This is a genomic window from Arcicella sp. GW821-FHT09D11, assembly GCF_059416265.1.
In genome coordinates this window covers 532,239-762,924 of the sequence record NZ_JBWKOV010000002.1, presented here as the reverse complement: position 1 = coordinate 762,924, position 230,686 = coordinate 532,239, and the positions used below count along the sequence as shown (strand labels likewise).

Sequence of the window (230,686 nt, the reverse complement as noted above, 5' to 3'; positions counted from 1 at the left end):
TATCAAAAAAAATTACATAGTTCTGCCCATACTGTTCTACACTACCTAAAACAAAAGGGCTCGGATATTTCCGAGCCCTTGCATTATGATTATTCTCTTCTAGTTGCTTTGTTAAATGAGTTTAATGTTTGTGCTATATTGCACAATTACAACTATCAAATTCCCATGTTTACCTTTACAAACGCTCCTTTTATCTATTCTTAGCCATTCTACTAAGTATAATGATTCTTTTTTAGATTGTTTAATGCTAATTTTGATTGATAACTTATCATCAAGGAGATTTATTTTACTAAATTCACTAAATTCGTACAGTAAATCTATTCACTTCAATCTAAAAATCAACATGAGAGGTAGCTTAAAGCTCATTACAGGTTTGTTAGTTGCTGCTTGTTCCCAAATGGCAACAGCACAGCAAGCACCCACCACCAATCCTTACAATGGTAACAAACGTTTTGAACAGTTAGAAACGATTTTACCTACGCCCAACACTTATCGTACTGCTTCGGGTAGTCCGGGAAAAGAATATTGGCAACAACGTGCTGACTATGACATCAAAGCGGAATTGGATGATGTAGAACGCAAAATAACAGGTACTGAAACCATTACTTATTTCAATAATTCTCCTGACGAATTGCCTTATTTATGGTTACAACTCGACCAAAACTTATTCCAGAAAGATGCTATCGGGGCTACTAGTAAAACTGGTAGTATTGGAGGACAAGCCTCTTTTGCACAATTCAAGGATTTGACCGACCCTAAAAAGTATGGATACAATATCTTATCAGTAAAAGATGCTAAGGGAAACCCATTGAAGCATACGATTAACCATACGATGATGAGAATCGATTTACCAGTTGCTCTTAAATCTGGTGCTTCGGTTTCTTTCTCTATCGACTGGAATTATTTAATTACTGAATATTACGGTCGTTCGGGTTATGAATATTTTGCCAAAGATGGCAACGTCAATTATTTTATTGCTCACTGGTTTCCACGTATGGCAGTTTATAATGATGTGTATGGCTGGCAACATAAACAGTTTTTAGGACAAGGTGAATTTACCCTTACTTTCGGAAACTATAAAGTAGCTTTAACAGTACCAAACGACCACGTAGTGGGTGCTTCTGGTGAATTACAAAACCCTACACAAGTACTTTCTTCGGAGCAATTAAAACGTTGGGAAAAAGCAAAAACTGCTACTCGCCCCGTATTAATCGTTTCTCAAGAAGAAGCTGAAAAGGCTGAAAAAGGAAAGCCTACAGGTAAAAAAACTTGGATTTACAAAGCTGATAATGTACGTGACTTTGCTTTTGCGAGTTCTCGTAAATTTATCTGGGATGCAATGCAAGTTGACGTAGAAGGCAAAAAAGTATGGGCAATGTCATTATATCCAAAAGAGGGAAATCCACTTTGGGGGCAATACTCTACGATGGTTGTAGCACATACACTTCGTTCGTATTCAAAACATACGGTGGCATATCCTTACCCAGTAGCTTATTCTTGTCACTCTACATCAGGTGGTGGTATGGAATACCCAATGATTTCATTCAATGGCGGTCGTCCAGAAGCTGATGGTACTTATTCTGAACAAGTAAAAGCAGGTATGATTGGTGTAATCATTCACGAAGTAGGTCATAACTTCTTCCCAATGATTATCAACTCAGACGAACGTCAGTGGTCATGGATGGATGAAGGATTGAATACTTTCTGCCAATATTTAGCAGAGCAAGAATGGGATAGAGATTTCCCTTCTCGTCGTGGCGAACCTCAGTACATTGTTCCTTACATGAAAACTGACCCAACGCAACAAGTGCCGATTATGACTAATTCAGAGAACATCATGGCATTCGGGCCTAATGCTTATGCAAAACCAGCTACAGCATTGAATATTCTTCGTGAAACAGTGATGGGACGTGAGTTATTTGACCATGCTTTCAAAGAGTATGCTCGTCGTTGGGCATTCAAACAGCCGTATCCTGCTGATTTCTTCCGTACGATGGAAGATGCATCAGGCGTTGATTTGGATTGGTTCTGGAAAGGTTGGTTCTATGGTGTTGAGCCAGTAAACCAGTCACTTGAAAACGTAGAATGGTTCGGTATTGATAATATAGACCCATTAGCAAAAAATGCAACTGCTAAAAAAGAAGCTGATGCTAAACGCCAAACAATGAGTAACATCCGCAATAAAACGGATATTCCTAAAACAGTAGTAGAAGAAAACCCAGACATGAGAGACTTCTATAATACTTATGACCGTTTTGCTACGACTGAGGCAGACAAAAAGAAATTTGAGCAAACAATGGCTTCGTTAGCAGAAGATGAAAAGAAATTGGTCAACTCAAACAAAAACTTCTATGTATTAAATGTTAAAAACAAAGGAGGTTTGCCAATGCCAGTGATTGTGAAAGCAAACTATGAAGATGGTACAGAGGAAGTATTTAGATACCCTGCTGAAATATGGCGTTTGAATGATAAAGAAATTAAGAAAGTAATTCCTACAGATAAAAAAGTAGCAAAATGGACGTTAGACCCATACATGGAAATTGCTGATATCGAAACAGAAGATAATGCTTTTCCAAGAGAGCCTGAACAGCCAAACCGCTTTCAAGTATTCAAAGCACAACGCCCAGTTCAGCCAAACCCAATGCAACAACAACAAAAAGCTGGGGCTGTTCAAGGAGCTAAAAATTAATACTGATTTTTTTATCCACGTTTCAGAAATGTAAAAAACATAAAAGTCTACTATAGGCTTATAATTAAAAAAGCATGGCAATGAAAATTGTCATGCTTTTTTTTAGTTATTCTTTATTTTTCAAAAGGCTATAAAAAGAAAGTTGCCCAGACGGAAACCATCTGGGCAAACTTAGTAAATAGTTCTACACCTATTAAGTGCGAAGTTAGATAAAAAAATGGTATGATGTCAAGCATTTTTTAAAAAAATCTTAAAAAAATTCAATCTTGTGTCAAATATCAAAACAATAAGGGCTTAAAACTTTTGTAACTATCTTTGCAGAAATAAACAATAAACATTAGTGATTTCTTTAAAAAAACGTCTGGATACCATACTTGAACAACGAAAAGAGCAATCACTCTTTCGTACACTTCGTATTACCGAAAATTTAATCGATTTTTGTTCTAATGATTATCTTGGCTTTGCTCGTTCCGAAAAGTTGCAAAATGCAATTCACCAGCAAAGCAATAATGGACATTTATGGTCTGGTGCGACAGGTTCAAGGCTATTAGCAGGTAATACCTCCTTCGTCGAAAATTTAGAAAAACGCATTGCTCATTTTCATCAAGCCGAAGCAGGTTTAATTTTTAATTCTGGCTATGATGCCAATGTTGGTCTACTTTCATCAATCCCGCAGAAAAACGATTTCCTTATCACCGACGAACTCATTCATGCCAGTATGATTGATGGAGCAAGATTAAGCTATGCTACGCGTTATAAATTCAGACATAACGACGTAGAAGATTTAACTAAAAAGCTTGCTAAAATTGAAGAAGATAAAGCAACAAATCCTAGTTTAAAAGACGCTCAAGTATTTGTAGCCATCGAATCCGTTTATTCGATGGATGGCGACTTGGCTCCATTGTTAGAAATCGCTCATACTTGTACTCAGTTTGGTGCAAATCTTATCGTCGATGAAGCTCATGCAACAGGTGTTTTTGGAAAGCATGGCGAAGGTTTGGTCAACGAATTACAGATACAAGACAAAGTCTTTGCCCGCATTATTACTTTTGGCAAAGCATTGGGCTGTCACGGAGCCATTATTGTAGGAAGTAATACGCTAAGAGACTATTTAGTCAATTTTGCTCGTTCATTTATTTATACAACGTCTGCTCCAATACATAGTCATATTAGTGTACAATGTGCTTATGATTTGCTTCAATCAGATACATTTTCGAATAAAAACTTACATCATTTGATTGATTTTTTCAAAAGCCAAGCAGGTTTAAATCCTAGAATCGATTTGATTGAAAGTACTTCGGCGATTCAATGTATTATTATTTCGGGTAATGAAAACTGTAGGGCTGTGGCTCATACGTTACAAAGTAAAGGCTTAGATATTCGCCCTATTGTGTCGCCAACGGTACCAAAAGGTAAAGAGAGATTAAGAATTTGCTTACATGACTTTAATACAAAAGAAGAGATTTTGCAGATTTTTGAAGTATTAAACAAGCTTTAAAATTTATTATGAAACAACAATATATCATTGCTGGCATTGGTACAGAAATCGGGAAAACATTTATTGCCAGTATTCTTACTGAAAGCTTGGAAGCTGATTACTGGAAACCAATCCAATCAGGAGCATTAGACTTTACAGATACGCATGCCGTTCAAAGCTTAATAAGTAATCATAAAACCATCTTTCATCCAGAAGCCTATCGATTGACTGAACCTCTTTCCCCTCATGCAGCCGCAGCTATTGATGGTGTAGAGATTCAATTATCAAATTTTGAATTGCCAATTACTGACAACAATTTAATTGTTGAATTAGCGGGTGGATTAATGGTCCCGTTGAATAAAGACACAACCAATCTTGATTTAATTAAGCAATTAAATCTCCCCATTATTTTAGTTTCTAAAAATTATTTAGGGAGCATCAATCATACTTTGCTTTCGATTGAAGTACTAAAAAGTAGCAATATCGACATCAAAGGAATTATTTTTAATGGCGAAAGTAACCCTTCATCTGAAGAGTATATCTTGGATTACACACAAATAACATTGATTGGCAGGGTAAATCAAGAACAAAACATCTCTCAGGAAACCGTAAAAAAATATGCAGAACGCTTCAGAAAAACACTTTGTCATTGATGAACACCTGGAATATCCAGTAGAAAATATACAGCATCCAGTAATTACCAATTTGAGTGAAAGAGATGCTAAAGTATTGTGGCATCCTTTTACACAGCACCAAACGGCGCCTTTTTCCATCCCGATTGTTCGGGCAGAAGGAGTTTATCTTTTTGATGAAAATGGTAAAAGATATATAGATGCTATCGCATCATGGTGGGTGAATTTACATGGGCATTCGCATCCATACATTGCCCAGAAAGTAGCAGAGCAATTTCTAAAATTAGAACAGGTAATTTTTGCGGGATTCACCCATGAGCCTGCTGTAAGATTAGCAGAAAGATTATTAGAAGTATTACCACCAAACCAACAAAAAATATTCTATTCTGATAATGGTTCTACGTCAGTAGAAGTGGCGATGAAAATGGCATTTCAGTATTTTCATAACCAAGGAATTAGGAATAAAACCAAAATCATAGCCCTTGAAAATGGCTATCATGGCGATACTTTTGGTACAATGGCGGTAGGGGCAAAAAGTGCATTCACCGCTCCTTTCGACCCTTTTCTTTTTGAGGTAATTTATCTACCGATTCCAGTAAAAGGTGAAGAGCAATTGGCACTAGCTACCATGAAAAGCCTGATGAGTCAAGCAGATGAAATTGCGGCTTTTATTTTTGAACCCCTCATTCAAGGAGCAGGCGGTATGGTAATGTATGAACCTGAAATTTTGGAAAGCTTAATAAAACTAGCCAAAGAGAATGGGATATTGACCATTGCTGACGAAATCATGACGGGCTTTTATCGTACAGGTAAAATGTTTGCGACGGATTATTTAATAGAAAAACCAGATATTTTTTGTCTCTCAAAAGGATTAACAGGTGGTGCTATGGCTTTAGGGGTTACATCATGTACCCAAGAAATTTATGACGCTTTTCTTTCGGATGATAGAAGAAAAACGCTTTTTCATAGTCATTCTTTCACGGCAAATCCTTTGGCTTGTACCGCAGGACTTGCTAGTTTAGATTTGTTATTGAATGATGAAACACAAGACAATATCAAAAAAATAAATACCTTACATCAAGGCTTTATTCAGCAAGTTACTCAGACATTCCACCACAAAATCGCAGACATTAGGCTTAAAGGAACAATTTTAGCGATTGAAATCAAGGTAAAAGAAGGCACTTCATATTTTAGTAATATGCGAGATATTGCCTACAATTTCTTTTTAGAAAAAGGTATTTTGATGCGTCCTTTAGGCAATGTAATTTACCTATTAACACCTTATTGTATCGCTGAGGAGGATTTGGTGTATGTTTATGGATGTATTGAGGAGTTTTTGGGGGAGATTTAAGGAGTTGATATTATTTTTATCATTAGCAAGTGACTTGAGTCCTACTGATTACCCACATCTTTTAAAAAGTTGAAATGGAAATGTAATTATTGATCAAATTAGCTTAAATGTACATAAATAGTCTTTAAAACAAAGCGTTGAAGCCCTCATCTCTAGCGAGGGGCTTAAGCCCCTCGCTAGAGATAATTACCTGATTATTAATAATTTAAAAACTTATGGGTAATCAGTAGGACTTAAGTCAGCCCCTAATGATAAAAATAACAAAACTATAAATTTACCCGTCCCTATTCTCTAATAATCGTCTTATCTGACAACGCCATTTGAGCAATTTCTTTCTTTTGTTTAAACACTACGCCTTTATGTTGTTGCATATAGTGGATTAGTTCGCTAGTAGCTTTTACCATTTGAGGTGTCCCTCCTATCCTATCATGAAAACTGATAGACATTTGCCTTCTTTTAAAAGCTGACTCTTCATACAATTGGTCAAACTCTAATTTTACTTGATTAATAAACTGATCGACTGAAAAGTTTTTTCCTTCAATTAGTACAATATCATTATTCCTAAGTGTATAAGGGACTACTACAAAATCCTTTTTGCTTACCTGTATAATAAAAGGTTCATCCCTGCTTAAATCATCAATATGATAAATAAAGCCAAGCTCTTGTAGGATATTAAGGGTATTTTCGCCTCTCCTTAACCAATTGGCATTATAACCTACGGGAGTAAAACCTGTAATATTCTTGATAGCATCAACACCATCTTTTATAAACTTTTTCTCCTCCTCATAACTCATATTATATTGAGAAGACCAGTTCATTCCATGAGCAGCGGCTTCATGTCCTCTATCTACAATTTCTTTAGCCAATGCTGGATTCTTGATTACCGCTGTGCCTACCATGTGCGAAGTTACCTTAACGCCTAGCTTATCCCAATTGTCTAACATTCTAGGAATACCTTCTTTATAACCATATTCATACCAAGTATTGGCGGGTAAATCGCGATAGCCTTTTGGTAAATTTTGTGGAAACGGACTTTCTGCATTTTCTGGTTGTCCACCTGCTTCAAATTGCATGGATATTGATACTACTAGCCTTGAACCATCTGCCCATGTCGTTTTTTCTTTTAGTGGGTCAGGATGACTTAGTTCCGATGAAGTAGCAAATGATGTATTATTTTGTAGAAAACCTGCTAGTCCTAACAGGCTTCCTTGTTTGATAAAGTTTCTTCTAGGATTCATGATTATTTTTTAAAGAATAAGTTATCTAATGCCCAAACATTGCTATTGTTTAAAAATTGTAATAACACGCCAAAGAATGCCACATGAATTAATTGACTTGGTAAAGCTTCCCAGTTTTCTATCAAGCAAGTACCCAAAATCAACACTATCATCACAATTCCTCCACCAATTAATGCAGGTTTAGTAAACACCCCTATTATTAACAAAAGTCCCACCATAAATTCTGCAATAGGCAATGCATAACTAAAAGGAGTTACTAGAAAAGATGGAATCATGGCATTTTCAAAACTTTTTACCATCCAAGCACTAAAGCCCGCTAATTTAGGCAAACGAACAAGTCCATGTCCAAACATGCTTGCTCCGATGGCAAGTCTTAATAAAAGAAAGGTTATTGTATTCATTTTTTTATTGTTGAGTTTATGATACAAAGCTCTTATAATTCATCCTCTTTCTTCTGTACAATCATGGGTTTTGTTTGTACATTTACGGGTATGGAAATCAAGAATTTACTCTCTCCTTTTGAAATCAACTTTTTGGAAGCAAGTGAATATGTTGCGAAAGAACATAAAAATAGTTTTTTTGAAATGGTTTTTATCTTGGAAGGCCAAGGAATACAGATGATTAATGACCATAAATTGCCTTATAGTCACAATAAACTATTTCTGATTTTTCCGCAGGATAAACATGGATTTGAAGTACATCAACCTACCAAGTTTTTCTTTATTAGGTTTAATGATAGCTACTTAAAAACCCAAAGTAAAGAGTGGATTAAAAAAGTGGAATACATTTTTAACAATCATAATCATCTTCCTGGTTGTATTCTGAAAAACGTTGCAGATAAACCCTTGATTAGGGCATTAGTCGAAGCTTTAATAAAGGAACAAAACAACTCTTTTCCACAACAGAATGAAGTAATTACGCAATTAATCAATACTATTATTACCATTGCTTCCAGAAATATTACATTGATGGATAAGGTATCACTAAAAAATGCCAGTGCAGATACCACTATTACATTGGTCAATTATATTCATCAGCATATTTATAGTCCCGAAGACTTAAGGGCTGAGAGAATAGCCAGCCATTTTAATATTTCGCTTACTTATATTAGCGAGTATTTTAAAAAATATACGGGTGTAAGCTTACAAGAATATATTACAGATTATAAAATCAAGTTAATTGAAACACGTTTGAGATTTACTGATATGCGAATAAATGAAATTGTTTTTGAGTTTGGCTTTACCGACGAAAGTCATCTAAACCGAATTTTCAAAAAATATAAAGGTAAAAGTCCGACGGAGTATCGGAAAGGGTTAGGGGAATAAGATAAATCCTCTAAATCCCACCTTCTAAAAAGGAATTTTACTTTATCATCGTATGTTCATTCTGATAAAGTAGGTAAAGATTTATTGAAGAGATATTTAAAATTGATAGCGTATAGCAACGAATTTTGTAAATTCGGGAAAGATTTAAATCTATGATTGAGATAAAAGACATTAGAAAAGCCTTTAATGGGCGCGATATTCTACTCGGAATCGATGGCGAATTCAAGCCTGGCGATACTTCATTAATTATTGGTGGTAGCGGTACAGGAAAAAGTGTATTGCTAAAGTGTATGATTGGTATTGTAAAACCAGAACACGGGCAAATACTGTATGATGGGCGAGATTTTCATAATTCTGATGAGGAAACTAGGAAAACTATCCGTCGCGAAATGGGCGTTTTATTCCAAGGTGGTGCATTGTTTGACTCTAAAACGGTATTAGATAATGTTAAATTCCCCTTAGATATGCTGACAGACATGAGCGAGGAGGAGAAAATAGAAAGAGCTCAGTTTTGTTTAAAGCGTGTAGAATTGGAAAATGCTGGCTCAAGAATGCCTTCTGAGGTTTCGGGGGGGATGAAAAAAAGGGTTGGTATTGCCAGAGCTATTGTGATGAATCCGAAATATTTATTTTGTGACGAACCCAATTCGGGCTTAGATCCATTGACATCTGTAAAAATTGATGATTTAATCAAGGAAATCACGGATGAATTTAACATTACTACGATTGTAATTACGCATGATATGAATTCGGTCATTGGTATTGGCGAAAAAATCATGTTTTTATATAAGGGCAAAAAATTCTGGGAAGGTGATAGTAAAAACATTCGTACATCATCAGTGCCTGAGTTGAATGAGTTTATTTTTGCTAATAAACTTTTGCAGGAGGGGAGATAGTTTTTTTAGACTTTAGGACTTGATGAGATAGGACTGTAGGACTTGAAGACTAAAAGATGCTAGATGGAAGACACTAGATACAAGACTTTAGGATTAAAGGAGCTAGGACTTGAAAACAATGAGATTTTTGAAATAAAAATCAAAAAAGATATCAGTATTTGTAGCGGCAACCCTTCCGGTTGCCGTTTTGATTTGATGGATTTACGAAACAAAAAAACGGCAACCGCAAGGGTTGCCGCTACTTGGCTAATATATAATATTGGGAATATCTAAAGGTTAATTCCCTTTCTCTCCTATACAATTAATTATCTTTCCATATCTTTTATTTATTTCAAAAAGTCTTAACTCTAGTGTCTTTCATCTAGTGTCCTTAGTCCTCAAGTCTTAAATCCACAAGTCCTAAAGTCTCCAGAAAAAATCAATCCAAAATAGCATCCGCCTCTGCTAAAGTTGCTTTATATTCTGCTAATTTAGAAGCCTTTTTAGCATATTCTTTCATTTTAGTTGGTTGTCCCGAACGTTTAGCAATACGTGCCAAAGCCACATAAGCTAGCGCATGATAATCCTTTGTAAAACGTTCATCATAGGGCATTTTTACGCCTTTTAGCAAATAAGCCTCCGCAAGTTTATCGTCCTTTTTATCTTTTTCAGCAATCAATCCTTTGAAAATTGTTCCCGCACATTGGAACATTACGCCCTTTTGTTTTAAAATTTTATCGGAAATTGCATCAGCATCATCGTACTTTCCAAGGGCGGTCAGGAAGTCCATTCTTTGCATTTGAAAAAGTAAATTATCGGGATATTTTTCTGACAGCATACTGTTGTAATACAACGCTTTGGCAGGATTAGCCTCATATTTCATATAAACATAGCCTGCATAAAAAGCGGCTTCTGTTTTTACAAAGATTGTCTTCCTAGTAGCCAAATCTAATTGCTGTAAGCCTAGTTTTTTATTACCATCTTTAAACATCCAAATAACCGATTTAATAACAGGATGCGTTTCTGGGTATTCAATACGGTAGTAATTATAAATGCCTGAGGAATAAAGAAACTCAGGTTGTTTATCGGTCAGATCTAATCCTTTCTTTAAATGAGAATATGCTTTTTTAGCCACGCCTACGGCCTTCATAAACTCTTGATTATCGGCATCGTAAGCTGCTAAATAGCCTAGTGTGGCTAATTCAAAGAAATTAGCTTCTACGTCCTCATCGTTTTTATCCAACATTACTTCCGCCAAAGCCCTACTTTGATTAAGGTAGGTCAAATATATTTTTTGCTGATTGGGGAAATCCTTTAAAGGGAAATACTGTAATTCAGTTTGAATAGCCATTAGGGTATAAAACACTGGATGCTGTGGATACTTGGCTTTTATCTTTTGGAAAATATCAGCTGATTCTTTGAAATCGTACGAATACATTTTATCCAACCCTTGAGAAATTAATTGGCGAGTACTAGCATCGTTTAATATTTGAGCATTACTTTTAAAAAAAATGCAAAACGAAAATGTTACAAAAATGAATACTTTTTTCATATTGGAAGTTTAAATAAATAAAGCGGACCGAGTTTTTTGCTGATTGTCACACATTGCAAGTGGTAAATACTTACTTTTGTCGTGATATTTTTTAAATATTTGTTAATATAGACGTTTATTTGTTACATAACATCCATACATGATTTCATACGATTATTTTATACTTGACAACGGACTCAAAGTCTATGTTCACCAAGATTATTCCACCCCTATTGCTGCTGTTAACATTATTTACAATGTTGGCTCTCGTGATGAAGAAGAACACAAAACAGGTTTTGCTCATTTGTTTGAACATTTGATGTTTGGTGGTTCAAAAAACATTCCTTCTTATGATACTCCTCTTCAGAAAGTAGGCGGTGAAAACAATGCTTTTACGTCACCCGATATTACTAATTATTATATTACGCTACCAGCAGTCAACATTGAGACGGCTTTTTGGTTGGAATCCGATAGAATGCTGTCTTTGTCTTTTGACCAAAAGGTTTTGGACGTACAACAAAAAGTAGTGATTGAAGAGTTCAAGCAAAGATACTTAAATCAACCTTACGGTGATGTTTGGTTGAAACTTCGTCCTTTAGCCTACCAAGTGCATCCTTATAAATGGGCTACTATTGGGAAAGAAATTGCTCATATCGAGGATGCAGTAATGGATGATGTCCGTAATTTTTTCTACAAACATTATTTACCCAACAATGCTATTTTAGTAGTAGCTGGGCCAATCAGTGTGGAAGAGGTAAAACAATTAGCCAAAAAATGGTTTGAACCTATCCCTTCTGGCAACGTTACTCCTAGAAATTTACCCAAAGAGCCTATCCAGACTAGTGCAAGATTTTTGGAAGTAGAAGCAAAAGTACCACTTGATGCTATCTATAAAATTTACCATACTCAAGGGCGACATGATGTTGGTTATAATGCCGTGGATTTGACTAGTGATATTCTAGGAAGAAGTAAATCATCGAGATTATATGATAAATTAGTAAAGGAGCAATCTATCTTTAATTCTATCAATGCTTATGTTTCTTCGTCACTAGACCCTGGCTTGATGGTTTTACAAGGAAACCTCAACAAAGGCATTAGTATTGAAGAAGGCGATGCAGCCATTCAGGATGTATTAGATGATTTCGTTAAAAATCCTGTTTCAGAGGAAGAATTAACCAAAGTGAAAAATCAAGCGGAATCTACATTAGTTTTCTCGGAAGTAGAATTATTAAACCGTGCGATGAATTTAGCTTTTGCTGCTAATGCTGGAAATGTAGAATACGCTAATGAGGAATCAAGTAAAATCCAAGCCGTGACGGTTGATGATATTAGCGACCAAGCAAAAAGCATTTTGACGAAAGAAAACTGCTCGACGATGTATTATCGTGCTAGCTAAGGTTGTGTGCTATCGCTTTCATTCATCAGAATTCAGCTTTCGGATTTTTATTTACTTTGCAGATTTTTATCCTCTGTGGAATTGAGCAAAAAATAATTTAAATCATACAGATAACGGTTACATAGATAACAAATAACGGTTAAACCGATAACAGCTATAAAAACGATGAAACGTATCATCTTCTTCTTATTTTGTATTTCTTTATTTTCTTGCAAAAAAGATTTGCGTTTGTACGAACAAGACCCAAAAACTTTTTTGACACAATACGGTAAAGAAAACCTAGAAGATAAAGTAAAAATACATACTGTTGGTGGAGATTTTATCATAAAACTTCATGCTGAAACGCCTTTACATCGTGCTAATTTTATTAGAAATGTAAAGGCGGGTTATTATGTTGATAGGATGTTCTATAGAAATATTTATCGAATGGGCATACAAGGCGGAGGCGAATATATGGATCAATTAGATTTTTTAGTCCCTCCCGAATATCACCCAGAATTTACCCATAAGCGTGGTGCTGTAGCAATGGCCCGTTATGACGAAGGCAATCCCGACAGGGCCTCCTCTCCTACTGAATTTTATATCATTACTAATGAAAAAGAAGCTCGACAGCTTAACGGTAATTATGTAGTTTTCGGAGAGGTAATTCAAGGCATGGATGTAGTTGATGCGATTCAAGCTGGGAAAGAATACTACGAACGTCCAGCCATTCCTGTGTTTTTTAGCATTGATATTTTGGAATAGGTTGTGTTGGCTTTCGGTCTTCGGATATCGGATGTCGGATTTCAGCTTTCGGTTTCAGGAGCTAGTTTCCCGATAAGAATTATAGCTTAAAATCCGAAGACCGAAAGCCGATACCCGACGACCATTATAGCTTAAAGCTTTTCTCTACCATTCTCATAATCGAATCACTATCGTTTAGGTCAGCTACTTCCGAAAGCTGAATCCATTTCAAAGCAGTGGATTCTGATGACACGATTAATTGTTGATTCATGTCAGCCTCCAATAGAAACCTCACATCAAAATGTAAATGTACCGGTACTCCCTTTCGTTCGGGGATTACGTGAATATCAATATCAAAAATATTATTAGTCAATACTCCAATATTATTCAATCCTGTTTCCTCTTCTGCTTCCTTTAAAGCAACATTCAATACATCTGAGTCACCATCACAATGCCCTCCCGTTTGAAACCACTGATTAAGCTTTTTATGATGGGTTAGCAAAGTATATTGACGAGACTTATCCAGAATCCAAGCAGAGCCTGTTACATGCCCAATCATTAAAGAACGCTCGAAACAAGTAGGGTACGCTTGTACAAAAGATGTAATTTCTTGATGAAATTTTGTCTCAGTTGCATTAAATGGTCGATGCTTTTCAAGCAATTGGAGCAATTGATTTCTGTGCATAGTATTGTATGATTATGGTAATGTTTCAGAGGTCAAAGGTCTAAAAAATATCTTTTAAAAAAAGCCATTGAGCGAAAAATTAAATTGTTGGTTTATTCCTTCGTTACTTTTATATGAAAATCTCAATTCAGCATTAATCAAAAAAATCACCATGAAAAAACTATTTTTAGGCCTTATCCTAGGACTTTCCCTTGCTGCCAATGCACAAATACGTTTACCTCAACCTAGTCCTGCGGCATCAGTTGCTCAAACCGTCGGAACAACTGATATTAGCATTAAATATTCTCGCCCAAGTATCAAAGGACGTGAGATTTTTGGCGGAGTAGTAGCCTACGATAAAGTTTGGCGTACAGGAGCTAATGCTGCAACCCAAATTACGTTATCCAATGAAATTAGTCTTGGTGGAAAAAAAGTGGTTGCAGGTTCTTATGCTATTTTTTCTATTCCTACTAAAGGAGATTGGACGTTGATTTTAAACAAAGACATCACTGCTACAGAGCAAACTTATTCGCCCGAAAAGGATGCTTTGCGTACTACTGTAAAAGCAGCTGCGAATGCAAAAACGGAATCTTTCACGATTGATTTCAGTGATGTTACTGATAGCACTGCTAGTTTGAATATCTATTGGGCAGATAAAAAAATCTCTGCTCCTATCACTATCGAAACTTCTAAAATGGCTGAACTAGCTATTAGCAAAGCAATTGCTGATAATGCCAATGCTATGCGTACTGCGGCTGAGTTCTTTTTAGGAAAAGGGAAATTGAGCCAAGCTTTAACAGCAGTAAATGCATCGATTGCGGGTGGCGAAACTTTCCGTAATGTATGGGTAAAAGCACAGATTTTAAGCAAATCTGAAAACTATGCCGAGGCTTTTCCATTAGCTCAAAAAGCTTTGGCATTGGGTAATGCAGATACTTCTGGTTCTTTCAGCTTCTTTAAAGATGCTATCGAAAAAGGCATTGTAGATTATAGGGCTAAATTACCAGTAGCAGCACCTGTGACTACTAAGAAGAAGAAAGCGTTGTAGTATATCATTAGTAGCACGATTTTTAGTAGCACGACTTTCCAAGTCGTGAGGGAGAACAATCTTTAGTCCTTTTACCTCACACGACTTGAAAAGTCGTGCTACTGATAATATTACTTCTTCAAATACGTAATCAGTACTTTTCTAATATCATTACGGATGTCGTTTACATCTTTTTCATCTGACTCTACAATCCCTTTTACTTCAGGGTTTTGGGCAGTCAAGTAGCCAAAATTAGTTTCTTTACCTTCTATTAAAAACTTCGGCATCATTACATGGTAATCTTGGTTAATGTCTAATAATTTTCCATTAATCAGCCATTGTTTTTTGTTCTCATCATAGCTGATTTTATCCCATTGCAAAAATCCTCCATTCCCTTTGTTCTGTAAACCAGTTGCTAATATTTTGGCGAGTAGACTTCCTGTTAGACTCACTTCTACGATTTTGCCCCCAAAAGGTAATATCCTCATAATATCAAGCTGTGTAATTTTTCCAACCAATTGGTCATCTATTCTGACAGAACCACTATTGAAAACCGTACAATCCACAGGTTTTGTTGCTGCCGCCGACATCGCTTTGGCAATTAAATCACCTAAATTAGTATGTCCATTTCGCATGGTACTTTCTCTGCCGTCTAAGGGTATTGAGATTTCTGTTACCACATCATTTTTATCTAACCCTGCTTTTTTCATGGCAACATCCATGATTTCCTCCCATTTTTTGACAACCAATACTACTTCTGCATCATCTTTTATTTGCTCGTTTATTTTACGAAGCTCGCTATTAATCTCTAAAGATTTGGTTTGGGTATCAAAAGACAGGTTGTGGACATACGCCGTTTTGGCATTGGCATCCGCTTTAGCAATAAAGACCTTACCTTCTTTAAACAACATATTATCGTGGTCGTGCCCACCCATCAGAAGTTTTACATCGGGTAAAAGCTTTGCCAATTTTGCATCATCTACTTTGTTGATATGCGTAATCCCAACTACAAAATCACATTGAGGTTTCAATACTTCATAAGCCTGTTTAGCCGATTCAAAGAAATCATCATAATGCACATAATCCTTTTGGTTTGATGGCAATACAACCGAAAACATACCCATTTTTACTTCTTTTCCAACAGTATTGTTGAAAGTAAGAATAGTAGTCTTCGGAAAAGGAGTTTTTGTACCATTTACATTTTTTGCAAATGGAGTTAGCGTACCTTTATTATTTTGGAAAGCATTTGACGCCAACCAATTAAATTGTGATTCATCTATCCTCCTCTGCAAATCTGCTTCATCAATATCAAATTCATGATTGCCCAGACCAACCCAATCAAAGCCTACAACATTCATAGCCTCTACCATTTGGCGACCTTTTATGCTTTTCCCTTCGTATTTAAAAGTGGCAATTAAAGAAGGGTTCAGGAAATCTCCAGCAAGAATGGTAACAGTATTAGGATTTTTCTGGATTAATTCTTTTTTCAATGTTCCTAAACGAGCCATGCCTCCTACTTTCCCTCCTTCTAAGGGCGAAATTTCATACACATCATTCAGATGCAAGAATGTAATATTAACTACATTGTCAGATGACTTACTAGATGAACTTTGAGAGGTTTTACAGGAAGTGAAAATACTGGTAGCCAGTAAAAACAGTAGTAATATTCTTTTCATGGTTTGATAGATTATGGAAATAAAGACAATATTCACACAAGATAACAAACATATACTTTACGGCTCTAAAAAGCAATGATTCCTATTAGCCAGCGATTAAAATCCTACTGATTACCTACATCTTTTTAAAAGTTGAAATGTAGATGTGATTATTGAAAGATTGACTTAAATAGACATAAATCGTCTTAAAAACCAAGCGTTGAAGACCTTATCACTAGCGAGGGACTTAAGTCCCTCGCTAGTGATAATCGTTTGATTATTAATAACTTATAAACTTATGAGTAATCAATAGGATTAAAATCACCTGTTAATGAAAACTTATACTCTCAATTGATTCTTTTGATATTCACAACTCACTAACTCACAACTCTTCTACTAAACTGGCTTATTATCCAAGCAAAGCCAACTACCAATACACAGCCAATCACATTGAGCCAAAGGAAAGCTGTTAAGTCTATCCACCAAGCATAAATAACGAAGACTTCTGCCAATAAAGCCGCCCAGAAGACAGCATCACCTTTGATAGATTTGATATAGAAAGCTACTAAAAATACGCCTAAAATAGTTCCATAAAACCATGACCCTAAGATATTTACAGCCTCTATTAAACTCCCGATATTAGCCGTAAATTGTGCAACAATGATACAGACAATCCCCCAACCTAAAGTAACTAGTTTTGAAGCATTTACATAATGTTTTTCAGTATCCTGTGGATGAATCATTCTTTGATAAATATCGACAATAGTACAAGAAGTAAGCGAACTAAAAGCCGAAGCCATAGCTCCCATAGATGCCAGTAAAATAACCGCTATTAATAAGCCCACCATTCCTTGAGGCATATACTTGGTTACAAAAGATAGGAATATATAATTGGTATCGTTGACATTAGCGTCTGGATTGGTTTTCAACATCAAATCTTTTACTTCTTTCCTTAGGTCGTTGGCTTTTTTGTCGGCTGCCAAAGCTTTTGATTTTAAGGTTTCAAGCTTTTGGGCATTTAGTACTTGTATTTTTAAAGTACTTATATTTTCATCTGCTTTGATGACGGCATAAAGCTCTTCTACGACTTTCTTCTTCTCGGTAAAAACCTCAGAATTTTTCTTCATTAAAGCCTTATACGCTACCGTTTGTTCTACTTTGCCTAATTCTGTTTTATTAAAAAATAACGGTGCTTCATGAAACTGATAAAATACAAAAACCAATGAGCCAATCAATAGTATCAAGAATTGCATCGGAATTTTAAAGATACCATTCATTAATAATCCCAAACGACTTTCGCCAATGGATTCTCCTGATAAATAACGACTTACTTGTGACTGGTCTGTACCAAAATAGGATAATTGTAGGAAAAACCCACCTATCAATCCCGACCAAACGTTATACCGATTATTCAAGTCGAACTTCCAATCAATGGCATCAAGTTTATCCATTTTACCTGCTACTTTCAGCGTATCCACAAACCCCATTTCAGTAGGCAATAAATGTACTACCATATAGCCAGCCAAAAACATCCCTATCATCACTACCAACATTTGTTGCATTTGCGTATAGGAAATCGTTTTTGAACCTCCATACATACAATATATTGTTACGACGATACCTGTAATGATGTTTGTCCAGTACAAATTCCAGCCTAAAATGGTTGATAAAATAATGGATGGTGCCGCAATGGTCACGCCTGTTGATAAAGCTCTAGGAATGAGAAAAAGAAAAGAAGCCATTACTCTTGTCTTAAGGTCGAAGCGACCTTCTAGAAATTCATACGCTGTAAATACGTTTAGTTTTTTGAAGATGGGAATAAAAGTGATTGAGAGTACAATCATCGCTAAAGGCAAGCCGAAATAAAACTGTACAAAGCGCATTCCGTCTATATAAGCTTGGCCAGGGGCAGATAAAAAAGTAATGGCACTGGCTTGCGTCGCCATGACCGAAAGTGTAACATGATACCAAGGCATCTGTCTGTCGGCTAATAAATAGCCTTCAATATTCTTTTCTTGAATTCTTCCTTTCCATAGTCCAAAGCCAATAATTGTTCCTAATGTTAAAAGTAATACCAGCCAGTCGATATTTTCCATGTTAAATTTTATAATTAGCAGTTTAAAAGAGGATGCGAAACCGTTTTATCTTAAAAACAATTCGTACGAATGCTAAAACGACAAATTAAGCCGACAATTTCGACTTAATTAAAGTATTCGCTAAAGAGATAAAATAGGATAATCATCAGCACCAAATTACCGACAACTATCCAGTAAAGTTGTTTCCATGATTTGATAAAAGGCGGTAGTGATTTATCTTTTTCTTGCATGATTATATAATTGTATGGGTTTTGGTTGCCTGACTTCTTTATGAAAGAACATTTACAAAGGTCGTAATAATTTCATGAATGCTTGAGAATTAAAATTAAAGACAAACAAAGGATATTGCAATTGATGATTGAAGGATTGTATTATTGTGAATTAAAAATTTTATACCATTGTTTCCTAAACTCAGCAGATCCAATCAAGTAAAACTGAATATCTCTTGATATATAAAGACAAAATGATTTTCATAAACCAGCTAAACATATTTGAAAGTTTATTTATTTGGTTTGCATCGAAAAAGACAGCTTTCCTTTCTTCACGTCTTACTTTTCTTGCCTTGACGCAAGAAAAGTAACAAAAGAAAGTCAAGAAATTCCAAACTCGCTATCGCTCAAACAGTGGAATTTCACTAAATGCTTACACCTAAATAGCATAAAACTTTAAGTAATAAATCTCATCGAAATTTAAACATAGTCTAAAAAGATACTTCTCACAAAATTGCTGAAAACTATCTGAAAATAATTATCTACATCCCAAAACAATAAACAACTGATATTCAAATACTTAAATTTTCAAGAAAAAATATTTTACTTTTTTTGCGTTTTTTTTTCGGAAAAGCTTGCAAAAAGAAAAACGGCTTCCTAATTTTGCACCTCCAAAACGCAAGCGGGCGTGGTGGAATTGGTAGACATACCAGACTTAGGATCTGGCGCCGCGAGGCATGGGGGTTCGAGTCCCTCCGCCCGTACTCATTCAAAGCCCTCTTAACCGTTACGGTTTTGAGGGCTTTTTTGATTTCGGATTGTTGATTTCGGAATGCGGATTTACGAAAGTCAGACAAACTGAGATTTAGCAAAATAAAAATTCCGAAATCCGCATTCCAAAATCCGAATTCATAAAGATGAACATTTCTCTCGAAAAAAGTACCCCAGTGAACGCCCGTTTGGTCGTATCTATTTCTGAAGCTGACTATAAGCCACAAGTCGATAAAAATCTTAAAGACTACCGTAAGCGTGCTAACATCAAAGGATTCCGTCCGGGAATGGTACCTATGCAAATGGTACAAAAGATGTTCGGTAAATCAGTTTTAATCGACGAAATCAATTCTGTTTTAGGCAAAGCCGTTCCTAACTATATCAAAGAAAATAATTTAAGCTTAGTGGGTGATCCTATGCCATTAAACGAATTGGAAAATCCAATCGATTGGGATACTCAAAAAGAATTTAGCTTTACTTATGACATTGGTCTAGCTGGAGAATTCACCCTTGATTTTGCTAAACTTCCTGCTATCAATACTTACGAAATTGAAGCTACTGAAAAAGAAGTAGAAGAAACTATCGAAAATTTGAAACAAAATTCTGGAGAGCAAATTCACGCTGATACAGTAGAAGAAGGCGATATGCTTTTCGGTGTTTTCACACAAGGAGAATGGACTGAAAAATCTGCTATTCCTTTCAAAGCTATCAAAGAAGAAGCTAAAGCTACTTTTATTGGTGCTACCAAAGGAGATACATTGACATTTGACCTTCAAGCTACTTTTGTTGATGAAAAATCAATCGAATTGGCTACTGGTAACAAAACTGGCTTAGTAGGTGAAGTTACTTTCACGATTGAAGATATCACTCGTAATGGTGTTGCTGAATTGAATCAAGCATTTTTTGATAAAGTATTAGGCGAAGGCAAAGTAAGTTCTGAAGAGGAATTCCGTAAAGAGATTCTTGAAATCATCAAAACTAACTATAAGCGTGAAGCTGAATATTTATTGAGAATTGATGCTGAAAAAGCTTTATTAGAAAACATTGCTATCGAATTGCCAGAGGATTTCTTGCGTAGTTGGTTAATCCAAGTAAACGAAGGAAAATTCACTCCTGAGCAAATTGACCAAGATTTCGAAAATGTTAAGAAAGACATTCGTTTGAACTTAATCAAAAACGAAGTAGCTACTCAAAACGAAATCAAAGTAGAATATCCAGAAGTGCTTGAAAGAACGAAAGAAATGATTCGTGGTCAATTCGGAATGTATGCATCTGCTGATAATAGCATGGACGAAATGATTGAGCGTATTGCTAATGGATATTTAACTGATAAAAATAAGCAAGATAACTTCATGAAAATGTTCAATGAAGTATATGCAGCCAAAGTTTCTGACGTGATTTTAGCAAACGTTAAGACTGAAAGCAAAAATATTAGTGTAGATGAGTTCAAACAAGTTGTAGGAGCGTAATCTATTGTAGAATTAGTGAATTGTGATTGAGTGATTTTAGTCTCTCAAATATCAATTCAACAAAAAATCCCGTAAGGTCAACCTCTGCGGGATTTTTTGTTTTTATAATGTATGCATTAAACTCATAAACTTTAAGCTCATAAACTCTTAAAAGCCTATTTTTTCTCGCTGTTGCTGATTTTGAATAAGTCTATAAGCTTCTACCAAAACACGTTCCTCAAACTTACCTCTCCAGTAGTCTGATTCTCTTTTTAGTCTTTCTATTTCAACTTGCAATTTTTCCATTTCATTTTCTGAATTAAGCATTATTTTGGGTGTAATTATCTCCTCTCCAAAAAGCTCTAATACATTAATGTCTAGCAAACTGGCTATTTTTTGAGCCCTGCTAATGGTCAATTCAGTTTTACTGCGTTCGATGTCACCAAAGGCAGTTGTTGAGATTTGTAAAAGTTCTGCCATGTTCTCTTGTGAGTATCCTTTTAGCAGACGAGCTTGTCGTATTTTTTCTCCAATTTTCATAATTATCACCTTTTCTGATAAATTCTCTGTAAAACTGATTAGGATTATTTCATAGTTTTTGCATCTTTGCTGTCGAAGATTTTTTGAATAACACCAAAAATACTTCGATTAGTTTCAAAATTATAGAGAGAACTATTTGAAGGTTTTAAAAGTTATTAAAGGGCAATCTCATTAAATTCCTTGGCATGCAATTGCTAAAATGGTTTATTTGATTTAATTTACCAATCGACATATTTTCAATTTTATAAATTACCGTTATGTTTCCAAAAGAATTAAGTTCAGAAGAATTCAGAAAATACGCCGTACACCATAGAGGTTTGAACGGTTTGGCAGTAGACCAGTACATGAATCAGGCAAATAATATTGGTGGTACTAGTCGTCCATTCATTGAAGATATGACACAGTACATCATTGAAGAACGTCCGATGCGTTTTGCTCAAATTGATGTTTTTTCACGCTTAATCATGGATAGAATTATCTTCATGGGTGTACCTGTGGATGATTATATGGCTAATATCATTGTTGCTCAGATGTTATTTATGGAATCTACGGATGCCAAAAAAGACATTATGATGTACATCAACTCGCCAGGTGGCTCTGTATATGCAGGTTTAGGTATCTATGACACGATGCACTATATCCGTCCAGACGTTTCTACCATTTGTACTTCATTAGCAGCCTCGATGGGCGCAGTATTGTTGGCTGGTGGTACGGCAGGTAAGCGTTCGGCTTTACCACATGCACGTATCATGATTCACCAACCTTCAGGTGGTGCTCAGGGACAATCACGTGATATTGAAATCACAGCGCGCGAAATCGTTAAAATCCGTAAAGAATTATACGAAATCTTAGCACAACACTCAGGAAAATCATTTGAAGAAATCGAAAGAGATTCAGACCGAGACTACTGGATGCGTGCAGAAGAAGCAAAAGAATACGGTTTAATTGACGAAGTATTGACAAGAGTATAAAATTTTCTTGATACAATCAGTAAATTAAATAAGCGTATAACTAAAAATGCTTATTACTTCGATAGAAGTAGTAAGCATTTTTTATTTTTAAATCTGTAATTTTACGAAGGAAATAATGAAGGCACAATTTTGTGTGTAAAGATATGAGACAACAGCAAGCCCATTGCGTTCTTTGCGGACGTAAGCAAAACGAAGTACCATTATTGATGGAGGGTATGGATGGTCACGTTTGTAACGAATGTGTAACCCAAGCCTACCAAGTAGTTCAGCAAGAATTAAGTACTGAAAAGAATAAAAAAGGTAAAAATAATAAAGCTGTATCTCCAAAATTCAATCTGGTAAAGCCAATTGAAATGAAGAAATATATTGACCAGTATGTAATTGGTCAGTACGAAGCGAAGAAACACCTGTGCGTAGCCGTTTACAATCACTATAAGCGTTTGATGCAACATGATGTAAAAACAAACTTTGATGATATTCAGATTGAAAAATCAAACATCATCATGGTGGGCGAAACAGGGACAGGTAAAACATATATGGCAAAAACCATTGCTAGAATGTTGGAAGTACCTTTTTGTATTGCTGATGCTACGGTAATTACTGAGGCAGGATATGTGGGCGAAGACGTAGAAAGTATCTTAACACGTTTATTACAAGCTGCTGACTACGACGTAGAGAAAGCAGAAATGGGCATTGTGTTTATCGATGAAATTGATAAAATCGCTCGTAAATCTGATAATCCTTCTATTACACGTGACGTATCGGGCGAAGGTGTACAACAAGCCTTATTGAAGTTATTAGAAGGGGCTGTAGTAAACTGTCCGCCACAAGGAGGTAGAAAGCACCCAGACCAAAAGATGATAGCCGTAAATACTGAGAATATTCTTTTTATTTGTGGAGGTGCTTTCGATGGTATCAAACGTCATATTTCAAAACGTTTGAATACTCGTCCAATTGGTTTTAGTTCAGACGATACGTTCTTGGATATGTTTGAAGAAGAGAATGTAATGAAATTTGTTACTTCGCAAGATTTAAAATCATTCGGTTTGATTCCAGAACTGTTAGGACGTTTGCCAGTGGTGACTTATTTAGACCCATTAGACCACCAGACGCTGTTATCTATTTTGACAGAGCCTAAAAATGCCATTACTAAACAATACCATAAATTATTCGAAATGGAAGGTATTGATTTACAATTCGAACCACCAGCGTTAGAATATATCGTTAGTCAGGCAATGGAATATAAATTAGGAGCAAGAGGGTTACGTTCAATCTGCGAATCAATCATTACAGATGCCATGTTTGAACTACCTTCACAAGAAGAAATCAAAGAATTTAAAGTTTCGCTGGCTTATGCCCGTGAAAAATTTGAGCGAACCGTTTTTCATCAAATGAAAAAAGCCGCTTAACTCATATTTAGTACTCAAAGAAAAAGCCCAAATGATGATTTTGGGCTTTTTCTTTGGCAATTAATTTAAGTATTCAACGTTTCTTTACAAAACTAAAACCTAATAATATGCAAACAATTAAACTAACTTTCATAAGCATTTTTGCTTTAATGGTAGGAGTATCTTGTACTTCTCAGAAAACAATTATTTCTCAAAATCAGCATGAGACACAAAAGGCTGTCGAAGTGGCGAAAGTAGAAGAAAAGCCAAGTTCAACATTGATGATTGAAGCAGCCCATGAAAAAACAGCCCCTGTACTATATGCATCAGCATCAGAGGTTATCCATATTGATGAGGCAAACAATGAAACAGCCGTTGAATTAAAAAAAGAAAAAATCAACGCCATGTTAGACAAAGTAGTTTTACAAAAAAATGAAAGTAAGACTATCTCTACTACTCGCAAGGCTAATTTTGTAGAGAAACTTATTATTAAAAAGTTAGAGAAAAAGATGAAAAAAAGTGGAGTACAATCTGCTGATTTTCATAGTTGGAATCCAAACTTAAAAATTGGTGCCGTTCTTTTAGGCGTTGGTATCGTATTAGCCATCTTTGGATTAGGTGTCGTGGGTGGTATTTCAGCCTTCATTGGGCTGCTATTTGTCATTTTAGGCTTACTTCAAGAGGTATAATCGGTGTAAATCTGCCATTCTTCATAATTTCTTTGTCGAATAAAATATTTTTTTACAATTTCGGTTTTTATTGAAACCAATTATTCACGACGCTTATGTCTTTTTTCGACAAGTTGAAAAATGTTTTCCGTGGCAATAATCCTACCATTGAAAATACAAATATAGAAATACCTATCACAGAGGAGGTATTATCAAACGACGATGCGTTGGTGCAAGTAAATAATATTGCACCAACGTTTTCTAGTCCTGTCAATGACCAACCCGACTGGCTTATCAATGAAGATATTCTAAGAGATGAAGGCGTTATCTTTGGGCTGTCGGGTTCTAATCCAGACGAAAAAATCTCTATCATCCGTCACTACTTTTCTCAGCAAACAGCCGAAACGGAAAAAGTAATGGCCCAACACCAAGAAGAAATTGGTGAGTTGAATTATTGGATTAATGAAAAGGAAAGTTTGGTTAAAGATATTGAACAGCAAATTCAGGCTCTTAAAAATCAAGAATTTACCGAACAACATCATCTATTAAGAACAGTAGTTGGATTAGCACTAGCTATAGGTATTGCGGTAGGCAATTATTTCTTAATCAAAGAATCACTACAAGGACAATTCCAAGAAACTACCTTTATTGCTTTAGGTGTATTTGGAGCAGGGATGTTTAACCTTTTCGGGCGCATTTCATTCCTCCACGACGAAAGTAAAGTAAGCACTTGGAAAAGACTATTAGAAGAAATAGGCATGCCTTTGGCGGCATCTTTCTTTGTATTTGCCCAAATTTATTCTTCAAAACCTCCCCTTCAAGCATGGGCTTTGTTCGCTTTCATATTCTTTTTATTCATGTTTTCAGGCAAATTGTTCTTAGGAAATCTAACCATTTTCAAGGATGATTTTACCATCTTCCAAAAGCGAAATCAACTCTATAAAGATAAAATCAAGAAAGTAGCAGAATGGGAAACAGACATTGAAAAACATAAAGCCGAAATCGAAAAATATCGACAAAGAAAACAAGATATTTTACCTGAACTCACGAAACTAAGCACTATCAATTTGAAATTAAATGCCCAAAGAGATATGCTGATTAAAGTATTTGAAAGTGAGTATCATTTGGCTCAGAATTATAAAAATAGGTTGAACAACAATCAAGTGACAACAATTTTAGGAGAAGAAGAATAACATGGAAAATACAGAACAAAATAACAATCGTATGCCCGTAAATACTACGCCTTCGCATACTGAAATGTACGATTTTCAACATGGCTATCATGGAGGACTAGAATCTGTTGATAGAAATACTTATGAAGGCTTTTTGTCATCTCAAGTAAATTTCGAATGGTTAAGCCGTCAGCTTAGTGAGAAAAAACAGGAATTTACTGAATTAGAAAAAGTTACGGAACACATCAAAACTCGCTATAAAGAAGCCTATGACGCTCTTCAAGAAAGAATGTTAAAGGTAAATCTTGCAGGAAAAAATCGTGACCGTCTTGAAAATCAATTAGCTGAAAATCAAGAAATTTCCTCTACCCTTCTTGAAAAAAGAAAAATCAATTCGCATCAATACTCATTGTTTGCAGGTATTATTTACTTTCTGGCGGGTGTGTCGTTTGTGGCTGGTGATTTAATTATTTCACACGAAATCGTGGCTTATGCCCTTAATATTCGTAATAATGTTGAAGCATGGTCATTTGCTGTTGGTTTAGCCATGTTGTCCATCCTTTTGAAACCTGCCTATGAAAGATTGGTTGAGTCTCCTTATACGTCTGCCTCTTCTTTAAATTCTAAAAAAGTATACGTTTGGTTCAAAAGTATTACGGTAGTTTTTGCAGTAGTTACTTTGTTTATTTTGGGTTGGTTCAGGTATGAGGCCTATAAAACCGACAAAATGAAAGAAGGTGTTAACAAATCTATTAAACAGCTACAAAATCAAAGTTTTGATCCTCTTAATCCAACGGCTCCACTACCCGTAGCGGTTACCCGACAAATTGATGAAAAATTACGGATTTTTGACCAACTAAATGAAAAACTAGTAAATAGTCCTTGGGCTTTAGCTTCTTTTGTACTTTCGGGTGTATTATTTGCTTTAGCTGGAGCAATTTGTTTAGGTATTGCATTCCCTGTGTTACAATGCTACTGGACTAAATGGTTACAAATTGACCCTAAGCTAAAACAACTTAAGAAAGAGAAGACACAATTAGTTACTACTTTAGAAGGCGTTGAAAAAGACTTAGCAGACAATATCACTCAAAAAAATATTTTTGAGAACGATTTACAATTGCTCCCTTCTTTTGAATCGTTAGAATTACAAAAGAAAAGTCTTTTAGAAGAAATTAAGGATATTGAAAGAGAAACTCGTTTAGCCGAAACAGATTCAAGAATTGGTGCTTATAATGATGGCTTTGGTAAAGGATCGATGGTAAGAGCAGTAATCAATGAAGATGAAGTAAACCAGTTTGTAAGAGGTAATTACTTTGATACGGCTACTTTGGCAAGTAAAGCAAAGGCTTCATCTGGCGATAAAGCGATGTTCTCTAAACGTCCAAACCTCCGCCCTCATCAGCAATTACGTAAATTAATTTCTGAAGACTTTCAGGAGGAATAGTTTTGTTGATTTGAAAATGTAAAGGAATTGGAAATTTGAAGGTTTGAGAATTTAAGATTTAAAAATGAAAGGATTTGAGCATTTGAAGATTTGAAAATGTAAAGGCTAATTAACTTAATGATTTTAAAAAAATCTGTTTAAGAACCAAGCCATGATTCACTAATTCACAACTCACTCAATCACAATTCACTCAATCACTCAATAAATATGATCATAAAGACAGCAAACACTGAAGCAGAGGTTCGAAAATGTTGGTATGTAATTAGTTTACTTCGTCCACATCTTACCGAAGACGTATTTGTAGAAACAGTAATTGAAATGTTGAGTGAAGGTTATCAATTAGCTTATATCGAAAAAGATGATGAAGTAGTTTCTGCCATTGGTTTCAGGTATTTACAAATGCTTTACAATGGCAAACAAATCTATATCGACGACCTCACTACTTCAGACAAAGTTCGTGGTGAAGGTTATGGTACAGCGTTATTGGACTATGTAATCGAACTTGCCAAAGACAGAAATTATGATTGCGTCACGTTAGATTCTGGTCCCACACGCCATACTGCACATCGTTTGTACTTGAATAAAGGTTTTCAGATTAGTAGCTATCATTTTGTGAAGAAGTTGTAGAAGCAATAAACATATAATAACATTTACACATTTCAATAGATGAAGAAACTAAACCTAATTATACTCGTAACAATTTGTTTTAATACATTAAACCTCTTCGCACAAAAAAGTGAAATCAAACAACCTTCTTCATTTTTCCCAAAAGAAAAAGCACAAGTTTTAGTAGTTGGTACTTTCCATTTTGATTATCCCAATTTAGACATCAATAAAGTTAATGATAGCGACAAAATTGACGTATTGAAGGAACCCAAGAAATCTGAAATTACAGCATTGGTGAATTATATTAAAAAATTTAAGCCTACAAAGATTGCTATTGAAGCCGCTCCAAAATGGAATGCTACAGAAAAACTCAGACAATACAAGGCAGGAAATTTAAGAAATGAAAGAGACGAACGCTATCAAATAGCGTTGAGGATTGCTAGTGAAATGAAAATGGATACTATTTATGGTATTGATGCTGGTTCTTTTGATGAAGATTTAGTAAAATTAGATTCAGTATATTTTCAAAAGTTATTCAAGGATTTTGATTTTCAAAATGACGACAAGTTCAATGCAATGTATATGAAATGGTTTGATTATGAAGAAAAATTACCAGTCACGACAAACCTATTGAAATATATCAAACGCATTAATACCAGCGAATCTCATAAATTAGGTTATGGAGCATATCTGGTAGGAGATTTTAAATTAGATAATCAAAGAGGTGCCGATATCTTATCAATATGGTGGTACAATAGAAACTTGAGAATATTCAGAAAACTGCAAGAGATAACCGAAAGTAGTAAAGATAGAATATTAGTAATCTTTGGGAACGGACATGCCGCTGTATTAAGGCAGTTATTAGAATCTTCGCCAGAATACAAGTTTATTGAATTTGATAGTTTGAAGTAAAGCCGTTTGTTTATAAAGATAATTAAGCCTTAATTTATGAAAAACAACTATGAAAAGAAGGAGAAGTTTTCTATCTATATTAATCTTCCATTCATCGCTATTTCATTAATTATTATTGCTTTCATTGCTTTTTTGACGATAGTTATTCAAAAAGTTTTCAATAACCCACAACAGCTTTTTCATTTATATATACTCCCATTATTTTTCGGACTCATTTTTGAATATTATCGTATTATTCAAAAATGGAATGTTGTTTTAGGAACAGCATTAGCTTCTTTTATTCTAAGCTTTGCAGCATTCTTTCCTTTCAAAAATCAAAGTCAATATTTTTTAGAGTTACATATTGAAGTTTGGCCATTCTATCTCTTAGGTAGTTTCTTATTGATAGCAGTTTGTATAGGCGAAGTTAAGAAACCGTTAACTGAAGGTATTACTTTAATACAATCACTGGCAGTTATTTACTGGTTTTTTGACTTTGGCTTGGTGCAAAATGATAGTATATTCTCAAAAATACTCATTGGTTTAGGTTCAATATTCTGCATACTTTCTTTTTTGAATGCTTTCACTTACTTAATCTTATCAGATTTTAATAGGCTACTTTTAAGTGCTTGGAGCTCTACTATTATGCTCATATTTGCTATTGATAATATCATTAGAGTTTATAGGAATGAATCAATTGAGAATATCTCAATCTTGTCTCAACAGGCTTATGTTATCGTACAATATTTTGTTTTAGGTATTTCAAGTATTCATATTGTTACGAACTTTATTGGATTAGTAGCTTTTATTCCTCTTCCTTTAAAAGAAAGGTTCTTTAATAGCCAGTATTTTTATGATCTAAAAAATTTACATATTGAAAGGTATTCTGAAAGACAAGTTAGTATTCTGGAATCTTTCATTTGCTTAATATTACTTTCGTGTATTTTCTACCTCAATTATCAATTTCACTTTTTGCCAAGAAATTTTATTACATGGATTTCATTTATCATTATTCCGATGATTCTATCTATTGTTCGTAACATTAGGAAACAAAATAGAAAGCGATAAAATTATGTTAGCAACCATCACTACTTGTTACTTTCTTCTTATAAATATCTTTCCCGTTATAACTACTAAAAGTAAAGAGCACATTACTCCTTGTTACTTCAATGGTAAAACAATTCACCCCTCTGGACTAGATGTTAAGGCTAAAAAGCTGTTTTCCATTTACAAAAACCGTAGAGATAGTGTAGACTTTAGCTTTATCTCAGGAAATCAAAGTATCCATATTTGGACTAAGGATTTCAAAAGCATTAAAGGAAGATTGACAAATTTCACTTCTAAAACTAGTAAAGAAGATATTTACCCTAAACATTATAAAAAATATAAGAAAACACTTAAAATTGACCCCGAGGTAGCCAAAAAAGTTTATGCTATATTTAATGATTCTGACATCTTATGCCTGATGGAAAAAATATAAAAGATTGGTGTATTGGTGCGGATGGTATTACTTATTCTATAATATATTCTACCCCTAGCGAAAAATCAATCAAAAAATACTGGATACCTCAAGTGTATGTTGGAAAAATCAAAGAAGCGGATAAGCTAGTGTATTTACTTAATCAGCTTGAAGCAACGTTGAATATGCGAGATTCATATAGAAAGTTCTTTGATACCCTACCTAATGGATGTTATAATGTAAGTAGTATAATTATTTGGTGTAAAGAGAAGAGTAAAAAGAAATAGCATTTTGTATTTACTGACTATGTAAAAGTATATTTGATTTATATCAATGGAATAATCTTTTGCTTTTAATTACTACACTAACAGATTAGATAAATACGTTAGGAAATATTATCATAAAGATATTTTACAAGATAAATATCTATTTACTGTTCAACCTTAATTAAATTAGTGTGTAATTTCTTTTAACCCAATAAATAAACCTAAACATGGGAATTTTAAATGCATTGATGGGCAATTCATCAGAGGTTTCTGCTGATAAAATCGCTCACGAATTTGAGCCAATTTTGATTGAAGGAGAAGTGATTGTAAAATCATTTAAACTGATTAGAGATATGTTTGTTTTTACTAACAAGCGTTTGATTCTAGTTGACAAACAAGGGCTTACTGGTACTAAGACAGACTTTATGACGATTCCATACCATTCTATTAATTACTTTTCAAAACGAAGTGCTAGCTTACTAGACCTTGATGCCGAGATTTTGATTTGGATAAAAGGTTCGGCACAGCCTATCCAAAGAGAGTTTAGAAAAGGTGAAAACATTAACGATGTTTATAAGGCACTTAGCACTTATGTATTAAAATAAGGTGTATATTTCATGATGATAATCCCGCAAAGTTGTAAAGAACTTTGCGGGATTATTTTTGTAAATTACCATTTACCATCTAAAAGCAATAATTTTGTAAGATTAGCACAAATTTAAACCATACAATGAATCAAACTGAAACTCAATACAGAGAGATTATTGCTATTTGCAAAACATTATTTCAACAAAAAAATAAAGATTATGGTACTTCATGGCGAATTTTAAGATTGCCTAGCTTGACCGACCAGATTTTTATCAAGGCCCAAAGAATACGTTCAATCCAAGAAAAAGGAACACAAAAAATTGAGGACGGCATCGAAGGCGAATTTATCGGAATCATCAACTATTGTATCATTGCTTTGATTCAAAAAGAATTGGGTGATGCTACTAAAATGGAGTTTACAGAACAAGAACTTAGCGATTTATACGATATTCAAGTAGAGAAAACATTGGCATTACAAAAAGATAAAAACCATGATTATGGCGAAGCGTGGAGAAGTATGCGTGTAAGCTCTATGACTGACTTGATATTAACTAAAATCTTTAGGACAAAACAAATAGAAGATAATCAAGGCGTTACATTGGTATCAGAAGGTGTTGAAGCCAATTATCAAGACATGATGAACTATGCTATTTTTTGTATGATTCATCTAAAATTTGAGGCGTAATAAGAGCAGCTTTGGGATAATTTAGTTTATCAATCACTAATTCACCATTCACTCAATCACAACTATATCCATGAAGTTAATTGCACATTTCTCTAGACTTTTTGTCGGAATAATATTTATTTTTTCTGGTCTAATTAAACTCAATGACCCTGTTGGTACAGAGATTAAATTAGAAGAATATTTTGATGTATTTGCTACAGACTTTCCTTTTATGGCAGGCTTTTGGGAATTCTGGATTCCTTATGCACTATACATCTCTGTTTTTCTATGTGCATTAGAATTAGTATTGGGTGTATGTTTGTTAGTACAATACAAACTCAAAACTGCTTCTTGGATACTGCTAGCTACGGTTATTTTCTTTGGCTTCCTTACTTTTTATTCAGCCTATTTCAATAAGGTCACAGATTGTGGTTGTTTTGGCGAAACTATCAAGTTGAAACCGTGGACGTCTTTTATCAAGGACATGGTTTTGTTCTTCTTTATCTTGATAATCCTGTGGCAACGCAAAATATTTGCAGATAAGAAAACGGGACTTATTGTGGCTATTTCGGCAGTATTCTCATTATTTCTAGGGATTTATGCTGTTAAATATTTACCTCCTTATGACGGACTTCCTTATGCTGTTGGGCAGGATATTCCTAAAAATATGAAGCCTTCTGCTCCTTTGCAATTCAAATATATTTATGAAAAAGGCGGAGAAACCTTGGAATTAGACCAAATGCCGACCGATACTACCTATCATTTTAAGGAAATGATTACGCTGAATCAAGATGAGGCAAAAGCTAAAATAACCGACTATAATATTTGGAAAGATGGCGACTCTACTGATTATAAAGCTGAAAGTTTTGTCGGTAATAAATTGATGGTGGTGATTCCTGTTATTAAGAAAGCAAATACTACTCACGTTAACGAAATTCGTGAATTAGCTAAAAGCTTGGAAGGGTCTGGCATACAAGTTTGGTTAATTAGTGCATCTAATGAAGAAGAAGTAAATAATTTCAGACACGAATTTCAGTTAGCCATTCCAAACTATAGTGCTGATACCAAGGTTCTAAAAACCATCGCTAGGGCTAATCCTACGCTTTGGTTATTGAAAGACGGTATCGTTAAAGGGAAGTGGTCGCATAATGCACTGCCCGATAAAAATGAAGTAATAAAATCTTTACAGTAAAATTTGCAAGCACCTTCAGGGAAGAAGGATTTTAAGCATGAAAAATATTTTTTTAATAGGAATGCCCTCTTCAGGAAAGAGTACTCTAGGAAGACATCTTGCTAAAAGACTCGATTTTCAGTTCGTAGATATGGATGAATTAATCGAAAAGCAAGAATTAATGACTATTCCAGAAATATTCAAATACAAAGGAGAAGATTATTTCAGACAGGTTGAAAGCAAGGTACTAAAGACTATCCAGGCAGCACAAAAACTAGTCATTGCTACAGGCGGAGGTGTTCCGTGCTTTTTTGATAATATGGATTTTATCAAAGCCAACGGCACCAGTATTTTCTTGAATGTTCAGCCAGAAGATTTATTGAAGAGGATACAGAAGTCGGATGTTAATCATCGACCATTAATTAATAGAAATACTACAGAGGATACCCTCTTAAAAAGCCTTCAAGAACGCTGTGCTGCTCGTTTACCTTACTACCAACGTGCAGACATACAAATAGACGGGAACATTGATGTAGATCAGCTTCTATGGATTTTGGATGAAATGACAGAAAAATAAATAGAGATACAAAATAAAAGCGATTGAAGACAAACTGTCCTCAATCGCTTTTTATTTAAACACTATCCCAATTTATATTAATACACTTTTAATATGTAAAAGACGAAGGCAAAGACGGATGAATTACATCATAGTCTTGGTCAGGTCTTGGTTTTTTAAACAAAGCTCTGAAGGTGTTAGCCATATAAAAAATATCTTCCACTTTACTCTTAGCTATTCTCATCATGTATTGGTTTACGCCATTACTAATAATGCTATTAAATACATTACGTAATAATACCAATTCCTCTTCGTGCTCACAGAAGTTTTTAACTACATACATTGTAAAGCCCCGATCACTTTCGCTAGAGTTGTAGAGTATTAAATTAAAGTCCATTTCTTTGATAAACGAAACCACCTTATTCTTAGAAAAATCATAAAACATATTTTTTGAATCAACCAAAGAATCTAGGATTTCTACTTCATTATTGGTAATATATAGGTTTTCAGTAACCTGCTGAGTTTGCTCTTCTAACATCATGTTTTTAAGTATTTACGCTGTTTATTTATATACTTATTCTTAATTAATAGTTGAATTTTACTATTTACTACAACATTTACAAGTATTTCTACTTATTTTTTTTCAAAGACAAGCTGGCTACAAAAAAGCATAAAATTGACATTTGAGCAAAAAAGATGATTCCCCCGAAATGAGGTTTAAAACAAAAATCAATCAAAAAAGTACAATTTTAAAAAAGTGATTATTAGGAATGGTATTTTATAAAAAGGAGGTTCTTTTTTTGAAAAAGATGATTATAGAAATGTCTTTTTTGCAGAAAAACACTTTTTATGGTTAAAAAGCGTCTTTTTTTAAGCTAAAGAGCTCAGGTTTAATATTTTAAGGTTTTATCAGAAAAAATGTGCGTTTTACAAAAACTAGCTATAAAAATTGACAATTAAGATTTTCGTCTTTTTTTTTTACCCTTTCGTCTCATTATCAAAATTTTGTCGTGAAAGGGACATAATTTTAACCCAGAACAACAGAAATATTATTCCTTAGCGATAACAAAAATCATTGTTAAGAATCATTGCAATGATTAATAGAAAAGGGGTTGTTTTTAATTGTCAGTATTCAGCTATTAAAAGTATAAAAACAGATACAGCCTTTTAATATCTTGAAAATATTCAATTCGACAAGACGCTCAGCACATGAGCATTTTATATATCTTAATTGAGAAGTTTAAAGAGGTTTCATAGCAAAGCCACTCCGATATTCGGGGTGGCTTTCTTTTTGTGGACATTTAAAGAAGAGGGGTTGTCTAATTATCCTGCAAAACTTTCAATTTTCCTCATCACTAGGGAGGGATTTAAGTCCCTCCCTAGTGATAAGGAAAATATTACTAAGCACTTATGATGATGTGGATAATCGGTAGAATTTATGTCATCATCTTATAAAATAACAATATCGTCGGCATTAGCCACTTCAAAATTCTGCGTTTTCAGATTAGCAATGATTACTTCCGAAGATTCTCTCGCACGGCCAATAGCAATTACATTTTTCTTTTCGTCTATAATTTCAAATACCTCTCCTTTTTCAAAAACACCAATTACTTTTTTGATACCTACCGCCAACAGGCTTTTCCTGTTTTCAAGGGCCAAGCTTGCTCCTGAATCTACCTGTACTTTCCCTGCAATGAGACTTCCAGAAGCCAGCCATTTCTGACGAGCATTTAAACTTACTTTTTGTGATGCAAAGTTGGTTCCGTTTTTATTAACCAAAGCTTTTAAAATTCCATCTTCTGGCTTCATACCAAAAATGACAACTTTAGTACCCATGCTAGTTGCCAAACGAGTATAAGTTAGTTTTGAAATCATACCTCCTAAACCCAAAGAAGATTTATCATCATTGGCTAATCCTAAGACCGAAGCATCTACTTTGGCGATGTATGGAATAATATTTTTTTCGGCATCTAGCAATCCTCCAACAGAGGTGCAAAGCAATAAAGTATCAGCCCCAAAACCCGTAGCGATTAAAGTGGCCAATTCATCGTTATCAGAAAACTTTAATTCTAAATTGCTGACAACATCATTTTCGTTGGCAATCGGGATTATACCATTTTTCCAAAGTTCCTGATAGGTCTCTTTTAATTGAAGAAATTGATTCCTATGAGCAAAGTGATGTCTTTCGCACAAACTTTGTGCGACTGTAATACCATATTTTGAAAAATACTGAGTGTATTTGGCTAACAATAGCGGATTACCGATTGCAGCAGCAGCCTTACGCTCGGCAATGGTTCCTTTATAATTTCCTATAAAACTTTTGCCTGCTCCTACTGCTCCAGAAGAGACCATAACAATCTGATATTCATGATGTAAGATAGAAACTTGGCGAGCTATTTCTTGCAAAATTTCCTCGTTCAATTCTCCAGACTTATGTGTAATTGAAGCCGTTCCGAATTTGATAACAATAATTGGTTTGGACATTTTAAATGTAAGCGGAAATCGCTTATGCTAAATGAGTAATTTATAAACTGAGGTAATACAGTGACAAAATTACAACATTCTGAATCTTTAACAATTTAGGTAAGAAATTATAGCCAAAAAATATCTTTGCTTTTATGACTTGAATAAATGTTTCAAATCAACATCAGCAAAATCGCAATGCTTCTCTAACGCTTTTTTTAGCGACTTCACATAGTCAGCTCTTGAAATTTCAATTGCTCCGAAGCGTCTAACATTATCATTAATAAATTGGGTATCTAGCAAAGTAAATCCTTGCGTTTTTAGGATTTCAATTAAATAATGAAACGCTATTTTCGAGCCCTCAGGCTCTTTATAAAACATTGATTCGCCAAAGAAAACTCCTCCGATTGAAACCCCATACAACCCTCCAACGACACGGTTATCAATATACGTTTCTACAGAATGTGCCAAACCCATTTTATTTAAATCGCTGTATGCTTCAATAATTTCTTCCGAAATCCACGTCTCATCATCCCCTTTTCTAGGCAAAGCACAATTGCGCATTACTCCCTCGAAATCAGCATTGATTCTAATTTCAAAATGCTTTTTATTCAGAATAGGCTTGAGTGATTTTGGTGGTTTATAAGTATCAATAGGAATAACTGCTCGGGGGTCTGGTGAATACCAATATAAAGTACCATCGGTATCTGCCATTGGGAAAATCCCGTTCATATACCCATAAATCAAATCATCGGCAGTTAATTTACTTGTATTTATTTTGGGAGAAATAGACATGTTGCTTATTCTTTCTCTTTGTTAACGTTTTCGAATTATTTTTGTTTAGTAAAACTTTAACTCAAAAGTTAGTGTTATATTACTATCAAACTAATAACGCAATTTGCTATATGATATTTTTTGTTAAGTGATATCACTATTGGTAATCAATTTTAATTAAATAAACTCAATAATCCAAATATAGATGATTATTTACACTCATAGTGATTAGTAAAATGAAGGTAGATATCATCAGTAAAAATGTGAGCATCACCCCTTATAAAAAGGGCTAAAAAGCGATATTTTGGGTTTTTTCTGTTAAGTTTATATAAAATTGAAAAAATATATTGCATCTTAAATTTAGTTTTGGTAAACTTTGCACGATTATTCGTTTTTACTCACTTTCAACTCGGATAATTCATCAACCAAAAATGGTTTACGAAGTAAAATTCATATCATATTCGTATTCTCCTATGCCTATCTTTAGGCGTACGTTCTTCCGTAGGGTCTGATCCCTAACGTATTTCTATTTACCCATGTGGTAGAGTTTTTCGACATCCCATTTGTTTTTTTTAATCGATAATTCTTAGGCTTTCATTTCTGAGCCAAGGTTTATTATCACCTTGTTTTTCTAACTAAAAACAATTTCCAAGCTAAGTCTTAAAGTGGAAAAATTATCAGCTTCTGAGGTTTTAACTAACAATTATACTGTTCAGGTTGCTACAACTGAACACTTGCATCTTGCTGAGGCAATTTGCCATGAAATGGAAGAGTCTGCAAAAGCGCGTGGTACGGGCATTGCAAAACGTTCGCCAGAATACCTTCGTGACAAAATCAAAGAAGGCAAAGCCATCGTTGCCACCGATTCGGAAGGCGATTTTATTGGTTTCTGTTACGTTGAAACGTGGGAACACGGAAAATTTGTAGCCAATTCTGGATTAATCGTAAAACCAGAATGGAGAAAATACGGCATAGCAAAAGCCGTAAAAGCAAGAGCTTTTGAGCTTTCGAGAACACGTTATCCTGATGCTAAGATTATAGGTATTACTACTTCGTTGGCAGTAATGAAAATTAACTCTGAACTGGGTTATGAGCCAACTACGTTTAGTGAGTTGCCAGTAAACGATGCTTTCTGGAAAGGCTGTCAGTCGTGTGTAAATTACGACGTACTTAGCCGTACAGACCGTAAGCATTGCTTGTGTACAGGAATGATTTTCGACCCTGAATGGGAGCGTAAAAAAGCCTTGAAAGAACAAGAAGAAAACGAAACTGATACACAAGTGGCTGAAGAGAATACACATGAAAAATGGAATTTTCTGAAAGACGTAAAAGTATTAGAACGCCTAAAAAACATTAAAGAAAAAATGTTTTTGAAAATGGCTGAGAGAAGAGCATCAAGACAGGTAATGTAGTCAACTACATTACTTGTTATAAAATAACCGTGTATTTGTATAAGGCTTAGCCTTTTTCCCATTATAAATTTAACTATTTAGCATATCGCCTAAAGCGCATTGCTTAAAGCAAAAAATGAGTAAACCAAAAGTAATTCTAGCATTTAGTGGAGGGCTTGATACCTCTTTTTGTGTAAAATATTTAGCAGACGATTGTGGTTATGAAGTACATTCAGCCCTTGTTGATACAGGAGGTTTTACCGCTGAGGAGCTAAAAGATATTGAAGCAAAAGCTTATGGATTGGGCGTAACAAGCCACGTAACATTAGATGTAGTTGAGAAATATTACAATGATTGTATCCGCTACATGGTATATGGAAACGTATTGAAAAACAATACTTATCCGCTTTCAGTATCCGCAGAAAGAGTATTCCAAGCAACTGCTGTAGCGGAATATGCGAATAAAATCGGCGCAAAAGCGATTGCTCATGGAAGTACTGGGGCAGGAAACGACCAAGTTCGTTTTGATGTGGTTTTCCAAATCATGGTGCCGGACTGTAAAGTAATTACGCCAATCCGTGATATGAAATTATCTCGTGAAGCGGAAATTGAATATTTGAAAGAAAAAGGCGTTGTTCGCGACTGGACAAAGTCTGCTTATTCTATCAACAAAGGACTTTGGGGAACGTCAGTAGGCGGTAAAGAAACTCTTACTTCTTATGGATATTTACCAGAATCTGCTTGGCCAACACAGGTAACTGCAACGGGTGAAGAAACAGTAAAGTTACATTTCGAAAAAGGACAGTTAGTAGGTATTAATGATGAGACATTAACCCCTGTTCAGTCTATTCGTAAATTAACAGATATTGCTGCTCCTTATGGGGTTGGTCGCGATATACACGTGGGTGATACGATTATTGGTATTAAAGGAAGAGTTGGCTTTGAAGCTGCTGCTCCTTTATTAATCATCAAAGCACACCACTTGTTAGAAAAACATACGCTAACGAAACAACAATTGTACTGGAAACAAACTTTAGGAGAGACTTACGGAACGATGCTTCACGAAGGGCAATTCCTTGAGCCTGTAATGCGTAATTTCGAGACTTTCTTAGCAGATACTCAATCTAATGTTTCTGGAACAGTACAGATTCATCTGGCTCCATATCGTTATCAATTATTAGGTATTGAATCTAAGTTCGATTTAATGTCTTCTATTTTCGGTTCTTATGGCGAAATGAACAATACTTGGACAGGTGATGATGTTAGAGGGTTCTCTAAAATTGTTTCTAACCAAACAATGATTCATAGAAAAGTTACGGAGGCGGGATTGTAGGAAGTTTTCAGCACTGAGCTATCAGTTATGAGCCTTTTTGTGAGAAAATAAAGCATTTGCGTAGTAAACATTACTTTTTTTAGTATTTTAAAGAGGTCTAATCATTTCATTAAACCTAAATCAAGGAATAATATGCTCACAACCATCAAAGGAACTTATGAAAATGGGCAAATCACTTTAGCTGAAAAGCCCATTTCAAACCAGAAAGTGAACGTAATCGTCACATTTTTGGAGGAGGATATCAGTACTCCTCCTTTAAATCCAAGAGTCCCTGGAAGTCTTAAAGGTAAAATTCACATCTCCGACGATTTTAACGAACCATTAGAGGATCTAGAAGATTATATGTAATGGAATATTTAATTGATACACAAATACTTATTTGGTATCTTGAAGATGACAGAAGACTATCTCCCAAGATTCATGAGATTTTGAGTAAACGAGAAAATATAATTTGGGTTAGTCAGGTTTCATTTTTTGAAATCGCTATCAAAAAAACGCTCGGGAAGTTTGAAACATTTACTGTTTCGATTGAATACTTACTAAATCAAGTAAAGATGGATGGTTTTCAGATACTCAATCTCAAGAATGCTCATATAATTTCTTACAAAGATATCCCTTTACTTGCTAATCATAAAGACCCTTTTGATAGACTTCTATTAGCTACATCTTTGAGTGAGAAAATTACTATCATCTCTGCAGATGAAAAATTTAAAAATTACACCTCGATAATTAATCTTATCGAAGCATAGATAGCAAATAAAATAGCGCTGAAAATAAAATATTATAATGACTAGCCATCTACTTAAGCACCTTTTTTTTATTATTCTACTAATTATTACTAAAACTGCTTTCTCTCAAGAAGTTAGCCTTGATTCATTAGCGAAGCAACATAAAAAAATAGCAGTATTACCGATAAAAGTTTATTACAAATATAATACGCTACCTGATGGTTTAAAAGTTGGTGATATTAGGAATAAAGAATATGAGGATGGCTTTTTATTACAGAAAAAATTAAATGACTATTTAAAATTAAAAAAAGAGTTCGTTTCTGTTGAGATACAATCGTTTGATGAAACGAATAGTCTTCTGGCTGACAACGAAATTAAACTAGAAGATATAAAAGACTTACCTGCTAATTTTATTTGTGAAGCACTAAAAGTTGATGGAATACTTGAGGCTGAAGTAAGACTTAATTCATTTTTAAGTAATGAAGAGGTAATAGGAAGAGAGATGTTGTCTATTGCAACTATAGCATTAATGCCAGCAGGTGTTGGACTCAGAAATAAAAATAGGGTTGAGAACTCTATACTTTCTAAAATGAAAATTTCTGATGGAAATACGGGAGAAATAATTGGAGAGTTTCCACTAGTTTTAATACCAGGGGTATTTATATCTGCTGAAAAAGTAATTGAAAAAATGTTGTGGCTAAACTTTAAAAATACTCCTTACTATAAAAAATAACATGATAAAAGTAGGTATAATAGGTGGTGCAGGATATACAGGAGGAGAATTGTTAAGAATCCTGATTCATCACCCAGCAGTAGAAATCGTTTTTGTTAATTCAAAATCACAAGCAGGTAAGCCTGTTTATAGTACGCATACTGATTTATTAGGAGATACTGATTTACTCTTTTCAGACGACCTTCATACAGATATTGATGTGGCTTTTCTTTGTTCAGGACACGGAGAATCCAAAAAGTTCTTGGAAGCAAACCCTTCTTTTAAGAATATTAACATTGTTGATTTAAGTACTGATTACCGTGACCAGTCTGAAGGCTTTGTATATGGATTAGCGGAGTTACAAAGAGAAAAAATCAAGACGGCTAAACATATCGCCAATCCTGGTTGTTTCGCTACTTCTATCGAATTGGCTTTGTTACCTTTAGCATCTGCTGGCATTTTGACGGATGATATTCATATTTCTGCTGTAACGGGTTCAACAGGTGCAGGACAAAGTCTTTCTACTACTAGTCATTTTTCTTGGAGAAGCAATAACATTTCTATTTACAAAGCTTTTACCCATCAACATTTACAAGAAATCGGGATGGTAGTAAACACTTTGCAAAATGGCTTTGACCAAAATTTCAACTTTATTCCTTACCGTGGAAACTTTACGCGTGGTATTATGGCAAATGTTTACACAAGCTTTGATGGAACGTTGGAAGATGCTAAGAAACTATACAAAAAGTATTACGAAACACATTCTTTTACACACATTAGTGATAAACCTGTGGACGTAAAACAAGTGGTAAATACGAACAAATGCCTTATTTCATTAGAAGTACACAATGGTAATTTATTGATTTCAAGTATTATCGATAACTTAACAAAAGGAGCTTCTGGACAGGCTGTTCAAAATATGAATTTGATGTTTGGCTTAGATGAAAAAACTGGATTAGGCTTAAAATCTGTTGGGTTTTAATGGTTTAAATAAAACATTACGTCCTGATTTATAAGCCTCTACACCTTGAACTTAATTACGATGCTTCTCGTTAATCATGCTAGTCAATCTATAATTGGTTAATGATATTATTATCCAAAATCGTTACTTTATTGATAAAACATTTTAAAATGTATAAATTCCTTACTGTTTTTTTAACCACTATATCATTTATATTCTCAAGTTCAGCGCAAGACAAAAAACCATATAGCCGTAAGGGCGAGTATTTTTTCTTCTGGGGGTATAATCGTTCGGAGTATGCTAATTCCGACATACGATTCAAAGGAATTGGCTATGACTTTACTTTGTACAATGCTACAGCAAAAGATTTACCGATTGCATTTAGCCCAGCTGCTTACTTTGATATTACTAAGTTATCCATTCCTCAGTATAATATCCGCTATGGTTACTTTTTTAGTGACCACTGGAGTATTTCAATTGGTTCAGACCACATGAAGTATGTAATGGATGATAACCAAACCTTGGAAGTATCAGGGCATATTTCAGCACAAGTATCAGACCCTGCCATTATTGTAAACCCTGAATATGTCGGAGATTTCAATCATACTTCAAAGTTGGTTCGACCAGAAGATTTTTTACATTATGAACATACGGACGGTTTTAATTATTTACACGTAGAACTTGACCGCTACGACCGAATCTGGAAAGCAAAAAATAATGTTCAGGGTGTAGATTGGTTAGTGGGTATTGGTGCTGGAACCCTTATTCCAAGAACAGATTCACATTTGTTTAGTATTGGTCGAAACAACCACTTTAATTTTGCTGGTTATGGTGTTTCATTGAAAACTGGATTACGCTTTGATTTATCACGAAGGTTTTTCCTCCAGACGGATGTCAAAGGAGGCTTTACAAGACTTAATCACGTTCATACCACTGGAAGAGATTCTGATTCAGCCCAACAAAGCATTTGGTTTGGTGAATTTTATGGTGCTTTAGGCTATAAATTTGGTAAGAATAGGGTGAAATAATAAAAGCTAATAGCTTTAAGCTTCGAGCAAAAGTATTAGCAAAACAAGATATTTTATTTTTAAACAATAAAAGGCTTTTACTGACGGCTCAAAGCTGACAGCTCAAAGCCTATCGCTAACAATGAACTTATTCAATGTTTATCCACTTTACGACATCACGCCTGTAAAAGCAAAAGGTAGCTACCTTTGGGACAAAAATGGTGTTGAATACCTTGACCTTTACGGAGGGCATGCTGTTATTTCTATTGGTCATGCACATCCATATTATGTTGAAAAACTGACAGAACAATTACAAAACATTGGTTTTTATTCAAACTCTGTCAACATCCCTATTCAAAGTGAATTAGCGGAGAAATTAGGAAAACTTTCGGGTTGCGAAGAATACGATTTATTCCTGTGTAATTCTGGTGCAGAAGCCAACGAAAATGCGTTGAAAGTAGCTTCTTTCTTTAATGGCAGAAAAAAAGTAATTGCTTTTTCAAAGGCTTTTCATGGTAGAACGGCAGGTGCTGTTGCCGTGACAGATAATAAAGCCATTGTAGCCCCTATAAACTATGATGATCACGTTACTTTCCTACCTTTCAATGATGCGGCAACGCTTACAGCAAACGTAACGGAAGAAACCTGTGCTGTAATTATTGAAGGTATCCAAGGTGTAGGGGGTATTAATGTTGCTTCTGATGAATTTTTAAAAGCCGCTCGTGAGGCTTGTGATAAAACAGGAGCGATTTTAATCTTAGATTCTGTACAATGTGGTTACGGACGTTCGGGTAAATTCTTTTCACATCAGTTTTCAGGCATCAAACCAGATTTAATCACTACTGCCAAAGGGATGGGCAATGGTTTCCCGATTGGTGGTGTATTTATTGCGCCAAAATTCAAAGCTAAACATGGAATGCTAGGTACAACGTTTGGCGGAAATCACTTGGCTTGTGCGGCGGCTGTGGCAGTCTTGGATGTGATGAAGGAAGAAGCTTTGATAGAAAATGCTGCTAAAATGGGCGAATATCTATTTGAAAAACTTAGCAAACTGGAAGGTATCAAAGAATTACGGGGTCGTGGATTAATGATTGGTATTGAGTTTGAACAACCTGTTGATAAAATCAGAGATTCATTATTATTTGACCACCATATTTTCTGTGGATACGCTGGCAAACATACTTTGCGTTTGTTACCAAGTCTAGCGATTACACAAAAAGAATGCGATACGTTTTTACAAGCCCTTGAAGAAGTTATTTCTGTAGTGGCATAATTTAATAGGAGCACAAATAAAAAGCTGAAATAAGGTATAGTTTCTTATTTCAGCTTTTTTGATTATAGGGCTATAGCTAAATTATTTTTCACATAAAATTTGGCATTTCTTATCTCTCCTGCTCCTTTAAAAGATGCCCGCAGACCAACAAGCATACCTAAATTTTGTTTAAAATCACCCTCAAAAGCCAGCTTTTGGTTAATAAATATCTTAGCTTCACTATTTTTCACTTCCATCTTAACATGTACCCAATCAGAAAAATCTACTCCAAACCCAGATAAATCTAACGTTTTTCCCTCGTGTAATTCATTGTCTAAAACAACATTCAATTCACCAACACATCCTTTAATTGAAAGCGGAATGACGTGTGCTCCGTTCATACACATTAAAATTATTTTAGTTTTGTGACAAATACCATCTCCACGATTAAATGTATTTTTAATATCAGTTTCAAAAACAAAATTATCACTAGGTATTTGTAAATCTTTTTGCACTTTAAAAATACTTACCCAAGGAATGTTCTTTTCCAAATCAAATTTTTGATCTGTTAAATCTTCTTCACTAATGGCTATTACATTTTCTTTGGTAGCTTGTTTTTTTGGCTAGAATACAGGCATTGATTCTTTATCTATTGTCCTTAGCCAACCATCAGTTTCAATATACAAATCATGTTCTTTGACAATCGAATCATTGAGCACCAGTTTAGCTTTATAATAACCTGGCAAATAATAGGTATTGGCAAATTGATGCTTGTTTTTATCGACTTTAACACGAAGTCTACTATCCCAACTTTGTTGTATCAATACACTATCAGCATTAGAATCTGTGGCATCATAATAAAACAATACAGTATTAGGCACACCTAAAGTGATTGGCATACTACTAAATAATACTTTACCATAAGTAAGAGGTCTAGCTTTATTTTGAAATGCCCAAATACCTAATAATAGCCCCATCATAAAAAAGCCTATCACCCAAAAATATCCTTTTGAAATACTTCTTTGAGGAGTATTCGTAACAACTTCTATTTTGTGAGGAATTTTTTCGCGGACGTCTATTTTAGGTTGAAACCCATTTGAGGTAAAAGCGCGCCAATTTTCATAATGAATAAATTGAGCTAAAGCATTCAGCGTCGTCAGATTGGGGGTACTATCATAACGGACTTTTCCCCACAACCTTTTTAAGGTACTATTACTCAGCGATACTTTAGTTGCTTCAAATATTCTTTCGCTTAATACATCAAAATCTTGATTTTGCCAGTGTTCGCTATCACCCCACTCTAATTGTTTTTCAATTAGCTCTTTACATTTATCAATATAAAATTTTTCGTTAGTCATTACTAATCAGCGTGATACATTTTGAATAAACTTGAACAACTGATGAACAAGTAGCTTCAACAAGTTATCGTCAAATTTGAGGCGATAAATTTACTTATTCACTCAAAAGTACAAAAAAAATGAAAAAGACTATTTTGTTATTGACCTTACTCTTGTTGAGTATCCAATTTTTTGCACAAGATAAAGCTACACGCCCTAGCCCTCCTGCACAATTAACCGCAAGCATCAACGGCAAATCCATCGTTATTGATTACAGTCAACCTGCTGTAAATGGAAGAGAAATATGGGGAAAACTAGTTCCGTATGGCCAAGTATGGCGTGCTGGTGCTAACGAAACAACGGCTTTTACTACTTCTAGTGACATAGAAGTAGAAGGCAAAGCATTATCAGCTGGGAAATATGCCTTCTTTGTTATTCCCAATGAAAAAGAATGGATTATCATTTTTAACAAAACGATAAAGTGGGGAGCTTTCAGTTACAAACAAGATGAGGATGTTTTGCGTGTTACTGTACCTGTGAGGAAGGCTAAAAAGTTTTATGAAAGACTTACTTATGAAGTTTCCTCAAAAAATGAAATATCATTGCTTTGGGAAAATGTTAAAGTAAGCTTTAAAGTAAAATAATTTTTTTGTCTACATAGTAAAACGACTTCAATATTGAAGTCATTTTACTATGTAGAGCTATAATCTTTATTCTGACAAGACTTTGCCAATAATCTTATTCCAGACAAACGTTTCGTATTTTGAATCGATATTGTTTGATGATTTCTTGTTAATATCATAAAGAGCAGATAATCGCTTATACGTTCGCTTGTTAGTATTAGAACTGTCTCTCCATCTAAAAACCTCACAATTTTCAGCATCAGTTGCTTCGCCACTGAAATGTCTCGATAAGGATATGTAATCAATCTTTTTCATAAAATGGATGAAAACGAAAAATAACAAACTGTTATTAAACTATTGTAAGTTAATTAGATGCTATCTATATCAATAGACTTAGTATTAATTAATAAGTAACAAAATTTGAACAAAAATTATTAAAAGTATTATAAATACAATAAGTAAAAAAAAACAATACCGTTACACAAAATTGTGTAACAGAATAGCAACAAACATAATGATTATCAAACACTTACATCAATAATCATCAAATTGTATCTACAAAGCTCACCCCTTATTTAAGAGAATATTAAGACACAATACTACCATTTATGAATTGATAGAGCTTATCCAACATAATTCAGATTTTGATATTAGCCAATAAAGTAATTATTTTGCGTTTCTTTTGGGTTCTATAGAGTCTATCAGAAGATTAGTATCACATTATTATTTCATTATCAAAAACCTTGTCTTTGATGCTTTGGAGCTGATAGATAGCGAAAATCAATAACTTAATATTTAAAAATGGCATTAATTACCAAAATCAGAGAAAAGTCGGGGATTGCGGCGGCGGCAATCGCCATCAGTTTAATTCTCTTCCTTGTCGGTGGAGACATTTTTCAAGGTCGTTCGAGTTTTTTCGGCACTCCAAAAGATGTAGTTGGTGAAATCGGAGGAGAAAAAATCAAAAATCAAGATTTTCAAAAGAAAGTTGACGAAATTACGCAACAATACACACAGCAATCTGGTCGTGGTCCTGGAGAACAGGAATTAGCGATGATTCGTGACCAAGTTTGGAATCAGTACATCATGGATTTGGCCTATGGCAAAGAATATGAGGCATTAGGTTTAGCGGTTTCTCCTGCTGAATTGGTTGACATGGTACAAGGAACAAACATTCACCCATCAGTTCGTCAGCAATTCACTAATCCACAGACTGGTCAATTCGATAAGAATTACGTTATTCAATTCTTGAAAAACTTCAAAACTTTGCCTCCTGCTCAACAACAAGCTTGGGTAAATTTTGAGAAATCATTGAGCCAAGACCGTTTAAGAACGAAGTATGAAAACCTTTTAAGAATGTCAACATACACTACCAATGTTGAAGCTCAAAAAGACTATACTGCTCAAACTTCTAAAGTAGATGCTCGTTATTTATATGTTCCTTTTTATTCAGTAGCAGATTCTACGATTAAAGTAACAGAATCTCAGTTAGAAGACTATCTGTCGTCTCACAAAGAGTTGTTTAAAGGACAAACTACTCGTTCTATTGAATATGTTACTTTCCCAATTATTCCTTCGAAATTAGACACAGCTTCTTTCTACAACGATATCAAACGTTTGGCAAAAGAATTAGCAATTGCTAAAAACGATTCAGCTTTTGCAATGATGAATTCGGACATTAAAACTCCTTATTATTCTACTTTAGCTGAAATTCCAGAAGCAGTAAAAGGACAATTAGCTAACATGACCCCTGGAGGTATTTATGGTCCATTCAAAAATGGCTTAACATATTCTATTTACAAATACGGTGGTATCCAAAAAGATTCATTATTCACAATTCGTGCTAGCCATATCTTAATCAATGCACCAAAAGATGCTTCTGATTCTGTAAAAGCGGCTGCTCGTAAGCGTGCTGAAGGTATCTTAGCTCAAATTAAAGGTGGTGCAAGCTTTGAAGCAATGGCACAACAATTTGGTACTGATGGAACGGCTCAACAAGGTGGAGATTTAGGTTACTTCAAAAACAATGGTGGAATGATAAAACCTTTCGAGAACGCAGTTTTTGGTTTCTCTGGAACAGGTTTATTACCAAATATTGTTGAAACTGATTTCGGTTACCATATCGTAAAAGTAACAGAAGCTAAAACGAACACTCGTTATAAATTAGCGGCAATCAATCGTACGATTTCTCCAAGTCAATCTACGATGGACGAAGTTTTGCGTAAAGCAGATGCTTTTGCTGTAGCTAATACCACAAAAGAAGCTTTTCAAGCAAGCTTGAAAAAAGATAAATCTTTATTGATGCTTCGTGGAGACAGAATCCCTGAAGGAGCTAATAGTTTCAACAACTTACAGAACGCACGTGACATTGTTCGTTGGGCATTCAACGACGATACTAAAGTAGGTGATGTGTCAGAAGTATTCCAAAATGATAATCAATATATCGTTGCTTTAGTAACAGGAAGTACTGATAAGGATGAAGTAAAAGTGGATGATTTCAGAGAGGAATTAACTGCAAGAGTAAAAAGCGAATTGAAAGCAGAACAAATTGAGAAAAAATTAGCTGGTATTACAGGTACTTTAGAACAAATTGCTCAAAAATACGGTGCAGGAGCTTTAGTTGAAACTGCTACAGATATTACGTTAGCACAAGGTGTATTAAGTAGTGCAGGTGCAGACCCAACTGCGATTGGTAAAGCATTTGGTTTAAAAGTTGGAAAAAGATCTAAGCCTTTCAAAGGTGAAGGTGGTGTTTTCATTATGGAAACTATCAAGTCTACTCCAGCACCAGCTATTGCAGACTTAACACTTTATAAGAATTCAGCAAAAATGATGGCTGCTCAAAGAACATCATTCTATATCAACGAAGCAATCAAAGAAAATGCTAAAGTTGTTGATAACAGAGCTAAATTCTTCTAGTAATTATTAAAATATTCTTTTTAAAAAAGCACTTCTTCGGAAGTGCTTTTTTTGTATCTAAACCTTAAAGAAAAACATCATCAAGCCTCAGTAAAAGATACCCTACAACACCTTATTAAATTTAAGTATTTCAAGATTATATTTACTTATACTTTTAACAACGAAAGTAAAGTTATGGTAATCACAACGTTTAAAAAATCAGCAATATTTTTATCCTGCATGCTTCTATTAGCATGTGGTAGCACAGAAACACCTGCTGAGTTAGCCACTCTTGAAAGTAAACTCCCCGATAAAATTGATTATAATATTCATATCAAACCTATTCTATCAGATAGGTGCTTTAAATGTCATGGTCCTGATAAAAGTAAAGTAGAGGCAGGTTTACAATTAACAAATTTTGAAGGGGCTACTGAAAAACTAAAAAGTGGGAATAGGGCTATTGTTGAAGGCAATATTGATAAAAGTGAACTCATTAAAAGAATCCTTTCGCATGACCCTGATATGGTGATGCCTACTCCAAAATCCAATTTAACACTAACAAATGAAGAAAAAGCCTTATTGATAAAATGGGTAAAACAAGGGGCTGAGTATAAAGAACATTGGGCTTTTACGGAGATTAAAAAACCCGAAGTACCAACTGTAAATCAGCATGAATGGGTTAAAAATACTATCGATAATTTTATTCTACAAAAGCTAGAAGAACAACACATTAAGCCCTCACAACAAGCTGAAAAAGCTACCTTGCTTCGCAGGGTTTCTATGGATATTACAGGACTACCTCCTACTGTTAAAGAATTAGATGCCTTTTTAAAAGATACTTCTCCGAATGCTTATGAAAAAGTAGTAGATAGATTATTAAAGTCGCCACATTATGGCGAAAAAATGGGTGTTGAATGGCTAGACATTGCCCGTTATGCTGATTCGCACGGTTACCAGGACGATGGTATGAGAAATGCTTTCCCTTGGCGTGACTGGGTAATTAATTCATTTAATAAAAACCTGTCTTATGACAAATTTGTTACTTGGCAACTAGCAGGTGATTTACTACCAAACCCTACACAAGAACAATTGATGGCTACGTGTTTTTTGAGGAATCATCCACAGACACAAGAAGGCGGTGTGGTAGATGAAGAATATCGTACTGAATATGTGATTGACCGAGTAAGTACTTTCGGTAAAGCATTTTTAGGCTTAACGGTAGAATGTGCCAGATGTCATGACCATAAATATGACCCAATTGCTCAAAAGGAATTTTACCAGTTATCAGCATTTTTCAATAACAACAACGAATCAGGCATTATTCCTTACAATGGCGAAGCTTCGCCAACTGTAATGCTTCCTACTGCTGATATTCAGACTAAAATCGATTTTATCAAAAAGAAAATAGCTCCTTTTGAGGAGGCTATTAAACCTACCTACCCAATCTATCGCAAAAATTTTGACCAATGGGTTTTAGCTGCCCAAAAAGATCCTTCAAAATTTGCCACAAGCAGTAAAGACCTTGTCGCTAATTTCTCTTTTGAACGCATCATTCCTAAAACAAATAAACGCTTTGATAACACCCTTCAAAAGGAAGTAATTGAAGTAAAAAACATTGCTTATCAAAACACAGCAGTGGATTCTATTGGTGGATGGATTGCTGGTGATATGGACAGAAGACCCAAGTTTATCAAAGGGAAAGTGGGAAATGGCATTTTATTTAGAGGTGATTGTGGTATTGATTTCCACAGGGCTTTGGATTTTGAAAGAGTACAGCCATTTTCTATAAGTCTCTGGATAAATCCTCTGAAAAGAGGTGAACATGGTCCTATTTACAATTCTTCTAATGGCGAGTTTGAAGGACAGAGAGGCTATAAGTGTTGGCTATTGTCAGATGGCTCTTTGCAGGTTAGCCTTAGCTATGTTTGGCCTGCCAATTGTATAGATATCATTACGACTGATAAAGTGCTTTACAAACAATGGCAAAATATTACGCTTACGTATGACGGAAGCAGTAAAGCATCGGGAGTGAAAATTTATCAGAACGGTCAAGAAATGAAGACCAATGTATTAGTCGATAATTTAAATAAGTCAATGAAATTTGGCGAACATCATACCAATTGGTCGAGTTTACCCTTCATGATGGGGAAAGAATTTCATGAAACAATGCAAAATTTTGCGGTAGATGAATTAAAAATTTATACACGTCAGTTATCTCCTATAGAAGTACTAGGTCTCGCTAAAAATAAAGAACAGGTTTCTGACATTTTGAAAACGCCTCGTAATGAATGGACTGCGATACAAAAGCAACAGCTCTTTGATTATTACAGACTGAATTTTGACCCTTATTTTTCTGCCTATTCCAGAAACCTCCTCCAACTGAGAGAAAAAGAAAATATCTTGGCGACTGATATCAAGGAGGTAATGATAATGAGCGAACGAAAGATTCCTAGAAAAACTTTCATCCTAAGTCGTGGTGCGTATGATGCCCCCTCTACAGAAGTAACTCATGGCGTTATTAATAAATTGCTACCTTTTGATGATGATTTGCCAAAAAATAGATTAGGCTTAGCTCAATGGCTATTAGATGAGCGCCATCCGCTTTTTGCTAGGGTTGCTGTAAATCGTTTTTGGCAAAACTACTTTGGCTTTGGTCTTTGCAAAACTTCTGATGATTTTGGAAATCAAGGCGAGATGCCCTCACATCCAGCTTTGTTAGATTGGCTCGCTGTTACTTTCCGCGAGTCTGGTTGGAATATCAAAGCCATGCAAAAGTTGATTGTAATGTCTGCTACTTATCAGCAATCTTCAAAAAAACGTAAAGATTTAATGGATGTAGATTCAGAAAATCGGTTGCTCGCCAGAGGACCAAGTTATCGCTATGCGCATGAGCAAATCAGAGATGCCGTTTTAGAAGGCAGTGGTTTGTTGGTGCATAAAATTGGCGGTCCAAGCGTATATCCTTATCAACCAAGTGGCATCTGGGAGGCATTGGCTACTAGAAATGCTACTTCGTATCGCCAGCAACATGGAGATTCATTATATCGCAGGGGGCTTTATACTATTTGGAAACGCTCCTCTCCTCCTCCATCTTCAATTACATTTGATGCCCCAGAAAGATATTTCTGTGTAGTAAAACGACAAAAGACATCAACGCCTTTGCAGTCGTTGATAATGATGAATGACCCGCAATATAATGAAGCTGCTAGAAAACTAGCCGAAAGAATGATGCGTGAAGGCGGACAAAGCCCAGAAACCAGAATTACTTTCGCTTATAAAGCCATGATTTCGAGGTATCCTCGTCCTACAGAAATAAATGTGTTAAAAGCACTCTATCAAGAAGAATTGGCAGATTTAAATAAAAAACCTACCAGAATAAAGGAACTTTTAAGCGTTGGTGAATCGCCCATTGATCAATCCCTTAATCAAAAAGAATTAGCGGCTAATACTATATTAGCCATGACGCTAATCAATTTTGATGGTACGCTCATTAAACGATAAGGTATTAACCCAATTGCCATTGGTTAGAATGGATAACCAATGGCAATGTTTAATACTAAATTCTCTTTTCTCCAGTCAGGACTACCTAAATTAAAATCTTTCAAGACCCAACGCTCGTTCTCTGGCAAATATGGTTTACGTACTGGTGTTGCTAAATCGAAACGAAGCACCAAATAGTTAAAATCTAATCGTAAACCTATCCCAGTACCTATCGCTACTTGTTTATAAAAGTCTTTGCCAAATACAGCATCAGGACCATAAATATCTGCATCATTTTGCATCCAAACATTTCCTGCATCAATAAAGATGGCTCCGTGGATGTATTGGTTAAATTTGGCTCTAAGCTCAGTGTTAAATTCTAATTTAATATCACCCGACTGCCCACCGATGGTTTGTTCTAGTAGCGACCCTGTTCTTAAATAACTTCCTGGCCCAATAGTTCTTGCAGGGAAAGCACGAATACTGTTATTTCCACCTGCTACATATTGTTTTACGGTTGGCAAAAAGTACGAATTGCCGTAAGGTAAACCATAGCCTACTAAGAAACGATTGGCTACACGAAGTGATTGGTTGATACGATAACTATATCTAAAATCAGCATCAAATTTTGCATATTGTGGATAGGTTACTCCAAACAGCGTTGTTGATGACCCATCACTTGATGTTAGTTTAGATAATAAACTTGCCAAATTACCTGCTACTTCTACGCCACCTGTAAATGAAAAGTTGTGCGTAGCATTAGCTTTATTTTGAGGCATATACGAAAACGTATAAGCCGTACTAATGATGATTTTATTATCTAAAATCTCTTCGTACAAAATTGGATTTCTAAAATACTCTAAAGCAAAGTCTTCACTGAAATTAGAAGCCTTTACTAAGTTAACTAAAATAGGCGTAACAGAATGTTCTATCGCAGTACTTTGTTTCCATGCATAAGTAAGCGATGTCCTGAGCGACGTAAGGTCATACAGTCCTCCTCTTTTTAGTTGCTCATAACCAACATTGATACTTGTTTTAGGTAAAGACTGATTTTTAGTTGGGTTGATAGTAACGAAAGGAATCGTAAACCTTGGTAAGGTCAAATTACTTTCTATCGAAAATCTGGTCGTATTCAATGCTCCGAGTGTACTGCTTGCTCCTCCCACTTGAAACTCAATCCCAGCATTGGCAGTAACTTTTAATAATTCCGCCCCTTTAAAAGCATTTTTATTCACCCACGAGATACTTATATTAGAACCAGTATAGTTGTTGGATTTAGTCGTTCCATTCAAATCAACTACCACTGATTTTGCTTTTAGCGGTGTTAAGTAATAAAATACGTCTAAAAGTGCTGAGTCTGACCGAGGGACTAATTCAAATGTGTTTTTTACAAATTTAAAGTTTCCATTCAAGTTGATTAATCTCGACAAGGACACATCTTGAACATTACTACTGTATTTTACTCCACGGCGAAACCCAATCGCATCAGCAAAGATTTTTGGTTTGAATGACTCCGTTCTATCAAATACTTTTATACCATCAAAGTTGATTTCTTGGTTTTTTAGGGTATCTGTTGCTGTAGATTCGCCATAATCTGATAATACGTGTACTTCTCTAATCGAATAAAGCTTTCTGGCTACTTGTGATGTAGAAGGCTTTATCTCAAAAGTTAAATTTACTTTATGAGTAGCAAACGAAGAATCGGCTTTGATAATAATAAAGTCTGGTCTGAAATAATAAAAACCTCGTCTTTTCAATACTCTATCAATACGTTCGCGTTCAGCCGTTATCACATCAAACTGATAAGGCATTCCTTTTTTAACTAGTGACCTTGGCTGAGAAGCCACAAAGGCTTTACTGAAAGCACTGGTATCTTTTACTGAAAATACAACAGTATCAACGATGTATCTTTCGTGTAAACTAACAGTATATTCGGCAGTAGCTTTTCTATCTTTTTCAGTTAATACCCCAAATGCAGACGACCTAAAGTACCCTTGGTTATTTAATAATAGTCCTATTTGTTTAGAATTAGCCCCTACTACACTTTTGCTTGCCAACACTGGAGGTTCGCCAAATTTTTTCCTAAAGAAACTCTTAAATCCTTTTTCGCTTTTGGGTTCACCAAATAAATAGTAAAGCCAAACCTTGTATGGAAAACCAAAAATTGTGGCATTTGGCTTAGGCTTAACAAACGCTTCAAGCTGTGTTTGAACCGTCTTAGCTTCTTTCTTATTAATAACAGAATCCTTCTGAATCTTAATTTTTGCTCCTACATACAGACTTTCGCCAGCTGGCAATTTTTTAGTAACCGAACAGCTTGTAATGAATAATATTAAGCATGCAAATGTGACAAATAACATCCCTTTAAAGAAGGATATTTTCCGAGGTTTTGAGGAATATATAAATGTGTTATCGTTCATGTTGATTTCCTTATAGAGATAAGCTATTTACTTTTTGGACTTATTAAAAATTTCTTTAAAAGTGCCGTATTCTATCGTTAATGTAAAACCAATACCTGTTTCAACTACAAAGCCATCTAAAACAGACTGGAATTGGTTTTTACGAAAAGCCTTAAAGAGATAACGTCCATCATTTGTCAATTTATAGTTGACTAGAAGGTTATCAAATACTTCTGAAGAGCCTCTACTGATATTCGTTTGATTTTCTAATTCAAAATTTCGCCCAACTTTAATCTGAATCTTATCATTGAAAAATGCTTTAGAAAGTCCAAGACTTAAATCTGTCCTAGCACTTGATTTCCCACCATAAAAATCTTGGGTTGACGATAAATTTACGTCTAAATCAACACCTTTGATTAGGTCAGAAGCCAGCTGATCCAGTTGGTCTGATAGTAACTTACTTACACTTTGACGTGCTAAAGCTTCTGTACCACTACCACCACCACTACTTGAGAAAAAGTCGGATGATTTTTCAGAGAAAAATCTATTCAGAATCAATAAAGCAAATACTTGCTTGTTTACTTCATTGGCATCTAATTTATTCAAACGAGCTTGAATATCGCTGATAACTGTAGTGCTCACTAATTTCTGTGTTTCAGAAGGACGAATCTTGAAAGTAATATCAGGCTTGGTCAAACGTCCAGCCATCGTTAATAATACATCAAACTGAACTTTTTGCCTGAAACGGGCAACATCTTCCGTTTCATTCGACATCAAGTCTAACGGTGCTGTTTCTGTAGTATATATCGCAGTAATATTTACATCTGCATTCATAGGGTCACCAGACCAAATAATGCTACTACCCTTTTGGATTGTAAACTGACGTTTAAGTACCTCAAACGTTAAGCCATAACTTCCTTCTGTAAGGTCGTAAGAACCTAAAATAAATGGTTGTCCGTCTGGGCCTATACCCACATTCAATCGTGCATTTCCTTTTACTTTTAAATTATCTCCATTCAGTTCATCTACTACAATCGTGAATTCAGATTTATCATCTGCTTCTATATTGAGTGACATCTCTGAGAAAAAATCATTTACCGCTGATAACTGGGCAGTATCTTCTTTAGCCAGTGCTTCGTTGTTATGGTCTACAAAAATAACCACCCCTTCGCTTTCACTCTGTTCATCTAAACTGGTTGGTACAATCACAGAAATATTACTGTTTTCCCTAACCTTAATATCTCCTTCAATTTTAGCGGCTGACGAAATTCCTTGGATTGCCAAACGAGCATCTATAAAGCCTGTTCCATAAAAGAAGTCATTATCTTTTCTATTAGAGTTTAATACCATAAAGTTTTTGGTATCAATCGTCAAATCATATTTTACGTTAGGGATATCCGCTAACGAGACAGTACCATCAATTTTCAAAGGTTGATTCAAGGTGTCGCTCATCGTAAACTGCTTAAGGCGAATAGTAGTCCCTTCAAAAAACAATTGCTGTTTATCTACCAAAAATCTACTACCTAGTTGCGAAACATTGAAACCAACATTGTTAAAGCCTAAGTCGCCTACAATCTGTGGATTTGTCGTTGAGCCTTTTATCGTAGCTTGCCCTTGCAACCATCCCTTAGCCTGTTTTAACTGTCCAAAACTAAAGGCTTGTACTGTTTCTGCCCCTAGCTTTCTGATTTCTAACCTCAAATCAAAAGGATTTTCATTGTTGAGGTAGTAATTCCCTGTTATTTGTAAGTCATTATTGGCATTAATTAAGGTAGCTTTGGCAGTTATCTTGTCAGCCGTTTCGTTGAAGACATTGATGTCTAAATTACCAATAGAAGTCTTTTGGAAAAAGAAATCAGTCACTTTCACATCTCCCGTAAATGATGGCGAAACCATATAATTACTTAACAGCACTTTCCCATCAATTTTCCCACTTGCCATTGTAGAATCGGGCACAAAAAGCGTGACAAAATTCTCAATCCTAAAGTTTTCAGCCGTCACATTGATTGGACCGTTCGGCTCGCTAGTTGTACTATTGACTAATAAGCGTTGTTTTTCTTGTTCTATCTGAAAATTATTAATCAACAAGCCCGCTTTGCCATATTGTATAAAACCTGTAGAGTCAACTGACCAATCTTTATAATTTAATTTTAGTCCACCTTTCACTAAGCGAATTTTGTATTGATTATCAGCATTCTGAACCAATCCAGCCACTTCGTTTCTATTCTGGTCGATAGAATCTTTGAAAATAGCTTTAAACGTTGCTGTATTGTTAGCAACAGTTCCATTCAAAAAAGTTTTTCTGAGCCTGAAAGCACTCATTTCTACTCCCGAAAGACCAGCCTGATAAGTCAACGTTTGAACGTTGGCATATACGTTAGCCCTAAAATTTGACACTTTAATGGTGTCATATTCCAGATTAGGTGAAACTAAACTTATCTTCATTACCGTATCAGCCTTGTTATTAAGCATTGCCGATAGACGAACAGTATCTAGTCTAGTTAAGCCTGGCACAAAAGCCTTGAAAAGAGGGTGTTTTACCACTTTTGCCTCAATTGATACATTATAAGGCTCAGTAATGGGCTTATAAGCAATATCAGGAATCGTGAAGTAACGATTGATATTCGTAAGCAAAATATCAGACAACTGTAAATAATTGAAGTTTCCTTTTACGGTAGCCTTTAAAAAAGGTGCTTGAATATCAAAACTTTTTCCTGCTGCGGTATTCTGTGCCGTTACGATGGTATTTTCAATCTTGATTGGCTTTCCATCTTGAAAAAGCGTTGCTTCATGAATCGTGATTTTTCCATTAGGATTATTCGGGTCGGTAGATGGCATATCAACATCTATATTCCCATGAATGCCAATGTTATCAGCATAAAAACCCAATGGTTTTAAATTCAATTCTGCAATTACTATGTTTCCTTGTATGCCCGGAAATTCTTTCGATAAATCAACCTTTGAATCTATTCTTAGCGTAATATTTGGATCAGTTATATGAGCTTTTAACTGAGCAATTTGCTGTGCGATGGTACTTTCGAAAACTAAATTTTTATAATTATATCCTTTTATTTGAGCCTCCTGAATAGTCCCTTGAATAGCAGTATTCATTGTTTTTAGGTCTAATCCTCGGCCTTTTACTTTCGCATTCAGCGTTAGTTTTCCTACGTTTTCTGTTTGCTTGATAAACTTGCCTACGTCAAAAGCTGTCAAGCTCATAGTCCCCTCGTATTGCTGATTTTTATCGGCTGTAATGTTAACCAATCTACCATTAAAGGCAGCGGCTCCCATATCGGTTTTTACTTTGGCATTAATTGCCAAATTCTGGATTTTGCCATTAATAGTCCCTACTAAATTTACCTTGTTAGGCAGTTCAATACTGTTGGGAATGGTATTAGCAGGCGCTAATTTTAGTATATCGCTCTTAGTAAGCGAAACCTCTTTAATATTCAATTTTAACGCAACTTTGTTTACATCTGGTAACCCCGTAATAGTTCCCTGTAAGTTGGCTCTGGCCTGACCAAACCCTGTCAATGAAAACTTACTAATGTTTAAATTATTGACATATCCTGTAGCTAGTCCATCCACTTTCACTAAAGCTTTTTCATTGCCTTTAAAAGGAGGCATTTTGGCAAATTCAGGCATTAATAATAGAATATCCTGAAAAGCAACTTGGCTATTTTTAAGGCTCAATTTTATTTTTGAAGCACCAATATTTTTACTAAATTGGTCAAAAGAAGCATAACTCAACGACACTTCGTCTCTGATAAGCGTATTAGGCGTTTTGATATAGAGTTTTTTCAAAAATGCCTGACGATTGGTATAGGCAAAATCTGTCTGGAATCGTTGGAGTTCAAAACCAGATTTTTCTTTGAATGAACTTGAGTATAACCACCCTGAAATATTATCAGGAGAGAAATAGAAACGCTCTGTGTTCATTTTCAAGTTATTGATTTTTAAATTATTGGGGTCAAGTCCTTTCTTTAAAGCAACTTGATTTTGGTCTTGATATTCAATATTATTCTTATCGAAGATAATTTTATCTACCAATACTTTCCAGTTACTAGGTGCTGTAGTGTCAGCCTTTACAGGGACTTTGGCTTTGTCCTTCTTAGCTTTTTTCAGGAAACTCACTTTAGCGTCTGTATTATATAAATTGACAGATTTTAAATGAACTTGCTCGCCTGCTAAATATACTTTATCTCCCTTCACATTCAAGGAGCCTAATTTTACTGTATTAATTAAGCCTGCACTTTCTTCAACGATTTTCCATTGAAAGTTTTTGGCATCAAATTCTCCAAAAGCTAAATCTAGCGTATCAGATGGTGATGTTGGTTCTGGAATTGATTTTTTAGGTAAAGCCTGATATAATCGTAGCGATAAGTTTCCACCATTTAAAGCTAATTTATCTAAATGATATTGAGAAGTAGTAGGATTTATGTCTTTGAAGGATGTCTCGACATTGTCTAATCTAACCTTAGCATCTATCCCTGTAACATCATCCAGATAGGTTACTCTTACTTTATTAAGTAAAATATTGGTTAAATAATAATCTAAAGGAGTGCTTTTCTTAGCTGTAGTATCTACAGTAATACTGTTGTCAGTGCTTGCAAATGCTTTTAGAACGTAGTTAAAATTAAAGGCTGTATCAGGTAGGGTACGCTTTATGTTTATGTTGATGTTTTCTAATTCAAGCTTATTAATGCTTACTTTATTACGTAATAAGGCAAGCATATCAATATCTATATGAATTTTGTTGCCATAAATTAAGGTATCGTTCTTATCATCAGGCAGGTAGACTCCCTCAAGGGCAATCCAATCTGGAAGACTGTAGCTAATTCTTTTGATAGTAAATGGCTTCTTGAGTTTTTTCTGTAGGTAATAAACTACTTTTTCAGTTAAAAATAGTTCACCGGCGGGTGTTCTGAAATACAAGAATAGACTTATAATAACAAGTACTAAGCTTAGTAAAATAATGCCCGCTATTTTTAAAAATTGTTTCATTATTATTATTTCATATGGTTTAAAGCTAATGCAAATAGGTAATTATTTATCCATGGTATGTGTGTTACAAAAAAATATCAATCCAATCTGTTCAATTGGATTGATATTTACTGTTTAATTGTTTAGCGTTTAAAAGTATTGGCTTCAAAAACTGGGTTAAAAATGAAGACATTCGTCAACTTAACCACTTTTTTATCAATACTACTGTAATAAGTACCTGCTGATGGATATTTTAATCCAAAATCAGATGTTGTATAAACGTTATAATCTTGTGTAATTTCTTCACCAGTAGGCAATTTATATTTAGCCTTAGTAAGAAAATTTGTGATATTATCAAAATACAAATCGTGCTTGATTTCTTTGCCCTTCAACTCAATATGGTGTAATCTTTGGGCTCCGATTACTTCTAAACCTACATACGTAGCGATATATCCTTTTTCTTCATAATTCAAGAATGGTAATAAGAAATCGCCTACTTCTCTCTTCATATTAGACTGTTCTTTTGCACTCAAGTCTTTTACATCATAAATAATGGCCTTATCACGACTTCCTGTCGGGATTTTCAAAAAAGCATCTGATGTACCTGTACCATAAATAAAACTACGTTTCATAATAGTTTTTGTTTTTAGCATAGAATTATCTGGTAATGATGCCTTCACTTCCATGTCATAATCAGTTGCTGCATTGGCAACAAACGATTGTTTTAATGTATAAGTCTTTACTTTCTTCCAAAGTGGCAAACCACCGGTACTTTCATAAAATTTATTGAAGATAGAATCGGGTGATTGTGCAAAAGAATTGATAACAAGAAAACTCATTATCAATGTAATAATGCTTATTTTTTTCATGAGATACGTTTGAAATTAATGTTTTTAACTACTTTTTGTCTATGGAACTCTAAAATACTCAGGTATATTGTTTATATAAACAGTGTTGTCAATTATAAATGAATTTTTTTTCGAGATAAGCAAAATATTAATGTTTTTTTACGGAAAAATATCATTCTTTTTTAAAACAACACAAGGAATGCCGTGACATTCCTTGTGAATATATACCCTCTGCCCACCGCTAGTAATTCATCTTATCCTGAGAAAAAATCAATGCTGTGTATGGTGCAATAGAAATAGATGCATGATGTTGCATTCCGTCATATTCACCTTGCTCTGTACTAATACTGCTAGAATCAAAGTTATCAAAACCTTTATCATAGCCCTCCCAATCGCTGTTAAACCTCAATTTCCATATTCCTTGCTGTGGAAAGCCTATTGAAAAATCTTCATAAGACTTATTAGAAAAATTAAGTACAACAACGGTATTATCACCAGGTCCACCCTTGCTCCAACGCTGAAATACAATAATTTTATGGGTTTCATCAGTTTTAATAATCTGAGTATTCTGCCCTGTTAAGCCTTCTGTATTATCTTCATAATTAAGGCGTAGTTTAATTAAATCACGGTGTAAACTGGTGTAAGCTTTAAACTTCTCGGCTCTACTCCAATCAATAGGGTCAGTGTCCGAAAACCACTTATCTTCTAATAGTTCTTGTCCTTGAAACACCATTGGGATTCCTCCTGCTGTCATTACCAACGCAATGCCTAATGAGGCTCTTTTCTTTGAATACCAATTATTAACATTATCAAAGGCTATTTCTTCCGCTACTCTTGCCTGACCATTAGCTACCTCGTCATGTGATTCTGTATAGACTACTCTTTTAAAAGTATCTCCTGAATATTTATTTAACAGCGCGATACAGACACTTTCTATACTACGGTGTTCGTCTTCTTGCGTAATTAAAATTTTCCTGATTGGATGTACAAAATTGGCATCCCATTGGCTTCCAAAGCCTAAACCACATTCGTTGCCTAAATGGTCGGTGATGGAATCTAATCCGTGTAAATCTTCTGCAATGACAATTTTCCAAGGGAATTTTTCTGCAACTTCTGCATTAATTCTCCTGATTAAACTTAAGCCTTCTTGAATAGTAGTACCTAAATCTTCATTAGCTTTTACACTTCTGATATAAGGCGTCATATCCATTCTGAGTCCATCTACCCTGAATTCTTCAAGCCACATAATGGCATTGTCACGAATATATTGGCGTACTTCTGGTCTGCCATAATCTGGACGAGTATCTCCCCAAGGAGTAGCCGAACGCCAGTCATTGTAGAAATAAATGCCACCTAGTCCATTTTCTTGCCAGCCATCAAACTGCCACATATCCATATCTGTTGGCCCGAAATGATTATAGACTACATCTAAAATTACAGCTATACCACGTTCGTGAGCAGCTTTAACAAATGCCTTGAAGGCATCTGGCCCACCATAGCTTGATTCGATAGCAAATGGATAAGAAGGGTTATAACCCCATGAAAAATCTCCAGGAAATTCAAAAGGAGGCATTACTTCTATCGCATTGATTCCTAGCTGTTGTAGGTAGTCAAGTTTTTCAATTAAGCTATAGAAATCACCAACTTTACCTTTGGCTTTTACATGGTAAGTACCCACATGCAGTTCATAGATAACCAGCTTATTCCAAGTTGGCATTTGAAAATCATCTTCTTCCCAGTCAAAATTATTTTGGTCATATATTATTGAATTCCCTATGGAATTAGTTAGTTTACGAGCATAAGGGTCGTTTCTTTGTAAATCTCCAGAAGGAGTTTTCAAAAAGAATTTATATTCATCTCCGGCTTTCGCACCAAAGACATTACCGCCCCAATAGCCATTTCCTTCATGTTCAAGTGGGAATTCCGATGAATCCCAGTCATTAAATGAGCCAAAAACACTTACTTCTTGAGCATTCGGTGCCCATACTCTAAAAAACACTCCATTTTCGTGAATGATTGCGCCCATTCCGTCAACAAGAATTTTTTCATTCTCTACAATATTATTCTGGCTTCCCATGTTGGTTAATAGTTGAACAAGTTTTGGATATTATTAGTGATATAGTCTTCATATATAAATTTATATGCCAGTTAAATATTTATAAAGTGCGTGAATTTCTTATACAAATTCTACACAAATCCTTAGAACTGTGAATTTTTTTCTACAATTCTATCAAGGATTTCTTTACTTATCTGAAAAATTAATGATAGTTCTGTAATTTTGTCAACTTGGGGAAAATACCCTTTTACAGACTCATAACAACGTAGTTTATGAGCATAATTCTTGAACAATGAGTGATTTAGCTTGGCTTGGCAGAACCAAATTATTAATAGGCGACGAAGGTATTCAGAAGCTACAGAATGCCCATGTATTAGTTGTTGGACTTGGTGGCGTTGGTTCTTTTGCGGCGGAATTTATAGCCCGTTCGGGCGTAGGAACGATGACAATCGTGGATGGTGATGTGGTAGACCCGTCTAATAGAAACAGGCAATTGCCTGCTCTTTCAACAACGCATGGACAGCCCAAAGCTGACTTAATGGAAGAACGCTTATTGGCAATTAACCCCGAATTGAAGTTGACAAGTATTCGTGAGTTTCTTTCACCAGAAGCCGTTGAAGAAATACTAACCAATAATCACTTTGATTACGTGATGGACTGTATCGATTCTATCACTCCGAAATTAACTTTATTAACAACGGCTCATCACAAAAATTTACGCATCGTAAGTTCTATGGGAGCTGGCGGTAAAGTTGACCCTACAAAAATTCGGACAGCCGATTTATTTGATACCCGTGAATGTTATCTGGCTTCCCTTATCCGTAAGCGTTTGCGTAAACTTGGCATTCGGTCGGGAATAAAGGCAGTTTATTCTACAGAAAAAATGATGGAAGAATCATTGATGTTGACTGATGGCTCAAACTTTAAAAAATCTGCCTATGGTACTATTTCTTATATGCCCGCTGCCTTCGGAGGGGTGTGTGCTTCTGTTGTTTTAAGAGACTTACTAGGATTTCCTATCGAGATGGAAAAGAAGTTAAAAGCTTTGGCTAGCAGAGAAAAGAAACAACAAGAATTAGAAAAAAAGAGGAATACGAATAAATAACAAAAAGGCCATTGTCACGATGACAATGGCCTTTTTCTTTATCCAAAATTCTTTTCATGTTCTAAAAACAAATCTTGAAGTTTCTTCGTGATTTTCCCCACTTTGCCTTCACTAAATACTTTGTTATCGGTTTGGGTAATGGCTACAATTCTTTTTGTACTACCAGTCGTAAAAACTTCGTCCGCATCCCAATATTCTTGGGTAGTGAGGTCTCTTTCCTCTACAACAAAATATCTTTTAGCAAAATTAAGAATATGCTTTCTGGTCACACCAAACAATGCTCCGTCTACGGGAGTAATGATTTTTTCGTTTTTAATGATAAAAATATTACTTCTGGATGATTCTGAAATCAACCCGTTTTGATGATACAACACATCGTCGGCACCGTTCTCTTTCATTTTTGATAATGCCCTAATCGGTACAATATAATTCAGCGTTTTTATTTCAGGAATTTCTCTTCTGTATTCAACACTCATCAGTTTCATCCCCACATCAGCGGGCTTAAACTCGAAGGGTTTGCCCATTACGATTAAGTTTGATTGCTCAGCAGGCATATATCCATCAAGAGAATAACCGCCAGTCATCACCATCTTTACGCCTAACAATGCTTGCGGATGTAGGTTAATAATCTCTAAAATGATTTTTTTGAGTTCTTCACGAGAAGCTGGAATAGTTAACCCCATCATTCTTGCAGAGTTTTCGAACCTATCCAGATGGTCTTCAATAAAAATAGGTTTTCCATCAATTGCCCGAAAAAAATCAAAAATACCATACCCTCTTAGCAATCCAAGATCAGTTACATGAATATTTGCCTTTTCTGCGGGAACAATTTGTCCGTTTAAATTAATATACTCTTGCATTTTGTTGTTAATGAAAAGAATTGAAATTTATAACTCATCATCCTTACAGTATGTCGAGTTTTAGTAATATTTAGTTAAAAATATACTCATATTCGAAAATTAATGAAAGATGGATTTAAAAAAAACCGATGGATTAGGAATAACCCAAGGTTATAAGGGAAGGAGAATACATGAAGATTAGCTTGGAAGTTGGATAAATTACAAGGCTTGATATTGCTGAATAATACCAAGCCTCGAATTATCTATTAAACTTCACAGCTTTTTTCTAAAATATTTTGTAGCCATTCATTAGGCAAATTATCAACAGATTCTTTCAACAATGCATTCCATTTTTTGGTCACATCGCTCATATCATCTTTCGTTAGTCTATGTTCAATTACATTGAAACTATCTTTTTGATAAACGATTACATCAATTGGGTAATCAACATCACTGGCACTTACTTGGGTAGCATCAAATGATAAGAAACCTAGTTTAAGGGCATCCTCCAAGGATGTTTCATAAGATAAAGTACGGTTTAACAATGGTTTTCCGTAATTTGAATTACCAATGATTTGGTATTTCAATCCTTCGTTAATTTCTATCCAATTGCCTTCTGGAAAAATCAAAAACAATTTATGTTCGTCATCATGAGGCATTTGTCCCCCCACGATTGAATGTAAATTGAAATTATACCCTTCTGATTTCAACATTGCTTTATCTTCTTCAGCAACTTTCCTAATCATATCTCCAAAAGCATTTACAGCTTCAAACATATAATCAAACTTACAGCCTTTTTCTTCGGTGAGTCTATTAAAATAAATCACAGATTTATCACGGATTGATCTTAATCCAGCTGTCATTATAAAAAGAGAATGGTTACCTACTTCGTGGATAGATACCTTTTTGTTGGAGTAAACCTCCGTTCCAGCAGTAATTCTAGTATCTGCAATAGCTACTAAACCGCCACGCACTTTAATCCCTAAACAATATGTCATTTGCACAGTCGATAATTTATTCGAATCACTGGCTCAATCAAGTGTTTTTATACTAAAACAGGCAATTGTTAAATTGCGGGTTTAATCGTACAAAATCAGTTATATATGAAACCAATCATTCCAGCCTTTTTGTAAAAAGTGGTTATATAGTTATAAGTAAAAATAACTAACATACAAAAGTAAAAAAACTACTTATTGTTGTACCATATTTAGGGTAATTTCTTCGTTGATTACTGGTTTTAAATCAAAATAGGTTTGAAAGATTGCTTTACCTACTGCATTATTTTTTTGTTGAAATTCATCAAGATACTGATGTAAACCTGTGTCAAAAATATCTTTGATTTCGGTGAACTCTACTTCCGAACGTAACTTACTCAAGGCTTTCTCGGCTTGGTTTGAATAAGACGCCGTAATGGCTGTTCCAGATATTTCATATAATGATAATTCAGCCTGACGAATACAGTGCATTACTGAACGTGGGAATTTTTTATCAAGCAATAAGAAATCAACAATAGCCGAGGGGTTCATTACCTGATATTGCTGACGAAACATATTGTAGGCACTTACAGATTTTAATACCGACGACCAAAGCATTAAATCGAGCGGAGAACCTACGGCTCCAATTTCTGGTAAAAGTGTAAAGTATTTTACATCCAAAAATCTTGTTGTTTTATCAGCACGCTCAATCAGTCTGCCTAAACGCCCAAAGTGCCAAGCCTCGCCTCTGGTAATAGTAGAATCGACAATTCCATAAAACAACTGGCTACCAGTTTTGATATTTTCCAAGAATCCTTGATACCTTGCTAACTCCCACGACTTACTTTCGGCAGCGGCATCTTTTACCGTCCAATAAATTTGATTGACATACTCCCACATTTCACGAGAAATACTTTCGCGAATAGTTCTTGCATTCTCACGGGCTTCAAGCAAACAGGATAGAATCGAGTTTGGATTTTTTACATCAAAAGCCATGAAATACAAAACATTTTCACGAGTTGGGGCATCATAGTGTTTCTGGAAGATAAAATTATCTGCCGTAGCAACAATCAGCGGCTCCCACTGTTCAGGTACGTCAGGAGGTAAGTCAAGTGCTAAATTGAAGTTTACCGAAATAAAACGGGCATAATTATCGGCACGTTCGATGTACCGATTCATCCAATAGATAGAATTTGCTACTCTGCTAAGCATACATTTGGGTTTAATACGTTAATGGGAAATTCTAAAAACAATTTCGCTTCTCAACAAATGAATATGTGATAATTTAGAAAGAAAAATTAACGTTTTCTTGACGTTTACCTATTCATAAAATTAGAATAAAAATCTATTTAATCAACACCTTATCGGTGATTTTAGCAAGTTAAAATTGATTAAAATCATTCACTCTTTTTTTAGTCATATTTTTCCTTGAAAAATAATTATTCTGCATTTTAGACGTAAATAAATTAAAAATAAGTGATACACAATAATATTTTTTTTATGCTATATTGCAAATAGTTATTTAACTTTTTGTTAAAATAACCAAATTAATATTAATCTTTTCTAAAAAACACATGAAAAAAATTTTTCTGCTTGTAATCCTTGCGGTGCTTGGATTTAAGGGGCAAATCTATGCCCAAGACAAAACGATTACTGGTAAAGTAACAGACGCTAAAGATGGTATAGCCCTAGCTGGAGCTTCTATCGTAGTAAAGGGTACTAAACTTGGAACGGTTGCAACTAGTACAGGAGAATTTACATTAAAAGTACCTACTTCTGTAACTACGCTAACGGTTTCATTTATTGGTTACATAACTCAGGAAGTACCCGTGGGTACAGGTGTTTTAAAGGTGGCTCTTGTCGCTTCTACTAATCAGTTAGATGAAATTGTCATCTCTACTGGTAGTAGAAACTCTAAAAGAACGATGACTGATACGCCCCTACCCCTTGATATCCTCTCTGCTGCTGATTTGAAGTCTACGGGCCAAACATCATTCGACAAAGCCCTTCAGTATCGTGTGCCATCTTTCAACACAGTCAACACTCCTGTAAACGATGCTACGTCATTGCTTGACCCTTACGAAATCCGTAACATGGGCCCTAGCCGTACCTTAATCTTGATTAATGGTAAACGTAAAAACACAAGTGCTTTGATGTACATTCAGACTTCGCCTGGTCGTGGTGAATCTGGTGCCGACATTTCTGCTATTCCTCAACAGGCGATTAAACGTGTGGAGATTTTACGTGATGGGGCTTCTGCACAATATGGTTCAGATGCCATTGCAGGTGTAATGAACATTATCTTAAAAGATAAATTTGATTATGGCTCGGCTACGTTAACGATGGGAGTTACTGGTAAAGGAGATGGAAAACACATCGGCTTTGCGGTGAACAATGGTTCTAATTTTGAAAAAGGATATATCAACTATACCATTGATTTTAGCCGTACTACTTTGGCTAATCGTCCGGGTGTAGTGAGTGCTGATGCTGAAGCTGATGCAAGTCTTGGTTTTGATGCCCCTTTGGCACAAGTTAAGAGCTTCTTAGCCATTAAACCAGATGCAGGTAACATCAACGGTCAGCCAGAAAATACTGCAGCTAAATTCTTGGTAAATGGTGGATATTCAGTAGGTGAAAAAGCTGAGTTTTATTATACCGCTGCTTATGTTTATAAAAGAGTAAACAGCTTTGCCAACTATCGTACGCCTTATTGGAGACCTACTGATAACGGACTATTAACACCTGCTGGTCAAGCATATCTTGGTTATGTACCTACTTTCCAAGGAGATTTGAATGACTATACTGCTACGATAGGTGTTAAAAGTGAAACTAATGGCTGGAAAACAGATTTAAGCTTTACAACGGGTGGTAACAAACAATTGTACACTGTTTCGAATACAGTAAACCGTAGTTTAGGCAAGAATTCTCCAACTTATTTCAAGCCAGGTGGATATGAGTTTAGCCATAACGTTGGAAACATTGATATTTCAAAACAAGTAAGTGATAAACTAAGTCTTTCTTTTGGTTCAGAATTCCGTGCTGAAACCTTTACTGTTTTTGTAGGTGATACTTCTTCTTATGTAGGTACGGGTGCTGATTCATTCCCTGGAACAACGCCTAACAATGCTGGTTCAAACAGCCGTTTTAACTTTGGTGGATATATTGACGTAGCTTATGATTTCACTGATAAATTCTTGGTAAATGGAACGTTACGTTCTGAACACTATAGTGATTTTGGTGATGCTACTGTTTACAAAATCAGTTCACGTTATAAAATAAGCGATCAAATTACATTGCGTGGTTCGTATTCTACGGGCTTCCGTGCACCATTATTGCACCAAATCTATCAACAACAAGCTCAGGCTAGTTTTGTACCAGGACAAGGTATTCAAACAAAAGGAGTTGTTAATAACGTAAGCCCACAAGCTTTTGCATTGGGTGTACCAAAATTAACGCCTGAAAAATCGACTAACTTTACGCTTGGTTTAGGCTTAAATCCTACTAAAAACCTAAGTGTTACTTTTGACTATTACAACATTAAAGTTAAAGATCGTATCGTATTAGGTTCTGAAATTTCAGGTACTTCGGCTGGGAATACGGCTTTAGATAATATCTTGACATCTAATGGTATCGTTGCGGTAAGTTTCTTTGCTAACGCATTGAATACTACTACTTCTGGTCTTGATTTCGTGGTTTCTCAGAAAAACCTTGAATTAGGAATGGGTAAATTGGGTATCAATTTAGCAGGTAACTATACATTCGTAAACGAATACACTTCTATCAACAACCCTAAGGTAATTGCTGATGCAGGTAAATCTATTTTTGATAGAACGCAAGATGCTTTGTTATTCTCATCTCGTCCAAAATATAAAGTGATTCTTGGCTTCGATTATTTAATCAAAGGAATAAGCTTCAACTTAAACAATACGTTGTTCGGAAAAACACATTTCCACCAAAATGGTTTGGATGCTGATACAGATACTGAATTTACGCCAGCAGTAGTGTCAGATTTATCAGTTAGTGTTCCTTTCTCTTCAAAAGTTACTTTTACATTTAATGTAAACAACATTTTGAACATAATGCCTGAATGGGATTTTGTAGATGTTAAAACAGGTGCTAAAACACGTTATGATGTAAATAACAATGTACCATCTGCTAAATACTATGAACAATATAATTTGATTACTTTCAACGGTCGTTATTCAAATGTTACTTATGATGGTTCGCAATTCAGCCAATTAGGTACCATTTTTAATGCAAGTTTGAATGTTAAATTTTAAGAATGCTTAGTTACACAAAAAGCCAGTTGCTCATTGAGCGACTGGCTTTTTTTATGACAAACCTCAAAAGTATGCTTGTAACGTGGATAGCCTAGAAGAAAATACCAAAGCTAACTACGCCCTTCACATAACTATTACTAATAATGGCAGAGCTATAATCTGCTGTATTATTTAATACGTATGGACTATAAGCTTGTTGCGTTTTTGCATAAAGTCCCGTCAAATCGACATAAAAATCACCTGTTCTAATCCCAATACCTGATGAGTAAATTAGCGTAGAACGATTGACTGCATTAGAGCCTTGGTCATAATTAAATGAGTATGGGTTAGGTTGGTAATTTACCCCTGCTCTCAAACTTAACAACCCTAATCTGTATTCTCCACCTACTTTTACATTAAACACATTCTTTAAATCACCTTGTACCTTTTGAGTATAGTAATTCAAATCATCAGCAAGGTATTGGTCATTGGCAGTAGTACTCATTTTTGTACCGCCATAAGCTAGGTATTCTACATCAGCAGAAATGAAACCTTTTTTAGCAAAGAAAATCGCCGCTCCTATATTTAATTTTAGGGGAGTTCTGAGTTGGTAATTATCACTAAACGGAGTAGTATTCAACGTAGGCACTCCTGTTAAATACCGAGAACCATTTTTTTCAAGAATTCCATATCCTAATTGTTTCAAACGATTAACAGTACTCACCGTAGCATTATCAGTTCCGTTGGGCAATTCGATACCAACATTAGGTTGACCTGCATTCGCACTGTTTACATTTGCTTGTAAGCTAGAGCTCAATGTCTCATCGATGTCATACCATGTAGGCGTTGTAATTGATGCTCCAAAACGAATCATTTCGTTCGGTTTTACGATTGCCCCAAATGTCAAATTAATTCCACTTCCGCTTGTTGAATAGAATTTAGATTGAGTCATTCCATTAAAAGCAGTATTATCAATATACTGTTCGTTGTATTGCGAGCGTGTTTCGTATCTAAAGCTTGGAATGCCTAAAGAAAATCCAATATAGGTTTTTTCATTAGGAGTACCTCCATAAGCAATTGTCCATTGGCTTGAACGCCCTGTCGACTCAAAAGAATATTTTTGGTTCGATTGTAGAGAACGTTCTGTAACCTGATAGCTTGTATTACCCTGAGCATCTGTAACTGGGCCAATTAAGAACGACCAGTTATAAAGGTGTCTGGTTAAATCAAAATTGGGCGCTTGAGACAAAGCATTCACAAAGTCGCTCGAGCCTAAATTATAATCACTCACTTCTCTGTTTACCTGATTAGCAAAAGCATCTGCAATAGAGCTTACATTGTTTCTTCCAGCAAACTGAATATTATTATAAAAAGTATTTTGTCGAGAGTAATTAATTGACCACGACCCTCGCCATCCCTCTTTATACTGAGGCTGACTACCCCCAAATACTACACCGATATTGGCAATATTGAAATTGGTTTCGTTCGCTTTGGTATTTACATTAATATAATTTGAAGTGTTTGAAGTGCTTTGGTAAGCTGGCGTAAAATTGAACTCTGAACGCGTATAAAAGCCTAAGCCCGCTGGATTACCTATGGCCGAACTAATGTCTGCTCCTAGGGCTGCATGAGTGCCTCCTAAGGCCTGAAAACGTGCTGATCCTGTGGGAGCTGTTTGGCTAAATAATTTTGCTAAAGCGTCGAAGTTATTGTCTTGGGCATTTGCAGATACAATTGATAATATCGAAAATGCAGAAATTAGACGAATAGGGATTTTCATATCTAATAAATTTTAAATAATGTTATGGGTTTATTGAATAAACACAACATTGTTAGCCTGTGAGCAAAGCAATTTGTAATTTAGACTAAGACATTCAAAACACCAAATGCCCTCATTTGTTTTTAAAGAATCTTTACAAGAAAACGTTAAAAAGCCTCACAAAGTACTTCTCTGTGAGGCTTATTGTTTATATTAAAATTTTGAATATTTTTAACGTGGACCACGTGAGCCGCTTGAGCTAGATCCTCCGCCACCACCGCCACTACTTGAGCCACCGCTAGATGAACCACCCCACGATGAACTTGTAGTTGTTCTGCTGCTATTGTTGGTCGATGAATTGTTGTTAGACCAATTCCAAGCGTTATTATTAGTAGTGCTGCTACGATTAGTAGTAGTATTAGTGCCATTAGTACTATAAGCAGAAGTTGTTCTTTGTGGGCGAGAATAATATCCATCGCTACCATTCGAGTAGCTAGAATTTGTTCTTGCACCTCTTTGGCTACCAGTAGCTGTACTTCCGTTATTGAAGTTACCATTATAAGCCGACTGTGAATAATTATCACGAGTACGTTTTACAGGAGCTGTATATCCGCCGTTTGAGTAACCACCATTCGCACCAGTAACCACCGAACCATAGCCATAATTATTATATACATAAGTATTACCATAGTAACCTCTACCACCGTAATAATTGTACCCCCAAGGGTCGTAATAGCTGCTGTAACCAAATGGACTGTAGGCGTATGAATTGTAACCCCAAGGACTGTAACCAAAAGGACTATAGCCAAAAGCAAAGCTAGAATAAGAACCATATCCCCAACGGCTACTACCCCACGAATCGTAGGCATAAGGAGAATAATATGGACTATAACCGTATGGGCTCCAAGTATTATATCCATAACCAAGACCAAACGAAATACCTGGGTTTGTATACCAGTTATTTACACCATAACTGTTGTAGTTATTGTAATTGCTATATGGTGTTTGGTTTTGATAATAGCTACGAGAATTCATCCAGTTCTGTGAATAGTATTCATCAGTACTTTGCGAAGTATTGTCGTTTCCTCTATATTCTGGGTTACGTGTAGCATATTCTTCTTCATTTTGAGAAGCATAGAGACTTTCTCGGCTAAGTAATGAAGCAGGACGAGCGTCACTAGCAGAAGCGTAGAGATCATCATAGACCCCAGAAGAAGACGATTTGGCGACTTGCTTTGGAGAGCTACATCCCCAAACGGCACTTACCAGCACTATGGCTGAGAAGAGTTTGATGGATTTTAGAGTGTTCATGTTCTTGTATCGTTTAAGATTCTTGTTAATGATTTGGTAGATGATTTAATTGCTAAATACTGGAAAACCAGACCAGAAATTAAAATCAAGAAACAATCGGCTTAATTTTTGTGTCAAACTTACAACAAAAACTTATCTTTGCAACAAGTTATTCACGTCATTAACAAAATTATTTCTTGGAAAGTTGCAATATAAAATATTGATACTGAGATTATAATTTATAAAGTCTGCTATTTATAGGTATGACAATTTATAAAACCATTACCCCTATCTAAAGAACGTAAATAATGATTATTAATTATTTTATTTTTTAATTACCAATTTATACGAAATGAGCAAAAGCCTACCAAAACGTAGCGAAAATTATTCTGAGTGGTATAACGAACTCGTGAAAAGGGCTGATTTAGCCGAAAACTCTGCCGTCCGTGGTTGCATGGTAATAAAACCTTATGGCTATTCTATCTGGGAAAAAATGCAACGTGCTTTAGACGATATGTTTAAAGAGACTGGTCATACAAATGCTTATTTCCCCTTGTTTGTTCCAAAAAGTTTGTTTGAAGCTGAAGAGAAAAATGCAGAAGGATTTGCCAAAGAATGTGCCGTTGTAACGCATTATCGTTTAAAAAATAATCCTGATAAGCCAGGAAAATTAATGGTTGACCCTGAAGCTAAACTTGAGGAAGAACTCATCGTTCGTCCTACTAGTGAGGCGATTATCTGGAGTACTTATAAAAACTGGATTCAGTCATACCGCGATTTACCTTTACTAATTAACCAATGGGCAAACGTAGTTCGTTGGGAAATGCGTACACGCTTGTTTCTACGTACGGCTGAGTTCCTGTGGCAAGAAGGGCATACTGCTCATGCTACGAAGGAAGAAGCAATAGCCGAAACAGAGCAAATGCTACACGTTTATGCCACTTTTGCCGAAGAATTTATGGCTGTGCCAGTAATTCGTGGTAAAAAGTCTGCTAACGAGCGTTTTGCAGGGGCAGAAGACACGTATTGCATAGAAGCCATGATGCAAGACGGCAAGGCTTTACAGGCAGGTACATCACACTTTTTAGGACAAAACTTTGCCAAAGCTTTTGATGTAAAGTTTGTGTCTAAAGAAAACAAACAAGATTATGTTTGGGGTACCTCTTGGGGCGTTTCAACTCGTTTGATGGGTGCTTTGATTATGGCTCATTCAGATGACGAAGGGTTGATACTTCCTCCAAAATTAGCGCCTATTCAAGTAGTGATTGTGCCTATTTTTAAAGGCGAAGAACAATTGAATTTAATTTCTGAAACGATTTTGCCAATTGTAGCTGAATTGAAGAAAAAAGGCATTTCTGTTAAGTTTGACCATTCTGATAAACAGTCGCCTGGCTTTAAATTTGCAGAATATGAACTAAAAGGAGTTCCTGTAAGGCTAGCGATTGGTGCAAGAGATTTAGCGAACGGAACAGTAGAAGTAGCTCGTAGAGATACCAAAGAGAAAAAGACCTACGCTATTGCTGACATTGTAGAAACGGTAAGTAATTTGCTAGAAGATATTCAAGTAAACATTTATCAAAGAGCATTAACTTTCAGGGCTGAAAATACCCATAAGGTTGATACGTGGGATGAATTCACTAAAATTTTAGAAGAAAACCCTGGGTTTATTGCAGCACACTGGGATGGTACTTCTGAGACAGAGGAGAAAATTAAAGAACTAACCAAAGCCACTATTCGCTGTATTCCTTTGGATGCCGTGGAAGAGGAAGGTAAATGTATTCTGACGGGTAATCCTTCTACTAAAAGAGTGATTTTTGCTAAATCGTACTAGAATCATTTAGTCTTAAAATAACAAGCCCTCTGTTTTAAAAAACGGAGGGCTTTTTTTCTTAGACGGACTGTTTTTGTTTCGTATAGTAGTTGTATGAACAAATGTTTAATGTGGCGTAAAACTAGGTGTTCTTAGGTGTTTTTTAAGCTTTTGCTGATTCATTGTAAGCCTTTGATGTGAAATTGTTCTCAACATTCTTACCTTAATTCTTACTTTTAAAGCCATAGTTTCAGACTTGAGAGTATTTCTTCCTCTCAAAAGTTCCTCAGTAATATTAACCGCAAGGATTTCAACTGCTTCGATATCTAAAGTGGTTATAGTGCTTAACATAGACAGTAAATCATTATTAAGGAAAGATGTATCTGTTCAAAATATTAATCAAAAGGCATCGAAAAAAATTATGGGTTGGGTATGTTAGTAATATGTTAGGTCAATTTTATTAATGGTTAGCTAAATTCTCTTTAAGTTCGGGTAAAGCAAGGAAGCAAAGGAAGTAGTAGTTAACATTGGGTAAATATACCGTTACAAATATTGAGAGAACTAGCGTCAATATGTCAACGTTTGGGTTCTATTTTAGTAGTATTTTAGAAAAAAGAACCAATTTTTGGCTTTTTGGAGAAGATTTGAGGTTTTTTAAGCACTTTTTAATGCTTTTTTGAGCTAATAAAGACAAATAATACTACTACCGAAAAAATATATTTTATCTTCCGAGGGTAGTATAATTATTATCTTTCTCATAAAATGCTCGAGATTGAAGATTAGTTTTTAATTTCTTCCATATATTCAATAGGCGTTTTTCCTGTGTGTAACCTAAACACTCTATAAAAATTACTCTTCGTAGAAAAGCCCGCTTCGTGGTATAATTGATCAATTGTATACTTTTTAAGAATACCATTTTTTAATAATTGGATGGCATAGTTTACCCTCCACTCATTTTTATAATCTGAGAATTTTTTTAAAAGATGATAATTAAAGTAATAACTAAGATGGTGTATGGGAATGTTTAAAGTTTCTGATAATTCGATGATAGTAAAGTTATCGTTTAGGTAAGGTTTATCTTGTAAAAAGTAGGTTTCAATAATCGTATTAATTTCAGCTAACCGAGCGTCATCTAGTTTAAAGTTAGGTTTGTTAGGTTTCTCTATTTTAACCTCCGCCAATTTGTCTTCAATAAAAAACTCTTCGCCCTCATCTGAAATTCCGTACAAAATTTTGGGGAAAAAGAATATTGACACATTTAATAAAAAATAGATGAAAATTGCGTAGTCCATTAAGTCATTCATGAACAACCCAGCGTTTAATGAAATGTCAAAATTATGGGTAACTAAAAGTGATAATGTTACTAATGTAATTGTTAAAACAATGCTGAGTATTGAAAACACCCATAGCCACCTAAGTGTGGTAGGGAAAATAGTTTTTTGACGCGAGTGCCCTTTAAAATACTTATAGAGCAGATGTATTTGTGCAATGCATATCGTAAAATTAAAAATGGGTCTTAAAACAAAATAAAATTGGAAGTTGAAGAAATAAGTTGGTGCGTATACGAATATATTATTGATATCTTGGGTAATAAGCTTTGCTATTTTAAGCTTTTCATCCATAGGAGCAATAATGGATGGGAAAGTATCTATTAAACTTACAAGTGCGGGTAAGATTATCAGAAAATCCCACTTAGTAAAACTTATTTTTTTTAAAAGCATAAATTTTACATACCAATAAGCAAACGGACGAACAAGCAATGACAATGGAATAATAATGCCATATAACAAAGCAACAAAAAAATCATTCTTATTCTTTAAAGTACTTAAATAATACAAAGCAAAAATACCCATTGAAAGGAAATGAAGGGATAAAAAGATATTTGCTTTGTTTTTATTTTTTAAATAGGGAAAGCTGAATACTCCCACAATTATGCCGATAACGTACACAATTCTGATAACTTCAGATTTAAAATATTCTAGCATAACACATTTGTTAACTTAATATCGAATATATCTCTTAATCAAGAAAGAAGAAATAGGTCTTAAGTATATTAAAATATTGCAATTTAACACAATTTAATTTCAATAAATAACTTGTCTTGAAGGGTACGTCAGCAGTTGGGACTGTAAAATAAATACTTTTGGACGAATATTTATAATTACTTTGTAGGAATGAAGGAAATTCAGGCATTAATTTCTTCCAGAAATTCAATAGGAGTTTTACCAGTATGTAACCGAAATACACGATAGAAGTTGCTTTTTGTAGAAAAGCCTGCTTCATGGTATAGTTGCTCGATAGTATACTTTTTCAAAATACCCTCTTTCAATAACTGAATGGCATAATTTATTCTACATTCGTTCTTGAAGTCTGAGAATTTTTTTAACAGATGATAATTAAAGTAATAGCTAAGGTGGTGTATCGGAATATCTAAAGATTCCGAAAGCTTGTTAATCGTAAAGCTATCATCCAGATAAGGTTTTTCTTGAATAAAATACTCTTGAATCATTATCTCTATTTCTGATACCCTAGCTTCTTCTAATTTAAACGATGGTTTTATTTGCTCTTCTACTTTGTTATTTACAATGATTTCTGGTCTAAATGTAAAAGAAGTATTGGTTTCTGGTTCTGCCGATAAGCCATATAGCATTCTTGGGAATAAGAATACTGAAATATTTAAACACAAGAAAAGGGAATTAGAAATATTCATAAATACGAGCGTTCCATCATAAGTTAGCTTACTGTGATGGTCAAGGGTATTGATAGATAGAGAAACTACAGATAATGCTAGCGTTAAGGTAGCACCAATTAACGAAAAAGTCCAAAGCCAATTATAGGTGGTAGGATAATCGATTTTTTGCTGTGGGTTATTTTTAAAATATTTATAAAGCATCGCTAATTCTGCAAAAGAAATAGCCAAGCTAAACAAAGGTCTAAAATTAAAATGAAATTTAGGCGTGCTAAAATACGTGACGGGGTATCTAAATATATTATTTTGATCCTCCATAAGCAGATAAGCTAATCTGATTTTATTATCGAAGGATGTCAATAAATAAGGCATTACATCAAACACATAAAGTACTGCGGGTAGTATTAAAAGATAATCCCATTTCTTAAATTCGATTTTCTTAGTAAGCATAGACCTGACATATATATAAGAAACAGGTCTGAACAAATATACTAACGGAGCTGTAGTGGCATATAATAATGCAACAATTTTAGGATTTCCATTATTCAAAAGATTATAATGCAATAGCGCATAAATACCTGAAATAAGGAAATATAACGACAGGAAGATATTAGATTTATTTTTACTTTTTAGATAAGGAAAGGTTATTAATGCAATGATAATACCAATCGCAGACAGGTTTTTGCATATTTCATTTATTAAGTAATCGAGATTATGCATGTTAAATTATCAGAAATCCTGTCAGATTAAAAAGAATTCTTGTGCTGAAAACTAAAAATAACAGAAATAAATTATCGCTTTTCTTAAGTAATATGCTAAATTATTGTAATTGGTACTATATTACAACAAAATTTGTATTATTTCAACTTAAATACAAATACTTGAGTAAAAAGCACTAGTATAGATGACATATATTACCCTTTTATAAAGTATTTTACTTCTTTAATTCATTTTTATAAGTAATTCCATCCTTCATCACAAATTTCACTTTTTCCAGAATTGTTACATTTTCCAAAGGGTTGCCTTCTACGGCAATGATATCTGCAAATTTTCCTTTTGTAATAGATCCAATTTTATCTTTCCAGTCTAGCAAATCTGCCGCATTGATAGTGGCTGCTTGAATAGCTTGAAGGGGACTTAGTCCAAATTTGACCATATAAAAAAATTGTTTGGCATTCCACCCATGAGGGTACACGCCAGCATCCGACCCAAAAGCAATTTTTACGCCTGCCTTAGCGGCTTTCTCAAAATTTTCACGTTGAAGTCTGCCTACCAATCTTTCTTTCTCAATAATTTTTTGAGGATACCCCAATTTACCATATTCGCTCAAGATATAGTCGTCATTGTAAATATCAGCCACTAAATACGTACCATGTTGTTTCATAAGTTCAATTCCTTCTTCGTCAATAAAACTACCATGTTCGACAGATGCTACGCCAGCTTTAATAGCCATTTTGATGGCTTGCGTGCCATGAGCATGCGCACAAGTCTTACGTCCCCAAATTTTTGCTTCATCTACAATAGCATTCATTTCCTCTTGCGTAAATTGAGGTGCTCCCACACTTTCTTCTTCTGATAAAACACCCGCACTAGCACCGAATTTTATGACATCTGCTCCGTATTTAACATTATATCGTACTTGCTTTCTTAATTCATCCACTCCATCGGCTACGCCACTCATTTGTTTGGGAAATTGCCATGCTAGAAAGGGAGAAAAACCATTCAAATCTCCATGACTGCCCGTTGAGCCAATAAATAATGTGGCTACTTTCAAGCGTGGTCCGACTATCTCCCCATTATTGATAGCATTTCTGACCGCGACATCAACAAAGGCGGCAGCACCAACATCTCTACAAGCCGTAAAACCAGCTTCAAGTGTTCTTTTGGTAAAAATATGAGCCGTCACGGCATAATCCATCGGTGTTTTTCTAAAAATATCTGCATAATAATCACCACTTGGTTGAGTAGTAATATGCGTATGACAGTCTATCAATCCTGGTAGAACAGTAGCATTGCTCAAATCAATGATTTCAGCATTTTTAGGAATGGTTAGGTTTGCGCCAATATTTACAATAATATTACTATCAATCAGAATAATCTGATTTTTTAGCACTTCTCCAGATACTACGTCAATTAGCCTACCCGCTTTTATTGCTTTAACTTTCGTTTGAGCAAGAGTAACATTAAGCATTCCAAGAAAAAGAGCCGTAAATATTTTTAGTTTCATGATGGTAAGATTTCTTAAGGATAGCAAGATAAAATATATTTTTTGAATTACTATTCTCTCCAAATTTAGTATTTGATAAATTTTATCTGGAGTACTTTCCCAATGCTAGACAAAATGACTTTACTATTTTATTTATCTTTGGTGACTTATATCCTTAAATAGTTTAATAAAAATGTATGAATATCAATTGCAAGGGTAAACTTATCGACTTATCTATTCCCAGAATCATGGGTATATTAAATATTACACCTGATTCATTTTATGCTAATAGTCGCTATGATGACTTATCTAAAGTACTGATACAAGTTGAAAAGATGCTTTCAGCAGGTGCTACCTTTTTAGATATTGGTGGACATTCTACCCGTCCGGGGTCTAGACCTGTTGATGAAGAAGAGGAATTATCAAGAGTACTGCCTGTAGTGGAAATTATTATCAAGCATTTTCCAGAAGCATTGATTTCTATTGATACTTTTAGATCTGAGGTAGCACTAAAATGTGTGGAAGCTGGCGCTATTATGGTAAATGACGTCGCTGGAGGCTTGTTAGATGACAAAATGTTTGAAACTGTCGCCAGTTTAAACGTACCCTACGTCTTGATGCATAGCAGAGGTACTCCAGAAACGATGCAACAAATGACTGATTATGATGATTTGGTGATTGATGTGCTGGATGATTTACAACAAAAAGTGTTTCACCTACGCCAATTAGGGCAAAAGGATATTATTATAGACTTAGGCTTTGGTTTTGCAAAAACCATCAATCAAAACTATATTTTGTTGAATCATCTGAGAGACTTTGAAGTGATGGAATGTCCGATACTTGTGGGAGTTTCCAGAAAATCAATGATTTGGCGCAAACTGGATATATCACCCAATGATGCATTGAATGCTACTACAGTACTGAATACCATTGCTTTGATGAAAGGAGCTAATATCCTCCGAGTGCATGATGTTAAAGAAGCAATAGAAGCCGTAAAATTGGTAGATATGCTATCAGTAGAAGAGAATTAACTACCGACGTCCTAACGAATTATTATTAAGCAACTCGTTAGGACGTGGAGGGATAAACTAAGCTGTAACAAGTAATTGAGCCAATAAGTAATCTGCAATCAATACAGCGATACAACTGTTGGTAACGGCTGCTGTACTGGCTTGACCAACTTCTAATGCTCCTCCACTTGTGAAATATCCTTTAAAAGCGGAAATCGAAACAATCAGGAAGGCGAAAACAACTGATTTAATCAAGGCAAAAGGGACATTGAATGCATTAAATTCAAATTGAATACCTTGAATATATTCCTGAGGTGAGATTGCACCTGTTAACCAGCCAGCCAAATAACCGCCATATATAGAAAGGAAAGCGGCAAGTGTAACCAACATCGGGAAAACAATGATAGAAGCTACTACTTTGGGTAGTACCAAATAAGAGGTAGAATTAATACCCATTACTTCTAAAGCATCAATCTGTTCCGTAATACGCATCGTTCCTAATTCACCAGCGATGTTGGAGCCTACTTTCCCTGCCAATACAATACCTGTGATGGTCGGGGCAAATTCAAGAATGGTTGAATCGCGAACAATTAAACTAATAATATAATGTGGAACAAAAGGATTATCTAAATTGGCAGCGGTTTGTACACAAGTAACAGCTCCTAAAAAGAAAGAAACAATTGATACAATTAATAATGAGCCAATTCCAATCTGTACGGCTTCATCTACGGTTAGCCTTGTATATACTTTGAACTTTTCGCGGTTCGAGAACAGTTTTCCTAAGAAAATAAAATATTTACCTATTATTGACATTCTTTCTGAGATTATTGAAGCATGAATACTTCTAGGATTAGAAAAGAATTTAAACCTTTTACAGATTAAACGACTTTAAGTTAAGATATAATAGACAAAGATAATGAACAAAACGATAGTAGTAACAGGTGGCACAAAAGGTATTGGTAGAGCCATCGTTGAAAAATTTGCAAATGAAGGCTTTTTAGTAATCACTTGTGCCAGAAGTACTGATGATGATTTACCTGATAATGTACTTTTCTTCCAAGCTGATCTATCAAAAAAAGCAGAAGTATTGGCTTTTGCTGATTTTGTAAAATCTTCCACCCCACGCGTTGATGTATTGGTAAATAATACTGGCTATTTTTTACCGGGACAAATTCATAATGAAGAGGAAGGCACTTTAGAAACCATGATTGAGACTAATCTCTACAGTGCTTATAACCTCACAAGGGCTTTGGTAGGTGATATGATTACCCAAAAAGCTGGTTATATTTTCAATATTTGTTCGGTAGCCAGTATAGTTGCCTACACTAATGGGGGTTCATACTGTATTTCAAAATTTGCCATGTTGGGTATGAGTAAGGTTTTGAGAGAAGAGTTAAAACCTTATGCCATCAGGGTCACGAGCATTCTTCCAGGGGCAACTTTTACCAATTCTTGGGCTGGTGTTGAATTGCCCACCGAAAGATTTATCGCCTCTGATGATATTGCAACAGTTATCTGGACTGCCTATAGTTTACCTTCAACAACTGTTTTAGAAGAAATTGTAATGCGTCCGCAATTAGGCGATTTATAAATTATGGTGCTGGCGTCATTTTTACAGTGGCGTCAACATTTGAAATACCCAATTGTGGAAAAGATGCTTTACTACTAAAGTCGAAGTTTTTATCAGTAAGCTGAATGACGGTTAAAGTGCCAGAACTGATTCCTGCAATGCTAACATCTGTAACTTCGATGGCAGTTTCGTTATTAGTGAATTTCCAAGTACCATTGCTTGAGGTATTCCCATTAGTATCAATGGCTGTAACTTTACCGTCAGTTTTGAAACTTAATCTTACTTTAGATAAGTCATAGCCATTATTAGCTTGGTCTCTTGTATAAACAACCACTAAACCGCCAGAAGCGGAGGCTGATTGTACTTGCCAGATTGTGCTTGTGATATATTCTGTTTTGGTTTTGACAACTAAAGGGTCATCTTTTTTACAAGAAAAGGTTGTACAGAAAACCATTAGAGCTAATAAAGTAATTTTTAGATAAGACATTTGATATTTTTTTTTGAATGCGTTTTTGATAAGTAACGCTGAAATGCTTCAAAAGATTTTAAATATAAATAGAGACAAACGATTTTAGGCTACTTTAGCACATAAGCTTACAATTTTATCTAGAAAATAGGATACTTCTAAACCAAAATTGATTTAACAACTTTTCCTGCAACATCTGTTAAACGGTAACGCCTTCCTTGGTGCTTAAAGACCATTTTCTCATGGTCTATCCCCATTAAATGTAGTAGGGTAGCTTGAAAATCGTGTACATGTACGGGGTCTCGAACTATATTATATCCAAACTCGTCAGTTTCGCCATAAGTCATTCCTTTTTTAATCCCTGCTCCTGCCATCCAAATGGTAAAACATCTAGGATGGTGGTCTCTTCCATAATTATCTACTGTCAGTTTTCCTTGTGAATAATTCGTTCTACCAAATTCCCCTCCCCACACTACCAAGGTATCTTCTAACATTCCCCGTTGTTTTAAATCTTTAATCAAGGCTGCCGAAGCTTGGTCTACATCTTTAGTAATTTTCTTAATATTTTCAGGCAAGCCTCCATGATGGTCCCACCCTTGATGGTACAATTGAATGAATTTTACATCTTTTTCTGCCAGCTTTCTAGCTAACAAACAGTTAGCAGCAAACGTACCAGGCTTGCGTGCATCCTCACCATACATTTGATAGATATAGTCGGGCTCTTTTGAAATATCCAAGGTTTCGGGTACAGACGTTTGCATCCTATAAGCCATTTCATACTGACTAATCCTTGAATTAATTTCAGCATCTTGTTCTTGCTTAAACTGCTCTTGATGCAATTTCCCTAGATAATCCAACATTCTTCTTCTTGAAGTTCTGTCCATACCGTCAGGGTCGTTTAAATATAAAACAGGGTCTTTACCTGCTCGAAACATTACTCCTTGGTGTTCAGAAGGTAAAAAGCCATTTCCCCATAATTTAGCATACAGCGGTTGGTCGTAATTATTAGAACGCGAAAGCAACACACAGAAAGTGGGTAAATTTTTATTATCAGAACCTAACCCATAACTTACCCAAGAACCCATTGACGGACGCCCAGCTTGTTGATTACCAGTCTGGAAGAAGGTTACGGCAGGGTCATGATTAATGGCCTCAGTATGCATCGATTTTATAAAAGTAAGCTCGTCTGCTATCTGATGATGATGAGGCAATAAATCGCTCATCCAAGCACGCGAATTGCCATATTGAGCAAACTGGAATTTGCCCATGGCTAAAGGAAAAGATTTCTGACTTGATGACATGCCTGTCAATCGTTGTCCTCCACGTACTGACGCGGGCAATTCTTGCCCAAACATTTGTTTAAGTTTGGGTTTATAATCAAAAAGTTCTAGTTGCGAAGGGGCACCCGATTGGAATAAATAAATAACTCGTTTGGCTTTTGGGGCAAAATGGGGTGTGTCATTGCCTGCCAAAGCCTCTAAAGGATTGATGATAGAACCCAAAGCGGTAGCACCCAAGGCTAAACCAGATTTGAATAGAAACTCTCGACGACTCAATTGGCGTTCAACGTCTTGAATATGTTCTTTAACATTCATCTTTTTATTGAATGAGTTATAAATTAGTCAACTATTATCACAGAATATGTTCTAGAGGTTAATGTTTGCTCAGATACTTTCAAGCAAGTAAATATATTAACTATAAATATAAAGTTTATCCTTGTTATAAGGGAAACAAGCTCAAAAAAGAAAGGCTTGCACTGATTTCAATGTGTAAATACACAATGAAATCAGTGCAAGCCTTAGTTCAATAAAAAAAGCGTGTTAATGTATTTTATAAGAAAGACCAAAAGATAAATTTGTTCCTCGCTTCCCAACAATACCAACATTTAAGTTGGCAAACACGCCTAGACTTTTGAAGAGGAACAATCTTCCTCCTGCTTGTGCATAAAAGGCAGTTCCAGAAGCTTCCAGAATTTTCCCGTAGAGACCACCTACATAAGGGTCAAATTTACTTGGCTGCTTGCTATCTTCTCCTGAAAAGTGGTAATTTAAACCTACTCCCAAAAAACCATCTTCATAAATGCCATTTTTACCATACCATGTTCTGGCTTCTAAACCAAAGTTTCTGGCTAAGCCGAATTCTCCTGCCAACAATACAGGCAATAAATTATCCTTATATACAATACCGCCTTCTACGACCAATAATCCTCTATAGAATACTGGTGGTTGAATTTCTTCTTGTGTAACAACATTCGGTTTTGTTCCTTTTAAAACGGTATCGACCTCTACTACTACCGTTCGTTTAACAGTATCAGTCTTTTGTGCATGAATTGAGAACGATATTGATATTAATGAAATAATCAATAAATGAGCTTTAAAGGCGAGTAAATTTTTCATAAGTTTTAGCGTTTATAAATTTCCTATTTAAACATTACATAAACTATACCAAGGTAAAATCATGTGATTTAGGGTAATTTTATTCCTAATATGAGGTAAGATAAATATTAATAATGAATTGTTGTTAGCTATTTCAAAAAACTTTTTACCCATAAAACAAAAAAGGAATAGCTCATAAAAGCTGTTCCTTTAACCAAAAACCCTAACTGCTTAATTAGTATTGTTATCTAATCATAGATTTCTCTTTAAAATAGTCGAACCAACTTCACATCTCAATCCTATCGACAAACTTATTGATTAAGTAAAAAGGCAAAGGGAGGATTCTCCCTATCCTTTATCGAATACCTAACCATTACTAAATTAATAATCTTTGAAAGTAGTTAATGCTAAGTTTTCAAGAAACAGGGAAATCCATACAATCTCCCTGTTTAACTATGCTATAACCACTTTTAACTTATTCATACTGGTTTGTAATTTGATATAAATATGGGAGTAGAGTTCCACTCCCCATTTATCACAATCTAACCACTATGAAAAAGACAAAATATCTTTGATGACTAGTCTGAAAGACTTATTGAATTTTCTCTTGAACTTTATCAATTTGCTTATTCAAATCTTTCTTAAATTCTTTCCAGTCACGTTTCTTTTCACTTTTTAACTCTTCTAATGATCTATCTAACTCATCAAGTGAATTTTTCAAGTCATTTTTCTTTTTTTCAATACGAGCTTTTTCTTGTGCTGAAGCATGTTTTATGTCTTCGTCAGCTTGTTTAAGCTTGATATTGATTTGCTCTTTGCTATAGTCAATCTTTGAAACCAAAGCATCTTTTTCAGATTCAATATTCTTACTCACGTCTTTAGCTTCTTCTTTCAACCCCTCAACAGTACTATCTGTTTTTTCTTTGACTGACTCTTGAGCATCTTGAGCTTTATCGGCTATATCTTGTTTCTCGCTTCTAGAACAAGAAAAAAATACCGAAATAATCATTAAAGCAATTACTGAATTTCTCATTGTATCTTGATTTTTTTTTGAACAAAAAAAATATACCAATCTAAAAAAAATTGAGCCTTCAAATAAACTGTGTATTAAAAGCCACAAATTAAGGTATTTTTGGGGAATTATGTAGAGAATTCTACACAATATTAATTTTTTTTGCGAACTTTTAGGTTCTATTGGTAAAACATCAGAAGATTTTAACATTTAATCTTTGTGTTGTACTAAAAAATATAAAAATTATATACCATCCCTTTTTATCATAAATCTGAGGTTAATTTTTTATACAGGTGAGGTTAAATTGCTACAATGTGGGAGAATTTTGTCTCTTTGCATACCCGTTTTACAAAAAAAAACGAATATCATAATGATACTCGTTTCTATTATATTGCTAAAAGCTTCACGCTAATTTTCTTTATCTACCTTCTTTTTTTTACCCTTCACCAACGATTTTACATCTTCAGTGGTTTCATTAATTGTTTCCACTAATTCAGGCACAAATTCTCTCATCTTCTTTTTCTTTTCTTCCATAATCCGATTATGGTCTGGCTCTCCTAATAAAAACCCAAATGGCTTCAAGTCTGTGATGGAATCAAATAATACTTTTAAGATTGCCACAGTAGGCAAAGAAAGAGCCATCCCTGCAATGCCCCAGAGAGCCGACCCAAGTAATAAAGCAACAATGGCTACTAAGCCGTTGATACTTATTTTAGACCCTACTACTTGTGGCGTAATAAAATTGCCTTCCAGAAACTGAACAAATATAAAAACTCCCGCTACTCCTACTGCGTACATGGGCGAGTCTTTGGTGATTAATGCGATGATAATTGGTAGAATAGAACCTATTAGAATACCGATAAAGGGAATAATCAATAAAGCTGCTGCCAAAAAGCCAAAAAATATGGCATAGTCTATCCCCAAAGCCAACAACCCAACCGTATTTAAACTTCCTACAATGAAGGTAACCGTAATAAGGCCTTTTAGATAACTATGCACTACTTCATAAATCTTTGTCAGAACAGTATCTATCGCATACTTACTTGCATTTTTAAATACTTTATAGAAAAACAGTTTGAAGAAATCTCGATAATACAATAAGAAGAACATATAAATCGGAATCAAAGACAGATTACCAAGCATATTTCCTGTCATTGAAAGTGCCGAGGTAAATACAACTCCTCCACTTGATAACATCCCCGTTGCATACTGACGAAGTTTGTCATTCTGGATTTTCCGTCCTACATGGAAGTGTTGTTCTGTCCATCTTTGACATTGCAAGAATAAATCCGTAAATCGTTTTTCTAATTGTGGAAACATTTCTGTAAAACTAGCAATTTGTGTAGAGGCCAACCAGATAACGCCAGCAGAAATTACTAGAAAAAGAAGCAAGGCTATGGTTACGCCTGCGACTCTACCTAAGCCAATTTTTTCTAACCAGTTAGATATTGGGAACAAAGCCATTGCCAGAATAACTGCCACATAGAAAGGCACTAAAATATCTTGTAGAACCACTAGCCAATACACCAGTATGGTTACAGATATCAGAGAAAAAGCAAATTTTATAATGAAAGGAAATCGTTGAGCCATCGGAATAGGTTTTATTTAATACAGCCAATCTAGCTGATTTTTGAATTTAATGTCTTAAGTTAAATCATTTTATTACTCGCAAAAAAAAAGGATTGTAAGATAATACAATCCTTATATGTTTTTAACATATAACTGTTTAGCTAGCGAAATTCTTAACATTTATAACTTATTAACATGTAAACTCTTTAAAATACAGCAATGTTTAGCATTTTGACATTAGTATCACTATTTACGTATTTATATTTTCAATAGAAGCACTCAATTTCCTAGCAAAGAAGAAATAAAAGAGAAATTTTAATTCTAAAGAACATTACAATAATCACATCTCTTCGCGAATAATTGATATCAGCACTGTAATTAAAGCAAATACTAAAAAAACGTGAATTAATCCATTTATGCTAAACATAAAAACGCTGATTGCCCAACTCATTAATAGTAAAAAGGCAATCATGGAAAAAACATTTTTCGCTAAGGGGGCTATAATTAAATTATACATACAGACAATTACATATTGGGTTTCAATTACTTAATACGTAATTAATCGTTAAAAGGTAACATTTGTTAAGCATTTTCATTAATTAAATTTTAATGCCACAAATAAAAGGCAAAATCCCCTTTTAAAAGGCTAAAAATGTGGAAAAATATCTACATTTTTATACAACATATAATGGCATTATAATATTAGCAGATTAGTAACATCAAAATAACACAACTATGAAATATACCTTAAAAGATAAATTCAAAGAATATACTAGTTTTGCGGGAGAAGTTTTTGGTGAGTTCTCCAATGATAATGCTACCAAGCTGAGTGCCTCTTTATCTTATTATACTATTTTTTCGCTTGCTCCCATGCTTATCATTGTTATTTCAGTGGCAGGCATTTTTTTTGGCAAAGATGCCATAAGAGGAGAACTTTTTGGACAAATAAACCAACTGATTGGAAACTCAGCAGCTAAGCAAGTACAAGAATTGTTGAAAAATGCAGAAAAGTCGAATCAATCGGGTTTTGCTGCCATTATTGGTTTTGTCACACTACTACTAGGAGCAACAGGGGTTTTTGCAGAAATTCAAGATTCTATCAATTATATCTGGTCGTTGAAAGCCAAACCTAAAAATAGTTGGGTAAAATATCTTGTCAATCGTTTTTTATCTTTTTCACTCATCATCACACTAGGTTTCCTTTTATTGATTTCCTTAACAATCAATGCCCTATTAGGTTTGTTTGACACACAATTACAGCGGTATTTTGAGAGTAGCTTTACCGTATTTCTTTTCAGCTTAATCAATGTTATAGTCATTTGGGGAATCATTACCCTCCTCTTCGGCGTAATCATTAAAGTATTGCCCGACGGTAAAATTTCTTGGAAAGATACCCTGATTGGAGCTGGTCTTACTTCCTTATTATTCATGGGAGGCAAGTTTTTGATTGGTGTTTATCTAGGGCAATCGGCAGTTAGTTCTACTTTTGGCGCTGCTGGCTCAATTGTTTTAATTCTATTATGGGTGTACTACTCTTCTATCATTCTATATTTTGGGGCAGAATTCACCAAAGTATATACCCGCCGTTATGGCACGCCAATAGAACCTAATAGCAATGCTGTATTTATCGTAAAAAAAGAGCTTGAAGTAAAACACCCACCAGTAGTTAACTAATAAATCTTAAAAGTTATGGAAGCTGTATCATTAAATCCTATAAAAATAAAATCATTACAAGTACTGAATTTTATCTTCTTTATTGTAATGGTAATCATGAATGGTTTAGCCAATGCTCTACCACTCAATGGTAAAGCAACTAAGGAATTGTCAGATCAATACCCTAATTTGTTTGTGCCTGCTAGTATTACTTTTTCTATCTGGGGAGTAATTTATTTTCTCTTATTGCTTTTTTGCATTGTGCAGTCAAAAAGCCTTTTCCAGAAAAAGCCTGATGCTACCATAGGTTTTGTAGTAGACGAAATTGGCTTTTGGTTTATCATCAATGCTCTTCTTAATTCGCTATGGATTTTAGCTTGGCATTACGAGTATTTGATAGTATCGATGGTTATTATGCTTGGTATTCTGGTTTCATTAATCAAAATCAATTACCATATAAAAGCCACTCAGTCGTATCTTAGAGGTGCTACAAGATTTATCATAAAAGCATCGTTTGGCATATACTTAGGCTGGATTTGCATTGCTACAATCGCCAACGCCACGGCTTGCTTCGTAGGTTTTGGTTGGACAGATGGCTATATCTTAGGACAATCATGGGCAAGTATCATGATTTTGGCAGGGAGCTTTATTACTTTCTTGTTGGTAATTGATTTGAGAAATAGTTATGTAGGATTCGCCGGCATTTGGGCGTTGTGTGGTATCATACTAGCTCGTTATGATGATACCATCTTCTATCAATACATTGTTTTTAGCGCTGTTTTAGGGATTGTAATCATCATTGTGAGCATCATAATGGCTTCAACGATTCTATTGTTTTCTTCTAGGAAGAAACTCCCAGAACCACACAATCACAATACTCACAACACTACGATACCTGAGTAAAGGTAACCGTAAATTTTGTACCTTTTTCTAATTCAGATTCCACCTCTACCCTCGCTTTATGAGATTGAATAATGTTGAGGGTAGCGGCCAAACCTAAGCCAATACCATTGTTTTTTGAAGTAAAATAAGGCTCAAAAAGGCGGTCTATGTGTTCTTGACTAATGCCCACTCCGTTATCTTCAATCGTAACGATGGCAAATTTACTCCTTTGGGTAGCCTTAATTTTCAAAACGCCCTCTCCTTCTTTCATAGCCTCTACCGCATTAATAATAATGTTGAGTAGGGCTATTTGAATTTTGGCTTTGTCAACATCAATCCAAATATCTGAAGAGTAATCGGTGATTAATTGAATGTTTTTTAAGTTGATTCTATCTATGGCTTGTTCAATAGTGCTATCTAAAATTTCCTGTAAAGTATATCTACTAAAGGTTACTTCTGATGGCTTAGACGTATTCAATAATTCAGAAATTAAATCATTTATTCGCTGACTATTTCTTCGGATAATATCAATAAAGAATTTGGCATCTTCGGCATCTTCATCAAAATCAACTTCCATTTGTTCAATCGAAAGGTTGATGTTTGTTAAAGGATTACGTACTTCGTGGGCCAAAGTACGTACTAAACGCCCTGTAGCTGCCATTTTTTGATAGAGTAAAGAATCGCGTTCATCTTTCTTTCTAGACGTAATATCATGAATGATTCCGAGGTAATAAGGATTACCATCGCTATCTAATTGACGATTACAGTGAATAGAACATTGCTTTTTCTCCCCAAATTTAGTTTCTAATAGTACTTCAAAGTCGCTGATTTCCCCTTGAGATTCCAACTTATTAATAAATTGGCGGCGGTCTGTTGCATGAACAAAAACAGAATAGCTTTTTAAGCGATAAAGTTCCTCTTCTGTATAGCCGAAAAGCTCGGCAGTTGAAGGGGTAAAATAATTGAAAGTGCCATCTAACCGAGCGGTAAAAATGGCTTCCTTGGTTTGGTCAAAGATATTTCTATACTTACGCTCACTTTCACGCAGGGTCGAAAGTGTATTAGCTCTTTCCAGGGCATAACGGATGCATCGTTCTAGCTTGTCAGCATCTAAATCACTTTTTACTAAGTAATCAAATGCACCAAGTGACATTGCTTCTACATCAATGCGTTTATCGCCTTTCCCTGTCAATAAGATAACAGGAGCTTTTAAGCCATGATCAGTACCAGCTTTTAGTAAATCAAGACCTGTTTTAGACCCCAACAAAAAGTCGAAAAAGCATAAATCGTATTGCTTATTTTTGATTTTTTCTACGGCATTCTCAAATGAAAAAGCCCAATCAATTTCAAATTTTTGAGTTTCAATATCTCTTAGATAATCTCTTGTAAGCACAAAATCATCTTCGTCATCATCAACTAGCAATAATTTAATCGTAGTATTCTCTCTCATATTTTATTTTATCAACTTGGCAACTGAATAATTTCAAACCAATACTTTCCAATGGCACGAATAACCTCTATAAAACGCGTAAAAGTTACGGGTTTAGATATGAAGCTATTCACACCTAAATCATAACTTTCGATGACGTCTATGTCTGACCTAGAAGTAGTTAATATAATGATGGGTATTCTACATAAATCAGGGTCAGATTTTATAATTTTAAGGGCATCTCTCCCATCTATTTTGGGCATATTCAAATCTAAAAGGATAAGGTCGGGGCGTGGATTTTCAATTGGATCTTTAAATTTACCATTCCCCCTTAGATAGTCCAGTAGTTCAATACCATCTTCTACAGACTTTACTTGATTTATTACATTATAATCATTTAAAGCTTCTTGAGTCATTATTCTATCATCTGGATCATCATCTGCGATTAGAATAACTATACTTTTTTTGTGATTCATAATTTTTTTGTTAAACTATCGGGGTGCGTAGGTAAAAATATTGTAAAAGTAGCCCCTTCGTTTGGCTTACCTTCAGCCATAATTATTCCTTGATGGTTTTCTACAATCTTCCTACAAATGGCCAACCCTAATCCTGTTCCATCAAATTCTGCTCTACCATGTAATCGCTGAAAAATCACGAAAATTCTTTCAGCATATTCCTGCTCAAAACCAATCCCGTTATCTTTTACCGTAATTTTATAATAGTCCTTATTCTTGTAGTCTAAACCCAACTTGCTTAATTCTCCTTTGTTTGCTTCTTTTGCTTCAATGCGTATTTCTGGAGTATGGTTCGGCTTAACAAATTTCAATGCATTACTGATTAAATTTTGAAACAATTGGTGCATTTTCGGCACAGAGGCCTCCAAAATCGGCATCTTGCTTACAGATACATTTGCATTGGTTTCATTAATTTTTATTTCTAAATCACTCAACACATTTTCAAACGTTTTGTTGAGGTCTAAACGCTCAAAAGTTACCATCTTTCTTGATAAACGAGAATATGAAAGAAGGTTCTCCATCAATGCCTCCATTCTATGGGCAGAATCAATCATTCTTGAAAGATAAAAACGTCCATCATCATCAAGCTGATGACCGTATTTTTGTTTGAGTCTATCGCCAAAAGCTGTTATTTTTCTAAGAGGCTCTTTTAAATCATGTGATGCTACATAAGCGAATTGTTCTAATTCTTGATTGGTCTGATTAAGCTCGTCTAATTTCTTTTCAAGCTCTTTCTCATACGCTTTCAACTCAGTTACTTCAACCGTATTTCCGATTAATTTTAGGGCATTTCCTTCTTCATCAACCGTTACCCACCCTTTGGTATGTACATCTTTCGATACTCCATCTAAATCAACGATTTTATGTTCAAAAGAATAAGGTTCTTTATGAGCTATGGCATTGTGAAGAACATTTTTAACATTTACTAAATCTTCACTTGGCATTCTGGTGTAACAAAATTCCACATTAAGCCTAGCAGGAAGTTTAGTAATGTCACTTCCAGCATATAGTTTTTTCAATCCATCAGAAAATTGTACTTCATCTTTTTGTACATTCCATTCATAACTTCCGTAACTCATCATAGCTTCAGCCTCTTTGAATAAGTCTTTGCTTTTTCTAAGTTCATCATAAGCGTTAGACAACTCGTCTACCTTTGATTCTAGCTCTTGCTTAATTTTTGTTATTTCTGTGATGTCATGCGAAGTACCCAGAACACGAATTATTTCTCCTTTTTCATCTAAAAAGCATTTACCTCGCACTGCCATTTGCTTGATATTGCCTTTATTATCTGTCATTTCATGCTCGTACTCATAAATTTCTTTTCTCTCATCTAAGGCATCCATAGATACCTTAATCACCCTAGTGATATCTTTTGGTGAAATATGTTTTTGATAAAACCCATAAGGCATTAATGAGTCTTTAAAATCATTTTTGTCATACCCAAACATTTCGTAAAGGCCATCAGACCAAATCACAAAATTATCACCTACCCACCATTCCCAACTGCCATAGTTGAATAACTTTTCGGCGTCATTTAATTGATTTTGTACTTGTATTGTTTTTTCAACCAGTTCGTTCTGAACAGTAATATCATCTGCCAAAATCATTAATACACTTGGTATATTTTTATCATCCTTTTTGGTTAAGGTAATTTTATTGCTAACTGTAATTTTTTGTCCATCTTGTGTTTTTATTTTCAACACAAGCGTTTGGCTATCATTAACGGAAGCTTCGTTAAAAGAGTCTTTCAAAAATTGAAACAAATGCTCGACAGAGGTGAAATTTATGATTGGGAATACCTTCGCATCGTTAGAGAATAATTCTTCAGCAGAATAGCCTGAAACAACGTTATTTCGGGTATTTAAGTAAATAGCCTTTTTGTCTGTTAAATCTAACAGATATACAAAACTAGGAATGGCTTGTAAAAAGCCATTAAAGATATCTGATTGGCTATCAGTATCAGTTTTAAATACTTCTAACAAATATTTGGGTACATCCATTAATTTATTCGTATTTAGGGCATTGTTAAAATAGATATAATAAGAAGTACTTATAATTCAAACACCTTCATTTTGTTATAAAGGGTTTTTCTATCAATCCCTAGAATCCTGGCAGCTTTACTTTTGTTAAAGTTTACTTCTTTCAACACCTTCAATATCATATCATATTCAGCTTCAATAGCCGCTGATTTTAACGAAGGTTTTGAAAATATTTCTGCTGGTGATGTAGTTTCTTGAATCTCATGAACAGGCTCAACAGGTTGTACTGGTGTTGCAATGGGTGTTGGGGTTGAGGTTTCAGTAAATAATAATTTAGCGTAATTTGAGATTTCAAAAGGAAGCGTTTTTGATTCAATCCATTCTCCATCAGTTAGCAAAGTGGCTCTTTTTATTACATTCCTCATTTCACGAAGATTGCCATACCATGCATAATTCATAAAATTATCAATTACATCAGGACTGAATCCTTTTACCTTTTTTCCTAGTTCTGCATTGGTTTGATCTAAGAAAAACTTGGCGAAAACCATAATATCCGCCTTACGGTCACGTAATGGCGGTACATCAATGCTGAACTCGTTAAAACGATGGTATAAATCTTCTCTGAATTTTCCTTTTTTTGATGCCTCAATCAGTTTTTCGTTTGAAGCCACTAAAATTCTGACATCTAAAGGAATCTCTTTGGTTCCTCCAATTCGTTTCATTTTTCTCTCTTGCACAACCCTTAATAAAAGTACTTGGACTTCATAAGGTAAATTAGCAACTTCATCTAAAAAAATTGTTCCACCATTAGCCATTTCAAAGTGACCAATCTTCTGATTCAAGGCTCCTGTGAAGGCTCCTTTTTCATGTCCGAACAGTTCAGACCCTGCTAAATCCTTAGAAATAGCCCCACAGTCCATTGCTACAAATGGCTGGTTAGCTCTTTTACTATGCAAATGTATTTCCTGAGCAATCGCTTCTTTTCCTGAACCACTTTCTCCGTAAATCAACACACTATAATTAGTGGGTGCTACCAATTCAATCTGACGAATCAAGAATTTTGATTCAGCGCCATCTCCAAAAATATAGTTGGCTGGTTTAGAAGTTTTCTTTTTCGTAGATGTGCTTGCTGCTCCTTCGGTTTCTTCTCCTAAATCTTGCATGCTACCTTTTTCAGTTTCTACACTTTCTAAGGCTTTCTTGATTGTCAGCAAGATTTCATCAGGGAATAGTGGCTTTGTGATATAATCATAAGCCCCCATTTTCATCACATTTACGGCAACCTTTATATCCGAATAACCCGTGATAATCAATACAGGTACAAAGGGAAATTTCTCTTTGATTTTCACGAGTATCGTACTACCATCAGTATCGCCCAATCTAAAGTCAGTCATGATTAAATCTGGTCTGAACTCCTGTAATAAATTCAACCCAGTATTACCATCATGCGCAATGGCTACTTCATAATTGTTTTTTGTCAAAAAACGACGAAGTAGTAAGCATATATCAATATCATCGTCAATTACTAAAATCCGTTGCATAGTTCTATTGTTAAGTAAAGAGATAAAAAGTAATATTAAGATAGATAGTGTGTGTACTTCTTAATTATTAGAATCTCTAGTTTATTATAGTTGTCTTCTTAGTTGTGCCGAAGAAATATTCAAGTTTTCACGATATTTAGCTACAGTTCTTCTTGCAATATTGTATCCCTGTTGTGCTAATAATTCCATTAATTGAAAATCATTAAATGGGTTTTTCTTATTTTCATTCGATATTAAATTAGCAATAGCCTGCTGAATCTCACGGTTTGAAACTTCCCCTCCAGAATCCATACGAATTCCTTCCGAAAAAAGATCTTTTAAATTAATAATTCCAAAAGGTGTCTGAGCATACTTACCACTTGTTACCCTTGAAATAGTTGAAATATCCATGCTAATTTGAGTAGCAACGTCTTTCAAAATCATTGGGCGTAAACTGCTAACATCTCCGTTTTTAAAGAAATCTTTTTGAAGATAAACAATCGACTGCATCGTTTTGAGCATCGTCATTTCTCTTTGTTGAATTGCTTCAATAAGCCAGTTAGCCGAGCTTATTTTATTGCTTATGTACTGATTTGCCGCTTTATCTTTATTTGAAGTGATAGCATTGGCAAAATCCTGATTAATTTTCAAGGACGGAATTCTACTATTATTTAAGGCGATATCTATCTGAGTATCTCCATACATATTGGTTTCATAAGTAATAATATAGTCTGGAATGATATTGTCTTTTACAGCAATAGAAGATGTTTCTCCATCAATCACAGGCTTAGCATTTAAGGCAGTAATTTGTGCGAGGGCAGCTTTCAATTCATCAGAACTTACTTCTCTTAAACGCATAATTTTTTCATAATTACGCACCGCCAATTCGTCCATATTAAACGCTACAATATCAATCGCTAAAGATACGTCTTGTCCTCTTTCTTTTTTATATTGAAGCTGTCTCATCAAGCACTCCTGCAAATCTGCCGAAGCAATGCCTACAGGCTCCATCATTCTCAATACCTTTAGTAATTGTTCTACATCGCTGGTATCTACAAAAAGCCCATTAGCAAAAGAAAAATCATCTGCTATTTCCTCTGATGAGTAAGTCAAAAATCCCTCATCTGTTAAAGAATCAATGATATAATCTATTAAAACAGATTGCTTTTCATTTAATGGTAAAAAATGAACTTGACTTTTTAATTCATCTCGCCAGTCGGTATTTTGTGCGATGGGCAAGCTATATAGTTCGTCGTCCTCACTATGATTATTTACCTTTGTTTTATAATCAGGAATATCGTCATGGGCATACTCATCCCAGTCGGCATAGTCATTGTCGGGTTTAACAATACTTTGAAAATCATCTACTTCGCCATCTTTATCAAAATCCTCTGAAGAGTCCTCATTAGCTACAGCTCCTTCTTCTAACAAGGGGTTTTCTTCCAACTCATTTTTGATACGTTCTTCCAACTCAAGTGTTGATAATTGCAAAAAATTAAGCATTTGTATTTGCAAAGGCGTAATTTTGAAAGTCTGTCTCTGGCTCTGAGATAAATTCATCATGGTGATATGGTTTTTAGGAGTGACGACTACCTATTTTCAATTAATGAGCCGTAAATTTGTTTTTATTTATTTTTTTTAGAAAAGTTATAAATAAAACAACCAATTAATTGATTATCAGCGAGTTAAATAAGTATAAATATTAAATATAAATATTCTAAAAAAGTATAAAACTATTTTGGGACTTATTGGCTCGAGATACTTTTGCACAAGTTGTGAAAAATATTCCACAGTTTGTAGAAACGCTTTTAATTTATTAAAAAAATTATTGAAGTTATTTTTCAGTTTTCATAACTCTTTATTTAAAAATTTGTTATAAGTTATAACAGGTTGTTAACTATGCAAAAATCTCAGACCCTACAATTCATCATAGCTTCATTTATAGGATTTGCCTTTATGTTAGGTGGTCTATCTTGGATTTCTTTTGAACAAATTTCTTTAAATAAAGAGTATGCACAACTAGTGGAACATACCCAATCTGTACTATGGTTGAGCGAAGAACTTATCTCTTCTATGAAAGATATTGAGACGGGTCAGCGAGGGTATATTATCAGTGGAAATGCCACTCATCTGGAGACGTATAGAGAGGGTAAATCAAAGGTTTTTGCAAGGATAGATACCCTTAAATTACTAGTAGCTGATAATCCAGTGCAACTAAGAAGTTTGTATAAAATAGAGGGGATGGTTAAAGAGAAAATAAAGTATGTAGATTATAGCATTAATACCGTAAGCAACAATCAACCTATAGAGATGAGCGTGTTTGAAAAAGGTAGAGAAGCCATGGATAATCTGAGGATATGGATTACTACTTTTCAAAGCAATGAAAAATCTCTGCTTGACACTAGGGTACGTTCAAAGACTCATGGGCAGTCGCTATTACCCATTTATCAAATCATGCTTGCGGTTGCCTCTTTTACATTGCTATTTATTTCATTTTACTTAATCTATTCAGAACTTAAAAATCGATTTAAGTTTCAACGTGCCTTGGAAAATAAAATTGAAGAGCTCAATCGTTCCAATAGTGAATTAGAACAATTTGCTTATGTGGCATCCCATGATTTGCAAGAGCCCCTCAGAAAAATCAGGGCTTTTTGTGATAAACTATTGGTACGACAAAAAATGTTCTTAAACGAAGATGGCCAGGAAACACTTGATAAGATTTCGGCATCGGCTACCCGTATGCAAATATTGATAGATGACTTATTGAATTTTTCAAGATTGGTAAGCCCTAAAAGACAGGAACTGGGGAATGTTAATTTAAATAAAATTATTGAGGATGTTTTGAGTGATTTTTCAGAAGTAATTAATCAAAAAAATGCAACTTTCTCAATTGCTAAATTGCCAGAAATAAAAGTTTATAGTTTTCAAATGAGACAGCTTTTTTTAAATATTATCAGCAACTCATTAAAATATACTAAAGAAGGGGTTCGTCCTCAAATAAATATTGAATATTCTACTGTCCAAGGAACTAGCATTGCACAACTCTCAAGCGTGCATGAAGACCGTTTTTTCCATAAAATTACAGTACAGGATAACGGAATTGGTTTTGAAGAGGAATATTGTGAGAAAATTTTCGTAATTTTCCAGCGATTACATAACCGCAATGCCTATCAGGGTACTGGAGTTGGCTTAGCGATTTGCAGAAGAGTGATGAATAATCACAACGGTTTTATTTTTGCCGAGGGCAAATCGTATGATGGAGCAACTTTTAGTATTTATTTCCCAATTACTGCTTAATAATTTATAAAATGAAAAAAAGATACGAAATCTTAATTGCTGACGACGATGACGATGATAAGTTTTTAGTAAAATCTGCTTTTGATGACTGTGCATCACACATCCCTATTCAATTTGTTGAAAATGGTATAGAGGTATTGGAGTATTTAAAAAATGAAGGTCAATTTTCTGATAAGCATGAATTTCCAAGGCCTTCAGTCCTTATTTTGGACTTGAATATGCCCAAAAAAGATGGTCGTGAAACGCTTAAAGAAATAAAAGCAAATCCATTATTAAAAAATATACCAGTAATAATATTGACAACATCAAAGGCCCAAGAAGATATCAACTTATGCTATTCTTATGGAGCCAATGCATACATCGTTAAACCAAACTCGTTTACTGAGCTTACTGATATTATTACAGTCCTCACAAAGTTTTGGCTAGAAATCGCGACACTTCCTTCTGTCAATAGCTAAACAGTTTTCCTTACGTGGTGATTATTCTTTTTTATTGGTACGTTATCTATTGATATTGTTCTTAACACAGGTTCAGGCTTTTCACTAGTAACATCCTTTACCCACATCAATGCTTTTTCTAACAAACCTCTTCGAGGCCTTGATGGAATTTCTATGGCTTTATGTGCTGGAGCTACTTTTTCCTTAATCCATGTAACAGACTCCTCCACCAAATTGCCTTTGTGGTTGGCCACGTAATTACTTAACAGATTCTTAGCAAAAAAAGGAACGACCAAACGAGTAATCCATGATGCTTTGCGCAACACTAAATTCCTCAATATGGCATCTACGCCTATATTAAGCCCAAAACTGACTAGTGCATTATTTTTATTACTCTGAGCAAATAGTTGTTGAGAAGCACCTGCAATCTGACGAACTGGGTTTATTTCAGCTTTAAGATTTTCAAAACTCTGGCTTAGTTGAGCTTTAGAAACAACTATTTGGTTTTCAAGACGTAGCTTTTCAGCTCTATATTGTTCAATGTTTTGTATTTTCATCTCCGCTAGAAAATTTCTTTAAAAAAGAATTTATTAAAGGCACTTTTATATACTTATCTTTCAAAAGCCACAATAAAATAGCTACCACAACATATAAAATTCCGACGTATAAAAAACCAAGAGCGAAACTATTGAAGTGTTGCCCAATAAAAAACGCCAGAGAAAAACTCATAAACAATAATACAATCATACCTATTACGATAAAAATCAAAGCTGTAGCAGCACTAGTAATGCCATCTGCCGCTTTATAAGACGCGTTCAATACACCTAACTTCCACTGAGCCTCAATATATTCTTTAGCGTGTTCAAAGATGTCTTCAGAAGTATCTTTAACTTGTTCGAAAACTGTCATAATTTTATTGAGTAAAACTTGATTAGAGATAATAATTGACAAGTAATGCGATGGCATTACATCTCCTAAATAAGTTCGAGCTGACCAAAAGGAATTACCAAAGGTATTTTTTTGGTCAGCTCACATCCTACTAAGCTCCTGCTACATCTCTTTGTGCCGTCTTAACAGTGTTAACAGTATTATCTGCTATTTGCTCAAATTCGTCTTTAGCTTTGTTCTTCCAACTTTTAGCTCTGCTTTCAGCATCTTCAACTAAGGCTTTAGCTTGATTTCCTCTTGTCTGAATCATGCTTAATAATTCATCAGCCCAAGTGTTAGCATTTTTCTTTACAATTTTTCTTAAATCAGAACCTTTTTCAGGAGCGAATACTAACCCAATTGCTGCACCAACCGCTGCGGCCGCTGCAATTCCAACAATAATTTTTGCGTTGTTTGACATGATAAAAATTGTTTTAGTGTGAATCTTTAATATCTTCGTCTTATAGACTATAGTAAAAGCTATAAAGACGTTATTCTTCTTTCTCATCTTAAAATTTTCATACCTCAATCAAATGCTTATTTTTTTGGATAGTTTTGAGGTACACAATCCTCAAATTGTGGAATTTATCTTTTGGCTTTAATAATCTCTATTTTACACTGGCATGATTTTTTATTAATGTTTCAACATATATGTAAAACTTAAAAAGTTCAACATAAATCTTATGCTGTTTCCTATAACCATTAGTGTTTTAAAGGCTGACAAGACTAAAATTTGGACTGCCAAATGCCATGAAAAATGTAGCTTTAATTATCGATGATGAAAAAGACACCTGCCTTTTATTAAAACACTTTCTTAAAAGAAAAGGTATTTCCTCATTTTATGCTTTGACACTCCAAGAAGGGATTGGAAAAGCTTTGGAAGTAAAACCCAACTGGTTGTTCTTAGATAACAATTTGCCAGATGGGTACGGAATTGACCGTGTAAAAGAGATAAAATCTATTTCACCCGAGTCTAAAATTATTATGATTAGTGCGATGGGGAATTTATTTGAAATTGCTACGAGTGTAGGTGCAGATTCATTTATAGAAAAGCCTTTGGATTTCACTAAAATCGAGAAATCTCTTTCTTTGTAAGAATATATTTTACTATGATTGGCATAGGATATTCCCTTATTGCCAATTATTTTCTACCTCTGTTTAATCTCTAAACCTTAATATTCTCTAAACCTCAATATATTTTATTACCGTTTAATCTCTAAACCTGAATAACCCTACTTCCACAAACCCAAAGGATAAGCAATTTTACTTTTGGCCGTAATTAAACTTACAGTTTGTGAAGATAAATCCCCAATCAATAATAAATCGTTTTCTGTCTGATAGCCATCCGAAGTTGCCAATTGTAATTGTATTTTATCAATCAAAATATTGGGCAACTCACTTTGACTATCTATACATTGGCATGGTTTATCTTGCTTTAGTTTATTCAGTTCCTGCAATAGTTCCTTCGTATCCCCTGCTTTTTCTTCTTTGCCCCAGCCTATCATTTTGTTCATCCATGTGTTGTACATTGGTCTGAAAGGCTCAAATTCAAATACTAAATCAGGATATTTTCTTAGTAATTCCGCTCCGTTTTTATACAACTGTATATGCCCTGAATCGATAAAACCCACAAAATTACCTCCCCAAGTAAGACCAAATGCTTCTGTTAGGCTATCTAAAGGACGATAAAAAACTAAGTTATTCGACATCCGTCCTTTGCGATTATAAATCGCAAAATCAGCGGCTAGACCGAAATTGTGCATTGAAACTGGCGTAGCCGTTTTGTTTTTCCCTAAATAATGTAATTGACGGCTTGTAGAACGCAAATCAGAAACTACTTTGATAGAGCGATACTTCCGTTTCATGATAGACAATACAGAATCTCTTTTTTCAAGAAAAGTTTTACGTTCGTCGCCAAGCATATTTTCCCATCGGTTATATAAATAACTAGGCTGTTTTACTAATGCCCACAGATAAGCTTGTTCTTGCCAAGTAATATTCAAGTCAGGGAAACCCGTCATATTGATAATTTCCGAATCTTCATCATCATCTCCTGCCTTTAGCGCAGTAGCCTGAATATTGCCCAATGTGTCGACAAAGGCGACATAAATATTCCTTGCTTTCAGATTTTGTTTCAGCAAAGTATCTGCTAAATAGAATGGTTGGGTAAGTGTATACACCCTCAACTGATCTACATACTGAGTTGTATCACAAGTTAAATCTTGCCAAGAGTCATTTTTAAACAGATTTGATGTATTATCAATCAAATTACAAGCAAATAAGGAAACCGAGGCAAAAAGTATTTTTAGAAGATTTCTTAAGAGTAAGGCAGATATGATCATAAAGTATTAAGGAATATTTATACCAAAATACAAGAAAATAGCTAATTAGGCAATTAATTCAAGCATTTAGTTTATCACGCTGGGCTAAATATAACCCAACAATCACTAACGACGTTCCGATATAAGTATAACTGGTAATAGGTTCATCTAAAATCAATGATGCATAAATAAAACCAAAAATTGGATTGAGGAAAAGCCAAAGTGAGGCTTTTATGGGGTCTATTTTGAGGAGATATAACCACAATTGTACTGCACCGATGGATACAGGAATAGCCAACCAAAGTACAGACATCGTAAATTTAAAGTCATATACATTCTGCGACCAGTCAATAAAGAAATAAGTAATTGGCAATAGGAAAAACCCTCCTATTAATACTTGCCAAGCATTAATGGTAGATAAGGATAAATGCCATGTTTGAGCGGAATAATAAACCGTCCCTACTGAATAGGCTATCATACTGACTGAAAGAATGAGTAATCCCTCAACATCGGCAAAACTCTGTTGCAAAAGTGGGTAAGTAGCAATGGCTACCCCTGAAATACCCAGTATTAAACCAAAAACTTCTGTTCTTTTTACAGACCGCCCAAGCCAAAAGGCAGATAAAACACTAATAATAAGTGGATTTGTGGCCACAGCCAAGCTTCCGATGCCTGCTGACACATGTTTGAGTGCTACAACAAAACATCCTAAATATACCGTGACATTCAAAAAACCATAAATGGCGATTTTTTTCCACTCTTGGGTATTTGGTAGGGGATTTTTCTTGACAATGTGACTATAACCTAACATTAAAATGCCTGCCAAGAAAAATCTACAACTACCGATTACGAAAGGTTGGGCTGATAAAAGCCCTATTTTGGTGGCTGCTGATGCTGATGCCCAAAGCATTGCAAAAATCAACCCTATAATAATATTTTTCATTCAATACGATTCTTATACTTTAATAAGCCATACTAGGCTAAATCAGTTTCAAAGTTGAATCTTTTTAGCGTAAAAGTGTACCTTATTGATGCTAAAATCGTATATATAGGGAAATTAATCCTGATTATTATTTATTTTTTTCCCTCAATTACGTCTTTATAACTTACCAATTGTATTCCTTTTTTTAGTATCACTGTCTTTACTTTTTCACTTGTAAAAATAGTGGTTACATCTTGGCGACCTTTGGCTACATCCTCATAACCGATATGGTATATAGCACGAAGTTCGTCATTATCAAGCCCAGGATGTTCCACAAACACATAGGTTTTGCCGTCTTCTAGTTTATCCAGCATGGCAATAAAGGCTTCAATCCTATCCTCAGTGCTTTTATTATTAAAGTCAAAACCAGTATAAGCCACATTAATATCCTTCATCGAGTCTACATCTACCATCGTCAGCTTATACTCTTTGGCTATACGTCTTGCCATGTTTTTTACTTCCTGAGTAAAGCCTGTGCTACCCATGTGACCAGAAACGTGACTCAATCGTGGAATATATTTCAATGCCATTTCAATTTGAGCTCTTAGTTCCTTTTCAATGTCTTCAAGCTTCCAATCGTTGTCCAATACCGCTTGTTTAGGGTAATTATTATTATGAGAAAGCATTGGGTAAAAATATCCATCCTCATTTCGTAAGCTTTTTGCCTCAGTGAGGGGTCTCCATTTTACATTATCCCACTCGCTGGTAATGGCAAAATGCAATCCTACGTCCACAGTTTTATTTTCAGCCAATAATTTCACAGCTTCTGGAAACCACGGCGACGCTACAATCACTTCAATGGATGTTTCGATACCTTCTCTATAAGATTTTATCAATGCTTCATTGCCTGAATGTGAATAACCCATATCATCACCTCTGATGATTAACTTAGGTGCATTCGCTTTACTATTAAATAAAATGCCTTTAGAGATACTTCTTTTTCGGTTAATGGTAAATATGCTTTGAAAATCAACTGATACACTTTCGCCATCAAAACTACAAACGATGGTTTCAGTATGCGGACTTTCGATATAGCGTAGCGTCAATATCAAGGTATTTTCATCTTTCCATGTATAGCTTCCTGCTACTTTGAAGGCTGGCAATCCTACCCTATTGGCTTTTGCTCCTGCTACTAAATAGGGTCCAAATTTGGTCGTTTCAGACAATTCCCATTTTCCAGCACCAAAAGGAATTAGATGAGTAGCAGAATCAGTCTTAAAAGTTACCTTACAAATACCGTCACTGAAATTAAATTGTATATTTTCAAAGCTTCTATCACCCGTAATCATCCCAAATGTTTTGCCCGAAACCTTCGCTTCTATACCAGAACTATTACTTTTATTAGGGATGGCCAATGCCAAAGACCCTGCTTTTTCTTTCAGTTTAGCTAACATCGTAGGATTAGCTGGCAATTTTTTGGCTTTGAAAGCAGGTAAAAGATATTTCCAAATAAGATTAAATTCGCCTTGCATATCGGGTGCTTCGGCTGTAACAATGATTACGGCATCTTGTTCTGGTAAAACAATGATAAACTGTCCATTGGCTCCATCACCCCTAAAACCATTGTTTCTACAACGCCACATTTGATAGCAGTATCCTTGTAACCAATCACTAGAGTCTTTTTTAGCTTGTGTGGCATTAGGGTCTTGCATTATTTTCATGGTCGACGCCTCCTCAACCCATGATGCTGGCAAGACCTGCTTTCCTTTCCACATTCCTTTTTGTAGAAATAATTGACCGAATTTAGCCATATCCTCTGTTTTGAGGCGCAATCCCCAACCACCCGTATTGATGCCTTTAGGGTCCACTTCCCAATCTATTCCACTAATGCCTAAAGGTTCAAAAAGTCTTGGCTTTAAGTAATCAATGACTTTCTGCCCTGTTACTTTCTGTACAATAGCTGATAGCATATACGTAGCCGTTGAATTATACAAAAATTTAGACCCCGGTTTATTGGCAATAGGTGTACGTAGGAAAGCTTTTACCCAGTTTTCATTTTTGCCAGCAATTTCGCCTGTAGGGTCAGTTGCGTGTCCGACGCTCATGGTCAGTAAATCTTTTATTTTTAGCTCTGCTAGATATGGACTAATTTGTGTTGGTAAATCTTCTGGGAAAAAAGAGATTACTTTATCATCCACACTCAATTTTTTTTCTGTTACCGCAAAGCCTACAGCGGTAGCCGTAAAACTTTTACTGACCGAATACATCGTATGTTTTAAATCATTGGCATAAGGATTCCACCAAGATTCGGCCACTACTTTACCATGACGAAGCATCATAAAACTATGAAATTCGTGTTTGCTCTTTGAAGCAGCATCCAGAAAATTAATAATGGCTTCAGATGAAACGCCTTCTGCTTCGGGCGTACTTCTTGGAAGAACAACTGGCTTTTGAGCCAACAATTGAAAACTGACGAAGAGGAGAATAAATATTTTTCTCATTACAGGATGATTAAGGATGAAAAGCTGATTGTTTTTAACAAATTAACAAAAACTAATCAATAAATAATCCTGTTCTGTATTAGGAAAGCCCATTTTTTGAAATGATACAGGCAACTATTATAAATAAAAAACATGAGTCATCCCGAATTTTCTAACTAAATAGTGAGTTTCATAAGATTTCAAAGACTTTTGGATTTATACTCGTCCTTACTTTTTGCCTTGATGCAAAAAGTAACAAAAAAAATCAAGAATTCCTAAACTCGCTCCGCTCAAACAGTAGGAATTCGGGGAACATCAATCACAAAAAAGCGGTCTAAAAACTAATTTAGACCGCTTTTTTTGTGATTTTAAAATTCGGGATGACTAATGTTTGTTAATTTAAGTAATCTATATAAAATAAACACTGAATAGAGGCAATGACAGCTTGTTATTCACAACTCACAATTCTTAACTCACTACTTGATTACTTAGGAAACTTCATCTTATAATCCACTTTCACATTACCCTTTGTAATATTAGCAAGTTTATTTTTCAACATTCTCTTCTTTACAGGGCTTAAATGGTCTGTAAAAAGTACGCCATCAATATGGTCGTATTCATGTTGAATAATACGGGCAGCTAAGCCTTCAAATTCTTCGATATGCTCCTTAAAATCAACATCTAGGTATTTAATTTTAACAAATTCTGGACGATATACGTCTTCTCTGATATTTGGAATAGACAGACATCCTTCTTCAAAAGCCCATTCGTCTCCATCCTCATCCAAGATTTCGGCATTGATAAATACTTTTTTGAAATCCACCAATGATGGATCTTTATCTCTTTCGTCTAAATCTTCTCCTTCATTAAAAGGACGACCATCTACTACAAACATTCTGATAGCTAGACCAATCTGCGGAGCAGCCAAGCCTACACCAGAAGCATTGTACATGGTTTCAAACATATCTTCTGATAACTTCTTTACATCAATCGAGCCTTTTTCTATATCAACGGCAACTTTTCTAAGCACGGAATCACCGTAAGCAACTATAGGATAAATCATTTTCTGAGTTTTCTGAATGCGACGAAATACGTCGTTTGGTTATGTATGTGATTTGCATTTCCAAATCTTCCTGCAAAGTTACGGAAAAGGTTTATTTTTTCTTTCTTCGTTGTTAAATGAAAAATTGGGAATGCTTACCCTTCTTTGAAATAGAATGTATTGATTACATGTAAAAAATGGGTATTCTCTTGTATTTATATAGTATTTTTACCAAAAAACAGGCTTGGGAAGCATTGGGTTTTTATGTATTCTCTTGTATTTATATAGTATTTTTACCCACAGATTCACGCTGATTGTTTTCGCAGATTTACAGAGATTATTTTTTACTTTCTGCATAATTAATCCTTCTCAATTTTTCAAATGCCAACCTGTATTAATATCCATACTCACCATTTTTCCGAAGAAAAGGATACGCTATCTGTTGTAAATGCTCAAACAGACTCGGGTTGGCTAGATTTATCTAAGGGAAAGTTTTCGGTAGGTTTACATCCGTGGTACATAAAAAAAGAAAATATAGACAAGGATTTTGAGGAATTAGCACAATTAGCAAAGCACCCCAATGTATTAGCCATTGGCGAATGTGGGCTAGATAGATTGATTGAACTGAATATCAATATCCAAGAGGAGGTTTTTATTCGGCAAATACATTTGGCTGAAACTTTACAGAAACCCGTCATTATCCATTGTGTCAAGGCATTTTCGGAATTAATCGCTTTGAAAAAGAGATTAAAGCCCCAAGTTCCACTCATTGTTCATGGGTTTAATAATAATCCCCAGATTTGTACTCAACTGGTTCAGCATCAATTTTATATTTCCTTAGGAAGTGCCTTACTGAATTCTCAATCGAACGCTAGTAAAAACATTTCATCTATTCCAATTGAACAGTTATTTTTAGAAACAGACGACAAATTTTGTTTTATTTCGACTATATTTGCCCATGCTTCAACCTATTTAACGCAACCTGTTGAAGTTTTACAAGAACAAATATTACAAAATTTCAAAAAAGTAGTAAGTGCCGATTCGAGCGTGGTATGAAAAAAAAACCAAGAGTTAAAAAGCCGGTTGAGAAAGTGATTAAAACAGGTATTCCTCACACACCACCATCCATCCACTACCAACCCATTAGTATGCAAAGAAACTTTTATAAAGCCCATCCGTGGCATGGTATCCAGATTGGAGACGGCATGCCGAAAGTAGTGACTGCTTTCATCGAAATTGTATCGACTGATACTGTAAAGTATGAAATCGACAAAGAGACTGGTTATTTGAAAATTGACCGTCCTCAAAAATTCTCTAACATCGTTCCTGCCTTGTATGGGTTCCTTCCTCAGACTTATTGTGGAGAACACACAGCAGAGTTTGCTCGTGAGCAATCAGGAAAAGTGATTGAATCTGGCGATGGTGACCCATTAGATATTTTGGTGCTTTCTGAACGTACTATTACGCATGGAGATATCATCTGTCAGGCTATTCCAATCGGTGGAATCAGAATGATTGATAAAGGAGAAGCTGATGATAAAATTATTGCGGTATTGAAAGGCGATTCATTGTATGGAAGCTGGACAGACATTTCTCAATGCCCAAAACCAATTATTGATCGTTTGGTTCACTATTTCTTGACGTATAAAAATATTCCAGGTGAAGAGCAAGTAGCGGTTGATATTGATGAGGTATATGGTGCAGATGTTGCTCACCAAATCATCATCAAATCTCGTGAAGACTATCGTAACTTGGTAGGATAAAGAATTGATTTGAAAATTTGAGGATTTGAAAATTTGAAAATTGTAAATGCGAGGAAAGATGATAAAAATCAAACATCCATACTTTATAATATTTTCAAATCTTCAAATCTCCAAATTTTCAAATTATAAAACCACTTCCCCGTACAAATCAAATTCTTCTGCACGATTTACTTTTACATTAGCAAAATCGCCCAAACGTACATATTGGCTTGCGGGAACTAATACTTCATTATCTACCTCTGGCGAATCAAATTGTGTTCTTCCGATAAAGTATCCTCCCTCTTTTCTATCAAACAATACTTTATAAGTATTCCCGATTCTCTGCTGATTCAATTCCATCGAAATATCCTGTTGCAAAGCCATTATCTCATCAGCACGTTCTTGTTTTACTTCGGCAGGTACATCATCTTCAAAAGAATGTGAGTGTGTATCGTCTTCATGCGAATAAGTAAATACACCCAAACGGTCGAAACGCATTTTCTCGACAAACTGATATGTTTCTTCAAAATCAGCTTCTGTTTCACCTGGGTGTCCTGAAATCAAAGTCGTCCTTAAAGCAATTCCAGGCACTTTATCACGAATAATATTGATTAAATCTTCGGTTTTTTCACGGGTAATTCCTCTACGCATTCGCTTCAATACTTCTGTTGAGCCACTTTGCAAAGGCATATCCAAGTATTTACAGATGTTTGGATATTTCGCCATCGTATCCAATACATCCATTGGGAAGCCTGCTGGATAAGCATATTGTAAACGAATCCAATCAAGCCCTTCAATATCAGCAAATTGTTCTAATAATTCAGAAAGATTACGCTTTTTGTAAATATCTAATCCGTAGTAGGTTAAATCTTGGGCAATTAAAATCAATTCTTTTGTACCACGTTTTACCAATGATCTAGCTTCAATTACTAAGTCTTCGATAGAACGAGAAACGTGTCCACCACGCATTAAAGGAATAGCACAGAAAGAACATGGGCGGTCGCAACCTTCGGCAATTTTCAAATAAGCATAGTGTGTTGGCGTAGTCAATAAACGTTCGCCAATTAATTCATGCTTATAATCTGCCTTTAATGTTTTTAGTAAACGTGGCAATTCATTTGTACCAAAGAAAGCATCAACCATAGGAATTTCAGCTTCTAATTCATCTTTATAACGGTGTGACAAACAACCAGTTACATATAATTTATCGATAATGCCTGACTCTTTGGCATCAACATATCTTAAAATAGTATCAATAGATTCTTGTTTGGCATTATCAATAAATCCACAAGTATTTACAATTACAACGTTGGCATCGTCCTTTTTAGACTCATGCGTAACATTCATACCATTGCCTTTTAATTGCGTATAAATTACTTCTGAATCCACTAGGTTTTTACTACAACCCAGTGTTACTATATTTACTTTATTCTTACGTAATGTTTTAGTTTTCATTTCAACGAACCCAAATTCAGTGGGAAATTATGTGTGCTTTAGCACGGATTGTCGGTTAATAGCAAGCTGTTATCTAAATAAGCGTCAGCCCTTTATTCAAAAGATGATACAAGATATATTTTTAGCCATTTTCTGAATTAGCCTGCAATTTACAACAAAATTTATCAGCATTAAGCTTTAAAGAGAGAGGTTCTAGCTTTTCTTTTGGTTTAGGAGCAATAAGAGGAGTATTTAGGCTTCATATTTGGGGTAAGGAATACCTCTGTTTCGAAATCATCGTTCAATATTCTCCTTTATTTACAGTGAATATTCTAACTTTGTAGTTCGAAAAAATTAAGCTAATTCGTTTCAGAATTGTTGGTTTTGACTATTTCAAATCAACAATTCTCAAATTCTCAAATTAATATTCATGGATTTTAATTTCAAACAATATCACATGCGTTCAATTAATGCTGCTTCAGCAGAGGAACGTGCCGCTATCAATCAAGAATTAAAAGATTTTTATGCTTCTTTGAACGAGGAAGACAAAAAGACATTTAATACACAATTGCAAACATTTATTGCTAGAGAAATGGGTCGCTTGAAAACTGATTATGAGGCGATTAAGCAGGGAACGCAGAACTAGCTATGAGCTATGAGCTATGAGCTATGAGCTATGAGCTATGAGCGTTTAGACTCATGGGTAAACGCTATTTTAATATCTTATTATTTTTAATAAAAAAGCTCATTGCTGATAGCTTAAAGCTAAAACAGCTAGAAATCATAACTAACCGAAACGCCAGACACATTGGCTTTTGAAGCAGGTGCAGCAAAACCTCTTAAAGAATCTGACGAACCAAAATTGATTCGTTCATAACGAAGCTTAATCGTTAGCTTTTTGATTTTTGCCCCAATTTCTACGGATGGAGATAATTGTCTTTTTAAGTCTAATTCTGCATTGGGCAAGTTAAGATTCTTTTCATCCAATTTCAATTTTGAGATAAGTGGATAGCTACCTGATATTCTTAAAGTAAGTTTCACTTTAGATTTAGTAGCATAATTCAACTTAGCTCCGAAAGAGGGAGAGAGAAATTTGTATTTTTCTTCAACTAGCAAAGGACTGGTCTCTGTACCATAATCGGTAGAACGTCCCCATATTTTAGCTTCAAGTCCTAAGAAAGGCTCAATAGAAACATGAGAGCTATCACTTAGTTTAAAAGGAACTCCTACGTCTACATTGATAAAACCTCCACTATAGGCTGTTTTAGGAGAAGAAGAAAGAAAGCTACCACTTCCAGGTTTATCAAAAACAGAAGTAAAAGCAAGCGGTGGTGAGGGGTTGATGATGCTCTGGCCTATTGTTTTAAAAATAGCTGTGCCAAAACTAACGTTTAATTTTTTAGTTGGTTTAAGCTTTAATTCAACGCCTATTTCGCCTATTGTATTTTTTTCTAACCAATTTACATTTCTTATTGCACCAGTCGGCGTAATTGTAATAAACTTCAGGCTATCAACAGTTTGGGCAGTAACACCCAAAGATGAACCGCATATTATGGTGGTTAAAAGTATAAATCGTTTCATATAACAATGGCAATAATGAGATATAATTTTCTCAATTAAATACAAACGCAAAATTAATTCTTAAATTGTTAAAATCACGACAATTTAAAAGACTTTTCCCCTTAATTTTTCTTAAAAAAACTTAAATTATTTTATTTATTCAGAGGGACTTATAAAACAGATTTTAATATTCGTCTTTATTCAACACTAATTTCCACAAATCTGTTTCAGCGTATTCTTTAATAACTTTATTTCTATCTTCCAGTAATTTAGTAAGGTACTTTGTAAGGATTATCTTATTAACAATTTCGCCCAATATTCCACAAGGAGATTCAAAGGTGAAAACATCTTTCATCATAACGTTTTCCTCTTTTACCTCAAAAAAGTGATCATGAACAAATGATTTAAAAATCCCTTTAAGTTGTTCGTCTCTAAAATGATTCGGATAACTAAATGCTGTTATGATTGATGTCAATTTTTGTTTAATACCAAAATGTTTTGCCTCCCACGTCACGGACTCCCCTATATTAATAAGACCTGTAGTTGTGCCATCAATCGCATTTTCATTCGTATGAGCAGTAGAAATTTTGTGTAAATCTATGCTCCTAGATAAATCAAAACAGATTTCAATATCTGATTGTATGATGGTTTCTAATGTGATTTTTGGCATTTTATTACTGTAATAGAATAATGCTTATTATTTATCAACTCCTGCTTCAATGACTGCCTGAACACTCGTTGGAACATTAGACAGAAAATCATAGCCCGTCAAGCGTTCTAATTCATCGACAGAGGTTCTATATTTTTTCCAGTCGTCTGCCCCTATCGCATTCTGATTGGGCATATTTACAGCAATTATCCTAGTTTTAGCATTGATACGAGCCACATCTTTATCCCCAACAGGCAATACCACAATTATTTTCCAGATAGATGCTGGCACCAATATGTTATTATTTTTACCAATTGCTTTAGCACTTCCGTTTGTCCCTGTTCCGCCTTCACCTAAAGTACCTGCTAAAATGTATAATTCGTTGCCTTGGTCCATTAAAGTCCGCGTGTATTCTTCTAAATTTTTCCAGATACCACGGTTATTCTCAGGCGCTTGCGGAACCATGTTTGTCATGAAAAAGGTTTCTTGGTTTTCTTCTGGACTTCCATCACGATCATCCGAAGGACATAAATGACCTCTATCAAATCCTGCATCCGAGTAGTCTCTTGGAGTAACTTGATACCAACCTGTTGGTAAAGTATTATCTGGTCGAAAATTATTTTGGCGAGCAGCATCTCCTTTCCAAGCTTTGCTTAAATGCCAAGAAACCCAATTGGCAATGTTTTTACTTTTATTGTACGAAAGTGTGTAGGCATTTTTTGACAATAAATAATTATTAGGGGATGACGTATTAGTCACCGCTTTTGAAGGATTACCTAACGCTAAATTATCATCACGAGTAGGCTTAGAAACTACATTAACTGTAACTGGTTCTTGAACTGTAGTCGTGGCAACAGGCGCAACATTAGTTGGTTTAGCAGTAGTTGAATAAGTAACAATGCTAATATCATCAATATTTAATCGATTGTCCGTGCCATCTGTTTTTCTAATTTCAATCCTACTTGGCTTGGTGAAATTTACTTCAAAAGATACTGATTTTAACTTCTTATCCTTGGTTTTTATGGCCTTACCCATTTTCATCCAAGTTTTGCCAGCATTGGTTGAAATCCAAAGCTCAAAACTTGCCTCCTCGTCTGCTCCATAAACGCCATACTTGAATTTCACTAGCTGAATACCTGTTATAATATCAAAATTCATCGTCAATTTGGCATTCTCTTTCATTCTAACAGACTTTTCCCCATTTTTCAAGTCGTTTTCGGCACTACCAATCATGGCATTATCCAAATTCCATTCACCCGCAGCAGTACTTATTACATCAGCTTCATAACGACCTTTTGAGGCAGTTTCAAACTTCTCTGGAAAGTCCTTCGCCGTTTTGGTGGTTGGCTCTTGTAGATGGTTATCAAAAGCATAAGATGTTGCTGTTGTGTAGGCTGTACACAAAGAAAGAACAATACTAATAGAAGTTAGTAAAAAGGATTTTCCGAACATTGTTTTTGAAGAATAAGCGTTGAAAAACAAAATAACTTGAATGAATTGAATATACCTAATCTAAAAAGAGCAAGAGTAATCCATACTCGTTGCTCTTCTTATGATTCTACTTATATACCTTAGATAAAAATAATCAAACAATCCCTAATTTAATAATTAAGGGTCAATGTAAAATAAACATTGTTATAATGTTAATATAAATCACAACATATCAACACTTTAATACACTAGCTCATCACTCAAAACTCACAACTCATCACTTAAATCACTGCTTGACGTACTCTCACCAATTTTTCTAATAATTCTTCTAATTTATCCAAAGGCAACATATTTGCCCCATCAGATTTTGCGATAGCAGGATTCGGGTGCGTTTCGATAAAAATACCATCTGCCCCTACAGCAATAGCCGCCTTCGCAATAGTTTCAATCATTTTTGGCTGTCCACCCGTTACACCCGTTGTTTGATTAGGTCTTTGTAATGAATGTGTACAATCCATCACTACAGGTACACCATGTGCTTGCATTTCTGGGATATTACGGTAGTCTACGACTAAATCGCCATAACCAAAAGAATTACCACGGTCTGTTAAAAATACCTGTGCTGAAGGGTTTTCATGAAGGATTTTTTCAACCGCAAATTTCATAGAAATACCTGCCATAAATTGTCCTTTTTTGATATTTACTGCTTTGCCCGTACGTGCAGCAGCAGCCAATAAATCTGTCTGGCGACATAAAAAAGCAGGTATCTGCAATACATCTACATACTTTGCAGCCATTTCAGCTTCTTGCGACTCATGAATATCTGTCACCGTTGGTAAGTCGTAATGATTACCAATTTCCTGTAAAATCTCTAAAGCAGCAATATCACCAATCCCTGTAAAAGAATCTAATTTAGTACGATTGGCCTTACGGTACGACCCTTTAAAAATATAGGGAATACCAAACTGGTCTGTCAGTCCTTTAATTTTTTCTGCAATTTCATAGGCTAAATCACGACTTTCGATAGCACAACTTCCTGCCATTAAGAAAAAATTATTGGTTTCGGTATGTTTTAATTTTGGGATATTCATGTTTTGAGATATTGTTATATATAATTTACTTCTGGACTCAATTTGATACCAAATTTATCCACAATTGATTGTTGTACTTTTTCGGCAAGGGCTTTAATATCATTTCCATTCCCGCCCCCATAGTTTACTAAAACCAAAGCCTGACGAACATGAACGCCAATTTGCCCATCTCTAAAGCCCTTCCAACCTGCCTGTTCTATCAACCAACCTGCTGGTACTTTTACCGTGGTTTGGTTAATTGGATAGCTTGGCAATGTCGGAAAATCTATCAATAATTTTTGATATTGCGTTAGCGGAATTTCTGGGTTTTTAAAGAAACTTCCAGAATTACCAATTTCAGCAGGGTCTGGCAGTTTGCTTTTACGAATAGCTATTACAGCATCGCTGATAGCTTTGATAGACAGTTCAGTGACATTCATTTCCGCTAAAGTTTTCTGAATATCGCCATAGGCTATTTTAAAAGTTGGTACTTTGTTTAGCTTGAAAGTAACAGCTGTAATAACATATTTACCCTTTAAAGTATGTTTAAAAACACTTTCGCGGTAACCAAACTGGCAATCGGTTAAGTTAAATGTTTCAATTTCTAGTGTCTCTAAATTAAGAGCTTGCAATTCTTGAAAAACATCTTTTATTTCCACCCCATAAGCACCAATATTTTGCATAGGAGCTGCTCCTACCGTACCGGGAATCAAAGAAAGATTTTCAATGCCTGCATAATTATTTTCAACACAATACATCACAAATTGATGCCAAATTTCTCCAGCACCAGCTTGGATATGAATGCGGTTTTCATCTTCAAAAACTTTTTCTATACCCTTCAAGGCAATTTTTACTACTAATCCTTCGTAATCTTTAGTCAGTAAAAGGTTGCTTCCTCCGCCTAAGAATAATTTATCAAGTTTCTTGAAATCAGGATTTTGAAGTATATTTTTTAAATCCTGTACTGTACTTACTTCAACGAAATATTGTGCAGAAGCTTCCAGACCAAAAGTATTGAAGGGTTTTAAAGAAATATTTTGTTGAATATTCATGGGTTTTTATAAATCAAAAAATCAGGATTAACTCAGTACAATACAGCAAACAAAGTTACAATGAGTAAAGGGTATTTCAAGTTTTTGTCAAAAATTGTATCTTTGATGAATTCTTCTTTTCTAATGCCACCAAAAGTCTATTTGAAAAACTCAATTTTATATGCAACGTTTCCTTTCAATTTGTTTATACATATTTTTAGTCATTCTAAGTGCTTGTTCTTCGAAGGTAGTTTCTAGCAAAGGGTCGTCCTCGGGTGCTTCTAATTCAAAAACATCTCATAAAAAATTAGACAAAATTTATGAGGAGGATTTGTCGGAATATTTACCCAATTATAAAAAACTAAACGAAGCTGGGGATACCTTAAGTGATGATAAAAATAAGTCAAAAAAGGGTTATTTAACAGAACAACCCATGCACATCAATAAGAAACTGGATGCTATTTTAGATACAATTTCAGTCAGAAACAAAGGAGTACGCTATGCTAATGGTTTCCGCATTCAAATTTATGTGGGTAACGATAGAAAAGCGGCTGATGATGCTAAAATTTATACCTACCAAACTTACCCAGAGATATTCCCTTACCTTAGTTATCAACAACCCATTTATAAAGTAAAAATTGGCGATTTCCTCAATAGAATGGATGCCGAAAGATACTTTGTAAACATCAAAGAAAGTTATCCTTCAGCCATGATTTTGCCTGACAGAGTAGAAATAAAAAGAGGAATATTGGTGAAATAAAGTAATAGCTAGGCGTTTTGGTTGAAGTATGCTAGGCTAGCTTTATTAAGGAAGAAAAGTCATTTTATCGTTTTGATACATTAATATACCCTGCTAATTCTAAAAAATATTAGCAGGGTATTATTTATTCTGTAAATTTGAAAATTATTCATAAAACTGAACAGACAAAACAACATAATTTTATTTAAAGTCTTTTCTATTTTTGTGTGAACGCAATCTGAAATTGAAGAAAATCTATCTCTATTTAAGATGAAATATTGCTTAATTTTTACGCTTACAGTTGTATGTTTTACAAAATCATTGGCTCAGCTTGCTGATTATCAAGTGTTTTTTGGGAAATACTCAGAAGGTTTGATTGTGCGGAAATGGGTGCAAAATGGTAATGTGGTGTATCTGGGCATTAACCCTAATACATTAAAAACTAGTATTGTTAAAAATGTAGCTGTACAACCCCTCCAATGGGATGAAGTATTGCAAAGCTATCAAAAAAGTAAATATATTCAAGCGTGGAATTTTGAAAAGGGAAAGGATTATAGACTGCAAGATGCTGGCATCGAAAAAAGTGATTCAACCCTCAATGGGTTTAGTTTGACTGTAGATTTATGTCCTTCTACCAAGCCTCTGGCAAGAAACTTTTTCACGAGTGTCATCAAAGGTTTTGAAGTGTCCGAACGTCCTGTACCTATTACGATTACCGTAACGGGATTATGGATGAAAAGCCATCAGGATGATTTAAAATGGTTGATTGGTCAGGAAACTGCTGGGAATTTAGAGATTACTTGGGTTAATCATAGCTTCAATCATCATTATGACCCCAAATTACCTTTGATAGATAATTTCTTACTTGAAAAAGGAACAGTCATTGCCAACGAAGTATTTTTAAACGAACAAGCCATGCTAATAAACGGTCTTGTTCCCTCAATATATTTTAGATTTCCGGGTTTGGTTTCTAGTAAGCCTATCTTTGACCAGATTCTTTCTTATGGACTATTGCCCCTCGGCAGTGACGCATGGCTTGCTAAAGGTCAGTTGATAAAGCAGGGAAGTTTAGTATTGGTGCATGCAAATGGTAATGAGCCTCTGGGTTTATCTCTTTTTCTATCACTTCTGAAAAAAAATGAAGGTAATATCAAAAAGAAAAAGTGGCAACTTTGGGATGTTTCCAATTTAATTTCTAAAGAATAAAAGTACTTTTTGTGGATATATTCACGAGAAACACACATATAAAACAATCAAAATAAATTTATTATCCCCAAATCCAAATATTTAACTCATGTCAAAAATTAAAGTTGGTGTAGTCGGTACCGGTTTTATTGGACCCGCGCACATCGAAGCTCTTAGAAGACTTCCTAATGTGGAAGTAACTGCTCTTTGTGAAGTAAATATCGAATTAGCTACTGCCAAGGCTACACAATTAGGCATCGAACGTCCTTGTACATTTGAACAACTATTAGCAATGGAAGACATTGTTTGTGTTCACATCTGTACGCCAAACTTCTTACATTATTCGCAATCGAAAGCTGCTTTATTAGCAGGGAAACACGTTGTTTGCGAAAAGCCATTAGCCAAAGATTTACACGAAGCAGAAGAATTGGTAGCATTAGCTGCTGAAACTGGCTTGGTAAATGCGGTTCACTTTAACTTGCGTTATTATCCTTTGGTTCGCCAAATGAAAACGATGCGTGAAAAAGGTGATTTAGGTGAAGTATATTCAGTAATCGGCTCTTATTTACAAGACTGGTTATTTTACGAAACAGATTATAACTGGCGTTTAGAACCAGATAAATCTGGTGATTCGCGTGCTATTGCTGATATTGGTTCGCACTTAATGGATATTATCGAGTATATTACTGGCTTAAAAACAGTTGAAGTAATGGCTGATTTTAATACTATCCACAAAACTCGTAAGAAACCATTGAAGCCAGTAGAAACCTATTCAGGTAAAATGCTTCAACCAGAAGATTATGCTGATGTACCTATTACTACTGAAGACCATGCCAACGTATTATTGCGTTTTGACAACGGAAATCGTGGTTCGGTAACGGTATCACAAGTTTCAGCGGGACGCAAAAACCAATTGAAATTAGAAATTTCTGGTGGCAAGAAAACATTTGCTTTCAACTCAGAAGCACCAAACGAACTTTGGATTGGTAACCGTGACGGCTACAACCAATCATTAATGCGTGACCCTTCTTTAGCTTATCCAGAAGCAAGTGCTTTGATGACTTTCCCGGGCGGACACAACGAGGGTTTCCCTGATACTTCTAAGCAATTATTCAAGGAAGTATATGCGGCCATTGCCGAGGGCAAACAACCAGAAAAACCAAACTATCCTACTTTTGCAGACGGTTACAGAGAACTATTAATCTGCGAAAGAATCCTTGATAGCCACAGAAGCCAAAGCTGGGTGAAGGTTTAGTATTTAGTGAGTGATACAGTTGTGAGTTAGTGAATGGTGAATAAAAATTCATTAAGACGCTAATTCACAACTATAAAAGTTATTGTTTCTACACAATCAGACAATAGATAAGTGCAAAGTAGTTTTACAAATAGAGAATTCGCAGAAACAATGTTCCAAAGAATAAAAAGCTTTGGACTTAGATGTATTCCTGTTTGTGATGAATTATTTTTAAAATCGTTATCTGCCAAAAATATCGCACGACAATTAGCTCGCTCCTCTGCTTCGACTGTTGCTAATTATCGGGCTGTAAGAAGAGCAAGAAGTAACAGGGAGTTTTTTGCCAAATTAAGTATTGTTATTGAAGAACTGGATGAAAGTATTTTTTGGATAGAATATTCGATTGACGCTAATTTCTTTCAAGAAATAAAGTTGAAAAATTTAATAGAAGAAGGAAATGAAATATTAAAAATTCTATCAAAATCCAGAAAAACAACAGGAGAACTATTGAGAAAAAAGAGTTCAGACTCATAACTCACTCATTCACAACTCACAATTAATTCCATGAAAACAATCAAAGGACCAGCTATATTTTTAGCTCAATTTTTAGATAATACAGAACCTTTTAATACCCTTGATTCAATTACTTCTTGGGTAGCTGATTTGGGATACAAAGGTGTACAAATTCCTACTTGGGATACTCGTGCGATTGATTTACAATTAGCGGCAGAATCAAAAACGTATTGTGATGAGCTGAAAGGTAAATTGGCTGATAAGGGTATCCAAATCACTGAACTTTCAACACACTTACAAGGACAGCTTGTGGCAGTAAATCCTGCTTATGATGTGATGTTCGATGGGTTTGCTCCAGATTTAGTAAAGGGTAACCCTAAAGCACGTACAGAGTGGGCAGTTCAGCAATTGAAGTGGGCTGCAAAAGCTTCTCAAAACTTAGGTTTGAATGCTCATGCTACCTTCTCTGGCGCTTTGATGTGGCACACAGTATATCCTTGGCCCCAACGTCCTGCGGGTTTAGTTGATCAAGGTTTTACGGAATTAGGAAACCGTTGGTTACCAATTTTGAATGCCTTTGAGGAAGCAGGTGTTGACCTTTGCTACGAAATCCACCCAGGTGAAGATTTGCATGATGGCGTTACGTTCGAAATGTTCTTAGAAAAAGTAGGCAATCACAAACGTGCTAACTTACTTTACGACCCATCTCACTTTGTATTGCAATGCTTGGATTATTTACAATACATCGATTTCTATCACGAACGAATCAAGATGTTCCACGTAAAAGATGCTGAGTTTAATCCAACAGGAAAACAAGGTGTTTACGGTGGTTATCAGTCATGGGTAAATCGTGCTGGTCGTTTCCGTTCTTTAGGCGATGGTCAGGTTGATTTTGGCTCTATCTTTTCTAAATTAACACAATATGGTTATGATGGATGGGCGGTGTTAGAATGGGAATGTGCTATTAAAGACCCTGTTCAAGGTGCTACTGAAGGTGCTCCATTTATTGATTCACATATTATTCAGGCAACATCGAAAGTATTTGATGATTTTGCTGGTGGTGGTGCTGATGTGGAATTGAATAAGAAAATTTTAGGTATTTAATTCCTCTTTTCTATTAGCGGGCGACTTAAGTCGCCCGCTAATAGAAATTTATTTTGCCAGTAAAAGATACACCTCAAAAACATTATCCTATGACAGGAAATTTAATCTACATCTATGTCCATACTGTCTGGACAACAAAACACCGAGAACCCTGTTTACACAAATCTTTTCGGTACAAACTATTTGAGCATATCAGAAACCATGCTCATAATAAAAACATCCAACTTGAAATAATCAATGGAGTGGAAGACCATTTACACTGTCTTTTCAAGATGAAATCGACTCAAACAGTAGCTGAAATAATCAAAGTTTTAAAAGGAGAATCTTCTAAATGGATAAATGAATCTGGATTTGTGAATAATCATTTTCAATGGCAAGATGGCTATGGAGTATTTTCGGTAAGTCCACAAAATGTAGGAAAAGTAAAAAGATATATTTTTAATCAAGAAAATCATCATAAGGTTAAAAATATAGACGATGAACTCCTTGAAATGATTAATTTGCTAGCTGAATAAATATATTTCATTTCTATTAGCTGGCGACTTCAGTCACCAGTAAAAAGTTTAAATCCTATGAAACTTTTCCAATCCGAATCCGACATAGAAATCCTAATCGAAAAATTCAACACCTGTACCTTACCAGCAGATGCTTGGACGCATGAAGCCCATCTAGCAATGGGCGTGTGGTATTTGCGTCAATATAATCTTACACAGGCAATGTTATTAGTCCGTCAAAGGATTATTCTATTCAATAGTTCAGTGGGAGGGCCTATCGGCTTTGAAAGAGGTTATCACGAAACCCTTACATGGTTTTGGCTCAAGACGGTAGAGGCATTTTTAGATAGATTTGGTAGAGACAAGTCACTTATAGAAACCTGCAATGCCTTTTTAAGCAGTAAATATGCCTTACGTGATAGAGCTTTGTTATTTTATCAAAAAGAAGAAATATTATCCTTAGAAGCCAGAACTTTTTTGGTAATGCCTACCAATACTTCCCTCCCTTTTTAAGGATTAGCTTTACACCACGGATAGTAATCAATACATGAGCCCAAACGGCACCAAATTGCCCGAAATGTTTTTTGAGTACATCGTAGCGGTCTAACAAAGAACGTTTTAATTGCTTGTTAGAAATCCCTCCTACCAAGTATTTGGCTACAACAGTATCCAAGTATTGTACCTTTCTAGCTCTTTTTAAACATTCTATTTCCCAGTCAACATCAGCACTGAGGTTATTTTCTAAATAAAATGGGGCTATGCTTCTACGGGCTATAAAAGCTTGATGACATACCAACATACCCAAATTCATATCTTGCCATTTGAGGTTTTTAGGCAAACAATGAGGGGTTATCTCTGAGCGTAGACCTTGAATATTTCCATCCTCTTCTACAAAATAAGTATCTCCGTAAAATACATCTGCCTTAGTATCTTCCAAAGACTGCATAAAAATTGAAACTACTTTGCTATCATTAATTTCATCCCCCGCATTCATAAACCATACGAAATCTCCTGTAGCTAGTCGCAAACCTTTATTCATGGCATCGTACAAACCTTTATCAGGCTCAGACACCAAAAGATTTACTCTTACGCCATAAGATTTTGCAATAGCCAAAGTATTATCCTTAGATTTTCCGTCTATGATGATATACTCAAAATCTTGATTGGTTTGTGCTAAAATGCTTTCAATTGTCCTCGTCAGAAATTTTTCAGCATTATAAGTTATCGTAATAATACTTAGTTTCATTGTAATGATTCGTATAAGGCTCTATATTGTTTGGCAACTACTTCTTCGGCATAATGCTTTACTACTTTTTGCCTTGCCTTTTCACAAACAGTAGCATAATCAGCTTGAAATAATGTCCAATAAATTCCTTGAGCAAGTTCTTCCGCAGATTTGAATGTTGCTAAATAGCCATTTTCTTGATGATTAATCATTTCTGGAATACCTCCTGTGGCAAAACCAACTACGGGCGTAGCACAAGCCATAGATTCCATAATGGTATTAGGTAAGTTATCTTCTAAGGAAGAAACTACAAAGACCGATGCTGCTGAATATGCTAAGGCAATCGTAGATAAGTCTGACAGTTTTCCCAACACATTTACTTTAAATGGAAGGTTATCAAAATCGGATGTTTGGGCTTGTCCAAAAATAATTAATTCAATGGTATTTTTATCAACTAAATAATTCTCTTGTAGAATCTCTAAGGCTTCTTTAAAATATACAAATCCTTTTCGAACATCACTGATTTTTGCAGCAGCAAAAAGGATATATCGCTTATTGCTATCCAATTCAAAATGCGATTGTGCTACAGCTTTAGGTGTAGGCTTAAACAAAACGGTATCAATCGGATTGGGAATGGATATAATCTTTTTTCCTTGTAATAAAGTACTTGTACGTGCTATGTCTGCTAGCCAATCACTACAAGCAACGATGGTAATATTGGCATCTTGAAAAATCTTTTGTTTGGCAAGCCAAACCTGATGTGATAAGTCGGTTGGAGATGAGTTTTTGAGAAATTGAAAACAATTACCACAACTATTTTCATAATTGTGACAGTCTCTTGAATAATGACAGCCTCCCGTAAAAACCCACATATCATGCAAAGTCCAGACAATAGGCTTTTGTGATTCAATAAGTTTTTGGATAGAGCTCAGCGAAAGAAAACCAAAATTTATCCAATGCAAATGGATAATATCTGTTTCTTTAATCAATGTGTGTTGACTAATATCAACGCCAATCTTTGCCTGAGAAAAGATAAACCTTACTGCTTTTGATTTTTCGTACCAAGCAAACTGGTAGCGGTCTAAAGCAAATCTGGCTAAGGCAACTTTCTTTAAAAACCAATTGGGAGCTATTGTTTCAACATTAGATGCATTTCCTTTTTTGTCCTGTACAAGCATTTTTGATAATAAGCCATTGCCATTTAAGGCTTTGTTCAGGCGAGAGGCAGCGATAGATGCTCCGCCAAAAGTATCAAATGTGCTTAAAATCGTGATTTTCATATTATGGACGATACCCAAAAATGTTTAATTGCAAATCCATTAAATCATTGCCTTTATAACGATGGTTGATGAGGGGTTTTGTACGGTCTTGGGCAGAGTTAATAAAATATCTGAAACCATTGTTAGCCATGATATTCAATATTTCTCCTAATTCCTGAGCTTGTTCTGGAAACGCGTGATATTCAATAAAGATGTTTTTCACATGCTTTAGCGAGTCGGCACAATCTTTCATAACGGCTGTTTCTGCCCCTTCAATATCCATTTTTAGCATATCGATACTTGGTGTGGCATTAAGCACATCTTTCAGACGAAAAGATGCTACTTTTACTTTAGTACCTTCGCCATAAATAGACGCACCATCCGAACCTTCAGAAGCAAATTCAATGCCTTTATCGTCAATCCAAACTGCTTTGTTAACTACATCTATATCTGAGAAACCATTTTTGCTAAGGTTAGTTTGTAAGATTTGTGCAATTTTCGCATCTGCTTCAAAGGCTGTAATCTTAGCATTGGGGTATTCTCTTTTGAAAAATGCACAGCTAGAACCAATATTCGCTCCGCAATCTAATATCACTGGCTGTGCAGAAGTAGTATTAAATTTATAAAACTGTTCAACAAAAATTTCTTGGAATTGGAAAAGGAAAGACATACAGTCTGGCACTTGGAATGTCATTCCTTGAAAGGTTATTTCACGTGCTTCGTAACGCTTTACATCACCATATTTCCTAAAAAGTTTAAGTAATTCACGACTTTCAGGTGTTCTGAAAGCATGATATGGTCCTTTTAATATGTATTTTAAAACAAACATTTTAATATGGTCATCAGCAGTCGGCTTTGGGCTTTCAGCTTTTTTTTATGTATAGTTTTTTACGCGCTGATTTTTAGAGATTTAATTCGCTGATTTACGGTGATTCGTTAAAACAGCTTATCAACTCTATGTCTTTAATATAGGACTAACTATTTACCCGCTGATTTTCAGAGATTTAAAAACCGCTGATTTACGCAGATTTGTCAATTCAATTAATTCAGTAGCATAAAATTAAAAACGACTTAAATCCGATTGCTGACAGCCGATGGCCGACAGCTCTCAAACGCTCTTTGGTAATTTTTAATTACTACATGAATGTTGACTTCATCCCTAATAATTTGTCCAGAATTCAGCCCCATTTGACGAGTTTTTACAGGGTCTGACAAAAGTACGGCTAATTTTTCAAATAAATCATCTGCATTCCCATCGTCAAAAATATAACCATTGTAGCCATCTCGTACTAATTTCTTTTCTGTTCCATCTGCTACGGCACAGACGATTGGTTTATCAAAACACATGGCATCGTTGATTGACAAACCGCCCATCCCAGCCAACACATACACTAAAGATGCATTAAAGTATTGTCCGAGCTCAGTCATTTTATACACCCCTCCCGTAAAAACTACTTGTTGTTCAATGCCTAAAGCGATGGCTTGTTGTTTGAGATTTTCTTCTTCAGGACCAGTTCCCACAATAACTAACTCAGCAGTAGGAAACTGTACTAGCAACCTTTTAAAAACATCAATGAGCATATCTACTCTTTTCCACTTGACCAATCTACCCACATGTAGCAATCGTAAAGGATTTTCTGGCAAAACAGTATTAACTCCTTCAATTTTAGCCTTGTCTGCTAAAATCAAATCGGTATCTGGGGAATTATAAATAACAAAAATTTTCTCTTTAGGCACGCCATAGCTACCAAATATTTCATAAGCCTCCTCGGTATAATCTACATGAGCATCTACTAGATTAAAGGCTCTTTTGTAAGAATATTTTAGCAAGGTATATTTTAATTTAAAAGCCAAACTATCTGGCTTTAAATTAGTCTGCATCGTTTCAGAGGCTACTCCACCATTGGCATAATAGTCTAATGCTTCTTTAAACTTGGGGATATTAAATGGAATCTCTTTCAAAATCAATTTGATTCCCATGCTTCTTATCTTCCAAAGCAAGAATGGATTATACACAAAAGCCAAGATATATGGCCAAATCGTAACGATTACGTCGGGACGTTCAGCCTCTATCGTTTCGATAAAGTTTTTAAAGAATGGTTTTCCCCAAAGTGTTTTGTATTCTTCTAAGAAATGTACTTTGAATTCTATGCCATCTAAGGTTTGATGTACGCCAGAGCCAACGGTTTTTCCACCACTTTTTGGAGCAATCACAACGATTTCTTGTCCTTCAATACGATTCAAACGATTGAGCACCAAGTTATAATAATGTGGCAAGCCACCGAAAGTAAATAATATTTTCATTTTTTAAGACGTGATTAGTGATTGGTAAATAGTGATTAGACATACTAGCAATAAGTCAATATTTAGTTTACCTATTTTAGGCAAGCACAAAGCACATCTAATCACTAATTACCAATCACTTTACGAAACAAAGATTCTACTGTTCTACTTAAATCTTCTGAAATTCTAAAAAATAAAACTCCTCCGCCAAAAACAATCGTGATACAAATTGATTTGATAGCAATGTTTACAAAGCTCATCCAAATGTCCCCTTCAAAACTCGGAATTAATAAAGTAATGCCATACGTAAGTAATCCTAACAACATAGTTTTTACGGTATTCAAGCTAAAAGGTTGTAGTTGAAGCTTGTGCTTGATAAAGAAAAACTTTACCAAATTATATACTACTACGGAAACTAACATTGCCAATGCAGCACCATTGTAACTGTAAATGGGGATAAAAATAAGGTTGACTAACAAGAGTACTACAAAGCGAATGATATAAAACCCAAAGTCGTATTTATAATAAGGGGAGTTCTTTAAAATTTCAGAATTGAGTCCCGTTGCCATATCGAAAACGCTGTATAAACCCACCATTAACACGACAAATTTCCCCTGACTATACGTTGCAGCATTAGGAATAATTTGAAAAACTGCATCGATGTTCGTCCAAATACCAAGAAACAAAAAGCTTCCAACTATCAATAAATTCAAGGCAGATTTTTGGTAAATTTCTTCAATATGTGCTAGATTATTATTCTTCCAAGATTCCGCTAACAGAGGCTCGCTTATAGAAGCAATGGCATTGCGGGGAATGGCTATTACCATCCCGATACTTGAGGCTATAAAGAAAATGGCTGTGCTATCTAACCCCCCTTTGTAGGCAGGAAGCATTAACTTTTCAATGTTGGGTAAAATAGTTGCTGTTGCTCCACCCAAAATTGTCCATAAGCCATACATATACATTTCTTTGAAAATTGGTTTCTTCAAGAAACTAAAGTCGAAACGAAGATAGAGCTTACCTAATATTTTGATATAAATTAATAAGAAACAGATATTCAAGAAATAGACTAAAATGATTCCATTAATCAATTGGTCGAAAGTAATAAATTTAAAGCCAAATAGTAATGCTAATATTGAGTTGGAAGACTTTAGAAAAATTTCTCTGAGTATTGTCGGTACTACAATCCGCAAATGTACTTTGCTGTACGTCTCTAAGGTAGAAGTATATAAAAGGAAAAAAGTAATAAAGGGCAAATACCAATAATATTGAATCAGCAGAGGCGAGTTATCCATATAAACAGACTGAAAGACACTCTTTACGCCTATATAAGCCATTAAAAATAAAACAAAGCCTACTAATGGAGCGAGCAACAGATAGCCCAAAAAGCCATTATGCTGTTTGTCTGGGTCAGAGAATCTACTAAAAAACCTTACTCCTACATGGGGCGTTCCTAAATTTGAAAAAGCAGCAAATACCTGTGGAAAACCAATTAAAGCAGTATATAGCCCTAATTGCTGAGGTGATAAAAACTTATTATAAAGAAACAAAACATTGACCGTTCCAATTATTACTCCTACGTAAGTAACGATTGAACTTTTGATGCTTTGACGTATGACGATGCCCATATAAAAAAATTAAACAACAAAACTACTTCGAGAACCCTCGTTTATACTTTTGTCTTGATGAATAGAGTTGAATAAACTTAATCTTCAAACCCAATCCGATAATTAGTATTTGCCAACCTCTTTTCCAAGAATGCTGAGCAATTTGTTCAATAATGTTAGTTAACCATAGTACTTGAAATTTCAACATGGCTCTAAAGAATCCCCAACGCACATTCTTGATTAAAGCCAAATACTGCCCATAAAACTGCATTTTTTCGGAATAACTAAGCCCTGCTTTATTAATGCTTTTTGGACGATTTTCACGAGCATGAACAATACCAGCCTTGGGAACAAATCCGATTTTATATTGATGAAAAAGCGTGCGATTGACTAGGTCAACATCTTCACCATACATAAAAAAATCAGGGTCGAATAATCCTATTTTCTTAAAGGCATCTACATTCAACAACCAAGCTGCTGCATTGACAAAGGGAATCTCATAGATTTCCTGTTGTTTCTCAAAAAAAGTATCAGAAGCCCATCGCCAGTTTTTAGAGGTTGCCAAGTACATTCCAAAACCTTCATCCAAAGCAGTTTTAGAAGAATTATAATGTACAGGGCTAATAATTCCATAGTCAGGATGTTGTTCTGCTACTTGTAACAAACGTTCAATACAGTCATTTTCAATTAGCCAAGCATCTTGATTAAGCAAAAAAACAAATTCAGTATTTTGTGTGATGGCATACTCAATGCCCAGATTATTTGCTCTACCAAAACCAATATTTTCAGTTAATTCTATCAGTTTTACATCAGGAAATTGTTTTTTGATTAACTCTTTTCCTTCTTGCTCAGGTGAATTGTTATCAACAACTATAATTTGTTGTTTGAAGGCACTGTCATCAAAACTACTTAAACAGCGTTCAATCCATTCTATTCCATTGTAATGAACGATAATGACCCACGTATTTTTATGAATGATAGCTCCCATCTTCCTAAACTACGCCTTTAACAAGCCTAAGTTCTTAGCAATCTCTGGGCGACAAATCAAATAGTTCGATTCGTCTGTAGCAATAATATCTTTTTGTAAAGTAGTTGTACCATCTTCATCGATGCTATAGAACAAATAGTCACAACCCTTTAATATTTCTTGAACCTGTTTGCCCAACGCATCCGTAAAGATTTCGATTAACAATGTAGGCTGAAACTTTTGTAAATACTCGCCCATCCCTCTCAAGGCTTCTGGTTCGTGCATTTCAACATCCACTTTCATTAAATCAATATTACTGATATTGTTTGCTTCGATATAATCCTTTAAGGTAGTTGCCTTTACTTTTGCCTCAAAACGGGTATCTTTATGAGCAGAGTGACGTACATCTGAAAAATCTTTGTTCAGTGTTGCACTATAGTTATTTGCTTCTGGAATATCATATAATGTAAGCTCGCCAGTAAAATCAGAAACTGCCATCCATTCAGCCTTTACATCATAGTTATTCAGCTTGCAATTGGCCGCATACTTTTCATGTGTTCTTTTCACAGGTTCAAAACCGAATACTTCTGCCTTTGGATTTACACTTTTTGTTAATAAAGAGTACATTCCCGTATTAGCACCCACATCAAAAACAACTTTAGAGGTTTTTGATAGCTGTGTCCATAGTCTTAAAGAATATCCTTCCCGTCCAACGCCCAAGCCTACCCAAAACAAGCCATCTTCAATAATAAAGCCATGCGTATTGTAATGATTGATGTAGAAAAATTTATCATTTTCTACTTTCACTTTAAATTTTCCATCAAAAAAAAGATGACGATATACAGATTTTGAAGGAATATAGACTGTTCTGATAAGCTCAAATAGTTGTCTTTTAAAAGGGATATGCTGATAAATTGTTTTCAGTACACTATTTTTGTTAATTTGTGTCATCTTTTACGTTTGGTTATTGTATCTAAGGCAAAGTTACAATTTTTAAGATAGCCCCAAAAATTTGATTTTACTTGACCCTAAATATTGTATTAATTCGCAAATTTAACGAATGAAAAATTCTAATATTAAACTCCCTTTCTTAGGAAAGAATATTTCATCTTCATCAACCTCATTTATAACTTTTTTATTCTTTTGTTCATTCGTTTTTATCGCTTATTACTGTTTGATTACCTGCTGGAATTACACACAAATCTCAGATTTTAAAAACTATTATGACGAAGCGCTTTTGTATTTAACAATGGGCAAGATGTCTAAACAATATCTTTTCTTTCAAGCTCCGGGGCACCCATTTCTAGTAAGTAAAGTTTTTAGTGTATTTCATTCATCCAATCCTTCTCTGATACAGTTCCTTAATCTTTGCCAATACCTTATTGCCATTGTTCTTACACACCTAAGCTTTAAAACGCAGGTGTCATGGATAAAATACCTCGGAACCATCAGTCTCTCCATCTGTGTATCCTACCTAAGCTTAATGGGCTTTTTAGCAGCAGAGTTTAATTTTTTATTCTTTTTTGTACTGGGTAATTTTCTATTAATTAAGTATTTGCAAAAAGGAAATTCTTTTGGTATTTTACCAATAACTTTTTTACTTTTATCAATTGCTTGTGTTTTTGGAATAGCACAGTTTGTTCGTCCACTGAGTTTCTATTATTTACTCTTTTTTGGAATAGGGTTAGCTTACTTAAAGTGGTTTAGTCCAAAAATGAAACTTTCTGTCTTACAAGCAACACTTTGGCAATATGTACTTGTCTTTATAGTATTCTTGATTGTTTCGATAGGCTTATATCACAATATATCGAAAAAATGGGCTTATCAACCCCCACAAAATGGTCTTTGGAGCATTTATGTTGGGTTTAATGCCAAAGCCAAAGGAAGCTATAATGCTGAAGACATTACTCAATTTAAGAAAATTGCGGAACCATTTGACTGGAATGGTGAAACTTTACGAACAATATTAAAACCAAAAGCTATTGAAAGAGTAAAGGCTAACTGGCTAGAAAACATTCGTCAATCTCCACAGCGAGCAATGCGTTTATTAGTGCCTTATTTTACATCTTACTGGTTTTTTGCTAAAAGTATTCCACCTAATACGAATTCCATTTGGAATTTATTACTCAAAGCCATTTTTATGCTATCAACGCTTACGGTGTTGGTCAGTTATCTCAGTAATGGTATTTATCTTGTTAAACTATTGAGAAAAAAGCATTTAAATACAGTAGAAGTATTTGCATTTTGTGCTTTATTCAGTGCTTTTTTATATATTTTAATCCATGTTTTTTGTTTAGAAATCCAGCCCCGATATGCCGCACATTTGGTATTTTTAAATCTTTGGATTTTGCCCTTAAGCCTAGAAAGTTTCATACAACCAAACCAAAAATTTCAATGAATCGTCTTAACTCATTACTATTTTCTATGATGTTGTTACTGTGCAATATCTCTATGAATTTTGCCCAAGTACGTCGCTCATTAGGCCCTCCTGTAAACCATCCAACCTTTAATGAATATGCCCCTTCTATCAGCGCCAACAACAAAACGATGATTTTTGAAACCGACCGTGCTGGTGAGGGAAAATGGGAATTGTATTATACCACAAAAAATGAAAAAAATAGATGGACTCCCCCAAAGCCTATTGTCAATATTAATAAAATAGGGAAAGACAATGATTTGATTGGTGGACCTTCTATTACTTATGATGGTAAGACTTTATATTTCTTTGCCTCTTTTGAAGGTGGTCAAGGCGATATGGACATCTATTCTTCTTCTTGGAATGGCACAGATTGGTCTGAACCAAAACCTGCCAGTACGAATATCAATACTAAAGCTTATGAAGGTTTTCCTTCTGTTTCGTCTGATGGGAAATCAATGTATTTTATCCGTGATAATTTCTCTAAAAGAAAAGATAAAGCATTGTGTTATACCATCTGGGTATCTAAAAAACAAGATGATGATACATGGGGCGTAGCCGAGAAACTCCCTGCACCTATCAATATTGATTGTGAGAAAGCCCCTAGAATAATGGCTGATAATCGTACGTTGATTTTTAGTTCTGTTCGTAAAGAGGGTGTAGGCGGCTTTGATTTGTACCAATCTTTTCAAGAAGATGATGGTTCTTGGAGTACGCCTATCAACTTGGAATACATCAATACCGAGGAGGATGACCAATTTGCCTCAGTTTCTGCGGCTGGAGATTTAATGTATTATCATACTGCTGGTGATATTTATACCGTAACGATTCCTGATAAATACAGAAAATATAAATTAGTAACAGTTGATGGGAAAGTAATAGATGCAATTACAAAACAGCCAATCGCTACAAAGTTGACTTCAAAGAGTTCTAATGTAAAAGAAAGAGCTATTAATACAGTGGTGGATGCCAACGGTCTATTCTCTATTATTTATCGTGTAGGAAGCAAATATGATATTACTACATCGCCATTGGCTGATTATTTGCCTTATCGTGGTAAAATGGATATGACTACTGCTAAAGAAACCGATAACATCGAGAAGAATATTGAGCTAATTCCGAAGAAACTGGTTTTCCAATTCCAATTATTAGACAAAGACACGAAGGCTATTCTGAAAGAGCCGAAAGTAAAAGTAATGGATGCCGAAACGAAGCAACTATTAGAGGTAAAAGTAGATAAGGATATTGCTAGTGTGACGCTTGAAATTGGAAAGCCTTATAAATTTGCTGCAAATGCCTTAGGATATGCCTTCTTCTCTCGTGCGTTCAAGCCTGATACAGTAGATGCTTTCCGTGATCGTTTAAAGAAGGTGCCTTTAGCAGTATTGAAGAAAGATGTAGTAGTTCAATTGCAAGATATTACTTTCGAGACTGGCAAGGCTGACTTAAAGCCTGAATCTGGTGAAGAATTAGATCGCTTGGTAACGTTATTGGATGGCAACAAAACTATCAAAGTAGAAATTTCGGCTCATACCGATGATGTTGGAAATGATGATACTAATTTAAAGCTTTCAGAAAAAAGAGCAAAGGCTGTCGTGGATTATCTAACAGCAAAAGGTATCAAGGCTGACCGCATGACTGCCAAAGGCTATGGCGAAACCCAACCACTCGTGCCAAATGATACTGATGAAAACAAAGCAAAAAATAGAAGGGTACAATTTAAAATCAATTAATTGTTATCGCTATTTATAAATAAAGTCCTTAGCATATTTGATAATGCTAGGGACTTTGTTTATACAATTCTGTTGACCTTAAAATTATTTATTGCCTCCTCCGAAATGATATCCTACTCCTAACCATGCCCTAAAAGTACCCGCCGTTCCGTCATAATTCACATAAGGGCTTAATTCAAAGTTAATGCTTACTTTAGGCACTTTTTCAAAAGGATACGAACGCATACCGACACTTCCAAAATAGCCTTTTACGACATCCTGTTTGTCGACAATGGCTGCTACAATTCCTAAATTCACTCCGCCACCAGCATAAATATTGGTGTTTTTAGTATAGCCAAGATTAACCATCAAAGCAGGTTCTGTATTCAAAGATGAAATAAAAGAATTCATCTGAAAACGGAAATCCATCCAAATGACTTTTGTAGGATTGGTAGCCACAGAAAGTTGATTACTGAATGGATAATAGCTGATAGCTTGTGCACTAACTTTTTGAGTAAAAAATTGTAAAATAAAGATTATTAAAAATAGCTTTAATAGTTTCATGAATTTGATTGTTAGGTTTTGATTATTTATTCTGTTAGTATATTTTATTTTCCTATTTATTTTCCCGCAGATATTGCAGATTTTTCCGCTAATTTTCGCTGATACGCCTTATCAGCGAAAATCAGCGTAGAAATCTCTGTAAATCAGCGGGTATAATTTTTCGCATTCCCAACTCTCCCCTCCTCAATACCCTAATTCATTCAAAGCAGCTTTTGCTTTGTTATCTATAGAATTTTTATACTCGTGTTTTTTATAAGAAATAGCTTTTTCAAAATAGCTTTTTGCCTTTATCTTCTCTCCTTTTGCCTGATAAATATAGCCCAATTGCAAGGCTGAACTAGCGCCAAAAGATACGTTCTGTTGTTCAGATAACACAATAGTACGTTCATACAAAGGAATTGCTTGCTGAATATTGTTTGATAACTGCAAAATTCTTCCTTTTCGGTAGTTAAATTCCATTCGGTCTTGAATTAGTTCAAAATTGCCCTCAGAATATTTTTCTAAAATTACCAAAGCTTTGTCGTAAAAACCACCATCACAAGCCAAACGAGCTTTCATCAGGATTTTCTGACTAATAGGTTTTTTAGGATTATCTGTTAAAAAATTCTCAGCAAATTTAGTAGCGGCTTTGTCTGCTTCCACAATATTTTCTCCAGAACCCTTTACACGCTCTAAAAAAGCTCGTCCTTTCGCATCTTCGTTATTCAGCCAATAACAAAGAAATATTTTATAATAAGTATCTTTTACAAAGTTAAAGCCTTTGTATCGAGGCAAAAAATTTTGAAAGCCTTTTGATGCTAATTGGTATTGCCCCTTTTGCAGTAAAATATCTGCTTTGAGGTATTCCAGAAATGGAAATGCTACATATTCGTTTCCTTCAGGGCAGTTTTCGATGACATTATAAGCTACCTCGCTTTTACCTTCTTTCATTAAAGTAGTAGCTCCTAAAAACTGAAATAATAAATTATCTTGATGGTGATGGATAAACTGCTGAAACTCATTGAGTTTTTTGGAATTGAATTTTAAAATATAGGCATGTACAATATAATCAACCAACTGTGCTTCTGCACTAAAAATACTATCTTTCTGAACAACATGCTGGATTTCACTTAACCCTAATTTTACATTCCCTTTTAGTCCAATTAGTTTAATAACCCACTGGTAATTTTCAGGGGTCGAGCCAATTAAAATATGAAGTAGCCCTAATGATTTTTGATTGGGCAAGAAATCTGGAAATTCTTTAGCATTGGCTTCCAAAAGCTTGTAAGCTTTGATTATTTCCCAACTGCCTTTGGTTTCATGCCCGAATTTTAATTTCACAAAAGCGCTATGTAGATGTATCTCTGCTTTTAGAAATCGTTGATAGGGAGATTTTTTATCTAGATTTTCGATAAAGTCTAATCGTTGGTCTTGGTTATCAATGAATTTTTCATAGAGCGATTTGTCTTCCGTAATCATTAACTCTATCAAATCTGCATAACTCTTCAAATAAGGATTCACGCCATTGACAGTCTTATCATTGGCCAAAATACTTCTACCACTGGCAAGCTTCAATTTCAAAATTTCTGAATACGCCTTTTGCATAGATGCATTCATATTGAAATCAGAGGATTTAACTTGAAAAGAAAACAACAAAGTATATATTCCAAAACATAGGTAAATGATTTTGGAAATAAGTTTAGCAAACCTATTGGCAATAATATTAGGGAGGTTCAAAGAGGCTTGTATCATTGTAATAAATAAGTTTATTATCGTACAAACGAAATTTATGCAATAATATTTAATGGCTTTGTCTGCTATTATACTCAATAATCATTGGTTGATGAATATGAAAAAAGCCCATAACTACTATGTTACGGGCTTTTTTGATAGCAAACCTAAGGGCTTATTTTTTAGAAATGAAAACGATGTCTTCAACATCCGCTAAAATACGTCCGCAGTGTTCACAAACAATAATTCTTTTCTTGTCTTTAATATCAGCCTGACGTTGTGGTGGTACTGCACTAAAACAACCTCCACAAGCACCACGTTTTACTAAAACAACGGCTAAACCATTTGGATAATTTCCACGTAGTTTATCATAAGGGCGTAATAAACGTTCTTCAACGAATTTTACAGCCTTTTCACGATTGCTCATCAATTTTTGCTCGTCTTCTTCGCTTTCTGCAATCAAAACACTTAGTTCTTTTCTTTTTGCATCAAGGTCTTTTTTACGAGTATTCAAACGAGTTTCTGTTTCAGAAACGTCATCTTTTTTATTCAAAATCTTGAATTCAAATTCACGCGTACGCTTATCTGCTAATTCCATTTCAAGTTGTTGCAATTCAATTTCTTTAGAGATTGCATCATACTCACGGTTATTACGCACATTCATTTGTTGGTCTTTGTATTTATTTACCAACTTTTCAGCTTCTTTCTTTGCATTACGGTTTTTTGTAATGTCTTCTTCCAAAATAGCGATTTCTTTGTTGAATTTGCTAATACGGGTTTCAATACCAGCAACTTCATCTTCCAAATCACGTACTTCTTCGGGTAAATCGCCACGCATCTTTTTGATGCCATCCAAGGCTGAATCTATGTTTTGAAGCTTCAAAAGAGCTTCTAATTTCTGAGCAATGGTTGTTTCGGTTGCTACTGCTGCCATTGGTTATATTCGGTTTTATCTGTGTAACCGCTATCGGTATTAAGTTATTGTTGCAAAGAGACTAAATATCGTCGATTTTACGGAAAGATAATTAATCTATTCGGCCAAATAACAAATCACTGATAACTAAATTCAAAAATACTGTACAGGGTTTGTATTGACCTGACTTTTGAGAACCGCAAAATTACTAAATTTTTCAGACAAATACCTAACAATTAACTCCTTTGTATAAACTTCTGATTCATAATGTCCTATATCGCAGATAATAATTTGATTTTCGGCATCAAAAAACTCATGATATTTGTAATCTGCTGTAATAAACACGTCTGCACCTTGTCGGATAGCATCTTTTAGCAAGAATCCGCCCGCTCCTCCGCAAAGCGCAATTTTCTTAATTTCTTTGCCTAATAACGGCGTATGGCGAACCACTTTCAAATCCATTTTAGTTTTTAACACCTTCAGAAAATCAATTTCTGATAAACTTTCTGACAACGTTGCGATAACGCCTGAGCCTACCTCTTGATTTTCATTTTCTAAAATGCTTACATAATAAGCTACTTCTTCATACGGATGTGCTTTTTTTAACGCTCTCAATATTTGAAACTCCTGATGTGCATCAAAAATTACTTCTATCCTATTTTCTGATACTTCCTCCGCTTCGTTCAAGGTTCCAATAAATGGGTCGGCACTGCCCGAAGGGGTAAATCTTCCAGTTCCTTCAGTCGAAAAGCTACAGTTTTTATATTCCCCTATTTGCCCTGCACCTGCGGCATGAATTGCCTCTAGTACTGCTTTGGTATTTTCGATGGGAACGAAGGTGACTAACTTTTTTAAGATTTGCTTTTTAGGCGAAAGGATTCTTACATTTTCTAAGCCCAACTTTTCAGCAATCATATAATTTACGCCACCTTTTACACTATCTAAATTAGTATGGGTCGCATAAATAGCAATATCATTTTTAATAGCCAACATTACAGCACGTTCCACATAATTCTTCCCATTAAAACGTTTCAATCCTTTAAAAACAATAGGATGATGTGCTACGATAAGGTTACAGTCACGCTTAATCGCTTCATGGATGATATCTTCGGTACAATCGAGCGTAGCGAGTATTCCTGTCACAGTGGTTTCGGGCGACCCAACAATTAAACCTGCATTATCATAGCTTTCTTGGTAGGCTAGCGGTGCGAGTTGCTCTAAATAATTAGTAATATCTTTGATGCTTGGCATGAGTCTGTGTTATTGAAATTGGATACAGCCTCAAAAATAGAAAAGGAGCAACAATATATTGCCCCTTTTTACAATTTAGGTTTAGAAATTAATCTCTTTCAATTGAACTACCCCCAGAAATACTTCTTTCAAGGGTGGGTGTTCCTCGGTATCTTACATTACTTGCCCCTGAGGCTGTTACCCTCAAAAATCGTATTGCATTTAATTTTACTCTACTTGCGCCCGAAACATCAAGGATTTGTTCATCTGTAATAAAATTGAAGTTACTTACCTGAGAAGCTCCTGAGACAGAACCTATTACTTTTTCTCCATTTCCCTTCATTACCAATTGTGATGCTCCCGAAATGTCAAAATTTAAGTTCTGAGCATCCAAGTCTGTTTCCAATTTGGAAGCGCCAGAAAGATAAACAGTTAGGTTTTTGACAGAAAATCCTTCAACATAAGAATTGGAAGCACCATAAAAATCTACACTTCTCAACGTTGGCATCGTAATATTGATATCCATATTGTATCGGCGACTTCTATAATTTATGTACTCAACATACAAAACGCCGTTTCGTACATATACATCTAAATCATTAAGGTCTTCTTCATCACCAATGGCTTGTATCCCATAGTTATTCCCTTGGGAAACATTTACGTGAAAGGCACTTCCCATCTTTAATTGATCAAAGTTTTTTAAATAAAAAAACTCTTGTTGTTCTCTGTAGGCAGGCAGTGGGTCTTCTATATGAATAAAACAGGACGAAAGCGAAGTAAGGATAAATAGCGATAAAGCCATTATTAAAGTTTTTTGCGAGGTTTTCATATAAATAAAGCGTTTAAGTTTTATGTTTGTTGAAGTATAGACAATAAGATATTCTTTCACCCCTATCTATTTGCGATTTAGTGATTGTGTGAATTAATTTTCTTTTTTGTTTTTTATCCTTACTATTTATTATATTCAGCTAGACTATATACCCTATGAAAGTACGCCCAAGTGTTGCGATTGTTAAAAATGAAAGAGTATTATTAATGCGTTATCGTTATGGTGATACAGATGTGTTTAATTTACCAGGTGGGAATGTAGACCCTGGAGAAACCCTCACAGATACACTTATTAGGGAATTACAAGAAGAATTAGGCATACAAATAGCGGTAGCAGAGATGTTGGTAGCGGGCGAAGTAATATTACCTCAGCAAAAAACGGATGTGCTTCATTGTGTCTTCAAGGCTACTATTATTGATGGTACGCCTATTTTAAATCCTAAGGAAACCTCTGCCTTAGAAGTTGTTTGGCAACCGATTGCTACCTTAAAAAGCTTAGCGATGTATCCCAACATAGCGGAGGATTTACAGACTATTTTAGAAGGGAATAAAGTGGTACAGTATCTTGGTAGAATAGACCAAGAATGGTATTGAGAAAGTGTATAAGTCAAGATTTGAATGGAGTTTTAGCTATAATCGCCCTATTAGGTCTTGATTTTACTTTCCCAAGTCACGGAAATGTCTCAACATTTGTCCATAATCCATACCCATTGCTAAGCTCTGGACTGTCATTGCAATCCGTTTTGTTTTAGTTTCTATCGTTTTAGCCGATTCTATCCATTTACTATAATAAAACTGATGACTCTTGGGCATGGCATGAAAAGCTTTTGAGGCTTTTTCATCATCTTCTAGGCAAAGTAATAGCTCCGCATTAATTGTCAGTTCACTTTTATCTTCTTCTAAACTTACTTGAACTGTCGCTCCCTCAACTTTTCGGATGCCTTTTCTAATGGTTGCATTAATTGGTAAAATAAAGTCACCCTCTCCCATTGGAATAAGAGCTGTCAATTTTATTGAAAAATTATCGATTTTCCCTTTTACTCTAAAACTCACACGTGTATCAGCCTTGATTTGTTGAGCAATATCCGCAGGGATTTCAAAGTACGTCCAGCCTGTTTTCTCTCCTTTTTTGTCAAATTTTTGAAGCAATGCTGAGAAAGTAATCATTTTGTTAGTAATTGGTAATTAGTGATTGGTGATTAGACCTAAGTAAAAGTTGTGAATTGTGAGTGATGAATTGTGAATTATCATTTGTCATTGCCTAACATACGATGCCTTGTTTAAGTATGTGCTTGCCTAAAATGGGTTGACGGTTTTATACTCATGTTTAATGTACTTAAAATTCTAATCACCAATCACTAATTACCAGTCACTTACACAGTATCTTTTTTTGCTGGCTTTATTTTGTTGAAAAGTCCATTTAATACACTTTTCTTTTGTTCCTCCAATAGCTTTTTAGCCCTATCAGCAGCTACTTTTTTAATACTATCAGCCGTAGCCTTGGCTTTGGCTTCCATGGCATCTTTGTCTAGAATTACTTGCGATGGCAAACCATCTTTTTTAACATTTAGTTTTTCTAAGAGTTTATCTTTCTGTTCATTAATTTGTGCCTGTAAAGTAGCTTTTGCTACATCCTTTAATGAGTTAGCGGTGCTACTTCCATTGAAACCAAAAACTGGATTTTTAAGATTTCCACCCAATTGTAAATCGAATTTTACTCTGTCAGCACCTTGTAGACTTTTGCCAGTCCATTTTTGAAATACATTCCCAAAAGCCTCTCCAATTTTACCAGAAGGTACGTCCATCTGTAAATTATAATCCATTGAACCCGTCAGACCATGACGACCACTAGCTGTTATTTTATAATCGTCAAACTTAATATCAAAAGGCTTTACAGCAAATGTTCCATCTTTTATTTCAAACTGCATCAACAAATTGCTCAGCTTACTATTTTTTAAATTAGCAATTTTGGTAGTTTCAATCAATTTCTGAATCAATGGATTGCTCTCAGAAATTGTTGCTTGTAACACTTTCATCAAACCGTCTCCACTCAAGGTATTCAATTTGGGCATCATATCTTGTCCTAATTCTCCTCCAATTTGCATTTTAGAGGTTACATTCCCGATTAAGTATTGAGCCACAGGCATCAAATATTTTACAATATTCAAATGTTGATAAGCCTGTGCAATCTCTACGTTTTCAAGGTTCAACGCAAAGTCAAATAATGGGTGAGCCAAATTTGAGGTATTATAAGTACCATTAGTAGTAAATTTTCCACCCAATGATTGAAAAGCCACATTTTGCATTTTTACAACACCATTCCCAACCACTAAAGCACCTTTGATATTTTGCAATTTCATCATACTATATTGAGCTTCGCCAATATCAGAATCCAGTACTAATTCAATATTTTTAGGAATTTCAACTACTTGTAAAGGGGCAGAGGTTCCTGCAGTACCTGCCGCTGGTTTAGGACTATCAGTCATCCATTCGTTTACATTGAACTTCTGCGATTTTACATTCATCTTACCTTTTACAGTACCATTATTTAGGGCATAGTCCATATAATTAGTAAATGTACCATCAGCGACAAAATCACTTGTCCCCAAAAAGCCTTTTGCATTAGTCACTTTGATAGCCGTTGGGGTAAAAGTCATATCAGCAGAATTCACTTTTACACCTTGTGGATATTCTTTTGACACAAATTCAAACCCTTGCATAGTAGCCTTTCCAGAAGTTGGCAAACTAGCATAACGTTTGGCTTTAACATCCGACATTTTTCCTTTGGTTTCGATATCAGCATCGATTTTCCCCTTCAAAGTCATATCAGCCAAGGGATATATTTTCGTAATCTTCGTTAAATCTATTTTGCCTTTGGCTTTAATATCCCAATTATAATTCTCGAAGTTTTCTATCACACCATTAGCCGTAAAAGGTTCTCCATCTAATACCATCTTCAATTCAGTGATTGCCAAACGCGTAGAGGCTAAAGCGGCGTTTGTATTAACTAAATTAGCTTTTACGTTCAAGTCTTGAATAGGTTCTGGTAATTTATCAGACTTTATATAGCCATTTACCAAACTCATTACTGCATTTACCTGCGGAAAAGCTTTGGTAAGGGTATCATAAGTACCTTTGGCCTTTAAATCCATGCTATATAAACCACGCATGGTCAATCCTTTCATTGGGAATATCTGCCCTATTTGTTGTAAATCTATTTTGGCCACTACGTCAGCATCTATTTTAGACCTTGCTAAACCTTCTATCAAAGCACGAGCATTGATTGGATTTTTACCCAAATTCAGGTTAAACTTTTTAATATTTAATACCGAATTATTAAGGTCGTTGGTGGTATTACTTGCCTTAAAATCGAGATTGATTCCTGTAACCGCAGTAGGTAAATCGGGATACTGAAACATGGCATTTTCCACCAGTAAATTGAAGGCATAGGTAGGAAACGAAGTAGCATTCATCGTTCCTTTTACAAAACCATCAAATTTCATGTTACCATCAGCATCAACATCTTTAAACTTGTCAGTATAGATATTAGGCACTAATGAAAGTAAATTTTTAAAGGTGTTTTCTGGTGAGCCATAGGTGATATCTAATACAATATTTGAGGTATCAGGCATGGCTACTGAGCCATCAAAATTGAGGGTAAAATCATTGATTTTCCAAGTGTTTTTAGTGAACGTATACTTATTTTTAGCTTGGTCAATATTAATCTTCATATCGGCCGACAACTTTTTTTCATGCAAATACTCCGTTCCTCCGTAGTTAATTGAGGCTTTTCCTATTTGTGTATTAGTCGTCAAATCATAGATTTCTGAACCGATATTTCCTGAACCTTCGTGGCTAATATTTTGAAGCAATACAAAAGTATTTTTCAACCTATCATCATACGTAATTTGTCCGTCTGTCAATTTCCAAGAGTCAATTCCTACATTAAAATTACTTTTAGTTTTTGTTTCTTCTTGTTGAACCTGTAGTGAGTCTGTTCTATAAATATCATAATTGGCAGAGCCGTCAGGTAATACTTTAATCAGAATTTTGGGACTTTCAATAGCGATATAATTAATCGCTACTTTATCGCCAGAAATAATTGATTTTAAATCTGCTGCCAATGAAAACTCTTTTGCTTGAATCAAAGTATCACTTGAAAATGGCGAGTAGCCCACTACCCCAAAGTCTTTTAGAGAAATTGTTAAAGCAGGGAAATGTTTAAAAAAAGACAAGTCGAAATCGTTATAATAAACTTTTGCCTTTACTTTTTTCTGAATTTCTTGATTTACTTTCGCTTGGATAGTATCCTTAAAAAAGAAAGGAACAGCAAAAAGAATTACTGAAAATAAAGTAATAATTGATAGGAGAATAATTAAGACTTTTTTCATAGTGAAAGATTTTTAGACACAAGACAGAAGATTCAAGACATTTTAACTATAAGCAAGAATTCAACAGAAAAGACAATTTAGGAAGATTTATAATCTATATAAAACTTATCACGCAATAATATTAAAACTCTTTTTGCAAAGAATTTATGATTTAAGTTTTACTAAGGTTTTTTTCTTGTATCTAGTCTAGCGTCTAGTTTCTTGCTTCTAGTATTCTAAACAATCACCAACTTTTCAATCAATAAAATCAAAATATGAATTACTTTGATGTGTACTTCTTGGATGCGGTCGGCGTAGCCGAAATGTGGTACTCTGATTTCAACATCAGCTTTACCTGCTAATTTCCCACCATCTTTCCCCGATAGCAATACAATTTTCATGCCTTTGGCTTTTGCAACTTCTACGGCTTTGATAATGTTCGCAGAATTCCCACTTGTAGAAATTCCCAATAATACATCTCCCTTATTTCCTAAGCCTTCAATAAATCGAGAAAAGATATGGTCGAATCCATAATCGTTACTTACGCAAGAAATATGGGAAACATCTGAAATAGCAATCGCTGCTAATGAACGGCGGTCGTCACGATAACGCCCCGACAATTCTTCGGCAAAGTGCATGGCATCACAATGTGAGCCACCGTTTCCGCAAGAAATCACTTTATTTCCTGAACGAATGGCCTCTGCCATTATTTCGGCAGCCTCCTGAATATCAGCAAGATTCTTTGGATTTGCAATAAAATTTTGAAGTACTATTTGTGCTTCATTAAGTTCTTGGGCAATAATATCAATCACGAATTTTCTGTTTTTATTTTACTAATCTTTCAAAATTACAAAACATTACTTGAAACTTCTTGTACTAGCCTACTAAATAGAAAAGGCCTCGTCGAAACGAAGCCTTTTGAATACATATTTATTTTTTCTTAATAGTCTCCGCCAGCACCACCACCGCCAAAGTCGCCACCACCAAAGCCACCAAAGTCGAAACCACCTCCGCCTCCACTATTTCCAGAGTGTCCTCCGCCAAAACCACCTCCAGTAAAGATGATTGGGCCACCCCAGCCACCACTATTGAAGCCACCACCGCCTCCACCTCGTCTATTACGAGCAACGATGATAAGTACTACGATTACCAATACAAAAACTATCGCTAAAAAACCAAAAGGACTTCCACCATCATCTTTGGGGTCGGCTTTGTATTCACCAGAAGCCCTTTTCATCATTTCGGTAGTAGCCTCATCCAATCCTTGATACCATAATCCAGCCTTGAAATTTGGAGATAATATCTTGTTGATAATTCTTTTGGCAATGGCATCTGTAATAGTCGCTTCCATGCCACGCCCCGTCACAATTCTGATTTTACGCGTATCAGTAGCCCATAACAGCACCAGACCATTGTTTTTATCTTTCTGTCCTACGCCCCAATCTTTGGCAATTTTCATGGCAAAATCATAAGGGTCAGATTCGCCTGTATTTTTTACAATGACAATGGTTAGCTGTGTAGACGTGGAATCGGCATACCCTCTAAGTTTTTGTTCTAATGATTCGCGTTCGGTACTACTTAAAATACTTGCGTAGTCATTAACCAATCTTTGTGGACTCGGTTTGGCAGGTATATCCTGAGCGTGCAAGGCAAAATGTACAGACAATAGTGATAAACTAAAGAAAGTACAAAGTATATAAATTGAAAGTTTCTTAAACATCTTCATAAAAAAATCCCTTCCCTTTACAGAAAAGGTTTGGGCTTATTTATCCAAACGAAATTTCGTCTGGTAATTCATTCGTGTCATCTTTCTGATAAGGAAAATAATGTTTTAATTGCTCGCCAGCCAAGTGGATAGCCTTGATAAAACCTTCGGTAAAAAGTCCTTGTGAAAAATGGCTTCTTAACAATTCTTTTGTTGTTTCCCAGAAGTCGTCAGGCACAACCTTATCAATTCCTTTATCCCCTATTACGGCAAATTTTCGGTCGTCAACGGCCAAATAAAAAAGCACTCCATTTTGTTGTGCAGTGTTGGTCATACCAATATTTTGGAATACTTCGGCGGCTCTGTCTAACACATTAGGATGAGGGCAATTCTGTTCGATATGTAATCGAATTTCGCCAGAACTATTCAATTCTGCCGCCTGTATGGCCTTTACAATCTGTACTTTTTGCTCTTCATTAAAAAAGTTCTGAGGCATAACATTGAGTGATTGAGTGAGTTGTGAATTAGTGATTGTTTTTTTAGTTGTGAGTTAGTGAATTGTGATTTTTTCAATAAGCGAATTATGATTTAGTGATTTTATGAATATTAAATTCACAATTCACTAACTGACAATTCACAACTAAAACAATCACTAATTCGCTCAATCATTAACTCACTAAATAGCACAAGGCGAAAAGCGAAGATAGATATTGCTTCCTGCTTTTCGCCTTGTATTATTTCATCGAAAAACTATTTACTAAAATCAACCGTTGGCATCTTTGATGCACCTGCGTCGGCTTCAAAATAGCCTTTCGTTGTAAATCCAGAGAAGCTTGCAATTAAGCTATTCGGAAAAGTAACAATTTTGTTGTTATACCCTTTTACAGTATCATTAAAACGATCACGCTCTTCCTTGATACGGTTTTCTGTACCTTCTAATTGTGACTGTAATTCAGAGAAATTTTCAGTGGCTTTCAATTCAGGGTATTTCTCTGCTACGACCATTAAACGAGATAACGAGCCTGACAATTGGCTTTGAGCCTCTTGATATTTCTTCATATTTTCAGGTGTTAAATCCTTGGCATCTAATTTAATTTGTGTAGCACTTGCCCGTGCGTTGATGACAGCGGTAAGTGTCTCTTTTTCAAAGTTTGCTACCCCTTTTACTGTATTTACCAAAGTTGGAATCAAATCTGCACGACGTTGATAAGCAGTTTGTACCTTCGCCCAAGCCGCTTCAACCTCCTGATTTTCTGTCGCCATGCCGTTTCTGACACCAATACCCCAGAATAACAATAATGCAGCAACGCCTAATCCAATAAGAAGTCCTTTTGACATAGTTTTAATTAATTAATGTGAATATGTGATGTAATACAGTGGTAAAATAATTATGCCATTGCGTATTACTGTTTCAAATGTAGATATTTTTTTAACGCTTAAACTACTTCTATGCTGAATATTTGATTTTTGAATGTGAACGGTTGAAATATCATTTCATTTATTATTGTCCTCACAAAACAAAACCACTTCCCAACGAAAAGCCCATTTCCACTTGATAGAATAATTCGTAAAGCCTGCTTGCTGTATGATGGTTTCTAAGTCTGATTTTCGGAAGGCTCGCCAAACGGATAGCTTGGCGTCGTTTTTTACCAAGTATGATTTTAAGAATAGTTTGGTAATCCAAGCGATGGAATGATAAGCAAACCAATGGCGATGAATATCATTAATAACAATAGCTAGGCGACTTTGTTGTTTGAGTTGCTTAAATAGTTGTATCAAACTTTCATTATCAAAATGATGACAAAACAATGTCATTGTTACAATATCAAAAGAATGTTGCTGAAATTCTTCTGAAAAAATATTCTGATATAAATACTGGATTTCAGGAAATTGAACCGTCCTTTTTGTAGCAAATTTTATCATAAAATCATTGGCATCAATTCCTATCAATGCAGCTTTTATCTGTTTCTTCTTTGCCCACGTTGCTATTACCATCAGCATATCGCCTCCGCCACAGCCCAAATCAGCTATTTTGTAGGTAGCTTGTTGAGTAGTCAAATTGTTGAAGACTGTTTCAAGTCCACTAATCGTTACTTGATTACCTCCTAAATATTTATTGATGATAGCCAGTTCTTCCAAATTTTGTCTGAGGGCATTATTATCTAAATCTAAGTCGTCAATCAGTTCTTTTTCTGTACTTCTAAATGATAAATCTGGCATATCTTTGTTGTGAATACTCATCGTTCTACTCATGCCATGACTTTGAGTCATGGCATGAGTATTCGCCACATGGGCAAAGTGAAAAGTAAAAATAGTTTAATATATTTAATTTCCTCAAATCATGAATTTAGATTTAACCCATAAAAATGCCATTGTTTGTGGCAGTACCCAAGGACTTGGTCGTGCTTCTGCCATCGAACTTGCACTGTTAGGTGCTAATGTAACTTTAGTAGCCCGTAACGAGAATACACTCAAGGAAACTCTTCAAAGCCTAGATAGTTCAAAAGGACAACAACATTCTTATTTCGTAGCTGATTTTTCTAAACCTGATGAAGTAAAAGCGGGTATCGAAAAACACCTTGAAGCCAATCCCCTAGTTCATATATTGGTGAACAATACAGGAGGTCCTGCAGGTGGCGCTATTATAGATGCCAAGATTGAGGAGTTTACACAAGCTTTTTCCAACCATTTAATCTGTAATCATATTTTGGTGCAAGCCTGTGTTCTAAGTATGAAATCAGCAGGTTTTGGCAGAATTATCAATGTCATTTCTACTTCGGTAAAACAGCCCATTAATGGTTTAGGAGTATCTAATACTACTCGTGGAGCAGTAGCTTCATGGTCAAAAACCTTGGCAAATGAATTGGGACAATTTGGTATTACCGTGAATAATGTATTGCCAGGTTATACTAAAACAGCACGCTTAGATTTTGTGGTAAATTCTCGAGCCAATTCAGCAGGAGTGGAAAAAGATGCGATGGAAAAAGTTTTTCAAGCGGATATTCCAGCAGGGAGATTCGGCGAAGCAGAAGAATTTGGAGCAGCTGTGGCATTTTTGTGTAGCCCAGCAGCAGCTTATATTAATGGCGTTAACTTGCCTGTAGATGGCGGGCGATTGAGCTGCATGTAAAGAGGAAAATGTCTCAAATAGAGAATTAGTATTCAATCCTTATCACTAGGGAGGGACTTAAGTCCCTCCCTAGTGATAAGGATTGAATATCAGAGACTTACAAACATATAAATAATCATTTATGACTTAAATTACCCATTAATAGTAAGAATTAGAATTTAACAATCTTATCTCTACTCCTTACTCCCCTGTACCTTCGCCCCTGTTTTCTTCTCTAATCCTGGTTGAAAAATCTCAAAGTTTTCTTTCTTTTTAGCATCAGCTACAATCTTACGTACATCTTCCAACAATTTTTTAGCATCATAAATTACACCATCTTTAATAGTATATTTTACACCTCCCACTCGAATTACCTCATTTTTATCAGTTAATCTAATAGCCCCTGTTCCGTAAAGATTCTTTAGGTTTTTCAGTGGATTTTCTTCTAAAATTACCATATCTGCCAATTTTCCTACTTCAATACTCCCTATTTTATCAGCCATCCCCAATGCTTCAGCGCCTTTTAAAGTTGCTGCACGAATTACTTCTAAGGGGTGAAAACCTGCTTCACGCAAAAGCTCTAACTCACGGATGTAGGCAAAGCCATATAGTTGAAATATATAACCAGAATCAGACCCAGCCGTTACTCTCCCTCCTCTGTTTTTATATTCATTGATAAATGCCATCCAAAGTTTATAGTTTTCTTTCCACTGCACTTCTTGCTCTGTACCCCATTCTTGCCAGTATGAACCATGCGAAATACGTGAAGGCTGATAGAAACGCCATAATTGAGGCATCGTATATTCTTCGTGCCATTCGGCTCTGCGTGCTAACATCAATTCACGATTGGCTTCATAGATATTAAAAGTAGGGTCGATGGTAAAATCTAGTTTGAGCAACTCGTCCATTACTTCATTCCAACGCTTCGAACCCGGCTTGGCTGCTTGTTTCCATAGTTTACCTGCTTCTTCAAAACGATTTTGTTCGTTACTATAATTATAGTCTGCTGGATAATCTTGGATAGTCTGGCTTTCAAAAAGTGCCTCAGGCAAACCATACCAGTGTTCCATAGAAGTCAGCCCTGCTCTGGCTGAATTCAAAACATTCCAACGTGCTACGTCTACTTGTGCATGGTGATACGCCGAACGTAAGCCTAATTCTTTATTTCTTTTTATCGCTACTTCTATTACTTCTGGTCTTGCTCCGAAAAACTTTATACCGTCAGCACCTTTTTTAGCATTTTCTTCTACCCAAGTTTTGGCTTGTTCTGCGGTTGAAATCGTTTCCTTAGCTCCCATTCCAAAAGCTGTATATGCCAAAATTCTAGGTGCAGTAATTTCATTTTTTAAAGATTTTGCTTTTTGGTCTAAAACCCAGTCTAAACCATTCCCAGCCGAAGGGTCGCGGATGGTAGTAATACCGTGTCCCAACCATAATTTATATACATATTCAGCAGGTGTCCCTTGCGATTTCCCACCTATATGCCCGTGCATATCTACAAAACCAGGCAACATATACATGCCCGTACAATCTAATTCTTTATCGCCCTCTTTTAACTGTGGGCGACTTTTGGGGTCTATCGGAACACCCGGATAACCTACTACTCTGATTTCAACAATTTTATTTTTTTCGACGACTATATCACAAGGGCCTTGCATCGGAGAACCGGTACCATTGATAAGGTTTACACCACGGATAATCATCCGATTGTATTGACCTTCGCCTTCTGCCCTCGGTGGTGCTTTTTCTATTTGGGAATAAGCTTGAAAAGCAGTTAATATTAAAACCAAGGAGGCAATAAAGTACTGTAAATATTTTTTCATTTTAATTAATAATTGAAGAATGTTGAATGAAATAGTAAGAAGTAATTATTCATTTTCCAAGATACGGAATTTATCTAAAATGTGTAAATTGAAGCTCATTCCAATCATCGAAATTCCTATTTTATGAATCACTTCATCAGAAATAACTTTTTAGCCATCTGTGTTACCTTAGCAGTCGTATATGCTTTTGCCAAAGGTGCTACTATTTACCAACAAGAGCCTAAAAAACCCGACGTTACTTCCCTTTCAATGCCTACGGCTTCTGATAAATTTTTTGCAGACTATTGGTATAAAAACAAAGCTGAAATTAATAGTTATGCTTTGCAAAAAGATAATAATGGCCAAAGCTCTCTGGGAGAAGCCATGATGATTTTTGTAACAGAAAATTTTAGAACTGATAAACAAGTAAAACTAGAGGCGGATAGTAAATCAGAGGCGACCAGTGTGCTGAAAGTAAATATTACAGAAAAACTCCTGACTGGCATTACTGATTATAGTGTGATGACTTCTGTTTTTTCAGGCGTTGATACAAAAGCTTTTCCCCATGCCTTGAAAGTAGCGACTTCAATACAAGATTGGAATGGAATGGCTTATATGCAATTGAACCATAAAAACAGGGCTTATCAAATAGAAGGGAAAAGTTATGCTGAAAAAGAGGTTCAAGAAGATTTTGAATTAAAAAGAGCTTGGCTGGAAGATGAAATTTGGAATACAATCCGCCTTTCGCCTGAAACTTTACCTGATGGTGATATTGAGATGATTCCAAGTTTAAGTTGTTCACAATTAACCCATCAATTACCAACAGTATTGTCGGCCAAAGCTACATTGAAAGATTATGCAGGAACAGATTTTACCGAGAAAAAGCTAAAGGTTTTCTCTATCAATTACCCAGAAAAAAATCGTTCTATAGAAATTATTTTTCAAGAAGTATTTCCACATAAAATTATGGGCTGGGTAGAAAGTAATAGCAATCAAGGAAAAACTTGGACAACTAAAGCCGTTTTGAAGAAAACACTTCTAAGCGATTATTGGACAAAGTATAGTCCAAAAGATGTAGCATTAAGAGATAGTTTATCTTTGAAATATGGGTTAAGTAAATGAGTAATAGTGTTCAAGTATAAAAACGATTACTCCAATTCTTTCTATTAGCTGGCGACTTAAGTCGCCAGCTAATAGAAAAATGATATAGTACGATGAACTTATCGTATTATTTACAGCTTCTTCAACTATTATATATTATACCCCAAAATACTCTCTGGCGAATCATAGAATATCAAATCTCCTGATTTTTTTCCTACTTCTGCCCAAGTCAAATTTTCTATTTTCATCCCTACAACTGCACAAGTGGGCATCGAGCCAATATCAGCATGGGTAAGGTATTCTGCGAAATAACTGATACTTGGGTTATGTCCAACTAATATTACAGCGTTTATATTTTCAGGAATAGCATTTACTGCATCTAAATAGTGTTTAGGCGAGCTTTCATACAAATCACTCAACACATGTATCTTTTCGTCAGCAATACCCAATTGTTCCGAAAGTACTTTAGCCGTCATTTGTGTACGTTCGGCATTAGAAGTAATGATTAAATCAATAGGATTGATTTTAGGCAATAAATTTCTGCCCATTCTAGCGGCATCAATCATACCACTTGAGGTCAGTGGACGGATTAAATCAGGGCTAACCGAATCTGAGGCTTTGGCATGGCGAACCAAATATAATGTCTTTGTCATTGTCTTTGTTTTGTTTCTATCTTCCAACTACGGTTCCTAATTCTTTTGATATTTGCTTTTCAATTTCTTTGGCTTTCATAAATAAACCCAATAAATGAGTCTGCTCATCGGCATCAGAAGTTTTGGCAAGCTGTTGCATCAAGTCTTTCATTTGTTGGTCATTGAAAGCCTTTTTTAATCGTAAAATATTCTGATAAGCCAAATCTGCTAGCTTATCGTCTTCAGTAGGAACAATAATTTCATATTTCAACCAAGCCTCAGAAGCTGAATAACGTTCAGTAACAAGGTTAATAGCTTCTTGTTGAATAGTTGGGTTGCTGTGACTAATAAAAAACTTAGTATCCAATACGACTCCCTGCATAAATCTTTCTCGGCACATTGTCAGAATATCGTGGTAGATAGGCGTACCAAAATTCATTCCATCAATCTCTGATAAAATATACTGCATCAATGTAACGCCTGGCGCAACCCCTGGGTCTACTTCCTTAATGCCATGACTAATCAACAAGCGTACACATTCTTTTTCTTGCAAAGCGATACCAGTAAGCACCTTTGGGGGACTAACGGGAATATTAGGCTGTATATTTTGTACATTTGTTGTACGATTATTCGGCGTAAAATCTGTTGGAAAACCCGAAAACTCATCTTCTTCTGAAAAGCTTGGTAAATCATCAAAATTTACATTTGGTTCAGGTTTGCTAAGCGTTACTCCCGATGGTAAATCGTTTTGTAATCGCTGACGATTGGCATCTCTTTGGTTATCCTTTTCTCTTTGCTTGCTTCTTTCTAAAGATATCTTATTGCTTTCAGCAATCAAAATCCCTTCATCAATCTGCATTAAACTGGCTGTTTTCTGAAAAAATACCATCCTTTTGATGTTATCAGGAATTTTAGAAATACTCGCCACCATATCTTTTATCAACTCTGCTCTTTTGAAAGGGTCACTTCCAGCTTCTTTGAGTGATAATTCTGCTTTAAAAGTAATAAAATCGCTAGCTGTTTTTTGGATATAATCAACAAAAGCATCTGAACCTATTTTCTGAACATAGCTATCGGGGTCTTCGCCTTCTGGAAAAACGACCAACTTTACGTTAAGTCCTTCTTCCAAAATCATGTCCATTCCTCGCAATGATGCCTTAATACCAGCGGGGTCACCGTCGTACAAAACAGTAATGTTCTGCGAAAAACGAGCAATCAAACGAATCTGATCTATCGTCAAAGACGTTCCAGACGATGCCACTACGTTTTCAATACCTGCTTGATGCAGGGAAATTACATCAGTATAACCTTCTACCAAATAACAAACGTCTTTGGTACGGATAGCATTTTTGGCTTGGTAAATTCCGTAAAGTACATTCGATTTATGATAAACCTCTGTCTCAGGCGAATTTAAATACTTTGCTTGTGTTTTATCGTTTTTCAGGATTCTTGCACCAAAAGCAATTACTTTTCCCGAAACATTATGGATTGGAAAGGTTACTCTATTTCTAAAACGATCAAAGGTTTTCTGATTTTGCTGAACATTTTCATGCTCATTGCTCTTCAAAATCGTCAAGCCAGCCTTTACTAAAATATCTACATTATAGCCATTCTTTAAGGCTTCTTTCGTAAAAGCATCCCAATTATCAAGGCTATAACCCAATTCAAACGTACGAATGGTTTTATCAGAAAACCCTCTTTCTTTAAAATATGGATAGGCTATATTTTTCCCTTCTTCATGCTGAAAAAGATTCTCTTGATAATAGTTTTTAGCATAATTCAGGGCAATGAGTAAACTTTCACGTTCATTTTGTGCTAGTTGTTGTTCGTCTGTAAGGTGCGTTTCTTGGATTTCAATGCCATACTTTTTGGCTAAATGCCGCAAAGCTTCTCCATAGCCCAGTCCTTCAATATCCATGATAAAACGGATAGCATCCCCAGCTTTTCCACAACCAAAACACTTATAAATACCCTTAGCAGGCGATACTGAAAACGACGGTGATTTTTCGCCATGAAATGGACAACAAGCCCAAAGGTTTGCTCCTTTCTTCTTCAAAGAAACATAATCGCCTATTACATCGGCAATATCAGCACTTTGTCGGATTCGTTCTATGGTTGATTCATCTATACGCATACTCAAAATTACACCTTTTTGTGTTGTACAAATCATTTATAGCTTAAAATCGTCAAGAATATGTATTTTTGAAAACCTTTCAATATAACATCAACAAAATGAGTTTATCCTGTCAAAAACATCTTTTTAGCCTTGAAGAAGGTATTCATTATATCAATTGTGCCACAATGGCACCCAATCTTAAATCAGTAGAAGAAGCTGGCATTCAAGGAATTTTGCGAAAAACGCAACCTCAAAATATTACTTCACAAAGTTTTTTTGAAACGACTGAACCCGTTAAAAATGCTTATGCTAAATTAATTAATTGTCCAGACCCTGAACGCATTGTATTATTACCTTCATCGTCCTACGGTATGGCAATCGTAGCTAAAAACTTGTATAGAAAGCCCAATATAAAAGCAGGGCAAGAAATTGTGATGGTCAGCGAAGAATTCCCTTCCGACGTATATGCGTGGGAAGAGGTTTATATCAATTTGGGTTTAAAAATGAGGGTAGTTCATCCGCCAACATCCTTAGAAAATAGGGGTAAAATATGGAATGAAAAATTGCTGGAAGCCATCACTAGCAACACTTGTTTAGTAGTAGTATCGCCTACTCATTGGGCTGATGGCACTTCTTTTAACACCGAAATAATTGGTCAACATTGCCGTTTGGTAGGTGCATTATTGGTATTGGATGGCACACAGTCTGTCGGAGCGATGCCTTTTGATGTACAAAAAGTACAGCCTGATGCCATCATCAATCCCGGATATAAATGGCTTCTGGGGCCTTATACAGCAGGAGTAGCCTATTTCGGAGCTTTTTTCGATGAAGGAAATCCCTTAGAACGTAATTGGATAAATCGGGTAGGTTCTGAAGATTTTAAAAATTTGATTAATTACCAAACTCAGTATAGAGCCAAAGCGGATAGATACAACATGGGCGAAAGAAGCAATTTTATTTTAAACCCTATGCTTACTGCGGCGATAGAACAAATCAATGCTTGGGGTGTAAATGGTATCAATAACTATTGTGATGAATTGCTGAAAGAACCTTTAGAAATTTTACAAGCACATGGCTATTGGGTAGAAGAAAAACCTTACAGAAGTAGCCATTTAGTAGGTGTCAGGATTCCTGAGCATGTCGATTACCAAAAAATTCAAACTGCCTTGCAAGAACGCAAAGTTTTTGTTTCGTTCAGAGGGCAATCTATCAGGCTTGCCCCACATCTTTATAATGACATGAATGATGTAGATGCATTAATGGATGGTTTGTTGAAAGGTATTCAGTAATGTTAAGTTATTATTTTTGACCTTTAAGTAAGATAATTTTACCAACATCCATTTCTATTAGCGGTTGACTTAAGTCAACCGCTAATAGAAATCATTTGAACTTAACAGGTTAACCTATTTTTTTTCCTCCAAAAGAAGATTCTTTAGGGAGAATGTCCAAAAAATTTGCTTTTTCAAGCTTTCACGATTTACTTTGCATCATCAAGTCAATTTTCCTCTGAGGTTTCGACCTCCACAGGTAATTGATTTATAAAGAAGAAGGGAGAGAATAGGCTCTATGAACTTCTGGCAACCTACCGCTCGTAAAGGCAAGGTGCTAATTCCTACCTAGAAATTGTATAGTCGTTTGACTATTTTTTAGGAAATATAAACCAATTACGAAGTACTCTCCCAGTCATTTTTCCATGCTGTAAAGTATTCGTCAGGTTTACGATTTATTTTCGTTTATCGTCATGATTTTGTCGTGACCAAATTTGTCAGCTATTATGTCAAAATTTATTAAAATCACAACGGGCAATTACCTCATTGTTCATGGCTTCGACGCCAACAATAAGGAAATCATAGAAGAAGTAACCGTGACTCAGAAAATGGTAAAGGTGGTAGCCATCAACCGTATACAGTCTATTTCTGAAAAATATATTTTGGTGACGGGCTCGCATGGACGATTGATGTACTGGGAATATGAAGAAAGTTTCGAGGATTTACAAAAGCAATTATCTTATCATTCGCTTTTGATTGCGTAAATAAAGGTTTCACTCAAATGAGTATTGGTGCTCAAGTCTTTTATACATTGAATAATCTTTTTGAATATAATCAAGCCTTTAAACTAGAGGCAGGAGGTATTTTACCAGAAGTAACATTAGCTTATCAATCATTAGGTAAGATAAACGCTGATTGCTCTAATGTAATTTGGGTTTGTCATGCCTTTACGGGTAGTCATGATGTAGAAGATTGGTGGCAAGGGTTAGTAGGCAGAGGTAAGCTATTCGACCCTGATAAACATTTTATCATTTGTGTAAATGTATTAGGGTCACATTATGGCAGTACTGGTCCTCTTTCTATCAATCCAGCTACTGGCGAACCCTATTTCCATACCTTTCCTTTTATTACTATCCGCGATATTGTCAATTCTTTTGATTTACTTCGCGAGCATCTTGGAATTACTCGAATCAAAACGTGTATTGGCGGTTCTTTGGGTGGTCAACAATGTGTAGAATGGGCTATTTCTCAGCCTAATTTGATTGAAAACCTGATTTTGATTGCTACCAATGCGCAACATTCACCGTGGGGAATTGCCTTTAACGAATCGCAAAGGATGTCGATTGAAGTAGACCCGACTTGGAAAGAAAGTCACCCACAAGCAGGTATCGAAGGCATGAAAGCAGCCAGAGCTACCGCCTTGATTTCGTATAGAAATTATGAAACCTATGGCGTAACACAAGCCCGTAAAGATGAGTCTTTGGGCAAAGTGCATCGTGCGATGAGCTACCAACGTTATCAAGGAGAAAAACTAGCTCAGCGGTTTAATGCTTTTTCATATTATGTACTTTCACAGGTGATGGATTCGCAGGATGTGGGTCGTGGTAGAGGGGGAGCTATTCAGGCATTATCGCAGATTAAGGCTAAAACATTGGTAATGGGTATCAAATCTGACGCCCTTTTCCCAATTAATGAACAAGCCTTTTTGGCAAAACATATCCCTGGAGCTACTTTCCAAGCCTTAGATTCGCTTTATGGTCACGATGGTTTTTTGATAGAAAGTCAATTAATTACTAAAGCTATTAAACTATGGCAGAAGTTTGTTAAACTAGATGTCAACCCGATGTATGACTTCTTTAAGAAATTGGAAAGGAAGAATTTGATAGAACAATAGCTAGTAGCTGTAAGCTTTGAGCAATGAGTTTTGAGCTGTCTTTTACTATAATTTAAATGGTTCAATCACTAAATCACTCATTCATTAAATCGCTCAATTCCTCAAAAGAAGTTAGGGTTTCTTTTGAGGAATCAGTCTTCTTCTATGCCAGTCTTTGGGATTATTCTCAAGCATTTTATTAACCAATATATACACTACCATACTACTAACTGTTCCTACGACAGAGCCCGCCAAAACATCTTCAGGAAAATGTTGGAAAAGATAACATCTTGAATAACCTGCCAAACAAGCCAGTAATAAAAAGAAAACAGACCATTTTTTGTTAACCAGAAAAATAGTCAGTAAGGTAAAAACTGCAAAGGCAGTGGTGGTATGCCCAGAAGGAAAACTTAGGTGAATATTAATTTTTACGCCATCAACAAAATACCATTTTATCTGCTTATCCGCAAAAAAAGCCATGGGACGGAGGTTATCAAAACTAAGTTTTAATAAAAACGAAACTAGAGAGCTTAAACCCAAAGAAGCCGTTAGCATCAGTGCTTTATCATAACTAACAAATAAATAACCTAGAATGATAGCCACAAAAAACCATCCTTCACCCAATTGTGTAGCCATTACAAAAAAGGAGTCTGCCCACAAAGCATTATATCGGTTAATCAACACCATTTGGTCAAATTTGTTGGTATTAAGCACCCATACAAGCCCTATAAGCCATACAACGATATACAAGCCAAAATATAAAGGATTGTTTTTTATAATCTGTTTCATAGAGCAAAGGTCGTTATCCAAAAGATATTTGGCAATAAGTACTTGTAATATTTTGTTCAATACTTGTCATTGTAAAAAATAGTCCCTAATTTTGCAGTCTTTTCGATGAAACCAAGTGAATAAGAGCGTATTAAATACATTTAAGATTGACATCTTCCGCCTTGAAAACAAGCATTATGTGCATGAATTTGAGGGAGGTGATGACTTTTTTGTGGCATTAGAGCAAGATTTAATCGAAAAAGGGAATTTTAAAGCTACCGTTACTTTAGATAAATCGGAAGTAATGATTCAATTATTGTATCATATTGTAGGTTCTGTAGAACTCACTTGTGACCGTAGCTTGGATACTTTTGATTTCCCTATTGATATTACTCAGAAAATGATTTTAAAGTTTTCTGACCACACCGAAGAGATTACCGATGAGTTGATGTTGATTGATAGAAATACACAGTATATCAACGTAGCTCAAGATATTTATGAATTCATTGGCTTGCAGATTCCAATGAAAAAGCTTCATCCCCGTTTTCAAGTTGAAGAACAAACATTTTTATCAAGTTTAGATGATGATGATTTAGACGAAGACTTTGAAGATTCAATTTGGGAAGATGATGACGAGGGAGAAATTGTTTATTCTACTTCAACAGGAGATTCAGATGATGATGACGACGATGAAGAAAAAACAAACGAAGATGAACCCGAAATAGACCCACGCTGGGCTATTTTAAAGAAATTGAATAATAATTAATAATTTAGCCACCATACTGGCAAATTACGTTTTTAGATAAATAAAGAATAACATAATAAAGAAATAAGCAAATGGCACATCCTAAACGCAGACACTCGACAACTCGTAGAGATAAAAGACGTTCACACGATTTTGGAACTCCAAAAACAATCACTACAGATCCAACAACTGGAGAAATTCACTTACGTCACCGTGCTCACGTATTTGAAGGAAATTTATTTTACAAAGGTAAAATGGTTGTAGAAGGTTATGCTGTTCAAGCATAATTAATTGATTTTGGCAATTGTCTATCTCTTAATGTGCTGAATATCAACATTCAAGCGAAGAATTGACAAAAAACTATCAGTTTTCAAAACTATTTTCAAACAAAAACGCTGTTTCACACTTCATAAAATGTTATTTTTGTCATTCCGTTAGTGAATAACCAAATAATAATTGAATGAAGATAGGGATTGATGCAATGGGTGGAGATTTCGCCCCAAAAGCTATCGTTGAAGGAATAGTATTGGCAGCTCAAGAATTACCTGCTGGTGTAACCATCGTTTTGATTGGTCAGACGGCAGCAATTCAGCAGATAATTGATAACCAAAATTTTACGGGTTCTAACATTGAAATTGTGGAAGCAAATGAAACAATAGAAATGGGTGAACATCCTGTAAGAGCATTACAGTCTAAACCCAATTCCAGTATCGGAGTTGGGTTTAAACTTTTAAAGACAGGAGCAATTGATGTCTTTGCTTCTGCGGGCAACACAGGGGCAATGATGGTAGGTTCGTTGTTTTCTATCAAAACAATAGAAGGTATTCAACGCCCTCCTATTGCTGGTTTTGCACCACAGATAGACGGCAATTTGGCCGTAATTCTTGATATTGGTGCCAATGCTGATGTTAAACCTGAGATGTTAGCACAGTTTGGTCTTTTAGGTTCTATTTATGCTAAAGCAACGATGGGGATTGAATCGCCCAGAGTAGCTTTGATGAACATCGGTGAGGAACCAGAAAAAGGTTCGGTTATCGTTCAGCAAGCCTATAAGTTACTCCAAGAAGAAAGAAAAATAAACTTCATTGGTAACATTGAAGGCAAAGACTTTTTCAAGGCAAAAGCCGATGTTATTGTAACAGATGGTTTTACAGGTAATATTCTCTTGAAAATGGGAGAATCTCTATACGGAATTTTGTCTGAAAGAGGAATTAAAGACGACTTCATAGACCAAACAAATTATGAAGCCGTTGGGGGTAGCCCGATTATTGGCGTAAACGGAAACGTTGTTATAGCACATGGTTCTTCGTCGGCACTTGCCACCAAAAACATGGTTCATCTTTGTCATCGCATCGTTGAATCTAAGCTAACTGAAAAAATAAAAAAAGCGTTTGCTTAAAGTAATAAGAATGAGCGAATAAAGATTTTGGATAATCTAAGTTGATTTTCAAATATTTTATTATTCGAGCATTTCCCATATAACCATGACCAAAATCACTGCAGCAATTACCGGAGTACAAGGTTATGTACCCGAAGATATATTGACCAACGCTGACCTTGCAAAATTTGTTGATACCACTGATGAATGGATAGTAAGCCGAACGGGCATTAAAACACGTCATATTCTACGTGGAGAAGGAAAAGGTACATCTGTAATGGCAATAGAGGCAGTTAAGGGTTTATTAGCCAAAACAAACACTAAGCCAGAGGAAATTGATTTATTAATTTGTGCTACTATCTCTCCTGATCATTTTTTCCCAGCTACTGCTAATATTATTTGTGAGGCAGTAGGCATACCTCATGTTGGTTCTTATGACCTAGCAGCTGCTTGTTCTGGCTTTTTAAATGCCCTTGTTACGGGTGCTATGTTTATTGAAGCGGGCAGATACAAAAAAGTAGTAGTAGTGGGTGCAGATAAGATGTCTTCCATTGTTGATTATACTGACAGAACTACTTGTGTACTATTTGGCGATGGCGCTGGTGCTGTTTTATTAGAAGCTAATACAGAGGGCTTGGGTATTCAAGATTTTATATTGAAGTCTGATGGGTCAGGAGCTAACCACTTAATCCAAAAGGCTGGTGGAAGTGCTTACCCTCCTACTCACGAAACAATTGACCAACGTCAACATTATATTCATCAAGAAGGTCCAGCTGTATTTAAATTTGCCGTCACTAGAATGGCCGATGTTTCAGCTGAAATTATGGAACGTAATCAGCTTACTGGTGAAGATGTCGCTTTCTTAGTGCCTCATCAAGCTAATAAAAGGATTATTGATGCTACGGCAAACCGTATGGGGATAGGACCAGACAAAGTAATGTTGACTATCCAAAAATATGGTAATACCACAGCCGCTACAATTCCTTTATGTTTGTGGGATTATGAATCTCAATTAAAAAAAGGAGATAATTTAGTATTAGCAGCATTCGGTGGAGGATTTACTTGGGGAAGTATCTATCTGAAATGGGCATATTAAGCCTAAATTGACCACTATGTACCTCGCAAAATTTCTAGTATTTATTTATTTTACTATTTATCAATAAAAGATTAATTTTGCAGATACTTTATTCATAGTAACAAAATTTATTTAAAATAATAATAGCGATATTGCTGAGATGATTACCTGTACTGATAATCATTGTTTTAATATCAATAATAAAAATGGCAAATACTGCAGACATCAAAAACGGTTTAGTAATTAAATTCAATAATGATTTATTTTCAATTATTGAATTCTTGCACGTGAAACCAGGTAAAGGACCTGCTTTTGTAAGAACAAAATTGAAATCATTGACTTCTGGAAAAGTTATTGATAATACCTTCAACTCAGGCGTAAATATCTACCCTGTTCGTGTTGAACGTAGAGTATTCCAATATCTTTATGCTGAAGAGTTTGGTTTTACTTTCATGGATAACATCACTTTCGAACAAATCACCCTTAATAAAGAAATGGTTGAAGCTGCCGACTTGATGAAAGAAGGCCAAGAAGTTGAGATTTTAATTAACGCCGAAACTGAATTGCCTATCTCTTGCGAAATGCCTCCATTTGTTGAGTTAACAGTAACTTATACTGAACCAGGTATCAAAGGAGACACAGCTAACTCGCCGAAAAAACCAGCTACAGTAGAAACTGGAGCAACTATTATCGTACCATTATTCATCCAAACAGACGAAAAAATTAAAGTTGATACTCGTACATACGAGTACGCTGAAAGAGTAAAGTAATCCCTATAACAGTCCTAACATGGAAAATAAAGAAATTCAGAAACTCCTTGATTTTATTGCACAATCAACCCTTGATGAAGTAAATATCGAAACTTCGGAGTTAAAATTATCTGTTAAACGTTATGGTGCAGCACCAGTAATTCAGCAAGTAGCAGCTCCACAAGTTGCGGCTGCTCCAGTGGCGGCTCCTGCAACATCAGCGGCGGCAGCTCCTGCGGCACCAGCTACTCCTGCGGCAGCTCCAGTAGTTCATGCCAATAGAGTTACTATCAAATCACCAATGATTGGAACGTTCTATCGTTCTTCTGGCCCAGATTCACCAGTTTTTGTTGAAATCGGCAAAGAAATCACAAAAGGTAAAACCGTTTGTATCATTGAAGCAATGAAATTATTCAACGAAATTGAATCTGAGATTTCAGGTAAAGTTGTTGAAATCTTGGTTGAAAATGCAACGCCAGTTGAATTTGACCAACCATTATTTGTTGTAGAACTGGCTTAATTTGAAGATAGAATAATTTGCTAAACCTTTAGTTATCAAATTATAAATTCTCAAGTTTTCAAATGCTCAAATTGAATCATGTTTAAAAAAATATTAATTGCCAACCGAGGTGAGATTGCTCTTCGCATCATCAGGACTTGTAAAGAAATGGGCATTAAAACGGTAGCTGTTTATTCAACTGCCGATCGTGAAAGCCTTCACGTAAAATTTGCTGATGAAGCCGTTTGTATAGGCCCACCACCAAGTCGTCAATCTTATTTAAATATTCCTGCTATTATTTCTGCTGCCGAAGTTACTGGTGCAGATGCGATACATCCAGGATATGGGTTTTTATCTGAAAATGCTGAATTTTCAAGAATTTGTGCTGAATATGGTATCAAATTTATTGGAGCTACCGCCGATCAAATCAATTCGATGGGTGATAAAGCAACAGCTAAAGACACTATGAAAAAATCAGGCGTTCCTGTAATTCCTGGTTCAGATGGATTGATTGATACGGTAGAAGAAGCAAAAGCTTTAGCGAAAGACATCAAATACCCTGTTATCATCAAAGCAACTGCTGGTGGTGGTGGCCGTGGTATGAGAATCATCCGCAAAGAAGAAGAATTTGATAAATTATGGACAGATGCAAAAACTGAATCAGCGGCAGCATTTGGGAACGATGGGCTTTACATGGAAAAATATGTAGAGGAACCACGCCATATTGAAATTCAAATTGTTGGAGACCAATTCGGTACAGTTTGTCACTTATCAGAACGTGACTGCTCTATCCAACGTCGTCACCAAAAATTGTGTGAAGAAACGCCTTCACCTGCCCTTTCGCCTGAGCTAAGAGCTAAAATGGGTGAAGCTGCCATCAAAGGTGCTTCGGCTATTGGTTACGAAGGAGCTGGTACAATCGAATTTTTACTTGACAAACACGGAGATTTTTATTTCATGGAAATGAATACACGTATCCAAGTAGAACACCCGATTACTGAAGAAGTTACTGATTTTGACTTAATCAAAGAACAAATAAAAGTAGCAGCGGGCGAACCTATTTCAGGGCAAAACTATTTCCCTAAATTGTTTGCTTTAGAATGCCGTATTAATGCTGAAGACCCGAAAAACGGCTTCCGTCCGTCTCCAGGGAAAATCACTAACCTTCACCTTCCAGGTGGTCGTGGTGTGAGAATCGACAGCCACGTGTATTCTGGCTATACTATTCCACCAAACTACGATTCAATGATTGCGAAAGTAATCGTATCGGGACAAACCCGTGAAGAAGTTTTGCTTCGTATGAAACGTGCTTTGCAAGAATTTGTGATTGAAGGAATTAAAACTACTATTCCATTCCATATTAAATTAATGGATGACGAACGTTTTAAATCTGGAAATTTCACCACTGCCTTCATGGACGGTTTCGACCTTACAACGTTGTAGTGTTAAAGCAATATAAAAAAGATGACCTCAGTTTTAATTAATTGGGGTCATCTTTTTTTTATACGTCATTAAACCCCACCTATCACAAAATAATTGTGTTTGTAAAGACCAACTAAGATATTTGAATCGTTTAAAAGGTATTACAACAAAACCCACCTAAACGCATGAATCGCAAGCTATTTACTTTTCTATCTATCACACTCTTTATCACCTCTGCCTTTACTTTTATGGAAGATGGAGACGACTTTATTCAAAAATTAGTCGCCAAATTCGAGAAATTCCATCATGAAAACCCACAAGAAAAAGTTTATTTGCACCTTGACAAGCCTTATTACTTAGCAGGTGAAACCATTTGGTTCAAGGGCTACTTGTTTGATGCTACTTATCATAGAATAGATTCTGTCAGCAGAGTGTTGTATGTTGACTTAATAGATGAGTCAAAAGGCAAAATTATTGCACAGCGTACTTTAAAATCTGATGGTTCAACCTTTGGTGATATTCTTATTCCTGATTCTTTAGCAGAAGGAAGTTATCAAATCAGGGCTTATACCAATTATATGAGAAATTTCTCAGAAGAGTTTTTTTTCAGGCAAGAAATAAAAATTTGGGAAGGTGCTTCAAAAAACAAACTGACCGAAACCACAGGAAACAAATTACAGGAAGTTGCTGATTTACAATTTTTTCCAGAAGGCGGAAATTTAGTGGTGGGTCTTCAAACGCGAGTAGGTTTCAAGGCTGTAAATATTGCAGGAAAAGGAGTAGAACACGAAGGGTTTGTACTAAGCAGTACTAAAGACACCGCTGCTGCCTTCAATTCTGAACATTTAGGAATGGGATATTTTAACTTTACGCCTGAAAATTTAGAAACCTATACGGCATACGTCAAACAAAAAGATGGTACATTAAAGTCTTTTGTTTTACCTACAGCCTATCAACAAGGCTACACGATGGCGATAGATAATGTTTCTAACAAAGAAAAGATAAAAGTTTTTATCTCTAATAGTACTCCCACCCCTGTCGATAAAGCCAAGGATATTGTCATTATAGCACAACAAAGAGGACAAATTTGTTTTGTGGCGAAGGGTTCTGAAAAACTAAAATCTTTTGGCGTAAGCATTCCTAAAGAAAAAATTCCAGATGATGGTATTATACAAATTACAATGTTCGATGCAAAAGGCGAACCAAGATGTGAACGCCTTGTTTTTGTACAGCAAGACAAACAGATAAATTTAAAAGTTAGTACAGATAAGGCAATTTATAAAAACAGAGAAAAAGTAACGCTGAATCTGGAAGCTACTGATAAAACAGGGAAGCCAGTAAAAGGTGATTTTTCAGTGGCCGTAACTGATGCTAGCCAAGTAATTCCTGATGCATTTCAAGGTAATTTATTAACATATTTATTGTTGAGTTCAGATGTTGCTGAGAAAAAAACAGGCGAATATTATTCAAGTATAAAAGGTAATATAGAACAGCCTGCCTACTATTTTGAATCTAACAATGAGAATGCCGCTAGACATTTAGATATATTGATGTTAACACAAGGCTGGAGGCGATTTATATGGAAGGATATTCTTGAAAATAAAAGACCTAATTTTCAGCATATCTTAGAAACGGGATTGAGTGTAACAGGAAAAGCATTACGTCCAAATGGCAAGCCTGCTAATAATGTAAGCTTGACATTGATGTTGAAAACGCAAAAAGAAAATCCTCAGATTTTAATGGGAAGTGCAGATTCTTTAGGAAACTATGCTTTTTATGGCATTGATTTTAATGATAGCACGCAAGTTTTTGTACAAGGCATGAAAGATAAAGGAAGTAAGAACCTTCAGGTATCTATAGACCCACAACAAAGTCCGCCTAAAGTACAGATTATAAGAACGCCTTTTAATCCTATTGAATTTGATGCCAAAGAACTTGCTGATTTCTTGAAAAAAGCGAAGGATGCTATTGAACTAGAGAAGAAATTTAAACTTGATAAAGTTCAGATGTTAGACGAAGTGGTAGTGAAAGCTAAAAAAGAAACGCCACAGGATTCTCGTAAAATTTATGGTAGGGCTAGTAATACCATCAAGGTTGATAATATTTTATGTGCTGGTGCTACCAACGTGTTACAAATGCTACAAGGGAGAGTAGCAGGCGTACAAATTTCGCCTGATGGTAATGGAGGATATAGTGTAGTAATCAGAGGCATGGGCTCTATAAACGCAAGTAACGACCCACTTGTTGTTTTAGATGGGATGGCGACAACTATAGATGCTTTAACAGGTATTAATCCTTGTGATGTAGATGAAATTGATATTTTAAAAGGGGCAGATGCTGCTATTTTTGGATCACGAGCTGGCAATGGCGTAATATCCGTTTTAACAAAAAGAGGTGGAGCAAACTATGATTATTCAAAAGACCCTGCATTAGGAGTTGCTCTTCAAAAGCGTTTTGGCTATCATGTAGCTCGCGAATTCTATGCGCCTAAATATGATGTGGATAAACCAGAAAATGTTCGTCCAGATTTTCGCTCTACACTCCATTGGGCTCCTAATGTTCAAACGGATTCAACAGGGAAAGCTACCTTAACTTACTGGAACACAGATGCAAAGACAAGTATCAACATTGTGGTAGAAGGAACAGCATTTAGTGGAGGCATTGGTATCGCTAAAAATACTTATCAAGTAAAATAAAGATTAGCTTAAAAAATAAAAAAGCTACTTAACGTATTTCGTTGAGTAGCTTTTTTTATGATTCTCCTTTTCTGAAAGTTAGTCTTTGCCTACCTTTGCAAAAATTATTGATTATGCTTAGAATCATTATCCTAACGATTGTCTTGGGTTTGGTATTTTATTTTTCGCCACAAATAGGACTTTCCCAATATCTTCATTCTTATAAATGGATAATATTGGCTTTCTTTTTTGCGGTTTCTTACCTGAATCATCTGCTGGCTCAAATGGGGTTTGCTAACAATCGCGAGCACTTTGTGCAATTCTATTTAGGTGGTATTGTAACAAGGTTAATTCTAAGTCTGATTTTCGTTGGCGTAATTGCTTATATGGGTACAAAAGACATCTATATCTTTATTACCAATTTTTTTGTACTCTATTTATGTTACACAGGGTTTGAAATTTACGGATTGTATCGTAACTTGCGACACTTTTAGAGGTGAATCAATTAGTTTTATTTATAAAGTATTGATTATCACCAACCAAGAGTAAAGATTATTATTAAGAATATTCAAAAAACAACCATATACTTCCAAGAAGCCGTGATGAAGAAAGTGTATTTTTCAAATATTTTAGCTTTTTTATTTTTGTTCTCTTCAGTAACTTTTGCTCAGCATGAGCATAGTGCTGATACAACAGCTACGCCTACTACTGAAACTAGCACAGAAGCCGTAGAAGGCAAGCATGAAGAAAGCCATGGCGAAGCGAAATTCGAGCCAGGTAAACTTATCCTTGAACACATTGGTGACGAACACGAATGGCACTTTGCTACTATTGGACATTCACATGTTTCAATCCCTTTACCTTGTATCGTTTTTAATAAAGGTGGAGTAAAGGTATTCTCTTCAAGTAAGTTCAAAAATGAACACCATGAGCTTGTTTCTTACGAAGGACTAAAATTAGAACATCACCATATTGTTGCCGAAGATGGTTCTCCAGTTTTTGATTTTTCAATCACTAAAAACGTAGCATCATTATTATTAAGCGCTGTGCTTTTATTGACTATTTTCTTCTCAGTAGCCAAAGGTTATAAAGAACGTGAAGGAAAAGCGCCGAAAGGTTTACAGTCGTTATTAGAACCAATCATTATTTTTGTTCGTGACGAAATCGCAAAAAATAACATTGGTGAAAAACATTACAGACGCTTTACGCCATACTTATTAACATTGTTTTTCTTTATCTGGATTAACAACCTTTTAGGATTATTACCAGGTGGTGCCAACTTAACTGGTAACATCGCAGTAACATTAGTTTTAGCAGTAATTGCTTTCTTTGTAACTAACCTTAACGGAAGAAGTACTTATTGGGGACACATCTTTGCTATGCCGGGCGTACCGAAATGGTTATTAATTTTATTAACACCCGTAGAAGTTATCGGTTTGTTCATGAAACCTTTCTCTTTAATGGTTCGTCTTTTTGCTAACATCAGTGCAGGACACATCATTTTATTGAGCTTAATTTCATTAATTTTTATCTTTGAAAGTATCGCAATTAGCCCAATCATCGTTGGTTTCTCTATTTTCATGAACCTTATCGAATTATTGGTAGCTTTATTACAAGCATATATCTTCACCATGTTGACATCAACTTACATTGGTTCAGCCGTTGAAGAGCACCATCATTAATATTTTTTCAAACGTTTTTCAAATTAATTTAACAAATAAACAATTACAATTATGTCACTTTTGTCAATCTTAGGAGAAGTTTCTTTAGGTTTAGGTCTTGCTGGTTTAGGTGCTGGTGTTGCAGCTATCGGTGCTGGTTTAGGTATTGGTCGTATCGGTGGTTCTGCAATGGAAGCTATCGCTCGTCAACCTGAAGCTTCTGGAAAAATCCAAGGTGCTATGTTGATCGTTGCAGCATTCGTAGAAGCCGTAGCTCTTTTCGCAGCGGTAATCTGTTTGTTGGTAACATTGAAGTAATTCAAGACCAACTGATTAGTATTCATGTCTGAAAAAATTAGTTTTTTGGTAGCTGAATCTTAATCAAAAGCAAAATTTGAAAATCAGCAAGTAAAGCATTAGGCTATTGCTGATTTTCATCTTAAAAAATATCAAATGTGCACTATACATTCTCTAAGTCAGAAAGTTAGTTTACGTTTTTAGAAAGCATTCATAGAAATTTTCACATACAAAATCACAGACAACGATGGATTTAATTACCCCTGGTCTTGGTCTAATAGTTTGGCAATTAGTAATTTTTGGTCTTTTATTTTTCTTGTTATCAAAATTTGCTTGGAAACCAATCATGGCATCTTTACAAGAAAGAGAACAATCAATTGAAGATGCTCTTTCTTTAGCAGCAAAAACTCGCCAAGAAATGGCGGAATTGAAAGCTGGTAATGAAAAACTAATCGCAGAAGCACGTGCTGAGCGTGACAGAGTTTTAAAAGAAGCTAAAGAAGCTAGCGAAGCAATGATTGTACAAGCTAGAGCTGAAGCTCAGAAAGCTGGTGCAGAAGAAATCGAGAAAGCTCGTGCTGCCTTCAACCAAGAGAAAGTAAGTGCTGTGGCTTCATTAAGAAAAGAGGCTGCTACTTTATCACTTGAAATTGCAGAAAAAGTATTACGTACTCAGTTAGCTGACCGTGCTGCTCAAGAAGCTTTGGTAAATACTTTGTTAGCTGATGCTAAATTAAACTAATATCGATTAGTTGATATTACGATTTGAATAAAGAAGGAGGATACTTATTATCTAAATTCAACATCAAAAATCCAAAATTAAAATGTCCCAGCAAACCGTTGCATTCAGATATGCCAAATCTTTGCTTGATTTGGCGATAGAAAAAAACGTTGAAGCTCAGGTATATGAAGACATGAAACTCTTCAACCAAGTCTGCGACGAAAACCATCAGTTTTACTTACTGTTGAAAAATCCTATCGTATCTCATTATCATAAATTGACGATACTTAGAAAAATTTTCAAAGGTAAAGTACATGATTCAACGATGTCTATTTTTGAAATCATTACTCAAAAAAATCGTGAGTCAGTATTAAAACTAATTGCTGAAGATTACCTTATTCAATATGAATTATACAAAGGTATTCAGAAAGCTTATGTTACTACAGCTACTCCACTGACAGAAGCACAAAAAGCTGAATTCCAGCAGATTGTTGCTAATACAACTGGAAAAGATGTAGAAATCATTGAGAAAATTGAAGAAGATTTGATTGGTGGATATATCCTTCAAGTAAACGATCGTCAGATTGATACTTCTGTAAAATCAAAACTTAATGAATTGAAAATGAGATTTAGTAATAACTAATTATCATTGATAAATATATTAACTAAGAGCCCGTTAGAACTTATTCTTACGGGTTTTTTGTTTTAAAAAAGAATCATATTTCTCATGAACATTTTAGACGAGCTTAACCAAATATCTATTTTGCAAATAGCAGAAGATTTAGGACTTGACGTTAAGCGACAGCGGATGATTTGTCCATTTCATGATGATGATACGCCATCGTTGGTGCTATATCCACATACCAATAGTTTTTATTGTTTTGGTTGTGCCAAAACTGGCAATAGCATTAGTTTGTATTCAGAAATCAAGAAAATGGATATAAAATCTACCATTCAAGAAATGGCAGTAGAATATATTCCAGGTTTTGAAAAGCATTCAACATACACCAAGAAAAAACTACCTACTAGCAATTTGTTTGATGTTGCCGCCATCAGACGAGTACAAGAAAAAGAAAAGCCAACCGAAGAAATACATTCTCAGATTTATGAAGCTTTTCGTAATTTTTGTTTGCAACAAAAATCAAATGAATTGTCTCAATCAGCTCTTGCATATTTAAAACATCGTGGGTTTACTGATAAAACCATTAAAGATTTTAATCTGTTTGTCATTAAAGATTATACCGAAGTAACTTGGTATTTAAAACAACATTTCGCAACCCTCGACCTACAAGAATCAGGGCTATATAATACAAAAAACAACCTTATTTTTTACGCCCATTCATTAATCATTCCTTATTATCGCGAAGGTCGAATTGTTTATTTACAAGGTCGTGTGGTTGATAAACCTATTGAAGGTACGAATCGATATTGTTTTTTGAATAATAAGCCTTTAACGCTCTTTAATGCCGATACATTAAAGAAAACTAGAACAGGCGAAACGGTATATATTACAGAAGGAGCTTTCGACTGTATGCGATTGGTGCAGGAAGGCAAAACAGCAGTTAGTTTAGGAACAGCTAATATCTTCAAAAAAGAATGGGCAAAATTATTTAAAAGAGTGAACGTAGTTTTTTATTTAGATAACGACAAAGCAGGTCATAAGGCAGCAGAGGAATTAGAGAAGATTTTTACACATTTTAATATCTCTTGTACTAGAAAAAATCTTCCAGATGAATATAAAGATGTAAATGATTATTATACTGGAAAATTGGGGAGTAATGAGCAGTTGGGAATGTTTTAAATCGAATTTTCTATTATAAAACAAAAACCGAGATTCTCTTCAAAAGGAATCTCGGTTTTATATTTTCTAACAAAGAATAACTATACGTCAATCTTAGCATATTTAGCATTTTTCTCAATAAACTCACGACGTGGTGGTACTTCGTCACCCATCAACATTGAGAATAAATGATCAGCTTCAACAGCAGACTCAATCGTTACTTGTTTCAAAGTACGTGTATCTGGATTCATTGTAGTTTCCCACAATTGTTCCGCATTCATCTCTCCAAGACCTTTGTAACGTTGTACTCCTACTGAATCTTCTTTCCCATTACCTGCAATGCGTTTGATAGCCTGCTCCCGTTGTGTTTCTGTCCAGCAATATTCCATTTGCTGTCCTTTCTTCACTTGGTACAATGGTGGTTGTGCGATATAGATATAACCTTTATCAAGTAAATCTTTCATGTAACGGAAAAAGAAAGTCAAAATCAAGGTTCTGATGTGAGAACCATCGACATCGGCATCCGTCATGATGATTACTTTATGGTAACGTAACTTTTCAGTATTCAAGGCTCTTTCGTCGCCATCTCTACCAAAACTTACACCCAAAGCCGTAATCATATTCTTGATTTCTTCACTTTCGTAAATTTTATATTCTTGGGCTTTTTCAACGTTTAATATTTTACCTCTTAGTGGTAAAATTGCTTGAAATGCACGGTTACGACCTTGTTTGGCAGTACCCCCTGCTGAGTCCCCTTCTACTAAATATAATTCACAGATATGTGGGTCATTATCAGAACAGTCAGCTAGTTTACCAGGCAAAGAGTTTCCACCTAATACTGTTTTACGCTGAACCATCTCACGAGCCTTACGAGCTGCATGACGAGCCTGCGCTGCCAATACTACTTTTGCCACAATCTGACGAGCTTCTTTTGGATGTTCTTCTAACCAAGATTCTAGCATATCAGACATAGCTGCCGAAACTGCTCCTGATACTTCACCATTCCCTAATTTGGTTTTGGTTTGTCCTTCAAATTGAGGTTCGGCTACTTTTACAGAGATAACAGCAGTTAACCCCTCACGGAAGTCATCACCAACAATATCAATTTTTAGTTTATCTAAAGCACCCGATTTGTCAGCATAGTTTTTCAAAGTACGTGTTAAAGCACCACGGAAACCCGCTACGTGTGTACCACCTTCAATGGTATTGATGTTGTTTACATACGACACCACGTTTTCAGTATATGAAGTATTGTACATCATCGCTACCTGTACAGGAACGCCATTTTTGTCACCCTCCATATAGATAGGCGCTTCAATGATTTTATCACGGCTTGCATCCAAATACAATACAAATTCACTTAAACCTCCTTCTGAGAAGAATAAATCGCCTTTAGGAGTACCATTTTCATCTAAATCACGAAGATCGGTTAAACTAATTTGAATACCTGCGTTCAAGAACGACAATTCACGCAAACGACCAGCTACTGTTTCGTATTTATATTCAGTTACCGTGAATATAGTAGCATCAGGCTTGAATGTAACGGTTGTACCTGTACGGTCTGTTTCACCTATTTCTTTTACAGGGTATTGTGGAACACCAATTTTATATTCTTGTTGGAAGATTTTTCCATCGCGATTTACGGTTACTTTTAAGTCAGTTGAAAGAGCATTCACACAAGAAACCCCCACACCGTGTAAACCACCTGATACTTTATAAGTATCTTTATCAAATTTACCTCCTGCGTGAAGAACCGTCATTACAACCTCTAAAGCAGACTTTTTCTCTTTAGTGTGCATTCCTGTAGGAATACCACGACCGTTATCTTCAACGGTGATTGAATTATCAGTATTGATAGTTACTTTAATCGAATCGCAATGACCTGCTAAGGCTTCATCTATTGAGTTATCAACAACTTCCCAAATTAAGTGGTGGAGACCTTTAAATCCAGTGTCCCCAATGTACATGGATGGACGTTTTCTTACTGCCTCAAGGCCTTCAAGTACCTGAATGTTATCGGCATCATAATTAGCTCTACTATTTTCTTCTAGTTCCTGATATTCTGACATATTTTATTTGATTTTGGAAGGTTAATTTTGGATGTCTTCAATATTTTATATACTAAACGACAAAACCCTCACTTCCATTTTCATTTATATTTTTTGAAGATTTTTGTAACGTGTTGTTTAATCCGCCCAATTTGCTTTATTTCCAATTAAAAAGTAAAAATACAAAAAACCTATCAAATCATCTAACGTTTGTTGATTTTTGCGTAGAATTTGGGCTAAAAAACAGGCTTTTTTACAGAATTGATGAAATGAAATTTTAGTATAGATTTTATAAACTAAAATAATGTAAAAAACCTCGCTCAAAACATGAACGAGGTCTTATAAAAATTATATTAAAAGGCTGATTCTTAGTGCTTGAAGTGCCTAACACCTGTCATCACCATTGCCAAGTCGTTAGCGTCGCAATAAGCTACTGAATCTTTGTCTTTAATCGACCCTCCTGGCTGAACAACCGCAGTAATACCAGCTTTATGAGCAATCTCCACACAGTCTGGGAATGGGAAGAAAGCATCAGAAGCCATTACAGAACCTTGCAAATCAAAACCAAACTCAGCAGCTTTATCAATGGCTTGTTTTAAAGCATCTACTCTTGAAGTTTGTCCAACCCCAGAAGCCAATAACTGACCTTCTTTTGCTAAAATAATAGTGTTAGATTTAGTATGCTTACAGATTTTCAACGCAAATTCCAACGCACGTAATTCTGAATCAGTAGGTGCTTTGGTCGTTACGGTTTTAAAATCAGCAACGGTTTCGGTAGCTAAATCTTTATCTTGTTCCAATACACCATTCAATAATGTTTTGAACATCATTGTTGAATTTTGTACAGGTTTGCGTTTTAATAAAATACGGTTTTTCTTAGACTTCAATATTACCAAAGCTTCTTCAGTAAAATCTGGAGCAATCAAAATCTCGAAAAATAATGAATTCATTTCTTCAGCTGATGCTTTATCTACTGTTCCATTAGTAGCCAATACTCCACCAAATGCAGAAATAGTATCACAAGAAAAAGCATTCAAATATGCTTGATGAACCGTTTCAGCAGACGCTACGCCACAAGCATTGGTATGTTTGATGATAACGAAAGATGTTTCTTTGAACTCATCTAACAAAGTAATGCAAGCATCTACGTCGACAAGGTTATTATACGATAATTCTTTACCGTGCAATTTATCAAACAACGCTGCCAAGTCACCATAGAAAGTAGCCGATTGGTGTGGGTTTTCACCATAACGAAGCGAACTTTGTGGTAAAGATTTGAAATCGTAAATATCATTAGTATTACCATTAAAATAAGCATGAATGGCAGTATCGTAATGAGAAGACGTCCCGAAAGCCAACATCGCAAAACGTTTACGATCTAATAAATCTGTGCTACAATTTTTAGCTTCTAAAATAGAAAGTACTTCTGCGTATTGAGTACGAGACGAAACAATCAACACATCATTGAAGTTTTTAGCAGCACCACGGATTAGTGAAATACCACCGATATCAATCTTTTCGATGATATCATCTTCAGATGCGCCACTTGCAACTGTTTCTTCAAAAGGATATAAATCAACAATCACTAAATCGATTGAAGGAATTTCGTATTGTGCCGCTGTAGCTACGTCACCTTCATGGTCACGACGATAAAGAATACCACCGAAAACTTTTGGGTGAAGGGTTTTTACTCTTCCTCCAAAAATAGAAGGATAACTTGTCAGGTCTTCTACTGCTGTCACAGGAATACCTAATTCTTCAATAAAAGTTTGCGTACCACCTGTCGAGTATAATTTTACTCCATTTTGATGAAGTAATTCGACAATCGGAGCGAGTCCGTCTTTGTAATAAACCGAAATAAGAGCTGATTGTATTTTTTTGGAAGACATGATTTTGGGATTCTGAGCAACAGGAACTTACCCATTAACTCAAAGATTGTTCAAACGAAGGTACAAAATTAATATATTTTGTATTTTTCATAGTATTTTCCTTCAATTTTATCAGAATACAATGATTATTTTTAGATTATTTTCTTGCTAAACATGAATCACTCAGAATTTTTCTTTAGAATAATGAGTTTTAGTGTTTTATATGTATATCGCCTTGTCCTTACTTTTCTTTCCTTGATGAAAGAAAAGTAACCGCGCGGCGGACCGCAAAAGAAAATCAAGAAATTCTAAACTCGCTCCGCTCAAACAGTAGGAATTCGTTGCCCATCAATCATAAAAAGCAGGCTAAATTATTTTTTAGACCGCTTTTTATGGTTGATCGAGGTGGATTATAGTTCCGTTAGGAACACTATATCGGTAGAAATTCCTCATTTTAAGGAAATTCGGGATGACTCATGTTAAATATTTTTACAAATACACAGGTAAATCAATGGCAATATCTGTTGTACAAATAGATGTTAAATCAACTAGCTCATGCAATTTCTCTCTACTAATTGCTTCTACTGTTCCTACTAATTTTCCTGTATAATGCAATGTGATTTTTTCGGCACTTTTTCTAGTGTCTACAATCAATGGGTGAATTGAGCCATCTAACGCTTTATTAATATCTTCAGCAAACTCTTTAAACATCAAATTGGTTGGTAACAAATATAGTTCTTCGTTAAGGTGGTTTTCACCTGTTACAAAAACTGGCACTGGATAATATTCCGTTGAAGCCGACAATGTAGCATATACTTTTCTGGCTTTTACAAAACTTTCTTCTTGCTCTTCTGCCGAGAACCCTCCGAAAATAATCGCTACTTTCTGTCTATCTTCCATCTCTTCAAGACGCTTAGCAATAGCAGTATCGAGTTTAGTTAATAACTGCTGAAATTTAAAGGTATTTTTCCCTGTACGCATTCTTTCGCGAATTGACTGGCGAATGAAATATGTAATAGAATCGGTTACGTTCAAACCAATTTCGGCCATTTGCTTAAAGATAATAGACGTTGGCGACATCCCTGGAATGGTGTTTGGGTCGTGCAAAAGCACTTTACCTTCTGGCGTAACAAAACCATCTATACGCGTGCAAACGCCAAACTTTAGTGAATCAAATGCTTTTTTTACATCCGCTTGTACTTGTTGATTATTTTCTAAAGATGTTCTAATCGGGATTTTCTTGCGAGTAGCCGACGATTGATATTTGGCTTTAAAGTCAAATACCTCCACATTAGCTACAATTTCAGTCGGTGGTAAAGCCACAGACTCACAGTCTGGATTTTGAATAACGCCACAACTAAACTCTTGCCCTTTTACAAAACCTTCAATCAAAACGGCATCTTCCGAATTCATCGAAATTAAGGCTACATTTTCCTGTGAGTTTTCAAAATGTGCAGTAATTTTTGCTAATAGTTCAACTGGATGATACACCACTTCCCCATTCATCGAAACGGGCAAACCGATACCTTCATCTAAATTCGCCATCGTCTGTACGAAGGCTGTATGCTCAGTACAATTCCATTCCTCTAAAGAAACTTCTCTGATAAACAAGCATTGTTTAACGGCTTTTACAAAGTCATCCACTGAATCTTTTTTCACAAAAGCTACTCCGATTGATGAACCCTGATGTGGGGCTTTAACTACAAACGGTAAACCTACTGATGCCTTTACTTCTTCAAACAGTGCTGTAGCATCTTTGCTTTCAAAATATTCACGGCTAATACTTGTCGTTTTTTTATCTAATCCGACAGACAAACGAATTAAATCGTTCTGTGCAATTTTATCAATTCCTATCGACGAGCCCATCAAACTTGGCCCTGAATAAGGAACACCATACCATTCTAATAATCCTTGGATACTTCCGTCTTCGCAAGCTGGACCGTGCATCGCGATAAAAACAAAATCAAATTTCTTTGAAAACTGCTCTGGGCTAATTCGCTCACCAACTTTCGAAATTATTTCATTCAATGCTTCATCCGATAATTGCCCTAAAGATTCAACATAAATACTGTAATCTCCTTGATATGACTTTGGTGGATAGAAATCCCGAATCGAAGCAGAATAGACTAAATCAGGATTTAGTAAAATAAAATTTCCTAACCCATCCACAAATACAGGAATTGGTTCAAACAACGTTTTATCAATATTTTCCATTGCGGTTTTACCTCCAGCAAAACTGATTTCACGCTCACGGGCAGGACCGCCAAAGAAGATGCCTATTTTCATAAAAGGGAATTAATTTTTGATGTTGATATGGATGAAAACGATATAGTAGTTAGTCAAGCGGTTTCTTGTAAAAAACTAAAAGCTGATAACTGTATTCCGCTACCTTCTACTACAAGCAAAGGTAAGAAAAAACCCTTGTAGCATTACATGCTACAAGGGTTTTTGATTTATTGAGAATTCATATTGAATTACATATTTACGGCTTCTACCTTGATAATTTCGGGTATTTCACGCAAAATTGTTTCTTCAATACCTCCGCGAAATGTCATGGCAGACATCGAACATGAACTACATGCACCTATTAATTCAAGACGAAGCGTATTGCCATTAACTATTTCAAGGACACGTACATTTCCTCCATCTGCTTCGAGATACGGACGGATTTTATCTAAGGCTTTTTCTATTTTTTCCTGTAAAGGATGTTCGAATGTTGTTTCCATAAAATATATCACACAAATTAAGAATACTTCATTTGCGTTTTAATGGTAATAATTATCTCAAATATACAAGAAAAACTACACTTTTACTTGTACTGGAGTAGTCTTTTCTTTTGTCGCATTTCTGATAGCCACTTGCTGAGCCAACAATTCTGCCGATTGCTTAAAAGCAGTGGCAATAATGCTGTCACTCATGACAGCTGGTCTACCTTCATCGCCTGCTTCTCTGATACTTTGTACCAAAGGAATTTCGCCTAATAATGCTGTTTCGTATTTAATCGCTAGGTTCTTGCCGCCATCTTTTCCGAAAATATAATATTTATTATCTGGCAATTCTTCAGGCGTAAAGTAGGCCATATTTTCTATAACGCCCAACACGGGTACATTAATTTGTGGCTGACGGAAAAACATCAATCCTTTCGTAGCATCAGCCAATGCTACCTTCTGTGGTGTTGTTACAATTACCGCACCTGTTACTGGTACAAGTTGCACCAATGAAAGGTGAATATCAGAAGTTCCCGGAGGAAGGTCAATCAATAAATAATCTAATTCGCCCCAATGGGTATCACTAAAAAACTGACGCAACGCTTGCGTAGCCATTGGTCCACGCCAAGGCACTGGATTATCTTGTGGAGCCAGAAAGCCCATCGAAATCATTTTGATGCCATATTGCATAATTGGCTGAATCATGTTTTTACCATTAATCTGACTCACCAAAGGTTGCATGTCCTCTGCACCAAACATAACAGGAATAGAAGGACCCGAAATATCAGCATCAATAATTCCAACTTTAGCGCCTGAAAGTTTAAGCGCCATCGCCAAGTTGGCTGTTACTGTAGATTTTCCTACTCCCCCTTTTCCAGAAGCAATCGCAATGATATTTTTGACATTTGGTAATAGTGCTGTTCCCATTCTTGAAGAGGTAACATCGGCCGTCATGTCAATTACTACATTGAGATTTTCATCCACATGCTCATGGATAGCTTCAACGCATTCTCTACGAATTCTTTCCTTTAATGGGCAAGCAGGAGTTGTTAATACTACTGTAAAACGAACCTCACCAATACCTAATTCAATGTCTTTAATCATATTGAGCGTAACCAAATCTTTCTTTAAATCTGGTTCTTGTACCGTTGATAACGCCCTAATGATGTCCTCTTTTTTTATTTTTAAATCGCCCATTCTTATGTGTTAAAGGTTACGCTTTTTCAAAAAATCAATCCATTTAACTTTTGAAAATCCTTTATTAAATCATATAAACACTTCTAATAAAACTGAACGACAAAGATAACTCAGAAGTTCGGAATTGAGAGATGTGAAATTAAAAAAGGTGAATTCATTATAAAATAGTTGCCTGCAAATCCCTCCACATTCTGTAATTATGCTACTTTCTCTGACAGATTATTCTTTCATCAAAACTATCCTCTTAATGAATGTTCTATCTTAAAAAGATTTTTTGAAATAACATTTTCAAACTGACATAAAGCTGATTCAGCATTACAATATACCATTTCATGCAAAAACAACCCAATCAAAGCCTATTCCTAGGTAAATTTGAAATGAAAAGGAGCGTAATTGAATGAGAAAAACAAGTAGCCATATTATTTTTTGGATAGCTTATGCTTTCTACTTTTTTTTATCTGGATTCATTACCGTACCTCAAAAATTTGCTCAGTCCCACGACATGATGCAAAATGTTGTTATCTCAGTCTCAGAAATAATTATTTGCTTTTACTTACTGATTCACCGTATTCTTCCCCATACATTACCAACCAAAAAATATAGGACACTGTTTTTTTTATTAATTACGTTAGCCACATTATCTTCATTGGGGAATGCTTTTTTTGTTTATCTTTATAATCCCTTCATCACTAATAACACATTTAGTTTTTATAAATCCTGTACGGTTGGGTTAAATAACTTTTACTTATCAATACATTTTGCCTTAGCTTATTGGTTTGCTACTAATTTCGTTCAGAATGTAAGAGAACAAAGCAAAGCTGAATTACAAAAAAGTATCCTTGAAAAATCAATTTTAGAAGCCGAGCTTTCATCGCTAAAGAATCAAATCAATCCTCATTTTTTTTATAATTCTTTGAATTTTCTGTACGCTCAGGCGCTACCAGTATCAAGAAGACTCTCGGATTCGGTCATGTTGTTATCTGAAATGATGCGATATACCATCAAAGAAAACGACGATGAAGGCAAAGTGCCGCTAGAACAAGAAATAAAATATATACAAAACTATTTTGCCATTCAGCAAATGCAGTTTGGTGAAAAGCTTCAGATTCAGGTAGACATTATTGGAAATATCAATTACAGGCGTATTCATCCTTTAACGCTAAGTCCATTCATAGAAAATGCCCTAAAAAATGGAGAGTTAAATAGTACTGAACGTCCGATAAAAGTATTAATTGAGACACAGGAAAATGATTTATTTTTAACCATTATCTATTTAAGAAGAAAAGAAGTAAATGAAAGTGAAGTATATGATGATTTGATAGAAATACGAAGGAGGCTTTACATTATATATTTTAATAATCACGTCGTCAAATTTGAACATTCAGAACATATTCATAAAATCTTCCTGAAATTAAGTTTATGAATTCTATTAAAATAAAGTACCACTACTACTATTGGATATTAGATTTTTTGTTTCATAGCATTATACATTATTCAAATTTCGACACACAAATCAACCTTGTTAGTTTCGGAATTATCCTTTATAATATTCTACTTAAAATGGCAACTTTTTACCTGTCATTAAAAGTAATTTTCCCTTTTTTACTAGACAAGAAAAAGCCTATATTGCTAAGTATCATCATTTTTTTATCCATTTTTTTAATTGCGAACCTAGGTGTATGGATTGATAAAACATTAATGCCTATCACTGAAGCCAACATTCATGTAACTCCATTTTGGAGTATCAATGTGATGGTGAGGTCATGGTATTTAATGATTATGATTCCTACAGCATTTGTATATTGGTATGCTGAAAAAACAATCATTCAAGAAAAAAAACAGCAAGAAATAGCCAAACAAACAAGTGAGCTAGAGAAAATTATCGTGAGGTCAGAACTTTCGAGCATCAAGAATCAAATAAATCCAGAATTTCTATTCAATACCTTAAACTTTTTCTATTTCCAAGCCAAGACCCATTCTAGTAATCTTTCGAGGGCAATAACCTTGCTTTCTGAGATGATGAGCTATACCCTCCATGATAATTATCAAGTAGAAAAAGTGCCTTTAGCATCTGAACTAAAGCATATTCAGAATTATATCGAGATTCAGCAGCTACGTTATGATAATCGTTTACAAATAATTTTGACCGTTCTTGGTGACCTCTCGGATAAACAAATCATGCCTTTGATTTTAATTACTTTCGTTGAAAATGCTTTCAAGCATGGAGAGTTGAATAATAACCTGAAACCTCTAAAAATTACAGTAAACGTTGACAAAGATGCATTGCAGTTTATGACTCATAATTATAAACGCCAAGGGCCTATAGAAATTCAATCAGGAAAAATAGGGCTTGAAAACACTAAAAAAAGACTTCAATTAGGCTACGCTGGATGCCATCAATTAGACATCATCGATGACCCTCATTTTTACCAAGTAAATCTTTTTATTAAGCTGTAACCGAAGGCTATCGGCACCTTATAAAACACAAAAGGCACATCATAAAGACGAGCCTTTCATTTCATTGATTAGATGAAAACTAGGTGAATATAATAGGCAGACCATCTACTAGAATGACGTTTATGCATAGAACTTATAAGTTCAAATTTTATTCTTATCAATTGATTGCAAAAATTATTTACACCAACTCCTCTTAAAAAATGACGAACTACTTCTTTTCAAGGGTAAACTCAATTATCAGTATTTTGCAGTTTTTTATCCTCATTATCAAGCACTACAATCTAGATTACAATCTGTAATTTTGTATTGAAAAACGCATAAAGTGGCTTAAATAGCCTTTAAAAGCTAATCTGACACTTTGTAAGAAAAACTCAATAATTGATAGTAAAAATAATTTATTTACCATGCTTTCACATCGCTTTATACGGTTGTAAAAACTTAAAATAATTATCCAAAATTGAATTAACATCCAACGGAATTCATCTTAACTAACCTAACAGATGAATTTTTACACCCTTGAATGAGCACCATTATGAGTATAAATTGTTTAATAATTGATGATGAGCAAGCTGCAATTGATATTCTAACAAGTTATATCAAAAACATTCCTTACTTAAATCTTGTAGCAACTAGTATTGATCCACTAGAAGCACTTGATATTGTCAATACTCAAAAAATAGATTTAGTTTTTATTGATATTCAAATGCCTGAGCTTTCAGGAATTAGTTTTATAAAACTTGTAAAAGGCAAATGCAAGTTTATTCTTACTACTGCTTACAGACAATACGCCATCGAAGGTTTTGATAATAATGCTATTGATTATCTGATAAAACCCATTGCTTTTGAACGTTTTTTACAGGCTTTACAAAAAGTTCAGATTCCACAGTTATCGGTCAGTCAGCCTCAGGAAAGTACCAATAATCCACTCAATCCAGACAATTTTATTTTTGTAAAAACTGACAATCGAATCCAAAGAATAAATCTTTCTGAAATACTTTTTATTGAAGGCTTGGGAAATTATGTGACGATTCATACTGAAAAAGGGAAATTTATCACTCTTTTGAATGTTAAAGACCTTGAAGAATCTTTACCTTCAGAAAGCTTCGCACGTGTGCATCGTTCTTATATTATTTCCTTGAGTAAAATAGAATTTATAGAAGGAAATCAGATTTATTTAGACAAAGACCTTAATATTCCGTTGGGTGATACTTACAAAAATCAGGTATGGGCCATCCTCGATGGTAAAATTATTACAGGAAAAAGACCTCCTTTTTAAGATTGAAAAAGAAAAGAGTCAGAATTAAAATACAAGTTGTAACAATCTTTCCGACCTTTGCTAAAATTTTTCAACGACTTTAATCATTTTATGAGACCAGACCAACGACCATTTATCGTAGGCATCACCGGAGGCAGTGCTTCGGGTAAAACATTATTTCTCAATCAATTACTTCATTCTTTTTCAAAAGATGAAATTTGTTTGATTTCACAAGATAATTATTACAAAAACAGACACGAGCAAGTTATCGATAAACATGGCTACATCAATTTTGATGAACCCGAATCGTTAGAGTTACATCAGTATGCGCTTGATGTTGAAACGATTCGTTCTGGTCAATCTTTCCAACGGAAAGAATACACCTTTAATAATCCAGATATCGTTCCACAAATAATTACTTTTCAACCAAAGCCAATTATTGTGGTGGAAGGCTTGTTTGTTTTTTACTTCAAGGAAATTGCGGATTTACTAGATTTAAAAATCTTTGTGGATGCCAAAAGCAAAATCAGACTGGATAGAAGAATCAGGCGTGATGCCGCCGAAAGAGGATACGGCGAAAAAGAAGATGTAATGTATCGTTGGGATAATCACGTTGAGCCAGCTTTCAAAAAATATGTAAAGCCTTATCGCAAAACTTCTGATATAGTTATTCCCAATAATACTCACTTCGAAAAAGGGCTTGAAATTTTGGTGGGGTATTTAAGAAGTAAAATATAGATTCTTTTAAAGAGGTAAATGGCTAGTGTTTTTATATCATTAGCCATTTTTTATAACTGACTAATCACCGACTGGTCTTAGGCTCTCCTAAGACCTAAAATGCAGAAGAGCGTCTCGCTCGAAATTAGGTATACAATTTTAAGGATTCCATGACATATTTTATCATTCCCAAATCTTAGAACGAGCGTGACGCTCTTTGCCATTTTGAGTCGTAGGAAAACCTACGACTAGTCGATTACCATCAAAGGAAACTCACCAGCCTGATGCCTCTTTGCCATTTCTACATAATGTAAAGCACTTAAAGGTAGTTTTTGTGCTTGCTCAGGAGAGATTTGTTTAACCACTTTTGCTGGAATACCCACTACTAAAGAATAATCTGGAATTTCCATTCCCTCTGGCACCAATGCATTTGCTCCAATGATACAATATTTACCAATCTTAGCCTTATTTAATACAGTAGCCCGCATTCCAATCAGCGAAAAATCACCAATTGTTGCCCCATGAACGATAGCTGCGTGTCCTATTGTCACATCATTTCCAATAATCGTTGGGTCGCCTAAGTCAGCGTGCAACACTGCGGTATCTTGAATATTTGAGCGGTCTCCGATATGAATGGCCTCTACATCTGCCCTAATTACAGCACCATACCACACAGAAACATCCTTCCCAAAAGTAACCTGCCCCATTACAGAAGTATTGGCAGCAAAAAATGGTTTATTTTCCATAAAAAATCGATTAAAGTCGCTAAAACAAAGTTAAGCAAATCGTAAGCAATGAGTATAAGCAGAAACAAAATCTATTTAATAAAGGATAAAATTATAGTTTTTGAGTGCTATATTTAGCCTCTTTTTTACAAACATTATCCTAAAAAAATGTCCAATTTACAAATTATGAAGAAAGCTTGGCTTGTTTCAGCATTGTGTTTTCCGATGCTTGCAACTGCTCAGCAAAGTGTTTCCTTAGACGATATGTCTTATTGGAAATCATCTGACAAAACGAACTGGCAAATTGCTGGAGATGTCACAGCAGACATATTAAAACCTGAAACAATGGTCTTAGCGGCGGGTAAAGGCGTACTCGCTAATTTACCTAATGCACAAAATCGTTCTAATTTACAATCAGTAGCAGAATTTGCAGATGTAGATGTATCATTCGATTTTATGATGGCTGTACATTCTAACTCAGGTTTTTACTTGATGGGAAGATACGAAGTGCAATTATTAGATAGCTGGGGTGTGAAAAACCCATCAACAGGTGACTGTGGAGGTATCTATAAGCGTCGTCGTTATGAAAATGGTAAAGAAGTGCTTTATGATGGACATGCTCCTCGCTTAAATGCTTGCCTTGCTCCTGGGCTTTGGCAACATATCGATATTTCTTTCCAAGCTCCTCGTTTTGATGCTACTGGTAAGAAGATTGCGAATGCTAAAGTAATTTCAATTAAACTTAATGGCATTGCTATCCAAGAAAATGTAGAACTGACAGGTCCAACTGGCGGTCCAATTTCTGAAACAGAAGCGCCAACTGGTCCATTCATGATTCAAGGAGACCACGGTCCAGTAGCCTTCCGTAATTTAAAGGTTTCTAATTTTGGCGGAAAACCAGCAGAGCTTTCAAATATTTCCTATAAAGTATTCTATGGAAATTTCAGAGAGCCTAAAGATTTCTTGAGTAAAAAACCAGACGCTACAGGTACACTAGACAAGCTTACTTGGGAAGTAGGTACTAAGACTAACGATTTTGCGCAGATTTTCAATGCTACTTTAAAGGTTCCTGAGGCAGGAAAACATCTATTTACTTTTCAAGCGGGTGGTAAATACTATGTGAATGTAAATGGGAAAGAATTACTGGGAGACGAATGGACGACTTCACGTGATAAACGTAGTGCATCAATGGATTTACCAGCTGGTAATATCCCTGTTGAGATTACGGTTTATAAAACTGATGGTTGGGTTTCTCCGATTCTAGGAATGGAAGTACAAGGACCAAACTTCCGTGCTGTTCCTTTTCATTCTTTAGGGTCAGTTTTAGCGGGTACTCCATCAGACCCTATCTTATTAGATGCTACAGAACCAACGTTATTGCGTTCTTTCTCAGACATCAACAGAAATACTCCTTATGCTAAACGTATCGTTCATGCCATCAATGTCGGTAACCCTGCCAAACTGCATTATACGTACGATTTAGATAATGGTGCTATCGCACAAATCTGGAAAGGTGATTTCTTGAATACTTCACCCATGTGGGATGACCGTGGTGATGGTTCGTCACGTCCGAGAGGACCAATCTTAAGTTTAGGAGATATTCCTCTTATCGTTTCGGGAGAGTCAAAAGCAAGTGATGCGTTGGGCACAAATGCAGGGTTCCGTACGTTGGGTTATGATTTAGATGCTGACAATCTACCGACTTTCCGTTATCAAATTTATGGTACAGAAGTAGAAGACCAAATCAGAGTAATCGACGGGAAATACATTATGCGTTCATTAACGCTTAAAAATCCAGAGGCAAACAATGCTTTAATGTGTCGTTTGGCTGTAGGAAAAAGTATCACAAAATTGACGGATGATACGTATGAGGTAAATGGCAAAAGCTATTACATCAAAGCATCAAATGCTACTATCGAAAAATCTGGTAATGATACCATATTGTTAGTACCAGTAAAAGACAAAGTACAATATTCTGTAATGTGGTAAAATCCCTCACCCTAATGAGGTTTTAATCTGAAAAATCAAATGAATATCAAAAATATAACACAGTCGTTCAGCCATTCACTTACCAAAATAGGTTTAGCTTTGGCAATGACTACTGGAGCTTTCGCGCAGGAGGGTCCAACTGAAAACGATTATTATAAAATTGCCAAGCTTCCTATTCCAGAAGGAATCGTTTTAGAAGTAGGTGGTTTGGTTACTTTACCAAATGGTGATTTGGCAGCCTCTACTCGTCGTGGAGATGTATATATTATCGAAAACCCAAATTCTAGCTCGCCAGTATTTCGCAAGTTTGCTAGTGGTTTGCACGAAATTTTGGGACTTGCTTACAAAAATGGAAATCTTTATTGTGCACAAAGAGGTGAATTGACAAAACTGGTTGATAAAAATGGAGATGGCAAAGCAGACCGTTACGAAACTGTTTACTCTTGGCCAATCTCTGGACATTATCATGAATACTCTTTTGGTCCAAAAATTGGTTCAGATGGTTCATTTTATGTAACAGGCAATGTAGGTTTTGGTAACTCTGACTGGTGGGCAGGAAAATCGTTTGTGCCTTGGAGAGGTTGGACAATGAAAATTACGGAAGATGGCAAAATGACTCCTTATGCTGCTGGTATGCGTTCTCCATGCGGAATTGGGATGATTGATGGCCAATTCTTCTACGGAGATAACCAAGGCGACTGGATGGGTTCTGGTTTTATTTCACAAGTTGAAGAAGGAGACTTTATGGGTCACCCAGCTTCATTGGCTTGGGCTGGTCGTCCAGAATCATCGGTAAAAATGCGTGCTGACATGATTTATTCAAAAGTTGACCCACGAGATAATCCGAAAATCAAACCTGAATATGTGAAGAATGAGCCTATGACTACGATTTACGAAATGGGCAAAACTACATATCCAAACATGGGCATTAAGTCGCCAGCAGTTTGGTTACCACACGGTGTATTGGGAGTTTCTACATCAGAAATTATTCAGGATGACACACAGGGTGGTTTTGGTCCTTTCGCAGGTCAGGTTTTTGTAGGTGATGAAGGGATGTCTAAAATTGCACGTGTATTTTTAGAAAAAGTAAATGGTAAATTCCAAGGGGCTTCATTTGATTTCAGAAGTGGTTTCCGTTCAGGTGTATTAAGAATGGCTTGGGGAACTGACAAAGCTATGTTCGTAGGTGGAACGAACCGTGGTTGGGGTTCAACAGGAAAAGAAGCTTTCGGTTTAGAAAGATTAGTATTCTCTGGAAAAACGCCTTTCGAAATGAAAGCTGTGAGAGCGATGCCAGACGGTTTCGAGATTGAATTTACTTTGCCAGTTGATAAGAAAACGGCTGAGAATGTAAACAATTATGATATTTCTAGCTATACATATAAGTATCACCCTGTGTATGGTAGCCCAATTGTTGACAGAAAAGATAATGCAGTAAGAGGTGCAAAAGCAAGTGAAGATGGTTTGAAAGTAAGAATAGTAGTGGATAATTTACGCGAAGGTTATATTCATGACATTAAACCAGAAGGCGTACTTTCAGCAACGTCACATTTGAATTTATTACACGGTTCGGCATACTATACGTTGAACAGCATTCCACAAGGTACAAAAGCTAACATTACATTGGTAACACCAAAAACTCGTGCACAACGCGAGCGTATCGATGCTGGTGCTAAAGTAAATACGCCAGACAACCAAATGAAAGAAGCGATGCCAACGGCTGCTGGCGAAAAGGCTAAGGCAAAAATGACATCAAGCGTAATTTCAGATGCAGAAGCAATGAAGCTTTTAAGCAAAAGTACTTGTTTGGCTTGCCATAAAGTGAATGAACGTGCTGTTGGTCCTTCATATCAAGAAATCTCAAAAAGAAAATATTCGGCTGCTCAAATCGAAGCATTGATTTATGAACCAAAGCCTTCAAACTGGCCAGAGTTCGCAACACCAATGCCACCGATGGCTCACTTACCAAAAGGCGATGTTAAGAAAATAGCTGCGTGGATTAGTGCAATGGGTAAAAAGTAAAGAGCTTCTTTATATTGAAAAAGCTCCAACGGAGTCGGAAATTGATTTTTTCGACTCTGTTGGAGCTTTTTGATATTTACTTATGATTAGGTTTCTTGTACAGACAAGTGTAAAGGAAAAAGTATCCCTGTTTATTTATTCTGACACTACTAACCAAGGAATATTAAATTGACCTTTCATAAAATAAATATTTACTTTGTCATCTTTGCCAAGTTGATTGTATAATTCTTCTGGAACCGTTACTTCATTGATTCCCTTTTGGTATCCCCAAGAGGTCAATTCCAATTGATAAGTTTTCATTTTCCCCGAATTAATTCTTTTACTCAAGACTGTTGCATTAAAGTTTTCGGGTACCGATTGGTCATATACACAATTCAAAGCAATTACTGCACCATAAGCATAGCCGAATAGAAAAATCGAAAACCCAAAAATTCTCAAATAGTCTTTTACTGTGTTAAACTTAAATTGTTTATTTCCAATTGTCATAATTGCGATATAAGTTAGAGCTATTATGATAGTTGGTGTCCAGACATTTGAATAGTCAAAAATATTATAATCAAGCAAAACCCTTAGACAAAGGCCTACACTCGGAGCAAATATTGCCAAAAAAGCTGTTGGGTAAGCAGTATCTTTCCTATCGTCAATTCTAATTAAGCCTTTAAAATACCTTATTACACATACACAAATAACTGGAAAAATAATTGAAGCAGTCATTGCATAATCATAAGGATTGGCAAAAAAAATAGCCCAAGCTCCTATTATTAATCCTATCCAATTTAGGTATTTTGCGGTCTTTTGAGCTTTTATCAATTGCTCTTCTCTCTGTTCTGTAGTCCATCCAAACTCTTCATTATTCAATATTTCTTCCTTTTCTTGCTCAGATTCAACAACATCAAGGTCTGAATATCTTTTTGATAACCATACTACAATTTCATTGGTATTTTCAAAATATTTACTGATTTTGATTTGCTTTTTATGCTCATTATTTGATTCTATGATGATGTATTTATCGGTAATTCTATATCCCATAATTTCATTCAATATCAACTCTCTATTTGAAAATGTACTTACAGTAAAAACTTTTTCCTTATCAATCACGAACTTACTTCTATATGTGTCTATTATACCCACTACCTTCAAGGTCATTATTAATGAAATTGAGATAATAAACCAATAAGCAGTGGAATTCATATCTTCGTTCATTGAAGGGATAAAAGGCATCATTAGAAACCAAGAAAACAATGCAATTAGGAATGTAGCACCAGCATACATATAAATTACCCATCCTTTAGCTATTTTATATTCTCTCATAGTGTATTTTATTTGATTTTGCTATATGTATAGATTATTATTGAGTTGCGTAGTTACAAATTGTATAGTAATTTCATATTGCTTCAAGATCTTCACTCAAATTTACCCATTCCAAAAAGAAACAAAAAACATCACATTCTCTAGTAACAAAAAACTTATTGAACGGTAAATTTCTTGGAATAATCTTTTTCTCTTCTCTCAGATAAGGAAAGCTATTTAAAGTAGCATTATTTATATTGAAATTTATCCTTTCTAAAACAAAAAATCTTCACATTATTCCCTTTATCCACAGTTTCATTTATTACAAAATCGTGCTTTTCTACCAATTCAATTAAAGCACTTTCCGAAAACAATGGTTTTAAACAGCCTTCATGTATTTCGCTTGAATAGGTGGCTAATTGTTCCTCAATAAAAAGCAATCCTTCAGCTTTCAATGCTTCATAGCTATCTTTAATCATTTCACTAGGGAACGAAAATTCGTGAAGGCTATTAATGATTAGCACTTTATCAAAAGTATTTTTAGGTAAACTTGTGGAACGTTCTGTGCCAATCACAGGGATAAAATTTCCCTTAATTGGCTTTTTCATCATTTTTTCATAGAATAAAACTCCTTCATTTATTTCCTGCTCATTGCATAAATCTGCATCAATATCTTGAAGATAAAACGTTAGATTTTCTACTTGTGAGGCAAAGTATATTTCCCAAACACCTCCACTAGCCCCAATAGAAGCAATGGTTTCTCCACTTTTAAATTGATATGTCTTTAAAGATTTTTCCATAAAAAAGCCCTTTACGATGAAAGGGCTATCAATATTAATACGATATTTTATTGGCTATTTTATTTAACCTCAAAACTTCCTCCTCCTATTTTATATCCTTCACAATATACTTCTATTGTATAATGTCCAACTCGGTATTTAGCCATACCACCTCGCGCATACACAAGTTCTACTCCTTGCCCATTATTCTGATACAAAATATCTTTCTTAACAGTATAACTGGTTTGTTTTCCTGCCAACTCAAAATTTCCAGAACCTGCATTACTGTCGTATAAAACCGCTCCATCGGGGTCTAGCACTCTTACATAAATAGATTTTACATCTTGTTTAGCAATCAGATTAGGTTGTAATTGAAACACTATCTTGATTTTATCAACCTTCGATACCCTATAAACACCGCTATCTCTTTCTTTATTTTTTCTTGAAATGGCAATCACTTTTACAGATTGAGCCTGTAGGGCTGATGCCAAACTTACTTTTGCCGTGAGGGCTTGGTTTCTTTTGGTATAAGCATCTAGTGAATCACTCAGTCCTTGTTTTTCTATCCTCAAAGTGATATTTTCAGTAAACAACAAGGCATTTTCACCAGACAGGCTCCTATTCTTTTCTGATAGTTTGCTATTTTCCTTTTTGAATTTACCTATTTCAGTGTCCTTCTTGGCTAATAAACTTACATAATCCTTAATCTTACTTTCAAAGTGGGCAACCGATACATTATTTGCTTTCCTTAATAGCATTCTATCATTTTCTAATTGCTTTTTTGTAGCCTCCAAATCTTCTACCTTCCCTCCTAGTGATTTTATTTGAGCAATTTTGGCATCTAACTGAATACCGATAGAATCTAATCGAATACTTGTTGCAGATAATTCTTTTGCTTTTTGATGTATAATTACGTCCTGATTCTTCTTAAAATTGTTAGCATCAAACAACAAATAGGCAAGAATCCCCACTATAATAGCTAAAAAACCCGTCACCGCTTTCCAAATGCTACTACCTTTTGTTGTCTCTTCCATAAATAATTTAAATTTTGGCAAGCACTAGTCTATGGCTAACCTAATAATTTCGTTGAGTTTCCGAATTTAATAATTCCGACTGGTTTAGAGAAATTTTTAACTGGAAAGTTCACAGTCAAAAAGCCTTTAATTATACTATTTAAGGTACTTTGGCTGTTAAAACATGCATGAATATCTTACATTTATCTATGTTTTTTATCCTGATTTACCGAATAAAAGTTTAAAATTTTAACGTCTAATTACCTTCTTCCCTGCAAAATTGATGCCTACTTTTTACAAAAATATGTATTCTATCTTAGAAACTACTGTTCATTCCCTAACATTTCACTTAGTATATACAAGGGTTAGCCATCTATCGAAAAGCATTGTTTTATATAAATTCCAACTCAAAGTATAAATAAAGAAGTTTTTAAAATAACTTTGTTTATTCATGACATTAAAAATTTACATTAACTTATAAAATGCGGGCGGCAAGCCGTTTTCATCATTATGCCCCAATACGACTTTTTAGTTATCGGCTCAGGCATCGCAGGGCTTTCATATACAGCAAAAATTGCTACCTATTTTGAGGAAAAAGGGAAAGATATCAAGATTGCTATCCTCACTAAAACCATAGAAGAAGAAAGCAATACAAAATATGCCCAAGGGGGTATCGCTACTGTTTGGAAAGATGATGATTCTTTTGAAAAACATATCAATGATACAATGATTGCGGGCGATTTTATGTCGAATAAAAGGGCTGTGGAAATTGTGGTAACTGAAGCGCCTGAACGCCTAAAAGAGTTAATTTCTTATGGGACAAATTTTGACAAGAAAAATGATGGCTCTTATGACTTGGTGAAAGAAGGTGGGCATTCAGACCAACGAATTTTACATCATAAAGACTCCACTGGTAATGAAATTGAAAGAGCCTTATTAGAGAAAGTAAAATCTTTTAAAAGTGTTGATTTCTTTACGCATTATTTCGCTATCGACCTTATTACTCAACATCATTTAGGTGAAAAAGTAACAAAGGATACCCCTGACAAAAAATGCTTTGGGGCTTATATTTTTAATACCCTTACTGGGAAAACTGAAACCTTTTTGGCTAAAACTACGCTGTTAGCCACTGGTGGAATCGGACAAGTTTACCAAAGTACTACCAATCCAACCATTGCCACGGGTGATGGCATTGCAATGGCGTATCGCGCCAAAGGCTTTGTAGAAGGCATGGAGTTTATCCAATTTCACCCTACATCCTTGTATCAACCAGGCAAAAAGCCTTCATTTTTAATTTCGGAAGCAGTACGTGGTCATGGTGGTATTTTAAAGAATATCGACGAGACTACTTTCATGGAAAAGTATGATGAACGTTTGTCATTAGCGCCCCGTGATATTGTAGCCAGAGCGATTGACTCTGAAATGAAAAAAAATGGTGTTGACCATGTGTATTTGGATACTCGTCATCTTGAAAAAGAGGATTTCAGGCATCACTTCCCTATGATTTATGACTATTGTAAAGATAACCTTGGCTTAGACATTACTGGCGATGATATGATTCCCGTAGTACCTGCACAACATTATCTCTGCGGAGGGATTAAAGTAAACGAACATTCACAGACCAACATTAATTTCCTTTTTGCGGCAGGTGAATGTTCTTCTACAGGACTACACGGTGCTAACCGATTAGCTTCAAATTCGTTACTCGAAGCCATTGTGTATGCCCATAGAGCTTTCTTGAAATCAATAGAAACCTTTGAAGAAAATATACTTCCAACGAATATTCCTGATTGGAATGATGAAGGAACGACGCATCCAGAGGAATTAGTATTAGTTACTGAGATGGCTCGCGAACTAGAGTCAATTATGAGTAACTACGTTGGTATTGTAAGAACAGACCGACGCTTGAAAAGAGCCTATGACCGTCTGGAACTAATTTATATAGAACACGAAGAACTTTACAGACAATCAAAAATATCCGTTCAAATCAATGAATTAAGGAATATGATTAATGTAGCCTATTTAGTCATTAAAGATGCCAGGGCCAGAAAAGAAAACAGAGGCTTACATTACAATCTTGATAATATTAAGTAAATGAATAAATAATTTCAAGTATAAAAACGATTGCTCAAATTCTTTCTATTAGCTGGCGACTTAAGTCGCCAGCTAATAGAAACATAACATAAAAACCCTGACGCTTTATTAAACGTCAGGGTTTTTTATGAAGTCCTATCAATATTATTATAGCAATAATCCTGCTAAAGTAGCTGATAAATAACTAGCCAATGTACCACAAATTAATGCTTTAAAACCTAATTTGGCTAAGTCTGTACGACGTTCAGGAGCTAACTCCCCAATACCACCAATCTGAATCGCTACCGAACTAAAATTAGCAAATCCACATAATGCAAAACTTGTAATAGCAAGCGTCTTCGCATCAAGTGTTGATTTAATTTTAACTAAATCTAGGTAAGCTACAAATTCGTTTACTACCATCTTAGTACCCATTAAAGCACCTGCTACTTGCGTATCTTTACTAGGTACACCCATTGCCCATGCAAAAACAGAGAATACATTTCCTAAGATAAAGTTCATACTTAAGTTTGCCATTCCAAAAACGTAAAAGCCAATGTGCCACAAAATTGAATCTATCAAAGCAATTAAGGCAATGAAGCCAATCAACATCGCAATCACATTAAAACCTACTTTAAGTCCTTCAGAAGCACCCGAAGCAATAGCATCTACTAAGTTTGAATGTACTTTCTTAATTTCTAGCTGAACAAAACCCTGTGTTTCTGATTTTTCAGTTTCTGGATACACAATTTTAGAAATCACCAAAGCCCCAGGAGCCGCCATGATACTTGCAGCGAGTAGGTATGAAGCAGGTACGCCTAATTTAATATAAGTAGCCATTACACCGCCAGCAATACAGGCAAAACTACCCGTCATCGAAGCTAATAATTCAGATTTGGTCATGCCTTTTAAATATGGCTTAATCATAATCTGCGCCTCTACCTGACCCACAAACGCAGATGCTGCATTTGAAAGAGCTTCTGCCCCACTTACTCCCATCAGCCAGTGCATCCCTTTGGCTAGTACAGCAATCACTCTTTGCATAATTCCAAGATGGTAAAGAATATTCACCAAAACGGCTACAAATACAATTGTTGGAATTACTTTAAAAAAGAAGACAAAATCATGCCCTGGTCCAAATGCTTTTGTCATTAATTCTGGTTGAACCAAAGAACTAAATACGAATTCTGCTCCTTTATCAGCTTTTTCTAAGAGCTGATTTACCATCTCTCCTAACTTTGTAAAGAGTTTTTTCCCAATATCAGTTCGTAAAATAAAAACGGCCAAACCAAACTGTAAAGCTAAACCAACCCCGACTGTTCGGTAATTAATCGCTTTTCTATTATTTGACATCAAATAGGCTATTCCTAAAATTAATACTATTCCAATAAGTCCTGTGAAACGTTCCATGTACAAAGGGTTAATACCAAATCTTTAAAGTGGTTGTTGAATGAAAGGTTAAAGATAAGAGAAAAAAGATGAAAGGCGATAAATGCTGAAAACTAAAACAACGTCATGGTTATTTTTTGTATTTTAACAAGATTCAGCTTCTCGCTTTTCTTATAAAATTATATTTCCATTCGCTTTCTTAGTTCGGTAATATGTGCTGTATGATGCCTTCCATGCCATGAATACATTCCAGTAACTGTACGAAGACTATTGGCATGCATAGTGGCTGGATGAATAAATGTTCTGTCAAATTGTTCTTCTGTCAAAGACTCTAACATCATAATCCATCGCTTATGTAGTACTTCTAAAAGCGTCAGAGACCATTCAATAGGTCCATTTTTACCATCTTCTAGTTCTGCCCAAAATTGTTCTTCATAAGGTCTGATAGTAGGAGAATCCTCGGTCAGGGCTAATTTAAAACGACAATAAGCATTCATGTGCGAATCTGCCACATGATTAATCACTTGGCGGATGGTCCAGCCTTCTGGGCGATAGGGCAATTCTAGCTGTTCTTCGGTCAGTCCTTCAACTGATTCTTTAAGTAATGTAGGAAGTTCTGAAATATCATCAATCCAAGATTTCAATAAATCATCTTTAATTTCATCGGGCTTACTAAATATTCCAATCGGATAACGCAATTGTTCTAAGGATAGATTTTCCATAAATATTGTTTTTGTTATTGTATTCGAAATACAATATAATCGAAAATTCAATTGGTTAAATAAACAATATATATCTTCTTGATAATTAAGTAGTTTACACTAACATATACCACTAATAATAAAAGCGTATTTATACTGTCAATCAAAAAATAAGAATTATCATTTTATTAAATAAACTTTTAACCACTCTTAGAAACATTATATTTATTATAAAATTTTAAATAATAAAAAATATTTTTAATGCTGTATTTGAAAAATTATTGGAATTATGTTTGGTATTTTAAATAAAACCATTATAATCGTACTTAGAAATAAATAAAAAGCGAAATAAAAAACTGTTATTAGGCATTTCTATAAAACTCTTTGAATTTTACATTAAGTATAATTTCTCATACATAAACCAACAAACTAAAAGAATACCATTTCCCGACTTCCAAAAGTCAAACTAACTAATTCCTTTATTTATAATACTTTCCAAAAACAACGCTTCAACTTATACAATTTTATTAAATCACAATTCCCCACTTTTCTTTACAAAGTGGTGTGGCTGTTCCTATTGATTTAAAAATCTTAACTACCAATTTACCATTGCCTTTGATGTCAAAATCTCTGGCCTGATATTCTATTTCCTTTATTGAGTCACTATTGCATTATTAGATTACCAACCATATAACAACTAATATTTATGAACAAAACTTTACTCTTCTTATGGGGAATACTGTTGGTTTCGTCCACGGTCTTTTCTCAAAAACAAAGTGTGACAGGTACAGTCACTTCTTCTGAAGATGGAGCTCCAATGCCAGGAGTAACCGTATTAATCAAAGGAACTACAAGTGGTACAAATACAAGTAGTGAAGGTAAATTTAGCATAGCATGTCAATCTAAAGATGTATTAGTTTTTACTTTCGTAGGCATGGCACCTTATGAAGTACCCGTGGGTTCGCAGACATCCATCTCTGTAAAAATGAAACCTGATATTATGCAACTCAGCGAAGTAGTTGTTACAGCATTAGGTGTTCAGCGAGATAAAAAAGCACTGGGTTTTTCACAACAACAACTTAAAGGTGAGAGCGTTACAGAAGCTAGGTCTTCAAACGTAGCCAACGGACTTTCTGGTAAAATAGCAGGGTTCAGGGTAAATACAAGTTCAGGCCCAGGTGCTGCTGCTACTATCCAGATTCGTGGTTCTTCATCCGTTTCTGGTAATAACCAGCCTTTGGTTGTTATTGATGGGGTACCTATTCAACAATCTTTCGACAAACAATTTGGTTCTGGCTTATCAGAAGTAAATCCTGATAACATCAAAGATATTGCGGTATTAAAAGGGCCAAATGCGGCAGCACTTTATGGCTCAAGAGCGGCCAATGGGGTTATTTTGATTACTACCAAAAACGGTGCTGGGATGAAAGGCATCGGGGTTGAGGTAAACTCAAATTTCGTAGCAGAACGACCATTTATTTCACCAAATTTTCAAAATACTTATGGGGGTGGTAATGGTTACCGTACTTGGTATAATGATGGTTGGAGTGGTTCTATCACAGACCCTACAGAGACTGCTCAATACAGAGCGGCTTATGGTCCAAATTCGCCATTGAGTGGCACTGAAGGTACTGATGAAAGCTGGGGTGCGCCAATGGATGGGCGTTTAGTACGCCAATGGTGGACAGGAAAAGATGTTGCACCGCTTACACCACAACCGAATAATTACCAAGAATTCTGGCAAACTGGTACGGCTTTTACAAACAATGTGGCTGTTTCAGGAGGGAACGAAAAAGGTAATTTCCGCTTATCATTAGGTCATCTTGACCAAAAAGGAATCATGTATTTCAATGATTTTCATCGTAATAACTTCAAATTCAACTCTGGGTACAACTTTACAAACAAATTTAATGTTACACTATCTGCCGAATATGTTAAGTCTTGGGCTGATAACCGTAGTTATGCTTCTGGACAGGAATTTATCTGGTCGCATAGACACGTTTCGTGGGACCAACTACGTGACTGGCAGTCGTACACTGCTACCCATATTCAACGTGCTGTTGCAGGAAAACTACCTGATAACGACCCACCAAACTGGCAACATACTTTCTTTACTAACCCATACTATACGCAAGAAAAACTTCCCTATTCTAATGACAAAGATCGCTTAGTAGGTAACATTGCTTTGAACTACAAAATATTGCCTTCGTTGAGTGTGATGTTAAGAACAGGAACAGATGTTTGGTCTGATACCCGTATTAACATTGTAAACTTTGAAAGAGTAAGAAATGGGAACCGCACACCTGGTCGTTTCTCAGAGGAAGTACTTCGTAGACAAGAAACTAACACAGATGCGATATTAACGTATAACACAAACGTTAATAAAGATTTCTCTATTAATGCACAGGTTGGAGGAATCGTAAGAACAAACTATTATAAAAGGAATTATTTGTATGTAGGTGAATTAGTAATTGATGGATTGTATAATGCAGGGAACGCAGTGCCAAGTCAAAACACTATTGCTTCTACTATTACCAAAAGTGAAGTACAAAGTGCCTTCGGTGCAGTTAACTTAGGCTTCAAGAATGCTATTTTCTTAGATTTAACAGCGCGTAATGACTGGTCGTCTACATTACCTGCTGACAATAGATCATACTTTTACCCATCAGCTTCATTGAGTGTAGTATTTACTGATTTAATAGAGAGTATTAAAAGCGATGTGCTTTCATTTGGTAAGGCTCGTTTCAGTTTAGCACAAGTAGGGAACGATGCAGACCCTTATCAGCTTTCACAAACCTATCGTGCTGGTACTTCATGGAATGGAGCGACGCCTGAATTTGCAGAAAACACTACAATTTCTAACTCGACCCTTAAACCAGAAATTACTACTGGACTTGAAGCTGGTTTAGACCTCCGCTTGTTCAAAGGGAAATTAAATTTAGACCTTACTTATTATGAACAAAAAACTAAAAACCAGATTCTTGGCGTAGAAATCTCAAAGGCTTCGGGCTACAATACTCGTATTTTGAATGCTGGTCAAATCACCAACTCTGGTATTGAAATCACCCTTTCTGGTACTCCATTAAAATTATCGAATGGTTTTGGCTGGGATGTAAGCTTCAATTTTGCTCGTAACAGAAACAAAGTGGTTGAATTAGCAGAAGGCTTAACTACCTATATCCTTAACGAGCGTCGCGGTTTAACATCCGAAGCTAGGGTTGGACAGCCTTACGGAACACTGTATGGCTATGGTTTTGAGAGAGCCCCAGACGGACAATTATTGATGGTTAATGGATTGCCACAACTTTCAACAACACAAAAAATATTAGGGAATATTCAACCTGATTGGATAGGTGGTTTCACTAACACATTTTCTTATAAAAACTTCTCATTGGCTACATTAATTGATGTACGAATGGGTGGTGATATTTTTGATGAAGGAACGTCCAATGCACGTTGGACGGGTCAGTATGCAGAAACAGCCATTGGTCGTGAAGAAGGCGTAATTGGCAAGGGGGTTATGGTAGTGTCTACTAATCCCGATGGAACAAAGGTATATGCACCAAACGACATCATCGTAAGTGCCAACCAATACTATGGTTACAACAACCCTCGTCGTTATCATGAAGCAGCTATTTTTGATGGTAGCTATGTAAAACTTCGTGAGGTATCATTCGGCTATAAGCTCCCTACAGCCCTTGTTAAAAAACTTGGTTTCCAATCAGCAAAAATTTCAGCAGTTGGTCGTAACGTGTTGATGATATTTAAAAATCATCCACACCAAGACCCAGAAATTGATGCCAATGGTGGCAACAAACAAGGCTTTGGCTATGGTGAATTACCTTCAACAAGAAGTTTAGGCGCTAACTTATCTTTTAGCTTCTAGGCAAAACCTGACGATAAACTTTAATCATTCTGAGTATTGAATTTAATCTAAATTACAAAGCTCGGATTCATTTAAAAAGATTATTACAACATGAGAAAATATAGCAAAATATACCTTCTGGCTACCTGCATTATTTTAGGGTCAGGGTCTTGCACGAGTACTTTCGACAAAATGAATGTTGACCCCAACAACCCGTCGTCGATTACACCACAGTTTCTTTTACCAACAGGTATTGAAAGCTCCATCGACCGCTACTGGGGACATAGAACCCGTTTTGAAAGAATAAACTTAGATGGTGCGGCACTTTGGGTACAACATCTTACAAGAAATATTTATTCAAACGAAGGCGACAATTATGGTATTTCGCAAGCATTGCCATTAAACAACTGGAAAGGCTTTTTTAATGATGCGCAATCAAACTTCAATAGAATCATGGTTATTTCCGGAGAAAAAGGAACTGCTCCGAACGCCAACTATGAAGGGATTGCTTTGGTAATGCGTACTTGGACATTCTCTATCATCACTGATATGTGGGGCGCTATTCCTTATAGCGAGGCATTAAAAGGGACAGCAACAGACCCTGTATATACGCCTGCTTACGATTCTATGGAAAAAGTGTATGCAGGAATGCTTGAAGATTTGAAAGTAGCCAATGAAAAATTGAATGTAGCTGGTCCAGCCGTTTCTGGTGATATTCTTTATAGTGGGAATATTTTAAAATGGAAAAAATTTGCTAACTCTTTACGTTTGCGTTTAGCCAACCGTCAGGCAGCTAAAAAATCTACTGAGTCAAGAGCAATCATGCGTGAGATTTTATCAGATGCTACTAAATATCCAATCTTCACGAGCAACGATGACAATGCTTCCTTGAAATGTACTACCATTTTACCAAGTAATAACGAGTGGAATCAGGTACTTATCCAAGATGGTAGAACCGATTGGAATTTAAGTAAAACGCTAGTTGACAAAATGAATGGTGTAAGCGATGCTAGAATTAAAGTATTTGGTAACCCTAATAAATCAGGTAAATACGAAGGGCATGCTAACGGCTTGCCAGATGCTATTGCTACTACTTATCTTGAAAGCAGTTCAACCATCGGAACCTTCTTTACGGCTGCAGCTTCGCCCGAAGTAATCATGACTTATTCTGAATTACAATTTATTTTGGCGGAGGCTAGTATTGATGGTGATATTACAGGAGATGCTCAATCGTATTTTGAAAAAGGTATTACGGCGTCGTTTTCACAATTTGGCATCACAGGTGCAAGCGATTTAATTACAAAGTTGGGCACAGCAACACGTGAAAAGATACTTGACCAAAAGTGGATTTCATTATTCGGGCAAGGTATTGAAGCTTGGACAGAGTATCGCAGAACGGGGTATCCTGTCATGCCATCGCCTGACCCAAGAGCTGTCTTTGAAAACAGTGCAGTCATTCCAACAAGATTACCTTATCCTGGTTCTGAATATTCGTTGAATGCTAAAAATGTGGCAGAAGGTGAAAAATTAAACGGCGGACCCAATGATATGAAAACTAAACTTTGGTGGGCAGAAAAATAAGGCAAAATCAGTAGTTGAATTAAACATTAAATTAGAACAATCATGAAACACATAGATAAATTACCCCCAATTATTCTAATAGCTCTTTTTGCATTGTTAACGATGGTATCTTGTAAAAACGTAGACGACCCTTTTGTACCAAGAGTCGTATCTCCTGTTTTAGTAGCTATTGATGGAACTGCCCCTGGAGATTTTGCTACCGAGCCAACCATTAGCTATACCAAAACTGGAAATGTGGTTTTATCAGCAAGAATCCTTGAATTAGATAAGACCAATCTTTTAGATTATAAAAAAGGAATTGACTCGCTTCCTGTAGCCAATACTAAAATCACCATCACTTTGCGTAATACTGGCGCTGTAGTGGCCGAGCTAACAACAGATGCCAAAGGTAAAATAAGTGTTGAGAAAACTTGGTTAGCCTTAGGGCTTTCTGCACCAGCATCTGGCAACAGTATTCCTCTCAATTGGAGTGGTAGTTACAAAGGTCAGTCCTTTACACGTCTGTCAAGAGCATCCGTTAAATAACAAAACGTACCAAGAAAGTCTATAGGCTGAAGTCGTGAATATTATTTTTGTACAACATTTTTTACATAAATGAGTGTTTCTCTCTATTTAAATAAAAACTTATTTTATGTACTTTTGCAAAGTAATTTAAATAATTAGTAATTTTATCACCGAAAAGAGAAGTATTTTTAAATATATTATCATTTATCAATACATTTTTAAACGAAAAAATTACCGAAATCAATTTTGATTTTAAAAACTTTAAATTACCTTTAAATAAAAATAGTACAACAATCATACTTCATCAACTTATATAAATCAATTTCCGAATTCTACGGGGCTAATCACCCCGTAGGAGTTCAGATAATTTTCTTGTAGCGTTTTAATTGAGTATTGTAATAAGCTTTATTAACTTCATCATTAAATCAATTCATTCACTCTTAAACGTTGTGTGAAATGTCATCGAATCTGAATCGCCGTAACTGGCTTAAAAAAAGTCTTTTTGCAACTGCTGGTTTAAGTACAGCCAGTGCATTCATCCAAAAAGCTGCTGCTAACCCTGTAGTTAGACAAGAACTACAATATAGCCTTCTCCCTGAGTTTTTACTAGAACAAGAATATTCTAATATACCTGTACCTGCCAAAAGGCTTGTTAGATTAAGTGCTAACGAAAACCCTTGGGGGCCATCAGAAAAAACAAGACAAGCATTAATAGGTGCCATCGGTGATTCAAACCGATATGCTTTCAAACTTCGTGGTGATTTAATCAAAGCAATTGCCGAAAAAGAAGGTGTTCCTGAAAATTATATTTTATTAGGTGCTGGTTCTTCAGAGTTACTTACCGCTTCTTTAGTTGCTTATGGGCAAAAAGGAAAGATTCTGGTTGGTGACCCTTGCTATATCTCAGGCAATGAAGAAAGAGTACCTATGGAAAAAGTACCCTTGACCAAAGATTATCAATACGATTTAGATGCTACGGCTGCTAGAATTAATGGTTCTCAAAGCTTGGTATATGTTACCAATCCTAATAATCCCATTGGAGCGGTACTCCCTTCTGAATCATTCAGTGCTTTCATTGATAAGGTTTCAGACAAAATCACTGTTCTTTCAGATGAAGCCTATATTGATTACGCCAAAGACCCTAAAACAGCATCAATGATTCCCGCTGTAAAAGCAGGTAAAAATGTTTTAGTGTTGCGCACGATGTCAAAGCTATATGCTTTTGCAGGCTTACGTTGTGGTTATGCGATTGCTAAACCAGAGATTCTGAAAATGATTCAACCATACTGCTCTGGTGGTTTTGACATGTCTGTTCCTTCTTTTGCCGCAGCCATTGCCGCATTTAAAGATACAGAGTTTCAACAATTGACTTTAAAGAATACTGAGGAGTCAAAACAATACTTGTATTCATTCTTAACCAAAGCTGGATATACATACATACCGTCATCTGCCAATTTCGTGATTTTCCCTTTAAAAATGAAAGGCTCTGATATGCTTTCAAAAATGGCAGCAGAAGGTGTCATGCTTAGAAAATGGGAATTTGAGCGTCAACATTGGTGCAGGGTTTCAATCGGAACTATGGACGAAATGAAGGCATTTGCCGACGCCTTTACCAAGGTTATTTCTTAGTTCTGTAATTCCTTGTGAAATCGCATTAAATATCCCTTTCACAAGGAATTACTAATTTGCGACAGATGACAAGAAGAGATTTTATCGAAAAAACTGGCTCGGCCAGTTACCTAACCATGCTCGGCTTCGGCTTAATACCTGAAGCCAATGCAAAGCCACTTAATTTACAGCGAAATAAGGCTAATAAAAAGATTGTTATTTTAGGTGCTGGTTTAGCTGGAATGTCAAGTGCTTATGAATTAATAAAATTAGGATACGATGTCACCATTTTAGAAGCAAGAAGTCGCCCAGGAGGAAGAGTTTGGACAGTAAGAGGGGAAACGACAGAAACTGAGATTGGAGGCACCACACAGGTTTGTAAGTTCGATAAAGGTCTTTATTATAATGGTGGAGCGGCCAGAATTCCACATAATCATACGCTTTCTTTACATTATTGCCGTGAATTTAATATCCCCTTGGAGATATTCATGAACGTAAATGAAGGAGCTTATTATTATTCAGAAGGAACTGGTAAATTATCAAACAAACCCATTAAAATAAGGGAGATTCATGCTGACGTGCGTGGATATACTTACGAATTGTTATCAAAGTCAATTGATAAAAAAGCACTCGACGAAGAAGTAACCAAAGAAGACCTTGAAAAATTAAGTGCATACTTAAAAGAAGAGGGCGATTTGGATATTATGAAGAAGTACAAAGGTTCTGAACGGCATGGATATAAACGTCAAGGTGGATACGGAGAACAAACTCCAGAATTAGCCTCACCACATTTATTGCATGATATTATTGAATCGGGGCTTTTTCATCCTGCTTTTTCAAATATTGGTGAATATACTTTCAATCAACAGCCCGTCATGTTACAACCTGTTGGTGGAATGGATGCTTTGCCTTATGCTTTTGCCAAACGATTAGAAGGTAAAATTCAATTTCAGGCTGAGGTGCAAGAAATAAGAAAAACTTCGCCCGGTGTTAAAATTGTTTACAAAGACAAAACGGGTACTGTTAAAGAAATATTAGGCGATTACTGTATTTGTACAATCCCTTTGCGTATTTTAAAAGGTATTACGTCTGATTTATCATCGGATATTCGTAGAGCGGCTGATTTTGTACCTTATATGAATACTGGTAAAATCGGATTACAATTTAAAAGGAGATTCTGGGAGGAAGACGATAACATATTCGGAGGAATTTCTAAAACCAATATGGATATCACACAAATTTTTTATCCTTCTTATAATTTTATGGGTAAAAAAGGAGTGTTAAAAGGTTATTACAACTTTCACGATAGGGCATTAAGAATGGGAAACCTAAGCTTAGCCGATAGAGAGAAAGCAGCCTTAGAACAAGGTGGAAAAATTCACCCACAGTACAAAACTGAATTTGAAAACTCATTTTCATTAGCCTGGCAAAAAATTAATTATTCAAAAGGAGGATGGGCAGAATACAGCGACTCAGCTAGAAAACGCTTCTACCCTTCCCTCATTAAGCCAGATGATGAAATTTATTTAGCAGGTGAACACACTTCTCACCTTACAGCTTGGATGGCTGGTGCTTTAGAGTCAGCAAATTCGGTAGTAACACAAATTCATAAACGAGTTAACGGAGCTTAGGTTTCTGTTTCGTAAAACAAGATTTCAGCATGAAGAAAATTATATATTTTATAACCTTACTTTGTTTATCAATTAGCGTTTTCGCACAAGAAGGCGAAAAAATGGGTATTAAACTAAGCGAATTTGAAGCAGTAAAGAAAATTGTTATCAAAAACTTAGACAAGGATACTTATGTAAAGGATGGTAATTTTATTTTAGATAACAGTACTTCTCCGTATATTTTTAAATTCTCGGATGGCTTAGAAAGAAGAATTTATTTGTACAAAGTTTTAGAAGTAGCTGGCATGAAAGAAATTGCCAATTTAATGATTTTTACAACCCCAAAAGACGGAAAGAAAATCAGTTTGGTTGTCCCTAATCCATTAGCAGAAAAAGAAACGTGGGGTAAATATATTGATGATTTGAAAGATGGCGAAAAATCAGTTTCAGGATTTTCATCATGTGTTGCGTTCGTTTTAGCCAAAGAGTTCTCGGGCGTTGCTGGAGAAAAAGGCAAAGAAGAGGACAAATACGAGTACTGCTTTCCTGCGGAAGCAAAAGTAACAATGGCTAATGGAGAAATCAAAAACATTAGCGAAGTGAAAGATGGCGATTTTGTGACATCATATAATATCAACAAAAAGATAGCTGAGCCTACTATTGTTCAAAAAGTTGATATTCACGAGAACAGCGAATTTGATATTGTAAAGGTATTATTGGTAGATCCAAGTGAGATGATTACGGCATCCGTTTCAGTAAAGTATCGATTAAAAGAACTTGAAGCCACAGCTAATCACCCTATTTTTACTGAAAATGGCAAAACAACAATTGCTGATTTAAAAGTAGGTCAAAGTGTATTTGTTTACGACAATGAAACTAGAAAGTTCAAGAAGTTTAACGTATTTATTACCAAAGCTGGAACTAGAAAAGTAAACAAAGTTTATAATTTAATTACAGAGAAAAATAGTTATCTGGTAAACTCAGTAGTAGTTTTAAAGAAATAAAAATATTTAATTTTTTGAGATTGTTTTTGGATATTTCCGTAAATCCTTTCTCCTTTGGGGAAGGGATTTATTTTTTTTATAACCCCCTCAGAATAAAATACTTACAAAAATCACATTGTAAATTATAGAATTATTAAAGCTAAAATTTGTGATTAAAATTCAATTAGTTAAAAAAAAAGTAAATAAAGTTATATTTTAAATATTTTTTCTACTACATTTGTAGAGGCTTAAACGCCAATATCCAAAAACAATCTTAAAAATTAATGAAACGCATAGTTGTTACAACATTCATTGTTGGACTTCTTGCTACTTCATGCACTCGGGAAGTAATACAAGTGAAAGCCAATAACGACTTTCATGAAATAAATACCGAAAATCGTTCTTTTGCGATAGTTCAAGAAGTGAGTCGCCCACAGGAATCAAAGTCATCGTTAAACGAAATGGTGATTAAAGAAGAGATAGAAAAGCAGATGGCTATACGAGGCTATACAGAAAGCGATAACGCAGATGTGTTAGTTTCTTATGCTGTTTATGATAAAAATCTCAGTATGCAAGATGTTAAGAAAGTATATATAAATACTTCTTTACAGCACGAAACACTTGATGTATATCGAAAAAGCTTGAATAATGGCACATTAATCATTACGATGATTGATAAAAATTCAAATAAAGTTTTTTGGATGGGCTATGCTTCTAAAATTTTGAAATCAAACAAATCTTTAGCTAATAGAGATTTAAAAAATATTACCAGAGCAATTTTTGATAATTATAGAGTAACCGCCAATAATTATTTGGCAAAAACAATTAACTATCCTCTTATACAATACCATTTAACAATGAAGCTCTGAAAACCTCGATTCTATCGAGGTTTTTTTATTTTTGGGCTATTCGCTCTTTCACTAACTCAATCTCGCCTGATACATCAACTGTTGAGCTTATTCGGGTTAAATCTGATAAAAGATTGCTTAGAAATTTCTGATGAGCATCTGATTGTTCATTGAACGGACGATGTGCGAGTCTTTTTTTAATTTGAGTCCATTCTGCTACGAATAATTTTAATTTATCGTCAAAATAAGTGTCTGCGAATTTTTCAAAAATGTATTGCTCTGCTACTTCATTAGGATGAATTAAATCTGCTTTATAAAAGCGATAATCACGCAAATCATCCATCATTATTTCATAAGATGGGAAGTATTCAACATCGCTATAATCTGTCGTTAGATAATGACAAGCTGCACGCAAAATAGATTTTGAAACCTGATTTTCGGGAATACCATCTTTTGTATGCCTTACTGGCGAAACCGTGAGAATGATTCTCAGATTCGGATTCGTCTCTTTCAGTTGCTTATAAAGTATCGCAAAACTTTTACATATATCTTTTACGCTTAGTAAGTCCTTTTCAAAATATTTGCTTGGCATTTTATGGCAATTAGCTACATAAGCAGGATATTCCAAAAGCTTGTATATAAAAGCTGTTCCGAAGGTAATAATCAGGAAATCGGTATGAAGTAATTGATTAGATATGCCCTTAAGTTGTTCGTTGATACTATCCCTTAGCACGTCCTTAGATTCAGCAAAGAATTGTGAATGAAAATCGTAATGAAACCAAGTTTTTTGATGCTCGACAAACAGTCGTTCGTCGACAAATTGATAATCTGGAGAGAGGATTTTAAAAATCGAAAGAGGGTTAAATAATGTCCCCAGTGGGTTAACTTCGATTTTAATCTTATTATTTTTCAATTGATTCCCAACTACATCGGCAAAGCAAGAGCCTAGCGTGATTAACTGGGAATCAATTGAAATTTTATTTTGTACAACTGGAATAGTAAATGTTGTCCGAAATTCAGCCATGTATAGCTTATTTTTGTTTTACTGTAAATGCCAATGTATCTGCATTTACTCCAGTAAAGATACCTAGTCCATTTGTAATGGTGGTAGGTGGCGTACTAATATTTTGTGAAGTACTTCCTGTGCTATTGTACAAAGCAGCATAATCTGGGTTTACTTTCAATAATACAAGATTGTGTTTACCAAAATATTGAAACTGCTGAGAACGCAACTGTGTTGAAGTTCCTTGTACAGGCTGACTTCTGAAACGTCTTGTCAAATCATTAAAACTAGTTGTAGTGGGCAAAGTAATAATCAACACAGGACTAGCTTCAATGTTATCCACTACCACAAAATGGTAATCGCTATTTGGGTTACTCCATGATAAATTCACATCTTCATTCCCATCTACAAAACCTCCACCAAAGCCTCCGCCAGATGATAAGTTCAGTTTAGTTCTTGCAATTGATGTAATATCCGTTTTGAAACCAACAGGTTTTGTAGGAATAATTGTACTAGCTGTTACAGCATTGCCATTATAAGTGAATGACAAATTGTAAGTAACTCCTACTTTTAATTTCACGGTTGAATCAGATTTGTATACCCCTGCACCATTAGAAGTTAATGAATAAGTATTGGTACCATCCGAAATTTTGATATTTAATCCATTAATTGGCGCCTCCGTATTTGAGGTATCTTCGTTATAAGCAATTTCTTTTTTCACAGATAAAGAAATTGGCTTACCTGCTACTAAATACGCTTCAACAACGGGTCTTGCACCACCTTCGATAAAGTTGGAATCTTTATCACAAGCCACAATCCCTAACAAAGAAGCAAAGATTATGATGGCCAAAAGGTTATTTTTTGATGATATAAATTTGATATATGATTTCATTTGTCGTTTTTAATTTAGCCTCTTTGTCTTCAAGATTTACGAGACAAAGAAAATCTTATTTACTTAAACTTATAGCTAAAAGTAAGATTCGGAGTAAAGCCCAAATAATTTACATCAGTGATAGACAAGTATTTATTACCTGTAGTTTCGTCTGTAACAGTTTGGTATTTTTTGTACCAAACGTTTGTTCTTCCATAAACGTTGAACACTGAAAGACCAATACTACCATGTCCAAAATTATAGGTAGCTGATACATCTAAACGGTGTGATGCTGGTAAGCGATTACCATTAGTGATAGATGGGTCTGTAAAGTCTTTTTCTGTTCCGTCAAGTAATTTTACTGTATATCCTCCTACAATTGAAGTATAAGGTTTTCCTGAAGCATAAATCCAAGTAGCGGCTAAATCCCAACGTCCCAATTTATAAATATTGACAGACTTAAATTCATGTCTTACGTCAAAGTTTGAAGGGAATGAGTTAGCAGAAAACTGAGCAATGTATTTATCCGAATGAGCAAAAGTATAACCTACCCAACCGGTATAGTCACCGAATTTCTTTTGAACCAAAAAGTCGATACCTTTTACTTTACCAGTACCGTTAAAGAATGTTTCGTTAGCAATTAAACCACGACCAATCTGTGGTGCAAAACGAAGCGTATAACGCGTATCATTCTGAATATCTTTGTAATATCCTTCAACATCAAACAGGTAATCATTCAATTCATAACTCAACCCAAAAATATAATGTGTTGAAGAGGTAACGGGCAAGTAAGAATCATTAGCCAACACCCAGAAATTGCGGCTACCATTAGAAATATCTTCTCTTTCAACCTGCTTAGCAAATTGATAATAAACACCCCAAGCTCCTTTGAATTTCAAACGATCATTTACAGAATAAGTACCAGATAATCTTGGTTCAAAATAGTTTTTACCAGTAACATCAAAATAGTTAGCTCTAATACCTCCTTTTAAAACAAGTTTGTTATCAAATAATTTTAATTGGTCTTGCAAGTACGCTGTTAACAAACTTCCTTTATCGTTTTTAGCGATAATAACTGTCGTATCATTTTGGCTATTTGAGTATTGAATGTTCAGCCTTGTAGCTTGGATACCAAAAGCCAACTGATTGCTCTTAGAAGTGTTGTATTCAATATCAGTTTTAGCAGAGAAGTCTTTTAAGTCATTACTTTCGATAGAACCAAATTTAACGGTAGTCGTTTCATTATTTCTTACAAAAGTATTTTCACTTGTGTTATCTCTTCCACTGAAGAAGTTAGAATAACTAATCAAGGTATTTGTATAGAATTTATCACTCCATTTTTTAGACCATTTCAAACTTGTTCCTGTATTGCCCCATTTAGAAAGGTCGGTGTTATTAAAACCACCTCCGCCACCTCCACCAAATGGTAAGCCTAAATTCTGAGAGTTATCTAAATAATCTTCTCCATTATAGATACTCAAACTTATATTTTCATTCTCTGATGGTTTAAAAGTTATTTTACCATTTAAGTCATAAAAATATGATGTAGCGGTTTGCGCACTCTGTGCACTTCTGAAACCTCCGCCAAAGCCACCGCCTTGTGTAGTGGTAGTACTTGAGTTAAAGGTATTAAAGATTTTATTATACAAAGGACCCGCCCATGAACGACGACCTGCTACTGAAAAAGTTATCTTTTTATCTTTAGTAACTGGACCTTCCGCCCATACGTTTGCACTGATTAAGCTTAAATCTCCACCGAAGTTAAATTCTCTTTTGTTACCATCTTTACTGGTAATTTCTACTACCGATGAAATTCTTCCTCCAAATTTGGCATCAAAACCACCTTTATAAAGCTGAACATCTTTGATTGGGTTTGAGTTGAAAGCCGAGAAGAATCCGTAAAGGTGATCTACATAATAAACGGTAAATCCATCATAAAGCACAAGGTTTTGATCGGGCGTACCACCACGTACATACAAACCAGAAGAAGACTGGTTGGCAGCACTAATCCCTGGCATTAATTGGAAAGAACGGAAAATATCTTTTTCTCCAACGTTTGGTAATTTAGCAATATTACGGGGAGTCATTTTAAACATACCGATGGTTTCAGCAGCTTTCAACACCTCTGTTTTTTCACCTTTTACAACTACTTCATCTAATTCTGTATTATCTGGCTCCATTTCGATGGTAATACCACTAATAGGCGCATCTGGAACAAGTTTAATTGTAGTAGTTACATAACCAATATAACTCAAAATTAATGTAGTCGTATCTGTCGGAACTTTCAAGAGTGTAAAATAACCATCCACGTTGGTTTGTGTACCCGTTTTCTTACTCTTAATCATGATATTCACGAAAGGAAGCGGTTCAGCAGAACGTGCATCAAGGATTTTACCTGTGAAGGTAAAGTCAAATTTAGTAGCTGGTTTTAACGCAACCTGACGACGAGTTGTTTGTGGAATAGCTTCAATCGCAGGGCGATTAACAGAAAGCTGAGGAGTCGTACCGTTTGTACTTGGAGCTGTTATACCAGCATCAGCAATAGCAGGTGCAGGTACTGCCGAGTTACCACCATAGTAAGTACCACTGTTATAGCTACTCTTTACATACACCTTCTGTGTTTTAGGAACAATATGCACTAATTGGTTATCATCCACATAGAATTTCAGACCCGATCCTTTTAAAAGTCCTCTCATTCCAGTTTCCAATGTCATATTATCAAACCAGTAACTTGCATATAAACCTTTAATTTTAGTGGGGTCATAAATAAATTTAGCGCCTGATTTTGCTTCTAAGTCTGCTAGAATTTCAGCTAAGGGGCGATTATTATAGAATTCATCTTTGATAGTAATCCCAGTAGTTGTTGTAACCTGCGAAAATACCTTCACTGAGAATAGTATTAAAGTGGTTAATAGAAAAAGTTTTTTCATGAAATACAGTTGGTTAATCCGAAGTACAAAGTTAGGGCAATCTTCTCATAAATTGCCACATACTTAAGAATACATCAAATAGACCTCTATTATTGTGAAATAGTTGCGTTAAAAATTGTTAAAAGCCTATGATTTGATATGAAATCGAGAAATGTGTATACTTATTGACCTATGATTTTGAAAAAGCCTTCAGAATAACTTTCGCTGATTGGAATTTGAGCATTGCCAATTTTAATCTTTAAATTTCTGATAGATTCTATTTTATCAAGTGAAACAATAAAAGATTTGTGTACTCTAAAACAATCGGGAGTAGGCAATTTCTCCTCGATGGCTTTCATCGTCATTCTTGTTACGATGGGCTTGGTGGAAGTAGAAATGTAGATTTTAATATAGTCTTTTAAACCTTCAATATATGTGATTTCTGATACCCTGATTTTTACTAGCGAATAATCTGCATTCACAAAAATGGCAGAGATTTTATCTTCATGAATTTCTTCTGCAATCTGAGGCTTATTTTTTAAAGTATATAGTTCAAAAGCTTTATTGACAGCCTTTAGAAATCTCTCAAAATCAATTGGTTTTAAGAGGTAATCTACTACATCTAACTCAAAGCCCTCTAATGCATACTGTTTATAGGCCGTTACAAAAATCACCATCGGCTTATTTTTCAGGCTATGTAAAAACTGCACACCAGTGATGCCTGGCATTTGTATATCCAAGAATATTAAGTCTATTTCTTCATTTTGCACAACTTCGATGGCATCAAAAGCATTTTTACAACGTTTTACCAATTTCAAAAATGGTACTTTGTTGATATTATCCTCGAGTAAATCAAGGGCTAGATTTTCATCATCTACGGCAATACAATTAAGCATAAGCAATTTTATTTAGTACAAGCTTTATCCTAAAATAGGATTAAATCATGTCTTATCTAACATCAAAGATACTCTTTTTGTTGATTGTAACATTACAAAAACTAATTAAGCCTCATCATCTTTACGAATAATGATGAGTTTTATTTTGTAATAATCGGCTTCGTCTTTAATAATTAATTGATGATTCTCTGGATAAAGTAACTCTAATCTTCGTTTTACGTTGGTTAGACCAATACCCGAAGCATCATCCTTTTTTTCCTGAAATTGACGATTCACCTTATTGCTTACTTCAAATGTTAGGCTATTCTTTTCAGTGGTCAATACAATATCAATGGTTGGGTTGAGAATCATGCCTACTCCATGTTTAAATGAATTCTCTACAAATGGAATCAATAACATGGGTTCTATCGTTTGATTTTTATCTAATTCACCCACCTGAAAATTAATAGCAATATCGTCTCCAAAGCGTAATTGTTGTAGTTCAATATAAGCTCTGAGGTATTGATATTCTCTTTCTAAGGTGACCATAGCATCATCAGATTCATATAGCATATAGCGCATCAAATCTGATAGCTTTACGACTACAGGTTCTACTTTTTCTGGTTTTCTTCTTGAGAGTGAAACAATACTATTTAATACATTAAAAATAAAATGTGGGCTAATTTGAGAGCGTAAAAAGGATAGTTCAGATTTTAGCCTTTCGTTTTCTTGCTCTTTCTTAGACTTTTCGTCTTCCATGCTATCTGATACTATTCGATACGACGTACTGATGGCAAGAAAGAAAAGTAGTTGAAAGGTAAAACCCGTTTTGGGCATTGTGCGTGCATTAAAAAAGGTATTTTTGATAATTCCGTTTAGAAAAAACACCGCAGCTATCAAACAAACAATAGAAAGCAAATACCATCCTACTCCTTTGATTTTTAAAATCTTTGGAATCAAAAAATTACTATTCAGGTAAAAAAATGGAATATTCAATAATGTAAACACCGCAAAGAAAATAGTAATAGATACTTTGGGTGGTGGTGGCGGACGGTGAATAATTGCCCGAGCAGGTTCAGTATTTTGTGCTTGAAGTATAAACGGTAATGCCAGCATAAAAGCCCAAAAAGCAATATGAAGAAATATAATTTGATATTTTGATAAATTATTTTTGGTCATTTTAGACATTCATTTATTAGCAATTACTCCTTAAAAAAGCCTTATGAAAGAGAGACTTAGACAAATTTAATTAAAGATAAACTGTTAAAAAATATAATGGTATATTCCGTAAATTTGTGCAGACCATTCACCTCATAAAAGCGACCATTGAAAATTAGATATGCTTTTTAGTAAAAACTATAATTAAATACAGCAATGAAGAAATTAATCATCACCGCAATTACTTTTTTAGCGTTTGTCCATAGTGGTTATTCACAAGAAAAGCCAGCAAAAGTTGTTAAAGACCATATTAGTAAGATAAAAAAGGAGGTAGTGTTAGAAGAGGGCAAAGACCCTATTTGTAAAATGCATGTAGAAAAAGATGCCAAACATACTTCTACTTATCAAGGTAAAAAAGTAAGTTTTTGCAGTATAGTTTGCAAGGAAATGTTTGATAAAAAATATGCCTTTAAACCTGTGATTAAACACTAAAACAACATTTTTTGTTATATTTGTTTAGGTTAAAAATGATTTTGATATGACAACAGCATCAGCATTATATGAAGTTTTTAAAACTTTACCGCCCAGTTCAAAAAGGGAATTTGTAGCACTTCTTAATCAAGAAGATTCAAAAAACACTTTTATGGAAAGCCTTGAAAGGGGATTGAAAGAAGTAAAAGCTATTGAAGCAGGTGAAAAAAAAGGGAAGACTCTAAAGCAAATTTTAGATGGCGAATAGCATTATCTATACCGATGAATTTGGACGTGATGTTAAAAAAATTTGAAAAAATTTCCTACTCTTGAAGAAGAGCTCTTAGCATTTGAAGATACACTTATACAAAATCCCTTTTTAGGAACACCTTTAGGATTTGGACTTTATAAAGTGAGACTTGCTACAAAAAGTAAATCAAAGGGGAAAAGTGGAGGATTCAGAGTGATAAATTATCTGATAACAAAAGAAAAGGACAGTATTAAAGTATATGTTTTAAAGATTTATGATAAATCAGAAGAGAGTAATTTAAGAAAAGAAGTTTTAATAAAATTATTGAAATCACTAGACACTTAGAATAATAAAAAACACCGTCCAAAAATTAAGTTTTGGGACGGTGTTTTTTGTTATCCAACAAAACTATACTTCCATTTTAGTCCAAACCGCTCCTCCTGCATTTGATTTCAGAACGGTGTCAATAAATACCATTCCACGCAAACCTTCTTCAATACCCATAAAATCATGGATTTCTGGGTCATATCCAGATGAACTAGCAGATTCTCCTTTTAAGCCCCCTGTGGCATTTTTCTGTGCCTCTTCTCCCCATCTTGCTCTAAGGGCATAGGTAAAGTTTCTGTAAATATTTGCAAACGTTTCGATGTATCCTTCTGGATGACCTGCTGGCTGGCGAGTATGTGCCTGAGCCGCTTTTGAAAGATTACCTACACCAGTACGAAGGATTCTTGAACCATTTTCTTGATTAGTTAAAATCAGCGTGTTAGGGTCCATTTGTTTCCATTTCAAACCTCCGAATTCTCCATATATTCTAATGTTCAAATCGTTCTCTTCACCATTACAGATTTGCGAGTTGTGCAAAATTCCTTTTGCTCCGTTATCAAAACGTAAAAGCATATTGGCGTCATCATCTAGTTGGCGACCTTCCACAAAAATCGTTAAATCAGCACAAATCTCTGTGATTTTTAAGCCTGTGATATATTCAGCTAAATTTTCAGCATGGGTACCGATGTCTCCTACTCCGCCTGCGGCACCGCTTCTTGCAGGGTCAGTTCTCCAAGCAGCCTGTTTTTGACCAGTAGCTTCCACCAATTGTGCTAACCATCCCTGTGGATATTCTACAATTACCTTACGGATTTTACCGATTGCTCCTGCTTTGATTAATTCACGAGCTTCCTTAACCATTGGATAACCCGAATAGTTATGCGTCAACGCATAAATCAATCCCGACTCTTCAATAATATCTTTTAATAAATAAGCTTCTTTTGAATTCAAGGTAGCTGGTTTATCAGATACCACATGAAAACCATTTTCTAGTGCCATTTTAGCAGCAGGAAAATGAACATGGTTTGGGGTAACAATAGAAACAAAGTCCATTCTTTCTCCTTCAGGGAGGGCTTTTTCGGCCAAAATCATTTCTTCAAATGAACCATAAACACGGTCTGGAGAGAGATACAATGCTTCACCCGTAGCTTTTGATTTTACAGGGTCAGAACTAAATGCTCCGCAAACCAATTCAATTTCGCCATCCAATGCCGCTCCACGGCGGTGAACAGCTCCGATGAAAGCTTCTAAGCTTCCACCAATCATACCCATTCTAACTTTTCTTGCCATTTTTCGTATCAATCAGTCGGTAAGTAATTATTTATGAATTTTATTTATCACAAATTTACCGCATAGTATTCTAATTAAATCCTTTCTTGTGATAAAGTAAGTACAAAATTTCATAAAAATACTGATAAGAACTTACAGAGAATCTGGAAAAAAATTCGTTTTTTTGATAGATTTTTCTCTGATGATATTTCACAAAACCAAGATTTCTAATTTATTTAACACTTTTTTAATCCCTAATCAACTATGTCTCAAATCGTTAACCGCGACAAGCTTTTCCTAGGAAGTTGTTTTGCCTTAATAACCACTGCAATGGCTTTCGGTATCCGCGCTGGTGTTCTTACTCAACTTGGTGCAGAATTTCAACTTTCATCACAAGAACTAGGTTACGTAAATCAAATGGCTTTTTTGGGCTTTCCAATCGCTATGATTATTGGTGGTCCTTTATATAATGCACTTGGCCCTAAAAAAATCATCTGGGTAGCCTTCTTTACTCACGTACTTGGTCTGGTTATGACTATTTTTTCTGGTGGTTTCTGGACTTTATTAATCTCAACATTCTTTGTTGGGTTCGGTAACGGAACTGTTGAAGCGGCTTGTAATCCAATGATTTCTGATATGTATGAAGGAAACGAAAAAACGAAAATGTTGAATCGTTTTCACATGTGGTTTCCTGGAGGTATCGTAATCGGAAGTCTTCTTTCTCAATTCATGACTTCTGCTAACATGGGTTGGCAATTACAAATTGGAGCAATTTTGATTCCAGCTGTAGGCTATGCATTCTTATTCTTCGGACAAGCATTTCCTGCTAGTGTAGAAGAAGGTGCGGCATCTACAGGAGAAAACCTAAAATCAATGTTATCGCCACTATACCTTTTCATGCTGGCTTGTATGGCTTTAACAGCTATTTCTGAGTTCGGTCCTGAGCAGTGGATTGGTCCAGTTCTTGGTAAAGCAGGAGCAAGTCCAATGATTATCTTGGCTTTAGTAACAGGATTAATGGCAGTAGGTCGTTATTTTGCTGGCCCTATTGTTCACTCAATCAATCCGACAGGTGTATTATTAGCATCGGCAATCTTCACAACTATCGGTGTAATTTTATTGAGCCAAGCGACAGGTGGAATGGTTTATGTATCTGCTGTAATTTTTGCGGTAGGCGTATGTTATTTCTGGCCAACAATGATTGGCTTTGTAGCTGAGAATTTACCTAGAACTGGAGCATTTGGTCTTTCAATTATGGGTGGTATGGGAATGTTTTCTACTTCTATTTTCCAACCAATCATTGGTTCTTGGATAGATGACGAAAAAGTAAAAGCTGCAGAAGCTGGACTTACTGGCGACATTGCTGAATTAACTGCGGGGCAGGCAACACTTGTCAACATGACGATTTTCCCTGCTATCCTGATTTTTGCATTCATAGGCTTGTATTTCTATATGCGTAAACGTACTCCTGCATATAAATAAAAGTTTTATCGTTATATCAAAAACAAACCCCACAAATACTTGTTATTCTGTGGGGTTTTCTTTGTCATTTTCCCGACTTTTACGTAACAATAAAAGGTTAATATTTATGCATTCATAAATTTGATACTAATGCTAAAAATCGGAAAAAGGTTACTTATTGTCTATCTCACCATTTTTGTCATTTCACAAATATTGTCTTCTTGCTTTAACTTCAAAATGAGTCAACAAGCAATAGATGCATCTTTCTCGGGTTTGAAGAACAAACCAATGCAACATCAAATTGATGTACAAGGAATAAAAATAAATTATGCTGAAATTGGGAATGATAGCCTCCCAGTAGCTTTTTTTGTACATGGTTCTCCGGGTTCATGGACAGCCTTTATTGATTTCATGAAAGACACTTCCCTCTTGAAAAAAGTAAAAATGGTTTCAGTAGATAGAATTGGTTTTGGAGATTCAGAATTTGGACAAGGCGAAAAATCATTACAAAGACAAGTAGCATTATTAAAACCTATTGTAGCACATGAAAAGCGTTTTGGAAAAAAAATCTTCCTAATTGGGCATTCCTTAGGTGGCCCAATAATTGCCCGAATGGCGATGGATTATCCTGAATTGATTGATAACCTTATCATTGTAGCAGGTTCTATCTCGCCAGACTTGGAACCTAATGAGAAATGGTTTAGAGTTCCGATGACATTTAAACCTATTAGTATTTTAATTCCTGCATCTTTTCGTGCTTCTAATGATGAAATCTTATATTTGAAACCAGAATTAGAAAAGATGTTACCTTTGTGGAAAAATATTCGCCAGCCAGTTATTGTAATTCAGGGTGGAAAAGATATGTTGGTCAATCCAAAGAACGCTGATTTTGCTGAGAAAATGTTGGTCAATTCAGCTAAAGTAGATATTGTTAGGATAGATACCATGAATCATTTTGTACCATGGTCGCATCCGTTTTTAATAAAGAATGCCATTTTAAAAGAGTTGTAAAAACAGCTTTGAGCAGTGAGATTTGAGCTATGAGTTTTACTAATACTGATGGCATGACTTAAAGTCATGCCATCAGCTGTGGACAACAAAGTCAAAAGCTCATCTCTCAAAGCTTATAGCTCAAAACTAAAAAGATATGAAATTAAGAGTAGGACAAGGCTATGATGTGCATCGCCTTGAAGAAGGAAGAGTTTTTTGGTTAGGCGGGATTATAGTTCCACATACTCACGGTGCTGTGGGGCATTCGGATGCTGATATTGTTTGCCATGTAATTTGTGATGCTTTATTGGGTGCTGCCAATATGCGAAATATCGGCTATCATTTCTCTGACAAAGACCCTCAATATAAAGGTGTTGATTCTAAAATTTTGGTAAAAAGAGTATTAGAAATGATTCGTGAAGCAGGTTGGGAAGTAAACAATCTTGATGTGACAGTGATTTTACAAGAACCCAAACTGAATCCACATATTCCAGCGATGAAAACCTGTCTAGCAGCAGTAATGAATATACCAGAAGAAGATTTAGCTATCAAGGCGACAACATCCGAACACATTGGCTTTGTAGGGCGTGGTGAAGGTATTGCAGCACAATGTGTGGCTTTGATTTGTAAGGAGTAAATTGATTTGAAACTATTAAACAGAATAAAATGCTGCCATAGACAACTATTTGTAAAAAAGTTTTATTTTAATAAAAATTAATTTACGATGACAGAATCAACAATTAAGCCTCCACTTTCAAATGTTCAATTAGAGCTATTAGAACTCTATGCAACAGGTGTATCCGATGAAACATTATTAGAATTAAACAGAACAATGGCAAAGTTTTTCTTGGATAAAGTGCGTCAATCAGCCGATAAAATTTGGGAAGATAAAGGCTACACAGATGCTCAAATGCAAGCAGTAGATTAGCAGTATGAAGGTAGTATTAGATACAAATGTAATATTAAGAGCTATCTCAAGTAAATCTGAATATGCTATGCTGATTGATGAATTGTATTTATAAAGTTACTCAGCATTGGTAAGTACGGAAATTTTATTGGAATATGAGGAAAAAATAACGCAATTTTTCAATAAGGATGTCGCTAAAAACTTCCTTGACTTCTTAATAATCTTACCAAATGTGGAAAAACTTGAAGTCTTCTTTCAACTTAATATCATTCAGTCTGACGCAGATGATAATAAATTTGTTGATTGTGCTTTTGTTGGAAATGCCCATTATATTGTAACTGACGACAAACATTTTAATATCCTAAAAAAGCTTGACTTCCCTAAAATACCTGTAATTACTGCGAAAAATTTTAAGCAATTATTACTCTCTCTATTTCAAATATTAAGCAAAGCTTGACTTTAGCTATCAAGAGTATTCAACATGTAATAATACCATTATTACTTCGTGATTTGTATTTTTTCTTATTACTTGCAACTACTAAAACATTAATAAATACTCTGCCCAAAAGTAAGCAAATTGTTATCTGGGTCAAGGATTGAAAACTCTTTTTGCCCCCAAGGTTTTAGTGCTAAATGTCCTGCTGGATGGATGCTTGTTTTAGTGTCTAAAAACGTTTGGTACAACTGGTCAATATCATCTGTTCTGATATATACCTGACCATAATTTTCTTTTGGATCTATTTCCTTAAACTCAAAAAAGTGTATTTGAATATTGTCTTTTTGCACCATCAAATATCCCTCAAAATCAGCACTACCAAATTCTTGAAAGCCTAATTGACTTACATAAAAATCCCGTGTAATGGATTTATTACGCATGGGGAGTTTTGGATTGATGTTTGTTAGCATATTTTTAATTGTTGAGTATTTGGAGACAGCGTCTGTATTTTATTTATTTTTCAGCGTTTTTTAGCTTTCGCTTTTTTTCTAATCTGATAGTTTTTATTTGAATCTACGATTGTCGTAATACTATTGTTCTCAATAATTGCATGAAGCGTTCCGTCTGGATTTACAATTGCTTTGGTATTACCATTACCAATAATAATGGTTTGCGTTCCATCAGGATTCTCGATTGTTTTAATAGTCCTGTTGCCAATAACTGTGGGTTGTCTCCTTTGTGGTTTCGTTATTGTTTTAGTAATAGCGTTGTCGTTGTCAATCAGCGTAGAATGCGTTCCATCAGGATTCACGATTGTCTTGATAGTACCTTCGCCAACAACTTGTGAATGCGTTCCATTAGGATTCACGATTATTTTAGTACCACCATTGTCAATAAGTATTGAATGCGTACCGTCTGGATTTACGATAACCTTGTGAGTTTGTGAATATCCTTCAAATGCAAATACCCCAAACAAAATGATTAATATTTTTTTCATAGTCGTTTTTATTGTAAAACTTAAGCATTAAAACTAAGGCGAACTCATCAATACGTGAATACTTTATAACCACTTTGTCCTTGCCATTATGTACGTCTCCACGAATAATTTAAACTATCTTAACAAATTTCGAGCGGGACGCTCTTCCATCTTTTAGGTCTTAGGAGAGCCTAAGACCAGTTGAGAGAATTGAATTGTTCACAAAATTTATCATAAGACTCTGCTATTTCCTTTATTGAGGTATTTTTTTCATAGCGATTATCAAATACCCAATTGATTAATTTCTTATTAACTTCTTTTTTAACAATAACTTCCCCTGCTGTATTTTCAGACCGCAAAAAAGGAGATATCATCTTGGGATACCCTAAAGGAATATAACGAATGTTAGAATCTAAGTAGTAAAGAATCTCACGAACATAAGGTTTGTGAGATTCTTCTTCTAACCTTAGCTTTTCAAAGTCTTTATGGCAAGGGATAACAACTCTTGCAGAAGAAAGGTCACGCTTAAACGATAGTTTCAATATTTCAGTGTAATTACTATCATCCTCAATAGGAAAAACCTTCTCATGCTTGAATATATTTAGACCACTAATTATAGCGTCAGGTGAAAAATTTATTGAAAATGACGTAAAAGTATTTTTCAATTTGAAAAGTAAGAAAAATATTAGTTTAGATGCAATGCTACTACCGCTAACTTTAATCTCCAATTCATCATTTTGTAAATTCAAAATTTCAGGAGCATTACTATAAACACTTGTATCATGATTATAAACTACCTTAATTTTATTTGTACTTGATATAAGTTCCTTCATTGTAAAAAGCCTTTCATCTTCCAATCTAACTTTAAAATCTTCCCACTGATTAAATGATTTTATATCAATTTTTTTACAAATTTCAGAATCTCCATAATAATGCAAAAACATACTTCCTTTTGATTTACTTATATCAGTTTTAAAAATATTATTGAACTGCTTAGTCATTATTCTAAATGTTGCTATCAACCAATTATCATGAAGTTTGTATAAATATTCTGATTTGATTTTATTCCTATTTAAAGTCAACACTTCTGAAGCTTTTTCTTTGTGGATGTTTACATCAAATCCTATAAAATCAAAATTTAAGTTATAATCAACTTTTTGATTTTTGTAATATACATCATTTGTCCACCTGTTTACTACAGATTCTTCTTCGTCGCTGTATATACTCATTTCAAGTGAAGTTTCATCATCAAAATAATCAAATTGTGGACTTGTTGTATTTTCTTTTAATTTAATATCATCCCCATTTAAAGACAAATAAACAGGTATTGAACTTTTACTTGCAAAATCAAATATTTCGTCAAGAATTCTACCTATTTCAATATCAAACGAATCATAGGAAAATGGGTCAAAGTTTTTTACAATTCTATAAGTATTTTTATGATTGAGGCTTACCGAGTAATTATCTGGAATAACCTGTGTTTTGTGGGTAAAAATAATCTTAGAGCCTGGTTTGACTGAATGATTGGTCTTTTCTTTTTTTATTAAAATATTTCCTCCCTTAGAAGAATTAGGACTATTTAGTTCAATGATTTGAAATTCTTCATTTGAAAAGCTTTTAGTTTCAATAGTGACTAAGTCTGTCAACATGAATATACTTTGAAAACCAATACCAAATGTTCCCGATGGTCTCATCCAAAAAGGCATACTTTCAATAATTCTCGTTTTCTCATGGTTTTTTGAAGAACTCCCTGTATTCATTAAAAATTTCAAATCATTATCTGAAATACCTATACCATTATCTTTGATTTTTATTTCCCAATTCTTATAAGCACCAACTAATCCAACTTCTCTAATTTCAACACAAATAGAATAACTCTTAACCATATCTAAAAAATCAGCACTATTGGGGTAAGAAAAATCGCTCACTGCACTATGTTCAAGCCAGATTCTTAGTAAAGTAGCATCTACAGCATTCTGTAAAACCTCACGTACACATTGATATGCACCATCATAAATTCCTGCTCCTTGAAGAAGTGCTAATGCCTTGTCTGTATCAACTGTAAATTGAGGTTTTTTCTTTCCATCTATCAATTCATAGTCTTTTAGTTTCACTTCTAAAGTACCTATTGTTGGTAAATATCCTAATTCTTTTGATGGTACAATTCTATTCCAGCTAATCATTTGACTCTTTATTTCAGAATCTAAATAATTAAACCAATGTTGTGTAATACTTGCGACTTCATAGTCTTTACAATGTGCTGAAATTTCAATTCTTTCTCTATCAACTCTAAAATGTTTAATTGATAAATGTTTTGCTTTATGATTTAATGTGTCAATTGGGATTTTTGTCAGAGTACTCAAAATAACCTCCGAAAATCTGTTGTTATCTAAATCAAGTAAATCTCCAATTCTTAATAAACAAGCAATAAATCTTGGGTGAGCATCCTCAGTATCAATACCAACTTCACAAAATGGTAATGCCATAACGTCTGTAAAATCTTTAGTATGAGATGAACAGATGTTAGAAAGAATTTCAATTATCCTTTGAGGGATGACACCCCTTGGTGATAATAATTGAAACTCACTTGTTGGATTGTTAATTATATGTTTAGATCTATCAGCATGATTCCATCTGAAAAATTCAGCAAGAATATATTTAACGGCATCGTTTGTTTCAAGATTGAATACGTCTGACTTTAATCTAATTTTATTATCAATAATATTAAATTGGCAGGCAAAAGGGTAAAGCCCACTCTTTGTATCATCTATAATCTCTTTAAAAAACTCAATAAACTCAATTGAATTAAGTGCTTGAATCATCTTCTCACTTGATACAACCATACCAATATCATGATTATATGATGCCTCTAACATTAACCAAATGTCAATTGCTGATAGTTTAGTAAAATTTTCTTTCCCTATCACTCTTGCAATATTATTGATGATAGTTATTGAATGAGATTCATCATGAAGGCTATAATGTGGAAAAAGATTTGAAACCGCTTGAAGTGCTACAGGAATAACTTTTTTATCATAATTCCATTGAGCAAATAGAATTGAACTTTGTGTATCTTTTGTTTTTTCATACAAAAGGTCTTCGAGAAATTTTATCATTTTTTTAGATGTTTAATATAATTATTGTTCCACAAGTCTAAGTATTAAGAGATTTTTACTGATGTATGACTTGAAGTCATGCCATCAGTATTTTTTGCTATTCCGTTTCCCTAAACTGCACATACAAATAGTTATCAATCACCTGCCCGTTTTTGATGGATGCTTTTGTTTGAATACTTTCTAATTGATAGCCTGCTTTTTCTAATACTCGCATAGAGGCTTTGTTGTATTCAAATATGCCAGCCCAAATTCTGATGATTTCTGGAAAGTTTTTAAATACGTAATCAGTCATTGCTTTTACTGCTTCAGGCATTATTCCTTTGCCCCAATAGGCTTCTCCTAACCAATAGCCTATTTCAGCACTAATGCGATAAATATCATTGCCTAAAATAATACCAATCCCTCCTACTACCTTTTCTTCAATGACAATCGCTAAAGAATTAGTGGGCTTATCTATCTTTTTATTGGCATCTATCCACCAAACTGCATCATCATGCGCATAAGGATGTGGAAAGGAATCACGCACATTATTAAATATCTTGATATTATTAGCTTGAATCACTAATGATGCTTCGTCCCCATCTTGAAAAGGACGTAATGAAAATGCTTTGCTTTGGTAAATGTATTTTTCCTCTTCGTTCATACAGAATATTTAATAAAAAGCTCATCGCTCAGAGCTCAATCCTTATCGCTATTTTAAAAATGCAACCTTAACTGTACTTTTACTTCTGAGCGATGTGATGCCAAAATTTCTTCTAATCCTGAGCCAAAAGTAGTATCATCTCCTAATAAATCTGTCCTCGCCCAACGAACCCAAGCATCTACATTTCGACTGACTTTGTATTTTGCCAAGAGATAATGCCGAAAACCATGTTCATAATAAGCTGGAAAGGAAAAAGCATAGAGCACATCTTGCTCATAAAAATACTGTCGGTTATCATAATCATCTGTCTTGAAAAAGGCAATCCTACTAGATAATGATAATCGTCCTAAATCAGCATTTACATCCTGTGCAATAGCAAAACCCTGTGTCAAGTTTTGTCCTTCAAACTGAAAAGTACTGAAAGATGCCCTCGTCTGAAACTCCCATATTTTAGACGCCCTATAGTTGATATTCGCCAGCAATGCTCTTTTACTTCTTTCTCTTACTACGGTAATTTCTCTGTTTTTTTCTTTGTCTTTATCCAGATAGGTTTCTGTAATTTTAGTATTCTCTTCTTTGTTCTCCTGCCTGAATTGTAAATAGGCTTGGAGTTTTTTAGAAGGCTGAAAAGTTAGTCTTCCTAAATAATCAAAACCCTTAGTCGGTTGCTTATCGACGAGGTATCTATACCAAGGAAAGTAAAAGTAATCGAAATAAGCCGAGGCCGACCACTTTTTATTAAATGAATGTTTTATCCCTGAATAGATTCCTCGTTCATTAATATTGCGGGAATTTTCGGAAAAACCATTGCCATAAAAACTATGAAAATCTCTATCATAATTTCGTAATAAAACCGATATATCAGTCCGATTGCTTAAGCTTGCTAACACGCCTGTTACAGCACCAATACCACCACTTGTAGAACGAACGGCTTCTCCAAAAAAATTATAATTCTGATAATTATAACTCCAATGAAGACCAGTCAAAAGATTCTCTTGTCCCGAAAACTCATATTGATTATACACTTTATCGGCTTTTACTAGCGGTAAACTAAAATTAGTTTTCAATAAAGTAATCCCAGCTTGAAAAGTATTGGTTTTGTTATTGAAGGTAATATCTCCCCCAAAGTTTTCTTCCATCAACGACCTTTTATCAGCAATTTCAGAAGATGTTCTATGCAAACCTGCTGTTTGTAAGGAAGTGACATAATTGGCGTTAGTATTCTTATCTAAAGCCAAATTAGCATCTCGATTTACTCGTGAATAAAAACCTGTCATTTCAAAAGCTTTGAATTGATAAGTAGCTGCGCCTCCTCTAAAGAAATTGCTTTCCATAACAGATGTATAAGGACGAATACCCAAATGATTCCTACGTGTAGTAAGCACTGTTTCTGAGCCTTTTCCTAAATAAAACCCTGCGGCAGCAATCAATCCTTGACCAAACTGCAATTGATAGTCGCCCAAGTTAATATTTTTCCAATGTCCTTTATTTTGAATTTGAAAGTGAAAGGAAGTAAAATCGGTCAACTGACTTTCGCCTTCGTCTTTTTCGACGGTAAAGCCAGCACTAAAATTCTTTGGCAAAGACACTTTATACCGAGCATATAATTTCATGGGCGAACCTTCATACCTTACTTTACTACGTGAATCAGGCTCTGTAAAGCCTTTCTTTGTTTCTATATATTGAGTATATCTAAGCAATAAGTATTGATTAGCTTTTTGCCAACTATTTTGAAAGTCTTTAATCGATAGTCCATCGGCTTTTACTGTAACGAAAGGTATGAATTTATAAATAGTCGCTAAATCAAAATCTGGAATGGCTTGTAATTCATAAATAGATAGAAACTTTCCTGCTTTGTCACGGTAGTTAAAGAAGGAGTTTAGTTGTTTTTCAGAAAGTATATACAAAGAAGCGAGCTCGGAGCGAGAAACAGTATTTAAATCGAGTGGATTCAGATAATTCTGATAAAGAGATTCAAATAAGTCTTCAGAAATACCATCAACGGGATTGCCAATGATTTCCTGAATAAGGTTGCGAATATTATTTTCTTTAGTAGAATAATCCTGAGCGTTTACATGAGCAGCATAAAGAATGCTTATGAAGAGGAGTAGGAGTTTTTTCATAATAAATCGTTAAAGTGCAGTACAAAAAAATGATGCTTTGAGTAATTATTCTCAAAAGCATCATTTAAAAGACTTTATACCAACAATTTAATTATTTTTAATGAAATTTTCTAGCAACTACTTCTAAAAAATCATTAGCTTCTTCAGCCACCGAAATCCAATTATATTTAGGCGCTAAATGTTTATTCATATAATTTTTAGCATCTGAAAGATTGCTACAAGCATCTATTTTATCAATAGCATTGCTATATGCGTTGATGTCGCCATCAAATAATTTACCAATAAAAACGAATTTCTGATTTAGGCTTACCCCATCAGCAATGCTTTTAATAGGACGATTAAAAGCTAAATCAGCCAAAGCAGTTCCCCCTGCTACGTTATCTCTCTTCAATAAATCATTAACCGTTGGTAAATCTCCTACGAAAGTGTCATTTAGGCGATCTAAACCCGGTAATTTCATCTCCGCAGGCGTTCCTTTTCTATCTATTTCAGCTTGAATTTTGTCTACCGTTGGTAACGGAGCATTCTCATCGTCTAAATCCTCTTCTATGTCAAAAAAAGATTGTGATACTGCTTTTTTAGCAGGAACTTCTTCTACAGGTCTTGCTGAAGCTTTTATAAAATCTTCTTTTTTGAAAGGTACTTTAGCAGATAACGTTTCAAGGTACTTATCAACATTTTCAAACGCTACGTTGTCGCTAATTTCCTTCAGCCAATTCAAAGCAACAGTTACATATACTTTATCATCATTGCCCATTTTTTCGGTCATTGATTTAGCAATGTGGCTGTTAATCTTGGTATATTTTGCGAGTTGCGCTAAACGTTCTTTGGTAAGTGTAAATTCTGGAGAATCTCTTACAAAATCATCAAAGTATTTACTTGGATCAAGTAATAGAATAATGGTTTTTACAACAGCTTTCGATAACATTGGTTCAAAATGTTCTCGTTTTACCATGATATTTTGTGAAGCCGTATTCATGAAAGTCTTCAAGGCAGCTTTAACGTCGTCACTATCAAAATTAAAATAAGGACTTGTAAAGGCTTCTGTATCAGCTTTCCATTTCTCAAACAAATCGCTTACAACAAACATATTTACTTGCGCAACATTGCTAAGTTTTAAGATTTGTTGTCCATTGATTGTGGCAGTTCTATTAAAAAAGTCATCACAAACTTGGTTAGCATATTTTTGTCCGTAATTTTCGATTGCCGAAAAGTCTAACTTCATGATTTCTTAGAGGGTCTTTTTAACTACTGGATATAACTATAACGAAATAAAATAATTCTTATTAACAAATTTAATGTATTAATATATCAGAAAGAAAAGGTAAGTGCTAATCGGTAAAGATTAAACATCCTATTGGCAGAATTATAGCAAAAATTGAACCAAACATTAGAAGTGCACCTCAACAAAACGACAAACCAGAAAAATGTAGTGAAGCCATTAGTTCATTGATGTAGGCTATCATATATCTTAGTACATAAAAAAGCCTGTGGTATTCACAGGCTTTTATTTAACTAATTTCTAGCTTTTCGCACGCCTTCATGGCTGCTGTCTGCTCGGCTTTCTTCTTGGAATATCCCTGCCCTATCGAAAAGGCTTCTTCATTCACAAAAATAGTTGCTGTAAATTCTTTGTTATGTTTTGATCCCTCTTCGATGATTTCAAACCTAATAGGCTTGCCTTCGCGCTGAGCCCATTCTATGACTATTGATTTAAAATTAGGGTTATTTTGTACAACTGTCTCAATATCAAAATGTTGAGTAAGTATTTTTTTGATAATGAACGACCTTGTAAAACGAAAACCCTTGTCTAAGTAAATGGCTCCGATTAAAGCTTCTAATGCATCGCCATACATTGATGTTCTAGTAAGTACTGTCTTGCGGTTACCATCGTATTCAACAAGCCTATCCAGACCAATTTTTCTGGCTACTACATTCAAAGATTCTCGACTAACCATTCTCGAGCGAATTTCGGTTAAAAAACCTTCATCTTTAAAAGGGAATTTTTTAAACAAATATTCTGCTGTAATCATCCCTAATACTGAGTCTCCTAAAAATTCAAGTCTTTCATTAGAATCCTTGTAACCTTTAGCGATTGTTTCTTTGGATACCGAAGAGTGCATAAAAGCTAATCGATACAGCATTAAATTAGAGGGATTCTCTCCGATAATATGTTCTACTGCATTTTTTAACTTCTTGTCTTTAGGATCACTTGAAAAAAAATCAATAATTGGTGATAGCATATTTCTAAAATGATAATTGATAGTTAAAACCTAATAGCTAAAGCTGATTGAATGAGATTGCAACATTAATAAAAAAATTTGACTTCGCCTTAACTACTATCAATTATCCCCTATTTCCCTATCAACTAAAAACTATATTTTTTTGAATATAACCGTAGCATTATGACCTCCAAAGCCAAATCCATTACTTAAAACAACATCTATTTTTCTTTCTTGAGCTTTATTCAAAGTCAAATTTAAACGATTGTCAACTTCTGGATCTTCCGTAAAATGATTAATCGTTGGTGGTACAAGCTGATGCTGTATTGCCAAGATTGAAGCCACCGCTTCGATAGCACCTGCTCCCCCTAATAAGTGACCAGTCATAGATTTTGTCGAGCTTATGTTCATTTTATAAGCATGATCTCCAAATAAATCTACAATTGCTTTCAATTCTTGTGGGTCACCAAGAGGGGTAGATGTACCATGCGTATTGATATAATCTACTTCTTCTGGTTGAATTCCAGCATCATCGAGGGCATCTTGCATTGAAAGTAATGCTCCATAACCATCTGGGTGTGGCGCAGTAATATGATAAGCATCAGAAGAGAACCCTCCGCCGATTAACTCAGCATAAATTTTTGCTCCACGAGCAATCGCATGGTCATAATCTTCTAAGATTAATGCTCCTGCACCTTCACCTACTACAAAACCGTCACGATCTTTATCGTAAGGACGTGAAGCCGTTTTAGGGTCATCATTACGTTCAGACATCGCACGCATGGCTGTAAAACCACCCACACTCGCAATCGTTACTGCCGCTTCAGAACCACCAGTCACACAAATATTAATACGCCCTAATCTGATATAATTAAAAGCATCAATAATCGCATTATTGGCTGACGAACAAGCCGAAACAGTTACGTAGTTTGGGCCACGGAAACCATGACGAATTGAAATATTACCTGATGCTGAATCGGCAATCATTTTTGGAATAAAGAAAGGATTGATTTTTGGCGTACCATCCCCTTTTCCGAAGTAAATCATTTCTTCTTCAAAAGTTTTTAAGCCTCCAATACCTGAACCCCAAATTACTCCAACTTTATTTTTATCTATATTTTCAAGGTCAAGTCCTGAATCTACAATAGCTTCATCAGCAGCAACTACTGCATATTGAGTAAACTGATCCATTCGACGAGCATCTTGGCGAGGAATAAATTTTGTAACATCAAAATTTTTCAATTCGCAAGCAAAGCGAGTACGAAATTTTGAAGCATCAAATTTTGTGATATTATCGCAACCACTGACTCCATTTTTTAGTCCATCCCAATATTCTGGTACAGTATTTCCGATAGGAGTCAAAGCACCTATTCCCGTTACGACTACTCTTTTAAAACTCTTCATGAGAAAAATAAAATTTAACTAAGTATTAGATAAAAGATGATAGATAAAATCAGTGGAAAGAATACCATTCAATTTATCTGTTTTTTACACTTCTTAATCTTTAACTCCTTTGGCTTTTATCTAAGCATATAAATTAATACTCAAATTTGAGCATAATTAACCTGAAAATCAATAAAAATGTGCTAATCTGTCATAAAACTATAGTTCAGGTAGAATCAATAATTTTACTTTCAAATTAGCACATAAAGAAGTTCAGATTACTTGGCGTTTTCTTCAAGATATGTGATTGCCTGACCAACTGTTTGGATATTTTCAGCTTGATCATCAGGAATAGAAACGTTAAATTCCTTTTCGAATTCCATGATTAATTCTACTGTATCCAATGAGTCTGCACCCAAATCATTTGTGAATGAAGCCTCTGGAGTAACTTCTGCTGCGTCAACGCCCAACTTCTCGACGATAATGCCTTTTACTTTTTCTGCAATGTCTGCCATTTTTAGAACGATTTTTGGTTAGAAAAACGGTGCAAAGATGATGATAAAAATTAGATTATCAAACATTTTTTTAATACCGCATTACTATGAAAAGATTTACTATAATTATTTAAAGAATATTATTAAAAACATAATGAAGCAGCCCCTAAAAGACCTGCATCATTACCCAAAGTAGCACGTTTAATGGTTAATCCGTCAGCATGATACTTGGTTAACCAACCTTCCATGGTGGATGTAATTGATGGTAAAATATAGTCAAATGATGCTGACAAACCTCCACCAATCAAGATTAAATTGATATCAAGGATGGCAACTAAGTGGCATAAATTTTCGCCAAGCAATTCTCCAACTTTCGTAAATACCTGTAAAGCTAGGGCATCTCCTTCCGAAGCAGAAGCTACTAATCCTGTTGTTGAGATAGTTCCATCATCAGGTAATTGAGTAACACCTCTGAATTCTTTTCTCATTGTATTAGCAAGGTCTAACAATTCATTTTTACCGATGTTTCTCTCTAAAACCTTACCATTTACTGAAGGCGTATGCCCAGGTTCCATTGCGTTACCTCTACCACCACTAAATACTTTTTTACCAATGATAGCCGCACCACCTACACCAGTCCCTAATGTAATAAAAATATAGCTTTCGTCAATACGATCTTCGCCAAAATAAAATTCTCCTAAAGCTGCTGCGTTTGCATCATTTTCAAGGAAAAAATCAACTGCTGGGAAGCGTTTTTTAAGTATCTCAACCAAAGGAACATTGTTCAACTCAGGGATTGCCGTAATTTCAATTGGCGTTACTCTAGCCGAATTAATCATTCCCGGTAAGCCGATTCCTACTTTAGTGATATTTTTATTATCAATAAGTTGTAAACCTATTGCTTCTCCGAGACGGTCTTCGAAATGTCCTGATTTTCGCCAGCTCACAGTATCGTGACTATAAAAATTAGAAATTTGTCCTGTTTCTGAATTTACGATGCCCATTTTGACATTCGTTCCACCAATGTCTATGCCTAAGTACTCGACTGCCGCCATTATTTTGTATTGTATAGTGATAGTAAAAGTTTTGTGGTCTCAAAAATACGGAATTTTTATCAGTCAATAATACAAACTAAAAACGATTTACGTCTTTTTATATACTATCCTGTATTATTGACGGGAACTATTTGTACTTTTTTAGCATTTTTTATAGCTATAACTACTCAATGATTCCGCCCTTATTCCCCAGACCTGCTTTTTTAAGTTGTTCTACTATTTCAAAAACAGCTGGACAAACTTTTGTGTTTTCTAACGTAAGGGGCAAAATTCCAGCAATATTCTTGCGATCGGTATGCGGATACTCTCTGCAAGCCTTGGGTCTATAGTCATAAATTGAACAATAGTTATCAGCATCCAAGAAAGTACAAGGTGTTACATTCAATACATAATCTTGATCACTATCCAAGTGCAAATGTTCTTTTACTAACTGAGCAGGACGAATACGCAAATGTTTTGCGATTCTGTCAATATCAATATCTGTAAAGATTGGGCTAGTAGTTTTACAGCAATTCCCACATTTCAAGCAATCTACTTCATCAAAAACATCTTCATGCACAGGGTGAAAAGCCTCGTCCAACTTTTTGATTTTTTTATTTTTAAGTCTATCAAAAAACTTTCTATTTTCTGGAAACTTCAAACGAGCTTGTTCGTTGAAAGCTTCTATGTTTTCTTCTGTATATATCATACGGTAATTTATAAAAACACTTCAATATAAAAGAGCTATATAAGTGAGTGTCAAATAAAAAGGTTCGACAATTTACAAAAAACTGTCGAACCTTTTGAAAATATTATCTT

Annotated in this window: 201 protein-coding genes, 1 tRNA gene and 1 riboswitch; of the genes, 101 read left to right on the top strand and 101 right to left on the bottom strand. The window is 35.2% G+C overall.

Annotated features, from left to right (window positions below):
• Positions 1–343: 343 nt before the first annotated feature.
• The 4 genes from AC07N0_RS08380 to bioA all read left to right on the top strand — a co-directional run bounded on the left by AC07N0_RS08380 (position 344) and on the right by bioA (position 6,149).
• Positions 344–2,689 carry a M1 family metallopeptidase gene (locus tag AC07N0_RS08380; protein ID WP_494588816.1) on the top strand — a complete coding sequence of 782 codons (2,346 nt, stop codon included), beginning with the start codon at positions 344–346 and terminating at the stop codon, positions 2,687–2,689.
• A gap of 340 nt (positions 2,690–3,029) precedes the next feature.
• Positions 3,030–4,187, top strand: coding sequence for an aminotransferase class I/II-fold pyridoxal phosphate-dependent enzyme (locus AC07N0_RS08375; RefSeq protein WP_494588815.1), 1,158 nt, complete (start codon positions 3,030–3,032; stop codon positions 4,185–4,187).
• A gap of 8 nt (positions 4,188–4,195) precedes the next feature.
• Positions 4,196–4,819, top strand: a complete 624-nt coding sequence (gene bioD / locus AC07N0_RS08370; RefSeq protein WP_494588814.1) for a dethiobiotin synthase — start codon at positions 4,196–4,198, stop codon at positions 4,817–4,819.
• A complete protein-coding gene (gene bioA / locus AC07N0_RS08365; RefSeq protein ID WP_494588813.1) occupies positions 4,785–6,149 on the top strand; it encodes an adenosylmethionine--8-amino-7-oxononanoate transaminase in 1,365 nt (454 codons plus the stop codon). The genes bioD and bioA overlap by 35 nt, the downstream gene beginning before the upstream one ends.
• Before the next feature lie 284 nt (positions 6,150–6,433).
• Here the strand turns inward: bioA and AC07N0_RS08360 are convergent, their stop codons facing one another.
• Both AC07N0_RS08360 and AC07N0_RS08355 read right to left on the bottom strand, forming a co-directional pair.
• Complete coding sequence (locus AC07N0_RS08360; RefSeq protein WP_494588812.1) at positions 6,434–7,387, bottom strand: polysaccharide deacetylase family protein; 954 nt, start codon at positions 7,385–7,387, stop codon at positions 6,434–6,436.
• Between the two features lie 2 nt (positions 7,388–7,389).
• The gene (locus tag AC07N0_RS08355; protein WP_494588811.1) at positions 7,390–7,788 is read right to left on the bottom strand and encodes a DoxX family protein; all 399 of its coding nucleotides are present in this window, start codon (positions 7,786–7,788) and stop codon (positions 7,390–7,392) included.
• A gap of 18 nt (positions 7,789–7,806) precedes the next feature.
• On the opposite strand from AC07N0_RS08355, the gene AC07N0_RS08350 reads away from it, so the two are divergent.
• From AC07N0_RS08350 to AC07N0_RS08340, 3 genes are all read left to right on the top strand, one after another.
• A complete protein-coding gene (locus AC07N0_RS08350) occupies positions 7,807–8,712 on the top strand; it encodes an AraC family transcriptional regulator (protein ID WP_494588810.1) in 906 nt (301 codons plus the stop codon).
• Positions 8,713–8,864: 152 nt separating this feature from the next.
• Positions 8,865–9,608, top strand: coding sequence for an ABC transporter ATP-binding protein (locus tag AC07N0_RS08345; RefSeq protein ID WP_492802160.1), 744 nt, complete (start codon positions 8,865–8,867; stop codon positions 9,606–9,608).
• A 63-nt stretch (positions 9,609–9,671) separates the two neighbouring features.
• A complete protein-coding gene (locus AC07N0_RS08340; RefSeq protein ID WP_494588809.1) occupies positions 9,672–9,881 on the top strand; it encodes a hypothetical protein in 210 nt (69 codons plus the stop codon).
• A 145-nt stretch (positions 9,882–10,026) separates the two neighbouring features.
• On the opposite strand, the gene AC07N0_RS08335 is transcribed toward AC07N0_RS08340, so the two are convergent.
• Positions 10,027–11,139 carry an ABC transporter substrate-binding protein gene (locus AC07N0_RS08335; RefSeq protein WP_494588808.1) on the bottom strand — a complete coding sequence of 371 codons (1,113 nt, stop codon included), beginning with the start codon at positions 11,137–11,139 and terminating at the stop codon, positions 10,027–10,029.
• Between the two features lie 139 nt (positions 11,140–11,278).
• On the opposite strand from AC07N0_RS08335, the gene AC07N0_RS08330 reads away from it, so the two are divergent.
• Together AC07N0_RS08330 and AC07N0_RS08325 are read left to right on the top strand one after the other, a co-directional pair.
• Positions 11,279–12,514, top strand: a complete 1,236-nt coding sequence (locus AC07N0_RS08330) for a M16 family metallopeptidase (RefSeq protein ID WP_494588807.1) — start codon at positions 11,279–11,281, stop codon at positions 12,512–12,514.
• Between the two features lie 165 nt (positions 12,515–12,679).
• A complete protein-coding gene (locus tag AC07N0_RS08325; RefSeq protein ID WP_494588806.1) occupies positions 12,680–13,258 on the top strand; it encodes a peptidylprolyl isomerase in 579 nt (192 codons plus the stop codon).
• 124 nt (positions 13,259–13,382) lie between these two features.
• Here the strand turns inward: AC07N0_RS08325 and AC07N0_RS08320 are convergent, their stop codons facing one another.
• Positions 13,383–13,922 (bottom strand): NUDIX hydrolase, encoded by a 540-nt coding sequence (locus tag AC07N0_RS08320; RefSeq protein WP_492802150.1) that lies wholly within the window; start codon positions 13,920–13,922, stop codon positions 13,383–13,385.
• 151 nt (positions 13,923–14,073) lie between these two features.
• Between AC07N0_RS08320 and AC07N0_RS08315 the strand changes: the two genes are divergently transcribed.
• The gene (locus AC07N0_RS08315; RefSeq protein WP_494588805.1) at positions 14,074–14,949 is read left to right on the top strand and encodes a DUF2911 domain-containing protein; all 876 of its coding nucleotides are present in this window, start codon (positions 14,074–14,076) and stop codon (positions 14,947–14,949) included.
• A gap of 110 nt (positions 14,950–15,059) precedes the next feature.
• On the opposite strand, the gene AC07N0_RS08310 is transcribed toward AC07N0_RS08315, so the two are convergent.
• The gene (locus AC07N0_RS08310) at positions 15,060–16,604 is read right to left on the bottom strand and encodes a bifunctional metallophosphatase/5'-nucleotidase (protein ID WP_494588804.1); all 1,545 of its coding nucleotides are present in this window, start codon (positions 16,602–16,604) and stop codon (positions 15,060–15,062) included.
• A 356-nt stretch (positions 16,605–16,960) separates the two neighbouring features.
• Positions 16,961–18,679, bottom strand: coding sequence for a sodium:solute symporter family protein (locus tag AC07N0_RS08305; protein WP_494588803.1), 1,719 nt, complete (start codon positions 18,677–18,679; stop codon positions 16,961–16,963).
• An 891-nt stretch (positions 18,680–19,570) separates the two neighbouring features.
• On the opposite strand from AC07N0_RS08305, the gene AC07N0_RS08300 reads away from it, so the two are divergent.
• Both AC07N0_RS08300 and tig read left to right on the top strand, forming a co-directional pair.
• Positions 19,571–19,652 (top strand) — tRNA-Leu (locus AC07N0_RS08300).
• A 153-nt stretch (positions 19,653–19,805) separates the two neighbouring features.
• Positions 19,806–21,128 carry a trigger factor gene (gene tig, locus AC07N0_RS08295; RefSeq protein WP_494588802.1) on the top strand — a complete coding sequence of 441 codons (1,323 nt, stop codon included), beginning with the start codon at positions 19,806–19,808 and terminating at the stop codon, positions 21,126–21,128.
• A 147-nt stretch (positions 21,129–21,275) separates the two neighbouring features.
• Here the strand turns inward: tig and AC07N0_RS08290 are convergent, their stop codons facing one another.
• Complete coding sequence (locus AC07N0_RS08290; RefSeq protein ID WP_494588801.1) at positions 21,276–21,647, bottom strand: helix-turn-helix domain-containing protein; 372 nt, start codon at positions 21,645–21,647, stop codon at positions 21,276–21,278.
• Between the two features lie 257 nt (positions 21,648–21,904).
• Between AC07N0_RS08290 and AC07N0_RS08285 the strand changes: the two genes are divergently transcribed.
• The 14 genes from AC07N0_RS08285 to AC07N0_RS08220 all read left to right on the top strand — a co-directional run bounded on the left by AC07N0_RS08285 (position 21,905) and on the right by AC07N0_RS08220 (position 33,512).
• Positions 21,905–22,618 (top strand): ATP-dependent Clp protease proteolytic subunit, encoded by a 714-nt coding sequence (locus AC07N0_RS08285; protein WP_309912480.1) that lies wholly within the window; start codon positions 21,905–21,907, stop codon positions 22,616–22,618.
• 143 nt (positions 22,619–22,761) lie between these two features.
• On the top strand, positions 22,762–24,027 hold the full coding sequence (clpX, locus tag AC07N0_RS08280; protein ID WP_492802139.1) for an ATP-dependent Clp protease ATP-binding subunit ClpX: 1,266 nt from the start codon (positions 22,762–22,764) through the stop codon (positions 24,025–24,027).
• Positions 24,028–24,134: 107 nt separating this feature from the next.
• The gene (locus tag AC07N0_RS08275) at positions 24,135–24,695 is read left to right on the top strand and encodes a hypothetical protein (protein WP_494588800.1); all 561 of its coding nucleotides are present in this window, start codon (positions 24,135–24,137) and stop codon (positions 24,693–24,695) included.
• A 95-nt stretch (positions 24,696–24,790) separates the two neighbouring features.
• Positions 24,791–25,867, top strand: a complete 1,077-nt coding sequence (locus AC07N0_RS08270; protein ID WP_494588799.1) for a hypothetical protein — start codon at positions 24,791–24,793, stop codon at positions 25,865–25,867.
• A gap of 1 nt (position 25,868) precedes the next feature.
• On the top strand, positions 25,869–27,290 hold the full coding sequence (locus tag AC07N0_RS08265) for a hypothetical protein (protein WP_494588798.1): 1,422 nt from the start codon (positions 25,869–25,871) through the stop codon (positions 27,288–27,290).
• 207 nt (positions 27,291–27,497) lie between these two features.
• Positions 27,498–27,917: a GNAT family N-acetyltransferase gene (locus tag AC07N0_RS08260; RefSeq protein ID WP_492802130.1), complete on the top strand. Its 420-nt coding sequence runs from the start codon at positions 27,498–27,500 to the stop codon at positions 27,915–27,917.
• A 39-nt stretch (positions 27,918–27,956) separates the two neighbouring features.
• Entirely contained in the window at positions 27,957–28,808 is an 852-nt protein-coding gene (locus AC07N0_RS08255; protein WP_494588797.1) for a DUF5694 domain-containing protein, read from the top strand.
• 36 nt (positions 28,809–28,844) lie between these two features.
• Positions 28,845–29,855: a hypothetical protein gene (locus tag AC07N0_RS08250; protein WP_494588796.1), complete on the top strand. Its 1,011-nt coding sequence runs from the start codon at positions 28,845–28,847 to the stop codon at positions 29,853–29,855.
• A gap of 4 nt (positions 29,856–29,859) precedes the next feature.
• Positions 29,860–30,267 carry a hypothetical protein gene (locus tag AC07N0_RS08245; protein ID WP_494588795.1) on the top strand — a complete coding sequence of 136 codons (408 nt, stop codon included), beginning with the start codon at positions 29,860–29,862 and terminating at the stop codon, positions 30,265–30,267.
• On the top strand, positions 30,246–30,533 hold the full coding sequence (locus AC07N0_RS08240; RefSeq protein WP_494588794.1) for a hypothetical protein: 288 nt from the start codon (positions 30,246–30,248) through the stop codon (positions 30,531–30,533). Before AC07N0_RS08245 ends, AC07N0_RS08240 begins: the two co-directional genes overlap by 22 nt.
• A 206-nt stretch (positions 30,534–30,739) precedes the next feature.
• Positions 30,740–31,117 (top strand): PH domain-containing protein, encoded by a 378-nt coding sequence (locus AC07N0_RS08235; RefSeq protein WP_309912494.1) that lies wholly within the window; start codon positions 30,740–30,742, stop codon positions 31,115–31,117.
• Positions 31,118–31,242: 125 nt separating this feature from the next.
• Positions 31,243–31,785, top strand: a complete 543-nt coding sequence (locus tag AC07N0_RS08230; RefSeq protein ID WP_492802127.1) for a DUF1599 domain-containing protein — start codon at positions 31,243–31,245, stop codon at positions 31,783–31,785.
• 70 nt (positions 31,786–31,855) lie between these two features.
• Positions 31,856–32,956: a BT_3928 family protein gene (locus tag AC07N0_RS08225; RefSeq protein WP_494588793.1), complete on the top strand. Its 1,101-nt coding sequence runs from the start codon at positions 31,856–31,858 to the stop codon at positions 32,954–32,956.
• 37 nt (positions 32,957–32,993) lie between these two features.
• Positions 32,994–33,512 carry a shikimate kinase gene (locus AC07N0_RS08220; RefSeq protein ID WP_494588792.1) on the top strand — a complete coding sequence of 173 codons (519 nt, stop codon included), beginning with the start codon at positions 32,994–32,996 and terminating at the stop codon, positions 33,510–33,512.
• Between the two features lie 88 nt (positions 33,513–33,600).
• On the opposite strand, the gene AC07N0_RS08215 is transcribed toward AC07N0_RS08220, so the two are convergent.
• The 3 genes from AC07N0_RS08215 to aat form a co-directional block, all read right to left on the bottom strand.
• On the bottom strand, positions 33,601–34,032 hold the full coding sequence (locus AC07N0_RS08215) for a hypothetical protein (protein ID WP_492802122.1): 432 nt from the start codon (positions 34,030–34,032) through the stop codon (positions 33,601–33,603).
• Between the two features lie 908 nt (positions 34,033–34,940).
• A complete protein-coding gene (gene proB, locus AC07N0_RS08210) occupies positions 34,941–35,975 on the bottom strand; it encodes a glutamate 5-kinase (RefSeq protein WP_492802121.1) in 1,035 nt (344 codons plus the stop codon).
• A gap of 132 nt (positions 35,976–36,107) precedes the next feature.
• Positions 36,108–36,749, bottom strand: coding sequence for a leucyl/phenylalanyl-tRNA--protein transferase (aat, locus tag AC07N0_RS08205; RefSeq protein ID WP_494588791.1), 642 nt, complete (start codon positions 36,747–36,749; stop codon positions 36,108–36,110).
• A 644-nt stretch (positions 36,750–37,393) separates the two neighbouring features.
• Between aat and AC07N0_RS08200 the strand changes: the two genes are divergently transcribed.
• The 8 genes from AC07N0_RS08200 (at position 37,394) to AC07N0_RS08165 (ending at position 44,133) form a co-directional block, all read left to right on the top strand.
• Positions 37,394–38,140: a GNAT family N-acetyltransferase gene (locus tag AC07N0_RS08200; protein ID WP_492802119.1), complete on the top strand. Its 747-nt coding sequence runs from the start codon at positions 37,394–37,396 to the stop codon at positions 38,138–38,140.
• Positions 38,141–38,255: 115 nt separating this feature from the next.
• Positions 38,256–39,452, top strand: coding sequence for an argininosuccinate synthase (gene argG / locus AC07N0_RS08195; protein ID WP_494588790.1), 1,197 nt, complete (start codon positions 38,256–38,258; stop codon positions 39,450–39,452).
• A 132-nt stretch (positions 39,453–39,584) separates the two neighbouring features.
• Positions 39,585–39,800: a DUF2281 domain-containing protein gene (locus AC07N0_RS08190; RefSeq protein ID WP_494588789.1), complete on the top strand. Its 216-nt coding sequence runs from the start codon at positions 39,585–39,587 to the stop codon at positions 39,798–39,800.
• A complete protein-coding gene (locus AC07N0_RS08185) occupies positions 39,800–40,201 on the top strand; it encodes a type II toxin-antitoxin system VapC family toxin (RefSeq protein WP_494588788.1) in 402 nt (133 codons plus the stop codon). Before AC07N0_RS08190 ends, AC07N0_RS08185 begins: the two co-directional genes overlap by 1 nt.
• 37 nt (positions 40,202–40,238) lie before the next feature.
• On the top strand, positions 40,239–40,913 hold the full coding sequence (locus AC07N0_RS08180; RefSeq protein WP_494588787.1) for a hypothetical protein: 675 nt from the start codon (positions 40,239–40,241) through the stop codon (positions 40,911–40,913).
• Position 40,914: 1 nt separating this feature from the next.
• Positions 40,915–41,874, top strand: coding sequence for an N-acetyl-gamma-glutamyl-phosphate reductase (gene argC, locus AC07N0_RS08175; RefSeq protein ID WP_494588786.1), 960 nt, complete (start codon positions 40,915–40,917; stop codon positions 41,872–41,874).
• A 149-nt stretch (positions 41,875–42,023) separates the two neighbouring features.
• On the top strand, positions 42,024–42,881 hold the full coding sequence (locus tag AC07N0_RS08170) for a hypothetical protein (protein ID WP_492802110.1): 858 nt from the start codon (positions 42,024–42,026) through the stop codon (positions 42,879–42,881).
• Positions 42,882–43,002: 121 nt separating this feature from the next.
• Positions 43,003–44,133, top strand: coding sequence for an aspartate aminotransferase family protein (locus tag AC07N0_RS08165; protein WP_494588785.1), 1,131 nt, complete (start codon positions 43,003–43,005; stop codon positions 44,131–44,133).
• Positions 44,134–44,195: 62 nt separating this feature from the next.
• On the opposite strand, the gene AC07N0_RS08160 is transcribed toward AC07N0_RS08165, so the two are convergent.
• Positions 44,196–44,663: a hypothetical protein gene (locus AC07N0_RS08160; RefSeq protein WP_494588784.1), complete on the bottom strand. Its 468-nt coding sequence runs from the start codon at positions 44,661–44,663 to the stop codon at positions 44,196–44,198.
• Positions 44,664–44,735: 72 nt separating this feature from the next.
• Positions 44,736–45,470 carry a hypothetical protein gene (locus AC07N0_RS08155; RefSeq protein ID WP_494588783.1) on the bottom strand — a complete coding sequence of 245 codons (735 nt, stop codon included), beginning with the start codon at positions 45,468–45,470 and terminating at the stop codon, positions 44,736–44,738.
• Positions 45,471–45,589: 119 nt separating this feature from the next.
• Between AC07N0_RS08155 and AC07N0_RS08150 the strand changes: the two genes are divergently transcribed.
• On the top strand, positions 45,590–46,093 hold the full coding sequence (locus AC07N0_RS08150) for a DUF2911 domain-containing protein (RefSeq protein ID WP_494588782.1): 504 nt from the start codon (positions 45,590–45,592) through the stop codon (positions 46,091–46,093).
• Between the two features lie 66 nt (positions 46,094–46,159).
• Here AC07N0_RS08150 and AC07N0_RS08145 read toward each other — a convergent pair whose 3' ends face one another.
• Positions 46,160–46,387, bottom strand: a complete 228-nt coding sequence (locus tag AC07N0_RS08145) for a hypothetical protein (protein WP_492802104.1) — start codon at positions 46,385–46,387, stop codon at positions 46,160–46,162.
• A 486-nt stretch (positions 46,388–46,873) separates the two neighbouring features.
• Here AC07N0_RS08145 and AC07N0_RS08140 point away from each other — a divergent pair, with 486 nt between their 5' ends.
• Both AC07N0_RS08140 and AC07N0_RS08135 read left to right on the top strand, forming a co-directional pair.
• Positions 46,874–48,991 (top strand): peptidylprolyl isomerase, encoded by a 2,118-nt coding sequence (locus AC07N0_RS08140; protein ID WP_494588781.1) that lies wholly within the window; start codon positions 46,874–46,876, stop codon positions 48,989–48,991.
• Positions 48,992–49,210: 219 nt separating this feature from the next.
• The gene (locus AC07N0_RS08135; protein ID WP_494588780.1) at positions 49,211–52,471 is read left to right on the top strand and encodes a DUF1553 domain-containing protein; all 3,261 of its coding nucleotides are present in this window, start codon (positions 49,211–49,213) and stop codon (positions 52,469–52,471) included.
• Positions 52,472–52,494: 23 nt separating this feature from the next.
• On the opposite strand, the gene tamL is transcribed toward AC07N0_RS08135, so the two are convergent.
• The 4 genes from tamL to AC07N0_RS08115 all read right to left on the bottom strand — a co-directional run bounded on the left by tamL (position 52,495) and on the right by AC07N0_RS08115 (position 62,757).
• Positions 52,495–54,810: a translocation and assembly module lipoprotein TamL gene (gene tamL / locus AC07N0_RS08130; protein WP_494588779.1), complete on the bottom strand. Its 2,316-nt coding sequence runs from the start codon at positions 54,808–54,810 to the stop codon at positions 52,495–52,497.
• 87 nt (positions 54,811–54,897) lie between these two features.
• A complete protein-coding gene (locus AC07N0_RS08125) occupies positions 54,898–59,853 on the bottom strand; it encodes a translocation/assembly module TamB domain-containing protein (RefSeq protein WP_494588778.1) in 4,956 nt (1,651 codons plus the stop codon).
• 122 nt (positions 59,854–59,975) lie between these two features.
• A complete protein-coding gene (locus AC07N0_RS08120) occupies positions 59,976–60,701 on the bottom strand; it encodes a hypothetical protein (protein ID WP_492802095.1) in 726 nt (241 codons plus the stop codon).
• Positions 60,702–60,921: 220 nt separating this feature from the next.
• Positions 60,922–62,757, bottom strand: coding sequence for an alpha-amylase family glycosyl hydrolase (locus AC07N0_RS08115; RefSeq protein ID WP_494588777.1), 1,836 nt, complete (start codon positions 62,755–62,757; stop codon positions 60,922–60,924).
• Between the two features lie 271 nt (positions 62,758–63,028).
• Here AC07N0_RS08115 and AC07N0_RS08110 point away from each other — a divergent pair, with 271 nt between their 5' ends.
• Complete coding sequence (locus AC07N0_RS08110; RefSeq protein WP_492802092.1) at positions 63,029–63,841, top strand: tRNA threonylcarbamoyladenosine dehydratase; 813 nt, start codon at positions 63,029–63,031, stop codon at positions 63,839–63,841.
• A gap of 38 nt (positions 63,842–63,879) precedes the next feature.
• On the opposite strand, the gene AC07N0_RS08105 is transcribed toward AC07N0_RS08110, so the two are convergent.
• From AC07N0_RS08105 to AC07N0_RS08095, 3 genes are all read right to left on the bottom strand, one after another.
• On the bottom strand, positions 63,880–64,701 hold the full coding sequence (locus AC07N0_RS08105) for an aminotransferase class IV (RefSeq protein ID WP_494588776.1): 822 nt from the start codon (positions 64,699–64,701) through the stop codon (positions 63,880–63,882).
• Positions 64,702–64,946: 245 nt separating this feature from the next.
• On the bottom strand, positions 64,947–65,678 hold the full coding sequence (locus tag AC07N0_RS08100; RefSeq protein WP_492802088.1) for a proteasome-type protease: 732 nt from the start codon (positions 65,676–65,678) through the stop codon (positions 64,947–64,949).
• Positions 65,679–65,870: 192 nt separating this feature from the next.
• Complete coding sequence (locus AC07N0_RS08095; protein WP_492802086.1) at positions 65,871–66,866, bottom strand: alpha-E domain-containing protein; 996 nt, start codon at positions 66,864–66,866, stop codon at positions 65,871–65,873.
• A 362-nt stretch (positions 66,867–67,228) separates the two neighbouring features.
• Here AC07N0_RS08095 and AC07N0_RS08090 point away from each other — a divergent pair, with 362 nt between their 5' ends.
• Positions 67,229–69,934 (top strand): TonB-dependent receptor, encoded by a 2,706-nt coding sequence (locus AC07N0_RS08090; RefSeq protein WP_494588775.1) that lies wholly within the window; start codon positions 67,229–67,231, stop codon positions 69,932–69,934.
• Between the two features lie 91 nt (positions 69,935–70,025).
• Here the strand turns inward: AC07N0_RS08090 and AC07N0_RS08085 are convergent, their stop codons facing one another.
• The gene (locus AC07N0_RS08085) at positions 70,026–71,693 is read right to left on the bottom strand and encodes a hypothetical protein (protein WP_494588774.1); all 1,668 of its coding nucleotides are present in this window, start codon (positions 71,691–71,693) and stop codon (positions 70,026–70,028) included.
• A gap of 210 nt (positions 71,694–71,903) precedes the next feature.
• Positions 71,904–72,983, bottom strand: coding sequence for a hypothetical protein (locus AC07N0_RS08080; RefSeq protein WP_494588773.1), 1,080 nt, complete (start codon positions 72,981–72,983; stop codon positions 71,904–71,906).
• Between the two features lie 331 nt (positions 72,984–73,314).
• Here AC07N0_RS08080 and proS point away from each other — a divergent pair, with 331 nt between their 5' ends.
• The gene (proS, locus tag AC07N0_RS08075; protein ID WP_492802079.1) at positions 73,315–74,793 is read left to right on the top strand and encodes a proline--tRNA ligase; all 1,479 of its coding nucleotides are present in this window, start codon (positions 73,315–73,317) and stop codon (positions 74,791–74,793) included.
• 758 nt (positions 74,794–75,551) lie between these two features.
• Here the strand turns inward: proS and AC07N0_RS08070 are convergent.
• The 3 genes from AC07N0_RS08070 to AC07N0_RS08060 form a co-directional block, all read right to left on the bottom strand.
• The gene (locus AC07N0_RS08070) at positions 75,552–76,757 is read right to left on the bottom strand and encodes a helix-turn-helix domain-containing protein (RefSeq protein WP_494588772.1); all 1,206 of its coding nucleotides are present in this window, start codon (positions 76,755–76,757) and stop codon (positions 75,552–75,554) included.
• Between the two features lie 200 nt (positions 76,758–76,957).
• Positions 76,958–78,181: a helix-turn-helix domain-containing protein gene (locus tag AC07N0_RS08065; protein ID WP_494588771.1), complete on the bottom strand. Its 1,224-nt coding sequence runs from the start codon at positions 78,179–78,181 to the stop codon at positions 76,958–76,960.
• Between the two features lie 214 nt (positions 78,182–78,395).
• A complete protein-coding gene (locus tag AC07N0_RS08060) occupies positions 78,396–79,688 on the bottom strand; it encodes a Xaa-Pro dipeptidase (protein WP_494588770.1) in 1,293 nt (430 codons plus the stop codon).
• Positions 79,689–79,864: 176 nt separating this feature from the next.
• On the opposite strand from AC07N0_RS08060, the gene folP reads away from it, so the two are divergent.
• Positions 79,865–80,698: a dihydropteroate synthase gene (gene folP, locus AC07N0_RS08055; RefSeq protein ID WP_494588769.1), complete on the top strand. Its 834-nt coding sequence runs from the start codon at positions 79,865–79,867 to the stop codon at positions 80,696–80,698.
• A 57-nt stretch (positions 80,699–80,755) separates the two neighbouring features.
• Here the strand turns inward: folP and AC07N0_RS08050 are convergent, their stop codons facing one another.
• A complete protein-coding gene (locus AC07N0_RS08050) occupies positions 80,756–81,490 on the bottom strand; it encodes an MlaE family ABC transporter permease (protein WP_309912564.1) in 735 nt (244 codons plus the stop codon).
• 103 nt (positions 81,491–81,593) lie between these two features.
• Between AC07N0_RS08050 and AC07N0_RS08045 the strand changes: the two genes are divergently transcribed.
• On the top strand, positions 81,594–82,268 hold the full coding sequence (locus tag AC07N0_RS08045) for an SDR family oxidoreductase (protein ID WP_494588768.1): 675 nt from the start codon (positions 81,594–81,596) through the stop codon (positions 82,266–82,268).
• Position 82,269: 1 nt separating this feature from the next.
• On the opposite strand, the gene AC07N0_RS08040 is transcribed toward AC07N0_RS08045, so the two are convergent.
• The 6 genes from AC07N0_RS08040 to AC07N0_RS08015 form a co-directional block, all read right to left on the bottom strand.
• A complete protein-coding gene (locus AC07N0_RS08040) occupies positions 82,270–82,734 on the bottom strand; it encodes a hypothetical protein (protein WP_492802069.1) in 465 nt (154 codons plus the stop codon).
• Between the two features lie 137 nt (positions 82,735–82,871).
• Complete coding sequence (locus AC07N0_RS08035) at positions 82,872–84,308, bottom strand: DUF1501 domain-containing protein (RefSeq protein ID WP_494588767.1); 1,437 nt, start codon at positions 84,306–84,308, stop codon at positions 82,872–82,874.
• A 225-nt stretch (positions 84,309–84,533) separates the two neighbouring features.
• Positions 84,534–85,109 (bottom strand): hypothetical protein, encoded by a 576-nt coding sequence (locus AC07N0_RS08030; RefSeq protein WP_492802066.1) that lies wholly within the window; start codon positions 85,107–85,109, stop codon positions 84,534–84,536.
• A gap of 571 nt (positions 85,110–85,680) precedes the next feature.
• The gene (locus AC07N0_RS08025; RefSeq protein WP_494588766.1) at positions 85,681–86,121 is read right to left on the bottom strand and encodes a hypothetical protein; all 441 of its coding nucleotides are present in this window, start codon (positions 86,119–86,121) and stop codon (positions 85,681–85,683) included.
• Between the two features lie 387 nt (positions 86,122–86,508).
• A complete protein-coding gene (locus AC07N0_RS08020) occupies positions 86,509–87,690 on the bottom strand; it encodes an AI-2E family transporter (RefSeq protein ID WP_494588765.1) in 1,182 nt (393 codons plus the stop codon).
• A gap of 319 nt (positions 87,691–88,009) precedes the next feature.
• Positions 88,010–88,141 (bottom strand): lmo0937 family membrane protein, encoded by a 132-nt coding sequence (locus AC07N0_RS08015; protein ID WP_492803660.1) that lies wholly within the window; start codon positions 88,139–88,141, stop codon positions 88,010–88,012.
• Positions 88,142–88,404: 263 nt separating this feature from the next.
• On the opposite strand from AC07N0_RS08015, the gene AC07N0_RS08010 reads away from it, so the two are divergent.
• Positions 88,405–89,343, top strand: coding sequence for a YihY/virulence factor BrkB family protein (locus AC07N0_RS08010; RefSeq protein WP_492802061.1), 939 nt, complete (start codon positions 88,405–88,407; stop codon positions 89,341–89,343).
• A gap of 15 nt (positions 89,344–89,358) precedes the next feature.
• Complete coding sequence (locus AC07N0_RS08005) at positions 89,359–90,225, top strand: TspO-related membrane protein (protein ID WP_494588764.1); 867 nt, start codon at positions 89,359–89,361, stop codon at positions 90,223–90,225.
• On the opposite strand, the gene AC07N0_RS08000 is transcribed toward AC07N0_RS08005, so the two are convergent.
• From AC07N0_RS08000 to rpoN, 5 genes are all read right to left on the bottom strand, one after another.
• A complete protein-coding gene (locus AC07N0_RS08000) occupies positions 90,209–91,654 on the bottom strand; it encodes a two-component system sensor histidine kinase NtrB (protein ID WP_494588763.1) in 1,446 nt (481 codons plus the stop codon). The genes AC07N0_RS08005 and AC07N0_RS08000 overlap by 17 nt on opposite strands.
• 11 nt (positions 91,655–91,665) lie before the next feature.
• Positions 91,666–92,109 (bottom strand): response regulator, encoded by a 444-nt coding sequence (locus AC07N0_RS07995; RefSeq protein WP_494588762.1) that lies wholly within the window; start codon positions 92,107–92,109, stop codon positions 91,666–91,668.
• A complete protein-coding gene (locus AC07N0_RS07990) occupies positions 92,106–94,148 on the bottom strand; it encodes a PAS domain-containing sensor histidine kinase (RefSeq protein WP_494588761.1) in 2,043 nt (680 codons plus the stop codon). The genes AC07N0_RS07995 and AC07N0_RS07990 overlap by 4 nt, the downstream gene beginning before the upstream one ends.
• A 50-nt stretch (positions 94,149–94,198) precedes the next feature.
• Entirely contained in the window at positions 94,199–95,668 is a 1,470-nt protein-coding gene (locus tag AC07N0_RS07985) for a sigma-54-dependent transcriptional regulator (protein ID WP_492802053.1), read from the bottom strand.
• Positions 95,669–95,752: 84 nt separating this feature from the next.
• Positions 95,753–97,210 (bottom strand): RNA polymerase factor sigma-54, encoded by a 1,458-nt coding sequence (rpoN, locus tag AC07N0_RS07980; protein ID WP_492802051.1) that lies wholly within the window; start codon positions 97,208–97,210, stop codon positions 95,753–95,755.
• A 336-nt stretch (positions 97,211–97,546) separates the two neighbouring features.
• Here rpoN and AC07N0_RS07975 point away from each other — a divergent pair, with 336 nt between their 5' ends.
• A complete protein-coding gene (locus AC07N0_RS07975; protein ID WP_494588760.1) occupies positions 97,547–98,944 on the top strand; it encodes a sensor histidine kinase in 1,398 nt (465 codons plus the stop codon).
• Between the two features lie 11 nt (positions 98,945–98,955).
• Positions 98,956–99,402: a response regulator gene (locus AC07N0_RS07970; RefSeq protein WP_492802047.1), complete on the top strand. Its 447-nt coding sequence runs from the start codon at positions 98,956–98,958 to the stop codon at positions 99,400–99,402.
• Here the strand turns inward: AC07N0_RS07970 and AC07N0_RS07965 are convergent.
• The 3 genes from AC07N0_RS07965 to AC07N0_RS07955 all read right to left on the bottom strand — a co-directional run bounded on the left by AC07N0_RS07965 (position 99,399) and on the right by AC07N0_RS07955 (position 100,729).
• Entirely contained in the window at positions 99,399–99,938 is a 540-nt protein-coding gene (locus AC07N0_RS07965; protein WP_494588759.1) for a hypothetical protein, read from the bottom strand. The genes AC07N0_RS07970 and AC07N0_RS07965 overlap by 4 nt on opposite strands.
• Positions 99,919–100,290, bottom strand: coding sequence for a hypothetical protein (locus AC07N0_RS07960; RefSeq protein ID WP_492802044.1), 372 nt, complete (start codon positions 100,288–100,290; stop codon positions 99,919–99,921). The genes AC07N0_RS07965 and AC07N0_RS07960 overlap by 20 nt, the downstream gene beginning before the upstream one ends.
• Before the next feature lie 130 nt (positions 100,291–100,420).
• On the bottom strand, positions 100,421–100,729 hold the full coding sequence (locus tag AC07N0_RS07955) for a YtxH domain-containing protein (RefSeq protein ID WP_492802043.1): 309 nt from the start codon (positions 100,727–100,729) through the stop codon (positions 100,421–100,423).
• Positions 100,730–101,058: 329 nt separating this feature from the next.
• Between AC07N0_RS07955 and AC07N0_RS07950 the strand changes: the two genes are divergently transcribed.
• On the top strand, positions 101,059–101,403 hold the full coding sequence (locus tag AC07N0_RS07950) for a response regulator (RefSeq protein ID WP_494588758.1): 345 nt from the start codon (positions 101,059–101,061) through the stop codon (positions 101,401–101,403).
• A 137-nt stretch (positions 101,404–101,540) separates the two neighbouring features.
• Here the strand turns inward: AC07N0_RS07950 and AC07N0_RS07945 are convergent, their stop codons facing one another.
• From AC07N0_RS07945 to def, 4 genes are all read right to left on the bottom strand, one after another.
• Positions 101,541–102,650 (bottom strand): M15 family metallopeptidase, encoded by a 1,110-nt coding sequence (locus AC07N0_RS07945; protein WP_494588757.1) that lies wholly within the window; start codon positions 102,648–102,650, stop codon positions 101,541–101,543.
• 58 nt (positions 102,651–102,708) lie between these two features.
• Positions 102,709–103,572, bottom strand: coding sequence for a DMT family transporter (locus AC07N0_RS07940; protein ID WP_494588756.1), 864 nt, complete (start codon positions 103,570–103,572; stop codon positions 102,709–102,711).
• Between the two features lie 131 nt (positions 103,573–103,703).
• Positions 103,704–106,052, bottom strand: a complete 2,349-nt coding sequence (locus AC07N0_RS07935; protein ID WP_494588755.1) for a ChbG/HpnK family deacetylase — start codon at positions 106,050–106,052, stop codon at positions 103,704–103,706.
• Between the two features lie 463 nt (positions 106,053–106,515).
• A complete protein-coding gene (gene def / locus AC07N0_RS07930; protein WP_492802034.1) occupies positions 106,516–107,094 on the bottom strand; it encodes a peptide deformylase in 579 nt (192 codons plus the stop codon).
• Positions 107,095–107,454: 360 nt separating this feature from the next.
• Here def and AC07N0_RS07925 point away from each other — a divergent pair, with 360 nt between their 5' ends.
• Positions 107,455–108,129 (top strand): TatD family hydrolase, encoded by a 675-nt coding sequence (locus tag AC07N0_RS07925; protein WP_494588754.1) that lies wholly within the window; start codon positions 107,455–107,457, stop codon positions 108,127–108,129.
• Between the two features lie 92 nt (positions 108,130–108,221).
• The gene (locus AC07N0_RS07920) at positions 108,222–108,836 is read left to right on the top strand and encodes an inorganic pyrophosphatase (protein WP_494589093.1); all 615 of its coding nucleotides are present in this window, start codon (positions 108,222–108,224) and stop codon (positions 108,834–108,836) included.
• A gap of 123 nt (positions 108,837–108,959) precedes the next feature.
• On the opposite strand, the gene rimO is transcribed toward AC07N0_RS07920, so the two are convergent.
• Positions 108,960–110,270, bottom strand: coding sequence for a 30S ribosomal protein S12 methylthiotransferase RimO (rimO, locus tag AC07N0_RS07915; RefSeq protein ID WP_494588753.1), 1,311 nt, complete (start codon positions 110,268–110,270; stop codon positions 108,960–108,962).
• Between the two features lie 409 nt (positions 110,271–110,679).
• Here rimO and AC07N0_RS07910 point away from each other — a divergent pair, with 409 nt between their 5' ends.
• Positions 110,680–110,895, top strand: a complete 216-nt coding sequence (locus AC07N0_RS07910; RefSeq protein ID WP_309912624.1) for a hypothetical protein — start codon at positions 110,680–110,682, stop codon at positions 110,893–110,895.
• A gap of 128 nt (positions 110,896–111,023) precedes the next feature.
• Here AC07N0_RS07910 and AC07N0_RS07905 read toward each other — a convergent pair whose 3' ends face one another.
• The 5 genes from AC07N0_RS07905 to murB form a co-directional block, all read right to left on the bottom strand.
• A complete protein-coding gene (locus tag AC07N0_RS07905) occupies positions 111,024–111,830 on the bottom strand; it encodes a hypothetical protein (protein WP_494588752.1) in 807 nt (268 codons plus the stop codon).
• Between the two features lie 163 nt (positions 111,831–111,993).
• Positions 111,994–112,479 (bottom strand): SRPBCC family protein, encoded by a 486-nt coding sequence (locus tag AC07N0_RS07900; protein WP_494588751.1) that lies wholly within the window; start codon positions 112,477–112,479, stop codon positions 111,994–111,996.
• A gap of 27 nt (positions 112,480–112,506) precedes the next feature.
• Positions 112,507–113,910 carry a DNA/RNA non-specific endonuclease gene (locus tag AC07N0_RS07895; protein WP_494588750.1) on the bottom strand — a complete coding sequence of 468 codons (1,404 nt, stop codon included), beginning with the start codon at positions 113,908–113,910 and terminating at the stop codon, positions 112,507–112,509.
• A 260-nt stretch (positions 113,911–114,170) separates the two neighbouring features.
• Positions 114,171–114,980, bottom strand: coding sequence for a 3-deoxy-8-phosphooctulonate synthase (gene kdsA, locus AC07N0_RS07890; protein WP_492802024.1), 810 nt, complete (start codon positions 114,978–114,980; stop codon positions 114,171–114,173).
• A 14-nt stretch (positions 114,981–114,994) separates the two neighbouring features.
• Positions 114,995–116,011 carry a UDP-N-acetylmuramate dehydrogenase gene (gene murB, locus AC07N0_RS07885; RefSeq protein WP_494588749.1) on the bottom strand — a complete coding sequence of 339 codons (1,017 nt, stop codon included), beginning with the start codon at positions 116,009–116,011 and terminating at the stop codon, positions 114,995–114,997.
• Between the two features lie 160 nt (positions 116,012–116,171).
• Between murB and AC07N0_RS07880 the strand changes: the two genes are divergently transcribed.
• From AC07N0_RS07880 to AC07N0_RS07850, 7 genes are all read left to right on the top strand, one after another.
• Positions 116,172–116,750 (top strand): SPOR domain-containing protein, encoded by a 579-nt coding sequence (locus tag AC07N0_RS07880; RefSeq protein WP_494588748.1) that lies wholly within the window; start codon positions 116,172–116,174, stop codon positions 116,748–116,750.
• 249 nt (positions 116,751–116,999) lie between these two features.
• The gene (locus AC07N0_RS07875; protein WP_494588747.1) at positions 117,000–117,935 is read left to right on the top strand and encodes a polysaccharide deacetylase family protein; all 936 of its coding nucleotides are present in this window, start codon (positions 117,000–117,002) and stop codon (positions 117,933–117,935) included.
• 88 nt (positions 117,936–118,023) lie between these two features.
• The gene (locus tag AC07N0_RS07870; RefSeq protein ID WP_309912638.1) at positions 118,024–119,169 is read left to right on the top strand and encodes a Gfo/Idh/MocA family protein; all 1,146 of its coding nucleotides are present in this window, start codon (positions 118,024–118,026) and stop codon (positions 119,167–119,169) included.
• A 150-nt stretch (positions 119,170–119,319) separates the two neighbouring features.
• Complete coding sequence (locus AC07N0_RS07865; protein ID WP_494588746.1) at positions 119,320–119,682, top strand: four helix bundle protein; 363 nt, start codon at positions 119,320–119,322, stop codon at positions 119,680–119,682.
• A 30-nt stretch (positions 119,683–119,712) separates the two neighbouring features.
• Positions 119,713–120,765, top strand: a complete 1,053-nt coding sequence (locus AC07N0_RS07860) for a sugar phosphate isomerase/epimerase family protein (protein WP_494588745.1) — start codon at positions 119,713–119,715, stop codon at positions 120,763–120,765.
• An 89-nt stretch (positions 120,766–120,854) separates the two neighbouring features.
• Entirely contained in the window at positions 120,855–121,280 is a 426-nt protein-coding gene (gene tnpA, locus AC07N0_RS07855; protein WP_494588744.1) for an IS200/IS605 family transposase, read from the top strand.
• A 57-nt stretch (positions 121,281–121,337) separates the two neighbouring features.
• Positions 121,338–121,772: a hypothetical protein gene (locus tag AC07N0_RS07850; RefSeq protein WP_494588743.1), complete on the top strand. Its 435-nt coding sequence runs from the start codon at positions 121,338–121,340 to the stop codon at positions 121,770–121,772.
• On the opposite strand, the gene AC07N0_RS07845 is transcribed toward AC07N0_RS07850, so the two are convergent.
• The 7 genes from AC07N0_RS07845 to AC07N0_RS07815 all read right to left on the bottom strand — a co-directional run bounded on the left by AC07N0_RS07845 (position 121,747) and on the right by AC07N0_RS07815 (position 129,551).
• Entirely contained in the window at positions 121,747–122,505 is a 759-nt protein-coding gene (locus tag AC07N0_RS07845; RefSeq protein WP_494588742.1) for a glycosyltransferase family 2 protein, read from the bottom strand. The genes AC07N0_RS07850 and AC07N0_RS07845 overlap by 26 nt on opposite strands.
• Positions 122,502–123,764 (bottom strand): glycosyltransferase family 4 protein, encoded by a 1,263-nt coding sequence (locus AC07N0_RS07840; protein ID WP_494588741.1) that lies wholly within the window; start codon positions 123,762–123,764, stop codon positions 122,502–122,504. Before AC07N0_RS07840 ends, AC07N0_RS07845 begins: the two co-directional genes overlap by 4 nt.
• Before the next feature lies 1 nt (position 123,765).
• Positions 123,766–124,572 (bottom strand): FkbM family methyltransferase, encoded by an 807-nt coding sequence (locus AC07N0_RS07835; protein ID WP_494588740.1) that lies wholly within the window; start codon positions 124,570–124,572, stop codon positions 123,766–123,768.
• 242 nt (positions 124,573–124,814) lie between these two features.
• Positions 124,815–126,047 (bottom strand): glycosyltransferase, encoded by a 1,233-nt coding sequence (locus AC07N0_RS07830; RefSeq protein WP_494588739.1) that lies wholly within the window; start codon positions 126,045–126,047, stop codon positions 124,815–124,817.
• A 104-nt stretch (positions 126,048–126,151) separates the two neighbouring features.
• The gene (locus AC07N0_RS07825) at positions 126,152–127,654 is read right to left on the bottom strand and encodes an oligosaccharide flippase family protein (RefSeq protein ID WP_494588738.1); all 1,503 of its coding nucleotides are present in this window, start codon (positions 127,652–127,654) and stop codon (positions 126,152–126,154) included.
• Positions 127,655–127,676: 22 nt separating this feature from the next.
• Complete coding sequence (locus AC07N0_RS07820; protein ID WP_494588737.1) at positions 127,677–128,621, bottom strand: glycosyltransferase family 2 protein; 945 nt, start codon at positions 128,619–128,621, stop codon at positions 127,677–127,679.
• A 9-nt stretch (positions 128,622–128,630) separates the two neighbouring features.
• Entirely contained in the window at positions 128,631–129,551 is a 921-nt protein-coding gene (locus tag AC07N0_RS07815; RefSeq protein ID WP_494588736.1) for an FkbM family methyltransferase, read from the bottom strand.
• Between the two features lie 109 nt (positions 129,552–129,660).
• On the opposite strand from AC07N0_RS07815, the gene AC07N0_RS07810 reads away from it, so the two are divergent.
• Positions 129,661–130,998: a hypothetical protein gene (locus tag AC07N0_RS07810; RefSeq protein WP_494588735.1), complete on the top strand. Its 1,338-nt coding sequence runs from the start codon at positions 129,661–129,663 to the stop codon at positions 130,996–130,998.
• Entirely contained in the window at positions 130,995–132,749 is a 1,755-nt protein-coding gene (locus AC07N0_RS07805; RefSeq protein ID WP_494588734.1) for an OmpA family protein, read from the top strand. Before AC07N0_RS07810 ends, AC07N0_RS07805 begins: the two co-directional genes overlap by 4 nt.
• Before the next feature lie 84 nt (positions 132,750–132,833).
• Here AC07N0_RS07805 and AC07N0_RS07800 read toward each other — a convergent pair whose 3' ends face one another.
• From AC07N0_RS07800 to AC07N0_RS07780, 5 genes are all read right to left on the bottom strand, one after another.
• Positions 132,834–133,292 (bottom strand): hypothetical protein, encoded by a 459-nt coding sequence (locus AC07N0_RS07800; protein WP_494588733.1) that lies wholly within the window; start codon positions 133,290–133,292, stop codon positions 132,834–132,836.
• 183 nt (positions 133,293–133,475) lie between these two features.
• Positions 133,476–135,023 (bottom strand): tetratricopeptide repeat protein, encoded by a 1,548-nt coding sequence (locus tag AC07N0_RS07795; protein WP_494588732.1) that lies wholly within the window; start codon positions 135,021–135,023, stop codon positions 133,476–133,478.
• Between the two features lie 154 nt (positions 135,024–135,177).
• Positions 135,178–135,936 carry a zinc ribbon domain-containing protein gene (locus AC07N0_RS07790; RefSeq protein ID WP_309912671.1) on the bottom strand — a complete coding sequence of 253 codons (759 nt, stop codon included), beginning with the start codon at positions 135,934–135,936 and terminating at the stop codon, positions 135,178–135,180.
• Between the two features lie 132 nt (positions 135,937–136,068).
• Entirely contained in the window at positions 136,069–137,166 is a 1,098-nt protein-coding gene (locus AC07N0_RS07785; protein WP_494588731.1) for a Nif3-like dinuclear metal center hexameric protein, read from the bottom strand.
• Positions 137,167–137,254: 88 nt separating this feature from the next.
• On the bottom strand, positions 137,255–137,974 hold the full coding sequence (locus AC07N0_RS07780; RefSeq protein WP_494588730.1) for a head GIN domain-containing protein: 720 nt from the start codon (positions 137,972–137,974) through the stop codon (positions 137,255–137,257).
• A 155-nt stretch (positions 137,975–138,129) separates the two neighbouring features.
• Between AC07N0_RS07780 and AC07N0_RS07775 the strand changes: the two genes are divergently transcribed.
• Entirely contained in the window at positions 138,130–138,567 is a 438-nt protein-coding gene (locus AC07N0_RS07775) for an NUDIX domain-containing protein (RefSeq protein ID WP_494588729.1), read from the top strand.
• A gap of 63 nt (positions 138,568–138,630) precedes the next feature.
• On the opposite strand, the gene AC07N0_RS07770 is transcribed toward AC07N0_RS07775, so the two are convergent.
• From AC07N0_RS07770 to AC07N0_RS07740, 7 genes are all read right to left on the bottom strand, one after another.
• Positions 138,631–139,140 (bottom strand): DUF1905 domain-containing protein, encoded by a 510-nt coding sequence (locus AC07N0_RS07770; protein ID WP_494588728.1) that lies wholly within the window; start codon positions 139,138–139,140, stop codon positions 138,631–138,633.
• A 206-nt stretch (positions 139,141–139,346) separates the two neighbouring features.
• Positions 139,347–142,364 carry a hypothetical protein gene (locus AC07N0_RS07765; protein ID WP_494588726.1) on the bottom strand — a complete coding sequence of 1,006 codons (3,018 nt, stop codon included), beginning with the start codon at positions 142,362–142,364 and terminating at the stop codon, positions 139,347–139,349.
• A gap of 215 nt (positions 142,365–142,579) precedes the next feature.
• Positions 142,580–143,155, bottom strand: a complete 576-nt coding sequence (gene lpcA, locus AC07N0_RS07760) for a D-sedoheptulose 7-phosphate isomerase (RefSeq protein ID WP_494588725.1) — start codon at positions 143,153–143,155, stop codon at positions 142,580–142,582.
• Positions 143,156–143,283: 128 nt separating this feature from the next.
• Positions 143,284–144,063 (bottom strand): TPM domain-containing protein, encoded by a 780-nt coding sequence (locus tag AC07N0_RS07755; RefSeq protein WP_494588724.1) that lies wholly within the window; start codon positions 144,061–144,063, stop codon positions 143,284–143,286.
• A gap of 46 nt (positions 144,064–144,109) precedes the next feature.
• A complete protein-coding gene (locus AC07N0_RS07750; protein ID WP_494588723.1) occupies positions 144,110–144,544 on the bottom strand; it encodes a TPM domain-containing protein in 435 nt (144 codons plus the stop codon).
• 254 nt (positions 144,545–144,798) lie between these two features.
• Positions 144,799–145,386: a LemA family protein gene (locus AC07N0_RS07745; protein WP_492801977.1), complete on the bottom strand. Its 588-nt coding sequence runs from the start codon at positions 145,384–145,386 to the stop codon at positions 144,799–144,801.
• Positions 145,387–145,542: 156 nt separating this feature from the next.
• Complete coding sequence (locus AC07N0_RS07740; RefSeq protein ID WP_494588722.1) at positions 145,543–146,337, bottom strand: methyltransferase domain-containing protein; 795 nt, start codon at positions 146,335–146,337, stop codon at positions 145,543–145,545.
• Positions 146,338–146,389: 52 nt separating this feature from the next.
• On the opposite strand from AC07N0_RS07740, the gene AC07N0_RS07735 reads away from it, so the two are divergent.
• Positions 146,390–147,178 (top strand): SDR family oxidoreductase, encoded by a 789-nt coding sequence (locus AC07N0_RS07735; RefSeq protein ID WP_494588721.1) that lies wholly within the window; start codon positions 146,390–146,392, stop codon positions 147,176–147,178.
• A gap of 173 nt (positions 147,179–147,351) precedes the next feature.
• Here AC07N0_RS07735 and AC07N0_RS07730 read toward each other — a convergent pair whose 3' ends face one another.
• Positions 147,352–148,980, bottom strand: a complete 1,629-nt coding sequence (locus AC07N0_RS07730; protein ID WP_494588720.1) for an amidohydrolase family protein — start codon at positions 148,978–148,980, stop codon at positions 147,352–147,354.
• 123 nt (positions 148,981–149,103) lie between these two features.
• Between AC07N0_RS07730 and AC07N0_RS07725 the strand changes: the two genes are divergently transcribed.
• Positions 149,104–150,081 carry a hypothetical protein gene (locus tag AC07N0_RS07725; RefSeq protein WP_494588719.1) on the top strand — a complete coding sequence of 326 codons (978 nt, stop codon included), beginning with the start codon at positions 149,104–149,106 and terminating at the stop codon, positions 150,079–150,081.
• Positions 150,082–150,209: 128 nt separating this feature from the next.
• Here AC07N0_RS07725 and AC07N0_RS07720 read toward each other — a convergent pair whose 3' ends face one another.
• Positions 150,210–150,713, bottom strand: a complete 504-nt coding sequence (locus AC07N0_RS07720) for a SixA phosphatase family protein (protein ID WP_494588718.1) — start codon at positions 150,711–150,713, stop codon at positions 150,210–150,212.
• A gap of 16 nt (positions 150,714–150,729) precedes the next feature.
• Positions 150,730–152,862: a DNA primase gene (gene dnaG, locus AC07N0_RS07715; protein WP_494588717.1), complete on the bottom strand. Its 2,133-nt coding sequence runs from the start codon at positions 152,860–152,862 to the stop codon at positions 150,730–150,732.
• A 62-nt stretch (positions 152,863–152,924) separates the two neighbouring features.
• On the opposite strand from dnaG, the gene AC07N0_RS07710 reads away from it, so the two are divergent.
• From AC07N0_RS07710 to AC07N0_RS07700, 3 genes are all read left to right on the top strand, one after another.
• Positions 152,925–154,097, top strand: coding sequence for an aminotransferase class V-fold PLP-dependent enzyme (locus AC07N0_RS07710; protein ID WP_494588716.1), 1,173 nt, complete (start codon positions 152,925–152,927; stop codon positions 154,095–154,097).
• Positions 154,098–154,341: 244 nt separating this feature from the next.
• Positions 154,342–154,470: riboswitch (SAM riboswitch) on the top strand.
• Between the two features lie 112 nt (positions 154,471–154,582).
• Positions 154,583–154,840, top strand: coding sequence for a hypothetical protein (locus AC07N0_RS07705; protein WP_494588715.1), 258 nt, complete (start codon positions 154,583–154,585; stop codon positions 154,838–154,840).
• A gap of 17 nt (positions 154,841–154,857) precedes the next feature.
• Positions 154,858–155,970 (top strand): homoserine O-acetyltransferase family protein, encoded by a 1,113-nt coding sequence (locus AC07N0_RS07700; RefSeq protein WP_494588714.1) that lies wholly within the window; start codon positions 154,858–154,860, stop codon positions 155,968–155,970.
• Positions 155,971–156,081: 111 nt separating this feature from the next.
• On the opposite strand, the gene AC07N0_RS07695 is transcribed toward AC07N0_RS07700, so the two are convergent.
• Positions 156,082–156,738 (bottom strand): phosphatase PAP2 family protein, encoded by a 657-nt coding sequence (locus tag AC07N0_RS07695; protein WP_494588713.1) that lies wholly within the window; start codon positions 156,736–156,738, stop codon positions 156,082–156,084.
• A 115-nt stretch (positions 156,739–156,853) separates the two neighbouring features.
• On the opposite strand from AC07N0_RS07695, the gene AC07N0_RS07690 reads away from it, so the two are divergent.
• The 14 genes from AC07N0_RS07690 to AC07N0_RS07625 all read left to right on the top strand — a co-directional run bounded on the left by AC07N0_RS07690 (position 156,854) and on the right by AC07N0_RS07625 (position 169,740).
• Positions 156,854–157,483 carry a YceD family protein gene (locus AC07N0_RS07690; RefSeq protein ID WP_492801963.1) on the top strand — a complete coding sequence of 210 codons (630 nt, stop codon included), beginning with the start codon at positions 156,854–156,856 and terminating at the stop codon, positions 157,481–157,483.
• 71 nt (positions 157,484–157,554) lie between these two features.
• Positions 157,555–157,749, top strand: coding sequence for a 50S ribosomal protein L32 (rpmF, locus tag AC07N0_RS07685; protein ID WP_184129002.1), 195 nt, complete (start codon positions 157,555–157,557; stop codon positions 157,747–157,749).
• Between the two features lie 173 nt (positions 157,750–157,922).
• On the top strand, positions 157,923–158,861 hold the full coding sequence (gene plsX / locus AC07N0_RS07680) for a phosphate acyltransferase PlsX (protein ID WP_309912726.1): 939 nt from the start codon (positions 157,923–157,925) through the stop codon (positions 158,859–158,861).
• Positions 158,862–158,946: 85 nt separating this feature from the next.
• A complete protein-coding gene (locus tag AC07N0_RS07675) occupies positions 158,947–159,936 on the top strand; it encodes a beta-ketoacyl-ACP synthase III (protein ID WP_492801960.1) in 990 nt (329 codons plus the stop codon).
• 185 nt (positions 159,937–160,121) lie between these two features.
• A complete protein-coding gene (gene efp, locus AC07N0_RS07670) occupies positions 160,122–160,685 on the top strand; it encodes an elongation factor P (RefSeq protein ID WP_492801958.1) in 564 nt (187 codons plus the stop codon).
• A gap of 19 nt (positions 160,686–160,704) precedes the next feature.
• Entirely contained in the window at positions 160,705–161,184 is a 480-nt protein-coding gene (gene accB / locus AC07N0_RS07665) for an acetyl-CoA carboxylase biotin carboxyl carrier protein (protein ID WP_492801956.1), read from the top strand.
• 78 nt (positions 161,185–161,262) lie between these two features.
• Positions 161,263–162,606, top strand: coding sequence for an acetyl-CoA carboxylase biotin carboxylase subunit (gene accC, locus AC07N0_RS07660; RefSeq protein WP_323251025.1), 1,344 nt, complete (start codon positions 161,263–161,265; stop codon positions 162,604–162,606).
• A gap of 164 nt (positions 162,607–162,770) precedes the next feature.
• Positions 162,771–165,281 carry a TonB-dependent receptor plug domain-containing protein gene (locus AC07N0_RS07655; RefSeq protein ID WP_494588712.1) on the top strand — a complete coding sequence of 837 codons (2,511 nt, stop codon included), beginning with the start codon at positions 162,771–162,773 and terminating at the stop codon, positions 165,279–165,281.
• Between the two features lie 113 nt (positions 165,282–165,394).
• Positions 165,395–165,754, top strand: a complete 360-nt coding sequence (locus AC07N0_RS07650) for a hypothetical protein (protein ID WP_323251021.1) — start codon at positions 165,395–165,397, stop codon at positions 165,752–165,754.
• Between the two features lie 108 nt (positions 165,755–165,862).
• The gene (atpB, locus tag AC07N0_RS07645) at positions 165,863–166,942 is read left to right on the top strand and encodes a F0F1 ATP synthase subunit A (protein ID WP_492801952.1); all 1,080 of its coding nucleotides are present in this window, start codon (positions 165,863–165,865) and stop codon (positions 166,940–166,942) included.
• 51 nt (positions 166,943–166,993) lie between these two features.
• Positions 166,994–167,239: an ATP synthase F0 subunit C gene (gene atpE, locus AC07N0_RS07640; protein ID WP_184129022.1), complete on the top strand. Its 246-nt coding sequence runs from the start codon at positions 166,994–166,996 to the stop codon at positions 167,237–167,239.
• A 226-nt stretch (positions 167,240–167,465) separates the two neighbouring features.
• Positions 167,466–167,960: a F0F1 ATP synthase subunit B gene (gene atpF / locus AC07N0_RS07635; RefSeq protein ID WP_492801950.1), complete on the top strand. Its 495-nt coding sequence runs from the start codon at positions 167,466–167,468 to the stop codon at positions 167,958–167,960.
• 82 nt (positions 167,961–168,042) lie between these two features.
• Positions 168,043–168,582 (top strand): ATP synthase F1 subunit delta, encoded by a 540-nt coding sequence (gene atpH, locus AC07N0_RS07630; RefSeq protein WP_492801948.1) that lies wholly within the window; start codon positions 168,043–168,045, stop codon positions 168,580–168,582.
• 84 nt (positions 168,583–168,666) lie between these two features.
• Entirely contained in the window at positions 168,667–169,740 is a 1,074-nt protein-coding gene (locus AC07N0_RS07625) for a CHC2 zinc finger domain-containing protein (protein ID WP_492801946.1), read from the top strand.
• 80 nt (positions 169,741–169,820) lie between these two features.
• Here the strand turns inward: AC07N0_RS07625 and gyrB are convergent, their stop codons facing one another.
• The 5 genes from gyrB to AC07N0_RS07600 all read right to left on the bottom strand — a co-directional run bounded on the left by gyrB (position 169,821) and on the right by AC07N0_RS07600 (position 177,540).
• A complete protein-coding gene (gyrB, locus tag AC07N0_RS07620; protein WP_494588711.1) occupies positions 169,821–171,788 on the bottom strand; it encodes a DNA topoisomerase (ATP-hydrolyzing) subunit B in 1,968 nt (655 codons plus the stop codon).
• Between the two features lie 347 nt (positions 171,789–172,135).
• The gene (gene purH, locus AC07N0_RS07615; RefSeq protein WP_494588710.1) at positions 172,136–173,656 is read right to left on the bottom strand and encodes a bifunctional phosphoribosylaminoimidazolecarboxamide formyltransferase/IMP cyclohydrolase; all 1,521 of its coding nucleotides are present in this window, start codon (positions 173,654–173,656) and stop codon (positions 172,136–172,138) included.
• A gap of 468 nt (positions 173,657–174,124) precedes the next feature.
• Positions 174,125–175,921: a D-alanine--D-alanine ligase gene (locus AC07N0_RS07610; RefSeq protein ID WP_494588709.1), complete on the bottom strand. Its 1,797-nt coding sequence runs from the start codon at positions 175,919–175,921 to the stop codon at positions 174,125–174,127.
• Between the two features lie 188 nt (positions 175,922–176,109).
• The gene (locus AC07N0_RS07605) at positions 176,110–176,361 is read right to left on the bottom strand and encodes a NifU family protein (RefSeq protein WP_492801939.1); all 252 of its coding nucleotides are present in this window, start codon (positions 176,359–176,361) and stop codon (positions 176,110–176,112) included.
• 75 nt (positions 176,362–176,436) lie between these two features.
• Positions 176,437–177,540, bottom strand: a complete 1,104-nt coding sequence (locus AC07N0_RS07600; protein WP_494588708.1) for an Mrp/NBP35 family ATP-binding protein — start codon at positions 177,538–177,540, stop codon at positions 176,437–176,439.
• Between the two features lie 397 nt (positions 177,541–177,937).
• On the opposite strand from AC07N0_RS07600, the gene AC07N0_RS07595 reads away from it, so the two are divergent.
• From AC07N0_RS07595 to AC07N0_RS07580, 4 genes are all read left to right on the top strand, one after another.
• Positions 177,938–178,963 (top strand): sensor histidine kinase, encoded by a 1,026-nt coding sequence (locus AC07N0_RS07595; protein WP_494588707.1) that lies wholly within the window; start codon positions 177,938–177,940, stop codon positions 178,961–178,963.
• 137 nt (positions 178,964–179,100) lie between these two features.
• The gene (locus AC07N0_RS07590; RefSeq protein ID WP_494588706.1) at positions 179,101–179,997 is read left to right on the top strand and encodes a sensor histidine kinase; all 897 of its coding nucleotides are present in this window, start codon (positions 179,101–179,103) and stop codon (positions 179,995–179,997) included.
• A 532-nt stretch (positions 179,998–180,529) separates the two neighbouring features.
• The gene (locus AC07N0_RS07585; protein WP_492801933.1) at positions 180,530–181,273 is read left to right on the top strand and encodes a LytR/AlgR family response regulator transcription factor; all 744 of its coding nucleotides are present in this window, start codon (positions 180,530–180,532) and stop codon (positions 181,271–181,273) included.
• A 90-nt stretch (positions 181,274–181,363) separates the two neighbouring features.
• Positions 181,364–181,990, top strand: a complete 627-nt coding sequence (locus tag AC07N0_RS07580; RefSeq protein ID WP_492801932.1) for a uridine kinase family protein — start codon at positions 181,364–181,366, stop codon at positions 181,988–181,990.
• 227 nt (positions 181,991–182,217) lie between these two features.
• Here AC07N0_RS07580 and AC07N0_RS07575 read toward each other — a convergent pair whose 3' ends face one another.
• The gene (locus tag AC07N0_RS07575) at positions 182,218–182,715 is read right to left on the bottom strand and encodes a gamma carbonic anhydrase family protein (RefSeq protein ID WP_494588705.1); all 498 of its coding nucleotides are present in this window, start codon (positions 182,713–182,715) and stop codon (positions 182,218–182,220) included.
• A gap of 147 nt (positions 182,716–182,862) precedes the next feature.
• Between AC07N0_RS07575 and AC07N0_RS07570 the strand changes: the two genes are divergently transcribed.
• Together AC07N0_RS07570 and AC07N0_RS07565 are read left to right on the top strand one after the other, a co-directional pair.
• The gene (locus AC07N0_RS07570) at positions 182,863–184,683 is read left to right on the top strand and encodes a 3-keto-disaccharide hydrolase (protein ID WP_494588704.1); all 1,821 of its coding nucleotides are present in this window, start codon (positions 182,863–182,865) and stop codon (positions 184,681–184,683) included.
• A 39-nt stretch (positions 184,684–184,722) separates the two neighbouring features.
• Positions 184,723–186,705, top strand: coding sequence for a c-type cytochrome (locus AC07N0_RS07565; protein WP_494588703.1), 1,983 nt, complete (start codon positions 184,723–184,725; stop codon positions 186,703–186,705).
• Between the two features lie 135 nt (positions 186,706–186,840).
• Here the strand turns inward: AC07N0_RS07565 and AC07N0_RS07560 are convergent, their stop codons facing one another.
• From AC07N0_RS07560 to AC07N0_RS07550, 3 genes are all read right to left on the bottom strand, one after another.
• On the bottom strand, positions 186,841–188,016 hold the full coding sequence (locus AC07N0_RS07560) for a hypothetical protein (RefSeq protein ID WP_494588702.1): 1,176 nt from the start codon (positions 188,014–188,016) through the stop codon (positions 186,841–186,843).
• Between the two features lie 227 nt (positions 188,017–188,243).
• The gene (locus AC07N0_RS07555) at positions 188,244–188,795 is read right to left on the bottom strand and encodes a class I SAM-dependent methyltransferase (RefSeq protein ID WP_494588701.1); all 552 of its coding nucleotides are present in this window, start codon (positions 188,793–188,795) and stop codon (positions 188,244–188,246) included.
• A gap of 59 nt (positions 188,796–188,854) precedes the next feature.
• Positions 188,855–189,808 (bottom strand): DUF8428 domain-containing protein, encoded by a 954-nt coding sequence (locus tag AC07N0_RS07550; protein ID WP_494588700.1) that lies wholly within the window; start codon positions 189,806–189,808, stop codon positions 188,855–188,857.
• Positions 189,809–190,297: 489 nt separating this feature from the next.
• On the opposite strand from AC07N0_RS07550, the gene nadB reads away from it, so the two are divergent.
• Positions 190,298–191,881, top strand: a complete 1,584-nt coding sequence (gene nadB / locus AC07N0_RS07545; protein ID WP_492801919.1) for an L-aspartate oxidase — start codon at positions 190,298–190,300, stop codon at positions 191,879–191,881.
• A gap of 147 nt (positions 191,882–192,028) precedes the next feature.
• Here nadB and AC07N0_RS07540 read toward each other — a convergent pair whose 3' ends face one another.
• Both AC07N0_RS07540 and AC07N0_RS07535 read right to left on the bottom strand, forming a co-directional pair.
• Positions 192,029–193,270: a NupC/NupG family nucleoside CNT transporter gene (locus AC07N0_RS07540; RefSeq protein ID WP_492801918.1), complete on the bottom strand. Its 1,242-nt coding sequence runs from the start codon at positions 193,268–193,270 to the stop codon at positions 192,029–192,031.
• 158 nt (positions 193,271–193,428) lie between these two features.
• On the bottom strand, positions 193,429–193,971 hold the full coding sequence (locus AC07N0_RS07535; protein ID WP_494588699.1) for a YfiT family bacillithiol transferase: 543 nt from the start codon (positions 193,969–193,971) through the stop codon (positions 193,429–193,431).
• 685 nt (positions 193,972–194,656) lie between these two features.
• On the opposite strand from AC07N0_RS07535, the gene AC07N0_RS07530 reads away from it, so the two are divergent.
• From AC07N0_RS07530 to AC07N0_RS07500, 7 genes are all read left to right on the top strand, one after another.
• Positions 194,657–197,836 carry a SusC/RagA family TonB-linked outer membrane protein gene (locus tag AC07N0_RS07530; protein ID WP_492801915.1) on the top strand — a complete coding sequence of 1,060 codons (3,180 nt, stop codon included), beginning with the start codon at positions 194,657–194,659 and terminating at the stop codon, positions 197,834–197,836.
• Between the two features lie 90 nt (positions 197,837–197,926).
• Positions 197,927–199,396: a SusD/RagB family nutrient-binding outer membrane lipoprotein gene (locus AC07N0_RS07525; protein WP_494588698.1), complete on the top strand. Its 1,470-nt coding sequence runs from the start codon at positions 197,927–197,929 to the stop codon at positions 199,394–199,396.
• A gap of 42 nt (positions 199,397–199,438) precedes the next feature.
• Entirely contained in the window at positions 199,439–199,921 is a 483-nt protein-coding gene (locus AC07N0_RS07520) for a hypothetical protein (protein ID WP_492801911.1), read from the top strand.
• 435 nt (positions 199,922–200,356) lie between these two features.
• Entirely contained in the window at positions 200,357–201,529 is a 1,173-nt protein-coding gene (locus AC07N0_RS07515) for a pyridoxal phosphate-dependent aminotransferase (protein WP_494588697.1), read from the top strand.
• 65 nt (positions 201,530–201,594) lie between these two features.
• Complete coding sequence (locus AC07N0_RS07510) at positions 201,595–203,139, top strand: flavin monoamine oxidase family protein (RefSeq protein WP_494588696.1); 1,545 nt, start codon at positions 201,595–201,597, stop codon at positions 203,137–203,139.
• A 29-nt stretch (positions 203,140–203,168) separates the two neighbouring features.
• On the top strand, positions 203,169–204,122 hold the full coding sequence (locus AC07N0_RS07505; RefSeq protein ID WP_494588695.1) for a Hint domain-containing protein: 954 nt from the start codon (positions 203,169–203,171) through the stop codon (positions 204,120–204,122).
• Positions 204,123–204,385: 263 nt separating this feature from the next.
• Entirely contained in the window at positions 204,386–204,970 is a 585-nt protein-coding gene (locus AC07N0_RS07500) for a DUF4136 domain-containing protein (RefSeq protein ID WP_494588694.1), read from the top strand.
• A gap of 25 nt (positions 204,971–204,995) precedes the next feature.
• On the opposite strand, the gene AC07N0_RS07495 is transcribed toward AC07N0_RS07500, so the two are convergent.
• The 5 genes from AC07N0_RS07495 to AC07N0_RS07475 all read right to left on the bottom strand — a co-directional run bounded on the left by AC07N0_RS07495 (position 204,996) and on the right by AC07N0_RS07475 (position 211,786).
• Complete coding sequence (locus AC07N0_RS07495; RefSeq protein WP_494588693.1) at positions 204,996–205,973, bottom strand: GSCFA domain-containing protein; 978 nt, start codon at positions 205,971–205,973, stop codon at positions 204,996–204,998.
• Between the two features lie 7 nt (positions 205,974–205,980).
• Positions 205,981–206,844 carry a DUF4249 domain-containing protein gene (locus AC07N0_RS07490; RefSeq protein ID WP_492801903.1) on the bottom strand — a complete coding sequence of 288 codons (864 nt, stop codon included), beginning with the start codon at positions 206,842–206,844 and terminating at the stop codon, positions 205,981–205,983.
• A gap of 59 nt (positions 206,845–206,903) precedes the next feature.
• The gene (locus tag AC07N0_RS07485; protein ID WP_492801901.1) at positions 206,904–209,753 is read right to left on the bottom strand and encodes a TonB-dependent receptor; all 2,850 of its coding nucleotides are present in this window, start codon (positions 209,751–209,753) and stop codon (positions 206,904–206,906) included.
• Between the two features lie 161 nt (positions 209,754–209,914).
• A complete protein-coding gene (locus AC07N0_RS07480; protein ID WP_492801899.1) occupies positions 209,915–210,628 on the bottom strand; it encodes a LytR/AlgR family response regulator transcription factor in 714 nt (237 codons plus the stop codon).
• A gap of 105 nt (positions 210,629–210,733) precedes the next feature.
• On the bottom strand, positions 210,734–211,786 hold the full coding sequence (locus tag AC07N0_RS07475) for a sensor histidine kinase (protein ID WP_494588692.1): 1,053 nt from the start codon (positions 211,784–211,786) through the stop codon (positions 210,734–210,736).
• Positions 211,787–211,981: 195 nt separating this feature from the next.
• Between AC07N0_RS07475 and AC07N0_RS07470 the strand changes: the two genes are divergently transcribed.
• Genes AC07N0_RS07470 through AC07N0_RS07460 form a run of 3 tightly spaced genes read left to right on the top strand, consistent with a single transcriptional unit; the run spans position 211,982 to position 212,831 of the window.
• Positions 211,982–212,257, top strand: a complete 276-nt coding sequence (locus AC07N0_RS07470; RefSeq protein ID WP_494588691.1) for a YHS domain-containing protein — start codon at positions 211,982–211,984, stop codon at positions 212,255–212,257.
• A gap of 46 nt (positions 212,258–212,303) precedes the next feature.
• Complete coding sequence (locus AC07N0_RS07465; protein WP_494588690.1) at positions 212,304–212,504, top strand: hypothetical protein; 201 nt, start codon at positions 212,304–212,306, stop codon at positions 212,502–212,504.
• Between the two features lie 42 nt (positions 212,505–212,546).
• Positions 212,547–212,831 (top strand): addiction module toxin RelE, encoded by a 285-nt coding sequence (locus tag AC07N0_RS07460; RefSeq protein ID WP_494588689.1) that lies wholly within the window; start codon positions 212,547–212,549, stop codon positions 212,829–212,831.
• 63 nt (positions 212,832–212,894) lie between these two features.
• On the opposite strand, the gene AC07N0_RS07455 is transcribed toward AC07N0_RS07460, so the two are convergent.
• Complete coding sequence (locus AC07N0_RS07455) at positions 212,895–214,085, bottom strand: Gfo/Idh/MocA family protein (protein WP_492803652.1); 1,191 nt, start codon at positions 214,083–214,085, stop codon at positions 212,895–212,897.
• Between the two features lie 261 nt (positions 214,086–214,346).
• On the opposite strand from AC07N0_RS07455, the gene AC07N0_RS07450 reads away from it, so the two are divergent.
• The 5 genes from AC07N0_RS07450 (at position 214,347) to AC07N0_RS07430 (ending at position 217,897) form a co-directional block, all read left to right on the top strand.
• Complete coding sequence (locus AC07N0_RS07450; RefSeq protein WP_323246362.1) at positions 214,347–215,564, top strand: MFS transporter; 1,218 nt, start codon at positions 214,347–214,349, stop codon at positions 215,562–215,564.
• 216 nt (positions 215,565–215,780) lie between these two features.
• Positions 215,781–216,554, top strand: a complete 774-nt coding sequence (locus tag AC07N0_RS07445) for an alpha/beta fold hydrolase (protein ID WP_494588688.1) — start codon at positions 215,781–215,783, stop codon at positions 216,552–216,554.
• A gap of 136 nt (positions 216,555–216,690) precedes the next feature.
• Complete coding sequence (gene ispF / locus AC07N0_RS07440) at positions 216,691–217,170, top strand: 2-C-methyl-D-erythritol 2,4-cyclodiphosphate synthase (RefSeq protein WP_492801891.1); 480 nt, start codon at positions 216,691–216,693, stop codon at positions 217,168–217,170.
• 87 nt (positions 217,171–217,257) lie between these two features.
• Complete coding sequence (locus AC07N0_RS07435) at positions 217,258–217,461, top strand: DUF8507 family protein (protein ID WP_494588687.1); 204 nt, start codon at positions 217,258–217,260, stop codon at positions 217,459–217,461.
• A gap of 106 nt (positions 217,462–217,567) precedes the next feature.
• On the top strand, positions 217,568–217,897 hold the full coding sequence (locus AC07N0_RS07430; RefSeq protein WP_494588686.1) for a PIN domain-containing protein: 330 nt from the start codon (positions 217,568–217,570) through the stop codon (positions 217,895–217,897).
• An 89-nt stretch (positions 217,898–217,986) separates the two neighbouring features.
• On the opposite strand, the gene AC07N0_RS07425 is transcribed toward AC07N0_RS07430, so the two are convergent.
• The 11 genes from AC07N0_RS07425 to AC07N0_RS07375 all read right to left on the bottom strand — a co-directional run bounded on the left by AC07N0_RS07425 (position 217,987) and on the right by AC07N0_RS07375 (position 230,576).
• Complete coding sequence (locus tag AC07N0_RS07425) at positions 217,987–218,346, bottom strand: bleomycin resistance protein (RefSeq protein ID WP_494588685.1); 360 nt, start codon at positions 218,344–218,346, stop codon at positions 217,987–217,989.
• Between the two features lie 50 nt (positions 218,347–218,396).
• Positions 218,397–218,873: a hypothetical protein gene (locus AC07N0_RS07420; protein ID WP_494588684.1), complete on the bottom strand. Its 477-nt coding sequence runs from the start codon at positions 218,871–218,873 to the stop codon at positions 218,397–218,399.
• Positions 218,874–219,043: 170 nt separating this feature from the next.
• On the bottom strand, positions 219,044–221,968 hold the full coding sequence (locus AC07N0_RS07415; RefSeq protein ID WP_494588683.1) for an HD domain-containing protein: 2,925 nt from the start codon (positions 221,966–221,968) through the stop codon (positions 219,044–219,046).
• Between the two features lie 97 nt (positions 221,969–222,065).
• Entirely contained in the window at positions 222,066–222,611 is a 546-nt protein-coding gene (locus AC07N0_RS07410; protein WP_494588682.1) for a GNAT family N-acetyltransferase, read from the bottom strand.
• Between the two features lie 53 nt (positions 222,612–222,664).
• Positions 222,665–224,734 carry a ComEA family DNA-binding protein gene (locus AC07N0_RS07405; protein ID WP_494588681.1) on the bottom strand — a complete coding sequence of 690 codons (2,070 nt, stop codon included), beginning with the start codon at positions 224,732–224,734 and terminating at the stop codon, positions 222,665–222,667.
• Positions 224,735–224,831: 97 nt separating this feature from the next.
• Positions 224,832–225,959 (bottom strand): DUF8457 domain-containing protein, encoded by a 1,128-nt coding sequence (locus AC07N0_RS07400; protein ID WP_494588680.1) that lies wholly within the window; start codon positions 225,957–225,959, stop codon positions 224,832–224,834.
• A gap of 286 nt (positions 225,960–226,245) precedes the next feature.
• On the bottom strand, positions 226,246–226,977 hold the full coding sequence (gene rnc, locus AC07N0_RS07395) for a ribonuclease III (protein WP_184128894.1): 732 nt from the start codon (positions 226,975–226,977) through the stop codon (positions 226,246–226,248).
• 132 nt (positions 226,978–227,109) lie between these two features.
• A complete protein-coding gene (fabF, locus tag AC07N0_RS07390; RefSeq protein ID WP_492801882.1) occupies positions 227,110–228,360 on the bottom strand; it encodes a beta-ketoacyl-ACP synthase II in 1,251 nt (416 codons plus the stop codon).
• Positions 228,361–228,617: 257 nt separating this feature from the next.
• The gene (locus AC07N0_RS07385; RefSeq protein WP_184128888.1) at positions 228,618–228,854 is read right to left on the bottom strand and encodes an acyl carrier protein; all 237 of its coding nucleotides are present in this window, start codon (positions 228,852–228,854) and stop codon (positions 228,618–228,620) included.
• Positions 228,855–228,976: 122 nt separating this feature from the next.
• Positions 228,977–229,888: an ROK family protein gene (locus tag AC07N0_RS07380; RefSeq protein WP_492801880.1), complete on the bottom strand. Its 912-nt coding sequence runs from the start codon at positions 229,886–229,888 to the stop codon at positions 228,977–228,979.
• Positions 229,889–230,051: 163 nt separating this feature from the next.
• The gene (locus tag AC07N0_RS07375; RefSeq protein ID WP_494588679.1) at positions 230,052–230,576 is read right to left on the bottom strand and encodes a YkgJ family cysteine cluster protein; all 525 of its coding nucleotides are present in this window, start codon (positions 230,574–230,576) and stop codon (positions 230,052–230,054) included.
• Positions 230,577–230,686: the final 110 nt, after the last annotated feature.

Bases quoted from the DNA above. Each gene is read 5' to 3' on its own strand.
- AC07N0_RS08255 (WP_494588797.1), top strand. From the start codon at position 27,957: ATGAAGAAACTAAACCTAATTATACTCGTAACAATTTGTTTTAATACA.
- AC07N0_RS07945 (WP_494588757.1), bottom strand. From the start codon at position 102,650: ATGATCATATCTGCCTTACTCTTAAGAAATCTTCTAAAAATACTTTTT.
- AC07N0_RS07400 (WP_494588680.1), bottom strand. From the start codon at position 225,959: ATGAAGTTAGACTTTTCGGCAATCGAAAATTACGGACAAAAATATGCT.
- AC07N0_RS07415 (WP_494588683.1), bottom strand. From the start codon at position 221,968: ATGATAAAATTTCTCGAAGACCTTTTGTATGAAAAAACAAAAGATACA.
- tnpA (WP_494588744.1), top strand. From the start codon at position 120,855: ATGACAGGAAATTTAATCTACATCTATGTCCATACTGTCTGGACAACA.
- AC07N0_RS08230 (WP_492802127.1), top strand. From the start codon at position 31,243: ATGAATCAAACTGAAACTCAATACAGAGAGATTATTGCTATTTGCAAA.
- AC07N0_RS07590 (WP_494588706.1), top strand. From the start codon at position 179,101: ATGGCAACTTTTTACCTGTCATTAAAAGTAATTTTCCCTTTTTTACTA.
- AC07N0_RS07625 (WP_492801946.1), top strand. From the start codon at position 168,667: ATGAACATTTTAGACGAGCTTAACCAAATATCTATTTTGCAAATAGCA.
- AC07N0_RS07565 (WP_494588703.1), top strand. From the start codon at position 184,723: ATGAATATCAAAAATATAACACAGTCGTTCAGCCATTCACTTACCAAA.
- AC07N0_RS07970 (WP_492802047.1), top strand. From the start codon at position 98,956: ATGAAAAAAAGATACGAAATCTTAATTGCTGACGACGATGACGATGAT.
- AC07N0_RS07730 (WP_494588720.1), bottom strand. From the start codon at position 148,980: ATGAAAAAATATTTACAGTACTTTATTGCCTCCTTGGTTTTAATATTA.
- AC07N0_RS08050 (WP_309912564.1), bottom strand. From the start codon at position 81,490: ATGTCAATAATAGGTAAATATTTTATTTTCTTAGGAAAACTGTTCTCG.
- AC07N0_RS07480 (WP_492801899.1), bottom strand. From the start codon at position 210,628: ATGCTTAATTGTATTGCCGTAGATGATGAAAATCTAGCCCTTGATTTA.
- AC07N0_RS08225 (WP_494588793.1), top strand. From the start codon at position 31,856: ATGAAGTTAATTGCACATTTCTCTAGACTTTTTGTCGGAATAATATTT.
- AC07N0_RS07675 (WP_492801960.1), top strand. From the start codon at position 158,947: ATGACCAAAATCACTGCAGCAATTACCGGAGTACAAGGTTATGTACCC.
- AC07N0_RS07910 (WP_309912624.1), top strand. From the start codon at position 110,680: ATGGATTTTAATTTCAAACAATATCACATGCGTTCAATTAATGCTGCT.
- folP (WP_494588769.1), top strand. From the start codon at position 79,865: ATGAATATCAATTGCAAGGGTAAACTTATCGACTTATCTATTCCCAGA.
- AC07N0_RS07700 (WP_494588714.1), top strand. From the start codon at position 154,858: ATGAGTATTGGTGCTCAAGTCTTTTATACATTGAATAATCTTTTTGAA.
- AC07N0_RS08150 (WP_494588782.1), top strand. From the start codon at position 45,590: ATGAAAAAGACTATTTTGTTATTGACCTTACTCTTGTTGAGTATCCAA.
- AC07N0_RS07495 (WP_494588693.1), bottom strand. From the start codon at position 205,973: ATGGCTGAATTTCGGACAACATTTACTATTCCAGTTGTACAAAATAAA.
- AC07N0_RS07880 (WP_494588748.1), top strand. From the start codon at position 116,172: ATGCAACGTTTCCTTTCAATTTGTTTATACATATTTTTAGTCATTCTA.
- AC07N0_RS07705 (WP_494588715.1), top strand. From the start codon at position 154,583: ATGTCAAAATTTATTAAAATCACAACGGGCAATTACCTCATTGTTCAT.
- AC07N0_RS08125 (WP_494588778.1), bottom strand. From the start codon at position 59,853: ATGAAACAATTTTTAAAAATAGCGGGCATTATTTTACTAAGCTTAGTA.
- plsX (WP_309912726.1), top strand. From the start codon at position 157,923: ATGAAGATAGGGATTGATGCAATGGGTGGAGATTTCGCCCCAAAAGCT.
- AC07N0_RS07455 (WP_492803652.1), bottom strand. From the start codon at position 214,085: ATGGGTATGATTGGTGGAAGCTTAGAAGCTTTCATCGGAGCTGTTCAC.
- AC07N0_RS08265 (WP_494588798.1), top strand. From the start codon at position 25,869: ATGGAAAATACAGAACAAAATAACAATCGTATGCCCGTAAATACTACG.
- murB (WP_494588749.1), bottom strand. From the start codon at position 116,011: ATGAATATTCAACAAAATATTTCTTTAAAACCCTTCAATACTTTTGGT.
- AC07N0_RS07540 (WP_492801918.1), bottom strand. From the start codon at position 193,270: ATGGAACGTTTCACAGGACTTATTGGAATAGTATTAATTTTAGGAATA.
- AC07N0_RS07745 (WP_492801977.1), bottom strand. From the start codon at position 145,386: ATGTCAAAAGGACTTCTTATTGGATTAGGCGTTGCTGCATTATTGTTA.
- AC07N0_RS08030 (WP_492802066.1), bottom strand. From the start codon at position 85,109: ATGAAAAATTTACTCGCCTTTAAAGCTCATTTATTGATTATTTCATTA.
- AC07N0_RS07500 (WP_494588694.1), top strand. From the start codon at position 204,386: ATGAAACGCATAGTTGTTACAACATTCATTGTTGGACTTCTTGCTACT.
- AC07N0_RS07965 (WP_494588759.1), bottom strand. From the start codon at position 99,938: ATGAAAATACAAAACATTGAACAATATAGAGCTGAAAAGCTACGTCTT.
- AC07N0_RS08035 (WP_494588767.1), bottom strand. From the start codon at position 84,308: ATGAATGTTAAAGAACATATTCAAGACGTTGAACGCCAATTGAGTCGT.
- AC07N0_RS08090 (WP_494588775.1), top strand. From the start codon at position 67,229: ATGAAAAAAATTTTTCTGCTTGTAATCCTTGCGGTGCTTGGATTTAAG.
- AC07N0_RS08215 (WP_492802122.1), bottom strand. From the start codon at position 34,032: ATGATGTTAGAAGAGCAAACTCAGCAGGTTACTGAAAACCTATATATT.
- AC07N0_RS07905 (WP_494588752.1), bottom strand. From the start codon at position 111,830: ATGAAACGATTTATACTTTTAACCACCATAATATGCGGTTCATCTTTG.
- AC07N0_RS07810 (WP_494588735.1), top strand. From the start codon at position 129,661: ATGAAAAATTCTAATATTAAACTCCCTTTCTTAGGAAAGAATATTTCA.
- AC07N0_RS08080 (WP_494588773.1), bottom strand. From the start codon at position 72,983: ATGAACACTCTAAAATCCATCAAACTCTTCTCAGCCATAGTGCTGGTA.
- AC07N0_RS08335 (WP_494588808.1), bottom strand. From the start codon at position 11,139: ATGAAAAAAGTATTCATTTTTGTAACATTTTCGTTTTGCATTTTTTTT.
- AC07N0_RS07595 (WP_494588707.1), top strand. From the start codon at position 177,938: ATGAGAAAAACAAGTAGCCATATTATTTTTTGGATAGCTTATGCTTTC.
- AC07N0_RS07600 (WP_494588708.1), bottom strand. From the start codon at position 177,540: ATGGGCGATTTAAAAATAAAAAAAGAGGACATCATTAGGGCGTTATCA.
- AC07N0_RS07525 (WP_494588698.1), top strand. From the start codon at position 197,927: ATGAGAAAATATAGCAAAATATACCTTCTGGCTACCTGCATTATTTTA.
- AC07N0_RS07765 (WP_494588726.1), bottom strand. From the start codon at position 142,364: ATGAAAAAAGTCTTAATTATTCTCCTATCAATTATTACTTTATTTTCA.
- AC07N0_RS08045 (WP_494588768.1), top strand. From the start codon at position 81,594: ATGAACAAAACGATAGTAGTAACAGGTGGCACAAAAGGTATTGGTAGA.
- AC07N0_RS07775 (WP_494588729.1), top strand. From the start codon at position 138,130: ATGAAAGTACGCCCAAGTGTTGCGATTGTTAAAAATGAAAGAGTATTA.
- rimO (WP_494588753.1), bottom strand. From the start codon at position 110,270: ATGAAAACTAAAACATTACGTAAGAATAAAGTAAATATAGTAACACTG.
- AC07N0_RS07535 (WP_494588699.1), bottom strand. From the start codon at position 193,971: ATGGAAAATCTATCCTTAGAACAATTGCGTTATCCGATTGGAATATTT.
- AC07N0_RS08235 (WP_309912494.1), top strand. From the start codon at position 30,740: ATGGGAATTTTAAATGCATTGATGGGCAATTCATCAGAGGTTTCTGCT.
- AC07N0_RS07770 (WP_494588728.1), bottom strand. From the start codon at position 139,140: ATGATTACTTTCTCAGCATTGCTTCAAAAATTTGACAAAAAAGGAGAG.
- AC07N0_RS07720 (WP_494588718.1), bottom strand. From the start codon at position 150,713: ATGACAAAGACATTATATTTGGTTCGCCATGCCAAAGCCTCAGATTCG.
- AC07N0_RS08115 (WP_494588777.1), bottom strand. From the start codon at position 62,757: ATGGGAAGCCAGAATAATATTGTAGAGAATGAAAAAATTCTTGTTGAC.
- AC07N0_RS08355 (WP_494588811.1), bottom strand. From the start codon at position 7,788: ATGAATACAATAACCTTTCTTTTATTAAGACTTGCCATCGGAGCAAGC.
- AC07N0_RS07875 (WP_494588747.1), top strand. From the start codon at position 117,000: ATGAAATATTGCTTAATTTTTACGCTTACAGTTGTATGTTTTACAAAA.
- AC07N0_RS07800 (WP_494588733.1), bottom strand. From the start codon at position 133,292: ATGAAACTATTAAAGCTATTTTTAATAATCTTTATTTTACAATTTTTT.
- AC07N0_RS08015 (WP_492803660.1), bottom strand. From the start codon at position 88,141: ATGATTGCCTTTTTACTATTAATGAGTTGGGCAATCAGCGTTTTTATG.
- proS (WP_492802079.1), top strand. From the start codon at position 73,315: ATGAGCAAAAGCCTACCAAAACGTAGCGAAAATTATTCTGAGTGGTAT.
- AC07N0_RS07555 (WP_494588701.1), bottom strand. From the start codon at position 188,795: ATGGAAAAATCTTTAAAGACATATCAATTTAAAAGTGGAGAAACCATT.
- tig (WP_494588802.1), top strand. From the start codon at position 19,806: ATGAACATTTCTCTCGAAAAAAGTACCCCAGTGAACGCCCGTTTGGTC.
- nadB (WP_492801919.1), top strand. From the start codon at position 190,298: ATGCCCCAATACGACTTTTTAGTTATCGGCTCAGGCATCGCAGGGCTT.
- AC07N0_RS07815 (WP_494588736.1), bottom strand. From the start codon at position 129,551: ATGACACAAATTAACAAAAATAGTGTACTGAAAACAATTTATCAGCAT.
- AC07N0_RS08145 (WP_492802104.1), bottom strand. From the start codon at position 46,387: ATGAAAAAGATTGATTACATATCCTTATCGAGACATTTCAGTGGCGAA.
- AC07N0_RS07575 (WP_494588705.1), bottom strand. From the start codon at position 182,715: ATGGAAAATAAACCATTTTTTGCTGCCAATACTTCTGTAATGGGGCAG.
- AC07N0_RS08190 (WP_494588789.1), top strand. From the start codon at position 39,585: ATGCTCACAACCATCAAAGGAACTTATGAAAATGGGCAAATCACTTTA.
- AC07N0_RS08260 (WP_492802130.1), top strand. From the start codon at position 27,498: ATGATCATAAAGACAGCAAACACTGAAGCAGAGGTTCGAAAATGTTGG.
- AC07N0_RS07485 (WP_492801901.1), bottom strand. From the start codon at position 209,753: ATGAAAAAACTTTTTCTATTAACCACTTTAATACTATTCTCAGTGAAG.
- tamL (WP_494588779.1), bottom strand. From the start codon at position 54,810: ATGTTATTTGTCACATTTGCATGCTTAATATTATTCATTACAAGCTGT.
- AC07N0_RS07830 (WP_494588739.1), bottom strand. From the start codon at position 126,047: ATGAAAATATTATTTACTTTCGGTGGCTTGCCACATTATTATAACTTG.
- AC07N0_RS07410 (WP_494588682.1), bottom strand. From the start codon at position 222,611: ATGAACGAAGAGGAAAAATACATTTACCAAAGCAAAGCATTTTCATTA.
- gyrB (WP_494588711.1), bottom strand. From the start codon at position 171,788: ATGTCAGAATATCAGGAACTAGAAGAAAATAGTAGAGCTAATTATGAT.
- AC07N0_RS07435 (WP_494588687.1), top strand. From the start codon at position 217,258: ATGACAGAATCAACAATTAAGCCTCCACTTTCAAATGTTCAATTAGAG.
- bioD (WP_494588814.1), top strand. From the start codon at position 4,196: ATGAAACAACAATATATCATTGCTGGCATTGGTACAGAAATCGGGAAA.
- AC07N0_RS07950 (WP_494588758.1), top strand. From the start codon at position 101,059: ATGAAAAATGTAGCTTTAATTATCGATGATGAAAAAGACACCTGCCTT.
- AC07N0_RS07995 (WP_494588762.1), bottom strand. From the start codon at position 92,109: ATGAATCACAAAAAAAGTATAGTTATTCTAATCGCAGATGATGATCCA.
- AC07N0_RS07985 (WP_492802053.1), bottom strand. From the start codon at position 95,668: ATGCAACGGATTTTAGTAATTGACGATGATATTGATATATGCTTACTA.
- AC07N0_RS07820 (WP_494588737.1), bottom strand. From the start codon at position 128,621: ATGGGAGCTATCATTCATAAAAATACGTGGGTCATTATCGTTCATTAC.
- AC07N0_RS07750 (WP_494588723.1), bottom strand. From the start codon at position 144,544: ATGCCTCAGAACTTTTTTAATGAAGAGCAAAAAGTACAGATTGTAAAG.
- AC07N0_RS08245 (WP_494588795.1), top strand. From the start codon at position 29,860: ATGTTAGCAACCATCACTACTTGTTACTTTCTTCTTATAAATATCTTT.
- AC07N0_RS08165 (WP_494588785.1), top strand. From the start codon at position 43,003: ATGAACTTATTCAATGTTTATCCACTTTACGACATCACGCCTGTAAAA.
- AC07N0_RS08025 (WP_494588766.1), bottom strand. From the start codon at position 86,121: ATGAGAAATTCAGTAATTGCTTTAATGATTATTTCGGTATTTTTTTCT.
- AC07N0_RS08105 (WP_494588776.1), bottom strand. From the start codon at position 64,701: ATGCAAGAGTATATTAATTTAAACGGACAAATTGTTCCCGCAGAAAAG.
- atpB (WP_492801952.1), top strand. From the start codon at position 165,863: ATGAAGAAAGTGTATTTTTCAAATATTTTAGCTTTTTTATTTTTGTTC.
- clpX (WP_492802139.1), top strand. From the start codon at position 22,762: ATGAGACAACAGCAAGCCCATTGCGTTCTTTGCGGACGTAAGCAAAAC.
- AC07N0_RS08140 (WP_494588781.1), top strand. From the start codon at position 46,874: ATGGCATTAATTACCAAAATCAGAGAAAAGTCGGGGATTGCGGCGGCG.
- AC07N0_RS07900 (WP_494588751.1), bottom strand. From the start codon at position 112,479: ATGCCAAAAATCACATTAGAAACCATCATACAATCAGATATTGAAATC.
- purH (WP_494588710.1), bottom strand. From the start codon at position 173,656: ATGTCTTCCAAAAAAATACAATCAGCTCTTATTTCGGTTTATTACAAA.
- AC07N0_RS08120 (WP_492802095.1), bottom strand. From the start codon at position 60,701: ATGAAAAAAATAAGCATTATTACATTGATAATGAGTTTTCTTGTTATC.
- AC07N0_RS08020 (WP_494588765.1), bottom strand. From the start codon at position 87,690: ATGGCTCAACGATTTCCTTTCATTATAAAATTTGCTTTTTCTCTGATA.
- AC07N0_RS08065 (WP_494588771.1), bottom strand. From the start codon at position 78,181: ATGCATAATCTCGATTACTTAATAAATGAAATATGCAAAAACCTGTCT.
- AC07N0_RS07580 (WP_492801932.1), top strand. From the start codon at position 181,364: ATGAGACCAGACCAACGACCATTTATCGTAGGCATCACCGGAGGCAGT.
- AC07N0_RS07650 (WP_323251021.1), top strand. From the start codon at position 165,395: ATGCTTAGAATCATTATCCTAACGATTGTCTTGGGTTTGGTATTTTAT.
- AC07N0_RS07735 (WP_494588721.1), top strand. From the start codon at position 146,390: ATGAATTTAGATTTAACCCATAAAAATGCCATTGTTTGTGGCAGTACC.
- AC07N0_RS08005 (WP_494588764.1), top strand. From the start codon at position 89,359: ATGGAAGCTGTATCATTAAATCCTATAAAAATAAAATCATTACAAGTA.
- rnc (WP_184128894.1), bottom strand. From the start codon at position 226,977: ATGCTATCACCAATTATTGATTTTTTTTCAAGTGATCCTAAAGACAAG.
- accB (WP_492801956.1), top strand. From the start codon at position 160,705: ATGGAAAATAAAGAAATTCAGAAACTCCTTGATTTTATTGCACAATCA.
- atpE (WP_184129022.1), top strand. From the start codon at position 166,994: ATGTCACTTTTGTCAATCTTAGGAGAAGTTTCTTTAGGTTTAGGTCTT.
- AC07N0_RS08305 (WP_494588803.1), bottom strand. From the start codon at position 18,679: ATGGAAAATATCGACTGGCTGGTATTACTTTTAACATTAGGAACAATT.
- AC07N0_RS07795 (WP_494588732.1), bottom strand. From the start codon at position 135,023: ATGATACAAGCCTCTTTGAACCTCCCTAATATTATTGCCAATAGGTTT.
- AC07N0_RS07610 (WP_494588709.1), bottom strand. From the start codon at position 175,921: ATGAAAATAGGCATCTTCTTTGGCGGTCCTGCCCGTGAGCGTGAAATC.
- rpoN (WP_492802051.1), bottom strand. From the start codon at position 97,210: ATGATGAATTTATCTCAGAGCCAGAGACAGACTTTCAAAATTACGCCT.
- AC07N0_RS07490 (WP_492801903.1), bottom strand. From the start codon at position 206,844: ATGAAATCATATATCAAATTTATATCATCAAAAAATAACCTTTTGGCC.
- bioA (WP_494588813.1), top strand. From the start codon at position 4,785: ATGCAGAACGCTTCAGAAAAACACTTTGTCATTGATGAACACCTGGAA.
- AC07N0_RS08040 (WP_492802069.1), bottom strand. From the start codon at position 82,734: ATGTCTTATCTAAAAATTACTTTATTAGCTCTAATGGTTTTCTGTACA.
- AC07N0_RS07585 (WP_492801933.1), top strand. From the start codon at position 180,530: ATGAGTATAAATTGTTTAATAATTGATGATGAGCAAGCTGCAATTGAT.
- AC07N0_RS07755 (WP_494588724.1), bottom strand. From the start codon at position 144,063: ATGTTTAAGAAACTTTCAATTTATATACTTTGTACTTTCTTTAGTTTA.
- atpF (WP_492801950.1), top strand. From the start codon at position 167,466: ATGGATTTAATTACCCCTGGTCTTGGTCTAATAGTTTGGCAATTAGTA.
- AC07N0_RS07790 (WP_309912671.1), bottom strand. From the start codon at position 135,936: ATGGCAGCAGTAGCAACCGAAACAACCATTGCTCAGAAATTAGAAGCT.
- AC07N0_RS08010 (WP_492802061.1), top strand. From the start codon at position 88,405: ATGAAATATACCTTAAAAGATAAATTCAAAGAATATACTAGTTTTGCG.
- AC07N0_RS08320 (WP_492802150.1), bottom strand. From the start codon at position 13,922: ATGCACAGAAATCAATTGCTCCAATTGCTTGAAAAGCATCGACCATTT.
- AC07N0_RS07550 (WP_494588700.1), bottom strand. From the start codon at position 189,808: ATGGAAGAGACAACAAAAGGTAGTAGCATTTGGAAAGCGGTGACGGGT.
- AC07N0_RS08185 (WP_494588788.1), top strand. From the start codon at position 39,800: ATGGAATATTTAATTGATACACAAATACTTATTTGGTATCTTGAAGAT.
- AC07N0_RS07605 (WP_492801939.1), bottom strand. From the start codon at position 176,361: ATGGAAACAACATTCGAACATCCTTTACAGGAAAAAATAGAAAAAGCC.
- AC07N0_RS07850 (WP_494588743.1), top strand. From the start codon at position 121,338: ATGAAACTTTTCCAATCCGAATCCGACATAGAAATCCTAATCGAAAAA.
- AC07N0_RS07925 (WP_494588754.1), top strand. From the start codon at position 107,455: ATGCCAACCTGTATTAATATCCATACTCACCATTTTTCCGAAGAAAAG.
- AC07N0_RS07470 (WP_494588691.1), top strand. From the start codon at position 211,982: ATGAAGAAATTAATCATCACCGCAATTACTTTTTTAGCGTTTGTCCAT.
- kdsA (WP_492802024.1), bottom strand. From the start codon at position 114,980: ATGAATATCCCAAAATTAAAACATACCGAAACCAATAATTTTTTCTTA.
- AC07N0_RS08170 (WP_492802110.1), top strand. From the start codon at position 42,024: ATGTATAAATTCCTTACTGTTTTTTTAACCACTATATCATTTATATTC.
- atpH (WP_492801948.1), top strand. From the start codon at position 168,043: ATGTCCCAGCAAACCGTTGCATTCAGATATGCCAAATCTTTGCTTGAT.
- AC07N0_RS07445 (WP_494588688.1), top strand. From the start codon at position 215,781: ATGAGTCAACAAGCAATAGATGCATCTTTCTCGGGTTTGAAGAACAAA.
- AC07N0_RS07570 (WP_494588704.1), top strand. From the start codon at position 182,863: ATGTCCAATTTACAAATTATGAAGAAAGCTTGGCTTGTTTCAGCATTG.
- AC07N0_RS08250 (WP_494588796.1), top strand. From the start codon at position 28,845: ATGAAAAACAACTATGAAAAGAAGGAGAAGTTTTCTATCTATATTAAT.
- AC07N0_RS07920 (WP_494589093.1), top strand. From the start codon at position 108,222: ATGCAAAGAAACTTTTATAAAGCCCATCCGTGGCATGGTATCCAGATT.
- AC07N0_RS08220 (WP_494588792.1), top strand. From the start codon at position 32,994: ATGAAAAATATTTTTTTAATAGGAATGCCCTCTTCAGGAAAGAGTACT.
- AC07N0_RS08060 (WP_494588770.1), bottom strand. From the start codon at position 79,688: ATGAAACTAAAAATATTTACGGCTCTTTTTCTTGGAATGCTTAATGTT.
- AC07N0_RS07865 (WP_494588746.1), top strand. From the start codon at position 119,320: ATGTTCCAAAGAATAAAAAGCTTTGGACTTAGATGTATTCCTGTTTGT.
- argC (WP_494588786.1), top strand. From the start codon at position 40,915: ATGATAAAAGTAGGTATAATAGGTGGTGCAGGATATACAGGAGGAGAA.
- proB (WP_492802121.1), bottom strand. From the start codon at position 35,975: ATGTCCAAACCAATTATTGTTATCAAATTCGGAACGGCTTCAATTACA.
- argG (WP_494588790.1), top strand. From the start codon at position 38,256: ATGAGTAAACCAAAAGTAATTCTAGCATTTAGTGGAGGGCTTGATACC.
- AC07N0_RS07385 (WP_184128888.1), bottom strand. From the start codon at position 228,854: ATGGCAGACATTGCAGAAAAAGTAAAAGGCATTATCGTCGAGAAGTTG.
- AC07N0_RS07840 (WP_494588741.1), bottom strand. From the start codon at position 123,764: ATGAAAATCACGATTTTAAGCACATTTGATACTTTTGGCGGAGCATCT.
- AC07N0_RS07785 (WP_494588731.1), bottom strand. From the start codon at position 137,166: ATGCCAAGCATCAAAGATATTACTAATTATTTAGAGCAACTCGCACCG.
- AC07N0_RS07530 (WP_492801915.1), top strand. From the start codon at position 194,657: ATGAACAAAACTTTACTCTTCTTATGGGGAATACTGTTGGTTTCGTCC.
- AC07N0_RS08085 (WP_494588774.1), bottom strand. From the start codon at position 71,693: ATGAAAATCCCTATTCGTCTAATTTCTGCATTTTCGATATTATCAATT.
- AC07N0_RS07695 (WP_494588713.1), bottom strand. From the start codon at position 156,738: ATGAAACAGATTATAAAAAACAATCCTTTATATTTTGGCTTGTATATC.
- AC07N0_RS08310 (WP_494588804.1), bottom strand. From the start codon at position 16,604: ATGAAAAGAATATTACTACTGTTTTTACTGGCTACCAGTATTTTCACT.
- AC07N0_RS07510 (WP_494588696.1), top strand. From the start codon at position 201,595: ATGACAAGAAGAGATTTTATCGAAAAAACTGGCTCGGCCAGTTACCTA.
- AC07N0_RS07515 (WP_494588697.1), top strand. From the start codon at position 200,357: ATGTCATCGAATCTGAATCGCCGTAACTGGCTTAAAAAAAGTCTTTTT.
- accC (WP_323251025.1), top strand. From the start codon at position 161,263: ATGTTTAAAAAAATATTAATTGCCAACCGAGGTGAGATTGCTCTTCGC.
- AC07N0_RS08270 (WP_494588799.1), top strand. From the start codon at position 24,791: ATGTCTTTTTTCGACAAGTTGAAAAATGTTTTCCGTGGCAATAATCCT.
- AC07N0_RS07725 (WP_494588719.1), top strand. From the start codon at position 149,104: ATGAATCACTTCATCAGAAATAACTTTTTAGCCATCTGTGTTACCTTA.
- AC07N0_RS08380 (WP_494588816.1), top strand. From the start codon at position 344: ATGAGAGGTAGCTTAAAGCTCATTACAGGTTTGTTAGTTGCTGCTTGT.
- AC07N0_RS07940 (WP_494588756.1), bottom strand. From the start codon at position 103,572: ATGAAAAATATTATTATAGGGTTGATTTTTGCAATGCTTTGGGCATCA.
- def (WP_492802034.1), bottom strand. From the start codon at position 107,094: ATGATTTATCCTATAGTTGCTTACGGTGATTCCGTGCTTAGAAAAGTT.
- AC07N0_RS07655 (WP_494588712.1), top strand. From the start codon at position 162,771: ATGAATCGCAAGCTATTTACTTTTCTATCTATCACACTCTTTATCACC.
- AC07N0_RS07375 (WP_494588679.1), bottom strand. From the start codon at position 230,576: ATGATATATACAGAAGAAAACATAGAAGCTTTCAACGAACAAGCTCGT.
- AC07N0_RS07955 (WP_492802043.1), bottom strand. From the start codon at position 100,729: ATGTCAAACAACGCAAAAATTATTGTTGGAATTGCAGCGGCCGCAGCG.
- AC07N0_RS08275 (WP_494588800.1), top strand. From the start codon at position 24,135: ATGCAAACAATTAAACTAACTTTCATAAGCATTTTTGCTTTAATGGTA.
- AC07N0_RS08070 (WP_494588772.1), bottom strand. From the start codon at position 76,757: ATGCTAGAATATTTTAAATCTGAAGTTATCAGAATTGTGTACGTTATC.
- AC07N0_RS08325 (WP_494588806.1), top strand. From the start codon at position 12,680: ATGAAACGTATCATCTTCTTCTTATTTTGTATTTCTTTATTTTCTTGC.
- AC07N0_RS08135 (WP_494588780.1), top strand. From the start codon at position 49,211: ATGCTTCTATTAGCATGTGGTAGCACAGAAACACCTGCTGAGTTAGCC.
- AC07N0_RS07380 (WP_492801880.1), bottom strand. From the start codon at position 229,888: ATGGCGGCAGTCGAGTACTTAGGCATAGACATTGGTGGAACGAATGTC.
- AC07N0_RS08240 (WP_494588794.1), top strand. From the start codon at position 30,246: ATGCCTGATGGAAAAAATATAAAAGATTGGTGTATTGGTGCGGATGGT.
- AC07N0_RS08345 (WP_492802160.1), top strand. From the start codon at position 8,865: ATGATTGAGATAAAAGACATTAGAAAAGCCTTTAATGGGCGCGATATT.
- AC07N0_RS07520 (WP_492801911.1), top strand. From the start codon at position 199,439: ATGAAACACATAGATAAATTACCCCCAATTATTCTAATAGCTCTTTTT.
- AC07N0_RS07870 (WP_309912638.1), top strand. From the start codon at position 118,024: ATGTCAAAAATTAAAGTTGGTGTAGTCGGTACCGGTTTTATTGGACCC.
- AC07N0_RS08095 (WP_492802086.1), bottom strand. From the start codon at position 66,866: ATGCTTAGCAGAGTAGCAAATTCTATCTATTGGATGAATCGGTACATC.
- AC07N0_RS08330 (WP_494588807.1), top strand. From the start codon at position 11,279: ATGATTTCATACGATTATTTTATACTTGACAACGGACTCAAAGTCTAT.
- AC07N0_RS08315 (WP_494588805.1), top strand. From the start codon at position 14,074: ATGAAAAAACTATTTTTAGGCCTTATCCTAGGACTTTCCCTTGCTGCC.
- AC07N0_RS07935 (WP_494588755.1), bottom strand. From the start codon at position 106,052: ATGAGAAAAATATTTATTCTCCTCTTCGTCAGTTTTCAATTGTTGGCT.
- AC07N0_RS07405 (WP_494588681.1), bottom strand. From the start codon at position 224,734: ATGAAAAAACTCCTACTCCTCTTCATAAGCATTCTTTATGCTGCTCAT.
- AC07N0_RS07975 (WP_494588760.1), top strand. From the start codon at position 97,547: ATGCAAAAATCTCAGACCCTACAATTCATCATAGCTTCATTTATAGGA.
- AC07N0_RS08180 (WP_494588787.1), top strand. From the start codon at position 40,239: ATGACTAGCCATCTACTTAAGCACCTTTTTTTTATTATTCTACTAATT.
- AC07N0_RS07990 (WP_494588761.1), bottom strand. From the start codon at position 94,148: ATGGATGTACCCAAATATTTGTTAGAAGTATTTAAAACTGATACTGAT.
- AC07N0_RS08360 (WP_494588812.1), bottom strand. From the start codon at position 7,387: ATGAATCCTAGAAGAAACTTTATCAAACAAGGAAGCCTGTTAGGACTA.
- AC07N0_RS07475 (WP_494588692.1), bottom strand. From the start codon at position 211,786: ATGACCAAAAATAATTTATCAAAATATCAAATTATATTTCTTCATATT.
- AC07N0_RS07860 (WP_494588745.1), top strand. From the start codon at position 119,713: ATGAAAACAATCAAAGGACCAGCTATATTTTTAGCTCAATTTTTAGAT.
- rpmF (WP_184129002.1), top strand. From the start codon at position 157,555: ATGGCACATCCTAAACGCAGACACTCGACAACTCGTAGAGATAAAAGA.
- AC07N0_RS08000 (WP_494588763.1), bottom strand. From the start codon at position 91,654: ATGAGAGAGAATACTACGATTAAATTATTGCTAGTTGATGATGACGAA.
- AC07N0_RS08290 (WP_494588801.1), bottom strand. From the start codon at position 21,647: ATGAAAATTGGAGAAAAAATACGACAAGCTCGTCTGCTAAAAGGATAC.
- AC07N0_RS07895 (WP_494588750.1), bottom strand. From the start codon at position 113,910: ATGTTCGGAAAATCCTTTTTACTAACTTCTATTAGTATTGTTCTTTCT.
- AC07N0_RS08100 (WP_492802088.1), bottom strand. From the start codon at position 65,678: ATGACATATTGTTTAGGGATTAAAGTGCGTGGCGGTTTAGTAGCTATT.
- fabF (WP_492801882.1), bottom strand. From the start codon at position 228,360: ATGAAGAGTTTTAAAAGAGTAGTCGTAACGGGAATAGGTGCTTTGACT.
- dnaG (WP_494588717.1), bottom strand. From the start codon at position 152,862: ATGATTTGTACAACACAAAAAGGTGTAATTTTGAGTATGCGTATAGAT.
- AC07N0_RS08155 (WP_494588783.1), bottom strand. From the start codon at position 45,470: ATGACTAACGAAAAATTTTATATTGATAAATGTAAAGAGCTAATTGAA.
- AC07N0_RS07780 (WP_494588730.1), bottom strand. From the start codon at position 137,974: ATGAAAACCTCGCAAAAAACTTTAATAATGGCTTTATCGCTATTTATC.
- AC07N0_RS07825 (WP_494588738.1), bottom strand. From the start codon at position 127,654: ATGGGCATCGTCATACGTCAAAGCATCAAAAGTTCAATCGTTACTTAC.
- AC07N0_RS08110 (WP_492802092.1), top strand. From the start codon at position 63,029: ATGAGTGATTTAGCTTGGCTTGGCAGAACCAAATTATTAATAGGCGAC.
- AC07N0_RS07710 (WP_494588716.1), top strand. From the start codon at position 152,925: ATGAGTTTATCCTGTCAAAAACATCTTTTTAGCCTTGAAGAAGGTATT.
- ispF (WP_492801891.1), top strand. From the start codon at position 216,691: ATGAAATTAAGAGTAGGACAAGGCTATGATGTGCATCGCCTTGAAGAA.
- AC07N0_RS07845 (WP_494588742.1), bottom strand. From the start codon at position 122,505: ATGAAACTAAGTATTATTACGATAACTTATAATGCTGAAAAATTTCTG.
- AC07N0_RS08285 (WP_309912480.1), top strand. From the start codon at position 21,905: ATGTTTCCAAAAGAATTAAGTTCAGAAGAATTCAGAAAATACGCCGTA.
- aat (WP_494588791.1), bottom strand. From the start codon at position 36,749: ATGTCTATTTCTCCCAAAATAAATACAAGTAAATTAACTGCCGATGAT.
- efp (WP_492801958.1), top strand. From the start codon at position 160,122: ATGGCAAATACTGCAGACATCAAAAACGGTTTAGTAATTAAATTCAAT.
- AC07N0_RS07505 (WP_494588695.1), top strand. From the start codon at position 203,169: ATGAAGAAAATTATATATTTTATAACCTTACTTTGTTTATCAATTAGC.
- AC07N0_RS07420 (WP_494588684.1), bottom strand. From the start codon at position 218,873: ATGAAAAAAATATTAATCATTTTGTTTGGGGTATTTGCATTTGAAGGA.
- AC07N0_RS07425 (WP_494588685.1), bottom strand. From the start codon at position 218,346: ATGCTAACAAACATCAATCCAAAACTCCCCATGCGTAATAAATCCATT.
- AC07N0_RS07805 (WP_494588734.1), top strand. From the start codon at position 130,995: ATGAATCGTCTTAACTCATTACTATTTTCTATGATGTTGTTACTGTGC.
- AC07N0_RS08340 (WP_494588809.1), top strand. From the start codon at position 9,672: ATGGAAGACACTAGATACAAGACTTTAGGATTAAAGGAGCTAGGACTT.
- AC07N0_RS07560 (WP_494588702.1), bottom strand. From the start codon at position 188,016: ATGAGAGAATATAAAATAGCTAAAGGATGGGTAATTTATATGTATGCT.
- AC07N0_RS07960 (WP_492802044.1), bottom strand. From the start codon at position 100,290: ATGACAGTTTTCGAACAAGTTAAAGATACTTCTGAAGACATCTTTGAA.
- AC07N0_RS07465 (WP_494588690.1), top strand. From the start codon at position 212,304: ATGACAACAGCATCAGCATTATATGAAGTTTTTAAAACTTTACCGCCC.
- AC07N0_RS07835 (WP_494588740.1), bottom strand. From the start codon at position 124,572: ATGTTTGTTTTAAAATACATATTAAAAGGACCATATCATGCTTTCAGA.
- AC07N0_RS08350 (WP_494588810.1), top strand. From the start codon at position 7,807: ATGATACAAAGCTCTTATAATTCATCCTCTTTCTTCTGTACAATCATG.
- AC07N0_RS07450 (WP_323246362.1), top strand. From the start codon at position 214,347: ATGTCTCAAATCGTTAACCGCGACAAGCTTTTCCTAGGAAGTTGTTTT.